Raw genomic sequence first — 203035 nt, forward strand, 5'->3', positions numbered from 1 at the left:
CCTGTCACCACGTGGAAGCGCGGATTGATGGCGGGCACGGTCTTCGCCGTGGCGCAAATCGTGCAGACGATTGGCCTGGAGACGGCAGATGCGTCGGTGTCCGGTTTTATTACGGGCATGTACGTGATCCTGACGCCACTGTTGCTTTTCATCGCGTTCCGGACGCCGATTTCAAAACCCGTCGTGTTTGCGCTGGTCTTGGCGTTTACTGGACTGTCGATTTTGTCTCTGAACGGTTTGAGCGTCGGGCTTGGTGAGGGACTGACCTTCATTTCGGCTGTGTTGTTTGCCGTTCATATTGTGCTTCTTGATCAGTGGGCTGGTCAGGAATCCGGTCTTGATTTGGCAGCCATTCAGCTGATTGCTCTTGGTGTGATCTGTGGTGTTTCAGCCTTGCCAGGTGGAATCGTCCTGCCGTCGGGAATCAACGGCTGGGCGGTCATGATCTACATGGCGGTCATTGCCGGCATCGTAACTGTGGGACTTCAAACATGGGCGCAGTCAAGAATTCCTGCGACTAGTGCCGCGGTCATTATGACGACGGAGCCCGTGTTCGCAGCGATCTTCGCGATCCTCTTTGGTGGTGAGCATTTGACGTGGCGACTGTTCGCAGGTGGTTCGCTGGTGGTGGGCGCGATGCTCTTGGCAGAGCTCGCTCCACGGAAGTCTTCGACCGCAGATGGGGGTCTCGTGTCATAATTATGACAACGGCAGATAGCAACGGTGGATACTGGGTTTCAAGCCCTCTACTAGAGAAATAAAATATAAATTAGTAGGCTTTTTGGAATGAATTATAAAATTAATCTAAAAATGCGAAAGTAAAGTAATAGAAAGTAGAATTTTAGGAGGCAAAATCTTATGAAAAAATCCGGCAAATGCCCAAAGTGTGGAAGTGACAATATTTTATTTATACCAGGTAAAGTTGGAGCTTATGGTGCAGGGAATAATATTCCTATAGGTCTAACTACTCTGTCTTCTATTTTAGTAGAAAGATATGTATGTTGTAAATGTGGATTTTCTGAAGAGTGGGTTGATATCTCTGATATTGAGAAGTTGGAGAAGAAATATGGTAAGTGATCTAAGTCTAAAATTATAGGATTAACAGTCCGGCCGAACGACTATAAAACTTAGCTTTTGTAAAAGTTGATATTGCTATAAGATTTTTCACCCGGGAGTGGTGGTCTCGGAAGATTCGAGTTCCGTGTCCTGATTGTTTCGATCGCGCCCAGTCGCTAGCGCATCGATTCAAAGGTCAAGGTGTAAAAGTTTCGGGAGTGAGCAGATTGCTCACTCCCGAAACTAATGCGATCAGTCGGATCAGCGTTCGTCGTTCACCCAGTGTGCCATTTCGGTCGACAGACCGATGTAGGTTGCGGGTGTGAGAGCACAAAGGCGAGCTTCTTCTTTAGCGGGCAACCCAAGGCCGGCGATAAACTCACGCATTTCGGTGGCCCCGACCTCGTGGCCACGGGTCAGCTCCTTCAGGCGCTCGTACGGGTTCGTCATTCCGGTTGCGCCGGCGATCGACGCGGTGCGCATGACCTGCTGAACCGCTTCGCCGAGAACTTCCCAGTTCGCATCCAGGTCGGCAGCCATACGGTTAACGTCAATGTCGACGCCGTCAAGGCCACGAACCAGGTTGAAGAACGCGAGGATCGAGTGCCCAAGGCCAACACCGATATTGCGCTGGGTCGTCGAGTCGGTCAGGTCACGCTGCATACGCGAGGTGACCAGCGTCGATGCCAAGGAATCGAGCAGTGCGCACGAGACTTCCAGGTTCGCTTCGGCATTCTCGAAGCGAATCGGGTTCACCTTGTGGGGCATAGTCGACGAACCGGTGGAGCCCTGCGCTGCGAGGTTCTGGTGGAAGTAGCCCATCGAAATGTAGGTCCAGCAGTCGGTTGCCAGGTTGTGTGCGATACGTCCGGCGCGCGCAACATCGGAGTAGAGCTCTGCTTGCCAGTCGTGAGATTCGATCTGTGTGGTCAGCGGATTCCAGGTCAGGCCCAAACCTTCGACGAAGTTGCGAGCGAGGACCGGCCAATCAGCGTTCGGGACGGAAACGACGTGCGCTGCCCAAGTTCCCGTGGCGCCGTTGATCTTGCCCAAGTATTCGGTGTTTTCGATGCGTGCCAGCTGACGAGCGAAACGGTGGGCAAACACGGCCATTTCCTTGCCCATGGTGACGGGCGTTGCAGGCTGACCGTGCGTGTGTGCCAGCATCGGAGCGTCTGCGCCGGCTTCAGCGAGGCGCAGCAGTCGAGCCTGCAGTTCGCGGGCGGCGGGCAGCCACACCTGCTCGATGCCAGCCTTGATGGTGAGCGCGTAAGCGAGGTTATTGATGTCTTCCGAGGTGCAGAAAATGTGGACGACCTCGCGCAGGTGCGGAAGCGAGGAATCGGGGCCGAGGACCCCGGTGGCCTTCTCCAGGTGCTCGCGGATCAGATACTCGACGGCCTTCACGTCGTGACGGGTGACGGCCTCGAATTCGCCGAGACGTTTGATGTGGTCGGCGGAAAAATCGCGGGGCAGTGCGCGCAGGTAGTCGCGTTCAGCGTCGGTCAGGGTCGGCGCGCCAGGAAGGACGGTGTTGTCGAGCAGGTGGATCAGCCACTCAATCTCGACGTGTATGCGCGCACGATTCAAGCCGGCTTCGGACAGGTAATTCGCAAGAGGTGCAACGGCTGCGCGGTAGCGGCCGTCAAGCGGAGACAAAGGTTCGCCAGATGCTGCCAGATCGGCGTAACCATGATCGGTAGAGAAAAGGGAAATCCAGTTTGCGCTCATAGTGTCATCTTTTCATGTTGGCGCGTGGTTAAGAAACGGTGTTGCGCAACGAAAGTAATGATGCCGGACATATTCGGGTGCGCGTGAATAGTCAGCGGGACAGTGTATCCGCAGGTCGATAGGGGATGAGGCCACTCAACGTGAGAGGGTCTGACCTTTTGAGGTGCGTCACCCGATGGGGTGTCCCGATGGTGGATACTCTAAAATCTTGGGCGTGACGAACCCCCATACTCCGAGCCCGAGTGCTTTTGAATCCTCCGGTCAATCCGGTGGTGGTTTTCAGTCCGCGCACTCGGACAATGAAGGGGATTCGTCAGTAGGCGCGGCCTCGTCCACCCCATCGGAACCGACGCCAACTCTGACAACTCGACGACGCTTGCAGGGACTCGACGGCATGCGTGGCATCGCAGCGATGTTCGTTCTGGTCTATCACCTGCTCCCGCAGTACGCGAAAGCCGGGTTCGCGGGCGTCGACATTTTCTTCGTCCTATCGGGCTTCCTCATCACCTTGTTGCTGATAGACCGATTGGATTCAACCGGTTCACTTGGGATCGGTCATTTCTGGATTCGACGTTTCAGGCGTCTTGTCCCGGCGGCGGTCACGACGTGTATTGGTGCGGGAATCCTTGCTCTGCTCAGCGGGACGGATGCGCTAGTTGCGCTCCCTCGCCAAGTCGTCGGCGTGCTCACCGGCACGTACAACTGGCTTGAAATCATCTCCGGCGCCTCTTACTTCGAGCAACAGTCGCCACTGCTCCTGACCAACGCATGGTCATTCGCCGTTGAACAGCAGTTCTACGTCATCTGGCCACTGATCCTCCTTCTTCTGGTTCGGCTACCGAAACACCTCAGAATCTGGATCGCTCTTGGAATCGGCGGAGCATCGACCGCATGGCACGCTGTCCTAGTTGGCCAAGACCTTTCGCGCGCATACATGGGAACAGACACTCACCTGTGGGGTCTGATGATCGGCGCGGCCCTCGCATTCGCCGTCCCCAACGCCATGCAAATGGTCGATGAACGCGCCAAACATGCCGGATATATAGGCTTCTTCGGCGTCATCTCATTCTTTGCCACGATGTTCCTGATGACCGTGTTGCCGGAGTCTTTCATGTACCCGTGGGGCATGGTCATCGTGTCTTTGACGACGGCGTTCACTATCCGTGGCTTGCTTCCCGACGTGTCCTACGCCGGGACTGCCCGCCTGCTTCGCAAGGTGCTTGAACTACGTCCCCTGGTGTGGCTGGGAGAACGATCCTACGGAATCTACCTGTGGCATTGGCCGTTGTGGGTGCTCGCTTTCTACGTGGCTCCCCAGATGAGTCTGTCAATGTCGGCAACGCTCGTGTCAGTGGCATCGGTTCTTTTCGCCGCGCTGTCGTACAGGTTTATTGAGACTCCAATTCGTCGCGTCGGCTTCCTTCAGTGGTGCCGTATCGTGTGGTCAGGTTTTCTGACATTCACTGGAAAAGTACGCATCGTCATCGCCGTGATTGTACTGGTGATTGCCTCCCTGTTTGCGGTTGCACTTTGGTTCTCGCCGAATCAGTCGAGCGCTCAAATTGCCATTGAACAGGGAGCAATGTCGGCTCCTGCCAGCGATGCGATGACGTCCGGCTCGCAGTCCGCGGATGCGGCCTCGTCGGGCGACCAGTCGCAGAGCGAGACCCAAAGCGACGCACAGTCTGGCGCACAAAGTGGCGAACCAGAGTTCATCCGCCGCTACGACTACACGCAGCCACAGGTCACTGGCGAAGAAATCACGATTATTGGCGACTCGGTCACCCTGGGTTCTTCGGCTGCGCTCAGCGAAGCATTCCCGGGTGTCTACGTTGATGCCGAGGTCTCGCGTTCTGTTCTTGCTGCTGGTCCCATCATCGATTCTTTGAACGCGCAGGGCTTGCTTCGCGAATACGTCGTCATCTCACTGGCAACGAATAATGTCGTGACAGACGACCAGATTGACGCACTTGTTGCCCAGATCGGGCCAGAGAGAAAGCTCATCCTGGTCACTGCATTCGGTCCTGCTCGCACAACGTGGATCCCACCGTCGAATGACACGATTTGGCGTGCAGCAACGCGCTACCGGAACGTGTTCGCGGCCGATTGGGCGAACCCCATTTCCCGTCACCCCGAGGATCTTGCCGGAGACTCCGTGCACCCGGCAACGGATCAGGGGCACCAGATTTACGTTGAAGCAATCCGGAGTGCTCTGAACGAGGCCCTTCAGATCTCCCTGCGCGACAGTGAAGCGAGTGCCGAAACGGATTCTCAATTCGGAGCACAAGCGGCGTACTGATTCAGCACGTGGCACGTGTTCGACCCGGAGGGGCTCCCACCTGTTGTACTAGCCGTATTTCTTCACTATCTGCATCACATCTGACCGGTAGGACACGCCAAAAAGATAGGCGTGAATGATCAGAATATGAAGACTGTGAAGCCCGATGCGTTCGCGCCAGCCATCCTGAAGAGGTGACGCTTCGGCGTACGCATCGCGGATTGTTTCCAGATGAGGGCAACCAAAAACACCGAGCATCGCCAAGTCTTCTTCGCCGTGACCCCCTTGGGCTGCTGGATCAATAAGGGTTACACCATCGGGTGTCCACATGACGTTTCCGCTCCACAGATCTCCATGAAGTCGAGATACTTCCCCGGAACGGACAAGAGCGGGTTGGTCATGATCAAACACCCCGGATGCGAGTTTTTCAGCGAATTGATGCAGGCGCTCGCGGTCTGTCTGGCTAAAAGCTGGGCAGTCAATATAGGGCTCAACCCGGTATTTGGCGTAGTACTGTCCCCAAGATGCGCTGCCCCCATCGGCTAAGAGAGGCAATGGAGCTTCACCCATCCACCCGTCGGTTGTATGCCCGGACGGTGGAGCGCCTAAATGAGGCGCGCCCGCTGCGTGCGTATACGCCAGGGCTCGTCCAAATTCCTCAGCCATTCGCGGGGTTGCTTCGATGCGAGACAGGACTGGCTCTTCGAGCCAGGTCTTCCCGTAATCGAGCACGGGAACAATCCGCGTTGCCTGATCGCCCGCATCCGCGAGCCATAAGAGCGCTGTCACTTCATAGGAGATCTTCTGAGGCCGATGGTCGGTTTTCCGGAACGTTTCCACGGTGTTACTCCTTAGAGGCTGCAATTGTTACGAGGATATCCACAGGTGCTCGTCCCTGAAATTGGTTATCCACAATTTTGCTTCCCTCGACTTTCCTCGTTGTCACTGTCCTTCTAGCGTGGGGAGTGGAAGGAGGATCCGTGGATGAAGTAGGCAATATGCAGGTCGCTCGCGAATCAATGTGGAGCGTATGCAAAGTGCTTGAAGACATACACGGCGACGTTGCATGTGAGCGCTTCGAAGACTGGCAGGGTGGAGCTGCAGATGCAGCTCGAGATGACCTCTTGGTGCTTTTAGGACAGCTCGGAGTGGTCATGGACTCGGGAGATGATGCGCTTTTAGCGCTCGACACGGCGATTGCTGAGTGTCAGCTAGCCAGCGTTGTTCTGATGCCCGGACAAACAACAAATCCGTTATCGCTGGGCGCATATACGCCTGCCTCTTTTGCTTCACATACGTTCTCTGAGTCATCAGGTGTGTTCTGATATGAACAGAATTGTTGTGACAAGCGGGCCAACGCACGTTGACACGGATGCGTTGATCAGGGCATGTACCCGGCTTCGCAAGAGTGAAGAGTCGCTATCCGCATTGATCGCTTCCACTCGGTCGGCTCAGGATCATGCACGCCTGGGCATCGGGCTCAGCCCCACCGCATACACGGCTGTTAGTGCGATAGAAGAAGTGGCCTCGTTGATCACGTATCTTCGCGCCAAACTGTCCGCATTCGCCGACTCGATCGCCTACTGTGCAGCCATCTATTCGGGCGCAGACTCGCGAGCGGTTGCGCTTTTGTCATCAACCCACAACGACAGTCCCATCTTCAACCTGAATCTTTCGCAGCCGAACCTCACAGAGCCTGCACCGGGCTTTCCGATGATTGCACAGTGGCTAAGGGAAAACACATGGGATGTGCGCTCGCGGAACCTTGATGTCCTATCAGCGATCCTGGCGTTCATGTTCGGGCGCTCAGATGGTTTAACGGCACTTCGTTTTGAACGCGATCTTGACGCGTTCTCCTTCGGCGTTCTGCATCTTTTCGGCGCTCGGCGCGGTGTGCCCGGAAGCTCAACGAAGCAGGTCGCCGGGTACGCCGCATCGTGGTCGTCCGGAATTGGTGCACTGTTCTTCGGAAATGTCACGGGCGTGGAAATTCAGACAGGCTCCTCGTCGGGAGCCGGCAGAGGACATCGGATTATCAAAGCAGTGAAAGAAGGATTCGCTCCCATATTGGCGGCGAGTCCGCATACGCCTTTCGCGCTCTCCGTTCTGTCGATCGTCGGTAGAGTGGGGCAGGGGGTTGGTGCGATCCGTTCGCATCCGACTCAGCGCGTGGTCACCCCTTCTACCCCCGATACTCGACTTGCAATGAGCACCCCTACTCCTATGTCCACGGTTGAAACTCCGCGAAAACCATCACAACTGTTGGAGTCACTTTCAGGACTGAATTCAGGAGGCGAAGAAGGGCAAATCAAGATCATCCGACACAGCACTCCGATTCCCTCCGATGCGTCATCGCCAGGTGGATCACGAACACGTTCGTCCTGGTCAGTCGTCATTCGAGGTACTCAGAAGTGGAGCGTCGGGGGAAGTAACCCGCAGGATATGCTCACCAATTTTGAGGGGGTAGCAGGGCGTGAATCCGACCAATCGCGCGCGGTCCTAGAGGCGATGAAAATGGCTGGAATCAAAGCGGATGAACCCGTCGAATTCGTTGGTCATTCGCAAGGAGGCATTATTGCCGCTCAACTGGCGACCAGTAGCGACGTGAACCAGAACTACCACGTCGTATCAGCCCTGACAGCGGGGTCCCCGATTGGCGGATCGCAGACTCCTTCGCACGTCCACGTCCTCGCATTAGAGAACACCAGAGACCTGGTGCCAGCACTCGACGGGGGAGCGACTTCCCAAGGAGTGACAACCGTTCACTTTGACGGGCAAACGTACATCCCGGCCGAAAAACAGGGACAGAATTTGGTTGCGCACGACATTGGAACCTACCGCAACCTGCTAGGAGATATTGAGAATCGCCAAAATGAGCCGGGGCTTACCGAGGTTAAAGAATGGGAAGAACATCGGATCGAATCGCTCGGTTTGACCGAGCAGACGACCTCTCAAGCGTATGTCTTCGATACTAGGCGCATCCATGACGAGGGCTGAACAATCGGATAAACACCGGTGGACAGATGCAGACGACCGTTCTGAAACCGCGTCCAACCTGCTAACGTGATGGCGTGACACGGGGTGCCACAGGCTGAGAAAAAACCCGTTGAACCTGTCGAGATAATTCTGACGAAGGGAATGTCAATGATGGATCGTGCCATCGTATCTTCGGCTCTTGAAGCTGTCCGAGAAACAAGCCCATTGGTTTCGTGCATTACCAATTCAGTGGTCACAAACTTTACGGCAAACGTCCTTTTGGCCATCGGCGCTGCCCCTGCAATGGTCGACATTGTTGGCGAAGCGGGACCGTTTGCGTCGATCGCGTCCGGTCTGCTGATTAACTTGGGAACGCCGACCCCCGAACAGCGTGAAGCTGCTCGTGAAGCCGCGTCAGCTGCGGTCGCAGCGGACGTTCCGTGGGTATTGGATCCGGTTGCGGTTGGTGCCTTGGTGCATCGCACCGATCTTGCGCGTGAGCTGGTGACAATGGGGCCGACTGTTGTTCGAGGTAACGCCTCGGAAATCATCGCGCTTGCGGGTGAGGGAGCTGGTGGTCGTGGTGTCGATGCCTCCGACGAGGTTGAATCAGCGTTCGAAGCAGCCCAGCTCATTGCGCGCAACTACGGCAGTGTTGTTGCAATCTCCGGCGCAACCGACGCAATCGTCAGCGCAGATCAGATTATTCGTGTTGGTGGTGGCGCAGAAATGCTGACTCGCGTCACCGGTGGTGGTTGTGCGCTGGGTGCGTTCCTCGCTGCTTTCGTCGGTGCGGCGAAGACGCGTGCGGTGACGCCGCTGGAAGCGGTTGCTGCCGGTCACGCCGTCTACTCTGCTGCGGGTGAGATTGCTCAAGAGAAAGCGTCGGGCCCGGGTACGTTCCAGATGCACTTCCTTGATTCGCTCTACTCGGTCTCGACAGACGACCTTGACAGGATTCCGCTGTCATGAGGAATGCTCCTGACCTGCGGGTCTATTTGGTGACGGATGCTGAGCAGTGCGAATCGATGGGGCGGAGTGTTCTTGAAACGGTTGAAGCCGCCGTCGAAGGTGGAGCAACGTGCGTCCAGCTTCGCGCGAAGACTTCCGATGGCGGTCCCTTCCTTGATGAGGTCTGCGAAGTAGCGAATGCGGTCGGCGACCAGGTTCCCGTGATCGTCAATGACCGGGTGGATGTGTTCCTCGCAGCTCGCGCATTGGGTGTCCCAGTTGCGGGTGTGCACGTTGGTCAATCGGATCTTCCCGCGAAGGTTGTGCGTGAAATGATCGGCGAGGTCGCGTTCCTTGGATTGTCTGTTGGGACTGATGAAGAGGCGCGGATTGCGGCAAGCGAAGGGGTTGCAGATCACGTTGGCCTCTCGGTTCTGCGCACCACGGCAACGAAGACGAATACGCCCGATGTCCTTGGCTATGACGGGTGTGAACGGCTTGCGCGCCTTGCCGTTATGCCAAGTGTCGCTATTGGTGGTGTTGGTATCGATGACATGGCACCTTTGAAAGCGCGTGGTGTGAATGGTGGTGCCGTGGTTTCGGCAATCTGTTGCGCAGAGGATCCGAAGCAGGCTGCTCGCGATCTTCTGAATGCGTGGAGCAGCGCTCCCGACGCTGGTCGTCAGGAAGCGACGGGGGTGAGTGATCGATGATTCCTACAGTGACCGCTTTGACGATTGCCGGATCTGATCCCTCGGGTGGAGCAGGTATTCAGGCTGATATGAAAGCGATGAGCGCCAATGGTGCGTACGCGATGAGCGTCATTACCGCTCTGACCGCACAATCAACGAAGGGCGTGGCCGGAGTCCACGCGGTTCCCGTTGATTTCGTCAAACTCCAGTTAGACACGGTTCTTGACGATATTGCTCCCGATGCAACGAAGATCGGGATGCTGGCAACTGCAGACTTGGCACGCCTTGTTGGTGAATACCTTCCGCGGTTGCCTTACACGGTGCTTGATCCGGTGATGGTGGCAACTTCGGGTGATCCGCTATTGGACAACGAGGCTATCGCCACTGTTCGGCAGCTGTGCACTGTCGCAGATTTGATTACACCGAATCTTGCTGAGGCAGCGGTTCTTCTTGAATCCGATTGGGCAACCAACGTCAATGAGATGACGGAGCAAGCGTTCGCTTTGCGCGAGCTAGGCGTGAAGAATGCGCTGGTGAAGGGTGGTCACCTGGATGAGAAAGCGTGCGATGTCTTCCTCGGCGAAGGTGACTCAGAACCGCATATTCTGACCGCTCACCGTATTCACACGAAGAATACGCACGGAACAGGATGCACGCTCTCATCATCGATTGCGGCTCTTCGCCCGCGTTGCGACTCGTGGCTCGAAGCTGTCACGCGCGCGAAGGCGTACTTGACGGGCGCGATCGAACAGGCTGATGAGCTTGGAGTCGGACACGGGCACGGTCCCGTCCACCACTTCTACGCGCTGTGGAATGACGACATGATGAAGGACAATGATGTTCACTGACGAACTGTGGGAAGAGATCGCCCCCATTAAGAAAGCGATTGACCAGGGGCAATTCGTTCGAGGTCTCGGTGACGGGAGCCTCAGCCAAGACAAATTCAACTACTACATGGTCCAAGACGCCCTGTATTTAGCTGCATACGCGAAGGCTCTTGCTGGTCTCGCCACTTTTGCGCACGATCCGGATGACCTGGTGTTCTGGGCCGAAGCATCGGCGAATTCGATCAAGGTTGAGCGAGAGCTCCACGCGTCGCACGTCGACGTGATGGCAGCGGCAACGCCTTCGCCAACGTGTCGTGCCTACTCTGACTTCTTGGCTGCCCAGCTTGCCAGCGGTGAATACGGGATTGCTGTCGCAGCGGTTCTGCCCTGCTTCTGGATCTACCAAGTGGTGGGGACTGAGCTCCTCGACACTGCCGGTGACCTTGAAAAACACCCCTACGGTGACTGGATTGGAATGTACGCAAACCCCGTGTTTGCGGAAGAAACCAAGATCGTCCGCGGGATCGTTGACCGCGTGGCCGAAGGCGTTGTAGAACTCCAGCGCCAGCGCATGAGGGACGCGTTCGTTCAGGCCAGCCGATACGAATGGATGTTCTGGGACGCGGCATGGCGAATGGAGACGTGGCCAATCTGAAAGAGCCTCGGTCACCGCCTGCATCTCCCTGAGGTGCGAAGCGTCGAGCAATACGACGGGGCGGGGGTGTTCTGGATCCAGAACACCCCCGCCCCCTAATCTCAGCGGTTCACATTGTCACCTGCCCGAACGCGGACTACTTGTCCTTCTTTGCGCCAATCAAGCCGGCAACAAGGGACGAGACGATTGCGGTGATGACAGCACCAAAGAAGCTTGCCCAGAAGCCACCCGTTTCAAAGGGAATGCCAACGGATGTTGAAAGTGCGCCGGTCAGCATGAACAGCAGGGCGTCGGTAACGATGGCGAACAAACCGAAGGTCAGGATGTACAGGGGGAAGGTCAAAACCTTCACCAGAGGTTTGATCAGGGAGTTCACCAGAGTGAACACCAATGCGATCACCGCAAGGGCGATCAGAGTGGAGGCTAGTGACGTTCCGTCGGTGAAATTGATCGATGGCACAATCAGAGTCGCGGCCCAGATGCCAGCCATGGTTGCAATGAGTCGAAGTATAAATTCCATACTTCCAGTCTGCCTGCGTTCCAGCTTTTTCGCATCCGCAGGCGGTTTTTCGCGGGCGACATTCCGACTCTCCACGCCTGCCGACCGCTGGCTTGCCACACCTGTTGGATTCGTGGGAGCAGGTCGAAGATCTTGAGGAGCGTTTGAAGCGCGCGGGCGGGATCGTGAATTTCAACGAGGTTCGCTGGGATGTTCGCCCATCGCCGGGCTGTGGAACGATTGAGGTTCGCTCGTTCGATTCGGCGACGAATATGACGGAATTGCGGGCTTTGTCCGCGCTTGTTCACGCTTTGGTTGAGACGGTGTCGCGTGATCTTGATCGTGGGGTCGCGCCTGCGGTGCTGCCTCGCGAATTGCTGGAATTGAATAAGCGGCGTGCTTCCCGATTCGGGCCGACTGATTCGAGGTGTGTGTAAAGTTATGACCGAAAGCCTCTGTCAAACGAGTGGCATACTTGCTAGTCTCGAAGAATGACTGAGGATTTCCTGGCTTTTGCACTCAATGCTGAACGTCGCTCTCACGCCTGCGAAGACGCGGACTACCCCCAATTTCATGTCGCTCCGCCAGTTGGGCGCCTCAATGATCCGAACGGCCTGATCAAAGTTGGCGACACTTACCACGCCTTCTTCCAGTACACCCCGGAGCATCCGAAGAAGCTTGTTTACTGGGGTCATGCGACGTCGAAGAACCTCGTGAACTGGGAATACCTGAAACCTGCGATCCTGCCCGACAGTCACCAGGACGCAAACGGCGCCTACTCCGGTACTGCGATCGCGACCGAAGAGGGCGTGGAACTCTGGTACACGGGCAACTACAAGGATCCTCAGACCGGTGAGCGCGAAGCGACCCAGTGCGTCGTCATCACGTCCGACATGAAATCGTTCACCAAGCTTGTTCCGCCGATTATCGGCCATCAGCCCAACGGCTATACCGCTCACTTCCGCGACCCGCAGGTCTGGGCCGATCCCGAAGTGCCGGGTAGCTACCGCATGCTCCTCGGCGTGCAACGTGAAAACGAAACCGGCGCCGCCCTTCTCTACCGTTCGAGCAACCTGCGTACCTGGGAATGTGAAGGAGAAATGACCTTCCCCGATGCGAACGGCACATTCGACGCCTTCGGCTACATGTGGGAATGCCCGAACCTCGTTCGCCTGAGCGATGAGGTCAGTGGTGAAGTCCGCGACGTCCTCATCTTCTGTCCCCAGGGCATCGCCCCCGACGTCGAAGGCTACGAAAACATCTTCCCCTGCATTTACATCGTCGGAAAACTGGTCGGCACAGAATTTACCGAGTGTGACGGATCATTTACCGAGCTTGACCGCGGTTTCGAGTTCTACGCTCCCCAGGTCTACGCGCGTACTGACACTGCGTGGGGTGCATGGAGTGACGAGAAGCCCGCGCTTCTTGTCGGCTGGGCCGGCAACGCCAGCGAAGATGACCAGCCCTCGATCGAAACCGGAGGGTGGGTGCACTGCTTGACCTCTCCGCGACAGCTGGTGTTGGTTGACGGCGTGCTTGTTCAGCGTCCCTACCTGCCCGGCTTGCCGCTGTCATTCGACTCCGAAGTGGAGACTCTCGCGGGTTCGCGTTCGTGGAGGTTCTCAGCTGACGTCGAGTTCAACGCACCTTCCGCTACTTCATCCGACGAGGCCACCTCCATTACTTTCGTCATCGGCTCAAAGGGGGCGGGAGTGAATGTGACACTGAGTCCGTCATCCCTGACCGTTGATCGCTCCGACTCGCGTTACCCACATGGAGATATACGAACCGTGACCCTCGCGGATGAAGAGTCGGAGCATATTGAGATCATCCACGACCGGTCTCTCACTGAAATCTTCCTCGGAGATGGTCGCAAGGCCTTCACCTTCCGCTCCTTCTTGAACGGTGAAGCAGCTGGGCTCGAAGCGCGATGCGAATCGGGTTCTGTAACTCTGACAAACATATGCAGGGCTCGTCTGGACTGAAAGGTGTCCGCGCCAAGTAAAGGGTGCATGTGAGATGTGTGCGCGGCCTCGCGAATCGACAATCTGGGTGGGCTTCGGCTGGAATGTGTCCGCAGGTCATCACTGCTGAGGTGGTAAGCGCACATTTTTGCGCGTCAGTTCGGCGAAAAGTCCACATAACAATGAGACAAAAGCCCTTGCGCTGAGGCGTATGGCGCACATAGTATGTCAAACGATTGCTATATAGCCCGGTAGTGAACGACGACGTTGTACACGCGCCTGGCCCACCGAGAAAGGAACGTGGATGGCAATGGATTACGCCAAGGTGGCGTCCGAAGTTGTAGAAGCGGTCGGAGGTGCCGATAACATCAGCGCAGCCGCACACTGCGCAACCCGCCTGCGACTCGTTATTGTCGACGAGTCTAAGATTGACCAGGCTGCCCTCGACGCGAACGGAGACCTCAAGGGCACCTTCGCAGCAGGTGGCATGTTCCAGATCATCGTCGGTCCCGGCGATGTCGACAACGTCTACCGCAAGATGGTCGAAAACCACTCCGTCCGCGAGGTCTCCAAGGATGAAGCCAAGGAAGAAGCCGCAAAGTCCGGCAACCTCTTCTCGCGCTTCATCAAGATGATCGCTGACATCTTCGTTCCAGTCCTCCCCGCCCTGATCGCCGGCGGTCTGATGATGGCTATCAACAACGTTCTGACCGCTGAAGGCCTCTTCGGCGAACAGTCCGTCGTTGGAATGTTCCCGGCCATCGCTGACTACGCCTCCCTGATCAACATGATCTCGTCGGCAGCATTCGCTTCGCTGCCTGTCCTGGTTGGCTTCTCCGCTGCAAAGCGCTTCGGTGGCAACGTCTACCTCGGTGCAGCAATCGGCGCGGCAATGATCTCCTCCGACCTGCTCAATGCATGGAATACCGGCGCGGCACTTGCCGGCGACGCAGAGGTTGAATACTGGCACCTCTTCGGCATGGAAGTTGCCAAGATCGGCTACCAGGCACAGGTCATCCCGACCCTCGCCGTCACCTTCGTCATGTGCGTCATCGAAAAGTGGCTGCACAAGCGCCTGTCCGGCACCGTTGACTTCCTCGTCACCCCGCTGGTCACCATGCTTCTCACCGGCTTCCTCGCATTCATCGCAATCGGCCCGATCACCCGCGTTCTCGCAGAAGGTATCACCAACGGCATCAACTGGGGTTACTCCACGCTCGGCCCAATCGGTGGCCTGATCTTCGGCTTCTTCTACTCGCCGATCGTCGTCACCGGCCTGCACCAGTCCTTCCCGGCAGTTGAAATCCCGCTACTCCCCGTTAATGGTGGCATCGGTGACTTCATCTTCCCGATCGCCTCCATGGCAAACATCGCTCAGGGTGCTGCAGCCCTCGCTGTCTTCCTGAAGGCCCGCGATGCCAAGCTGAAGGGCCTCGCCGGCGCCGGCGGCGCGTCCGCAGTCTTCGGTATTACCGAACCCGCAATCTTCGGTGTCAACCTGCGCCTGCGCTGGCCCTTCTACGTCGGCATGGTTGCTGCAGCAATCGGCTCCGCCGGCGTCGCACTCTTCGACGTTCGTGGCCAGGCACTCGGTGCAGCAGGCTTCGTCGGCTTCGTGTCGATCATCCCGAACGACATCCCGATGTACCTGCTCCTTGAAATCCTCGTCTTTGCCCTATCCTTCGGTGCCACCTTCGCCTATGCCTCAACGCGAGGCAAGGTGGACTTGACCGAAGGTGGCGCAGTCGCAGCATCCGCCGATTCTGCCGTCGTAGCTGCACCTGCAGCTACTGGCGTCGCAGAAGCCAAGATCGTTGAATACGCCGAAGGCGCAGACACCGACTACACCATCACCGCACCTCTCGCCGGTGAAATCATCCCGCTCGAGCAAGTCAAGGACGAGTCCTTCGCCAAGGGCATGCTCGGCCCGGGCGCAGCAATCATTCCCGCCGGTGGTGTAGTCGTCGCACCATTTGACGGCAAGGTCACGGTCGCATTCGAGACCGGCCACGCCTACGGCCTGAAGTCCGCATCCGGCATGCAGGTTCTGATCCACATTGGTATGGACACGGTCAAGCTTGAAGGCAAGTACTTCACCCCCCGCGTCGCCAAGGGCGACATGGTCCGTCGTGGCGATGTCCTCGCCGAGGTTGACTGGGACGGTATCCGCGCAGCCGGTTACGATACCATCACCCCGGTTGTCGTCACCAATAAGAAGAAGTTTGACTCCGTCGAGCTTTCCGGCACGGGCACCGTTTCCACGAACGATACCTTCCTTGAGGCACAGCCGAAGGAAGTAACTGCCTAATCGGGTTTTATTCCTGACACGTGACGGGGAGAAGGCTACGGCCTTCTCCCCGTCGTGTGTGTGATCTGAGTGCGAATAATGAAGGGGCACTGACAATCGTCAGTGCCCCTGATTCGATTGAATTGAGATGTGTGCTTACGTGGTCCAGCCTTCAATCAAAGTCACTGGGAACTCGTAGCTTCCGCCAGTCGCTCGGTCGTGAGAATCATCGGATGTGTCGGCAGAGCCGTGGGCCTCGCTGCTAGTTTCACCGTTGATCTGCGCAAGCAGGATCTCGACGGCCTTGCGGGCAATCAGATCGAGGGGCTGGCGTAGCGTGGTCAGTCCGGGAAGAGCGCGGTGAATAGCCTGGGTTCCATCGAAGCCGATGATTCGCAGGTCGCCTGGAACGGTCAGGTTGTGCAGGCGTGCCCATTCGAGGACCTCGGCCGCGGCCAGGTCATCGGTGGCGAAAACGCCATCGATTTCTTCGGCGACAGAGTTGAGGCATTCATTGACGGCCAGTTGGCGGATCGCAGAATCCGTGTGGAAGGGAACTTCCAGAATGACCGGTTCAACGCCGTCTTCGCCAAGGGCTCGACGATATCCGTGCTCGCGCAGGTTCTTCGGGTGCGCGCGCGAGGTCAGCAGGGCCGGTCGGTGGCAGCCTGCGTCCAACAAGCGCCTGGTGGCGTCGTATCCGGCGGTTTCGTTGTTGCAACGAACGTTAGGGATCCGGGGTGAGAGCTCGCGGTCGATGGTGACCAGTGGCATGCGGATCGTTTGGTATTCCTCGAGCGCTTCGTTGTGTGCGCCAGAAATAATACCGTCGACTCGATTTCCAACCAGTAGGTTCAAGTAGTCGCGTTCACGGTCCGCGTGTCCCATCGAGTTGCAGATAAGGATGCGGTAGCCCTGTTCGGCAAGGGCGTTTTCAATCTCGACGGCGAGTTCGCCGAAGAAGGGGAGTGCGACAGTCGGGACGATCAATCCGATGGTGTCGGACTTTTTGCCGTGGAGTGCGCGTGCGAGCTGGTTGGGACGGTATCCGAGTTTCGCGATCGCGTCGCCGACGCGGTCCTTTGTTGTCTGGGACAGGTATCCGCGGTTGTTGAGGACTCGCGACACGGTGGTCAATGAGACGCCGGCTTCTTTGGCTACGTCGGCCAGGGTGGGCTCGGAGTGTGACTTCACGGGTTAGGTCCTTGTTTTGCTGGCGGTCGTTCGGTTCATTTTAGATGTTGATGTGTGCAGACCATATGGACTTCTGTCGAAGTGTGAGCCTATTTACTGACTACTCATCTCGTCGCCTGTTGAACGTGTGCCTGACGCGCAGAATACTTGGTCAAGTCCGTGTTAAGCAGGCAAAAAAGGGGACGAGTCTGGGCGTCTTGGTGCGGTGTGTAGTCGGCCCTCGGCTTGGCTGTGGGTGAGGAAAGTGTGGCCGGCCTCGTGAATGGGGAAGAAGGCGGAAGGCGCTGACGTGACAATGGTCGCGCAATTGCACCATGAAAGTGTGCTGACAGGCACGATAATTCCTTTTACGATTAAAGGCAAGGGTCAATATGTCCAACGATGGACATACCCGGGTTGGAAGGAAAACCTCATGATCTCTCGTTCTGTTGTCATCGCCTCCTCCGTTGGTCTGCACGCGCGCCCCGCTGCCGTCCTTGCCGATGCCGTTGATGAATCCGGTGTCGACATCGTTATCTCGTTCGACGGTGAAGAAGCAGACGCAGCATCGCTCCTCGAAATCATGACCCTCGGTGTCAAGCACGGCGACGAAGTCACCCTGTCCACCGAAGATGACAACGCTGGCGCTGTTCTCGACTCGCTGGCCGAACTGCTTTCGCGCGATCTCGACCAGGAGTGAGCATGAGCACCGGACACTCAGTCCTTCACGGAATCGGCGTCTCAGCCGGAACAGCCGCTGCTCCGGTAGCGATCGTGCGCCCAGCACCCGGCGTTGATACGAACGAACCTGCTTGCACTGATCCCGAGGTGGACGGTGCCCGTGTGCGCGAGGCTCTCGCAACAGTCAGCAACAGCCTCAAAGAACGTATGGAAACGGCTCCCGAAGAGTCGAAGCCGATCCTGAAAGCCACCGCCAAACTCGCGTCAGACCGCGGTCTGGCAAAGGGGATCGACAAGAAGCTGAAGAAGGGCTTCGGTGTGACTGCCGCAGTCGAAGCAGCTGTCGAAGAATACGCCGAAATGCTCCGCGGACTGGGCGGGTACATGGCGGAACGCGCCACCGACCTGTACGACGTGCGCGACCGTGCAATGTGTGAACTGCGCGGACTTCCGGCGCCCGGCGTTCCCTCATTCGATGAGCCTGTCATCCTGGTTGCTCGCGATCTGGCACCCGCTGAAACTGCAACCCTGAACCCTGAGAAGGTCAAGGGCATCATCACCGAAATTGGTGGCCCCACGTCGCACACCGCGATTCTGGCCGCTCAGCTTGGTATTCCGGCAATCGTGAAGGTTACCGGCATCCTCGATATCACCGAAGGGTGCATGCTCGCCCTTGACGGTGGCGTCGGTGAAGTCATCGTTAATCCGACCGACGAAGAAGTTGAGCTTCTTGAGGCGCGCTCGCGTCATCGCGCTACCGCGCTTGCCGGCTCGTCCGGTGAAGGTGCGACCTACGACGGCTACAAGGTCAAGCTTCTCGCCAACATCGGCACGATCGATGACGCTGAACGCGCAGCTAAGTTCGACCTTGAAGGCTCCGGCTTGTTCCGTACCGAATTCCTGTTCCTCGATCGCGCGGATGCGCCTTCGCTAGAAGAACAGACGGAAACCTACACCAAGGTTCTCCAGGCGTTCGGTGACCGTCGTGTTGTCGTGCGCACGCTTGACGCCGGCGCCGACAAGCCACTGTCGTTTGCAGATCTTGGCAAGGAAGAAAACCCGGCGCTTGGCCGTCGCGGTTTGCGCCTCTGCCAGGCTCGCGAGGACCTGATTGATACGCAGCTGACTGCTTTGGCTGCCGCCTACGAGGCCACGAAGGCTGACCTTTGGGTCATGGCACCGATGGTGTCCACACTTGAGGAAGCCCAGTGGTTCGCCGACAAGGCGCGTGGCGTGGGCCTGCCGAAGGTCGGCATCATGATCGAAGTTCCCGCGGCCGCTATCCGAGCAGACCAGATGCTGTCCATCGTTGACTTTGCGTCGATCGGCACGAATGACCTGACGCAGTACACGATGGCCGCTGACCGCATGGACGGCGAGCTTGCTCCGCTGCTCACCGCGTGGCAGCCGGCTGTCCTGCAGATGATCAAGTTCGCCTGTGAAGGTGGTCGTTCGACAGGCAAGTCGATCGGTGTCTGCGGTGAAGCCGGTGGCGACCCGCTGTTAGCGCTGGTTTTGACAGGTTTGGGTGTTGGCTCCCTGTCGATGGCACCGACCAAGGTGAACGCTGTTCGCGCCGCTCTTCGCCTGCACGACCTGGCGACCTGCCAGCAGATGGCTGCGTATGCGCTGGATGCTCCGACGGCTGAAGAGGGACGCAACAATGTCCTGAAGCTTGTCTCGCCGACGATGCTGGCGTTGCTCTGAGCACCCTCTGATTGAAGCACGAAGCCCCGGACCTCTACGAGGTCCGGGGCTCTGCTTTGTTAGTCAGAGACTAGGCAGGCGTCAGGCGACAACCAGGCCGGTGTACTGGGTGCGGGCGCGCTCGAAGCGTGCTGCGACGTCGTCCCAGTTGACGATGTTCCACCATGCCTTGACGTAGTCTGCCTTGACGTTCTGGTAGTCGAGGTAGAAGGCGTGCTCCCACATATCCAGCATGAGTAGCGGGACGGTGGCGACCGGGATGTTACCCTGCTGGTCGGTCAGCTGGAAGGTGACCAGACGGCCAGCGAGTGCATCCCATGCGAGGATGCCCCAGCCGGAGCCCTGCAGGCCGAGAGCCGCTGCTGCGAACTGGCCCTGGAACTTCTCGAAGGAGCCGAAGTATTCGTCGATTGCTGCGGCGAGTTCGCCTTCGGGGCGACCCTGGCCGTCGGGGGTCATGTTCTGCCAGAAGATGGTGTGGTTGGTGTGGCCACCGAGGTTGAACGCAAGGTTCTTCTCGTACAGGTTGATGGCGGCGAAGTCGCCGGATTCGCGTGCTGCTTCGAGCTTCTCAAGGGCGGTGTTTGCGCCACCGACGTAGTTTGCGTGGTGCTTGTCATGGTGCAGTTCCATGATTGTGCCGGAGATGTGCGGCTCGAGTGCTGCGTAGTCGTAGGGGAGCTCGGGGAGCGTGTAGACGGTCATTGCGTCTCCTTCGTTAGGTATTTAATGGCAGTGCCGCGACTGCCGTTCACACTTTCGAGGGTACAGGGCTTTAGTCCCCTTTTGCTACGGGAACGGTGGAACATGGACGTGAGGTTTCAGCCATTGCCGGCTGGGAATAAAACGCGCGTTGGGTGCAACGGGTGTGGTTTCACGAGGCCGCGCCCGCCTGTCGTAGGTCTTGGCGCAATTGGTGCGCGAGCTCGCCTCTGCTGATGGAGGTGTTGCGTTGGGGCCTCGTCGATGCCCTTACTTGGTGTGGCGCACCCGCTTGATGACGCTGGAAAACCCGAGCCAAATGTAGGCCAGGACGATGCCCCAGATCATGCCGAAGATGCCGGATTGGACGGTTTCGGCGGTCCATGCGGCGGTGCCACCGAGGTGTTCGACGTAGGAGACGCCGTGCTCGACGATGTGATGGAGCACGGTGAAGCCGAGGGTATTGAGGGAGGAGATGACGATGTGTCCGCCGACCCAGAGCATAGCGACCGTGCCGACGATTCCTATGACGGTGAAGACCTTCGGCATGATGGAAACGAGGCCTCGTCCAAAGCTGGCAATGCCACCCTTCTTTTCTGCGAGGCGTAGACCAAGGTCATCCATTTTGACCAGGACAGCGACGATTCCGTAGACGAAGAAGGTCATGAAGAAGGCGACGCCGACCATGATGCCAACTTTGATGAGGTTGGAGGTGGTGGTGACGTCGGCCAGCGAAATAAGCATGATTTCCGCGGAAAGAATCAGGTCAGTGCGAGTGGCGGAAGAAACGATGCCCATCTCAATTTCTTCAGGAGTAACGGAGGTCGCTGAGTCCTTGTGGTCAACGTGTTCGGGATAGAGGTGGAGCTTGGCGAGAGCTTTTTCTCCGCCTTCGAAGCAGAGATACGAGCCACCGATAATGAGGATGACAGGCAGAAGCCAGGGGGCCAGCCAGGTGAGGATCAATGCGACCGGCAGGATGATGGCGAGCTTGTTAATAAGGGATGCGCGCGCGATCTTCTTGATGATCGGGATTTCACGACTCGGGTCAAGGCCAGCTACATACTGCGGGGTGATGGCAGTGTCGTCGATGACGACGCCAACGGCTTTCGACGATGCTTTTGCAGCGCCGACAGCAATGTCATCGAGGGATGATGCTGTTGCTTTCGCGAGCGTGGCAATGTCGTCGAGAAGTGCGATGAGTCCGCCGGCCATGTTTGTCCTTGAAGTAGACGGTGTGTACGTCTCATCATGCCAGCGTTGGGGTGCCTGCGTGTAGCGAGGACGGGTGTGGGAGTGAATGCGCAAGGAGTTGGTGCGTGGTTGTGTTGAGTACGATCGCTTTCCGCTGGTTGTTGGTGATTCAGTGACGAGGCCACGCGTGTGGATACAAGTTTGCGTGTTCACAGGGCGCGGTTTGTGCAATTCGATTTGTCCATGGTGGCAACTAGTGTTGGTGTCATGAACGAATCCGAAGTGGCTGTTGCCAATACGCCGATCGTTGATCCGGCACTGATCGCGTGTCTGCGCTCTGACTTTGATGATGCCGGCTGGTACGTCGATGCTCTGAAGCAGGTTGTGTCGCAACGTGCTCTTACGGCCTTGGGGCGTGAACAGCGTGTGCCTGCGTTGGTTGAACTGAGGGCTCAGACCGCTCCGATCTCTGTTTTGACCAGGCTCTTCATGTTGGGCGATACGGTGGCGGGCCAGCAGCTGGATCAGGCACTTCCCACGTGTGGCGTCGCCGGTGCCGTGTCGCTGGGTCTTGCGCAACCCGTGGCCGACTCGAGCTCTCCGTCGCGCTACCGTGCGACGGTTGACCTGCGCCCCTACAGCGCTGTGATTCCCGACGTTATGGTCAGCGGTGGGTCAGATTCCGATTCGACTCGACAGCTGAATTGGTGGATTGCTTCAGATCTAACGTCAATGGTGACAGGCGGAGCTCTTCGCCCTGACCACGTGTTGGGTGTGGGTGGAGCATCCACCAGTCTGCTTGAGATGACGATCCGAAAGCCCTTTACGTCTGCCCTCGATATGGGGTGTGGTTGCGGAATCCAGGCGATGCACTTGGCAACTCATTGTGAACGTGTTGTGGCGACTGACCTGTCAGAGCGCGCGTGCCAGTTCACACGCTTTAATGCGGCGTTGAATGACATGCAGATTGATGTGCGTGCGGGTTCGCTTTTTGACCCCGTTGCTGGACAGACCTTTGATCTGATCGTGACGAACCCTCCCTTTGTTATTACTCCTGATGTTCTGCGCGGAGATGGCGACGATCTGCTCGAATATCGCGATGGCGGGATGAGTCGTGACGAACTAGTTCGCACCGTAATCCAGATGGGCCCAGATTATCTGGTGCCCGGCGGGTATATGCAGATGATTGGGAACTGGGAGATCCCCGCGGATGTGGATCCCGATTCTGGGTGGTCAGATCGTCTGAAGCCGTGGTTCTCCGACCGGCCCGTGGACGCGTGGATTGTCCAGCGCGATGTCTTGGACCCCGCGCAGTACGTGGAAATGTGGCTTCAAGATGCTGATCCCCACGACGCGGATTCTGAAGCGGATGCTGAACTGGACATTGGCGAATCCGGAGCGATGGTCGGTGTCGAGGATCCTTTCGGCCTCGTAGATTCGAAGCGAGAAATCGCATACGCGAAATGGCTCGCCGACTTTGACAGCGCGAACGTCGGCGCAGTCGGCATGGGGTTTGTTGCCATGCGACGACTGGACGCGGACGAAGCGGGTGGCGCTCGCGGAATCCAGCACTTCGATCTTGAACTCACTGGGCGCAGGCCGTTAGGAGCAGATGTCGAGCGCACGTTGGATGCGTTGCGCCTTCCGGACGATCTTGGTGCGCTGACTCTGGTTCGTGCCGATGACGTGACTGAAGAACGCCACTTTGTTCCAGGTACCCCTGATCCGAACGTCATGATCATGCATCAGGGCAGTGGACTTGGACGATCCATCATGGTCGGTACCGCCGTGTCAGCGATTGTTGGGGCGTGCGACGGCGAACTAGAGGTCGGGCAGATCAGTGCGGCCGTGGCGATGCTCACTGACCGTGAAATCTCAGACGTTCGCGCGGAAGTCGACACTCCGCTTCGAGCCCTGATTCGGGCAGGAATGCTTGAAATTGCGACGTGTAGCAAGCAGTCGACCGTCTAGTGGACTTTCGTTGACACCGAGTGGACAGTGCGCGAAATTTGCCGGGTCCGTTGTAAGGTCAGGCAAGCGCGACGATTTTCGTTGAATTCAAATTAGGCACCGAAAGGGTGAGTCATGGGAGCGTCAAAGCTGGTCATCGTGGAGTCTCCCGCGAAGGCTGCGACCATCGAGGGATACCTAGGTCCCGACTACCATGTGACCGCATCAATTGGGCACATTCGTGACTTGCCTCAGCCGAAGGAGCTTCCGACCGACATGAAGAAGGGCCCCTACGGTCGCTTCGCCGTCGATGTCGAGCACGGTTTTACCCCTTACTATGCGGTCAACCCGGACAAGAAGAAAAAGGTCACCGAACTCAGGCGTGCGCTGAAAGAAGCCGACGAACTCTTCCTGGCAACTGATGAGGACCGCGAAGGTGAAGCAATCGCATGGCACCTTCTGCAGGTGTTGAAACCGAAGGTGCCGGTTAAGCGTATGGTCTTCCACGAAATCACAAAGGAAGCGATTACTCGCGCGCTTGAGAACACTCGTGAGCTCGATACGGCGCTCGTCGATGCGCAGGAAACCCGTCGAATCCTTGACCGCCTGTACGGCTACGAGGTCTCGCCTCTGCTCTGGCGCAAGATCCGTCCTTCCCTGTCGGCTGGTCGCGTGCAGTCAGTGGCAACCCGTCTGGTCGTGGATCGTGAACGTGACCGTATTGCCCACATTTCCGCTGAATACTGGTCAATCCAGACCCGCATCGAAGCAGGCGACGCGTTCAACGCGAAGGTAACGCACGTTGATGGTCGATCCGTAGCAACAGGTTCCGACTTCAGCGAGAAGGGTGTTCTGAAGGACAAGTCGGAAAAGGCTGACGTCCTGCACCTGAACGAGGCACTCGCTCGAGATCTCGCCACCGCGTTGGAAGCATCCACGACGTCGGTTATTGATTCGGTCACGCAGAAGCCGTATCGTCGTCGTCCGGCAGCGCCGTTCACGACGTCCACACTGCAGCAGGAAGCCTCGCGAAAGCTGCACTGGAATGCCTCGTCGACAATGCGTACCGCTCAGTCTCTGTACGAGTCCGGTTACATCACCTACATGCGAACTGACTCGACTGCACTGTCCGGCCAAGCCATTGCCGCGGCTCGAGCGCAGGTCGCAGAACTTTACGGTGCCGCCTCTGTCCCCGAGAAGCCTCGCGTGTACGGCAAGGTTGCGAAGGGAGCACAGGAAGCTCACGAAGCTATCCGCCCCGCCGGCGATCACTTCCGTACCCCCGCACAGGTTGCAGGTCAGTTGAGCCGTCAGCAGTTGGCTCTCTATGACTTGATCTGGAAGCGTACGGTTGCCTCGCAGATGACCGACGCTGTCGGTTTTACCGCGACGATTCGTGTTGCTACCGACATTGTCACATCCGATGGTGCGCACTCTGTTGTTTCTTCCGCCTCTGGCACGGTCATCACCGAGCCCGGCTTCCGTCAAGCCTACGAAGAAGGCCGTGACAAAGGTCGTTACGACGCTGAAAAGGACAGTGAAGCAGAAGCAACTCTGCCGAACGTCTCCGAAGGCGATAGTGCAAACGTCGTGGAAGCAATTGCTGAAAGACACGAGACTCAGCCTCCGGGTCGCTACACCGAAGCAACTCTGGTCAAGACTATGGAAGAGCGTGGCATCGGTCGTCCTTCCACGTATGCGGCAACGATCCAGACGATCGGTGACCGCGGATACATCACGCACCGCGGTCAGTACCTTGTGCCGACATGGTTGGCATTCTCGGTCACGCGTCTGCTGGAAGAGAGCCTGCCTGGATTGGTTGACTACGACTTCACCGCGTCTATGGAAACGGATCTTGACCGCATCGCTACCGGTGAAGAAAAGGGTGCTGACTTCCTCACCGGTTTTTACCTGGGTGAAAATGGCAAGGGCGATGAAGACGGCTTGAAGTATCAGGTCGAATCACTCGGCGACGATATCGATGCTCGCGCCGTGAACTCGCAGCCTGTCGGTGATGACGTGGTTGTTCGCGTGGGTCGCTATGGCCCGTACCTTGAAAAGGCTGATGGCACGCGTGCCAACCTGCCCGAAGACGTTGCTCCCGACGAGGTCAACGCCGAAAAGATCTCCGAACTGTTCGCTCTTGCTGCAGATGATGGTCGCGAGCTGGGTGTTGATCCGCAAACCGGTCACACGCTGGTGGCAAAAAACGGCCGTTTCGGCCCTTACATCACCGAGATTCTTCCCGAACCGGAAGAAACAGAAGCCACGACTACGAGGGGACGCAAGAAGGCTGCACCGAAGCCTCGAACCGCATCGCTGTTTAAGAGCATGGACCTGTCGACGGTGACCCTTGAACAGGCTCTCCAACTGCTTTCGCTTCCGCGCGAGGTCGGTGTTGATCCGGAAACGCAGGAAGTGATTACCGCTCAGAACGGTCGCTATGGTCCGTACCTGAAGAAGGGGAGCGACTCGCGCACGCTGGCGTCGGAAGAACAGTTGCTCACGATCACGGTGGACGAGGCTCTTGCGATCTACGCTCAGCCGAAAGTTCGCGGTCGAGGCGCTGCAAAGCCACCGCTTCGCGAGTTCGGTGAAGACCCGGTGTCCGGTAAGAAGGTCACGGTGAAGGACGGTCGTTTCGGTCCGTACGTGACAGACGGAGAAACGAACGTGACGGTGCCTCGTGCAGAAAGCGTCGAAGACCTGACCGAAGAACGTGCCTTCATGCTACTTGCCGATAAGCGTGCAAAGGGGCCGGCTCCGAAGCGAGGTCGTGCGACCGCGAAGAAGTCGAGCACAAAGAAGACCACGACACGTAAGACAACAACAAAGAAAACTGCTGCAAAGAAGACAACGAAGTAGTGGTCGACCGGTGCGCATCGGCAGGAACTGAACACCGGGGCCTGCAGTGACGTGCATGCGACGAACACATGTCTTTGTTCCAAAACAGGGCAGGTCATGCGACGATTGAAAGCATGACGGTAGACGGGAGTATGGGGATGAGCGCTGAGGGTGTGTTTATCACCTTCGAAGGTGGCGACGGAGCTGGAAAATCAACGCAGATCCAGCGCGTTCGTGACTGGTTTATCGAGCGTGGTCGTACAGTCAAGGTCACCCGTGAGCCCGGCGGTACCGAGCTTGGCGTTCAGATCCGTCAGATGGTTCAAAACGGTCCCGAAGACATCGATCCTCAGACCGAAGCCCTACTGTATGCAGCGGATCGCGCCTATCACGTTGCTACCCTGATCCGTCCAGCTCTTGCAGCCGGTGAGGTCGTATTGGCTGATCGCTATATCGATTCGTCACTCGCATACCAAGGGGCCGCTCGATCGCTTGGTGTTGACGAAATTCGTTCCCTGTCCATGTGGGCAACCCAGAGCCTAGATCCGACCCTGACCTTCCTGCTCGACCTGCCTCCAGAGGTGGGAGCCCGTCGTCGCACGGACGCCCCCGACCGCATGGAACGCGAATCCACGGACTTCCATGAGCGTGTCCGCCACGAATACCTGCGTTTGGCCGATGCTGAACCTGAACGCATTATCGTGATCGACGGCGTTGGCACGCCCGACGAAGTCTTTTCCGAAATCCGTGGTGTCCTTGAAGAACGCTTCGGCTCTGGCGTTGTTCAACACGTGGATGATGAAACCGCCGTCGATCAACCTTCTCGACCGGTCGACAAATCTGCCGAACCGTTGACTACGGATAACGCGAAGGTGGCGTCGCACTCGGCGCCGAAAGCCAAGACAAAGTCCGGCGCTCAGTCTTCGAAGTCATCCAAGAAGAAGTCAATGCTTGGAATCCTTGCAGGACAGGTGCCCCTGTGGCCATCCGCAGAAGAAGATAAAGCCTAATGGCGCTCCGTGGAGCACACGTCTGGGATGAACTCGTCGGCCAAGAAGCCGCCGTCGAGATCCTTCGAGGTGCTGCGCTAGGTGCGCGTGGCCTAGTCGATGGGGAACATGCGCACGCGTCTGTTGATCCCTCCCAGGCGGATCGCACTTCAGCCGACCCCTCCGATGACGATATCGATTCGGCCGGCGATGACGCTTCTCGCGCGATGAGCCACGCGTGGCTGATTACCGGACCGCCCGGTTCGGGTCGTTCGGTTGCTGCCAGGGCATTCGCGGCAGCCCTCCAATGCACCGAAGCCGACATGGGTGCAGGACACTGCCCAGGTTGCATAACAACGATGAACGGATCGAATGCTGACGTGCACCTTGTGGCCACAGAAGCCAGCGTCATTTCTGTCGATACCGCGCGTTCTCTGGTTCTCCACGCTCAGTCAGCACCCTCGCAGGGACGTTGGCGCGTCATCATCGTTGAAGATGCGGATCGTCTGACTGAAGCCGGCGCGAACGCGCTACTGAAAGCCATTGAAGAACCGCCCGCTCGCACCGTCTGGCTCCTGTGTTCTCCCAGCCCAGAAGACATGATTACGACGATTCGTTCGCGTTGCCGTCACCTTGGGCTCCGTATTCCATCCGTGGAAGCGGTCGCTGACCTGCTTGTCAGGGAAGGCGTGGCAGACCGGCAGAGCGCGATCAGCGCTGCCCGCACCGCCCAGTCGCATATCGGGTTGGCGAGGGCGCTGGCGAAAGACCCTGAAATGCGTGAGCGCCGTCGTCAGATTATGACCGCACCGGTTCGCGTTCGCTCCGTGGGAGAAGCAGTTTTCGCTGCCGAAGGTCTTTTGAAGACAGCGCAGGCGCAAGCTGATGCGCAGACTCTTGAACGAAACGCGCGAGAGAAAGCAGCTTTGCTTCGCCAGCTCGGCATGGACGAATCCGAGCGACCTGACCGTCAGCAAAGAGTGATGCTCAAACAACTGGAAGACGACCAGAAGCGCCGTTCCAAGCGTGCTCTGACCGATGCGTTAGATCGTGCGCTCGTTGATTTGCTCGCGATCTATCGCGATGTGCTGATGGTGCAGTTGGGGACCGGTCAACAGCTGGTGAATGCTGATCTTGAAGATTTGGTTTACGAACTGGCGTCCGATTCGACGCCTCGTCAGACAATGGGTCGCGTTGCCGCAATTGAAGAAGCCCGCAAGCGCCTTGTGTCGAACGGACAGGCACTTCTTGTGCTCGAAGCGATGGCAGTATCGCTTCGTCCCCAGGCTTAACGTCAGCCCAAGCACTCACTCCGACGAGGACTCCCATATCCTTGTCCTATGATTGTGAAGTCGAAGCGTCGAATAGCGATTGTTGCGATTGTTGGCGTCGTTGTCTTGGCGTTGCCGTTCATCGTGAACGCGGCAATGCTCCTGATTAACAGCTTCCGCTATTCCGAGAGCTCCGTCCGCCCCTCCGAACCGAACGCCGTTTCGGGCACATCGGTCGATGATTTCTATGCTCAGACAATCAACTGGGGCGATTGCTCGACACAACAGATTTCCGACGGTTCGTCGGTGTCTCCTTCCGATCCGCAGAACTATCAGTGCGCAACGCTGTACGCGCCACTGGACTGGGACGAGCCCTCGGGCGAGCAAATTACGCTGTCGATCGCAGTGCATCGCAGTGGGGTCGAGGATGCTCCGGCGCTTTTCTACAATCTTGGTGGTCCGGGTGGCGCTGCCGTGTCGTCACTGGTCGGCCAAGTAAACGATGGTTTGGGCGATGCGGTTGTGAAGACTTATGACATCGTTGCTCTGGATCCTCGTGGCGTTGGCGCCTCGTCCCCCGCGATCTGCATGACGGATGCCCAGCGTGATGCCTACGCGACGGATGGCACGCTGGGCGATGGCGGGACTGCTGGCGAAGGTGTCTCCGGTCGCACTATGGATCCCGCTGAGATCATCGCGCACGCCGAAAAGCTGAGCGCCAGGATCGCCGATGGTTGCCAGCAACTGTCCGGGAACGTCTACAAGCACATCGATACGGTGTCCGTGGCGAAGGATTTCGACATGGCTCGTGCAATTCTTGGTCAAGAGAAGCTGAACTACCTTGGGTATTCCTACGGCACGTTCGTTGGCGCACTCTACGCCGATATGTTCGCTGACAAGGTGGGGCGTTTCGTTCTTGATGGTGCGATTGATCCAGCGATGGATATCAACCAGGTGTCGGATCTTCAGATGGAAGGTTTTGAAGCGTCCGCGCGCCATTGGCTTGAAGAATGTGTTGCGGGGAAGGATTGCCCGTTCAGCGGAAGCGTTAATGACGCGGTCGCTGATCTTGTGGCCTTTCTTGATGCTGTCGCGGATCAGCCACTTGAGACTTCGGATCCTGACCGTCCGTTGACGCGTAATTTGGCGTTGACGGGAATTATTACGGGCTTGTATTCGTCCGATTCGTATTCTGTCCTCACCGAGGCGGTGCGCCAGGCGGTACAGGATAGCGACGGTTCGCAGTTGCTGTATATCGCGGACTTGTCCAGTGAGCGCCAGGATGATGGTACGTTCGCGTCGAATTCGATGGATGCGTTGATCGCGGTGAATAACGCTGATTATGAGCCGGTTGGCACCCCGGAAGAGTGGGCGCAGGCCGCTGAGAAACTGGCTGATACACTCCCGGTCTTCGGCGCGGATTCGGGGTATGCGTCGGCCGGTCTGAGTGCGTGGCCGACTGATCATGCGGCTCGCCAGCCGGTGAGTGCGAAGGGTGCCGCGCCGATTGTCGTGGTGGGGACGACGCATGATCCTGCGACTCCGTATGTGATGGCGCAGAACTTGGCGTCTCAGTTGGAGTCCGGTGTGCTGGTCTCGGTTGAAGGCTGGTCGCACACCGCCTATTCGAAGAAGGCCAGTACGTGCGTGGTGGATGCAGTCGAAGGCTACTTGGTCGACGGGAGAGTTCCGGCCAACGGTTTGAGTTGTTCGTGACCGCCTCCTGATTCACGAGGCCGATCGGCTCCGCCCCCGGGTGGGATGGTCGTCGGATTGCGGGCGGCCTCGCATGTGAGGAATATCCAAACGGTTAATCTGGGTAGTCATTTGCGGCAAACCCGTGGCGCACACTATGGTTATACCGTTGTCCGAACGCCCCTGTGGGGATTGCGGACAGGCCACCTTAGCTCAGTCGGCAGAGCGATTCACTCGTAATGAATAGGTCGTGGGTTCGATTCCCACAGGTGGCTCTGAGTTGACCCCGCGAGAGCGGGGGTTTTCGCATATCCGGGGACGAATGGCGCGGGTATCCAGCTTCCATCTACTCCCCTTGTTGGCATTAGGTCGTTAGGTGTTAGCCCGTAGTTAGTGGCAATCGTAAGTAATTCTTCGGCAGACCACTTTGCGTACCCATGCAGTCTGCGCGAAATATTTTGACCAGTTACGCCCAGAAGTTGCCCCAAGTCACTCCGCGTTTCGCTGTGCAGGAACATGTACTGAGCAACAGTCATGCCAATTGCTCTGTCAAAATCGATTACATCGTCTGCCATGCTTCCAGTGTATCAAGTGAACGAAATATGCACAAGTAAAACATTGACAATCATCTACACGGTTTGTAAGTTGTGCATATGTACGAAAAACGCACATCTGCATTGAAACAGGACGATCTGCTCACCGGCCATGAAGCGGCCGCACTTTTGCCTCACACGAGTTATTCGCGCCTAATGCGCTGGGCGCGCGAACGCAAAGTGCCCTATATAGAAGATCCGGGCGGGCGACGCTTTTTTGAGCGGGCAGACATTGAGAAGCTAATGACGCGCGTTCCCGTCCGCAATGAGGCCGTTCTGTCTGGCGGTGGGTTTGATGATGCCGAATAAACCAAGCCGGGAGTCATACGAGAGCCTTATCGCTTCGTTGCGTGATGCGGTGTGGGAAACCGAGGACGCGGCCAGCGCGATTAGTAGGTTGTATGAACTCGTATGGTTCATCGAAGATGAGCAGACTCAAAATGATATCCAAATGCTGGCCGGGCGTCTGCGCACCGCGGGCTCAATCATCACGGATTATTCAACGCGTATTGATTTTCTGCTAACTCCTATTGAAAGCGATGAGGCGGGTCGCGATGCGGAATAAGCGAGGACGGGAGTCATACGAGAGCCTTATCGCTTCGTTGCGTGATGCGGTGCGGGAAACCGAGGATACGGCCAGCGCGATTAGTAAGTTGTATGACCTCGTATGGGCTATCAAAGACGAGAAAGCCCTCCGCGAGATTCAAGCGCTGACCGGTCGTATGTGCACTGCGGGCGCAAGCATTATGGAGTACTCAACGCGTATTGATTTGGCGATAAGTCTTGACACAGGCGTTATTGCAAGCGGTGAGGCCGTTCTGTCTGGTGGTGGGTCTGGTGAGTGCTGAGGCTGTTCAGTGGGCTTGGCGGGTTGAGTGTCGTCGCTTGAGTGACAAGTTGGTTTTGCTTAGGTTGGCGTGGAAGGCGGATGGCGATGGTGCTGTTCGTGTTGATCCGGCGTTGGTGTCGGGCGTGACGGGGTTGAGCTTGTCTCGTGTGGAAGCGGCTATTTCTTCTTTGGAGCGTTCGGGTCTTATTGAGGCTCGGCGGTGGTCTGATTCGGGCTGCTGGTCAGCCCGCTTGCTGTTAGGAGGCGTGTTGTGAGCTTTGCTGCGCTTGCTTGGGCATTTGATCTTAAGAAGGGCATTACCTCGCAGCAGAAACTGATGCTGTTGGTCTTGAGTCAGTTTGCTGGCGAGGGAGATTTGGTAATGATCCGTTCGACAAAGTGGCTCGCAGAGCACTGTGGGATGGATTCTAAAGTGGCTATGAATACGCTACTTCGTCTTGAGCGTTTAGGGCTTGTCAAGGTTGATAGGTGCGATGTCCGCGATGAGCGCTACCCGATTATTTGCCAGGTGCTTGTGGGGAGTGAGTTGCCATGAGTATTCAGGCTATGACGTGGGTGTGGGGCCTGGAGGGTCTAGACACGTCGCAGACGATGGTGCTTCTAGCTTTGGCGGACGCGGCGAACGATGATGGCTTCGCGTGTTGGCCTTCGCAGGAGACTATTGCTCGTAAGTCCCGCATGTCGGTCCGGTCGGTGAAGCGCCATATCGCGACGTTGCGTGATGCTGGTTTGATCGATGTGGAAATGCAATCGTCCACTCGTGGTCGTATGGCTAATTTGTATCGACTTCATGTAGGAGCAGAGCGGGACTTTTCTGCGCTAAGTCGCCAAAGGGTCAAATTGGCCCCTAGCAATAGCGCTAGTGGCGAAATCGTTGATATTCCGGCAAAGGGCCAAATTGACCCCTTGCGGAATGACGGGTCAAATGAAGCACCCAAGGGGACACCCATGACCCCTACCAAGGGGACACGGGTGTCCCCTTGCAATATAAGAACCGTAATTAAGAACCACCAAACCAAACCTAACCAAACCGAACCTACACACGAGGAAGCGCCTGTGGGGTGCGAGGGTGAGTTTTTTGGCTCGGTTGGGTCTGGTGTGGAAGTCGAGATTGATTCGCCGTTGGGGGTGGCGGATGCGGAGTTGATCGCGGAGTGCCTGCCACCGCCCTTGAGGGTGCTGGATGCTACGGGCGCTGTTGCGGTGGCGCGGGTGTTGCGTGAGTGCGTGGACGCGGGTTGGCAACCGGCCCAGATTCGCCAGGTGATGGATCAGGCTTTGCCGCCCAATGTTGGTCGTTTGCCGGCCTTGGTGTGTTACAGGCTTCGGGCGAATGTGCTCAAGGGCCAGCCCCCAGCCCGTAGCGCGGATGAGGACCCGCGCGCGCGTCAAGAGCGCGAGCGCCAGGCAGAGCGCGCGCGTCAAGAGCGCATTGAGGCTCTTGCGGCTCAGGTTGAGCCTGGGGATGTTGATCCGTTGTGGGATCAGGCGTGGAGCCAGGTTGTGTCTGAGAACCCGGAGGCGTCTCGCGTGGAGCAGTTGCATTTGGCGCAGGAGCGTCACGCTGTCTTGCTGGGTGGCGAGTCGGCGTGAGTGTGTCGTGGCCGGTGTGGGCGCGTGGCGTGAAGGGTTTAACCCCGTCGCAGTCGCTGGTCCTGTTTGAGCTTGCCCGTTTGGCTGATGCTCGGGGCGTGGTGATTTGCGCGGTTGAGCACCTGGTGGAGGCTACGGGCGTGGCGCGCCGTAGCGTGTTTCGCGCGTTAGCTGGGTTGGAGGAGCGCGGCGTGCTTTCTCGAAAGATGCGCTATCGGGGCGGTAAGCAGGCTTCGTCAAGGTTTGTTTTGCATTGGGTGACTACTCGTAGCCAAGCGATTGTCAGTAATGATGTTCGCGAGGCTGGGGTAGTAGTTGAGTCGGGCGCTCAGGCGTGCGAGAGCACTGTGGCTTTGCGTATTTCGGATAATGAGGGTTTGCGCAGGACTCTTGAGCAGGCCGCGTCTGAGGGTTGGCGTGGGGCTGCGGCTCAGTGTTTGGCGGCGACGTTGCACCAGGTGGGTGCGCGCCAGTTTTCTAGCGCGATTTCAAGGGGTATGCAGTTTTCGGGCATGTCGTATTCCGAAGCGGCGTGTGACACGTATGGGATCGCGTGGGAGGTGGCGATAACGTGCACTGAGCAACTTGTTGAGGCTTCTAGCCCGTGGGCGGTGTGGACAACGATTGTGAACCGGCGTTGTTTTGCTCGTGATGATGCTCGTGGCGTGGAGGAGCTGGTGGAGCCAGCGATGATGCCTGAGATGGGTTTGCGTCCTGGTATGGGCCAGGAGGGTGAGGTGTGGGTGTCGGTCGATGATTTTTCCGGCCCGCTTGCTCGACTGGTTGAGGCCTTGATCGATGCGGGTATGAGTGAGACCTTGGCGTGGGCGGGCACGCTTCGCGTGGCTGAACTGGCGGTGAGTGATGCGTCAAGGCGGCACCGGGCAGCTGGTGTTGATCCGCGTTTATCTGATCTTGGTGTGAGCCCGGATGCGGGAAGGGCGTGGATGACGATGTTAGTTGGCTCTCGCCGTGGCGTGAAGGGTAGTATTTTGGATGCTGATGATGAATCATTAGCGTTAGCGGCTCGCGAGGTGGTTGAGGCTCTTACCCCCGCAGCCTAGTTAATGTGACGCACGCCACTATAGGGAGTGTGGGCAGAGTGCCAAATTGGCACTCTGCTTTTTGGTTTTTATAGGGGTTTGAATTCGTCGTTGATTTGTTGGATGACTTCTTCGTAGTTGGTGTCTTGTCCTACTTCGACCGTGTTTGTGGCGACGGTGATGAGGATGCGGTAGAAGATTCTGTTTTCGTTTGGGTCAAAGCCGTATTGGTAGGCCAGTTGTGTTCCCACGGTTTGAGCTGTGGCGTAGTCGTGGGCGATGAAGTATCTACTTCCGGCCTGGTCGGGGGTTGTGCCCTCGAAGGTGACGATGTATTCGTTGTGGTGTTCGAGTTGTTGCATGTGTTGGTTTCTCCGGTTAGTAGATGGTGATGGTGCCCGAGTTTGCTAGGCCGTCGCAGCTGGTGGTCCATGATTGTGTGCCGAGTGGGATGCCACTAACGGTGGCGTATGCGGTTCCGGGGATTGAGGTGCTTGCCGCCCCACCGGTTCCGCCGATGCTGATGCTGCATGTGGCGTAGCCGCTGCCCGAAAGATTGATTGCGAAGTGCGCGGCTCCGCCTCCGCTGGTGTTTACCGAGGTGTTCATTGATGTCACTCCAGCTGGAGCCGGCGTGGGTGCTGGGGCTGGTGCTGGAGCCGGCGTGGGTGCTGGTTCTGGCGTGGGTGCTGGTGTGGGTTCTGGTTCGGGTTCTGGTGCTGGTTCTGGTTCCGGCGTGGGTGCAGGTTCTGGTTGGGGTGCTGATTGCGGTTGGGTCTCAGACTGGGGTGTGGGTTTGTCGGTTTCTTGAGTCGAAACCGGCGCGCTTGGCTGCCCGGTTGGTTCGCTGGGTTTTCCGCCACCTGGTTGTAGCATGCGCACACTGAATATGACCGCTAGCGTCATGAGGATGATGAGTGTGGCCACGATGAGCTTTAACCGTTTGATTCGGGCCGGCTTATCCTTGCTGTCACCTGGGTTGTGCGTTGCAGGTTCTGCTTTTTCCTGAGGCGTTTTTCTGTTAATGCCTTGAGGTGCTGGGGCAATAGTTTCTTCTACTCTTTGTGGCTCTGGTGGCCTTTGGGGTGGAAGGGTGGCTTGTTTGTGCAGGGTTTGGGGCAGGGGCTGAGTGTGGTCTAGTTCGTCGCGGGCAAGGTTGCTGGCAACTCCGGCATTGCTGGCATTGCTGGCGTTGTCGGTGGTGGGGGTTTCCGCGTTGTCGGTGTGGTGGGTGTCTATGTCTCCGTTTGGGTGGATGCTCATGTGGTAGGTGCCGTCTGGGCCGCTGGCGGTCACGGGGAGGGTGCGCCCGTAGTGTTTGGCGATGGAGGCAGCGACGTTCATGGCTTGCCTATGTGCGTCTTGTCCTGGTGGTAGTTGGGCTTGGGTGATGCCGGCGCTGGCGATGGTGATGGTGCCGTCAGTGTTTTGGGTGATGGTGATGGGTGGCCAGGCGGTCATTTCTCGTCCTTGTTTTGGGTGTGTGCGCACGTTCTACGTAGTACGTAGAAGGGAGCGCACATGAGTGAAGCAAATCCGTGGGCTAGCCCGCCTGTCATGCCTGTGCAGTCGCCCGCGCCGGAAAGGCCGGTGCGGGCGCGGGTGTGGAAGCCGGGTGCACAGGTGTCGATGACGGGCGGGTTGCCGATTGTTTCGGCTTCCGGCCAGGAGTGTCCGCTGTGGGTGGTTGCTGCTCATGGTGGGGCTGGGGCCACGTCGTGGGCGAGGCTTCTTGGCGCTGGCGATGCTGGCGTGGGTTGGCCTGATCCGAGTGGGTTTACTCGCGCGGTGGTGGTTGCTCGCAATAGTTTTGTGGGGCTTCGGGCCGCGCAGTCGGCCGCTATCCAGTGGGCTTCTGGCCAGGTAGAGCGCGTGGAGTTGGCGGGCTTGGTGTTGTCTGCGGACGCGCCGGGCAGGCCAGTTAAAGAGCTGGTGGAGCTACGTAAGCGGATAGAGGGGGCGTTTCCGCGCGTGTGGCTGGTGTCGTTCCAGGCCGCGTGGCGCGTCCAACTGGCGTGGGAGGCCCCTGTTTCGCGTGAGGTTCGCAAGGTTTTGAAAGATTTGTCTGTGATTGGAAAGGAAGTCTGATGACGGTTTTTTCTAGGGGTACTGCCCTGATTGGTGCGGGTAAGGCACGCTTGGTAGCTGGCTTGGCTGGTTTGGAGCTCAACCCGGTTCCTGTGGCTCCCCCTGGCGTGGTGGATAAGGTGTCGACGGTGTTGAACTGGCTGATGTGGATTGCCGGGGCAACGGTGATTGTGGGCTTCATTATTGGTGGCATTATGCTCGCGGTTTCTAATGAGCGTGGCATGGGTAATGAGAACGTGCGCCGTATCGGGTTTGTGATTATGGGCGCGGTCGTGATCGCAGCGGCTGCGGCTTTAGCGAAAGCGCTGCTGTGATGGCGGAGGAAGAAAAGGCTGTTAATAGTCTGGTTCGCCCAGGGTTTATTGTTTCTGCCTTGCTGCTTGTCGCTTTGATTGTGGGGTTGGCGTTCTTATTGTTTACCCGCGAGAACGCTCGCGAGGTCGGCGGTGATAAGCCTGTTGAAGTCTCATCTACTAGGCAGGAAAGTGGGGGCCAGGCCCAGTCTGGCCTGGTCGAGGACGCGGGGCTACCTGAGTCTGATTCAGTGTGCGGGCTTGTCGCCCATGACCAGGTGGTTCCATCTCAGGCCTTGCCGTCTGTGCCGATCGATGTTGGTGATCGTATTCAGGTGCCACATGTTGACGGGTATGGGCCGGGCGTGACGGAGGGCGTTTCGCATTGTTTTGCGCACACCCCGTCTGGAGCGATTCTTGCGTCGGCTAACTTCGTCACGTGGTTTTCATCGAAGGAACGCCTCGATGAGGTGGTGCCTACGCTCATGGCTACAGGGCCTAACCGGGATCGGTTGGAGTCTCAGATTAAGAGTCAGTGGCAGGGCGAGACTGGTTCGCCTGTGATGATTCACGGGTTTAAGTATGAAGATCGCGGCCCTGATAACGCGATGGTGGTTCTCGCTGTTTCACCCGTGGCCTCTCCCGACAAGATGATGGGGTTCCCGGTGGTGCTGGTGTGGCAGGACGGGGATTGGAAGGTGGAGGCTCCGTCTACTGATTCGTGGGGTGAGCGGATTATTGATTCGCTGCCTTTAGAGGGGTTCGTGGAGTGGGGCGCGTAAATGTGTCATTTCTGGGAATTGTCGTGCAAAATTAGCGAGGCCGCGACTGAGGCGAGTGAGAACATTATTGCCCAGTGGGCGTTCAACATCATTCAGGACGTGTCGGCCACGTTGCTGAAAGTCGGCACGGTATGGCTAGGCGTTGGCACGCCTAGCCTGACTGGAGCCGATTCTGCGGTTGGTTTCATCCATTCCACCACTCGTCTCCTCGTATTGGCTTTAGCTATCGGCTCGTTTATGGTCGCTGGTATTCACTTGGCCCTTTCTAAGCGCGGTGAGGGTGCGATGAACGTCTTGCACGCCCTGTTAGCTCTCGCTTTGGTTTCCAGTGTTTCTGTTGGCGCAGGCCAGCTACTGGTGGAGGCCTCAGATGAGTTTTCCACGTGGGTTATTGGCTTGGTTATAGATGGTGATGCAGGACAGTTTGGCGTCAAGATTCTCAACGTCACTGGTATTAACGGTGGCCTGGGGCTAACGATTTTGATCGTGGGCGGCTTGGGTGCGCTGGTGGCAAACCTGGTGCAGATTGGTCTGATGTTTATCCGCTCATCGATGCTGATTTTGCTGGTTGGGATCATGCCTGTGGCGGCGGGAGCGTTTTCTACCAAGTGGGGTAGGGCATGGCTGAGCAAGATCATCGCCTGGTTTTTCGCGTTCTTAATGTTCAAACCGGCCGCGTCAATCATTTACGCGGTGGCAATCAAGCTGGTGCAGGGCGAGTCGTGGTCTATTGCTGATGGTGATGAGCTTACTCGTTTCATTACCGGGGTAATCATGATGATTTTGGCGGTATTGTCGTTGCCCGCACTGATTACTTTCATGGTTCCAGCCACTGAAGCGCTCAGTAGTGGCGGTTCTGGCGCTGGTGCTGGTGCGGGCGCGGTTCTAGCTACTGGCGCGATGACGGTCGCCAGGGGCGCGGGTGCGGCCGCTAGTGGTGGCGCTACCGAAGTAGCAGGCGCTGCCCTTGGCGCAGCCCAATCAGCTCACGGGGCAATCAATAGCGTAGCTTCGGGTGGTTCGCCTGGCGGCGGCGAGAATAGTTCGCCTGGTGTTTCTGGTCCGGCGGGAGCTTCTGGGTCTAACGGTCAAGACGGCGCTACAGGACCGTCTGGAGCTAGTGGCCAGACGGGTGCTAGCGGGCAAGATGCGGTGCCTAGCGCGGGCGGGCAGGCCCCATCGGGTGCGAGTGACGCAGCAGATGCTGGTGGCTCTTCTGGCGGGCCTAATGGTGGGCAGGAGGCTCAGTGGTGAGTGATGAGGCGGTAAAGGTTCGCACGTACGGCAACTGGCGGGTTCCACGTCGCGCAGGGCTTGGCAAGCTCGGTTTTGGTGAGTCGTTGATTGTTTTGCTTGGCCTGGCCGTGGTGTCGGTGGTGGCCATGTCCAAAGGCGTGATGGTGGCAGCCCTTGTCGCCGTGGCGTGGGCAGGCGGAGTGTTGCTTGTGATTACGCGCGACGTGCACGGAGTGTCGGTTTTAGAAAGGATGAGGCAAAAGATGCGTTTTCGGCGGGCGGCGCGTAGGAAGTCGAACATTCATGCTTCTGGTGGTCTTGCGGTTGATCCAACGCAGGGTAAGTGTCACCTACCTGGAATGTTGTACGGCTCGCGTCTGAGTGAGCATAAGGACTCTTATGAGCGTCCCTATGGTTTGGTTGAGCATGGGGATGGCACGCTCAGCGTGGTCATGTCTGTCTCACCTGAGGGGGGCGGTTTGACCGATCAGGACACGGTGGATCACCAGGTGGCATTGTGGGGCATGTGGCTTGGTGATTTGGGCGGGCAAATGGGCGTGGCTCAGGCCAGCGTGTGTGTGGAGACGATTCCTGATAGTGGGGATCGGCTTCGCCGCGAGGTGGGTGCTCGCATGAGCGATCAGGCCCCGCTGGTAGCCCGCCAGATTCTGACCCGTGTGGTCGATGATTATGGGCAGGGTGCGGCGAGGGTGCGCGCGTGGATTACGCTCACGTTTGACCCGTCTAAGATGGGCGCTTCGGCTAAGAAACGTCCGCAAGTTGTTTCACGTATTTCTTCGGACTTGCCGGGTCTTACTCAAACGCTGATGGGCACAGGCGCGGGCGGGGTGCATCTTTTGACCGCGCGTGAGGTGTGTCAGCTCACGCGCGTGGCGTTTGATCCGGCGAGTGAAGCCTTGTTTGAGCAGGCAGCTAATGCTGGTGAGGACGTTGCTTTGACGTGGGAGGATGCCGGGCCTATGAGAGCTGTGGCCCAGTGGGATCATTACCGGCACGATTCGGGTCTTTCACGCACGTGGGTGATGTCGAGGCCTGCGCGCGGGTATGTCCAATCTGGCGTGCTACGCAAGATTTTAGAGCCGTCTCGTGACGTGCAGCGCAAGCGCGTCACTATTGTGTACCGGCCTTTGGATGCGGCCAAGGCTCCAGGGGCGGCGGATGCGGATGTGAACCGCGCGGCCGCGCGGGTGGAGAACACGCCTCGGCCTACCGCTACTGCGCGTAGGGAGCTTCGCGCAGCACAGCAGGTGGCTGATGAGGAAGCGTCGGGCGCGGGCTTGTTGGATTTCGCGCTGATTATTAGCGCCACAACGAGCGCCGATGAGCTTGATGATACTTCTAGCGCGGTCCAGGCGTTGGCCGCTTCTTCACGTCTTTTGGTGCGCCCGGCTTATGGCGCGCAGGATAGCGCGTTCGCACTCGGCCTACCTTTAGGGCTTCGCCCGGCTTCGCAGGCATTGTCTGGAGGCTGGTAGGCGTGGCTTTTGTAACTGACCTGGTATCAGCTCTTTTCACCAGCTCTACCACTACTAGCAGTAGGGGCAAGCCTGGTTCTGGCACGGTAGCTAATCAGCCGCTGATCCAGCCGTGGCGCGCCACGTCGAAACAAGTGTGTGGCATGTTCCCTTTCATCGTGGGGTCGAACACGGCTTTAGTGGGAGCGCCCCTTGGCCGGGCCTTGCACGGTGGGGGAGCAGTGTGCGCCGACGAAATCTCATGGTTTGAACGCGGTTTGATTAGTGCCCCTTCGGCAATGGTGCTCGGCTTGAACGGTTTGGGTAAGTCCTCTCTGGTTCGGCGCATGATTACCGCTTCAGCCGGGTTCGGGGTGCACACGATGGTTCTGGGCGATATTAAGCCAGACTATGTGGCGTTGATTGAAGCCCTTGGCGGGCAAGTCATCAGTATTGAGCATGGTGGTGCGGGTATTAACCCACTCGATGCTGGCAACGTGCGTGAGGCCGTGGAGTTGTTGGAAGCGGCAGGCAAGTTTGAGGATCGTGACAAGCTCCTGGCCGCAGCCCATGAGCGTAAGAAAGACATGGTGTGCTCCCTCATCCACATTATTCGTCGCACGCCACCTTCAGATAGGGAGGAGACGATTGTTGACGAGGCTATCCGTATTTTGGAGACCTATGATCGGCCAGTAGTGTTGGCTGACCTTTTGGAGGTTGTGCGCTCCGCTCCAGATGAGCTCCGCGCAGCCGCACTGGATCGCGGCGATATTAACCATTACCGGACGGTCACCGAGAGCTTGGAAGCGTCGCTCATGGCTTTGTTGTCGGGCCGCTTTGGCGGTCTATTCGCGGTGGAGACCACAACGCCGATGATGATGGATCGTTCCGTAGTGTTTGACGTGTCCGCATTTAAGGAAGCCTCAGAGGACCTACAGGCCGCGTTGTTGCTTGCTACGTGGTCGTACGGGTTTGCGACCGTGGAGATAGCGCAGACACTGGCTGATGCGGGTGTTGCTCCGAGGCGGCGTTACAAGATTGTCATGGATGAGCTGTGGCGTATTTTGCGCGCCTCATCGGGCTTGGTTGAGCGTATTGACTCTCTTACTCGTCTGAACCGCACGGTGGGTGTGGGTCAGCTGATGGTCACGCACTCGATGGCAGATTTTAACGCTCTGGCTTCCCCGGCAGACCGGCTTAAAGCCTTGGGGTTTGTTGAGCGGTCGAAAATGCTGTTTTTAGGTGGTCTGCCCGCCCGTGAGATGGAGTTGTTGGAGGGCGTGTTTTCTTTGACTGAGAAGGAAAAGTCGATGCTGACCTCGTGGAATGCTCCGGGCACGTACGACCCCACCACGGGTAGGGACGCCCCGCCTCTTGGCATGGGCAAGTTCATGTTGAAAACCTCGAACGCTCCGGGCACACCGTTCCAGGTGCGTTTCGTAGCGGGGGAGGCTGCCTTGTCGGATACGAACCAACGGTGGAACAAAAGAAGATGAGTGCGCGCGATGATGTATCCACGTGGGAGCCGTCCACTGTTGTAATGGCGGTCTTTATCGCCATTGTGGGCGCAGCTAGCCTACTTATCACTCTTGGCGCACACACTTGGGCGCTCTGGCGCGGGGTAGACGGGGTTTCGTGGAACCCGTTTACTCTCATGATCGAGGTGTTTCAGGGCCGGCTTGACCCGACCGGCGAAGTGTATTGGTGGATTGGCGGGGTAGGCGTTGCCCTCCTCATCCTTGTCCTTACTGGTCTGGTTCTGGCACTTCCACGCCGCTCTAAGCGCTCTAGGCGCGGTGATGAGGCCGCGCAGTGGGCTGGTAGGGGTAAAGATATTGAGCCGATCACGAAGGCGGCTGTGGCCGCTAAAGCGAAGCGTTTAGGCGTGAGTGGTGCCCTCGGATTCCCGGTGGGTCGCACGGTGGCTGGTGGGATACCGGTCATGTCATCGTTTGAGGACGTGTGTATCACGATTGCAGGGCCGCGTACAGGTAAGACCACCTCGTGGGTGGTGCCGCGCATTTTCGCTGCTCCTGGCGCGGTTGTGGCCACGTCGAACAAACGGGACATAGTAGATGAGACCCGCACGCGTCGTGCTCAGGCCACGGGTGAACAAGCGTGGGTGTTTGATCCTCAAGGCCTCGCTGGGGAGGAACAGTCGTGGTGGTGGAACCCGCTGTCGTACGTGACTGATTATGTGCAGGCAGGCGCGTTGGCGGACATGTTTTTATCTGCTGAGGACGTGTCGAATAAGGATGGTAACGACATGTGGGATCAGTGGGCGTGCCAACTGATTGCCCCGATGCTGTTAGCGGCCGCCACGGCAGGCAAGCCCATTACGGCTTTGCACACGTGGTTGGCTGACCAGACTAATGATGAGCCGGTTCTGTTGCTCCGCAGCCTTGCAGGCGAGTGCGCTGAGGATGACGTGCGAGATGATCTGTTGAAAGCTGCTACTAGCCTGGAAGGGTTTATGGGTATGCCCGCTGAAACGCGCGGCAGTGTGTATGGTGGCGCGGTGCGGATCATGCACTTTTTGAATAACACGCGTCTCATGCGTTGGGTCACCCCCGTCAAGGGCGTGCCCGAGTTTCACCCAAGCGAGTTCGTTAAGACCAAGCAAACCTTGTATTGCTTGTCGCAAGAAGGACGCGGCAGTGCAACCCAGATTGTCACCCCGCTTACCGTGGCCGTGGTTGAAGCGGCCACGGCCTACGCCACTAGCCAGGCGGGCGGCAGGTTGGCTACTCCCATGCTGATCGAGTTGGACGAGGCGGCGAATGTGTGTCGGTGGAACGAACTACCCTCGCAGTATTCCCATTTTGGTTCTCGCGGGCTGTGTGTAGACACGGTGTTGCAGTCGTGGAGTCAGGGTGAGCGAGTGTGGGGCGATAAGGGCATGAAGGCCCTTTGGTCGGCCGCGAATGTGAAGGTGTATGGCGGTGGCGTGTCAGAGCCAGACTTTTTGCGCAACCTCTCAGAACTGATTGGTACACATTGGGTGGACTCTACCCAGATTTCAAGTTCTTCTCAGGGCAGGTCGTATTCAACATCTAAGGCATCCCAACAGCGGCCTATTGCCACCGTGTCGGACTTGCAGGCTCTCCCCCAGGGCAGGGCGTGGGTGTTCGCTTCGGGCGCGGTAGCCACTTTGGTGCGACTGATCCCGTTTTGGGACCAGGAAGATTATCAGCCGGGCAAGTAGTTAAGGGAGAATACTATGGCAGATCACGTGTTGAATGAGACCAGCGCGGAAATGGTGCGCGCATGGCGGGTAGCGATGGCGGTGGGCCGTTTCATGGCCATGCGCAGAGAACAAGCCTTACGCAAGGCTGAACAATCCTCAGCCGGCCATGAGAGAGCGTTGCGAAGGGCGATTGAGGATGAGCGCCTGTTAGCGCAAAAGGTTTACTCTCAAGCCCTTGACGATAAGTGGTGGCACACCGCCGTCGAAGATGACGCAGCCTACGTTTACGGGGTGGCACGCCGTTTTAGCGATATTGACCCCCAGGCAGAGTTAGCTGCGCGCAGGTGTGAGAGGGAGGCTAAAGAACGGTGGGGCATTGACGTTCACGGCCCGCTGGCAAGACCAGGTGATATTCCCAGTGTGGACGAGGCACTGAAGGACGCTCCCGTGCTCGATGGTGAGGACGCGGCCGAGTTAAAACCGGCCGTGCAAGAAGTGTTGTACCGGGCCTATCAGGACGGGGACTATCAGATGGTGGGCCAGGATCGGGCCGAGGCGATCTTGGACTACGTGCAAGAGCAGAAGGACACTGCCCCGGATTGGCTCAATAGTCTCTGGCAAAAAGACTTATCCCAGTGGCTAGACGGGGACGCTCATATCGCGCAGCGGGTGCGCGATATTTATCCCGACATTCAAGCAGCTGAGCAGATGTACGCCGAAGCCGTTGGCATGGCCGCTCACGCTCAGCGTCAGGCGGGCGTTGAAGGCCGAGAAGGGCGCGAGGCGAGGCAGGAGCTCAAGGCGGGCGAGTCTAGCGAGGGTGCAGAAGGCGTAGCGGTGAAAGAGATGAGCGAAGCCAAGCATGCCGGGCGCGGCGCTGAGGTGGCGTGGGATACGATGCAGGCCCGACAGGCGCACGCCCAGTCTTTGCTCGATCAGGGAGCAGACCCGCAGGCGGTGCGCGCGGCGATGACTGCCGACACGGGACTACACCAGCCCGCTAGGACGGCCACGCGCAAGAGCGGTAAGACGAACACTACTCCCGCGCGAGTGCCAAGTAAGAAGGCGGTGCGTGTACAGACCCGCCACATGTAGACCGAGTGAGAGGGCGGCCGACACTACATAGTGTCGGCCGCTCGTCATTATTCGCGCGGCTGGATAATGTCAGGAGCGGCTGGCTCACAAGGAAGCTCCCCATCAGGGTGAGGCCGCATGTCGCGATGCCCGCCCTCGACGCTACAGCCTTTGAAGGGGCCGTCATTGTCGAGTAGTACCGCCATGATTGGATCAGCGTAGCTTACCAGCCACTGCGCAGCTGCTAGCGGCCCATCGTGGACGCGCATGTGCTCCCAAGCAAGCCATAAGGCTTGCAAGCGGTAGACCGCTTCATCATGCTTCCACCATTGCGGACACCACGTCATCCGCCCTTTAGGTAAGGCGCGCTCGTAGATGCGCACAAGAAAATCACGAACGAACACGTCCACGGTGGGGTAGTACAGGCCAGGGGTATCTACTTCTTCACTCATACCCGCTACGTGGACTGTGCGCGCACTACCTGGAGCGGGACTGCCCACCACGCTTGGGTGGTAGCCACGTTGGTTTGCTCCGGTGGCGGGTGGGGCCTACCTTCTTAATCTGCGGGATCTCTCCAATACCGGGTAGTGGCGGCTTGGAGCGTTTACCTGCTTCACTAGCGTCTGTCCCGCTCGTGGAGGTTTGTTCTTGTTGCGTGCCCTGGTTCTCGCTTGCTTGGGCTTGGGCCGGGGTTTGGAATAGGGATTGACGTAGTTCGCTCATGTAATCGCGGTGACTATGGTTAGTGCGACTATCACTGTGCTCTGTTGGAGTGGTAAAGCCTTGAGGGGTGGCAAACCAAGGGGTGCGCTGGCCGATACGTTCACTCTCGGCCTCGTTGCTGAGTTCACCTACGCTGGCCCGCGCCACTGCCGGCTCGATGATCTGTTCAGGTGAAAGGGCCGGCTGTTGTGTGGTCGTGGGTGCTGGTAGCGTGTCTTGTTGCAAAGGCACCGGCTCAGCCTGCAACTGCGTAGTGGCTTGCAGATAGGGGGCTTCCATGCGCACGCGCTCGTACACGCCGCGCGTGTCACGCAGCATTGCGGCCGCAGTGTTGGCCTGTTGGGCTTGCCGGTATAGGTCGGCCAATGCTTTTACTAGCTCCATTGTTGCCACTAGGGCAAGCGCGTAGGAGACTTCACTGTTCTTTGGAGTAACAGCGGTGCTGAGCAGTTGGGCTCCAAGGACAACCCATGGGCTTGTCCCACTCTTTTGTGCGGGCCGTTGTTTGAGTTGCCCGCTACGCCCCACTTGGCGCGCGCAGTAGTCCAGCGCGCCTCGCATCTCATCGCTTAAGTCTGGTTGCTGTGCAGCGGCAGCGAGTAGACCAGCCACATCATTAGTGGCGTTAGCAAGAGCCAATCGATCAGTTGGATCAACGTTGCTCAGCTGGTCGCGGTAGATGTCCAGGCCGCGCTTGTGGCCAAGCCATTCCTCCCTCGTGTATGAGCGGCGGCCGCCTGACAGGGGCATGCCCTTCCATGCGTCTTGCCACGCGCCCACCGCGTCAGTGGCGGACTCGATAGTGTCTGGCCAACGATCACGCAGCGCCCGCAGCGTGAGGTCACGCGCGATGGAACCGCCCGCATACCATTGCGTCTTGACGCCCGGCTTAGTGTGTAGCGCAGCCGAGTAGCCCACCACCACATCGGTGCGTCCCTTAGCAAAGCGTGGGCGCAACCTCACGCCCAGGCCACGGGCGCGGGCAATGAAGTCCACCTCGCTAGTCGCAGCCTTAGATGCTGCGCGCAAGCGTGACTCAAGCGCGGCCCGGTCGGTCACCTGCTTGCCCGCGCGCCGTGCAGCGTTGAGTGCTTGAGCGCTGTCACACTTGGAGCTGCGCGCGTGTTCGCGCGACTCAACAATGCGTAGCCCGTACTTGTGCTCAAGCGTGTTGCACGCGCGCTGGCTACGTGGTTGATCGTTCCACGAGTTCCACCTCGTGCCGTCCTCGCGAACAATGTTCGCGGCAATGTGAATGTGGTCCCCACCGTTCTTAGACGTGCCGTGATGGATCGCCACCCACCGGCACTCAGCCTTGCCTGACGCGGCGGTGAACTCCATCTCGTCCATGAAGTCGCGCGCGATTGCCGCCCACTTGTCCTCAGACAATGGACCCTCATCGGGGGACAGGGACAAAGAACAGTGCCACACGTGGTTTGGACCGTAATCAGCGACGCGTGTCTTACCCATTTCAGGATCAAACTTGCGGATAGGTCCGCTAACGAAGCGTTCGGTCTCGTGCATGAATGAGTCGAGATAGTTCGCTATCTCGCTTGCTTGAGCAAGCGACAGTTCTGACCAGTCGCCCCACCTGTTCATGATCGTCCTTGAGCCAGCCACCAAGTGCGGCTCGACATGTTCGTTCGCGCGTCCTGGGCCAACCAGGTAACGCATGAGGCCACCAGTGTCGCCACCATCAACAATGTTGGGCATCATCGGCGCACACTCGCAAGCAAATAGTTGATCTCATCAACGCTACGCTCAACCTGGCCTAGCACATCATCAATATGTTGAGGCAGTTCCTGTTTCGCGTGAGCGTAGCGAGTGAGCTGGTTGAGGTTGTTAGCCAAGCCGGTGAGCTTGCGACGGTAATCGCGCAAGTCGGTAATAACCTCTGCAAGATTGTCGGTATCAATTTCTTGTGCCGAAGCTGGATGCAACGCAGCGTGGACGAGAGTGCGAGAGAGTGACCAGCCTTGATTGTTCGCCTTAGCTTCAAGCAACGCCCGCTCTTTACTTGTGAGGTGAACACGCAACGACGAACGCTGAAGGCCGTTAATCGATCGGGGAGCGCGACGAACATCGCGCGATGCAACGCGCTGCCTATCCGGCTTGTCCGACCCACTCATCAGTCTCAATCTCCTCAGCGTAGCGACCCGAAGGGATCACACTCCTAGTGTGCCCCAGGTAGAACCACGTGTCTACCTGCAAGCCTGATAATGGTACCATTATCATATAGCTTGCTCCCCAGGCGACCGCGCACACTGTTGTGTGCGCTAGGGCGCGCAGTGAACGCACCTTGTGCGTTTGTTTGGCTAGGGGTGCAAGCTACATGGATGTGGCTTGACCGCTGTCCGCGATACGCGCCGGTGCGAGTCGCGGAGCGTGCGACGGGGAGTGGCGGTGAGTGGCGTGGCTACGCCTGTCGTTGCGATGGTGAAGCGCAGTGGCGCACAGCTTCGCTGTGAGACACGATCACTCTTGATAGTCGTCGCCTACGCGCGGGTGACCGCGTTGCGAGTTCGGTTCGGTTTGGTCTGGTGGTTGTGCGCATGTGTGCGCGCACAACCTACGTAACGGGCGAAGCCATTAACCCGTGGCTTTTTGTGAAGTGAAAGGAAAACTTTGAATGTCAAACCCATTCGACCCAGTGACCAAACTGTTAAACCACGATGAGAACCGGGAGGACGCAGTGCGTAACCTCGGCCAGGCGATGATCCAACTTGAAGCAGTCGTATCTTCATACAAGAACGCATACAAGGCGGCAATTGCTACGGGCTGGACCACACGCGACCTCAACGTAGCCGGATTCTTCGACGTAGCAAAACTACCCAAGGTCAAGAAGATCGCCGCGCCCCCATCAAGCGCGCTCTTTAAGGACGAGTAGTAAGAACAGGGGCGTGCTAACCCGTTTTGGTTAGCACGCCCCTGTGTTCTTATGCCACGTGTGACCACGGGTTGCGGCTGCGGCGTTCGATCGCGTATGTCGCCTGTTCTGCTAAATGCTCTCCTGCATCCCAGAGAGCATCGCTCACATCAGCGCCAAGGCAGTCTTGATAGTTGATCGTTCCCCACGAACCGCTAATCGTTGCCACGGCTTGGCAACGATGGTAAGAGATGTAAATGTTCGGCCCACCAAGAGCCACCGCTAAGCTGAACCCATTGAACTCTCCTTGCATGTTGAACGTAACCTCAATGTCCCAACAATCGTCAAGATATTCAGACAACTCCTCCAAGCAATCCGACTGAACCAAACTATCTAGTTTGGTTATGAACTCATCTACGCGCTCCTTTAATAGCGCCAAGTCCCTATCCATGATGACTCCCTCCAGGTGCTGTGTGTCGGTTGTGACTTTGTTTTTGCCGGCTGGCACGGAGTCAACAAGTCGCGGACAAGGTCTGCCCGTCACCATCGGCAAGTGGGCGCGGGTCATGGAATAAAAAACGAAGTGGTTTATGCCGTGAAAGCCCGCACCCACTTGAACGCAAAGCGTTTGACGGACAGACCACGCGACGTAGACTCGAAAGCCAGCAGGAAAAAACCCCGGAGACAAGAAGAGTGCGCGCTCACGCGCTCCACAATTGCCACCACCAGTGGCACAAAAGAAACAAGGCCACGCACCGCGTGGCCAAATCACGTTAAAAACGGCTAGGAAACTTCCTAGCCGTTTTTGCTTAGCGGTATATCTCGCGTCTGTGCCCGATGGAGATAGCCAAGATAGAAAGCTTATCGTCTTTGATTTCGGCAATGAGTCGATAGTCACCGATGCGATAGCGCCATAAGCCAGCGAGATTGCCTGTTAAGGCTTTGCCGTGAATACGCGGGTTGTCGGCTTCCATGAGGTTTTTAGTAATCCAGCCTTTGATGATTCGTTGAGTGTAGTGATCGAGCTTTTTAAATTCTTTATCGAATGCTTTGGATGTTTCTAAACGCCAGTTCACAGCCCGCACTCTTCCCATAATTCTTCAATCGGGCGAGTTTTATATCCATCTCGTGCCCACTCGTTCAGAGCTTCTTGGGCTATCTGTACGTCGTATTCATCCTCGATACGTTCGAACAGTGCTTGCTTGAATGCTTCACCTAAAGAAATCCCGTGCAAGTGCGAATAGCTTGTGGCTAGCTTGCGTTCTTTCTCGCTAAGTCTGATTGAAAAAGCCATGTTTACCGTCTCCCAACGCCTTTTAGTACATTGTACTTCAATCTGTGTTGTTTGTTAATGGTTAGCCGGACAAAGCCAGTCCTGTTTTCTTGAAGTGATGGCGGATAGTGCTGATTTCGTCCGCTTACCTACTCCCCGCGCTAGCGGGCATAAGTTCAGGCATTAGCGAGGGTCTTAACTATTTATGAGGGTTTAAGGCTCTTGAGACGGTGGAGCGGCTAACGCCGAGTACCCTGGCAATTTCAGCGTTATTAGACCCGTTTTCTTGCATGGCTCTAGCGGTCTTTAACCGTTCAGGTGTCATGAGCGCGGGCCGGCCTCCAAGCCGCCCTTGGGAGCGCGCGGCAGCAAGGCCCGCTCGGGTTCGCTCTCTAATAAGGTCACGTTCGAACTGAGCAAAGGCTGCGGCCATGTGGAACACCAAACGTCCACCCGGAGTAGTAGTGTCGATCGACTCAGTAAGAGAGCGAAACTCAACACCGCGCTTATCTAAGTCCGCAATAACCTCAACAAGGTGGGGTAGTGAGCGGCCTAAGCGGTCGAGTTTCCACACCACAAGCGTGTCACCCTCACGCAAATAGTCCATCGCCTTGTCTAACTGGGGGCGCACGGTTTTAGTACCCGAAGCATGGTCAGTGAAGATACGACTACACCCTGCCTGGGTGAGAGCGTCTATCTGTCCGTCCAGATTCTGCTCCAGAGTAGACACCCGCGCATAACCAATAAGACTCATTACATCCCCCGTCCATAACCGTGACTCCTGCCTCTGCTTTGACGCTGTTGAGGCGCGGCGTGCCGAGTTGGGTGATCCAGCTTCTTAATCTGCGGGACCTCTCCAATGCCGGGCAAGGGTGGGCGAACGGTCGCCTTTGGGGTTGATATTTGCTCAAAGACTGGAATGAGTGAGTCGGGCACTACTTCGTAAGAGCCAAGGTCTGGGCCAGATAAGGCGCTCGCTTGGTTCCATTGGCGAGGTGTGACCTGGTCGAACCGTAGCGTGTAGTTAGATAGTTGGGCAACGTGGTGCAGAAAGGCTTTGCCTGCTCGGCCATTACCTTCTCTAAAAGGGTGGGCTTGGTTAAGTAGGGCGTAAACGGTCGCGATCTGGGCGCTAAAGCCTGTTTTATCCAGCGTGTTCCATTCAGTTCTCTCAACAAGATCGTGCGCATCATTCAAGTAGCGGTCAATCATCGTTACATCGGCAAAGGATGAGTAACCCTTGGCTATGCCTACCGTGCGGTATTGCCCCGCCCATTCGTACACGTGTTGGAAAATGTAGCTATGCAATGCCCGTAGGTGAGCGGAGTCAAAAGTGCGCTCTATAGCGACTTGGTTGCTTTCAAGTTCGTACAGCCTAGAAGCCGTTTCGACTTTCTCGAATTGCTTAAGAAGTTCCCTGTCGCGCTCCCCGAATAGGTTTCGTAGAGTTCCTTGTCTCGTGTCGGGGTCGTATGTTTCAGGGTAAAAATACGATTCCCAAGACTCGTAAGATTTGGGCATGTCTTAAGCACTTGTACGGGCAAGTTTCATCTGCGCGCGCACCGTTGCGTGTGCTCTCACCCGGTATTCCTCAGCGTCGATAATGCCCGCAGCGTAGTCGGTAAGGTTTTCGACATCTTCTCTGGTCAGCTCGAATCCCTCATGCCACAATGCGGCAAGTGTATTGAGCACGCCGAGTCGTTGTTGCTCATCAAGATTGTGGAACAATTCGGGCCAGCGTTGCTCGATGTCGAAAGTGTCCATAATGCCTCCCCGTATTGTTTTAATTCTATCGCGTGCGCGTGCGTTACTCAATGGGTGGTGGTTCTGCACGGGTCAGGTTTTGGGCGCTAGTTTTGCACGTTTTGTTTGCTTGGTTTTACGCGGTTTCTTGTTTCGGTAGTCATGGCGTGCGTTATCGGTCGATAATGCACACTCGTCTGGACTCTCAGTCGTAGGGGCTAAATTCGTGCTCGATGTCTGCGTCAGTGATTGTGGCGCTGTTAGCTAGTGTGTAGGGGTTATCCCCGCATTGCGCGGGGTGTGTAGCGAAAACCGTGGGTTTACCTGCTTAGTGGCTATGCGTCTATGAGTGATTTGGTGAGCATGGCGCGCACTAGCTCGCTAGTGGTCATGTTCTCCTTGTCTGCCGTGGCTGTTAGCGCCCGTTTCATAGCGGCAGGAATCTTCACTGAGAGAGTCTCGCTACCCTCGCTGCTTAAGGCGCTGGGCGTGGACCAAACAGCGCTGGATCTGCGTATTGGGCCACCACGACACACATCACTGGTGCCCGACTCATAATGAGAATCTCCAGGCAATACTCTTTCCCCGAAAAACGATCGCCAGAGATTGAATAAGAAGCGGGAACCAGCTAAGATGTTTACACGTAAACACTTGGGAGGAGTTATGGCAACATCAGTCGCAGCACTACGTATTCCGCAAGACCTTGCAGGTCGATATGACCGCCTTGCGTCGATGACAGGCAGAACGAAAACTTACTACCTCACCCAAGCTCTCGCAGAGTCGATTGATCGCCTTGAATACGAGTATGGCCTCATGCAAAAGGTTGAAGATTGGCGTGCTGGCAGACTTGAAACTGTAAGCCTTGATGAGTTGGAGGCTGACCTTGGCGTGGAAGGTTGAGGTCGATAAAGGCGCGCAACGCTTTTTGGCGAAGCTGGATAAGCCAATAGCTCGACGTATCGTCGCTAAACTTCGACAGATTTCAGAGCTTGATGACCCTCGGATGCAGGGGAAGGGTCTGACTGGAAACCTGGCAGGACTGTGGCGTTACCGAGTTGGAGATTATCGGCTCGTGTGCCTCATTGAAGATGATGTAATGGTAGTTCTTGTCGTCGATGTAAATCATCGTTCACAGGTGTACAAGGGGCGTTCATAAACGAACGATTCTGCCCGTGTCAGCACCACCAGTCAGGGCGGGTATCCCCGAAAGACTCATTGAGAATCTTCGCATCAGGGTAGAGCTTGCTCGCAATCCTTGCTGTCGTAGAGTCAATCTCAACACCCACCATGTCAAAGCCTTAAGGCAACACCAAACGCCCACCCTAAAAATGGTGATCAGTTGCTCAGGGCGCGGACGATATTCTCGGCAATGCGGTGAATAACCTCAACGCACACCGAGTTTCCTGCCTGCTTGTACAGACGTGACTCGGCTTGCTTTGCAAGCTTGAAATCAAGTGGGAAACCCTGCGTATTGAAGCACTCGTGAGCAGTCAGCTTACGGATACCGCTTCTCACGCGGACGATGGGAACGTTATGTCCTCCTTCGCCCATGTTTGCGGTCAGAGTCGGGACAACACCAGACATGTTCTTACGTACGTATCGACGACGCCATTGATAGACGGCTGACGGATCGTCCATCGCAGCCTCAAGCTGCTCATACACGTCGCCCTTGAATTTTCCAGCGGTGTAGTAGTAGCGCTCACCCACCTCATGATCGAAATCGATAATGTCTGACAGACTCTTTGTTAGCGGAATCGGATCTGGGAATGAGAATCGCACACAATCTGCTTCATCCCGGAAGCAGGCAATGTAGATACGCTCACGGTTCTGGGGAGTATTCCCATATTCCATCGCATTCAATACTTGGTAGCGGTAGTGGTATCCCTCTTCTTTCAGAGCCTGAAGGATAACTCGAAATGTGTTCCCACGATCATGACTCACTAGGTTTTTCACGTTTTCAAGGAAGATGACGCGAGGCTTCTTCACTGCGATAATCCGCATCAATTCGAAGAAAAGATCGCCTCGACCTTTCTTGTCGGTAAACCCTTGACGGTATCCCGCCACTGAAAAGGCCTGGCAGGGGAAACCGCCGACAAAGATATCGGCATCGGGTACTTCTTCGGGCAGAACCTCGTGAATATCGCGCCCATCTACTGTGAGATCAAAGTTCTGTTCATACGTTTGGGCGGCATATGAATCAAACTCATTGGCGTAAATCGTCTTTACTTTGCCGGTCTCTTCAAACCCGAGGTCGATCCCTCCGATTCCCGCAAAGAATGACGCTAACGTCCACTTCTCAGCCATGAATATGCCCCATTTCCACTTGGTGCCACTGATGGTGTTACCTGCTTGCTGGTTCCTATCTGTGTAGGGATAGGCTCGCGGTTTGGTGTGGTGTGCGCCGGGTGGTGGGGTGCTGGGTTGGGTGATCCAGCTTCTTGAGCTGCGGCACCTCCCCAATACCGGGCAAGGGTGGTTTTGAGCGTGTGGGTGTTGTTTCGTGTGCTTCTTCTACTTGGGATTGTTCTTGTTGTTGTTGCCTGGTTTGGGTGCGTTGCAAAGTGTTTACTGCTTCGTCGCTGGGTGTTTGCGGGTTGAGCTGGTCGATGATCCAGTTCGAGTTTTGGATTACCCGTTCCCCGGTGGCGAGGATGGTTTTTTCGTCTGCGTCTGCCCACCCGGCGATGTATCCGGTGGAGTATTCGGCTGTGTCGAGGCCGAAGTATTTACTGACTAGGTAGGCGCATGATTCGGCTTCTACTTCTTTGATCCCCCTATGCATGGACTCAGTTTGATCTGCTTGGTCCATGTGGAGTCGGGCGTGACTGATCTCGTGAATAAGAGTCTTGAACTGGTGGGCCTCAGGCGCGTCGGTGGCTACCGCGATGGTTTTCTCACCTTGCCCCTCGATCATCGGCCGCATTGTTACCCCGTATGCGCCACCAAGAGCTTTGCGCGTGGTTTCTTCATACTTGTACCCAAGATCAGCCACAATCTGTTTCGCGCGCTGCCATAACTGCTCAGAGCGCTCTCCGGTTACTTGGGGTAGGTCTTTGCCTTTGATCGGTTCACCTTCGGTTTGGTGGTAGCCAAACGTGGGGCGCACGGTAAACCCTGTGACGGCGGGCTTCCAGATAATGTCTTTCTTGTCGTACTTTTCTAGCTCGCTTTTGTCTATTGGCCGGTCCTCATCTTTGAGGAAGGGGAGCTTGTAGGTGACGGGTGCTAGGACGTGGTAGCTTTTTTCTCCTTTTTGGACGTGTCTACCTAGCTTTTTCCACGCTGTGTAGGAAGCAAACGATGATTCCTTGCTTCCGCGCTGGTGGGCTTGGGTGTGGAGCCACACGAGGTTGCGGAAGGAGTACTGGGGCATTTTCGCCATGTAGTCCAGCATGTCTTTCCATGTTTGGGTGTCTTTGAACCGGGCAGCTGCTGCGGCGATTTCTTCGTGAGCTTTGGCGAGTTTGGCTTCGCGTTCTTCTTTGGCTTCTTCTTTGCTGCGGGTGGCCATGATTAGTTGCCTACCTTGCCACTTTGAGCTTCAAGAGCCTGGAGGCGTTGTGAGAGCTGTTCGATCTGGTCTTGCTGGGCTTGGACCTGCTCGATGAGGGTTTCTACGAGTTCTAGCGTGGTGTATTGGTTGTCCATTTGAATCTCCTGGTTAGTTGTTTGTGGAGTCGTTGGTGCTGATGTGTAGTTCTTGGAGGGCAATGTCTGCTCCGATGTGGTCTACCCACACGTCGTGGGCTACGCGCTCTTGCCCGTCTTGACTGGTGTAGGTGCGCGCGCGATAGGTGCCACTAAAGATGATGGCGGCGTTGCCGTTTAACTCTTGGAAGTCTTTGAGTTTCACGGCGGTCTGCCCGTGGACTCGTAGGTAGTAGCCGGTGGTGGCCACGGTTTCCCACTTGCCGGTTTCTGGGTCTTTAGCCCGGTCGTTTACGATCACGGTTACGCGCCCGTGGTGGGTTCCGTCATCGTTGAGGGTGAGTTTGACGGGGCCTGCTAGATTTCCAGCTCGTACTATGTAGCTCACTGTTGGACTCCTCAATGGTTGTTTGGTTGGTTAGATGCGGACGGCTTGCCAGTGCAAGCTGAGCCAGTAGGGGGTGTCGAGGGGTATTTGTTCGACGTGTCCGCCCACGTCGGGGGCGTGGATCATGAGTCGGTTGCCACTGGGGTCTTTGCCTGCGTAGATGCCGATGTGGTGGTAGTGACCACTGCCCGGAGTGGCGAAGCCGATCAGGTCGCCTGGTTGTAGGGCTGATTGGTCTATGGGTGTGCCTGCTCGGGTGATGATGTCGTGGGCGGTTCGCGCGTTGAGGGGTTTGCCGAGGTCGGTGTAGACGCGCACGATGAGGCCCGAACAGTCCAGTCCATCCGCGCTGGTGCCTCCCCACTTGTAGGGGGTGCCAAGATATTTTTGGGCAGTGGCCACTACGGACGAGGCTGAAGCACTTTTTTGAGTGTATTTTTTGGCCAGCTGTTTGATTTTGGTTACGTAGTTTTGGGTTTCAGAGTATGGGGGTATGCCCCGGTATTGTTGGATTGCTCCTGGTCCCGCGTTGTATGCGGCTAGGGCAAGATCAACCACGTTTCCTGTTGCTTGCCCGCTCGCGACGTAGGCTTTCACGGCGTCTACTAGCTTGCACATGAACTGGCCTTGGCTGGCGATAGCGTCGATAGGGTCGAACGGGTCGGCCACCCCGTCCCCGTTTGCGTCTATCCCGTGAGATTTCCATGTGGCGGGCATGAACTGAGCGATACCTTGTGCGCCGGCTGGGCTCACAGCTTTCGCGTCCCACCCGGATTCAGCCTCGATTTGTCCAGCGATGAGGCTGGGCGTGATTTCGGTGCAGATACTGCCCGCTTTCATCACGGCCTGCACATATTCGGGGGGCACTCCCTCTAGGCCCGCTCCTGCTCCTTCGGCTCCGCCTCCAGTCATCATCAGAGGCAAGAGCATGAGCGGGGCTGCGGCGATGAGTGTCGTTTTCACAGCCCGCGCCCTTGCTCGGTGGTTACACCGTGATCGAGGTTCCTAGTGTGGCTGGGGGTGCTGACAGCGCTTGTGTGGCCGGTATTGTTTGCGCGGCCCGCTTGGTCTGGTTTGGTGTAAGGGGTGGCCAGGGCGATGATTTCGCGGATGCGTTCAGGGTTAAACCCAGATGAGCGACCCGTTTGGGTTTCTATGATCGGGGCTGATAGGAGGCCTTCGTTTTTGAACTGTTCTACCAGGTCGGGTCGCTTGCTTAAGTCAATGGCGTTGTAGGTGATTCCTGCCTTGTCCAACTTGCGTTGGGTCAGGGCACACCCTGGACAGTGCGGGGTGGTGTAAATAGTAATGTTTTCGCTCATACCTACTACGTAGGTTGTGCGCGCACAGAGTTAAGGCCCGCACCTTTTGGTGCGGGCCTTAACTATCTCTTGGAGGGGCCTGTGGGGTTAGTTTTTGCGTCGCTTAGCTACGAGGGCGGCTGCGCCACCTGCGGCTAGTAGCGTGGCTACGCCTAGTGGTGCGAGGTTTGCGCCTGTTTGAGCAAGCGGCTGGGGTGTGGGCTCAGGTTCCGGCGTGGGTGCTGGTTCCGGCGAGGGTGTGGGTTCTGGCGAAGGTGCAGGTTCTGGCGAGGGTGTGGGTTCCGGCGAAGGTGCAGGTTCTGGCGAGGGTGCTGGTTCTGGCGTGGGTGCAGGTTCTGGCGAGGGTGTGGGTTCTGGCGTGGGTGCTGGTTCTGGCGTGGGTGCTGGTTCTGGCGTGGGTGCTGGTTCTGGCGTGGGTGCTGGTTCTGGCGAAGGTGCTGGTTCTGGCGAGGGCTCAGGTTCTGGCGAGGGCGATGGTTCTGGCGAGGGCTCAGGTTCTGGTTCGGCAGTGTTGAACTCTATTTCCTGTTTCCGGGTTGCCTCGCTCGTGTTTTTGCCGGGGCCTGTGCGTACCGAGGTCAGTCCTTTCCTATTGAGTTGGATAACGAGAGAGTAATAGCCGGTCATGATTTCAATTTCGGCTTTAACAGTGCCAGCTCCGGTAGATTTCCAGGGTATTTGGAAGCCTTCGCTTGTGCTTTCGCCTTGCCATGTTTTAGTGCCACTGTCTTTGAATACGGCCGGGCCATCTAGCGTGGCCGTGGCTTTAAGTCCTTGGCTGGGTTTGCCTAGGGCGTTGATCCAACGCAGGTTAATAGTTCCCTCGGTCGTGCCATCGCCTTGGACGGTTGGTGAGCCGAACTTTTCGGGTGATGCGTTTACTGCTTGGTTAGCGTATTTTTTCGCTAGTTCCACCACATCGGGATGCTCTTGTTGCATGGCGGCCGTGGCCTTGGCGGCGCGCTCGCGTGCGGGGCGGAGCAGTTCTGAGTTCGGGTCGTGGCTAGGGTCGAGCGCATATGCCGAAGCGTCAAAGTTGAGCCGGTTAAGCAGTGATATGGCGGCGCGAGACTGGGTGGTATTAACAGATTCGTAGGTGGCTAGAATCCACCCCATCTGTGTGCCAGTCACACTGAGTTGGGGGTCTTGGTGGTTATCAACGTTGGTTGTGTTAAGAAAGTAGCCTTGCGGGTCGTAGGGGATTTTATTGGTGAAGATGGTGGACCAGATGAGGGGGTCATGTCCGTCTGGGTTTTTCAATCCTCCAAACCACACAAGGCTGTCATCGATTTGTAGGTGGTAGCCTTGCCCGACTTCTTCTAACGCGCTGTCTTTTGATTCGGGAGGTAGGGCGTTAGCAAGTCCTGCGCTTGTTGCTAGCAGGGCTGTGGCTGTGATGGTCATAGCCGTAGTTTTTATGAGTGTTTTGAGTCTAGACACTGTTTTTCCTGTTCGTCACCGGTGTTTGTTTCAGTCCGCGCTTGGGACTTCACTTACTGCGTAGGGTGTGCGCGCACAGTTAAGGCCCGCACCAAAAGGTGCGGGCCTTAACTATCCCTGGAGGGGATCTTGTGGGTTACTTCTTGCGTCGCTTAGCTACGAGGGCACCTGCACCACCCGTGGCTAGTAGCGTGGCTACGCCTAGCGGTGCGAGGTTTGCGCCGGTCTTGGCCAGAGCAGACCCGCCACCGGAGTTGTCCGAGGCTGCGAGCTTAATGGTCTGATCCGCGTCACCAGCATCCGTGTGGGTGCCCACGAGCTGCCCGTTTGCGTCGTAGACGTATTCAAAGGCAACGAGTTCAGTGTTTGCCATGCCGGTAGTGTCCAGGTTGGCTACTACCTTCCCGCAGTCTTGCGGAGTGTTGGGCGTGAACTTCGCGGTCGCTTCATACTCTGTGCCGTCTACCATGACCATCTTGCCGGTGGTCTTGTTGTGAACCTTGAGCCTCAAGGTGTATTCAGTTCCGGGAACAAGTTTCTCGTTCGCGTCACACACCTTGTCAACCAGCTTCGTGTCCTTGCCAGGCTTCAAGGTTTTTTCACCGTTTTCGCCGGTGAACGTGGTCTTGAGCTTCGGGCCATCAGCTGTGATAGTGAACTGCTCGGTCACATCCTCTACAGAAGTAGCCAATGGGGTTACGCGGTCATCACCAGCAAAAGTAGAGATGAATACGTAGGTGCCGGCTACTAGCTTGCCGTCCGCACCCTTCTTAGCGATCCACGACGTGTCACCAACGCTGGGGTAGACACCGTTCTTAGCGGCAATGGTGACGGTTTGACCAATCTTTTCAGCCTTGTCGCGGTTCGCTTCGGTTACTTTAAGGCCAGCGGGGAAAAACAAGACCTCGTGAGAGATGAGTTTCTCGTCTGCCTTGAACCCGGCTGCGCCTTCAAAGTTGGGGTGATCGGAGGGCATTCCGGTGACGAACACGTCATCTACTAGGTAGGTGCCCGCCTTGGTGTCACGCACACTCAACTTCGAATCAATCTGAGCTGGGTGTCTTACCGACGTGGTTTCGTCTGCCATGCCATAGTCGTCAACAAAGTCGGCCTTAATGTACTTTGACCACTCAGCATCTTGGTCATCGGCTTTTACTTCCCACACCCACGTGTAGAAACCGTCCTTGGGTGCGGCCCCTGCGCTAGCGGTAAGCACCGTTTCAGGCCCGTCTGCTTTGACGATGACGGACTTGATGAGTTCTGCGCCTTCTGGCACGGTCGCGCTCTGGCCTGCTGGAGCGAGGGGGTCGATGTAGTAGAGGCTTGCGCGGTAGTTCACGGGCACATTGGTGCCATCGATGTTGAGCCACTTACCGTCCCCGTAGTTCGGGTCAGCGTTCGGGGTGAACGTGTCAGTCAGCTCAGCGCCACTGTCAATGACCTTAGCGGTATCCACATTTGAGAGGCCTTGGGGGCGGAAATCGAAGATAACATCCCACGTCGGAGACTGAACGGTCTTAGATGTAACTCTCTCAATATCGAAAATCACGTCCTGCCTGCCACCACCAGGCGACGCGTAACCGAGAACAGGGGCAGTAACATTCTTGTATTCCGTCGTAGCAAAGACTTTGCCGTTGGCGGTTGAGTGCCACTTGATGCCCATAATGGGGGTAGATGCAGTGGTGCCAGTGTAAGTATTAGTACCCGTTTCGTCGAACACCGCTGGACCATTTAGCGTAATGGTGTAGGGGTATCCCGCAATAAAACTACCGTTAGCATTCTTTAAGCCCAACTTACCTAGCGTGCCGTACATGTGGTTGGTGGTTTCTGGTTCACCTGCTTGCCATCCGGCGACACCGGCCGCTTTGGCTTCTGCGACCATTTGGCGTGCCCGGTTTTGAATGTTAGCCGGCGTGAGTTGGAGTAGCTCATTGACATTCGCCTGAGCGCGACCCGAGTTCTCAAAGTTCACGTGTGCAAGAAAACCTGTAGCGGCCGCGTCTACGTCAGTATTCGAAAACTCAAGCGAGGTTGGCGTGTACCACTTCATGATGTACGCCATCTGAGCAATATCAACACTCAGATCAGCCGGACGGCTAAGGCCAGGCTGACTCGTCAGCTCTCCGGGGGTGACGGCAACTGCCGCCGAGGGATTGACCGCGTCAGCCTGAATACACAGACCAGGCGTGGGCTGGCCTTGGTAGGGAATCCACGTGCCAAGCCAGCCAACACTTCCTCCAATAGGCACGCCGCGCACCCAAGAGCCCGCCGCGTGAGCCGGCAAGGCACTCAGAGAGCCGACAAAGATAAGCGCAAGCGCTGTTAAAGCGAGAGCTAGCCGGTAAGCCAGCCCACCCTTAGTGGCGCGAGGCGCGTCTTGAGCGTGCGTGGTTATAGGAATACTCATCACTACTCCACTTTCATATAGGTTTGATGATCGATCACGAAACCCATTCAGGGGCTTCACCTATTACGTGGAGTGTGCGCGCACAAAGATGGCCCGCAGACACTAGGTCTACGGGCCATCGGAATACTTAGCGATTAACTCCGGCACATCAATCGCAAGTACCTACACATACTTCTCCTTGAATATCGCCGATAACTGTTCCATTCTCATCTGGCTGCACCTGGTGGTGCCAGCTTCCGTCGTCGGTGGCTTGTATCCATTCGGGGAAGTTTGGGTTATAGCAGTATGGTCCGCCGCCGCACACGTCACCACTACCACCGCTGTAGCCACCGCCTCCATTGCCACCTGCGTTCGAGTTGCTGTAGGTACTGGCGCTGTAGCCACCACCGTTGCTTTCGTTGTATCCGCCCGTGCTTTGAGCCTGTTGGGCTTGTGTGTAGGCTGTGGCCGCGTCGTTTACCGCTGTGGTGGCATCGCTTAGGGTTTTGGCTACTGTGCCTGCTTGGTCGGCGCGGGTAAACACAGCCTCAATATCAGCCACAGCCTCCAGCGTTTCAGGCTTGGCTTGGTCGAGTGCTTGAGCTTCTTTCAGTGCAGCATCAAGCTGGTCGGTTACGCTCGTTTCTACGCCTTCACGATTAGCCGTGCCAGCGGCTTCGATTGCCTCATTCAGGGTTTTTATCCCCTGGTCAAAAGTGGTTGTAGCCGCGGCCGCGACGTGTTCACGCACGCCAGCAAATGAAGCAGTGAGCTTATCAAGCACGCTTTGAGCCTCCCCTTGGGCGTCCTTGACCGCGCGCGTAGCTTCTTTGGCTTGTTCACGTCCTAGCGCGGAAGCATCCTGGGCCTCAACGCTTGAAAGTGCGTCTGCTTCTTCTACCGCCACGGCTAGAGCCGTGGTGTCAGTGTCTAAAGCCCGCTGAGCCACTAGATCAATAAGCGCTTTGGCTTGCGTCTTAGTCTGGTCAAGTTCGGTCAAGGTCTGCTGATAGGTGGCTTGGGTCGCCTGGTATTCCTCGCGCGCGCTCAACGTATCAGTGTGGGTTTTCCATACCACCCCAACCACAACCAGCACGGCGATGAGTGCTACGGCGATGGTGGCAATAATGGGCGGGCGCTTATACCACGGTGGTGTCACCGTAGAGACTGGCTCGCTCATCGCAGTATCAGTTGTTTCTTGTAATGGGGTGTCGGCTTCGTTGGTGCTCATGGTGTTTTCCTTGACCTGTGTTGATGTCGAGTCTAGTTGATGGGGCCGCGCGGTCCGAGGGGTAGGGTGCCGATTTGGCGTGGTGGGACAGGCGCGTGTAGTCGGGCGCGGGCTTGCGTGTTGTAGGCGATGAGGGCTTGTTCTACCCATTTGCTCCACGTAGTCGGCCCATTATTGGCAAGGCTGGCGATGAATAAGCCACGTGCTTCGTCTGCCACTTTTTCATCTACCCGAACAGTGATTTTTTGGATACCACTGGCCTGGGTCTTGGGTGTGGGTGTTTGTGCCCGTGGTTTGGCCTCGGTCTGGGTCTGGGTGATGACGCTGTGGCCTGCTAGGGCGCTACGTCTAGGTTGTGGTTTAGTCATGAGTGTGTCCTTCGTCGAGTTTTCGCATGTGTTTGTCTAGTCGATTGATGGCGTGAGCGGTTTCGGATAGGCGGGTGTGGAGTTGGAGCATTTGCTCAAACTCTTTGGCCTCTAGCACATGTTGGACTTTCTCTGTCCACGTGTAGGGTCCAGGTCCTAGGTGTTCTGGTTTGATCCAGTATTGGAGGTAGTGAGTTGCGTTTACCGTGTCGTTGTACAGCAACTTCAGATAGATGTCTTTTTCTTCACTGCTCGCCTGCCTGTAGGTGGCTAAGAGTTGTTTGTTACTGATTTTGCTCATTGCTCTGTTCTTCCTGGTGGGTTTGGATTGCATGGAGGTATTGGGTGTAGATGTCGGCTAGTTGTGCTGCTTCTTGTGTGGGCCATTGTTCTAGTGGCTGACTGGCTTCCACGCTGTCTGCGATTGCTACCCGTTTAGGGATGGGTGGGTTAAAGATTGTTAGTCCGCGTTGTTCTACTTCATGGGTTAGCTCGCTTATCCAGTGCCCGCCGCTGGTGGTGCGGGCTTCGTGCTGGTTGATGATGATTCCCCCGATTGTGAGTGTGGGGTTGTAGTAGGTGCGGATCTGGTCGATCGAACTGAGTAGTCTCGCTAGCCCGTTAGCGCTCCAGAGTTTGGAGTGTGTGACGATCAGGGTGATGTCGGTGGCGGTCAGGCCGTTGATTGTGAGCTGGTCGAGTGATGGTGGGCAGTCGATAAGACACACGTCATAGTTGCTCGCGATAGGACTTAAGGCGGCGCGTAGCCTGCTTTCGCGTCCAGCTCCTGCTACTACTAGTTCGTCTCTTACTACTGGTAGGGCCTCACCCGTGGTGGGTACGAGGTCTACCCCGTCCCATAGGCCAGGTACGGTGACTTCGCTTATCGGTAGCTTGGTTCGGTTTGAGAGCACGTCAGCCAACCCCGCAGTGTCCTCGTCTACTGGGTGTTTTGCGAGGCTACTGGTGATGTTGCCTTGCGGATCAAGGTCTACGACGATCACGCGCAAGCCCTCAAGAACCGCGGCGCGGGCTAGGTGATAGGTGGTAGTTGATTTACCAACTCCACCTTTTTGATTACACAGTGAAATGGTGAGCATCATTGTCTCCTCATGGGTTACATGTCTACGGTTGCCAGCGTTGCCGTCATTGCCGACGTTGCTGGCAGTGCTGGCGGTTAGAACAGGTAGTTGTTGAACATGGTTGGTAGTAGGTCGAGAGCCTGGCGTTGTAGGCGCACTGAAACGTTCATGTATAGCGCGGTTGTTTGTAGGTTTTCGTGACGCATAAGGGTTTGCACTACCCGCGCGTCTGCTCCTGCTTCAAGTAGGGCTGTGGCGAAATAGTGGCGTAGCTGGTGGGAAGTCATTGTGATACCCGCTCGCGCAAAAGCGTCAGAAATACTTGAGCCAACTGCCCGACGTTCTACATGCGTGTGAGGGCATGTAGAAGAAGGGAACCACCAACCGCGTAGAGGGTAGTGTTCAGCCTCGCGCAAGATGATGGGATGCACTGGCAGAACGGCGGTTTTATTGCCTTTTCCAACTACGGTTATCATTCCCGTTGCGTGATCGATGTCTTGTCCGCGTATTTTCGCTATTTCGTGGACTCGCAGCCCAGCAAAGGCAGCAAGCATGATGCGGGTGCGCGTGGCGGGACGCAGAGGCGAGGTGAGAACGGCTCGTAGCTGTTCATCTGTGATAGGTCGCGGTTGATACTTAGGACGTTTAGGCGCTGCAACGCGGGACATAGGATTGTCCTGACGGTGATCGCTGATAACCAGCCAATGATAGAAGGCTCGCAGATGCACGTAATATGTGTGGCGCGTGATCGCAGACGGTAACGTGGCAAGCCATAAAGTAATGTCCTCGAAATTGGCTACCTGAGCGTTCACCCCCGTTTGCTGAGTGAATTGGTCTACGACACGTAATCGTTCATCAATCGTCCTGACTGACAAAGAGCGTGCGGACATCTCTACAGTCCATAGGCGGGCGAGTTGTTCAAAAGGAATAACAGTTTTGAGCATGACTAAAGTTTCAGCCATTAGCATTGGCAAGCATGCCCAATTGTTGAAAAAAACGGGCATTGCTGGCAGCGCCATCACTGCCATAGTTGCCGTCATTACTGGCATTGCCATAGTTGCTGGCAATACGAGTAAAAAGAAAAACGAAGCACAGAGCCAGCGAAGATACGATGCCGAAAATGAGTGGAACTCTTTACCGGGCTTGTAATGAATAGGTCGTGGGTTCGATTCCCACAGGTGGCTCGACTGAAACGGTCTGGACTTGCGGGTTGAGGCCGTTTTCTTTATATTCGGTGGTTTTGTCTGCTCGACGCTTCTATGATGAACGATTGATATATAACATTTGTCGTTTAAGCTCTTCGTCGCCAAAAAATGAAAAAGCCTCCGACACCTGCAGTGCCGGAGGATCTCACACGAGTCGGGGTGGCGGGATTTGAACCCACGACCTCTTCGTCCCGAACGAAGCGCGCTACCAAACTGCGCCACACCCCGTGCGACTGTTCGAGTATAGCGAGTCAAAGTCCCAGATGACAAAACGGAAAGCCCCTAGAGTCTGCCGAATAAGTCACAGTGCCCGATCCGAGCGCCCAGCCTAAATGCGTGGCAATCATTCGCTGGTAGCGCTATCCAAACGGGCTGCGTGAACGCTATGCGATTGAAAGAAGAGTGGCCTCGGGGCGTGTTGCGATACGAACCTGCGCGTAGCGCGACGTCCCCAGTCCGGCACTGACATTGACGAAGGACTGGTGCGTGCCATATCGCCACGAGTGCAGCCCTTTTGCGTATTTCCGTGGGACGTCGCAGTTCGTCACGATCGCTCCAAAACCGGGAAGTCCAATCTGACCGCCGTGCGTGTGACCGGCGAAGATAAGGTCGGCTCCAGCGTCCGTCATGGCGTTCAAAACGCGCGTATATGGAGCGTGCGTGAGACCGATACGCAGGTTCTGCTGGTTCGCCCACGAATCCAACGGGATGGGAAGTCGATCGCGGTTGAGGTGCGCGTCGTCGGTCCCGATAAAGCTGAGCGTTTGGGACGTGTGCGCGGCCTCGTGAATAGAAGGCGAAGAAGCGCCAGGTGCGATGGTCGACGAAGACGAGACGCGCGCAACCGGTGCTAAGACAACGGGAATCGAAAGCGTATCTGCGCGGTTAGTCAGGTTCGTCCAGCCGGCTTCGTGGAATGCGGAAGTCAGTTCAGTCCACGGCAGGTCCGGCGTTGTGCGCGCCTTTTGAGGGTGTCCGCCGACAAGGTAGCGTGCCCAGCTCTTCGGCATCTGCGAATAGTAGTCATTCGAGCCGAGCACGTAGGCGCCGGGGTAGTCCAGCAGTGGTTTGTAGGCGCGCATCAGGGGGACGAGGCCGTCCACACTGGAGAAGTTATCGCCGGTAGAAACGACGAAATCAATGTGGTTTGTGGCCGTAACTTTCCTGAGGAAATCTTCGATGAAGTCTTGGCCGGGAAACATGTGCAGGTCAGAGACGTGAAGGATTGTCAGTGGCTGGATATTGCGCGATGGATCCAAGGTGACGTGGACGTGTCGCAATGTTGGCCAGCGTCGTTCAAACGAGCCCCAGGCGAGTGCTGACGCCCCTGCCAACCCCATGCCGAGGGTCGTGTAGCCGACGCCTTTAAACGCGCGCCCAGCGATGTTGAGGGCGCTTGTGTGCGCGTCGTACGTCATGGGTCTGCCTTATTCGGAGTCTTCCTCTTCGTACTGCTCGGTTGCCTGAGCTGCGGGCTGCTGAGTACGAGGCTGCGGGGCGGGGGAACCGATGCTGACCATCGGCATGGGCTCGATCGGAGTGTTCGCCATAACGGCTGACATGTAGGGTGCCCAGATGGTGCGACCAACGAAGGTCTCACCGTAAAGCTGGGCGTAGTAGACGCCGTTGATGGTCACGTTTTGAACGGGCTGGGTTGAAGCGTTCGCGTGGCCGACCCATGCCGAGGTGGCCAGAGAGGGGGTGAAACCGCTCATCCACGTGTTCGAGTTGTTATCCGTTGTACCCGACTTACCGGCGAACTGGCGGCCGTCAGCGATTCGTGTGGACGTGTAGTACTGGCTCACGGCCTGTGTCAGCGTCGTTGCCGTCTGCTGGGCGGCGGTTTCGGGGATGATCTGGCTACATTCGGGCGTGTATTCCTTCAGCGTGTTCTCGTCGCGGTCGGTGACCGACAGGATCGCGTTCGGCTTGCAGTAGTTACCGTTGTTCGCGATCGCAGCGAAAGCACCGGCAACTTCAAGCGGGTTTGTTGACGAGGTGCCCAAGACGTTTGCCGGGAAGAGGTCGGCGACCTCGCCGTTCTGGGTTACGCCAAGGTCGTAGGCGGTCTGGAAGATCTGACAGAAGTCAACGCGCGATGCCATGTTCACGAACGCTTGGTTAACCGACAGGCCGGTTGCGCGAATGACGTTCATTGCGCCGTCCTTGCCGGGAAGGTCGACGACGTTGTAGGGGCCGGTGTTGATCGCTTGATCACCACAGTGGAAGGCGTTCGAACCGTAGTAGCGGTTTGCTGAACCAACGGTTTCGTAGGCGCTGTGGCCTTCCTTGAACCATTGCAACAGGGTGAAGACCTTGTAGGTCGAACCGACCTGGAACTGACCATCGGCGGCGTAGTTTGCCATGGTCTGGCCGGCTTCAACACCGTAGTTGGTGTTCTGGCTCATCACTAGGATGTGTCCGGTGCTGGGCTCAACGGACACCAGTGCGGTATCAACGTCGGAGGCGTCGTCGACGGGGATCGCGCTGGTCAGTGAGTTCCAAGCGATCGCTTGCTTCGTCGGATCAAGGGTGGTGCGGATCGTGATGCCCGCGGTCTTCAGCATGTGTTCGCGTTTCGCGGACGTATCGCCGTAGGTGTCATCGGCAAGGAATTGTGACAGGACGTAGTCGCAGAAGTATGCGGAGGAGCCCGATGCGCCGGAGCATCCTTCGGCGGAGACGTTCGGGTTCAACATGTCTTCAATGGTGGTGGCGAGGCCCGCGTCGTATTCCTCTTGCGTGATGACTTTCTGGTCAAGCATCAAGCCAAGAACAAGGTCGCGACGTTCTTTTGCTGCTTCAGGGTATGACAGAGGATTGTATTCAACGGGGGACTGGACCAAGCCTGCGAGCATTGCTGCTTCGAGGTAGTTGATTTCAGAGGCGCTCTTGGAGAAGTAGCGCTGCGATGCGGCTTCGACACCGTAGGTGATGGGGCCGAAGGGCGCGATATTTAGGTAACCGGTGAGAACCTGATCTTTGTCCAGCTTCCGTTCAAGGGCGAGAGCGTATTTGATCTCGCGGAGCTTGCGGGCTGCGGTCTGTTCGGTTGCCGCGTTGACCTGTTCAGCGTCGCCTTCCAAGTAGCCCTTTTCAAGGAGGGCGTTTCGAACGTACTGCTGCGTAATGGTGGATGCGCCCTGGGTGTCGGTTTCGGCCAAGTTGTTGACGAATGCGCGGGCGATGCCGGTTGCGTCAACGCCGTCGTGTTCGTAGAAGCGCTTGTCTTCGACTGTGACGATGGCTTGCTTCATGATGTCGGCGATGTTTGCCGAGGGGACGACGATGCGCTGTTTGTCGTAGAAGCGTGCAATCACTGCGCCTGTTGAATCGAGCATTTGCGATTCTTCTGCGGGCTCGACGACTTCAATTTCGCTGGGGAGGTCGTTGAAAACTTCCGGCATCGACTTGGTGGCGAGCGCGAGAGATCCGGTGAGCGGGACGAACATGCCTGCCCCGAGCACGCCGATGAGTGCTGACGTGGACACGAATGCCACGAGGAGCGCGACGAGCTGTGCGGGCCGGATAAGGCGCGAGTGATTGTGCGACATAGGTTAAGAATACGTGTTGGTGAGCGCTCCGCAGTGAGCAGACGCTTCTTTTTTGTGTGACTCTCTGCCAAGGCGAGACATTGTCGGTTTGTTAATTACTGTGGATGTGTGTATCGTCACAGGTGGAAGCTCATAGGCGAGCGATTTGGAAGTGCATATTCATGACCACCATTGACCAGGATCAGAGTTGGGTAGCAAAGGCGCTGTGTGCAAACTCTGAACCTGATGCTTCATTTGTTCAAGGGGCTGCGCAGCGCCAGGTACGCCTGCGTTGTTTGCAGTGTGAGGTCCGTTTGGAATGTCTTGCTGACGCCCTGCAGTCCGAAGCCAATTTTGGCGTGTGGGGTGGGTTGACAGAGCGTGAGCGACGCGCAATGCTTCGCCACTACACGACCGTTGAAAATTGGCGGGCCTGGCTGGAGTCCTCCCCGGATCCGCTGGCTGCTGAGATTCGTGCGGCGAAGGTTCCGCGGGTGCTTGCGCACGTTCGCGGGTGAACGTCAGTTTCGTTTGATGCCGCTGATTGACGAGGCCGCGACGGCGTGGCCGTCGTGGAACGAGTGGCAGTGAAGAACGTAGGATTGAGCCATGACTAAATGGGAATATGCAACGATTCCGTTGCTTACGCATGCCACGAAAGCAATTCTTGACCAGTGGGGTTCTGACGGGTGGGAGCTCGTTCAGGTGATCCCCGGTCCGACTGGTTCAGAGAATCTGGTTGCCTACTTGAAGCGACCGATCGAAGACTGAGCTGTGATGGCCTGATCGGTTGGCGCTTCGCTGACGGATTAACAGACTGAATACGACTGGGGGGCTCGGAACTAAAAGTTCCGAGCCCCCCAGTTGCGTCTAATGAAGGATAAACCCTGAGGGTTACCTTGTGAGATCAGCGTGCGCGACGTGCCAGGCGGTCAACGTCGAGCAGGGTCACTGCGCGACCTTCCAGGCGGATCCAGCCACGGGAGACGAAGTCGGCGAGCGACTTGTTCACGGTTTCGCGCGAAGCGCCAACCAGCTGAGCAAGCTCTTCCTGGGTCAGGTCGTGAGGAACGTGAACGCCCTTGTCGGATGCAGTGCCGAAGCGATCTGCCAGATCCAGCAGAGCCTTTGCCACGCGACCGGGGACGTCGGAGAAGACGAGGTCGGACAGAGACTCGTTGGTGCGACGCAGACGCTGGGCGAGTGCCTTCAGCATGTGCTTTGCCAGGGTCGGGTTCGTGTCGAGGATTTCCATGAGGTCTTCGTGGTCCAGGTGGAGCAGCGAAACCGGGGAAACGGCAGTTGCGGTGGTGGAACGCGGACCCGGATCGAACAGGGTCAGTTCACCAATGATTTCACCGGGGCCGAGGACTGCAAGCAGGGACTCACGACCATCGTTTGACGTGTGACCGAGCTTCACCTTGCCTTCGGTGATGATGTAGAGGCGATCGCCAAGGTCGCCCTCGTCGAAGAGAGTCTCGCCACGACGCAGGGTCGTGTGGCCCATCTTCTGTTGCAGGGAAATCTGCTGGGAATCATCGAGGCCGCCGAACAGCGGGACTTGGCTGATGAAGTTACCGTCACCAATCATGTGGCGGGGCTCCTTTCTGCTCGTGGCCTCGTGGGTAACGAGGTCGAAACCATTATTGAGCACTCGTGTGCCATAGGACATACGAGACTGATACACCACACAGTATGCCCTGTTGACCGCTACTAGGTGAAGAAACCGTGTGGACACGCCGAAAACGCGCATATAACCGCCGAATCTGCGAGCGTTTGTGCGTTGATCACAACGAGCAGGCGACCTGTTTTATTCCTCTGTCGTCTTTGTTTAATCACTGTTCATCCGCGCTTATTGCGCATGGTCTGGGCATAAAAACGCCGGTGGGTGCAAGCTTTTGCTTGCACCCACCGGGGAGAGCCTGATCAGGATCTTCAGCGCAGGCCAGCGGCCTTTTCTGCCTTGCGACGTGCGCGCGCAGTGTAGTGAGCGCTGGTCGGGTTCACCTTTTCGACCTCGGAACGCAGGACCTCTTCGGCGCGACCGGTGCGACGGACTCGGTGGGACAGGATGCCAATGAAGATCATGGCAATACCCATCAGAAGGAATCGACCGGAATAACCGGCAAGCTGGACGTGGTGCGTGAAGTTCGCGCCCACCGTGTTCCAGTTGTACAGCCATGTCAAAACCGGCTTGGTGTATTCGGCGGTCATGGCCGGAACAACCAGCCATGGCAGACCAATGATCGTGGTGATCACACCGGAGAAGCAGGGGCCAAGTGAGGACTTGCATGCAGCGATCAGCAGAGCAGTGCCGATCACAATTGCAACCAGAAGCTCACCCAGTGCCAGCGTCGACACAAGAGGAGTGTCGGTTATCGGAGCGCCCGTCATCGCATTCGTCATGCGCGAGCCAGCATCCGCGGCCAGATACCAGGCGATCGGTGCCAGGATGAAGAACGAGAGCAGGGAACCCCAGTGGGCTCCGGCGCGCGACGGCATTTCTGCTGTGAGGGTTGCGCCTTCAAAGATCGAATCATCAAGCGAAGTTGGAGTCGTCGCAACGAAAGGCTGCTCCGGTTCGGTCGTTTCAACAGCCTCTTCGCGGGGCTTCCACGTGGTTTCAGTTTCTTCCTCGACCTCTTCAACCGGAGCGGCCGTCATAAAGGAACGACGCTGAACGGTCGATGCTTCAACCGAAGCGGGAGTTGCGGGAGCTTCGTCGGTAGCGGGAGTGTCAACACGATTCGCCATCACGTCACGCGGAGTCGGAGTCGGATCCGAAACCGGGTCGATGACGATCGCAGGAATACCGTCCGTCATCACGGGGATGGTGGTCGTGTGCGGGGTCAGAATCACGGGCTCAATCTGGCCGGTCTGAACAAGAGACGATTCGCCGATAATGTCGTCCGCGCTTGAGATTTCACCTGGAAGGTCAACCTCTTCGCCGGTCAGCGGAAGTGCTGGGCTATCGGCAGCTTCACCTTCGGCCATCATCGGTTCATCGCTGAAGTATTCGGATGTTTCGGGTGCGACGAAGTCATCGTCCTTGGGTGTTGTGAAATCCTGATCAGACATGGTGCTCCTCCTGCTTGTGGGTACACACTATCGAGAAAAATGCCGGACTTTCGGCTTATTTATCCGCTAGGCGCGTTTCGTCACCATTGTTTTGGTCACGCTGTGTATCAAGCTGGGTGGCCTCGTCCCCTACGCTGACCCGCTGTCGTGCCACGTAGATACCCATTGTGGAGGCGCCCAACAGACATCCCAGGGACGCAATGACGGGAGACGCAAGCGCCAACTGAGTCGTCACCGAGGGCCCCGGAGTGACCACGGAACCCGTGATTGATGACCAGAGCGGAACCAGCATGTACGTGGGAATCGCCATGATCAGCCACGCGCCAGCCTGCGGGCCGGTCAAGGAAAAACGTGCGACCAGAGCAGTTAAACCCAAGAGAATCGCGGCGATGATCGTTTCGAGAGCGTGCGTTCCCGCCGCCGGCTCCAGTGCGGACAGTCCGTTCGCGCTCACCGCGCTGGTGTCATTCGGTGCCGCTAAGACAAAGAGTACCGACGCAATCAGCGTTGCGGGAATCGACAACGAGGCCACCCACGTGTGCCGATGCCCTGTAATCGCAGGATAAGGAACCAGAGAATCGATTTTGACTGCCGGGTAGCGCGCATACGTCAGCGCAACCGCGGCACATCCGGTGATCAGAGTGACCGACAGTGGGTAGAGGCTCCACAGGACCGACGAACGCATATCTGGCAGATCCAAAATCATCGACTGCAAGAGTGGAACGCGCAGGTAACCGGCTGCTTGGCTCAGCCCAATCGGAATTGAAAGCGCGGACGTCACGTACATTCCGGCGGGAGACTCCTCGCAGTTCAGTGATACCAATGCCAAGATAATCGTCGCCAACGCGACACCGATCAAACCTTCGACCGAAGCCAGTGGCAGACCAACGGCGGCTTGCGCCTGTAAATCAGCCATCGACGACCCCATGAAGATCAGGGCGACGGGCGCAAAAACAAGGGCGTATACGCCACTGCGCACGTGATCAGAACGGGGGATCGGGCGAAGATTCATGCCTCAAGTATGTCGCACATCCGGCATATGCCCGCCCAGCGGCCACCGGTTAGTAGTCTGAAGAAGTGACTATCGATTCCCTTGTTGACCCCACGCTTGCCATCATCGCCGGTGCGAGTGCCCGCGAAGAAGTACGTTTGGCTTGCGAGGACGCCTTGAAGGCGTTTACCACGTTGCGCTTTCACGAGGGACTGCGTCGCGGTTGGGAAGAAGCTCGCGCCGAGGCGTCAGTCCGCGAGGCAGCAGCGATTGCGATCCTGTGTGGCGCCAGAACACATGTTGACGACATGCGTATCGCCTCAATGAATGACGCGCCTTGGTCTGCTGTCACCGATGAACGCACCGGATCGGGTGCCACCCGCGATCCAGCGATGGACCTGGCACTGGGGATTTGGAGGTCCCAAGCGAACCTCAGGGCAGGTTTTGACCCTTTAAACGCTCGAGTTCCCACCCGAAAAACCCCTCGGCCACTTCCGGCCCTGATCGCGGGACTCCACCGAGATGCCTGTTCCGGCCTCGTCGAATCGGGAAGACTCGATGTTGGACACGTAGCAATTCCGCACGACGGCGGTGCGCTCGCATATGCGATGACGCTGATCAACGGGCAATTACCGGCGCTTGTGAAAGCAGCCTGCCTGGTTGCGCACTTCCGGTTTCGCACCGTCTTTGATCCAGCATCTGGCGCGGTCGGGTATGGGCTTGCGCGATGGCTTCTGGTCACCCAAGGAGTTGAACCCACGGGTGTCGCAGTGATTTCAGCCTTCGATGCTGAGAACCAAGCGGAAGCCTCGCGCGCGCTCGGCGGTTGGGTGGCTGCCAGCGAGGAAAGCGTTGCCAGGTGGCTTGTCCATTCGATACGCGCATTCGAATACGGCGCGAAGATCGGCGCTGACATTGCTTTCCACGTCCAAGCTGGCAGGCTCAGCTAGATCGCAAGGCTCGTCAAGTACAAGCAGGTCCGACAGTAGGCGATTCAAAAGGCGACTTAGCCCAGAAACCCGCAGGTGACACGTTGCCCTAGTAGTTAGGCGCGCTTTGCTGTCACATACCCTACGGCTGCCGCGCCAATCGCCACACCCGCGCCGATCATGGCGAGCGTGCGACGCGACGGCGTGGGAATCGTTCGGTGAACAGCTGCGGTCGAAGTGAAACGCATGATCTCCCACCCGTTCTTCACGGCTGCCTCACGCAAGCCCTTGTCGGGGTTGACGGCGATCGGGTGGCCGACGGCAGACAGCAGAGGAATATCGGAAACAGAATCGGAGTACGCCCAGCATTCATCCATATTCCACCCGCGTTTGGCGGCAAGCTCTTTGCAGGCCGCCGCCTTGTTCGCCGCCTGGTTGTAGTGGAGCACGGTGCCCGTGTACTCACCGTCGTCATTCACTTCAGCGATCGAGCCGAGACAGGCATCAGCACCCAGCATCTTGCCAATCGGGCGAACGATTTCAATGACAGATGCGGACGCAACAACAACGGGTCGCATCTGGTCATGATGGAACTGGATTTCTTCGAGTGCCTGCGTGAAACACACCGGGTCAATCGCGTGGTCGATGGAGGATTCAACGGTCGCTTCAAGGAGGGAAGCATTCATGCCTTTGGCCAGGTCACCGATCGCTTCAGCCATCTTGTCCATCCGCTTTTCATCTGCGCCTTTGAGCAGGTAGGGAAGCTGGACGAGGACGGACATGGCGGCAGCTCGGCGCGACAGGAGGCCGGCGTCAACGAAGGAGCTCTGAAGAGCAATCGAGGACGACGTGGCAAGGATCGTCTTATCAAGATCAAAGAAGGCAGCTGAATTTCGCTGAAGCGGGGGTTGAATCATCACATGCTCCTTGCCATTCGAGGGTCAGCGGGACGGATTAGAGTCGGCACTGACGTATTTGGTGAAATTGTGGGGCTTGTGACCCCACTTATCCACAGGTCGATTGGTATCAGATTAGTCTTCCACAATTTCACTACGCTCACGTGGAATCTGCCTGTTCGCAGTGCAAGAGTGCGTCCAACGAGTCGGGTCTTTTCAGTGGGGCTCGGCGGGTGTGTTGGAGGAAACTCGATGGGTAAACGCAATACTTTCATCCGGGGTGCTCGGCGTGGGCTGGGCAGATTCGGGACGGTGAAGCCAGAGTATGCGCCCTGCACTGCGCGTCTGATTCTCGACGGTCTTACCCGCAACGATGAGCGCTTCGTGCGTCGCATGATTGCGCGCGAGCACGTGGACATCCAGGTGGGTGATGCGCACTCGTGGCTCGAGGACGCAGACGAACGAGGCCGGACACCTTACTCTTCGCCTCTTCTTGTTATTGCCGGACCGTACGCGATTGGCAGACTGGGAAGCACCCGCATCGAAGTAGGAGCTCACGGCCAATTCCGCCTTCCTGAAGACGAGGACCTTCTTCGCGCCATCCTTCGTGAACACGCTGGACAACCGCGCGAAGAAACGGAAGCTACAGCATTGTCTTCAACGCATCCATCCCGCCCATGTATCTGCGTTGCTGGGTGGAACGGAGGAGTCGGGACCAGCTCGATTGCGCACCAACTCGCGCATGAGCGCGGCCTCGTACTCATTGACGCAAGCGGACACGCACCAGCCCCATCGTGCGCAGACCTACCGGAGAGCCGTGGCGTGCGATGGGCGGATCTGGCGTACGGGGAAGTAGCGTATTCACCCGAACTTGCGCGCACCCTGCCCATCGTTCAACGCGTCAGCGTGTTAACGGGGGATGGGCTTGGGGTCGCTACGCCACTGGACTCTCGCTTAGGCGCGGTCATTTCAAGTCTGAACGAAGCCGGACACGGGTGCGTAGTTGACTGTGGACGGTGGGACGAGAGGTCGGCCGCCTGCGTGGGTGCACATGCGAGCGCACTCGTATTGATCGGACGAGCAGACCGCCAGGGCGCCACCCAGTGCGCGTGCTCGTTGACGTTGTGGCCACTTCAGTCTTGCCTGCCCTGCGTATTGCTGACTACGACGGGGAATAGTGGGAATATCCGCGCGCTGACTAACGCCCCGGTCTTGACGCTCAAGCGAGCACTACAGGCGCACTGTCGTCGCCTGTTCTGCGAGCTTGGAATCGGTGAGGGTGCGCTCTGATGTTCTTCACGCCCCACGCACCCAAAAGCATGCCTCGTCAGAAAGCTCAGAATCCGCCCGAAGACGGATGGCGACTGAGCCGTCAAGAAATTGAAGAGCGAACACTGCGGCACCTGGCAACACACGGTGACCTCGAAAAAGCCGTCGCAGAAAGCGCTCGCCCCGGCGCGGGCGTCGACGAAATGCGACACCTTCAAGAAAGAATCCGAACTCTCGCGCAGGGAACCGGGCCGGAAGTCGCCCGCCTACTGGCAATCAACGGAGTCACCGACGTGCTCATTAACTCCACTCACGCGTGGATCGACCGCGGTTTTGGGTTGGAAGAACGCGAGTTTTCACATTCAACGGACGCCCAAACGCGCGCCCTCGCTGTACACATGGCGGCCGCCTGCGGGAAACGCCTTGACGATGCCAGTCCCATCGTTGACGGAACACTCGAAGGAGGAATCCGACTCCACGCTGTCCTTCCCGCCCCCAGCGCATCCGGGACACTCATCTCGCTGAGAACCCCGCGCGCTCGCGGGATGGGACTGAGTGAAATGGAGGAGTGCGGGTCGGTTGCTCCCGTTGTGGCTCAGGTGCTTCGCGCATTGTGTGCTCGTCGTGCCAACGTTCTGATTTCTGGGGCAACCGGCAGCGGAAAAACGACGCTTCTTTCAGCCCTGCTGTCGCTTGTCCCTCACGACGAGCGAATCGTGTGCATCGAAGAAATTCCGGAACTCCACCCGGATCACGCTCACGCTGTATCCCTTGTCGAACGGCACCCGAATGTGCAGGGCAAGGGTGGGATCAGTCTGTCGGAGCTCGTGCGAGCAGCCATGCGAATGAGGCCCGACCGTCTGATTCTTGGTGAATGTCGTGGTCCGGAAGTTCGCGACGTCATGCTCGCGTTCAACACTGGGCACGACGGCGGATGGGCCACCCTGCACGCAAACTCTGCCGAGGATGTTCCCGCCCGATTACATGCGTTGGGAGGCCTTGCGGGACTCAGCGATTCCGCGGTCATTAACCAATCGGTCGCAGCGTTTGATGCGGTTATTCATATGCGTCGCAGTGCCATAAAACCCCAGGTTTCTCAGCCGTCTGACGAAGCAGAGCCGCACACTGATGCGTCTTACGCGGAACAGGCTCAGCTCCCCGGGCGATGGGTTGGGCAAATCGGCATATTGAAACGTCAGGGCGGTGAGCTTGAGTGTGAGCTTGCGCTTGAGGTGAGCCAAGACGGGACAGCCCATTTCGGTAGCGCTTGGACTGACATACAGCGCCTGTGCGGGCTGGACGGCGGTGCGCCATGATCAGCCTTGTTGCCTGCTGCGTCGCAGTCACTACCTGGATTCTTCTTGAGTATGCGCAGGTCAGACATGAAAAGAACCTGGTGAAAGCGTGGGGTAAAACAGTCGGAATCAAGAAGTCATCGCACGATCGCGACAATGCTGGACGCTCCAGCGTCTCTTCTGTGCCGGGTAGTTTGGCTCGACGCCACCGAACCGCTCCGTGGCGTTCGCCGCTCACACAGCTAGATGGCGCGCGCCTTGCCCTTCTTGTCGCGGATGTGGCCGGCAGATTGCGTGGAGGTGCGCCGACCGGTGTTGCTTGGGAGACTTCGTGGAAACGGTTCATTCCCGATGTGGTGTTCGCTGGGATTGACGAAGTAGGAACGCCCCTGGTCTTGACGGACATCATCGGCTTGAAAAGCATTGGGCACCGTATTCCCCGTTCTCTGAAGGAAGCGAGTCTTGGGAGGTGGATACGTTCCGTTCAGGGTAGTGGGGTTATTCATGCCTCAAAGGCGCTGGATTCAGCTTGCCGTTTAAGCGGAGCAACGGGCGCTCCACTGGCACATATCCTCGATGCGGTTGCCGATGGTTTAGAAGATGCAGAGGCCGTGGAAGAAGCTCGCCGGATCGCATCAGAAGGCTCCCGCATGTCAACGCGAATCCTGCTGGCAATGCCACTCATGGGAGTGATAGCAGCGCAAGCGTTGGGCGCTGAGCCCTTGAAACAGTTTGTTTCGGGCGGAATCGGAACTGTTCTGGCAATTGTAGGGCTCACGTGCATGGTCGGCGCCTACTTTCTGAGCCACTACCTGATGGGAAGGGCTCGCGGTAAAGAAGAACCAATTGATCCTGCTCTTGCCTGCGATCTTGCGCGAGCTGTCCTTGAATCAGGTGCAGCAATCCCCAGCGTGATCGAATCGTTAGGTGAGGCGACCCGTGATGATCAGCTTGCCCGAATCGGGCGCGAGCTACGGCTCGGAGTGTCATGGGAACGAGCTTGGGAAGAGAGAGCCGCAGACCAGCTTGCGCTTGCTCTTCACTCGGCGTGGGTCGATGGGATCGCTCCAGACGACTTGCTGTCTCGCACTGCTCGCCAGATACGTGCTCGTCGTCTTGCAGAAGCGAGGACTCGCGCTGAAGCGCTCGGCGTGACGCTTGTTATCCCCCTTGGGTCCCTGCTGTTACCAGCCTTCTTGGCGCTCGGGTTAGGGCCGATCGTTGTTCATCTGATGGGCGACGGGATTATCGGACTTGGGTAAAGAAGCATGTTTTCGCCTCCGTCACCCTGAGTTATTCACAGGCCAATCTCTGGGCCAGAACTTATCCACACAATCGCTTTCGTCCGTTCGCAAAGTTCGAGCAGACATTTGACCATTGAACTCCCGGAGAACACTCGGGGTCATCGGACAAAAGGAGAACATCATGTTAGACACGCTCACGACAAAGACGATCGAGGGGCAACTGGCGGTGCATGACGCCACGTCGGCGCTCGTCACGAAAGTCATGCCGAAGGGTAACCAGGACTTAGAAGAAGGCTCGACGACAGTCGAGTATGCAATCGGTGCGGTTGCCACTGCTGGATTGGCTGGACTCCTGATTGTCGTTTTGAAGTCCGGAGTCGTGAAAGGACTGCTTCAAAACATCATCACTCAGGCGCTGTCATTGTGAGTACTGACGTGGAAGTGGGGAGGGGTATATACCCCTCCCCACGGGGAATCGAAAGGAAACCGCCTTGGCCGGGTCAGCGCCTGTGGAAACGAGGGCTCGAAAAGGTGCGATTCGCCTGGTGTGTGCGTGGAGATGCGCATTTCAGGCACTTCCGTGCTCGTGTAGCCGATGGGGCAAAACAGACGCGGCGGAGTCGCGATGAAACAGGTTCAGTGACGGTCGAATTGGCAATTGGTTGTGTTGCCATCGCATTGATGCTGGCGCTGGTGCTCGGTGTTGCCTCCACAGTGTTGGCGCGTCAGAGCTTGTGCCATTCGGCAAGTGAAGCAGCGCGTGCCGCGATGATGGGAGTAGCGAATCCAACCCAAGTTGGAGCTACAGCGTTGGGCTCTCTTGCCCAAAAAGGGGCAAGTGTTTCAGTTGTCGAAAACGGTGAGTGGGTTGAAGCTCGCGCCACGTATTCAAGGCATGCGATTTCAGGACTGACCATTGGCGACAACACGTGCACGATCAGAGCCAAAAAGGACTCGTTGGTGCCATGAGAGCGTGCACTACACCGCCTAATCGGGAACCTCGTAGACGGGTGGTGGAAAAGGAAGAGGGCTCGGGCACGATCCTCGTTACCGCTATCTGTGCGCTGGCGCTGATCTGCCTGCTGGTCATTGTGTTCGCAGGTGCACTCTATTCGGCGAAAGCTCGTCTGGATGCGATCGCCGACCTTGGAGCGCTCGCGGGCGCGGATGCGTCGGCGACTGCGCAGTGGGAAGACGTGGGGTCCAGACCGTGTGACCTGGCGGGCGACGTGGTGGCTCGTAACGATGCGGATCTCGAGAGTTGCGAAGTGGTCGAGTCGGATACCCGAATTGTTGTCAGACAGTCGGTTGTTGTCATGAATATTCCGGTGATGCTTCGTTCCTGCGCGCGTGCTGGGCCTGTGAACACGTGAGGTGAACGTGAGACCTGATGTGTGAAGGAAGCAAAAACTCTCAGAAAACTTTAAGGAAGACTCAATGGTTTCCCAAGGAGAGCTCGCTACTGTAGTAGACATCAAGAGGAAAGCAGATGCGAAGAAATTGGACGCTTCGTAACTGACGGAAAGGGCGCTATTCGAAGACTTGACTGTGTTGATGGGATACCACGAGGGGCTAGGCCGTAAGGCCTAGCCCCTCGTGGTATCCCAGCTACGTTGTTTATGTGTGGTTGCACCAGTGAGTATCTGGTTGCCGATAGAGGCTGATGGTTTGGGTTATACGACAAAATGTGTGGCATTTTTGGTGACTTTTCGTTGTTTTGGTGCGGGAAAGTCTGTGTTGAAGTTGGTGTGGGGCAACTTGGAGGTTGGACAAAATGTGTGGCATTGAGGCTTGTTTTTCGTTGTTTTGGAGCGGAAAAGTCGGGTTTTAAGTTGATGTGTTTGCTTGGGAGATATGAGAGCTCCCGTTTGCCCTGTGTGCGCCCAGTCAATGAATCGCAATGGAAGAACGTCTGCTGGACGAGTCAGGTGGAGGTGTCGGGGGTGTAATTCCTCGATGGTGCAACGTATCGACTCGGGAGCTAAAGACTTATCAGCGTTCCTTAACTGGCTGTTGTCAGGGACAACCCTCAAAGAGCTTCCCGGTGAGGGCAGATCCTTCCAGAGGCGTTGCCAGGCGTTGTGGAGCTATTGGGCCTTGCCACCCATCATTGACCAGGTCCATGACGTCATCTACGTTGATGGCATCCATCTAGGGCGCAAAGCTGTTGTTCTGATTGCCCGAAGCGATGAGTATGTGTTGGGCTGGTATGCGGCAAGAGCGGAGAAAGCAAGCGCGTGGGAAGCGTTAATGAGCCGTATCGCCCCGCCCTTGTTGGTGGTCACTGATGGGGGAAGCGGGTTTGAGAAGGCGCGCAAGAACATCTGGCCTACTACCGTGGTGCAGCGGTGCACCTTCCACGCTTTTGTCAATATCCGAAGTGCCACCACCACTCGCCCGCGACTACAGGCCAGTCAAGAGCTCTACGCTCTAGGTAAGAGCCTGATTCGGACGAAAACCGCGCCTGAGGCCTCAGAGTGGCTCGCAGCCTACATTGGGTGGGCTCAACGGTGGGAGGACTTCCTTGCCCAACGCACGCTCACTCCAGATGGGGGCTGGGTTCCCACGCATGCTCGGCTGGTAAGCCCGTCGCACTCTTAACCGTCTGATCAGCACGGGCACTTTGTTTGCTTTCCTTGACCCCAGTTGGGATCGGCCCATGCCTGCAATGACCAACCGCATTGAGGGGGCGACAAATGCCCCTCTTCGTCAGATGCTGCCCGATCACCGTGGTCTGAGCCTTACTAGGCGGATCAAAGCAATTTTCTGGTGGTGCTACATGCACACTGAGCACCCACTACCACCAGCTCAAATCCTCAAAACGATGCCAACAGATGCTGACATTGAAGCCGCCTATCAAACTATCCACCCCGCAGAGATCAAAACAACGAGCCTGCCCCAATGGGGAGACGCCATCACCTGGCAAGACCTCCACCACAACACCAGCCCATACACCAACCCCTGGGACTAAACGAACCAGGACCCCAAATGCCACACATTTTGTCGTATAACCCCGGACTTCCCGGTCCCTCCCGCCTCGATCACCGACGTCCTGCTCACCCACGCGCATATGGACCACACCGGCTACCTGCCGCGCCTGGTGAAGAACGGATTCTCGGGGGCGATTTGGGGAACGGACACGACCCTCGCGCTGGCCGAGATCGTCCTGCGCGACTCGGCCCATCTTCAGGAGCGGGATGCGGAGTACACGAACGCGCACGGATTCTCACGTCACGAGAAGGCGCAGCCCCTGTACCGGATCGGCTACGTCAAACGCACCCTGCCGCTGTTCCGCTCGGTCGAGTTCGACCGTCCGCTCGAGCTCGGCGACGGCTTGGAGGCCCGATGGACGAGGGCGGGGCACATCCTCGGATCCGGGTCGATCCGACTCGCCACCCCGGAGGGATCCATCCTCTTCTCCGGCGACCTCGGGCGTTCGACGCACCCCGTGCTGCGCAGCCGTGAGATCCCCGAGGGCGCCGACCTCGTCCTCGTCGAGTCGACCTACGGCGACCGCGAGCACCCCGAGCCCGAGGGCCCTGCGCACGAAGCCTTCGCCGAGGCGATCCGCTCGGCCGTCGATGCGGGAGGATCGGTCCTCGTCCCGGCTTTCGCCGTGGACCGGACCGAAGTCGTCCTCCTGGCGCTCGACGAGATGAGCGCCGAGGGGCGGATCCCGCGGGTGCCCGTTTTCGTCGATTCCCCGATGGCGCTCGCATCACTGGAGATCTATCGGGCCCGTTCGCAGGCGGAGGAGCTGAGCGAGGGCGCACGGGGATTGCGCCTGCCCCACCTCGAGCTTCACGAATTGCGCAGCGTTGACGAATCGAAGAGCCTCAACGCCTTCTCCCGCCCATCGATCATCATTTCGGCCTCGGGGATGGCCACCGGCGGCCGCGTTTCTTCATCATCTGGCCCGGATGCTCCCCGATGAGCGCAACTGCGTCGTCCTCACGGGGTACCAAGCCGTCGGCACTCGTGGCCGTTCCCTGGCCGAGGGAGCCCCCTGCGTGAAGATGCTCGGCACCGAGGTCGCCGTGCACGCCCGGATCGTCAAGGACGAGGAGTTCTCCGTGCATGCGGACGCATCGGAGTTGATCGATTGGGTCGGGGCCCTGCGTCCTCGGCCCCGGAAGGTACTGACGGTCCACGGCGAGAAGGAGTCCGCCGAGGCCCTCGCAGTGCGCTTGGCGCAGGAGCTGACTCTCGAGGCGATGCCCGGGCGCGCGAATCACAGGATCGTTCTCGCGGAGTTCCTCTCCGCTGAATGAGGAGGCCGGGTCTGCGCCTGCTGAGGGTCGGCCTCGGACCCGGATGGGCCGGGGCCGCGGGGTTCAGATCCCTCGGCCCCGGCCTTCTGTCCTTCCGCGCGCATCCGCGCGGGGGCTCGCGATCAGAGGACCCCGAGGATCGCTCCGATGAGGAAGACCATGACGCCTGCGACGAACGAGAGGAGCGTCTCCATGAGCGACCACGTCTTGAGGGTCTCGCCGACCGTCATGCCGAAGTACTCCTTGACGAGCCAGAATCCCGCGTCGTTGACGTGCGAGAGGAACACGGAGCCGGCACCGATGGCGAGGACGAGGAGGCCGGCCTCGACCGGGGGCATGGCGCCTGCGAGGGGGGCCATGATACCTGCAGCCGTAATCGTCGCCACGGTCGCAGACCCAGTTGCCAGGCGAACAGCGACGGCGACGAGCCAGCCGGCGATGAGTGCCGGGACGGAGGCCTGTTCGATCCAGATTGCGATGACGTCGGCGATGCCGGAGTCGACGAGGGTCTGTTTGAAGCCGCCGCCGGCGCCCACGATGAGGAGGATCCCCGCGATCGGGCCGAGCGAGGCGCCGACGATCGTTGAGATCTCGTCGGCCTTACGGCCGGGCGCCACGCCGAAGGCGAGGATCGCGACGATCACGGTGATGAGGAGGGCGACGATCGGCTGGCCGAGGAACTCCGCGCAGGTGTAGAGCAGCGTCTCCTTGGCGGAGCCCATCAGAGTCTCCACGAGGGTGCGGCCGAGCATGAGGAGAACGGGGAGGAGGACGACGAAGATCGAGATGGCGAACGAGGGGCGCTTCTGCGGCTCGGTGATGGTCGATTCGCCGCCGAGAGGGGCCGGGGCCTCGATCGGAACCCACCGGGCCATGACGCAGGCGGCGATGGGCCCTGCGATGATGACGGTCGGGATGGCGACGAGGAGGCCGAGGCCGAGTGTGATGCCGAGGTCGGCACCGAGGGCGTCGATCGCGATGAGCGGGCCGGGGTGAGGCGGTACGAGGCCGTGCAGGGCGGACAGGCCGGCGAGCGCGGGCACGCCCACGAGGATCAGCGGTTGCTCGGCCCTGCGTGCGACGAGCATGACCACCGGGATGAGCAGAACGATGCCGACTTCGAAGAAGAGGGGGATGCCGACGACGAAGGCGATGAGCGCCATCGCCCAGGGAAGTCGGGAGACGGGGGTCTTGTCGAGGATCGTGTCGACGATACGATCGGCGCCGCCGGATTCGATGAGGAGTTTGCCGATGATCGCGCCGAAGGCGATGAGGGTGCCGACGCCTCCGACGGTCGAGCCGAGGCCCGTCGAGAAGGATGTGAAGGTGTCGGTCAAGGGGATGCCTGCGACGAGGGCGAGGACGGCCGAGCCGAGCGTCAGGGCCAGGAAGGGGTGGACCTTCTTCCAGACGATTAGGACGATGATCGTCGTGATGCCTGCGAGGGCTGCGCCGACGAGCTGCAGTTCATTGTCGGAGTGCACGACTGCCTTGGCGGCTGCTCCGAGAAGGGGTGACATCATGAATTCCTCCATTGGAAAGTGATGATCCTGTGCGAATGGTGATCAGCGGGCGATGGCGACGCCCGCGCTCTCAAGTGCGTCGAGTACGGCGGCGAGGGTCTGTTCCGGGGTTTCGCGCGATTCGATGACGATGCCGTCCTCGTCGGGCTTGAGGGGCTCGAGGGTCGCGAACTGGGAGGGGAGGAGCTGCGGGGGCATGAAGTGCCCTTCACGCTGTTCCATGCGTTCGCGCAGGGCCTCCTGTTCTGCAACAAGGTGGACGAAGAGCACGCGACCCTTCGCTTCGGAAAGGAGATCGCGGTAGACGCGTTTGAGGGCCGAGCAGGTGACGATGGAGCAGCTCTGCTTGTCCACTTGCCCGCTCATCCAATCGCGCAGGCTCCTGAGCCAGGGCCAACGGTCTTCGTCGCTGAGGGGGGTGCCCGCAGACATCTTGACGATGTTCGCTTCGGGGTGGAAGTCGTCGGCTTCGGCGAGGGGCCACGATGTCAGAGCGGCCAGTGAAGCTGCGGCGGTCGTCTTTCCGCTGCCGGCAACGCCCATCACGACGAGGTGGGTCAGCGATGATTCGCGAGTGTCGTCCACGACTCCTCCTAAATATGACGTCTTCGTCCATATAGTACGTTTATAGTACCGAATACGTCATACCTTTCAAGAAGGAGGAAAGTCCCATAGATCACAGACCTATAATGATTGGCGCAGAAGCCTCAACAAAAGGAGCTCAACGTGTCCCCCTCGCTCCACAGTGATGTTTTCGAGGCGCTCGGACGCAGGATCGCCGCAGGCGATCTACCGATCGGCGGCACGCTCACACTCGAATGGATCCAGACGGAGTTCGGGGTCTCACGCAGCATCGCCCGCGAGTGCGTGAAGTCGCTCGAATCCATGGGGCTCGTCGAATCCCGCAGACGCGCAGGGATCCTGATCCGCCCCGCGTCCGAGTGGGATGCGCTCTCACCGACCCTGATCCGCTGGCAGCTCGATGCCGATCCACGAGGGCCCAAACTCGGCGCCCTCAACGAGATGCGCGCCGCCATCGAACCGGTCGCAGCGGCTGCGGCCGCGCGCCGGGCCACCGAGGGCGAACGCACCCGGATCCTCGAACTCGCCGCACGATTGCGGGCCGAGGGCGCGAAGGACGACCTCACCGATTTTCTCGCCACCGACATCAAGCTTCATTCGGCAATCCTCGCCGCAAGCCACAACGACACCTTCTACGCGCTGAGGGAGCTCGTCGCCGAGGTCCTGGCCGGGCGCACGCGCCTCGGCCTCTACCCCGCCCACCCCGAGCCGATCGCCCTCGACCTCCACGACGAGGTCGCGCGCGCCATCGCCACCGGTTCCTCCGAAGCAGCCGAAGACGCGATGCGCGCCCTCGTCGCCGAAGTCCGCGAAGCCCTCCTCGAAAAAGGGCTGCGCGGGTTCCTCACCACGGACTGACCCCTCACCCCAGCATCGATGCCCCGGTGAGGAGTCCGCCGCCCGCGCATCGCGGCGGCGGACGGAAAGGCAAGACATGACCACCGCACCAAACCGCCTCCCCCGCGCCGACATCGGCGTTTACGGACTCGGCGTCATGGGGACGAGCCTCGCCCGCAACCTGGCCCATCACGGCCACGAGGTCGCCCTCTTCAACTACACGCCCGATCTCACGGAGCGCTTCGTCAACGACTACTCCCACGAGGGGCTCTTCCGTCCCGCTCGGGACATCGAAGGCTTCACTGCCTCCCTCAAGACCCCGAGGGTCGTTCTCGTGATGGTCCCCGCCGGCGCCGCGACGGAATCCGTCGTCAACCAGCTCAGATCCGTCCTCTCCCCCGGCGACATCATCATTGACGGGGGAAACGCCTTCTATCCCGACACGATCCGCCGCGAGAAAGCTTTACGGACTGAAGGGATCCACTTCGTCGGGATGGGGGTGTCCGGAGGGGAGGAGGGCGCCCTGGAGGGGCCTTCGCTCATGCCCGGAGGAGCCGACGAGTCCTACACGCGGATCGGCCCCCTCCTCGAAGACATCGCCGCCCAAGTCGACGGCCGCCCCTGCTGCGCCCACGTCGGCCCCGACGGAGCCGGGCACTTCGTCAAGATGGTGCACAACGGCATCGAATACGCCGACATGCAGGTGATCGCCGAGGCATACGATCTCCTCCGTCGTATCGGAGGCCTCAGCATCGATGAGATCGCCGAAGTCTTCCGAAGCTGGAGGCGTACCGAACTCGACTCCTACCTCATCGACATCACCGCCGAGGTCTTGGATCAGGTCGATTCGAGGACCGGCCGGCCCCTCATCGACGTCATCGTCGATCAAGCCGGTCAGAAGGGCACCGGCGTCTGGTCCTCGCAAACCGCGCTCGACCACGGCGTCCCGGTGCCAGCGATCGCCGAAGCGACCTTCGCCCGCTCCGCCTCCTCGGCGATCGCCCAGCGCACCGCCCTTCGCAATGCGGACATCACCCCGGGAACCGCCGAACGGACTCCCGCCAGCCGTGCGGCCTTTGTCGAATCCGTGCGCATGGCCCTGTACGGCGCCAAGATCGCCGCCTACGCTCAGGGCTTCCATGAGATCGCAACGGCCTCCGAACTCAACGGCTGGAACATCAACCTCGCACAGATCGCGAGGATCTGGCGGGGAGGCTGCATCATTCGCGCCCACTTCCTCGACGACATCGCCTCCGCATACGAGGACGAACCCGCCTTGCCCTCTCTGCTCACCGCTCCCGCATTCGCCTCGGCGCTTGAGAAGGCACTCCCCGCATGGCGCAGGCTCGCCGCCGACGCGATTCTCGCGGGCGTGCCCGCCCCCGTGTTCGCCTCAGGTCTGGCCTACATCGATTCGTTGAGGTCCGAGCGCCTTCCGGCTGCCCTCATTCAGGGGCAGCGCGATTTCTTCGGCGCGCACGGCTACCGGCGCATCGACGACCCCGGCACGACCCACCACGTCCTGTGGGCTGAAGAAAGGCGCCCCGAAGTCCGTCAAAAGTGACCCCCTCGGCGCCCGGGCGGGGCGCTCCCCTTATTCGAACGGAACGCTCCGCCCTCGCACCACCTGTGCGAGGTGCGCGCAGGGGACATCGACGACCTCCTGCACCGCGTGAAGGAACTCGGCGTGGGCAAGACGCGCCTCGTCCTCGTCCTCAGCGGTGAAGCGCAAGGTGACGCGCGCCTGTCCGGCCTCGATCCCGATGTCGAAGGATTCCAGACGCCGCACCCGCCGCGCCGCGGTCTCGACTTCCTGCGGAGCGCGGCCGGGATGGAGCGTCGAGACCGTGAGGCTCGTCCGGAAAGAGGGCATGGGGGAAGCGGGTTTGAGAAGGCGCGCAAGAACATCTGGCCTACTACCGTGGTGCAGCGGTGCACCTTCCACGCTTTTGTCAATATCCGAAGTGCCACCACCACTCGCCCGCGACTACAGGCCAGTCAAGAGCTCTACGCTCTAGGTAAGAGCCTGATTCGGACGAAAACCGCGCCTGAGGCCTCAGAGTGGCTCGCAGCCTACATTGGGTGGGCTCAACGGTGGGAGGACTTCCTTGCCCAACGCACGCTCACTCCAGATGGGGGCTGGGTTCCCACGCATGCTCGGCTGGTAAGCCCGTCGCACTCTTAACCGTCTGATCAGCACGGGCACTTTGTTTGCTTTCCTTGACCCCAGTTGGGATCGGCCCATGCCTGCAATGACCAACCGCATTGAGGGGGCGACAAATGCCCCTCTTCGTCAGATGCTGCCCGATCACCGTGGTCTGAGCCTTACTAGGCGGATCAAAGCAATTTTCTGGTGGTGCTACATGCACACTGAGCACCCACTACCACCAGCTCAAATCCTCAAAACGATGCCAACAGATGCTGACATTGAAGCCGCCTATCAAACTATCCACCCCGCAGAGATCAAAACAACGAGCCTGCCCCAATGGGGAGACGCCATCACCTGGCAAGACCTCCACCACAACACCAGCCCATACACCAACCCCTGGGACTAAACGAACCAGGACCCCAAATGCCACACATTTTGTCGTATAACCCGATGGTTTTGGTTGCTCCTTCAATTCATAGCCTTCAACCCACAGCATTTTCATAGGGAGATTCGGTGGTCTTCTCAGGTTGGGTGTCTACATTAATAGTCATCACAAAGGAATACGGCGAACGAACCACAAGGGTTCGTCACCGCTGACGGAATTGTTGAGGAGATGCTATCGGGAGACTCTTTTCTGTGTTGATGGGATGCTTCAAAGGGCCAAGCCGCAAGGTTTGGCCCTTTGAAGCATCTACGCCACCATCACGTGGCGTATTGCCAGGATCAGGCCACACTCTCGAAGAGCCCAGTTGCACAAAGAAAAGCTTCAGGCTCCCGGCGCACGCTCGGCAAGGAACCGCGTCAGAACAATGGCGCCAGCCTTCGATAATGGCTCATTCCCATTCCCGCACTTCGGACTTTGAACGCACCTCGGGCACCCGTCCTCGCAGTCGCAGGATTCCAGGGTTGAAAGCACCATCCGCATCCACTCACCTGCGTTCTCAAATCCAGCGGAAGCATACCCAGCTCCACCACGGAACGCATCGTGCACAAACACAGTCGGCAGACCCGTGTCATCATGTTCCGCGGTTGACAGGCCACCCAAATCCCAGCGATCACACGTAGCCAAAAGGGGCAGGAGCCCAATCGACGTATGTTCGGCCGCGTGCAACGTTCCAGACAGATCCTCGTTCCCGATTCCTAATCCGCGCAACTGCACCTGAGCGGCCGGCGACAATTCGTACCAGACCGCCTTCGTTGGCAGAGTATGTGTTGGCAGGTGGAGCTCGATGTTGCGAATGAACTCAAGCCTCGGCAGGCGCAATAGGTCGTAGTCGGTCACGCGCGTCGACACATCCACACTGCCAAACGACCAGGTCACAAGCCCATCGTCGGATGTCCACGTGTCGTCAATCGACGTGATCGACACGGACACACGTTGTTTGGCGCGCGTGCGCAGGGGAGTGCGGACCTCTTCGGCGAGCGCAATCCGTTGCTTCTCCTCAGGGGTCGGTGGCGCGATGTAAGAGATAGGTCGAGGCCGAGCGGACGAGGTGCCGGCGTCGGGTTGGCCCCCAAAAGAATCGCTGGCCGGCTGTGCGAGCGCGCCCGCACTCCGCTCCCGTGGCACGCCCCCGCCACTTCGCGCTTCCTTAGCAGGCGCGGCGCTCATCATCGGCGAATACTCCACGATGTGGTACGTCCGCCCCTGATGCACGTAAATCGCGTCGGCAAAAAGGTGCGCATCCGCGGACCCAGCGTCCATCGTGCCGATCACCGCGCCCGTGCGCGCGTCGACAATTTGCACGTCTCCCGACCCGCCTCGCAGGTCAGTCAGGTCGGCGGCCCTCTCTTGACGGGTTGCGTCCCAGTACCAGCCGGCTGGTCGCTCGCGAAGGTAGCCCTCGTCGGCAAGCTGGCGTGCAAGACGTGGGAACGAGGCCCCAAACAGCGCCAGATCTTCACCATCAGTGCGCTCAAGCGACAGTGGGATTTCCGAGGCCGCCGCACACAAATGAGGCGCCAACACCCACGGGTTGGTGGCATCAATGACGTTTGCTTCTACGGGGGCAAAAATCTGATCCGGGTGGTGAACAAGGTATTCATCCATCGGGTTATCGGACGCAACCAGAACAGAAACGCCCCCTGCCCCTGCGCGTCCGGCGCGACCAATCTGCTGCCAGAGCGACGCGCGAGTCCCCGGCCAGCCTGCAGTCACCGTCGCGTTCAAACCGGAGATATCGAGCCCCAGCTCCAGAGCAGATGTGGTGGCAACCGCACGCAATCGTCCGCTTCGCAACGCTGATTCCAAGGCGCGACGTTCCTCGGGTAAGAAGCCACCGCGGTACGCGGCAACACGCCCGGCCAGAGGCGAACCATGGGATGAGAGTTGATCGCGAACCTGCGCCGCAACCGACTCAGCACCCGCACGTGAACGAACAAATGTCAGAAGATTCGCGCCTTTTTCGATCATTGCGGCAGTCAGGGACGCGGCCTCGGTCTGTGCAGAAACGCGACGCATCGGCGCTTCCACAACGGTCTCTTCCCCTGCGACCGCTTTCAAGAATGCACTAATATCCATTTCGGCCTCATCGGGGACGAGGCGCCCCTGCCAGAGGAACAACTGGTGGTCTGAAGCGGGCGAACCGTCGTTGGTCACGCCGATGCACGGGCGGGAGGTCATAGCCTCGCCGACGGCCTCGGGATCGCGGATTGTCGCGGACAGCATGATCATGATCGGATCAGCACCCAGATGGTGCGCGATGCGCAGCAGACGGCGGATGACCAGCGAAATGTGAGCGCCGACGACGCCACGCCAATGGTGGAGTTCGTCAATGACGATGTACTTCAAGGAAGCCAGGAATCGCGTCCAGCGTTCGTGGCCGGGGAGCATCACGTAGTGCAGATAGTCCGGGTTCGTCGCAATAATGTCGGCGTTGGCTCGCGCCCAATCCTTTGTTTCCCTCGGAGTATCACCGTCTGCGGTCACCGCGTGAACCTGACGCAGAGCAGAACCAGAGGGTGCAACTGACAGTAACGCACACAGGTGTGCCATCTGGTCGGCGGCCAGTGCCTTCGTCGGCGAAATATACAGGCAGGTCGGGCGACGACGAATCTGCGAAATACGCCCGGAGTCTTCGGCGTTCACCAGGTCAGAGAGGATCGGGGTCCATGCTGGCGCAGACTTACCAGACCCCGTGCCCGTCGCGAGGACAACATCATTGCCCGATGCAATGGCATCCAGCGCCTCAACCTGATGAGACCACGGGCGGAGAGCACCTCGTGCTTTCCATGCTTCTACAACGTCGAGTGCAACCCAGGTGGGCCACTCAGCGGTGCGCTCGGCCCGCCCTTCGATGACGTGCATATCGATCAGACGATCATCGCCCGCACCGATATCCATCAGCAGACGCGCAAGATCGCCGGCATTCGGGGACGGAATTGGGGCGAAGGAGGCGTCGGCGCGCGCAGGTGTTTCACCATCGGATTGACCGGCTATACCCGACGCGGGAACCTCGTTCACTTGCGCGGGTCAGTCCAACCGAGAGTCTGCTCGGCTGCCTGCTTCATGTATTCGATCGCCTTCAGACCCGTCGAAATGCCTGCGTCAATGTTTTCGGACAGCTGGTCGTTCGAGATCCCGGCGATCGCATCGATGCTGAAATCAGCGCACACCTGCAGGTTTCCATCTTCGTCCGGCATTGAGTAGACGGTCGGGAAGTACATTTCGCGGTTCCACGAATCTGCGGCGGCAAAAACTTGCTGGGTTGACGACGCAAGCGGAATGTCGGCTGCCCACATTGCGCGGATCGTGATGAAACGGTTCGACGTATCCAGCATGATGAGGAATGGCGTCGTATCGAACATGGCGCCGGCAACACGGCCTTCGCTGACCTGCTCCACCTGGAAGTTCTTATCCGAGAACGCCTTGAGCAGACGGTCGAAAGTAATCGGGTAGGGAGTCTGATCATCGTTCGGGACGGCAAAGGGAGCACTCATCAGTTGTCCTCCTGAATATCAAGCTCGTCAGACCACGTGACGAATTCTGGAAGTGCTGCTTCCAAGTCGGTAATAAACGTCAGGATCATCGACATCGACGACTCCCAGAACGCATCCAGCTGAGCCTTCGTGAACCCCTGCGACGCGACCACATTGCACTCGGCAATCAGGCCGAACTTCCCGGCGTCTTCGAGCGGAGCAAGGTACGCCTTGGGCAGGATGCGCGACGAGTTGCACGCCGAAACCTCGTTGACCAGTGCGGTGAACTGAGCGTCGTCGGTGGCAATTCCTCGCCACTGAGCACGCAACTGTAATACCTGCGGGTTCGACATATTCCAGAAGAAAACGGCGTTGCGCGTCGGGATCGCGAGTTCGGCCTCGCCGTATTCCCCGAACGAAACATCGCGATCGGAAAGCAACTGCCGAATCCGCTCGGTGCTGACGGGCGTCGTCGTGGACATCCAGATTCTCCTGAAGATGAAGGAACGAGGCCGTCCACCACCACGGATCGTGATTCGGCGAACGACGTTCGAAAGAGTTGGTTTACTCTATCGAAGTATGCGTACGCCGGCGCGTTCAAGCGCGCTTGTTCACGCCTGACCCGCTCTGTTCAGCGGATATGGGCGGGTTATCGATAAGGTATGTGCGTACCGTTTACTTGTATAGACCACGAAAATGGTGCAGGCAGTCCCAGAGTCCTGCTTCGACACTTTCACCAGATGAAGCGGACAGTTCAAGGCAACAGGCACGAAGAGGTGACACGCGTATGCAACGCCCAAACGTTCCCCAAGCGCGCCAGCCTCAACCATCGCGCCTCAACCGACCACGAGGCACGCAAGCAGGCGCGGCCTCGTCCCCAACTAGCCAGGCACCTGCCCGCGGGACGTCAACGGGCCACTGGTATGCGCGTCGGCTTCGTCGAAGGATCGTTTCGGCGATCGCATGTGTGATCGGCGCAGTTGTTATCAGCTATGTCGCCGTCACGACGCCCGCTGGGCAGGCTCTGGACACCCTGTTCATGGAAGCCGCGATCCGCTGGAGTGACAGCGCAGGCAACCTGACGCATCTGATCACATCCATTGCATCTGTTCCCGTGATGATCATCGTCGGCGCAATCGTGTTTGTTGTGGCAGTGATCCGTCGTCGCCCAACATTGGCGGGTCGAGCAATGTTTGTCGTGATCGGGGCTAACGCAACAACTCAGATCGCAAAATACCTGCTGGATCGGCCAAACCTCGGCGTGACAACAGACGTTGCAAACTCCCTGCCATCTGGGCATACAACAGTTGCCATGGCGATCGCGCTTGCTCTGGTCATGGTTGCGCCACCGTGGCTTCGCGCACCTTCAGCGTGGGTTGGCTGGGTGTGGACTGCCCTGATGGGGATATCGGTGATGATCTCAGCGTGGCACCGGATCGCGGACGTCGTTGTCGCGTTCCTGATTTGTGGCGCCTGGGCGCTGGCATTGGCGCCGATTGAACACCGCACACGACATATCGGCGGGATGCGCACGTACGTCGCAATGGCCTTGGTGATTGGCTTTATCGTTGCCTCGATCTTGACAGTTGTGGCGCTTGCGGGCGTAGACGTGTCAGCGGTCGCAAACCCCGGACCGTCCGGATACGGCTTCGCCGAGTTCCTTGAAGAATCTCCCAGTCGCGCGCGCATTCTGGCTATCGCGGGCACACTGTGGGTTGTTGTGATTTCCGGCTGGGTCATTGATGAGGTCGATTCACTCAGTGGGAACGAACGCTAATTCTTGTTATCCGGCGCGTGCCTAGAGTCGACACTCGCCCGCCTTCAAAACGACGATCGGGACGTTGGTCCCGTTTTTGCGTTGGTGTGTGTCGTGATCGAAAGATACTAGGGCGTGTTGCGTCAAAGAGACTCGATTTCACTTGAGCAACTACATATAGTGGTGAGCGTTTCGCGCAAGCACTAGATGTAGTGTTTGCGTTCGTGTCTGACCGTTGGGAACGCACCGTTTCCACTGGTCAGAGCTTTTCCTCAACGAAGAATCGCCAAAGGTCAACCAATGAACGCCGCTGAAAAAGCCTCGCCATCCACACTATCCCCGCTCGCGGAAAACACCAGCACCCAATTGCGCTATGACGTTGATGCGCTGGGAACTGTCGACGAATACCTCGACCGTTCTGACTGGCGAGTCAACGCAAACGCGAACCAGGGATACTCGCTCGGTGGCCTGATCCTGAATTCAGCCGGCAAGATCATTGCGAACTACTGGCTCGAACAGGTCTACACCCGTGAAATTGGCGAAGCGCACCGCCGGGGTGACTACCATATCCACGACCTCGACATGTTCGCCGGCTACTGCGCAGGCTGGTCGCTGAAACGCCTGATCCAGGAAGGGTTCAACGGTGTGGGTGGCGCGATTGCTTCCGGACCACCCGCACACTTCTCTTCCGCATGTGGTCAGATTGTGAACTTCCTTGGCACCCTGCAGAATGAATGGGCCGGCGCCCAAGCGTTCTCCTCGTTCGACACCTACATGGCGCCCTTCGTCCGCCTGGACAACATGGAGTACGACGAGATCGTCCAGTGCATGCAAGAACTGATCTACAACCTCAACGTTCCGTCGCGCTGGGGTAGCCAGTGCCCGTTCACGAACCTCACCTTCGACTGGACGTGCCCGGATGACCTGGCAGAGGAATACCCGCTGATCGCCGACGAGGTCTGCGATTTCACCTACGGCGAGCTCCAGCATGAAATGGACCTCATCAACCAGGCCTTCATCGAGGTCATGACCGGTGGTGACGCCGACGGTCGCGTCTTCACCTTCCCGATCCCGACCTACAACATCACCCCGGATTTCGATTGGGATACGCCGAACACGGATCGCCTGTTCGAAATGACGGCGAAGTACGGCCTGCCCTACTTCCAGAACTTCATCAACTCCGACCTTGACCCGCACATGATCCGCTCGATGTGTTGCCGCCTGCAGCTTGACCTGCGCGAACTGCTCAAGCGCGGCAACGGTCTGTTTGGCTCGGCAGAATTGACGGGTTCAATCGGCGTGGTGACGATCAACATGGCGCGTCTCGGTTACCGTTTCGCCGATGATGAAGCAGCCCTCATCGCTGAACTTGATCACCTCATTGACCTTGCCTCACAGTCCCTTGAATTGAAGCGTGAAACGATCCAGTTCCACATGGATCGCGGTCTGTTCCCGTACTCTCGTCGCTACCTGGGAAGCCTGGACAACCACTTCTCAACGGTCGGTGTGAACGGCATGAACGAGATGGTCCGAAACTTCAGTCACGATGATTACGATCTGACCGATGAACGCGGTTTCGACATGTGCGTCCGCATCCTCGACCATATTCGCGATCGCATGGTGGAGCTTCAGGAAGCCACAGGCCACCTCTACAACCTCGAAGCGACGCCGGCTGAAGGTACGACCTACCGTTTCGCGAAGGAAGATGGCAAGCGCTACCCGGGCATCCTGCAGGCGGGAACCGCGACCGAGCCGTACTACACGAACTCGTCCCAGCTTCCCGTTTCCTACACGGACGACCCCTTCCAGGCTTTGGAGGATCAGGAAGTCCTGCAGTCGAAGTACACGGGTGGCACGGTTCTGCACCTGTACATGGGTGAGCGTATTTCGTCCGGCGCAGCGTGCAAGGAATTGGTTCGCCGTTCCCTGACTGCGTTCAAGGTCCCGTACATCACGATCACGCCGACCTTCTCCATTTGCCCTGTTCACGGCTACTTGGCTGGCGAGCATGAGACGTGCGAAAAGTGCGCCGCCGCCCACCCGGATCGCGAGCCCCAGCAGTGCGAGGTCTGGACCCGCGTCATGGGCTACTTCCGCCCAGTCCAGTCCTTCAATATCGGCAAGAAGGGCGAATACGCTGAGCGCACAATGTTCAGCGAGGATGCCGCTTCCCACCACGGCGAATTGGTGTCTGCGTTCCCGCCGGTTGGCGAGCGGTGAACACTGGTCAAATCGGTCTGACGCTCGCTTCCGGGCCTCGTGAATTTACCCCCGACGACCTGCAAATCGCGGGACTTGTCCCCATGTCGACGGTGGACTGGCCGGGAAAGTTCGTCGCGTCCGTCTTCTGCCAGGGGTGCCCGTGGGAGTGCGCGTACTGTCAGAATTGTGCGATCCTCGACCCGAGAATCCCGGGCGTCGTCGCGTGGGATGCTTTGGAACGCCTACTCGCGCGACGGCACGACCTACTTGACGGCGTCGTCTTCTCTGGCGGGGAAGCGACACGTCAGTTGGCGCTCATCCCCGCAATGAGACGTGTTCGAGACCTCGGATTTGCCGTCGGACTGCACACCGCGGGTGCTTATCCCGCGCGCCTTCGCACCCTCCTCGAAGAAGGGCTCGTCGACTGGGTCGGCCTGGACATCAAGGCACTCCCTGAGAACTACCCATCCGTCGTCGCCCGCCCCGGCAGCGGAGAAAAAGCGTGGGAAGCCCTCGACATCCTGCTCGACTACGCCGATGAAGCGCACCGCGGGGCGCACGCCAGCCGAGTCATGGGGGACGAGGCCGGGACCCGCGCGCACATTACGCCTGTCGTTGCCGGAATTGATTACGAGGTCCGACTGACCGTCTACCCCGGAGGGCCGGGGGATGGACTGGATGTCGCTCTCGCGCTCAAAGAGCGTGGGGTAGCCTCGTTCGCGCTCCAGCAGGCTCGCGCCCAAGGAACCCCCGATGCCTTCATCGCCGAACAAGCGGGATGGGATGAGCAAGTACTGGCGCTCGCAGATGCGTGCGAGGCGCTCGGCTTTGAAACCTTCACGCGCCGGCTTGCTTGAATGCCCTAGCTGTCGGTGACGTACCTTCATAGAGCGGGCATGAGGTGAATGCAGATCGTTTCACGCGCGCGAACACCGCGATTTGCCCATGGTGAACGCTAGAGTGAATAGCACAAGCTCAATGGTCGCAAGACAACTCGTGTGCCAAAGATATGAAGGAATGCCATGGCTACGTCTGAAAATGCTCCCGATGCGGTACTCGCTGTCGCGGACCCCAACACCAGTGCAGATGATCTTCGTCTGATTGCTGCGGTGCGTCCAGACTTGCATACGGCAATCGCAGCCCACCCGAATGCCTACGCTGGCCTGCTTGACTGGATGGAGTCACTTGGCAATCCAGAGGTTGTCGCTGCAGTCGCACAGCGTCGTGCATTCGATGCGGGGGCTGTGCCAGCTAGCGCACCTACGGCTCAGTCGGCCGATGCCTCAACCCCAACGTTCGTTGATGCGATTGAACAGCCGGACACTCAGGTACAAGAGCCGGCGCAGGACGTTACCCTTGAGTCTACTCAGGTCGAAGAAGAGCCAGAAACCACGGTTGACCAAGTCACCATGCCCAGCCAGGGGCAGATGCCCGTTGGCTACATGCCCGCAGGTACAATCCCGCAACAGGGATACCAACAGCCCATGAACTACCAGGGACAATACCCCGTTCAGGGCGTGTCGATGCAGCCTGCAAAGAACTCCACGAACAAAACACTGGTGATCATTCTGGCCGTCCTAGCGGTGATCGCGATCGTTCTTGCTATTGGCGCTGTTGGAGCATTCGCCGGTTGGTTTGATTCAGGTTCGTCGAGCGACACGTCCGCTGATTCAATGACGCAGTCGGCTCAGACACATACGCAGGCGCAAACTCCCGCGCAACCGCAGTCGGCGAAGCCAGAGGTAAAAGAAAAGTATCCGGCGCCGTCAAGCGCCATGGTTGCTGATACGTTCTCAGCTCCGTCCGGTAATATCATCTGCACTCTTGGCGGAGACATGGTTTCCTGCCAGATCAATGAAACCCACTGGACTGGCGCGGCCGGGTATGAGGTGTGTGGTGACAACCGAGGCGCACTCTTCACCGTCGACTCCAAGAACACGAATTATTCCTGCGCCAACATTGCCCCGCCGATGAACGGCAAATACATCAGCTCCCTCGCGTACGGCTCGTACGTGAAGAACGGAAATGTCGCCTGCATCTCAACTCAAGACGGTATCTCCTGTTGGAACACGATTTCCGGCAATTCCTTCGCTGTTGCTCGCGAAGGCTGGATGTTCGATACCAAGGGTGAAATCCTGCCGTCCCAGTTCATCTGGAACCAGTGAGCTCCACGTCTGAACGCCACAACTAGGGAACATGCGAGTAAGGGAACATGCGAGCGCCTCATAGGCTCGCGCCCCTGAAACGCACCGGCGCCCCTCACACACTGTCGTGGTGTGAGGGACGCCGGCCTCGTCAATTGGGGAAAACTACGAACTGGACTATCTGCGCCGACTGGGTGATCCCGTAGCCTTCCCGCTTGCGTCGGGGTGAGCCTTACTTTTCGATCGGGCCAAGGACCACGTTCGCCCACGCGCCGTGCAACGATTCTTGATCCGATGGCTGGAAGAGACCAGCGAGAGCATCGCGGTAGAGACGAGACAGCTCGTGACGGTTGTAGTAGGATGAGCCACCGCACGCGCGAATTGCCTGCTCAACTGCACGAAGAGTGGCCTCGGCGGAAGCATTCTTTGCCGCCGACAACTGTGGCATCCAGATCGGACCACGGTCAACACCGGCATCAATGTCGCGAGCAAGCTCGCGGATCTGCGGGCCAACCGCGTTCATTGCCAGCGCGGCCTCGGCGATACGCCAACGAATATCCGGATCGTTCGAGTACACCGTCTGGTTCTTCACCGACTTGCGAGTCTTCACGTGCTCGGCAGCGACCTCAACCGCACGTTCGCCCACGCCCTGGTAGGTGGCGCCCAGCAGAATTTCGAAGTTCGAGAAGATGCCGAAAACAACCGGATCCTTTGAAGGGCCGGGCTCGCAACGAGTCAGAATACGATCGGCGGGCACGTGAGCGCCCTCGAGGATCGTCGTATTCGACTGGGTCGCGCGCATGCCGAGCGTGTCCCAATCATCCTTGATCGTGAAACCGCCATCTTCGCGGTGCATGATGCCGAACACCGAGTGCGGGCCGTCCTCGCCCGAATCATCGCGACCGAAGGTCAGCAGGCGCGTCCACACGGGAGCAAGAGACGTGAAGACCTTCGTGCCCTCGAACGAGTAGCCACCCTCGCCATCCGGCGTCGCCTTCGTGATCGAACCGAAAAGAACCAAGTCGTTGCCCGGCTCGGAAATGCCGAACCCGAAAAGCTCACCGGCAACCGCGTCGCGCAGGATCAGTTCGCCGCGATCGTTTCCGTTGCGCACTAGGTGACGGCCGAGGCCCACGATGATCTGGTGCATATTGATGCCAAGCGCCGTGCCCGGAGCTGCCTTCGCAAGTCGCGTTTGCTCCGCTGCAATTTCAACGAGGCTCAGGCCAGCGCCACCGTATTCCTTCGGAACAAAAGCGGCCAGGTAACCAGCTTCGCGCAGGTCAGCCAGATCGTCTGTCGGGAACGTGTTCTCTTGATCGTGAACGGTAGCGCGCTCGTGAATACGAGCAAGCAGGTCATCAGAGAGGAAACCCATCGTGGTCCTTTCACACAGTTAGCTTTCCCTAACACGCTACTCTTTCTGGGCAAAAATGCACTTCGACTTTCAAAAGCGAACGTACGACAGACCATAGTTGTGTTGCGAACCTGCCGAATCGGCCACTTTTCGAGTAGGTTAAAGACGTGAGTCAACCGCATCCCGCACTTAGCCCTCGTCAGCGCTTCCTTCAAGAACGCCAGCGTCGCCAAAACATGACGTTCGCTGTGACGATCGTCATCATGCTCGTTCTTGCATTGCTCAGTGCGCTGATTCTGACGGGAATTGTTTCAGCTCCCTTTGGCAACTCCTTCTCGAAAGCAGAAAAGTTCGCCACCAGCGGTAAAGTACCGTGCCCACCGGAAAAAGCACTCCCGGTTGACCCCGCATCGGTGAAAGTTCAAGTTCTGAACACCACGTCGCGTCAAGGCATCGCCTCTGACGCAACAGAAATGTTGACCGCAGCAGGCTTCGCCCCCGCTGAACCGGGTAACTACTCCACCGAATACGCTGGAACTGTTGAAATTGATACCGGCATCGCTGGCGTTGTTGACGCATACACGGTCGCGCGATTCTTCCCGAACTCGAAGGTCGTCCTGACCGACGCAACCGACAAATCTGTCACCGTTCTGCTGGGCACGTTCTATGACGGCGCATTGAGCGCTGATGAAATCCAGCAAATCCTCAAGTCCACCGATGCTCTTACAGCTCCTGCCCAGTGCCTGCCCCTGTCTGACGATGACCTTGAGCTGATCGCAAACGGTGGGCAGCTCGGCGCACAGTCGGGTCAGTCCGGGCAATCGGGCGAAACCCCTGAGTCCGGCGCGCCTGAAGAAGCTGCGACGGAAGAATCTGCTTCCTGACTGCTAGGTCGGTTCGACCTGGTATTCCTAGCGCCTAGGCATACCTGTTCTTGCGCTAAAACGCGTGCTATCCACGCATTTATCCGGGTAATATCCAGTTTCCTATCGCGCCCAGAGTAGGTATTCAAGCTGAAGATGTAGGCGCGGCCTCGTATCCCAGCACCCTAGAACACGGAACGGAAATGTTCCCCCAACGCGTCCCCGTCTGAGCCGAACCACACCGGAATCGAACTCGGCACTGTGCGTAACGCATCCGGATACAGGCATTCGAAAGTACCGTGCGACATGAACTGCTCAATCTCCGACAATGAGCGGATCGCAATCCCCGCAACATTCTCAGGGTGCTCACGCGCGAACTCAGCGTAAATCTCCGGATCGCGCTGCCCATCATCGCCAACCAAATACCACTTCATCGACGGGAACATCCGAGCAAGCCTTCGCAACTCGCGACGCTTATGCTCAAAACCCGAGCGGAACCAACCCGTATTCGACGGCCCAAAATCCGTCATCAAGAACCCGCCACGCGGATAATTCAGGCGATCCAGAAAGTCGCGAAGTGCGGGCACAACATTCCACGCACCCGTCGACAGGTAGATAAGAGGAGCGTGCAACGCCTCGTGCTGGGAGTCGACGCAAGTCTGGGGGATTGTCGATTCAGTCGAAATTACGGGAGTGTGCTTGTCCTTGGTTTGGGGGTGGGGGGCTTGCGAGTGAGCCGAAGCTTGCGAGTTAGCCGAAGCTTGGCGGTGCGCCATGTCCGCTAAACACGTCAGGAAGCCCGCCATCCCAGGAACAGCCTCTCGCGACGACACACGGTCAACGAAGGAATGCTTCGCGGCAGTGACCAAACGCGGGAGCATCGTCACCATCACCGTGTCATCAATGTCAGACACGACGCCGTACTTTTCGTTATCACCAGCGATGCGTAGGGAAACGCAAACGGGCTTCCCCGCGCGGATCCTCTGCGACCCGTGTCCCGTCTGCCCCGACAGGCGGAGGGCATCTTGCGTTGTCAGACTCTCGCCCTCGCCGATGCCTAGGGTATGAAGATCCCCCTCGTGTAGAACCTGCATCCACGCGTCATGCCAGCCCGGCGTCAGACCATGCCCCTCGACGGTCAGGTCAATGTAGCCACCGCGATCAGCGAAAGTAATTCGACGTTGGCAACCAACCGTGACCAGAACAGGCTGACGAGGAACCTGGGCATCAAAGAACTGGCGCCACCCGCGTCGCTCGGCCAGCCACGAACGCTGGTCGGCGGTGCGTTCCATGAGCACGCGCCCCAGGATGCGCGCTCTGCGCGTGGAGCCGTGCCCACCGAAGCCGACAATGCCGGGGATGAAGCCCCACTCTTCCAATGCGCGTGCGAGGATACGGGAGCTTGCCTCGCCAACTGACGAGGTCAGTGCGAGCAGAAATGACGGGGTTTCGTCATCGATAAGCGGTTCGGCGAGCATGTATCTCCTGAGGGTCAGCTTCCATTGTGCCCGATTTGTTGCCCGTCCGCGTCCTGCTCCTGCGTTGCATGGCCCGACGCGGAGGGGGTGTTGCTTTCGTCTGGCACGGGTGCCACTTCGGCAGTCGAGGTTGCGCCACTCGTCGCGTTACGCACGATCTTCAGTCCAGCCAGCATGAGCAGCACCATTAGCCAGGCTGCGACCACCATGAACAGATATCCGCCGTACGATCCGCGCGTGTCGATGGCAGGGCCGGCAAGAGCTGACCCGATGGACAAGCCGAGGTTGAGGGAGGTCGACATCCAGGTGAGTCCTTCGGTGAGGGATTCAGAGGGGACGACTCGCGCGACGATCATATTGACGTTCGTCATGGTGGGCGCGCATGCGACGCCTGCGATCAGCATGATGACGGCCATGACGGGGAGTGAGTGTGCCAGAAGGTACATGCTTGACCCGATGGCGAGCGCGAAGACGCCGATCGCGTAGAGCTTCCACATGGGGGCTTGCCAGGTGCGCGAACCGTAGACGAGCGCAGCGAACATTGATCCCAGCGAGAAGAGTGCGAGCAGGACGCCCGACATTGCGGGGTAGCCGAGTGCGTCCGCGAAGTCGACGACGGCAACGTCGTTTGCTCCGAACATCATGCCAGCGCCGACGTAGGTAAGGGCGAGGACAATGACGGCGGGTGTACGGATCACGGATGAACGGCGGTGACCGGTAGGTCGAGGCGAGGGCTCAGGTTCGGTTGCGCGCTGGCTAAAGAATCCGATGCCTCCGATGAGGACAAAGACGACGATCAGGATGATGCCGAGTGCCGGGTGGAAAACGGTGCCCAGGACTGTTGAGAGTACAGGGCCGAGCGTGTAGACGACTTCGTCCATCGCGGATTCGTAGGCGTATGCGGTGGTGAGTTGGCGGGGGCGTTGTACGGTTTTTGCCCAGCGTGAGCGGACGAGCGCGGATGGGGATCCCCAGGTCGCTCCGGCAAGTGCTGCGAAAAGGCAGACGAGGCCGGGATACGCATGAAGCAGTGCGACCGCAAGCATGCCGGACACGCTAGCGACAGAAATGATCAGGGACGGCACCATGATTTTTGTTTGGCCGTATTGGTCGACCAGTCGGGACAGTGTGGGTGCGGCCAGAGCTGTCGCGATGATGTTCACGGCGGATACTAGGCCAGCAAGGCTGTAGTTACCGTAGGTTGCCTTGATCAGTAGGATGATGGATATACCGATCATCGACATGGGCAGTCGCAGGATGAGCCCGGAGATCGAGAATTTCCATGCGCTGTTGAGGCGTAGGACTTCCGCGTATGACTTGAACACCTTTGCATTCTATCGATGTGGCGAACTGGTCTCATGGAGGGGTTGCTCACCCCTATTCGGTGACCTCGAAGGTTTCTTGCTGGCCCTTTTCGGCGTAACTCATGGCGTGGTTGACGAAGTTGTCGTGGCCGCTTCGAGGAACCACACGCGGATGTGCTTGCTGACGTGGACCTGCAGTGGGTGAGCCTTGTATTGGAATGCGGTGCCGTTGAAGGTCATGATGTCGGGAGGGACGGTGGCAAGTTTTGGGTTATAGGACAAATTGTGTTGCTGGGGGGTAGTCCCAGACGTTGTTGTATGGGGTGGAGTGGCGTAGTTCGTTTCATGCGATGGCGTCTGCCCATTGTGGGATAACTCCGTCGGTTTGGTGTTTCAGGCTGGCTTGTTTCCAGGCGTTTTCTATGTAGGTGTCGGTAGGCATGGGTGTAAGGATTTGCGTGGCTGGTAGCGGGGGCGAAGCTGTCCCGGCAAGACCGTTTTTAATGGGGCTACTGAGCTGTGCCTTCTTAGCCCATGTGGTGGTGAGTATCCCTGCAGGGACAGATCGGTTTCGCAACACGGGAGGCCGTCAGGATTCTGGTGAATCCCGACGGCCTCGTCAAACGAATGTCTTGCTACTCAGACTTAGCTAAGGGCATCAGACACAACCTTCTTCGCGGCCTCCTGGACCTGGGCAAGATGCTCGGCCCCCTTGAAGGACTCGGCGTAGATCTTGTAGACGTCCTCGGTGCCGGACGGGCGAGCGGCGAACCATGCGGACTCGGTTGTCACCTTCAGGCCACCGATCGCAGCGTCGTTACCCGGGGCGCGCACCAGCTTCGCGGTGATGGCCTCGCCAGCAAGCTCCGTCGCAGTCACGTCGTCAGATGACAGGGCTGCAAGCTTTGCCTTCTCTTCACGGCTCGCGACCGCATCAATACGGGCGTAGGCCGAAGCGCCGAAGCGAGCAACCTGATCATCGTGCAACTGCGACGGTGTCTTACCGGTGACAGCCGTGATTTCGGAAGCCAGCAGAGCAAGGATGATGCCATCCTTATCCGTCGACCAGACCGTGCCATCCTTGCGCAGGAAGGAAGCTCCGGCAGATTCCTCGCCACCAAAAGCGACCGACGCATCAAGCAGACCGGGGACGAAGTACTTGAAGCCAACCGGAACCTCGATCAGCTTTCGGCCGATGGATTCAGCAACGCGGTCAATCAGCGACGATGAAACAAGCGTCTTGCCGATCGCAGCATCCGTCGGCCAGTTCGGGCGGTGCGTGAACAGGTACTCGATCGCAACTGCCAAGTAGTGGTTCGGGTTCATCAGACCGTCGGGGGTGACGATGCCGTGACGGTCCGAGTCAGCATCGTTACCGGTAGCAATGTCATACGGAGTCTTGTCATTAGCGTCCGGCGTCATTAACTGGCGCAGGGAGGCCATTGCATACGGGGAGGAGCAGTCCATGCGGATCTTGCCATCCCAGTCCAGCGTCATCAACGGCCACGCCGGATCAACGGTCGGGTTCACAACCGTCAGGTCCAGGTCGTAACGCTCAGCAATCGCTGCCCAGTAGTCAACCGATGCGCCACCCAGCGGATCGGCACCGATACGAACATTGGCGCGACGAATCGCGTCAATATCAATGACGGTATCCAGCTGGTCGACGTAGTAGGTCAGGTAGTCGAACTTCTCCAGGTGCTCATCGTTGAACAACGAGGTGCCGATGATGCGCGGAACCTTGCGCCAGCCATCTTCGAGGATCTGGTTTGCGCGGTTCGCGATCCAACCGGTGGCGTCCGTATCAGCCGGACCGCCGTGAGGCGGGTTGTACTTGAAACCACCATCGCGCGGCGGATTGTGTGACGGGGTAACAACAATGCCATCAGCCAAGCCCGGGCCGGATGTGCGCAGAGCCTTGGGCGCGCCATTGGCGCCAAGGATGGCAACAGAAACCGCCGGGGTGGGCGTGTAGGAATTACGAGCATCAATCTTCACGCGCACACCGGCGGCAGCCAGAACTTCAAGAGCGGTGCGCCAGGCGGGCTCGCTTAAAGCGTGGGTATCGCGACCGATAAACAGCGGGCCATCAAAACCCTGGGCTGCACGGTACTCAACGATCGCCGCGGTGGTTGCAACGATGTGTGCTTCATTGAAGGTGCCATTCAGGCTCGATCCGCGGTGACCGGACGTACCGAATGAGACGCGCTGTTCGACCTTGGCCGGATTGGGCTCGATGTCGTAGTAAGCGGAAACGACCTCGTCGACGTTAATGAGGTCTTCTGGAAGGGCGATGGTGCCAGCTCTTTCATGCATGGTCACAGTCTGACACTCGCGCGCCGAAATGGGGAGTCATTTTCGACTGGCGAAACAAAATGGGTAGGTGAATAGGTAAGTGGAGCCGGCCTCGTCGATGAATGAAAAGCGAAAAGTGACAGTATTCGTGAACCGAATTCGCAGACGAGGCACCAATACCGTTAGTATATGTAACGCCGGTCACTCCGGTGCGCGTACGTGACCATGCAACGAAGATGATGCAGGAGGCCCTCGTGGGGTGGTTCGACTCTATTGAGCACAACAGGTGGCTATCAGCCCAAATGCAAGCGTTAATCGCCGAAGCAGAAGGGGCGATTGTGCCCACGGGCTTCGCGCATCTGACCGATCAGGGCGAACCTGACCCTACCCGAAGCATCGACCTTGCCGTCACCGCGCGAATGGCATACGTCTTCTCGCTGGGTGTTCTGATGGGCCTGCCTGGCACACGTCGCTACGCCGACCATGCCATCAAGTGCATGAATCGCTACTTCGTTGACCCTGTCAACGGGGGCATGTGGACCTCCATCAAGTCTGACCCTGACGCCGACGGACACGGCGTCCCGTGGGATGACGGCGTCCGTGACAAGTCGCAGTACCACAACGCGTACGTGATCCTTGGTGTTGCCGCAGCCGCGGTCGCCAACCGCCCGGTTGCCCACGAATTGCTGACCACCCTGCTCCACGACCAAGAACGCCACTGGATCGAACCAAATGGCCTAGTCGTTGATCAATTCGACGAAGCATTCACGCAAGCGTTGCCGGTACGCACTATGGGCACTCTGCTTCACACCGCCGAGGCCTACCTTGCTGCCGCCGAAGCGACCACCGACCCCGTCTGGCTCGAACGCGCCGAAGCGATGGCGGCCTTCGCGTATCGCACCGCGTCCACAAACAACTGGCGCCTGCCCGAGTACTACGACAACTCATGGCGGCCGCTGACCGGAGAACCTCAGGGGCAGACCGACGGGCGTCGCGTCTACCACGGCTACGTCACCGGCCACGCTCTGCAGTGGTCGCGCCTTGCCCTGCAGATTCGTGCCGGCCTACGTTCCATGGATCGCACCGTGCCCGACTATCTGATGGAAATGGGCCTCGAACTATTTGAACGCGCCCGCGTTGATGGTTGGCGTCGTTGCGACGGCGAACCCGGTTTCGCCACCTGCGTTGATGCCATGGGTGAGCCCGTCCCAGGGGAAGATGAGCACCAGCAGTGGGTTGTCTGTGAGGGCATTACCGCGGCGGCGTCCATGCGTCGTGCCTACCTAGATGACGGCGTCACTCCCGGCGAGGTTGAGCACTTCGAACACTGCTACCGTTCCTTCCTTGATTTCGCTAATGACTACCTGATTTCTCAGCCGGGACGCTGGGTTCGTCGCCTCGACGCGCACAACCAGTCCGTTGTTGCGGCGAAGTCGTCGCGCTGGGATGTGTACCACGCTGTTCAGGCGATGCTTGCCGTCCGAGTTCCGCTCTGGCCGCCCTACGCGTCCTCCCTGTCGCGCGGACTGTTGGATCATCCGGAAGAGGCGCCGTCGGATAAGAAGTCGTGGAACCTGTTCCACTTCCGCCACTGAGAATCTCAGTGGGGTGGTGGTTTCGTTACTGATTGACGAGGCCGGCCACGCTTGACTGATCTTCTCGCTTACCGTGGGGCCACGGATTGTGTCATCATGATGCATTCCGCGGCCCCAGGTGTTTGTTCGGTTCTGAGTTTGAATGTTTTTCATGTACTCTGAATCCCACTGGAGGGCTGACCGAGTGGCCGAAGGTGACGGTCTTGAAAACCGTTGTGTCAGCAATGGCACCGGGGGTTCGAATCCCTCGCCCTCCGCTCTGGTATGTGTCGTGACATTGCGTTTGCAATGTCACGACACTTTTTTGTGCACCTCGTTGTCGTTGATGGGGTGGTGCTTAACCCGGCTTTATCGCAATTTTTGGTTCATCTTTTTGACTTCGGCGCGAGCCGCTAGCCAATTGAATAGCCAAATCAGTAGATAGATAAGCACTATTGTGATGATTACGCCGAGCATATCGAAGCTAGAGCTCCACCATTTAAGGTAACTGCCAGCTGCGATGCCACAGATAAGTACGATCCCGAAATGCAGGGCGGTATTGAGGATAAGCGGGCGGGTTTCGTTACGATAAAGCAACCCCGCGAAGCTGCTGATTATGCCGTAGGCTGCGTAAATAAGCCGCTCAATCAATACTGCCACGTTTTCGTTTCCAAAACTGTTTAAGAATTCTGGAGCTCCCGGGTAATAGCTAGAGGAGGAAAGAGAAGAAAAAATAAGTTCGATACTGGTGCCGATAGTGATCCCAATGCAAGCCCCTACCAGGGTGAGACCAATTATGCTTTTAGTTTCCATGGGTTTTATCCTTTGCGTGAGTTAGGGGTTTTCTGCGGGGGTTAGATTCCAAGTTTGGCTTTGAAAGCTGGAAGTTGTCGGCGGGAGACGTAATAGCGCGAGCCATCTTTTAGCTGCACACTAATCGTTCCCGAGAAAGAAAGATCAAGTTTCTTAATCGCGGCAATATTGACAATCTCCGATTGTGAAATACGTACGAAATCGCCTGCAGGTAGAGATTCTTCGAGTTCGTACATTCGGGCTTTGATCCGCCAATCACCCTTACTGGTGTGGGCAAACACCGCTTTCTTTTCAGTAAAGAACGCGAGGATCGCACGCACTTCCAACACCGTGGCGTCATTGCCACTTGTCCCGATGAGGCGGCGAAGCGGGCGCTCGACTGCGGGGGAGGAAGAGCTATCTAGGCTACCGGAAGCAAGCCTTTGAATCGCTTGCACCTCAGCATCGACCTCCCGCGCCGTTACCGTCACGATAGTTTCGGTTACGGCGGGATCAATCGTGAGCGTGAATTTCATTCCGTTCCAATTCCTTTCCTCTCGTATTAACCAGCAATATTGCGTAAAACCAGGATGTTTGTGTATCTGCTACTTACAGTTAAAAGCCTTATTGCCGGCAGTACAAGTAATCTGGACTAAGCGGTATAAAACCCACGCCAAGCGGGAGGGTTTTGAGCCTCCCGCCCGTCCTCAAAGGTAGATTTTCTACCCTGAAAGTATCCCCAGAAAATGTCCGTGGTTACTGCTGCCCTGAGATCTTGTGTGCAGTCGTTGTGGCGAAGACGCTACCGGGTCTATCTGTAATTTCTAAATACTACTTCTGTCATGAAAAGTACGTGGTGCCTCATGTCAATTTGAGCGCGAAATGAAGTGTCTTGGGTTTTGTTCTGCTTCTTAAATTGGGTGCCAGTTGTCTGGCGTGGGTCTGGTTATAAGTTGTGATGATCTTGGTTGGGGTGTGGTGCTCAAGAGCTTTGTGGAGCCTAGTGGTGTTCCATCAGTGGACCCAGTTTATTGTCGCGAATTCGACCTCCGTCACTCCTGCTCAGGTCTGGGAGTAGATCAGCTCGGTTTTGTATAGCCTGTTGATTGTTTCTGCTAGAGCGTTATCGTAAGAGTCTCCAACTGTTCGAGTGGACGAGGCGATACTATGCTCGGCAAGCAAACTTCCATAAGCGCTGGAGACGTACTGAGAGCCATGATCACTGTGGTGGGCCAGTGAGGCGAGATTCCCCTTTGGCCTGGCTAATCGCCTGATCAAGGGCTTCCAATGGCAATGCCTCGGTTCGCATGGTTGATCGGGTGGACCAGCCCACAATCATGCGTGAGAATACATCGGTGACAAACGCTGTGTAAACGAACCCGGCCCGGGTGCGGACATAGGTAATATCAGCAACCCAGAGCTGATGGGGGTGCTTAGCGCGGAAGTTACGCTCCATAAGGTCTGGTCGCCTATCCGGTACGTGTGTGGGCTGAGTAGTGATCGGGGATCTGCCCCGACGCACGCCACTGACACCCTCATGGACAATGCCGGGTCCTGTTTTAACCGCTCCTTGACAAGACACACTGCTCAAGCTTTGAACTCTTGCGAATAATGTTGGGCCATAGCCCTTATCCTCCTCGATAAAACCGAGGAACAAAACCCAGGACCCTTCAAAACCAGCTGAAGAAAACACCTTCCGACAACTTCGCCTCAACCAATGGGTCAAACAAAACGTGCGGTGGATGCCCATGCACGTGTGGAACCAAAACTCTGCCCTTGTTGATCTTTCTGATCTGGAGGGGCGGGTGTGTTACGGCGGGCTGGATCTTGGGGCTAATGAGGGCTAATGCCCGAATCTTAGGGGTGCTGGACGGGCTTTATTTGGGTCAGGGTGCGCGGATAGATGCGTGCCTTCACCTTTGAAATAAGGTGAGCCTAATGTAATGTAGCCATGCCTAAAAAGTCCCAGAAATGAGAGTAGACATGAAAGTTCAACTGCGTGTTGCTGGAGTCGCTACATGTGTGGTTCTTGCTACCAGCATCCTAGTCACCCCGACGGCATGGGCGGCCGGGGCGAACCTGACCGGCGACCGATACAGCCCGGCTTCGAGCATGTTCGGAACCATGCGTGCGCGCTACGCTGACACTCAGCCGGGACCCATAATGGCTCTCGGCGACGCTACCGTCCAGCCACTTGCCGCCAGCCGTTTCGACGTTGAACCGAAAGCAGACGTCAGCGTTGACTACACCGTGTCGATCCCGCTTCAGCAGGTGAAGGAAGAAAAGAAGGCAACATTCGTCGTCGAAAACGAAAAGGGGCGACTCACTAACTACGACGTCGAGTTTCTTATCGACACCAAGGACCGGAAGCATCTGCCTGCAACCTGTACTCCTGCCAGCCAAAAGATGCCCGAAGGATCAACTGTTGAGGTAACGTGCACGCTTCCCGACAACGCCTACTGGCTCAGTGCATACCATAATCCCGCGTCAGAGTGGGGTTATGAAAGGTATGGAGCCTGGCAGATTGCCTCGCAAGCCCAACCGGAGCCGGGCAAACCTGTTTTTCCTGCTGACCCCGTCGTTACGATCGATGGGAAGCGTGCCACTGGCACTATTGAAAACAATGTCTGGACTGCAACGGTGAGCGTCACTCGCACCGCTCCGGCAGATCACGACATGACTGAAACGCACACGCCGGTGGTGAACGTTGACGGTAAGGATCTGGCAAACGTCCCCTCGTTCACGGTCGCAACCAGCGCAAAGGCTCCTGTTGCCCCGACCGTAAACGCGTTGTGCGACATTGATTCGAAGTCCCAGCAATCGGTGACTGTGGAGTCCTCAAAAGCTGAACTGTCGGGCACTGCAACCGTTACTCACCAAACCAAGGATCGTTGGCAGTACAAGGGGATAACGGGGCAAACCCAAAAGAGTGTCACCGAAGGTGAAGAAGCCTCTTTCGAACTTGTCGCCAATGCTGAGCAAGTTGCTAACCCCCAGGCGGATCTTTACGTTACATATCTGACGATTAAGCATGCAGGTATCGAATCAACGAACTGGACTGCTTCGCTTAATAATGATGCGGAGGGAACCTGCTCGCCCGATCCGCTCTACCTTCCGAAGGTGGATGGCAAGGGCGCTCCTGGCGAAGCAAACCTTGCGTGTGTTTCCAAGAAGAAGCCCGACTACGTTCTGCTGGATTCAAAGGATGACCCGCAGATCCAAGCTACCTTAACCCTGGGTGCAGTTGCAGATCAGTCCAAGGTTCAAGCGTGTGCAGTTAAAGCTCCAATGCTTGAAGTTGACGATCAGCCGGTTGCTGGAACGGTTGATGGAGACACGTGGAGTGCGAAGCTACCGACCCAGATCTTGAAGCCTACGGTGAAGGTCCCTGCAACTCAGACGCTTCAGATTCTTTTCGAGCAGTCCATGCAAGAGCCGGTAACTATTCGTGCACTTGCGGTGGCAAAGCCTAGCGGTGGGAAAAACGAAGTGGCTACACCATTGAGTGGGAGGCCGATGAAGAAAGCTGAATCCACGCTTGCACTCACTGGTACATCGATTGTGGGACTTCTCGGAGTGGCAGTGCTTGTTGGTCTAGCGGGTGTTGGTGCACTGATATCTCGTCGTCGCAAGGATGAAGACTCGGTAACGGTTGATCGTTCGTAACAGTTGATCGTTCCTGAGGACGAGAGAACTCGGCTCGACTGAGCCGAGTTCTCTCCATCGGGGAGTGCCATGCTTTCGTCATGTGATTTCGATGCGCCAATTTCCCTCACGGCATCGAAACCCGTTAGGATTAGTGGGTACTTCCGTACTGGAGACGTGGCTGAGTGGCTGAAAGCGCACCCCTGCTAAGGGTGTGTACGTGTTGAAGCGTACCGCGGGTTCGAATCCCGCCGTCTCCGCCCTTGAAGCGCTAACCGCCTAGAATGAAACCAGTCCAATTTTTGGGGCTAGTCCATTTCAACGAATGGCGGGGTTGTGTTGTGGTCGCCGGTTCCTGTGGCGTGATTGGCGTTACGTTATGGGCATAATTCCACCGCGCTTCTATGGGCATAATTCCACCGCGCTTCGCACATGCGGTGAACGTATTCCGCGACAATCGTCCAAATCATAAACTGATGGCATCGGTTAAAAGACGCACTTGGGTCATCAAAGGAGTCCCACACCATGCAGATCGGTATTTTCAAGACGGCTGACGAAGTTGCAGACGTCGCTATCAAGGAATTGATTGATGTCCTGTCAGTCGCCGACGTGAAGACGCTGGGCGTTGCTACGGGTTCTACTCCCTTGGCTCTTTATGCTCGTATTCGCGATGCTCACGCAGCGGGGACGTTCTCTCTAACGGATTTCAAGGCGTTCGCGCTTGACGAGTATGTCGGCATCGCCGAGGACCATCCGGAGGGCTACCGTAAGGTACTGTCCCGCGAGCTCGTCGGTGATGACAAGACCGGCCTGACCGAAGAAAACCTCAATGTTCCCAACGGTTTCGCCGACGATCTTGAGGCTGCAGCGAAAGGCTATGACGAGGCAATCAAGGCTGCTGGTGGCGTGACCCTGCAGATCCTCGGCATCGGTTCAGACGGTCATATCGGCTTCAATGAACCGGGCGGTTCGCTGGTGTCGCGCACGCACGTTGATGCGTTGACCAAGCAGACTCGCGAAGATAACTCTCGGTTCTTCGACGGCGACGTGAGCCAGGTTCCGACCCGTTGCATGACGCAGGGCCTGGGCACGATCATGGATGCGAAGCACCTGCTGATGATCGTCACCGGAGAAGGCAAAGCTGACGCGGTTGCAGCGATGATCGAGGGTGGCGTTTCGGCTCTCTGGCCGGCGTCCATCATCCAGATGCACCCCAGCGTCACGGTTCTGCTCGACGAAGCGGCTGCCTCAAAGCTCGCCCACAAGGAGGTGTACACGAACGCGTGGGAGATCCTGCGATGAGCGCCGCGGGTGCACTCCCAGTCAACGGACTGGTCGACGAGGACTCTGTCGTCACTCTAACCGGGCAGGTACTGGACGCTGACGGTCACACGCGTGGTTCCGGCCTGGTTGTGAAGGATGGTCGCGTTGTCGAGGTTCTGCCGTATGACGAGTCTGTGAAGGGCTGGATTACTCCGGGTTTCATTGACATTCACTGCCACGGTGGTGGGGGATGCTCGTTCCCGGATGAGCCGACGTTTGAAAAGATCATGACGGTGATCAACGCTCACCGTCAGATGGGGACGACGGCAATGCTGGCGTCAACGGTGTCGTTGGTGGACCCATTGCCGGCGATCCGCGAACTCGTCGTAGCCTGCGAGTCCGGTGATCTGATCGGCATCCACATGGAGGGCCCGTACATTTCGCCTCACAAATGTGGTGCGCAGAATCCGGAAGCGGTACGTAACCCCGACCTTGATGAGCTACGCACGTGGCTTGAAGCGGGCAAGGGTTACATTCGCTCGATGACGATCGCTCCCGAAGTGGAAGGTGCTACCGAGGCTGCGAAGCTCCTGTTGGACTACGGCGCAATCCCGTCGTGGGGGCACACGGTGTCGTCGGGGCCTCGTACTCGCGAGGTCATCGCCGAGACGACCGCCTACGCGAAGCAGATCGGATTCAAGACTCTGCCACAGACTGCGACGCACCTGTTCAACGCAATGCCTGGGATCACGCACCGCGCTCCCGGTCCTGTCCGGGAACTGCTCGCTGCTGCTCGTGCGGGTGAGGTCGCCGTTGAACTGGTTGCTGACACGATCCACGTGGACGCTGACTTGGTGTCTGACGTCGTCCGCTTCGTTGAGCCTGAAAACCCACACGGCGTTGTCTTCGTGACCGACGCGATGGCGGGCGCTGGTATGCCTGACGGTAATTACCAGCTAGGTGGCTTGGACGTGGACATCACTGACGGTGTTGCTGTTCTTGCAGGAACGGACACGATTGCCGGTGGCACGGCTCGTATCGCCGAGGAACTGCAACGCTTGGTGCGAGGCGGATTCTTGAGCATTGAACAGGTTGTTCGCGCAGGCGTTGGTGCGCCCGCCGCGGTGCTCGGAATCGAGGGACGCGCTGGCGTGACCCTCACTTTCGAGCCTGGTGTCGTCCTGAATGCCGTTGTCTTTACCAAGGACTTTGAGGTTGCTGAGGTCTACAGGGAAGGCCAGCGTCTGAAGTAGGCCAATCTGGTCGCTGTTTTCACGCATTGAGCGCACGGTGTCCCCTCTGACGAGCAAGTCGGCGGGGACACCGTGGCGTATAGGGCATACGTGTGCTGTGTTGGAATGCCTCCGCGGACTACGGCTCATCTATGAGTCGTGACTTCTACGAGCCCTTCTAAGCCGTAGCTCCCTCAAGATACTCGCGTAGAAGAAGCGCCTAGAAAGACGTGCCCGCTGTCTGGGAAACCAGGTAGCGGGCACGCCCTATCAGGGGTAGTGCTCTGACATTCTCGTCAGATTGTGGGGGCGCAGGCGAGCCCTCACTGTGGCTTTACGGCGCGCGCAGCTGCGCGCGCCGCTACAGGAGCCGCCGCGGCAATTGCTTCAAACTCCCGTTCGCCATGCGAGGCTGACACGAACCACGCTTCGAAGAGCGACGGTGGCAAGGAAACGCCAGCATCAAGGAAAGCGTGGAAGAACGCCGGGTGACGCCACGTGTCCTGCGCCTGCATTTGGGCGTAGTTGATCAGTGGAGCCTGCGCGGCCTCGTCCCCAAATGCGATGGAGAACAGCGAACCGGCGCGCTGAATGCCGAAGGGGACACTCTCGGCGACAAGGGCGGACGACACGATGTCGATGACCGTCTGCGCGGCTGAGTCAACATGGTCGTACACGCCCTGATCGGCAAGCTTCAGGGTGGCAATACCGGCTGCGGTCGCCAGCGGATTGCCGGACAGGGTTCCTGCCTGATAGACGGGACCGAGCGGAGCCAGCAGGTTCATCACATCTGCGCGTCCGCCGACCGCCGCCAGTGGCATACCGCCACCGACAACCTTCCCGAACGCGAAAAGATCGGGTGCCCAACCACCTTCGGATGCTGAACGCAAGCCCCACATTCCGCCGGCGGAAACGCGGAAGCCGGTCAATACCTCGTCCAAGATCATCAGCGCACCGTACTTTTCAGTGACGCGACGAATCGCTAGGTTGAACGATCCGGGATCAACGACGCCCATATTGGCCGGCGCACCTTCGCAGATGACGGCGGCAATTTCTTGACCGCGGGTGGCAAAGCATTCTTCGAGGGCTACCTCATCGTGGTAGGGCAACACGATCGTCTGAGCGCTGACCGCAGTCGGCACGCCCGCGGATCCGGGCAAACCTCCGGTAGCAACACCCGATCCGGCGGCCGCAAGCAAGGCGTCAGAATGCCCGTGGTAGCAGCCGGCAAACTTCACGATCAGGTCGCGACCGGTCGCTCCGCGTGCCAGACGCATGGCGGTCATGGTGGCTTCAGTGCCGGTGGAGACGAAACGGACGCGCTCGGCGGGGCTCACCCTGGAACGGATCAGTTCGGCGAGTTCAACTTCCGCCTCGGTCGGTGCACCAAACGACAAGCCTTTCGCTGCCGCCTTCTGAACGGCTTCGATGACTGCTGGGTGCGAGTGTCCCAGCAGGGCGGGTCCCCACGAACACACCAGGTCCACGTATGTGCGCCCAGTCGCGTCCTTCACATATGCGCCCTTCGCGGATGTGATGAACGGCGGGACGCCACCGACGGATCCGTACGCGCGCACGGGAGAATCAACTCCGCCGGGAATCACGCCTAAAGCACGGGTGAATAGTTCTTCGTTGGTGGTCATCGGGTTCTCCGTATATTCATGAGTCTAACGTCGTATAGAAATTGACGAGGCCGGTCAGTTTCGCGCTGTTTTGCGCAGTTGCCGGGTGTCGCTGGGTGGTGCGCGGGTTTACTTTCGAAAGCGCTTGGCAACTTCAAGCGCCCAATAGGTGAGCACCATGTCAGCGCCTGCGCGCACGATCGCGGTGATGGATTCGTCGATGATGGCATCGCGGTTGATCCACCCGTTTGCGGCGGCTGCTTCGACCATGGCGTATTCGCCGGACACCTGGTAGGCGGCAACTGGGACGCTCGACAGTGAAGCGACTTCAGCCAAAACATCAAGGTAGGCAAGCGCGGGCTTGACCATGACGATGTCAGCCCCTTCCTCGATGTCGAGCAGAACCTCGCGCACGCCTTCGCGCTTGTTCGCGGGATCCTGCTGGTAGGTGCGACGGTCGCCTTTCAGGGTCGAGTCGACGGCGTCGCGGAATGGGCCGTAGAACGCGGACGCGTACTTTGCCGAATAGGCAAGGATGGCAACGTCTGCGTGCCCATTATCGTCAAGCGCTTCGCGGATTGCGCGCACCTGGCCGTCCATCATCCCCGATGGGGACACCATGTGGGCGCCGGCTTCAGCCTGAGACAGAGACATCTTGACGTACAGGTCTAAGGTTGGATCGTTGTCAACGCGGCCCTGTTCGTCGAGGACACCGCAGTGCCCATGGTCAGTGAATTCGTCGAGGCAGGTGTCGGCACAGATGACGAGTGCATCGCCCACTTCTTCGGCAATGGCAGTGATGCCACGGTTCAGAATCCCGTCTTCTGCCCACGCCTGCGAACCGGTCGGATCACGCACCTCGGGCACACCAAACAGGTCAATCCCGCCGATGCCAGCTTCGGCGCACTCGGCTGCGTAGCGACGCAACGAATCAATGTCGAACTGGAACTGGCCCGGCATTGAAGTGATCGGCACGGGAGAGTCGATGCCTTCGCGGACGAACACGGGTGCGATCAGTTGCTGGGCGCTCACTCGAGTTTCGCGGACGAGGCCACGCATCGCAGCAGACTGTCGAACTCGGCGGGGGCGGAAGAATGGAGCGGGAGAAGTCATGGAAAGTCAGATCCCTTTCTGTGGTGAATGACCAGCATGTGTTTCAAGAATGCGCTTGATACAGTCGGCAACCGCGTCAGGAGTGGGATGATCGGCGACAATGACCTGAGCTTCGGGAGCGATCTCTGCCATCGTTGTGGCGCTCGCCTGTCCCAACACAATGACGGGGATATGGGGGAATAAGTAGGGCGCAACGTCTTTCAAAGCTCGCGCTGATGAGGGGGCGGTGATGACCGTTGCGGCCACGTAGGTGGACGAGCACATTCTGGCAAGCTCGAGAGAATACCGTGGAGCGATCGTGACCGTTGTGTAGACCGGGTAATGACGGACAGGATAGCTGGCCTCGCTCAGTATCTGGCGAAGCTGAACCCTGGCGATTGCCGACTGTGGAAGTAGTACTTCACGAGTCTGGACACTGCGCTCGCGATCGAAAGCGACAACAGCGTTCGCCAAGTCCTCCCCGGACCCTTCGGACTGCAGATCAACGTCGATGCCGAGCGCTTTCAATGCTTTTGCTGTGGCGGGGCCAACCACGCCGATGCGCGCGCCTCGTTCGTGCACGCACTTCATATAATCGACAAAATTCTCGATGCGATGTGCGCATACGCGAATTGTGCGCGCTGAAGTAAACAGAATCCATCCGCACGAACCCGTTGCCGCGTACGTCATGAGATCATCTGCGAAACGCTTGCACTCCTCGTCACTCACTGTGGTGCGAGTGAGTTCCAAAGAGTCAGCGTGAACGTGCACGTTCGGAGTCGAGAGGGCTTCGATCGCCTGCCCAAACGGGTCGGGGCGCTCCTTAGAATGTGGGCGCGTGATGAAGACGTGTGCGTCGGTGCTCATTTCGTCTGATTCTTCGTGGCGTGTATGTCAGCAACTTCTTCGGCTCCCGCCCCAAGCAGGGTCTGCGCAAGCGCGCGTCCCAGTAAGATTGCGGCCTCGTGCGTCTTGGTGGAGATCGCGGACGTGGAATCGTGGACCTGGGGAATGGGGCACGAGGCCACACGTTCAAGCACCTGGCTGCCATCGGTCGCGATCACGCGTCCGTGCAGGGTCAATACTCCGTCGTCGATTGTGCCAAGCGCTCCAAGTGGTGCAGCGCATCCGGCACCCAATGCGTTCATGAGCGAACGCTCTGCAGTTACGCCGATGTGTGTTGCCGGGTCATCCAACGACGCAACAAGAGCGATCAACGCGGGATCCCAGTCGGATCGCACTTCAATAGCCAGTGCCCCTTGGGCGGCGGCAGGAAGCATCTGATTGGTCGGAAGGTACTGTGCAATCGCCTCTGACATGCCTAAACGGTTGAGCCCTGCGGTTGCTAATATGACGGCGTCCAGATCTTCGTTGATGCGTGCGAGGCGCGTCGGAACATTGCCACGAATATCGACGATCTGAATGTCGGGGCGGGTAGCCAGAATCTGCGCACTACGCCTGGGAGAACCCGTGCCAACCTTTGCGCCTTCTGGAAGCTCTGCCAACGGCGCGCCACCTCGCGAACAGAGAGCGTCACGAACATCCTCGCGCGGTGGCATCGCGACGAGGGACAAACCGTCAATATCGCCGGTCGGCAGATCCTTACACGAATGCACGGCAATATCGCATTCGCCAGCCAGTAGAGATTCGCGCAGGTGGGCAACGAATACCCCGGCTCCCCCCAGCTTCGACAGAGGAGTTGGGTCAACGTCGCCGTGAGTCGTGATATGAACAAGCTCCACGCGGACGGGGGTGCCCGCATGTGTGCCAGCTTCTTCGATCGCGTCCGCCACTATCTGCGATTGGGTTAGGGCAAGCTTCGAAGCTCGCGTGCCCAGCTTGAGGACGGGGGTATCGGAAGCGGGGATGGGGGAGTTCATGGTCACCATTGCAGATTAGACGAGATGAGGGTAATTCGATAATTGATAGTGACAAAAGTCGGTTCTCTTCACGTAATTCTTCGGATTCAATTATTTTATGACAGAGTGAATTAAAAACTATCTGGAGAGTCGGAATTTATGTGACAGATATTCGGCAATAGGTAATGACGTAATTCGTATTTCAGGATTAAATGAATTCTTTTCACCTGCCGAAAAGGAGTGAGCGCCTCTCACCCCGTACGCGCTGACGTGCATCTGCCACCACGCTGGCGATTCCGGAACCTGATACCCACGCCCCACAAATCAACAAGCCGGGTAATGATTCCGCCTTCTGACGCAGGGCGCTGATTCGACGAGCCAAGTCGGGTGTCGCCTGCGCCAAAGTGCCATTCCAGTGAATCACCCTGTGATTGATCACGTTCTCGGCTCCAAGATCCGTACCGGTCAGCACGCTAGCGTCATGCAGAAGCTCGCCCAGTGATGGCGTTCGATCTTCATCCCCTGGCCGACCGTGAGACAGGCGAAGAAGATGAACGTGCTCCCCGTGAGCCTCTCGCAATTCGTCGGCAATCCATGCCCACTTCACATCCAGCTGAGAAAGTGCTTTCGCGCCTACAGGGCACTCGGCAACGCTAGAAATATCGGGCGAAACCAGCAATCCAGGACCAACCGGAGCGCTATCCAGTGCCTCTGCTCGAACAGCGAGGAAAGACCGCACAATCGGCGCGCCCGGCGCAAACGCGCATTCTTGGGCTTCCGGGAACAAAGGGGTGAGCACACGCAGAGCGGGTGCGTGCGAACACGCCAGAATGACGCGACTGGCTGTGAGCAGACGTCCGACCGACGTTCGACGAGGTTCTGCGGAAGGAGCTCCAGCCGGGGTCGTATCGCGAATATCCACCTGCCATTGGACGGTGCTCGAGTTGCTGGCGCTGAGAGATGCGCGACAGATCGCTTCCGCGCCGCAACGCGTCGCAATCGCGGAACCCTTTGCCAGAATCTCAGCTGTAAGGGCGTCGATCAGAACCTGCATTCCACCCTCGATGCTGACGTCGCCACGTGACCCGCTCGACTTTTCCAGTCGTGCGCCAACAGCCTTCGCAAGGCTCCCGTGATGGAGTAGGTCAGCGCGCATCCCGGGTAGTACGCGGTCGACATCCAGCTTCTCAGGATCCTGCGAGTGAATGCCAGCAACCAGCGGGCGGACCAAGCGATCAAGCACGACTCGCCCCATGCGGGCTTCAATAAACGAGGCCACGTCGGCGCATTCGGCGCCGACGTGGGGAGGTAAAGTCAGGTCTTCGCATGCGCGCATCGCCCCTTGATCCCCAAGAATTGCCCGGACTTCTGCCGATGCTGGGTCAGAAGGGATGCCCATCATCGAGTCCGATGGGAACCGGTGAAGACCCCATGTGGTGTGGAGAGAATGAGGAACGGGCGGCAGGAAATAATGCGAGCGCCCTCCACTGGGTGCTGTGACTTTCAGCCCCAGCTCTTCAGCCATGGAGGTCATCGCGGTGCCTCGTAGAGCAAAACTTTCCGCGCCGATGTCGACGTGGGCACCACCCACCATCATTGACGCGACCTGCCCGCCCACATAGCCTCGCGACTCAACAAGCAGGGTCGTCTGGCCTGCTTTGACGGATTCCCAGGCGGAAACAAGTCCAGCAATTCCGCCACCGATCACGATCGTGTCCCAGTGATTGCGGGACAATTCGTTTGTCGATGAGATCGTGCGATTTCCGGCGTTCATAGCGAATGCACCAACTCGACCAGACGTGTCAGAACGCGTGGATCTGTGTCCTTTGGAACGCCGTGAGCAAGGTTGAAAATATGGGACGGTGCGGCCTTACCCTGACGAATAATCTGACGCACCTTTGCTTCAAGAATGTCGAATGGAACGGTCAGGTAGGCGGGATCCAGATTGCCCTGCAGGGGAACAGTATCGTCAAAAAGCGCGGATGCTGAGTCCAAAGAAATGCGCTGGTCAACGCCGATGATATCGCCACCTGCATCATGCATCGCGGTCAGCAACTGCGGTGTGCCTGTGCCGAAATGGATCATTGGGGCGCGCGTTCCAGTTGTTGAACTCAGGGCGCGACCGGCAACCTCGATCGCACGCGCTGAATAGGGGGACACGTGGCGCCGATAATCGTCTTCGCCCAGCACGCCAACCCACGAATCGAACAGCTGAGTGGCTGATGCGCCAGCCGATACCTGCTCGGCGATAAACGCTCCGGTGACATCTGCGCACCACGTCATCAGCCGATCCCATGACTCCGGATCCGAATACATGAACGCTCGAGCTTCGCAATGGTCGCGAGAAGGTCGGCCGGCAACCAGGTAGCAGGCGAGGGTAAAAGGTGCGCCACCAAAACCGATCAGGGGAGTGGACCCAAGCTGGGCAACTGTCATGTGTACGGCTTGGCGGATCTGCTCAATTCCGGGCGCGATTGAAAGCGACGCTCCGCGCTCTGTCAGACGATTAACGTCATCCGCGCAACGAATCGGAGACGCGATGACAGGGCCAACGCCCCCCACTATCTCCACATCCACCCCCGCAAGTCGCAGGGGAACCATGATGTCCGAATAGAACACCGCTGCGTCAACCCCGTGGCGACGAACCGGCTGTAGTGTCGCCTCACTTGCCAATTCGGGAGTCAGGCACGCGTCCAACATTGATGCCTGCGAGCGTGCGCGCAGCTCGCGGTACTCGGGCAAAGAACGTCCTGCCTGGCGCATAAACCAGACGGGGGTCGTGGCTGGTCGACGGCCTGACACTGCTTGCATGAACGAAGACTCGGCCACGGGTGACGTGGTGGCCTTCGTCGCCAAGGGCGCGTTGTCCGAAAGGGTCACGGTTTTCCTTACATGGTGGGGGCAGATTCAACAATTTGTTTTTATGTCAAAGTGTCATTTATTTTATCTGTCAGATTGTCGTTAAATGAATTTCCAAAATGATTCACATAAATTGTGAATCATAGGTTTAATTATGGTTTGATTGCGACGAAATGGGAATTCATATTTTATCCGTCAGCCATTCCGACCAGGGCCTTGATGCCGTGGCCGAGGCTAGTCGCACCACCCCGTCGATTGTCGATGAATTCCTCAAAGTCGGAGTGATCGACGGTGCGGTCACGATATCGACCTGTAACCGCGTCGATATTGTTGTCGACTCCGCTGAATTCCCGGTGGCGCTGAGTGAACGACTCGATGCGGTGACATCGCGCTCTGGTCGGGACGCTGTCGCCTACCTGTTTCGCGTTGCCTCGGGCTTGGACTCCATGGTTATCGGCGAACGTGAAATTGTCGGTCAAGTCCGTCGCGCAGCTGAAGTGGCCACGCAACGGGGGACGATCACTCCCGCTCTTTCGCGCCTCTTCCAATCCTCGTCCGCGGTGTCACGCAAAGTAGCTGCGAAAACAAGTCTTGCTGGCCATGGACGCTCCATTGTTCACGTCGCCCTTGACCTAGCGAAGGAAATACGAGGCGACCTCGGCGACCAACGCGCCATCCTCTTTGGAACCGGGTCCTACGCGGGTGCAACTGTCAGTGCCCTGCGCGACTATGGCGTCCGCGAGATCGGAGTCCACTCAGCGTCGGGGCGCGCCGAAGCGTTTTGTGAAGGTCACGGTGCCCGTCCAATTGTCCCCGACACCATTGATGACGAGCTTGCCCACGCGGACCTCATTGTTTCGTGCAGAGGCAGTGGTCAGCCGGTCTTGACCGCAGATCAGATCCGCGCGGCCGTATCCACCCGAGGCGCCGACAGCCCACTGATCATTGTGGATCTTGCGTTGGTTCCCGATATTGAAATCGACGATTTCGAAGCAGACCAGGTGGTTCGCATCGGCTTGGACAACGTCTCTGATCGCCTGCCCGCGGTCCAACGTGAAGACATCGACATCGCCGAAGCCATCATCGCCGACGCTGTCACAACCTTCGTCAACGTCGCCCATGGGGCGGATGTTGACCGTGCGATTGTGAACCTCAGAAACGCAGTTGACGCGATCGTCGAAGAAGAATGTGCCACTCTTTCTCACCGTGATGAGGACGAGGCCGCGCGCACTGCTCGAGCCCTCCACCACTTGGCGGCGCGTTTGGTGAACGCGCCCTGCCGTACTGCCAGGGCAGCAGTAGCAGACGGAAATGCGCATGAATACCTCGAAGCGCTTGAACGAGTCCTTGGAATTGGAGCAGAAAATGTCTGATCTGACCGCACCCTACGATGCGCTTCTCGTGGTTTCCTACGGTGGCCCGAATGGCCCCGACGATGTGCTCCCTTTCATGCGTAACGCCACGAAAGGCAAGGGGATTCCGGACGAGCGCCTGCTGGAAGTCTCTGGTCACTACGGACGTTTCGGGGGAGTCAGTCCCATCAACGCCTGCAACGAGGCCTTGCTAGAAGCTCTGCGCGAGGAACTGCACTCACGAGGCGCGGACATCACTATTGGCCTCGGAAACCGAAACTGGCATCCCTTCATGTCGGAAACAATCGCGGAACTTGTCCAGGGTGGTGCCCGCAGAATCCTGATGATGCAGACCTCTGCCTACGCCTCCTACTCCGGATGCCGGCAGTACCGCGAAGATGTCGCGGACGCACTCGCCCTGCTCCCCGATGGTGGCAAGGACGTGATCGTCGATAAGGTTCGCTCGTACCACGATTCCCCCGGCTTTCTTACCGCCCAGATCGATGTTGTCAGCGAATCAGTGAAGACGCTACTCGATCGAGGAACTGTGATTGACGATTTGCACCTCGTCTTCGTCACCCACTCCATCCCCACCCCGATGCAGGGCGGATCCGGTAATTCCGACAAGACCGGCTCAGACTACGCGGGTCAGCATCTCGCGCTCATGGAACTGATCGTCCCCGCAGTCGAAGAAAAGCTTGGACTCAAAGTAGGAACGCTGAAAACCGACTTGGCCTTCTGCTCGCGTTCGGGCAACCCGAACGCATCTTGGCTGGAACCCGACATCAATGATCGGCTCGAAGAACTCAAAGCCGAAGGCGTCAAAGCCGTCTCATGCGCACCCATCGGCTTTATTTCCGACCATATGGAAGTCGTCTTTGACCTCGACACCGAAGCCAAGCAAACCGCTACCGACCTGGAACTCGACTACGACCGCGCGCGCACCGTCGACACGCACCCCGCATTCATCGCATCCCTTGCCGACCTCATCCTTGAACGCGCAGCCCGCGCTCGCGGAGAAAACCCAGAACAACCCTCGACCCTTCCGCTGGGCGCGTGGCCGGACGAATGCGCAAGCCACTGCTGTCGCATGATCGAAGGTCTCGACACGGGAAAGACAGTCGTTGCAGGGCCAACCGCCGCGAAGAACGGCGAACTACCCACGCACACTCACCCACGCGACGCACACCACCCCGGCCGAACCCGCCCAGAAAAGTCACGCGAATAAGAACGATGGGCGGCCTCGTCAATCGGAGAAAACTGCCCGCTGAACATTCGTGCCAACTGAAACAAACAACCAAATAGCTTCACACAAAGCTCACATCAAAGGAGAACCAATGAGCCAGACCGGAAAGACCTACTCGCACAAGGATCCGCGCGACGCCACCGACGTCGATATCGACGCCATCAACAACGGCTTCCACTACGGCCTGACCTCGGTCTTCGCGACCGGTGCACCGCTACCGACTGATGAAGTAGAACGCAAGGTCCTGGTTGAGGAAACCCTGGCAGCCATCACCCCCGAGGGCGTGGAACTGCGTGGCACCTACGACCTTGCTGGTCTGCGCGCCGACGCTGACCTGCTGGTGTGGTGGCTCGCCGACGATCCGCTCGCGTTGCAGAAGGCCTACCGCGGTCTGCTCGCGTCGCCCCTGGGTGCCTACCTGATCCCCGTCTGGTCCGTCATGGGCCAGCACACTCCCGCAGAATTCAACACCCGCCACGTGCCCGCATGCTTCGCAGGCGTCGCACCGCGCGACTGGATCACCGTCTACCCGTTCGTCCGCTCTTACGACTGGTACCTGATGGAGCCCGAAGAGCGTAGCGCCATCATGGCCGAGCACGGCAAGAATGGCTTCAGCCAGTACCCGGATGTCAAGGGTTCGACCCTGTCCGCATTCGGTATGTCCGACTACGAGTGGATTCTCGCATTCGAGGCTGACACGCTCGATCGCCTGGAGGGCGTGCTTCACGCTCAGCGCTACACCCGGGCTCGCCTGCACGTGCGCGAGGATCGTCCGTTCTACACCGGTCACCGCGTCTCGCTTGGCGAATGGGCTGACGTTCAGCCACAGGCGTGATACTCGCGATGGGGTGAAGCCCCTGACTACATAAACTGACTACATAATCTTTCGGGCTCGTGCCACTACCGTGGTGCGAGCCCGATTGTTGTGACACGCGCGGCCAGGATTCGACGAGTTGGCGAGCTAGGGACTGGCGAACACACTCTGAAGGCGTGGAGCAGAGCTGTTTGGCTCGAATCTCGGCAAGCTTCCATAGTGCGTCGGGAACGTGAATCGTCCGAGGGGTCATTGCTTGGGTTGTGTATTCCCATGCCCGTGGAACCCTCGGTTCGAGGGAGCTGTGAGGGAATCCAGAGTCAATTTCGTCTTTCCAGCGTTCGATGTCTCCGTCGTGCGGTTGCGTTTATGGGCTAGTGGCGAGTCGGAAAAGCGAAGGGGGAGCACCGAAATCTGATTATTCTCACGTTCGTTGAATAAACGGGATCTGAACACCGACTTTTCCTTGCTATTGAGGCGATAATGACGGTGAATATGGGGGAGTGGTTCTTCCCATTTTTCTGCCATGCAAACGCATTTCTACATGGGTACACGTAGGGTTGGACTGTGACCACAGCTCTGTATCGTCGTTATCGTCCAGACACATTCGCTTCCGTCATCGGTCAAGACCATGTGACGGGGCCACTTCGTGCTGCTCTGCGTGCAAACAAAGTGACTCACGCATACCTGTTCTCGGGTCCGCGCGGGTGTGGAAAGACCACGTCAGCGCGTATTCTGGCCCGCTGTCTGAACTGCGAGCAAGGACCGACTGATACTCCGTGTGGAACCTGCCCGTCGTGCGTGGAACTGGCCACCGGTGGTTCGGGGTCGCTCGACGTTGTCGAAATCGACGCGGCCAGCCACGGTGGCGTTGATGATGCGCGTGACCTGCGTGAGCGCGCCACCTTCGCGCCCGTGCGTGATCGCTACAAGATCTTCATCATTGACGAAGCCCACATGGTCACAAATCAGGGCTTTAACGCGCTGCTGAAGCTGGTGGAAGAACCCCCAGAGCACGTGAAGTTTGTCTTCGCAACGACAGAACCAGAGCGCGTGATCGGAACGATTCGTTCTCGTACCCATCACTACCCGTTCCGTCTGGTTCCGCCAGATGTGTTGGAACCCTACCTGCAGCAGTTGGCGGACGAAGAACACGTCAACATTGGCTCCGGTGTTCTGCCACTGGTCATGCGCGCCGGTGGCGGTTCAGTGCGTGACACTCTTTCCGTTCTTGATCAGTTGATGGCAGGCTCCATCGACTCGGCTGTCACGTATGAAACCGCTGTTTCGCTGCTGGGATACACGGACTCTGCTCTTCTTGACGAGATCGTTGATGGCCTCGCTGGTGGCGACGGTGCGGCGGCTTACCGCGTTATTGAACGCATGGTGGATTCTGGTCATGATCCGCGTCGCTTCGTTGAAGACTTCCTTCAAACACTGCGTGACCTGCTGATTATCGCGGTCGCAGGTGACGGCGCAGGCGATGTCCTGACATCCATCCCTGCTGAGCGCCTCGATCGTATGCGCCATCAGGCAGTGAATTGGGGTCCGCGTCCGCTGTCTCGCGCAGCTGATCTGACCGATGAGGCACTTCGCTCCATGACCGGTGCAACATCACCGCGCCTCCAGCTTGAGCTTCTTATTGGGCGCATTCTTGTGCCGACACCTTCTGGCCAGGCCGTTGCAGATATGCCACTTCCCGGCACGGTTGGCATGCCCGGTGGGGGTGCTCCAAGGGAACATCACGGTGCTGATTATGCTGGAAATAAGCCGATTGGTGTCGCCCCTTCAGCTTCTGGCCCCCAGGCGGCTCGCGCTGCGTTGGCGCAGACAGCCCAACGCGCTTCGCGCCCTGATTCGAACCAGCAGAACCAGCCGGCGGATCTGACACCACGTGCCCAAGCTCCTTCGTCTCCACATCGTGATGGGGAATCGGTTCCCGATGCTCCTACCCCAATGCCTCAGCAGGGGTCCTCGTGGCCCGATGTGGCTGTGACCCCTTCATCCTCGTGGGATGACTCGTCGGTCGCCCAGTCCCAGAACAGTGCTCCCGCTGTTGAAACTGAAGAGCCCGCGCCTGCGCCAAAGGCGGAGCCCCGTTCGGTGGACGCGGCCTCGTCAACTGAAGCACCAGCTCGCCAGACACCACGTCAGAACGGCGGGAAGCAGGCGGACATCGTTCGAGCTCGATGGAATGAAGTGCTTGACCGTCTGGCCTCGATGAGCCGCGTCGCATGGTCGCTGATCAACACGAACGCGCAGTTGGGTGCGATCGATGGGTCGAACCTTGTGCTGGTGTTCCCCTCCGAAGGAATCATGGCGAACTTTGAACGCGGTGGCAGGCATCAGATCGTCTCCGACGCGATCTACGAGGTCACTGGTCTGCGCTATGAACTCAGCGCACAGGTGGGACAAGCATCGGGAGGGCCGGCAGTAACGGCACCTTCGGCACCTGCATCACACCATGCATATTCCGATCCGGCTCACGCCGATCACTCCTATTCAGGTCAGACACCGAACATCCCACTCAACAACAACGCGAACCGAGATGGACGGCCCGATGCTGGATGGGTTTCGGAGCCGCCCCCTTTTGAGCACCGCGTTGTCCAGGCTCCTGACGTCGGTTCACAGGCCCTGGGTGATCCAGCGCCACGTGTTGCCCCCGATTCAGCCCCACACGTCGGCTCTGATCCGGTAGCGTCGGATGACCCGTGGGGTGAAGTAGTTATTCGCACTCCGCACGAAGACGTTGAAGAGCCAGCCCAAGCGTGTGAACCTGAACCGCAGGACGGTCTGAGCGAATCACAACAGGTGCACAACGGACCGCAACCTCGCCGTGATGACGCTTGGTCAGCTGGGGCTGACTCTGCTTCAACGTGCGTGGATGCGGATCCCGCTTGGCCGCTTGCGGATTCCAGCCCGGGTTTTAAGGTTCACTCGGATTCGTCGGGAGTATCCGATGATCGCCCCTCCGATAGCCACGGCGACGAGCAGGCAGATTCTGAGTCTTTAGCTCAGGCAGAACCGGTGCCTACCGGGGGGCCGGTACGCCGTGCCATGAGCGTCTTCACCTACGACGATTTTGACCCGCAAAATACGAGCGATAATCAGCAGACAACGCCCGGTGGCTGGGCGGATGCTCCCGTTGCTCAGACGAACTCGGTGAGCTTTGAAGACTCAGATGATACGGCTCAATCTGCAGGTGATGCCTGGGCTAACGGTGACAACAGCGCTGGTAGCGATGCCCATAATGATGGGCCTATCGATGACGATCAGGATTCCGCTCCGCTCGACATGGGTGAAGACCTGCCCTCAATGGATGACGAAGATATTGAAACCACAACCATGGTTGGCCTCCCCGTTGTCCTCGACGTCCTCGGTGGCAAGATCATTGAAACAATCCCGAACGGAAGTGAACGTTGACCATGTACGAAGGTGCTCTTCAAGATTTGATTGATGAGTTCGGTCAGCTTCCCGGAATCGGACCGAAGTCTGCACAACGCATGGCCATGCACATATTGGATGCGGAACCAGATGACGTTGCTCGACTCGTCGATGCTATTCAGGCGGTGCGGAAAAAGGTTCACCACTGCTCGGTGTGCGCGAACCTGACAGAAGAAGAAACCTGTTCTATCTGCAGAGACGTCCGGCGTGACCCCACAATGATCTGCGTCGTCGAAGAACCGAAAGACATCCAAGCGATCGAAGCGTCACGGGTATTCCGCGGACGCTACCACGTGCTCGGCGGGGTCATCGACCCGATCCGTGGCATCGGCCCCGAGCAACTCCGCATCCGTCAACTGTTGTCGCGTCTTGAAGACGATCAGATTACCGAGGTCATTATCGCGACCAACCCGAATGTCGAAGGCGACGCAACCGCTGCGTTCATCGTCAGAATGTTGAAGAGCATCGGCGTTTCAACATCGCGTCTTGCCATGGGCTTGCCAATGGGTGGCGACCTTGAATACGCCGACTCGAAGACTCTGGGTCGGGCCCTTGAAGGACGAACCGCCCTGGGTTGACAGTGCCATCCCAGAGCGGTGCGGTGTGTTCGGACTGCAAGTCCGACACAGACGAAGAAACTTAGTCGGTGAGCTCAATGCCGTTGCCGTCGCGGTGCCACTCGCTACCCGGAGCGGACACCAGAATGAGGATGCCTTCAATGAAGCCCCACAGCGAAGCAACACCGAAGGTGAAGATCGTCAGAACCAGCTGAATGACAGCGCGGGTGGTGCGACCAAGGTAAAAGTTGTGGATGCCAAAACCTCCAAGGAAGATGCCCAGGATACCGGCGATAATCTTCGACTTCTGCTGGTAGCCCGCCGGGCCGGAGGGTGCGAATGTAGGCTGGCCGTAAGGCTGTCCCTGCTGGGCGTAAGCTTGCTCTTGGTTGGTGTACTGCGGGTCTGATTGGCCGTTGAACTGCGGAGTCGGCGTTGTCATCGTATGAACTCGTTTCATTGTGAGAACGTTTACGCCACTAAGGTACTGAATACTTACTACGGACACAAGGAAATGTCACGACCTAGACCATGTGTGCAGTGAATGATCACAGGGAACCCACAGCAGGCGAGCGGGACAGATAGTGAGCTAGCGAAACAATCTGGGCATGAGTCCAGCATCTGAATCGTCATGTGTTCGCTCTGATGGCACGCTCGCTCGCATCCTTGGCGTGGATGAAGAGTCTTCGCTTGCCGTCTGCCGTTGTCGCCTAGTGGTTTAACCGTGAAAAGCAGTGTTGGGGGAGTACATCATTGACGTGCTCCCCCAACACTGTTGGTAACGCTTCAGTGCGTCACCGGGTGCTAGGCCAAGAGAGTGCGGTCAGAGAGTCCCTCTCCATCTTTGCCTCGCAGCTTATCGAACTCCGCAAGAAGGGAATCGACAGTTGCATTCTTCTTTTCTTCACCCGCCAACTCGAACATGATGCGACCTTCGTGCATCATGATCAGGCGGTTGCCCATGGAGAGTGCCTGCTCCATGTTGTGCGTGACCATCAGCGTCGTCAGATTCTTCGACGCGACAGCATCTCGGGTCAGCTCGGTAATCAGAGCAGCACGCTTCGGGTCAAGAGCGGCGGTGTGTTCATCAAGAAGCAGGACGCGCGGGTTAGAGAAGGTCGCCATCGTCAGCGACAGAGCCTGACGTTGGCCACCGGACAGCAGACCAACCTTGGCAGTCAGACGATTCTCGAGGCCCTGTTCGAGAGGTGCCAGAATGTCTCGGAATATGGCGCGCTTCTTCGCTGTCAGAGCAGGCCCCAGGGTTCGGCGGTTGCCTCGTGACCATGCGAGCGCAAGATTCTCTTCGATCGAAAGGTGGGGCGCGGTGCCAGCCATCGGATCCTGGAAGACACGCGAAACGTAGCGCGCAACCGCGTAATCCGGAAGCTTCGTGACGTCCGTATCATCGATCGTCACGCGTCCCACGTCAGCCTGGTAACGGCCAGAAATAACATTCAGCAGTGTCGACTTGCCGGCGCCGTTTGAGCCGATGATCGTGACGAAGTCACCCTCGTCAAGGTGGAGTGAAATATCGCGAAGCGCCACGCGCTCGTTGACGGTACCGCGGAAGAATGTCTTAGTGACGGCTTCGATATCAAGCATCAGAGCACCACCTTTTCGTTGTCGCGCTCTTCAGGCGTGTGCGTAATGTCAGGTTCGGGAACCAGTGTGTGGGCGCGACGGCGCTCGCGGATCTTCGAGAAGAAACCGACGCGAGGAATCATCAGGGCGAGGAACACGATGATTGCGCTGATCAGCTTCATGTCATTCGCTTCAAGGAACTCGATGCCGAGGGCAAGCTGGATGATGACACGGTAGACGATCGAGCCGATCACGACGAACAGCGAGGTCATCCACATGCCACGCGACCCGATCAGTGCGGTACCGATAATGACCGATGCCAGGCCGGCAACAATCAAACCGATGCCCATCGAAATGTCGGCGTAGCCCTGGTACTGAGCGACAAGAGCGCCAGAGGCGGCAACGAGGCCATTTGAAAGGGCAAGGCCGATAATCTTCATCGTTCCTGTGGGAACACCCTGGGCGCGAGCCATACCTTCGTTGTCACCGGTTGAGCGCATGCCAAGACCGATCTGGGTGGACAAGAACCAGTTGAAGGCGGTGGTGACGACGCCGATCAAGACGGCGAAGATAACGACGGATGCCCACGAGCCGTTCAGGCCCGCCTCGCGCAGGGGAGTGAGGACAGTTTCTACACCACGAAGAAGCGGAACATTTGCTTTGCCGAGAATACGCAGATTGATCGAGTACAGGCCGATCTGCGTCAAAATTCCGGCAAGCAGGGGGTGGATGCCTGCTTTGACGTGAAGGAAACCGGTAATTGAGCCCGCAATACAACCGGCAAAGAAGCCGGCGATCGAGGCAAGCCACGGGTTCTGGCCGGCGGTGATCATGATTGCTGCAACCGCTGCGCCCGTTGTAAAGGATGAGTCGACGGTGAGGTCAGCGATATCGAGTACTCGGAATGTCAGGTACACGCCGAGTGCCATGAGGCCGTAGATCAGGCCAAGGTCGAGAGCTGTAAGCACTGGTTTTCCTTTTCAGGGTTTGTTTTCACGCGCAGGTGCTCAGGAACATTGGTTGTTCACTGAGCACCTGCGCGTGGGTTGCGCGTCAGCGCGTTGAGTTATTCTCCGACCAGGACGGCGGTGTCCTTGAGAGCATCCGGAAGAGTCAAACCGATTGCTTCAAGTGTCGTCTTATTGACGGTCAGTTTGTATTCGGTCTGGGATTCGACAGGCATGGTGGCAGGCTCGGCGCCTTCGGTGAGGATCTTGATTGCCATCTGGCCGGTCTGGTAGCCGAGTGCGTTGTAGTCGATGCCGTATGTGGCAAGCGCACCCTTAGCAACGGAATCAGCTTCGCCTGCGATCAACGGAATTTTTGCATCTTCAGCTGCCTGGACGACAGAAGCGAATGCAGAGACGACGGTGTTATCGGTCGGGACGTAGATAGCGTCGACCGTGCCTGCCAGATCCTGGGCTGCCTGCTGAACTTCGGCGGAGTTCGTGATGGTCGTTTCCTTCACGGAAAGGCCTTCGGATTCGGCTATCGTCTTGGCAAGCTTCACCTGGACTTCGGAGTTCACTTCACCGGACGAGTAGATGATGCCGATGCTCTTCGCCCCGGGTGTGAACTGCTTGACCAGCTTGATCTGCTCTTCGACCGGGTTCATGTCGGTGGTGCCCGTTAGGTTCGAGCCAGGGGCGTCGAGCGAGTCTACGAGCTGAGCAGAAACCGGGTCGGTGACGGATGTGAACAGGACGGGAGTGTCAACGATGGATTGCGCAATCGCCTGAGCTGAAGGAGTTGCGATAGCCAGGATCAGGTCGTGATCTGCTTCTGCGAACTTCGCTGCGATCGAAGTTGCGGTTGCCTGATCACCCTGGGCGTTCTGTTCGTCGAACTTCACGTTCAAGCCAGCGTCGGTAAACGCCTGCTTAAAGCCTTCACGTGCCGCATCGAGCGAGGTGTGAGTGGTGATCTGGCTGATGCCGATTGAGTATTCCTCAGACGCGCCGGCTGCTCCCGATTCGGATTTGGTCGATGCTGAGCCGGAGCATCCAGCAAGGACAAGGGCGAGCGCTGCGCCAGTGACGGCACTGATCTGCGCGGTGCGTTTCATGGTGAACTCCACGTGTTGACGTTTACGGTTGGAGGGCCAGCCGGGCTGACCTTCTTCCATGACGCTAACGAGTGAAGTGGTTTCAGGGAGTGGGTGTTCAGTGGGTGAACATAGAGCGGTCGAAAATATCTCAGAATATGAAACCGGCTGCTCTGTTTTCAGCATGCTGATTCTTAGTCGAAACAAAAACGGCTAAAAATCAGGCAAAAACGGTGCTCAATGAAAGAACTCACTCAATTCCAAGAGCTTGGCGCGCGCGATAGCGCCCATCGCCACCATCGAAGGCGCCGACAAGCGCATCGGCGGCTGCGCGACACCGCTCAAGAGAAACCTGACCAAGCTGGGCGCCCACACCGGAAATCGCACTTGATGCCATCGACAGCGATGTCACACCCATGCCCACAAGCACGCACGCAAGAAGCGGATCGGCGGCTGCTTCACCACACACGCCAACGGGCTTGCCCAACCGCAGGCCAGCTTTGACGACCTTACGGATCAGCGCAAGCGGTGCGGGCTGCCACGGATCGGAGTACTCCGCCAGGTTTGCTGACAGACGGTCAGCGGCCATCGTGTACTGGGTCAAGTCATTCGTACCGATAGAAACAAAGTCCACGTACTCCATGATCTGGTCGATCAGGATCGCGGTCGCGGGAACCTCGACCATCACGCCAGCCTTCAAAGACACGCCAAAAACGTCGTTGCGTTCATTAATCAACCCGGCAAACCAGCGTGCTTCAGCGGCAGTAGCGATCATCGGTGCCATCACCCACACGTCGGTGTCGGCGGCAGTCATGGCTGCGACGGCAATCGCGTCCAGCTGATTAGCCAGAACATTCGGGTGAATGCCGTTAATCCGGATACCGCGAACACCCAGCGCAGGGTTCGGCTCATCACGTAGCGTCGCGTAGGCAACGGGCTTGTCAGATCCTGCATCCAGAGTGCGAACCACAACCTTCGAGCCGCTCCATGCCAGCAGTGCCTGAGAATAGGAGCGCGCTTGCTCTTCGACGCTGGGCTCAGTCGGGTGGTCAAGGAATGCCAGCTCGGTGCGCATCAAACCGACGCCCTCAGCGAAGCCGGACTCGTGAGCCGAAGTAGCGCTGGGCCCGTCCTGAACGTTCGCCAACAGTTGGACATGCACCCCATCCGAGGTCTGCGCGGGACCCGTCCATGAACGAATCAGTTCCAGTCGCGCTGCATCAGCCCGGACCTTTTCGAGTGCCACGGCCTCGTCGATTCCGGTTGTGATCGCACCCGTCCCACCGTCGACCAAGACGGGCACCTCCGAAGCGATCTGGTCCACCTGGCGTGCTGCCACGATGCACGGAATCGCCAGCTGACGCGAAATGATCGACGTGTGCGAGGTCGGACCACCTAACTGAGTCACGATCGCGACGCACACATTCGTGTCCAAGCTTGCGGTGTCAGCGGGCGACAGATCATCCGCCAACAGGACAAACGGGCAATCGCAGTCCGGAATACCCGGTTCAGGCACGCCCTGAAGGTGCGCGATCACGCGGTCACGAACGTCGCGCAAGTCGGTCGTGCGCTCCGCCATCACACCGCCGGCAGTCTCGAACATGACGACGAACCGCTCGGTCGCCTTCATCACCGCCTGAATCGCGGGGATGCCGTCGCGGATGCGCTTCGACACGTCCTTCGTCCACGCGCGGTCAGTGGCCAGCGACGAGGTCACGATCAGAACGTCAGCCGCTTGTCCGGTGGTTTTCGAAGCACGATTCATGAGCGAGTCAGCCACGGCATTTGCACAATCAAGGAAGCGACTTACTTCGGCTTCGCGGACATCCTCCGGCAAAGCAGGAGCCGACTCAGGCGGAAGTTCAGGCCTGCGCACCCAGAGTGCCGGGGCGTAGGCAACACCTTGAACAACAGGAGTTCCATAGATTGTGATCGGGTCAGCCATGCGAGCCTCCTTGCTCAACGGGTCACGTGCTGTGACCAGCATAAAAGCTGACTTGGACTCAAGCGATTGTCAACCCTGAGCCTGCACAAGTGACCTAGAAGAGCCCTGATTGATGTTTCGTTTGTCCGCCTATTGTGTTTCCTTTGCCCGTATGGCGGTCGCACTCGAGCTAGATAGGGCGCATCTCTAGGATGAAAGGACGCACGAAGGTGCGTAGTAAAAGAAGAAATGGGGAATCGTGGCACTCATCGTGCAGAAGTACGGTGGCTCATCCGTCGCAGATGTTGAAGCGATGAAACGAGTCGCCCGCCGAGTCGTCGAAACTCACCAGGCAGGACACCAAGTCGTTGTCGTCGTATCCGCAATGGGCGACACTACCGACGACCTGCTCGACACGGCCGCGCAAATCACCCAGCACGCTCCCGAACGCGAGATGGACATTCTGCTGTCCGCCGGCGAGCGCATCTCCATGTCCCTGCTGTCCATGGCAGTCAACGAACTCGGCGTTCAAGCCCAGGCGTTCACCGGCGCTCAGGCCGGCATTAAAACGACTTCACACTATGGGCGTGCCCAGATCGTCGGTCTGGTAACCGAACGCATTGCCCGCACCGTCAAAGACGGCCACGTTGCCATCGTCGCAGGGTTCCAAGGAATCTCCGAAGATGACGACGTCACCACGCTGGGCCGTGGCGGATCGGATACGACCGCAGTCGCGCTCGCGGCAGCCCTGCACGCTGATGTCTGCGAAATCTACACCGACGTCGACGGCCTGTTCTCTGCAGATCCTCGTATTGTCCCCAAGGCGCACCGTCTGCGTCGCGTCACCCAGGAAGAAACCCTCGAACTTGCTGCGCACGGAGCAAAGATTCTGCACCTGCGCGCCGTCGAATTCGCGCGCCGCTACAAGGTGCCGCTCCACGTCCGCTCATCGTTCTCAGAAAAGAACGGCACCTGGATCTTCGACGGTCCAGCAAACCCAGAACTTAAGGGACTCGTTCCCTCAGCCGCACTTGTCGATCCGCAGGAGGACCCCATGGAACAGCCAATCATCTCCGGTATCGCCCACGACCGCTCCCAGGACAAGATCACCGTCACCAACCTGCCGAACACCCCCGGTATGGCAGCGCGCGTCTTCTCCATTTGCGCCGAGGTCGGCGCAAACGTCGACATGATCGTTCAGAACGTTCCAGTCTCTGACTCGACCCGCGCGAACGTGACCTTCACGCTTCCCGAAGGCGATGCGCAGCGCACGCTCAACGCTCTTGAAGCTGCGCGCGACGAAATCGGCTTCGACCAGTTGCGTTACAACCCGAACATCGGCAAGCTCTCGCTGGTCGGCGCGGGCATGCGCACCAACCCGGGCGTGTCCGCCAAGCTGTTCGAGGCCCTGTCTGATGCCGGCATCAACATCGAGATGATTTCGACTTCCGAAATTCGTATCTCCGTTGTCACCCGCCTCGACGATCTTGACCGCGCAGTCCAGGCCGTCCACACGGCATTCGGCCTTGACGCTACCGAATCTGAGGCAGTCGTCTACGGCGGCACCGGGCGCTGAAAGGCGCACCGATCGTCGCTTCGCCCCCCTATGGGGAATATGAGAGAAACGCTAGGTGGCCTCGTCAGTTTAAAATCGCAGACTTCCGCGTGAAAACCACGCCGGATCCCTCGGTCGCCCCACCGTATGGGCGCCCACACCAAAGGAGAAAACAATGACCGGACTGAACGTCGCAGTCGTCGGAGCAACCGGACAGGTTGGCCGAGTCATGCGCACTCTGCTCGAAGAGCGCGACTTCCCCGTGAAGTCGATTCGCTTCTTCTCTTCTGCTCGCTCGGCGGGCACGACTCTGACTTTCAAGGGTGAAGAGATTACGGTCGAAGACGTCGCCACCGCGAACTACGACGGTATCGATATTGCTGTTTTCTCTGCGGGTGCCTCGGCCTCGCTTGAGTACGCGCCGAAGTTCGTTGCTGCCGGCGCGGTTGTTGTCGACAACTCTTCCGCATGGCGCAAGGACTCGGACGTGCCACTGGTCGTGTCTGAGGTCAACCCCGAAGACATCGAGAACCGTCCCAAGGGCATCATCGCGAACCCGAACTGCACGACCATGGCAGCTATGCCGGTCCTGCGCCCGTTGGTTGACAAGGCGGGTGGCCTGAAGCGCCTGTTCGTCTCGTCCTACCAGGCAGTCTCCGGTTCCGGCGTGAAGGGCGTCGAAGAACTCGTGCGCCAGAGTGAAGCCGGCGTCACTCAGAATCTTGCCGGTCTTGCACTGGATGGCCACGCGGTCACTCTGCCCGATCCGCAGGTCTACGTCGCCCCGATCGCATTCGACGTTGTGGCTCTGGCCGGTTCGATCGTTGACGATGGATCGGAAGAGACCGATGAAGAGCAGAAACTCCGCAACGAGTCCCGCCGAATCCTACACATCCCGGACCTCAAGGTGTCGGGCACCTGCGTCCGCGTCCCCGTTTTCACCGGCCACACGCTTTCGATCCACGCCGAATTCTCCGGCGCTATCACCCCCGACGAGGCGCGTTCCGTTCTGGCAACCGCTGATGGTGTACGCATCGTCAACGTTCCGACTCCGCTTGAAGCTGCGGGGCGCGACGAGGTTCTGGTCGGTCGTATCCGCCAGGATCAGGCTGTCGATGACAACTGCGGTCTGGTTCTGGTCGTCGCCGGCGACAACCTGCGTAAGGGCGCTGCCCTCAACGCGATCCAGGTCGCCGAACTGGTGGCAGCTGAACTGCTTGCCTGACCAGGTGCATCAAGCCAATCCTAGGGAAGGGGCGCTGGTGGGATGAAACCCCCAGCGCCCCATTTCTTTACGCGACTTCGTTGTCCGCATCTGAGCTTGGAAGCACCCACCCCGACGTCACATCAAACTCAACCAGTGCACCGACTTCAAAGGGAATTGATGTGTCGGGTGTGCGGACAACCAACGTCCCGATCTCGGTTTCTACGTCATAGGACATATGGGATCTGACGAACGAAGCGGAAATGATTTGCCCGTGACGCCCGATCACCGAATACGGGGCACTGGGAGTCAAATGAATATTCTCGGGCGGAATGCTGATCTGAACGTCTCCCGGCTTCGTGTCGTGGGGAGCAGGAATCGAATAGGTCACAGTCCCACACGTCACCGTTGCCAGAAGAAGCGACGAAGCGGGAGCCTCATCAACACTTTCGACCGTGCCCGACACGATGTTGGGGATGCCCATCAGGTGCGCAACTTCGATGGAATTCGGTTGCGCATACAGCATCCGCGCGGTGTCGATCTGCAGGCACCGCCCCGAATCCAACAGCATGATTCGATCGGCGACCAGACACGCTTCGGTCACATCGTGCGTCACGTAGAGAACTGCACTGCCCAAGCGTCGAACCTCGCGAATCAGGGAAGCTCGGATCGTTGACGCAACGGATGCGCCCACGTGCGCGAGGGGCTCATCCAACAGCAGGACGGAGGGTCGTCGCACAAGTGTCCGTGCCAGAGCGACGCGTTGAGCCTGACCGCCCGACAGCTGGTAGGGGTAGCGTGATGCTAGGCCGACGATACCCATGCGAACCATGATCGAATCGATCAAAGACTCGCGTTGAGCAGGGGGAACATTCGTACTATCCAGCGCGAAAGCAATGTTTTCGTGGACGTTCATATGATTGAACAACGAGGGCGTCTGAAAAAGTAGGCCGGTTGGGCGTTTTCCTGCGGGAAGAGTGGTGATGTCCGAGCCGTCAACGACGATGGAACCACTTCTGGCCGCTTCGATGCCCGCAAGGGTATGTAAGAGCGTTGTCTTGCCGCACCCCGATGGTCCAACGACAGCAAGGATCTCGGCCGGGGCAACGTCGAATGAAATGTCGCTCAGGATGCGTGAGCCACGGTGAACGTCCAGACCACAAACATGCAGTCCGGAGTTCATGTGAGTAGAGGTTGTCATAGGCCCTTCCTGACATATCCGGAGTGACGTGTCGTTGAGGTAATGAATGCGATGCCCAAACTAATCATGACGAGGGCAGATGATGCGGCGAGCGTGCCAAGAGCTAACACTGACCAGTGATCGCCGTGGATGCCAAGTGGAAGAAGCGCAACGGCTGGGAACGCGGAACCGACGGGGACAACGAACGCCGAGGGGGCGCTCATGCACATGAGCAACCCGCTGAGTGCTGCAAACACACCGATCAGTCGACCTGCCAAGGCGGGAATCACCACTGTGAGAGTGGTGCGCGTAGTGCTTGCTCCCAGTTCTTCCGCGGTCCTCATCGCTTGGCGAACAGAGAGCAGTGAGAACGACATCAGGAAATATGAGGCCGGCAGGGCAAGAAGAAGATTGGTGAGAACCACCGTCAGCATGCCACCCGCAATCGAGCCGCCACCCAACAAGCGTGGCAGGATCGTGTGGTCGCCGATTGATATCGGGTGTTGGAAAACTAAGTGAATCAGAATTCCGCCGGCAATGGGGGCGGACAACAAGGCAGTCAGGAACAGGGCGTTGATCGCGCGGGGGAATGCCCAGCGGTGCCTGGCAATCAAGAATCCTATTGCTGCGCTCAGCGGGACGATGCCCAGGATCAGCAGTGATTCTCTGACGGTCTGCCCCAAGAGTTCCGCAGATGCGGTGTGGATGAACCAATTGGACGCTCCGACGAGCATCACGATGATGATTCCTGCACTCATAATTACGAATATCAACGCGAAGGGGATGACGCTTGCGGATAGCGTCGGAAGGTATTCCTTCATCGGGGTTGGGTATGTTGTCTGCCGGGCTGTGTAACGAGTCAGCGTCAAGCTACGCAAAACGATGAACGTGGTCGCGGACGCGACTCCAACGTAGATGAGTGCGATGTGAGTGGGGACGGAAGAATCGAGTCCTGAGTTCAACGCATTGAGCGCCAACACCGGTAGGTACGGTTCAGCCGACGCGTTCGTGCTTGTTGCTGACACGTCGGAAGCTGCCATGAATGTGGTCAACGCGAATGCGGGGATCAGGGCTGCGCGGATGCGTGGAGCAAGAAGCTTTTTAAAAATGTTTCGCTCGGGGCTCCCGAAAGTGACTGCTGTTTGGACTTCGCCGTGGTTGAAGGACGACAGGATGAAACTCAGCATGAGGACAGCGAAGGGGCTTGCGTTGATGGCAAGGGCGACGACGATTGTTGCCTGCGAGTAGGGTGGGGCGCCCATCCAGATCAGTGCTTGAGCGATGACTGCCGGTGGGATCAGTGCAGGCAAGAGTGCTGGAAGAATCCAGATGAATGTTCGTCGGGAGCGCAGGTACAGGGGGAGTGCGATTGCGATTCCGAGGATTGTCGCGCCCAGTCCGGCTAACGTGCTGATTTTCAGCGTGCGAATGGCAGTGGGGACGAGGTCACTCCATGACAGTTCATCGGCTAGAGGTAAAGATTCAGTGTCTGACACGTGGTGGTTGGCGCGGGGCGCGCCAATGGGGGCGGGTGCGTCCTGGGTGGACGATGGAAGGTAGACGTCTTTCGTCCATCGCTTAATCAGGGTGGCGCGCTGAAGGGAGGCCGCGCTGGGATCATCGCCGAAGATTGATATTCCGAGTGTTTCAAGACGTCGTGAAATGTGTTCGGGGAGGCGCGTACTGACGGGGGATTGGTCTGCGACCTCGGCACCGAGCGCCTGTCCTTCGTCGCTGACAACCCACTGCAGGAACTTTTGTGCGTCCTCGGATTCGCGAGTGCGTCGGGGAAGAGATGCTGCTCCGATTTCGAAGCCGGTTCCGTCAAGTGGGTAGGTGACCATGACGTCGGCGCCATGGTGTGCTTCAAGGCGACAGTAGTTGTCGAAAGTGATGGATGCGGGTGAGCGTCCGATTGCGACAAGGTGTGCGGGGTCGGTTCCTGAGTTCACGTAGGTCAGGGTGTGAGCGTCGACTTGGCGCAGGAATTGGATTGCTTGCGAGGGACTGCCGAAGCGTTCTTTCTGCACGTTCAAGAATGTTGCTGCTGTTCCCGAGGTCAGGGGAGAAGGGACGATCAGGGGGAGGGAAGTTGATGACAGGTCCTGCCAGCTTCGAAGACCTTCTGGGGAATGTGTGACCGTTCGTGACTGGCAGAAGGACAAGATGCCACCGTAAATCCCGAACCACGATCGAGAGTGGAAAGCATCGGGTAGCCCACTGGTGTCAACGTCCGGGGCAAGGCGAAGTAGTCCGAGGTTTTCGGCTTGGACGTGCGCTTCGGCTGGACCACCAACCCAGACGTCGAATTCTGAGTGGGCACGGGTTGATATCAGACGAGCAAGGGCTTCTGACGTTGGTACTCGTACGACGTCGACGCTTGTTTCTTCGCGTTGCTCGTAGCGCCTAGCTAGAGCTTCGCACACCGTTGACGTGTTGGAGCACAGGATTCTTAGGCCCGGCTTTGAGTCTGCGAAAAGAAGAAAGAGTGGCGAGATGCTGATGATCCCCACGACCGCCACCGCGATCAGTGAACTGAGGCGGCTTTGGCGTAGGGATTTCATAGGAACCAGACTAGTGCGAGGATGCAGTATCGCCGGCGACCAAGATTGGGAAGTCGCCGGCGATACACATCGGGGAAGAAGGTCACTTATTGGCTACGTGACGCTTCATGAGGGCTCGTTCCTCCTTGCCGACGATCATCATCAGGATGACGGCGACGACGGCAACGACAATAAGGAAGCCGTAGGCGATGTTCCAGCCGAAGTTGTGGATCAGCAGACCAACGCCGGACGATGCCAGGGTTGCGCCGAGCAGGTATCCGAAGAGGCCGGTGAAGCCAGCTGCGGTGCCCGCAACATTCGTGGGTGAAAGGTCGATTGCTTGAAGACCGATCAGCATGACCGGGCCGTAGATCAGGCCACCGATGACGGCGATGAGCAGGTAGAAGACCCAGATGGGGGCGCTGTGAGGCATGAGCCAGTAGGCGAGAAGAGAAATGCCAACGCCTGCCAGGAAGAGGATGCCTGCGCCTGAACGCCAGCCCTTGAAGATCTTGTCGGAAACCCAGCCGCAGAGCAGGGTGCCGGCGATGCCGGCGCCTTCGTAGATTGCGAAGCCAAGGATGCCTTCCTTGACGTTGACGCCGTGAACCTGTTCGGTCAGGTAGATCGGGATCCAGTTGAGGACGCCGTAGCGGAGCGTATAGACGAAGACGTTGGTGACAGCCAGGAGGACGACGACGCGGTTGGTCAGGACGTGCTTGAACAGCATTTCCTTCCACGGCATATCCGAGGTTTCCTTCACCTTTGCCGGGTCGTTGCGGTATTCCTCGATCGGCGGCAGGCCGAGGGCTTCGGGGCGGTCGCGGACAAGGATCAGTGCAATGAGGGCGACGATGAGCGCTGCGATTGCCGGTGCCCAGAAGGCGGGACGCCAGTCAGCATCGGAGGTTGCGAAGGTGTCGAGTGCCCAAGCGGAGAGCAGGCCGACGCCCGCGCCACCAACGTTGTGTGCACAGTTCCAGATCGAGGTCATCCAGCCACGTTCGGTGGTGGAGAACCAGTGGACCAGGACGCGACCTGAGGGAGGCCAGCCCATGCCCTGGAACCAGCCGTTGATGAACATCATGATCGCGAAGAGGCCGACTGATGCGGAAAGAACGGGCACGAATGCGATCAGCAGGTTCATGATTGCCGAGAGTGCCAGGCCGATCGGCATGAAGTAGCGTGCGTTTGCGCGGTCGGACAGCATGGCCATAAAGAACTTCGACAGGCCGTATGCGAAGAGCACTGCATTGGCAACGATGCCGATGCCGGCAGCGTTCATGATGTCGTGTTCCTTTAGGATTGCCGACACTAGTGACACATTGTTACGGATCAGGTAGAAGCCGGCGTATCCGAGGAAGATTCCCATGAACACCTTGAAGCGCCATGAGCGGTACATCGAGTCGACGCGTTCGGGGCTGACGGGCGGTGCTGCCGGTGGCGCCGAAAGGAAACCCAAAGAGTTTGACTGGGAAGACAACAGTGTCTCCTTTAGTTGAAGAGTTAAGACTCAACGATTGTGTCTTCTGGTTGGTGACAATTCGGGCGGGTTTTGGTGGCGTTTGGAAACAGTGCTGTTACCAAAGTGGGCGGGCTACGTTCCAGAGTGTGCGGGCTAGGTGCGTGCGCGCAGTCTGGCGGACACAGTGGGGGCACGAGGCCCCTTATCAAGCGCGAGTGCTCAAAGTCAGCGTTATGAGGCCTCGATGACGAAACGGTAACCTCGTCCCCTGACCGACTGGATACACGAAGAGTCGATGCCCGCACGTTCTAGCTGACGGCGAAGGCGATACATCGTTGTTTTGATCATGTCGTGTGCGCCGACTTGGTCGGTTGTGGACCAGCCTTCGCTGAGGAGGTCTCGCCAGGGGATGTCCTGGTTTGGTCGCGAGGCTAGGATTGTCAGGACACGCTGTTCGGTAGGGCTGAGCGGAATGACGACTCCGTCCCAGGTTATGCGTTGCATATCAGCATCGATGGTGATGGGCCCGAGGTGCACGGATTCTTGTTGTCGTACAGGCTGGGTTCGCCTGACGATTGCTTGGGCGCGCAGTGCGAGCTCGCGGGGACTGAAGGGTTTGGTCACGTAGTCGTCGGCGCCTGCCTCGAGGCCAACGATACGGTCTTCTTCATCACCAAGGGCAGTAAGCAAAATGATCGGAACCGCCATGCCGGCGCCACGGATTCTTCGGGTCAGGTCAACGCCTGATCCGGTCGGCGTCATGACGTCAAGGACAACCAGATCAACACTGCGATCTTGAAGGTATTGCCAGGCTTTTGTGGTGTTGGGTTTCGTTTCGCACGTGAAGCCTTGGGTTTCCAGCGCGAAGGCGATGATTGAGAGCATCTGGGGTTCGTCGTCGACGATAAGCGCGTGCTGTCCCATCACTTCCCCTTCGGCAGTACAACGTGGATGACCGTGCCACACTCAGGCAACGAGTCCACCATAATTCTGCCACCGTGCGCCTCGATTATTCGTTGGGAGACCATCAGTCCGATTCCGGATCCCCGGCCATCGGTGGTTTCCGACGTGAAAGCGTCGAACATTTTTTCTTGGGTTTCAGGGGTAATTCCCGGGCCGGAGTCCTCGACGGTGATTTGCGCTCCGCCATCTTCGGTTGAGGCGACGCTGATCGTGATCGGCGAGGTGCCGTCTCCGTGGTGGAGTGAGTTGTTGATCAGGTTCCACATGACTTGCCGGAGCATGGAAGCGTTCGCGTGGATGTTGAGGACTCCCCCGACCGCGTTCACATGGATGGGGATGTCGGTGATGCGTCGCATTTCTCGTGCGGTTGAGGCAACGATGTCTCTCACGTCGACGAGCTCGGTTGACAGTGTTCCGCCACGTGAGAGTTTGAGGTCGGTGATGATTGACTCGGTCAGGTCGATGACCTGCTGAGTGTTCGTTGTCATGGTGCGAACGAAGTGGTGTTGCTGTTCGTTCAGGTCGCCAGCAAGACCTTCTTCGAGCAGTTCGCCGGCTCCGCGGATGAGTGCCAGCGGAGTACGGATTTCGTGGGCGATGATGGCGGGCCGGTATCTCAGCAGATCGTCGCCTGTTTCGTCATCGTGATTCTTCTTTTTCAGCAGGATGGCACCCCGCGTTTTTTCGCCGTTGTGCGCCCGTGAAATGACGTAAATCAGGGTGATTGCGGTTGCAATAAACAAAAGCCACCCGACGATTGTGAAGATCATCGTCGGGTGGCTCATGGTCCAAGTGTGTCGCTAATAGTGCGACTTGCCAAACCTGGAAGGTGGGTTTTCTGCCGGTTCACTTCTGGGATTCGGCAATGGATGCGCGAACCTGATCCATGTCGAGGTCGCGGATCTGCTGGATCAGATCGTCGAGTGCAGCACCCGGAAGGGCGCCGGACTGACGGAAGACGGCGATGCCGTCGCGGAACGCCATGATCGTCGGGATGGACGAGATCTGAGCTGCGCGAGCAAGGTTCTGCTCTGCGTCGGTATCGACCTTGCCGAAGACAATGTCGGTGTGCTTGTTGGAGGCTTCTTCGTAGACCGGACCGAACTGGCGGCACGGGCCGCACCAAGTTGCCCAGAAGTCAACCAAGACGATGGCGTTTTCGGCGACGGTGGTTTCAAAGTTGTCGTTGTGAAGCGTGACGGTGGCCAATGCGGTCTCCTTATGTGCGGGGTTCGAGTGAACCCTAGGTGCGATTGTATGAGCGTGATCTATTGCTGGGAATCGCTTTGATTATTTCGTTGCGGTTTCCCGTTTCGTAGAGTTCAACGGCCTGAGTAGTGAATCTATTCCCTGCGATTGTTTGAGAGGTGTGGTGTGCGTCGCACGTCTGTGACGGTAAGGCTGTTTCAGGGGGCCTCGTATCTGCGCGTCAGTGCGCGACCGGGCACCGCATAAAAGAGGCCTGGGTATTGTGCTCTTCGGCTTCGGCGCACTTTTTCGGCGAGGGGAGTGCGTGGATTTTCTCCGACGAGGCTCCAACTGCGCGCAAGACGAACGCTTCCGATGCTACGCAGAGTGCGCGTCGCTTGTCGGGATCCGAGGGCAGGCGTTGCCCGGACAAGCAGGCGTGGATCAGCGCGACCAGAATGTGCGGGTCCTGCATGGGGATCGCTTCACACTTCATTGCATCGATGAGGATGTTGAGAAGGAGGTTGCCGATCACGCCTGCATGCTCGTGAAGATGTTCGGACTTTTCCGTCGACATCTGATCGCGCAGGTGAACGCGACTTGCTAGGTGGTAGCGACTGGTCATCTCCAAGTGTGCGTGCACGTAGATGCGGAGGCGCTCAATCGGGTCGGGTTCTGTGTCGATTGATTCGTGAAGAAGTGCCGAGAATTCTGCGGTTGCCTCGTTCATGTAGGCAAGGAGCAGAACTTCTTTATCTTCGAAGTGGTTGTACACAGCGGTGCGTCCGACGTTGGCGCGTGACGCGATCTGCGACATGGTGATCGTGTCGAAAGACTGTTCGGCGAGGAGCCCTCCGAGCGCGTCGAAAAGCTTGTGGCGAGTCAGAGCGCGGTGGTTTTCTAGGGAGTCTCCGATGATCTTAGGCATAGGACTATTCTGACAGATGTACCCCATATGTCGCCAAATTATCTAGGTATTTGGTCATATATTCAGGCTCTTAGCGGTCCGCTGGCTCGAAACCGGATGTGCGTGCAACGGCCATCGCAATCTCAAGATCGCAGCCAATCCAGTCAAGCGTGTCGACCTTGTCTAAAGGAGTCCAGCGGAACTCACTATGGGAACCATTCAAAGTGGGGGCGGGCGCGTCCGGCGCTAGTTCAGCTAACCAGACTCCCATCGTGCGCCCCTGCAGGATCGGCCACCACGTGCCCTCTTCTGTCATTACCTGAGCGCCCACGCGGATGGCGGTGTTCATTTCTTCGCGTATTTCGCGGTGAAGTGCCTGAAGCGGGGCCTCGTCGCGATCGATCTTTCCGCCGGGAAGCTCAAATTTTCCTGCCAGCTCGGGCGGGTATGAGCGTGCGGCGCAGAGCAACTGCGTTGGGTTGTCGAGCGAGTCGACGATGGCGGCGGCAACAACTAAGCGGGGCATGACTGCAGTGTAGGCAGTGTGTGGGACGAAGGTAATATAGTGGTCATACGAACTTGAAAAGATCTCCCTTCAACGAGCCGTTGAAACTGCCGATTTTAAGCTTGGCCACACGCGTCCTGATGGATCTCGTTGGTCTGATCTGAATTCCAACGGAGTCGAAACCCACGCGGAGGTACTTGCGTGGGGTGGGCGCACCGTCTCTGCCGCTGTTGATCTGCGTGCGCCAGGCTGATCCTGTCGGCCTAGTCAAGCGTTGATCAAGAGGAGGGGCGCGATTCCTTGTGGGACAGCGTCCCTCCTCTCTTTGTCTGTCGCCTTGGCTGACCAGTATGTTTGACCTCTGGTATGATCAAACCTGTTGCCAATGGCGATGAATTGCGGGCGTAGTTCATCGGTAGAATGGAAGCTTCCCAAGCTTCAGAGGCGGGTTCGATTCCCGTCGCCCGCTCCAATAGAACGTCACTCTGGATACAAAGAGTCCCGGTCCCGCCGGGAAGTGTTCGGAGTGGCGTTTTCGCTGTTCTGGGGCGGTTTTCGGGGCGTTGAGGTCGGGTCGTGGAGCTGTGGAGCAGCTCCCAGTTGGGGCGAATCAGGGCCTCGGAGGGGTACCTCAGGGGCCTGCTCGGTCCGTCGAGGCTGGAAGCGTCAAAAAGTACGGCCCCGCGTCAAAAAGTATGGGGCTTGCGTCAAAAAGTATCGAGCAAGCGTCCAAAGGTTCACCTTCGGCGATTAGTAGTACTCACGGATGTATTCGTGAGCCTTGTCGAAAACGTCGGTGGACTTGATCTTGAACTTGACGACCAATATCAGTCGCAGTTGGCGGCGAACCTCTCGGTCCCCCTCGCTCGTAGACTGCCAACCGTCGAAGCGTACCTGCCTAACGACATTGTCGATCTCCTCGACGACCTTCTCCACGATGATAGGCGTGGACTCGCTTCGCACGGTCTCGAACAGCTCCGTAAGTGCTGCCTTGCCGCGTTCCTCGCGTGGCACCTCGCCGGCTTCTTTCTCGGCCTGCAAGGTGTCGCGGCCTAGTTCGAGGAGTTCGCGCAGGAAGTCCAGGCTGTGCTGCTGCGCGTCGGCATAGCGTTTGCGCAGATCCTGTAGTCGCTTACCCAGGGCAATGAAGAGGGGATCGCCCGCGTGTTTGGCAATGCGCTTGGAGACGATCTTGGCGAGTTCATCTGGGTCCACGGTGCCGCGCCCACCGAGCATCAGGTCCTCGACCAAGTCTGCATCCAGGACGATAGTTTCCAGATCTCGGCGCGGCAGGTCTACCTGTACGTGCTCGTGGATGAGGGCAAGGGTCTTTCCGCCGAGGCGCATGCCAAAGGAGCCTGTTTGAGGTCTCTGCTGGGCGGGTGGACTGGTAGACAGCAGTCAGCCAGGTGTAGTCGCGCTTGTATTCGGCCAGGAATGGTGCAGGGCTTAGTGCCTCCCACAGTTGGTGCACTATCGAGTAGGCCTTAGCGAAAGCATCGCGGCGGTCTTCGCCGAGCATTTCCTGTGCGGCTTGAAGTGCTTCCCATCCGTCTTGCGTGCGGTCCACGCCAGGGAAGAATGCGAGAGCAGCCTGCATTGCCGGCGGGAATTGGTCCACCAGGTCATCGAGATTCTTGATGACGTCTCGAACGGACTGGTCATCGAAGGACAGCGCGTTGGCGAGGTCATCGAACACTCCCAGGTAGTCCACCACCAGCCCGTAGGCCTTGTTTGGCGGGTAGACACGGTTGGTGCGGGTGATGGCTTGCAGCAGTGTGTGGTCGTGCAGGGGCTTGTCGAGGTACTGTGCCTGCAAGATGGGGGCATCGAAGCCGGTCAGCAGTTTGGCGGTGACGATGACGATCTTGAGCGGATCATTCGGGTTGTTGAATCGCTCGAGTAGGCGGTCCATTTGGCTGCGATCTGGTGTCCATTGATGCCACTCGGGCGGGTCGGTTTGTGCCGAGCTCATGACCACGGTGCTGGCCTCAGTGGGAAGGTATTTGTCCAGTTCGTGCTTGTAGGCCACGCACATTTCTTTGTCGTAGACCACCACCTGCGCTTTGAAGCCTTGCGGGGCGACATGCGACTGGAAGTGCTCTGCGATGTCGGCGGCCACCTTGGCCACGCGGTCAGGGGCCTTGATGAGCACCTCAATGCTGGATGCCTGTTTGGAGAGTTTCGTGCGATCCGCTTCGGTGAGCTCGTTTTCCCGTGTCAGCTCCTCAAACGCGATATCGATAGCGTGCTCATCGAGGTGCATTTCAGACAGGCGAGGCTCAAAGTTCAGCGGCAGCGTGGCTCCGTCGCGCTGGGAGTCTTGGAAACTGTATCGGGAGAGGTACCCGGATTCGTCGCTGGGGTCTCCAAACCACTTGAAGGTGTTGTGGTCGCGCTTGTTGATGGGCGTGCCGGTGAGGCCGAAGAGGAACGCGTTCGGCAGTGCGGTGCGCATGGCGCGGCCTAGGTCGCCCTCCTGGGTACGGTGGGCTTCGTCGACCATCACAATGATGTTGTCGCGCTCATCGAGCGCCTCGGTGATGTCACCAAACTTGTGGATCATGGTGATGATGACCTTGCGACTACCAGCATTCAGCAGGTCTTTCAGTTCTGCTTTGCTGCCCACCTGCACCATATTGGCCACGTCAGCGGCCAGGAACGTTGAAGTGATTTGCGCATCCAGGTCGGTGCGGTCGACCACCACCATGACTGTGGGCGACTTCAACTGTGGCTGGGCGCGCAGTTTGCGCGCGGTGAACACCATCAGCAGTGATTTACCAGAGCCTTGGAAATGCCAGATCAGCCCCTGCTTTTTCTTGCCTTCCAGCACACGGGCAACGATTTTGTTGGCGGCTTGGATCTGTTGAAAGCGGGCGATGAGCTTGATGCGCCGATGTTGACGGTCGGTGCCGAAGGTGGAGAAGAACCGCAGGAAGTCCAAAATCACCTCGGGCTGCAGGAGGCCGTCGATGGCATTGCCGACCTTGGTTAGGCCAGGTACTGCGTCGGAGGGTTCGTCTTCATCGCGCCACGGCCCCCATTTTTCTATCGGCATCCCTACTGAGCCGTAGCGGAGCTCTTTTCCGTCTGTGGCTACGCTAAACACATTGGGCACGAAGAACTGGGAGGCTTCCACCTCGTACTCGTCGTGAATCTGTTGGGCACCATCAAGCCAGGTCTTCGACGGCCCCACTGCAGTCTTGGTTTCTACCACCACGAGTGGTAGCCCGTTACACCAGATCACCACGTCAAAGCGATTGGTTTCTTTGCCTTGCCGGAAGGTAACTTCGCGCGAGACCATCCATTGGTTTGAGGAGTCGTCCTCCGGGTGGTCGAAATCAATGAGCCTCACGGGCACGTGCTCGCCACTTTCGCCAAAGGGCATGGATTTATCGCCGGTGAGCCAGGCAGTGAACTGCTCGTTAGCTACCACCGGATGCGGGGTGTGGGTCGCGTCGAGCAGGATGCGCCGCAGGGCGGTGATAACCTCATCAGCGCGTGACTCCTGGGCTGCGATCTCAGGGTTCAAGCGAATCAGCGCCGCACGCAGAGGACCTTCAAGCAGCACCTCGTGTGTGTCACGCGGCAGGTCGTGACCCTCAATACCCTGCACGTCGAGGCTGGCCACCCGGTCAAACACAAAATCTCGCACAGTCGGATTCTCAGCGAACATCAGAGCCTCCAAATATCGAAAATTGAATCTCCATTGCAAAGCTAGCGAGATTCTGAGACTCAAACTCGATAGCAGACTGCGTTGCCTGGATAAAGTTCAAAACTTCTTGAATGTGAAACTGCTCTTCTATCGCCACGAGCGGAACCCGACATTCGGCTAGAGTTTTACCCGACAAAGAAGGCTGTGCAGTTTGTGAAGCATAAGCATTTAGACCTAGTAGCTTCAACAACAGTGCAATGTAGTCCAATGAGACAAAAAGCTCTGGATTTTTTATTTTGACTATCAGCGCATTGTCTGTAATCCAGGCTGGAGCCTCCACCTTATGTACGTTACCGCAGTAAGCGCCAACACGACCAATAATGATGGCATCGGCTTCAGTGTTTGAACTGCCGTGGTAACCAGCAATACCATTTCCGCCATAAACGGGAATCTGACCCTCGATAAAGTTCTTGGCGGGAAGAAAACTACCACTCGACACTTGAAATAACTCGGAAAATTTTGCAGTCTCAGCATTCCGAAATCGCTCAGCTAGCCATTTTCCAAACCCATTCCGAGTGTCCGTGGCTTCAAGAATCAGTGCTTGAGACTTGAGTGTCGCCAGGTGACTCTTAACAGCCCATAGGAGGTCGGCGATGCGGTGTTGTTCTTCGATAGGTGGGAGCAGGAACTCGTAGGCCGCGAGGGCTTTCCAACTGGTGCGAGGAGACATCGAGCCCGCCGAGGTTTGCAGCGCGGTATCGAAGAACTCGTCTGAGCTCACAAGGAAAGGTAGAAAACGCGCATCGAGTCGATCGTCCTTCGGCTCGAAGACCAGGATGTCGCCAGAGCACACTGCATCGAAGGAGGCAACAGCGACCTTACGCAGGTATGCGCGTCGCTTCCCGAACAGCACCTGACCAGGGCGTACCCGTCGGGTGAAGCTCACGCCTTCGTCCAAGGTGCCATAGCCTTGCACCTCAAAGTTTCCTGATTCGATATGTTCCAGCCCGATAGTACGGTCGATTCCAATCGACGCGGGGTCTTTCACGCTTTCGTTGACGTTGCGCACCACATCACCGAGCTTGACTCCGGTCCAGGTGCCTTTATCGATGTGCAGGCTCACTTGTTCACCTCCTCGGTGAGAGAATCGAGTAGTTCGGCGAAGGCGGCATCGGTCTGGGCGGCTGCGCGCCGCCACGCGGTGAGCGCCTCGGCAAAGCCAGGACCTGCATCCCCGTTGCCTGCATCGCTGGCTGCGGCTGGGCTGACGTAGCGTGGGATGGCCAGGGTGTAGTCGAGAGCGGCAATGTCATCCACGGTGGCCACGCGGGTAAACCCCGGCTGATCCTGAAATGCCTGGTAGGCGCGCAGGATCTTTTGCTGGTGCTCGCCGAGCAGGAAACTCTGGGCGCTGATGCGGGCGTATTCATCTACCGCATTGATGAACAGGATCTTGTTCTTGCGTTCGGCGGGTTTGTTAGCGCGCAGAATGATCACCACGGCTTCCATGGGGCTGTTGTAGAACAGCCCCGGCCCCAGGCCGATGACCGCCTCGATCAGGTCAGACTCAACAGCAGCCTGGCGCATCGTGGATTCTTCCTGACGGAAGAGCACCCCGTGGGGGAAGAGGATCGCCGCCCGGCCAGTGCGGGGCTCGAGGGATGCGGCGATGTGTTGGAAGAAGGCGTAGTCGGCGCGCCCTTGCGGTGGGGTGCCCCACATGTTGCGCCCATAAGGGTCGTTGCTGAAGAGATCGCGGTCCCAGTTCTTGATCGAGTACGGTGGGTTTGCCAGCACGATATCGAAGGTTTGCAGGTGGCCGTCAGCATTGGTGAACGCCGGATTTTTCAGCGTGTCCCCGTGGGCGATGTGGGCATCTTCGATGCCATGGAGGAACATATTCATCTTGCCGATAGCGCTGGTCCCGTAGTTGAGCTCCTGCCCGTACAGGCTCAGGTTGCGCCATTCCTTGCCCTGGCGTTTCAGCTCTGCCACGGTGGAAATCAACATGCCAGCCGTGCCGCAGGTGGGGTCGTAGCAGGATTCTCCCGGCTGTGGCGCAAGCATCTGCGCCATGAGGTGTACGAGGGTGCGGTTGGTGTAGAACTCCTGGGCGGTATGCCCCGAATCATCGGCGAACTTCTTAATCAGGAACTCGTAGCCCTGGCCGAGCTCGTCCTCGGGGAGGTTTTCCAGGCTCAGGGTGCGTTTGGAGAAGTGCTCGATGAGGTCCGCCAAGGTGGCATCCGGCAGCAGTTCTTTGTTGGACCAGTCGCCGTCTCCGAACACGCCAGCGAGGGTGGTGGGGTTGGCTGCTTCGATGGCGCGCATGATAGTGCGCGCGGTCTCGCCAATGTTGGTGGTGGTTTCGCGCAAGTTCTGCCAGTGGGCACCCTCGGGGATGGCGAAGCGGTGGTTCTCTGGCAGGTCGGCTAGGTCCTCATCGCCATACAGGGCGAGCGCCTGGGCGCGTTCTTCGTCGTAGACGTCGCTGATGCGCTTCAAAAACACCAACGGGAAGATGTACTGCTTGTAGTCACCGGCATCGATCAGGCCGCGCAGAAGTTCAGCCGCGCCCCACAGGTAGGACTCAAGCTGTTCTTGGGTGATTCGCTTACTCATCTCGCCTCCTCCGCGACCTCATCCACTGCCGCTGCAGCATCAAACACCAGGCCCCACTTCGCGAGTTCTTCCTCAAGGCGTGCACGTGAGGCTTGCACTTGCTGCCACGTTTCCGTCAGCTGTTCGATGGCGTCTTCCAGGCTGGTGCCGGTTTCACTCTGTGGTTTGGCGACGTAGCGGGCGACGGTGAGGTTGTATTCCTGGGCGCGCACCTCGTCCAGGCTGGCCACGTGCGCAAAATGCTCCTGCACGCTGAACTCCTGGTAAGCCTGTACGATGCGGACGGCGTGCTCACGCTCCAAGGTGTTCTGGTTACGCCCCTTAGTGAACAGCTCCGAGCCGTCCACAAAAAGGATCTTGCCTGCTCGCTCAGGCTGTTTGCTGGTACGCAGCACCACAATCGCGGGAGCCAGCCCCGTGCCGTAGAACAGGTTGGGGGCCAGCTCGATCACTGCCGCGATGAGGTCACGCTCGATGAACTCGCGGCGAATCGTTGCCTCGTTATCCCCAGACTTACTATTCACATCACCACGGAACAGTGCGCCCTGTGGCACGACCACGGCTACCTTGCCCGAGCCGGGTTTGGCGGATGCCACCATGTGTTCGATCCATGCCCAGTCCGCATAGCCCGCAGGTGGGGTACCTCCGAGCAGGTTTCGGCCCCACGGGTCCGTCTCCCACGCATCGCGCCCCCAGTTTTTCAGCGAAAACGGTGGATTCGCGATCACGTTGTCGAACTGTTGCAGGCGCTCACCGGCGTGGAAAGCGGGAGCTCGCAGGGTGTCCTCACGCACGATGTTGAATTCCGGAACCCCGTGCAGTAGCAGGTTCATGCGAGCAATCGAAGCCGTCGTGAGTGTCTTTTCCTGCCCATACAGTTTGCCCCAGAGCAGGCGCGGATCATGCCCCTGTTCCTTGGCATGGGCGATGACCTCGATGAGCATGCCAGCCGTGCCGCAGGCAGGATCATAAGTGGTCTGGCCCGGCTGAGGATCCAGGATTTCCACCATCATGCGCACCACTGAGCGCGGGGTGTAATACTCGCCCGCTTTCTTGCGGGAGAGGTCCGCAAACCGCTTGATCAGGTACTCGTAGGCCTGCCCGAACACGTCCGGTGCCACATTCGCATTTGACAGAGTCTTGGTGGAGAAGTGCTCGAGCAGATCCAGCAGGCGCTCATCGGGCAGTTTGGCTTTGTTAGTCCAGGCAGCGCTGCCGAAAATCCCACCGAGTTGGTGAGGATTATTCGCTTCGATCAAGCGGAACGCGGTCACGAGAGCTTGCCCCACGTCCTTCGTTGTCGAGCGAACGTTCTCCCACGAAGCCTGCTCAGGGATGACAAAGGAGTAGTTCTCTGGCAGTGCAGCGAAATCTTCGTCGCCGCCTGACTGCGAGAGCGCCAGTTCGTATTCTTCCTGGTGCACGTCATTGAGACGCTTGAAGAACATCAGCGGAAAGATGTAGGCCTTAAAGTCGGCCTGGTCGATCCCGCCGCGCAGCAAATCGGCAGCAGCAGCGAGGTACTGCTCCAATTCACTGAGGGTTAGTTGCTTGTTGGTCACTAAATGTTCCTTGGATTGTTTCTAAGTTCTATTGGCTAATGTTCTCTTGGCTTGGACGTCGTTCTAAAACAGCCACGTCGCCTAGCCCGCATTCGAGTGCTTCGCATATGCGCACGAGTACTGCGGTTGTGACGTTCTCGTCCCGGCCGAGTTTGGCGATCGTGGATGCCGAGATTTTCGCCTTTTCGCGGAGGTCCTGTTTGCGCATTCCTTTGTCGATCAGTGTTTTCCACAGGGGTTTGTAGCTGATCTTGAGCTTGGTGGATTGGCTACTCATGTGGGTGTTCTCCCGGCTCGTAGACCCCGTTGAGGTAGCCGTAGCGGCCCTGGTACGGGTCTTTGCTGAATCGGATGGCTGTCGTGTTGGGAAGTGCGTCGAGGTCCACCCCGCTGAGGAGATTGAGGTTCTCGCACAGGATGACCTGACGGTTTGTGGTTGTGCAGGCGATGTAGTCCAGTAGTTTCTGTCGCATGGAGTCCGGCGCTGTGAGCTGGCTGTCGTCGAAGTTTTTCAGCGGTGAATCAATGATGAGGAACTGCGGTGCGTGGGGTGAGCGTTGATCGAGGTACTCATGGAAGGCGACCATCACCACGGTGTTGAGCAAGGCGGCGAAGCCTTTACCCTCCTTGGTGTCCTTTCGGTATCCGTCGATCGTCACGTCGAGGGTGGCCTCGTCGAATACCGCCGTGTCAGCAGAGGGAAAGCCGATTTCATGGAGGATCCGACGAATCGTGGTGTTCATTGAGTAGATGAAGTCCGCGTTGAAAAACTCCATAGGCTTGTATGGTTCCCGCTTCTCAGCCGCTTGCGGCCCCAGATCAGTCAGGGCCAGGATTGTTTCCTGGAGCTGCTCGAGACGCGCTTGTATACCCGCTACCTCCTTGAGCGTGCGAACCTCACGCGTCAGCTGTTCTTGGCGCGGCGTGATCGTGTGAGCGATTCTATCTTGAAGTTCGGCATGCTTGAGCACCAGGTCAGCTCGCTGTTGGGTCAGTTCCGACATCATGTAGTCCAGCTCGGCCAGGTTGGACCGTGCACCCGAGAGTTGCTCTTCTAGGCGAGTGCGCTGGACGTCGATTTGTTCCTGACTGGGATGGTTCATGCTCGCGTCTACTGGTTGCTTACAGTAACCGCACATGTTGATGTTCAACGTGTCGGGATCAACGCTTGCCCCGGCGAGGAACTCGAGCCGGTGCAGGTCTGCTTCCAGGTGGCTGATGAGTTCTTGACGCTGGTATTTGTCTACTGCAAACGCAGCGACGTTCTCATCGATCTCTTTGATCTTGGTGGTGATCGTTCGCCCGGTGGCGTTGAGCTCGATCTGGTCTCGACGGAGCTGGTCGAACTCGGCGTTGAGGGTAGCGAGTTCCGCTTCGATATCGCGGCCCCGGTACTGCTCCTCTACTTTCCTGAGCTCCGTCTCCTTCTCTCGAGCTGCCTCAACTTGCCTGGTGATGAACTGCTTGACTGATCGCTGGCGGATACGGCGATCTTTGTCGGATTCTTGAGGCTCAATGTCATCGAAGTTTTCGTCTTGCGCGAGCACAAGCAGAGTCGACAGTTCCGCAGTACGAGTGACGTAATCGTTGGCTCCACCCCTGCGCAAGATTGTTGAGTCGAGCCGATCAATGTAGCTCTCAGGCACGTACAGCAGGTGGTAAAGGCTGCGCCATGTCAGCGCCTGGCTCTCCCAGCTGGAATTCTTGATGACCTTGCGGCTGGGCTTGAAATCGAGTAGCGACACTAGGAACGAGTTCAGATCCGTCTTGGGATCCTTCTCGTCTCGCTTCACGCTGTAGACCTTGCTGTCAGCGCCAGGCTGTGGACTGACAACGTAGTCTCCTCCGATGCTGCGTCGCAGGGTGATGATTTCTCCCTCGGCGGTGACGAGGTCGATTTCTGCGGTGCAGTAGTCCGAGTCATCGGTGAAAGGGACGAGGTCCCCGCCCATGACGAAGTCGATAGTGCGGGCGACGCGGGTTTTCCCAGTGTTCGATGGTCCGGCAATGACGTTCAGGCCCTGTGTGAGCGTGATCGTGGAGGGGGCGCCGTGGTTTGGGTATGCGCGAATCTCGCTAATCCAAAGTCCGCTCATGCTTCCTCCTTCACACCGATCAGGTGCAGCGTGTCGTTGCGTAGGGCCGCCAATGCTGCTGCGACATAGCGTTGGTAGTGCTGGGCGTAGCTAGAAGACACGTGGCTCACCAGGTGGGCACCAGACTCGGATATGGTGAAGCGCGGCACGTCACCAGCATGGTCTGCATAGGCGTAACCGTGTGCCACGAGCAGCTGGATTGCCTCGTGAGCTTTGCTTCGGCGCTGCGTGTAAATCGCATTAACGAAGGCCGTGGACCCGTGCAGGTCGGTTCTGCCGAGACCGAAGTGTCTAGCGTAGGTTGCTGCAAAATCGGCGTCAGCAAGCTCGGTCGCTGTCACCGCGGTTTCAAGCTTGTCTAGGGCGACAAGTAAGCGCATGCAGTTTTCGAACTGGGAGTTGAAGATTGTGCTGCTCATGATGACCACTCGATTCGGTCCTCGTTGACCAGCATGTGCGTCATACCTTGCTTGTGGCTCGCAGCAAACAAGTCAGGGATGCTCGTTAGAACAGACCCCCCTACCTGATAATGGCTAGCCTGCCCAAGCGTCTTCAGCATCCGCTCGTAACCGTCAGGGAAAACATCTGACATCCACGTGGTTTCGAGGAAGTCGTCAAGATCATCCTTGATCCGTTCAAACTGTTCATCCCCATCATCTGGGCGAATCTCCTGCAGGTTACGGTGACGTCCGACAGCGGACCAGTAATGGGTGCGCTGACGGACCAAGAACTTCGCGTACTTACCCGGAAGAGCCTTCAGCTGCTCGAAGGAGACGGGCTCCTTCCCAAGTTTTTCGGCGATCGCGTCAAGCGCGCGTTGCACGTAGACCTCTTCAGGCGCTAACTCCTCAGGGACGGGCGGAGCTGGAGAAATTGCGATGCTCGAGGTCCCGATCTGGAGCGAATTGCCGGAAATACGGCCGGTAGATAACGGGTAGGTCTGTACGCCGGGGATGACGATTTTCTCGTCGCCGCCTTGGTCCCGCAGGAGGTCATTTCCCTCAGCGTTTGATTTGACGACTTCTTTGATGAGCACATACACGGCCTTCGGAACATCAATCGGTTTGTTGATCTGTAGGCCGTCCTTACGAAGCTTGAGTGCAAGATCCCTGATTGCATCGCCGGTAGAGGTATCTCCCCACAGTGCGATGATTCTCTGCTCGCTGATGGCGGGCAAGATGCGTCTTGCGGTGTCCTCTGGTAGAGGCCGTTTTCCATTCCAGATCTTGTTGAGGTCTCGTCGATCGATACCTCTCAGCCATCCAGCAGGGATGGTGTTCTTGCTGCACTCGTTTTCAGGTAGCCGACCTGGGAGGAGCTTTTCGTCGCAAGCCCGGTCAAAGAAGTCAAGAACGAATCCACGGTCGCCTTTGACGTCGAGAGATAAGGACGGCCGGATAGTCCGCAATAGCAGACCTAGAGCAAACTCTGGCTGAGGAAGGCGAGCCATCTTGCCTCCTTTCGCCTTCTTTCGCCTCCTGTCAAAACAGGGGGCTTTCTTAGTGTTGAAAACAAGCCATCCACCGGCGTAGGCGCATCGACCACTGTGGCCCATGTTACCAGCCGGTGTAGGCGGACCGAGAGAAAAACTCGGCAAAAAGGACGAATCAGGCTGATTGGGAGGAGGTGAACCGAGATGACGAGTCAACGTCGAACTAGCAAGGCTGCTGCTTCTGCCGCATCGAAGGTCATGCGTGACCAGCGGTATTCCAAGGCGGCTAAGACCGCCGCAGCTTCTGCTCTGTCCCAACGGGCTCCCAAGTCCAAGGGTGGCAAGAAGTAACCGGTTGGGGGTGTCTGGCCTGGTACCGGCCGGGCACCCTCCCACCTTCACCGAGATCTTTCGATGACACGCGGGACAGCTGCCCGCACCCAACTTATTTCAACAATCCGCGCGGAGATTCGCCCTTCTGGACGTCCAGGGCAGGTCAGTCACTCAGGCACGCATGCCTGGGTGGTTGGCCTGCCCTGTTTTCGTCCCCGTGGTTGATCTTCGCGCACCACCAACGTCCAGGTGGAGTCGGGCCTCCGTCGCAGTAAGCGACAGGAGTCCACCATGGCAGGCAACGCCACCACACCAAAGCCCTACACAATCCGGTTCACAAAGGACTTTCGGGGTAAGGAACACGTCCATTTCCGTATGCCCACGACGCGCGGCGGCGCGTGGGTTGAGCTTTATGATTTGCCGGCTGATGCGCAGTTTCGTCGGATGATCTTCGACGAGGAGTATCTGCCTGAGTGGAAGCTCGAGTACCTAGGTGAACAGTATGCCGTGTTCAGGGAACGGGAGAACGCGCGCAAGCATGCCACTAAGGATGGTGGCCGCGAACATGACTTGGATGACCCGTCGACATTTAGACCAAGTGCACGGCGCAGGCTTGCCCAGCAGCTCGACCCGGCGGACAACGCATCACCCGAGACTCTCCTGATGAGGGGCGAGGAGTTCGACCTGGCACGCGAGCAGGTTGAGATCGTGCTCTCCGTGGTCTCGCCCCGACATCGGGGCTGGGTGCGCCTGAATTTGGGCGAAAACCTGAGCTATGCCGACATTGCGAGGACGGAGCATCCCGATGCGAGTAAGGCGGAGATTGACCGGCACGCCAACACAATCGGCACCGCAGTCAAACGCGCCATCAAGAAGATCCATGACCAATTCCCCGACGGCTGTCCGGTTCAACAGCCACGGGAAGACGTATAGGCGACCAACAACCTCAACTGAAAGGACATGAATCATGAGTGGTCGTCATATTCGAGTCGGTATCGACGAGGCGCCGGACCCGGCCGCCGATGTCAACCTCGCACGAGTGAATATCAGGGAGCGCATCCTGCGCTGGCTGTTTGGCCCGATCAACGAGCTGATGTTGATTGTGCCAGGGCGGTGGGTTCATGACGTGACCCTGACTCGACGTTCAACAAAGCCCGAGGTCGATGAGACAGCTCTCAACGCGTCCATCGAGCGTCACCCGGCAGGCAGCAAGCTCACCTACGACAACGGTGGTGCTGCGGCATGAACCCGCAGCACCGCAATGCCCTGGTCGCGGGCATCAACCACACCATGGAGGGCCTTTCCCAGATTGCGCAGGCGCTCGAAGCTGACGGCTGGGAGCAGATTGAGGACGAGTACGCGCTGGCTGGCCACAGGCCTGTTTCCGCCGCGCGCCTCGAGGAACCCTCCTTCCACGCCGAACTTGAGGAACAGATCGAGACACAGCAGGCTGAGGCGGCTTCGATGCGCGAGTACACGCTTGAAGAGGTGCGCGCTTTCCTGGCGGAGCTGTCCCAGCAGGGCTACACCGCCAAGGTGCGCCAGCTCATCCTGGACGCTGGCGCGAAGGCCCTCTCAGAGGTAGACCCGGCCAAGTTCGGCCAGATCATGGCTGGGGCTAAGGAGATCGCCCATGCCTGAAAGCCACGCACTTTTGAGTGCTTCGAGTGCTCACCGGTGGGTGCATTGCCCGCCCTCCGCACTCGCCACAGATGGCGTGGCTGACGCCCCGTCGGACGCAGCGTTGCAGGGTACGGCCGCGCACGCTCTGGCTGAGTACAAGCTCAAGCGGTTCCTCAAGCGCCGCGCCAAGCGGCCTACCTCAGAGTGGATTGATGAGGAGATGGAGGGCCACACCGACGACTACGTCGCCTTCGTGGCCCAGCACCTCGAGTCTGCTCGGGAGCACTGCCCGGACCCGCAGGTGTATGTCGAGCAGCGCCTGGACTACTCCCACCTCGCCCCGGGCGGCTTCGGGACCGGTGACTGCGTGATCGTTGCCGAGCCCACCTTGCAGGTCATTGACCTGAAGTACGGCATGGGCGTTGAGGTGTCCCCGGTAGAGAACCCACAGCTCATGCTCTACGGGCTCGGAGCCCTGGCCGCGTTCGACGCCCTCTACAACATCGAGGAAGTCGCGCTAAGCATCTTCCAGCCTCGTCGCACCAACGTCGAAACCTGGACGATCAGCACCCAGGACCTAATCACATGGGGCGAGAACACGGTCAAGCCGATCGCTGCCCTGGCTGCCCGCGGCGAAGGCGACTACCAGGCCGGCTCGTGGTGTCAGTTCTGCCGCATCGCGCCGACCTGCCGGGTACGAGCCGAAGCCAACCTGGCGCTCGCCAAGCGGGAGTTCACCCCACCAGCCGAGCTGACGGATGCGGAGATCGCGGATGTCCTTGCGAGGATTCCACAGCTCAAAACGTGGGCTGCGGACGTGGAGGCCTACGCCCTCTCCCTCGCGGTGAACCAGGGCAAGACGTGGGACGGGTTCAAGCTCGTCGCAGGCCGGTCTGTCCGCAAATACACCGACGAAACCGCCGTCTCCGAGGCGGCTGAGGCGGCCGGGTACCACGACATCTACGACAAGCGCCTCATCACGCTCACGGCGATGGAAAAGCTGATGGGCAAGAAGACCTTCAACGAGGTTCTCGGCGGCCTGGTGGTCAAGCCGGTGGGTAAGCCGACGCTCGTACCCGAGAGCGACAAACGACCCGCGCTCGACATTCGCAGCGCTGAATCCGAATTCACGAAAACCAGTAACTAACAGAAAGAAGGACAATCATGTCTACTCAGAATCCGACTCGTATCGTCACCGGTGAAGTCCGGCTCTCCTATGCCCACGTGTTCGAGCCGAACTCGATCCAGGGCGGTAAGCCCAAGTACTCGGTGTCGCTGATCATCCCGAAGACCGACACCGCCACCATCACCGCCATCGAGAAGGCCATCGATGCGGCGATCGATGCCGGTACGGCCAAGTTCGGGGGCAAGCGGCCAAACAAGGCCGCGTTGAAACTGCCGCTGCGTGACGGGGATACCGAGCGCGACGACGAAGCCTACGCCAACGCCTACTTCGTCAACGCGAACTCGCTGACCCCGCCGCAGGTGGTCGACGAGAACGTCGCCCCGATCCTCGACCGCTCCGAAGTCTATTCGGGTTGCTACGCCCGCGTGAGCCTGTCGTTCTATGCGTTCAACACGAACGGGAACCGTGGTATCGCCTGCGGGCTGGGCAACATCCAGAAGCTCCGCGACGGTGAACCCCTCGGCGCAGGGCGCATCTCCGCTGAGTCCGACTTCGGCACCCCCGCCGCCAGCGACGACTTCCTCAACTAAGGAGCTCACCGTGATGAAGGACTGCTTCATGGCGATCACCCTCGCTGTGTGGGTCTATGTCCTGATCCCCGTTGGCGTCACGCTACTGCTGTCGTGGATCTCCGACAAGCGTGAAGAACGACGCTTCGCCAAGCTTCTCGAAGAAGAACGAGCACGCGTGACGGCCAACGATATCGCCCGCACTGAAACTGCACCCGAGTAACACCATCACCTTGTGGAGGGGACTGCCGATCACGGTGGTTCCCTCCACATCTGTCCATGAAAGGACTGATCCATGCGCTCATTGGCCTGTGACCTCGAAACGTACAGCCCCGTCAACCTCACCAAGTCCGGCGTGTACCCGTATGCCACTGATCCTGAGTTCGAGCTGCTTCTGTTCGGCTACAGCATCGACAGCGGCGACGTCCACGTCATCGACCTCGCCAGCGGCCAGCAGCTGCCCGACGAGCTGCTTGCCGCACTCGTCGATCCTGGCGTGGTCAAGTGGGCGCATAACGCCGCCTTCGAGCGGGTCGCATTCTCGGCGTGGCTGCGCCGCCACCACCCAGACCTCCTCGCTGAGGAGTTTCTTGATCCGGCGCAGTGGCGTTGCACGATGGTGTGGGCGGCCTACCTCGGTCTGCCGATGAGCTTGGATGCGGTCGGTACGGCTCTTGATCTCGACGTCAAGAAAGACAGCGCGGGCAAGAAGCTGATCAAGCAGTTCTGCACGCCGGCAACACCGAGCGTGTTGAACGGTGGAGGCACCAGGAACCTACCTGCATCTGACCCAACCGGCTGGGCGCAGTTTGTCGACTATAACCGGCGCGACGTCGAGGTTGAGCTCGCAATCCACGACCGGCTCTCGCCATTTCCGATGCCCGAGGCCGAGTGGGACGCCTATGCCCTGGACCAGACCATCAACGACACCGGAATCCTGCTTGACCGCACCCTTGCAGATGCTGCCGTCGCTCTCGACGGCCAACACAGCACGGCGACATTGGTGAGGGCGCGGGAGTTGACCGGCCTGGAGAACCCGAACTCACCGATCCAGTTGAAGGACTGGCTCACCACCAACGGCTGCAAGATGTCGTCCTTGGCGAAGGCAGAAGTCGCAGCTGCGCTAGAGACTGCCACCGGCGTGGTGCGGGAAGTGTTGGAGCTGCGTGGCGACCTCGCGAAAAGCTCGGTGAAGAAGTACCAGGCGATGCACAACGTGGCAGGCAGCGATGGACGGGCTCGTGGGCTCATCCAGTTCTACGGCGCGGGACGCACCGGCAGGTTCGCCGGACGCCTCGTCCAAGTCCAAAATCTGCCTCGAAACTACCTGCCCGACCTCGATGCTGCCCGCACCCTCACCCGACAAGGCAACCTCGACGCGCTCGAACTGCTCTACGACTCCGTCCCAGACACGCTCTCCCAATTGATCCGGACAGCGTTCATCCCTAGCGAGGGTTGCCGGCTCATCGTCGCCGACTACTCCGCGATCGAAGCCCGCGTGATCGCTTGGCTGGCCCGAGAAACATCCACCCTCCGAGCCTTCCGTGACGGCAAAGACCTCTACTGCGAAACCGCGTCGCGCATGTTCGGCGTGCCCGTCGAGAAACATGGCGTCAACGCCGAGCTTCGCCAGAAGGGGAAGATCGCCACGCTGGCCTGCGGTTACAACGGCTCCGTCGGAGCGCTCAAGGCGATGGGTGCGCTGCGGATGGGATTGGCCGAGCACGAACTCAAACCGACCGTCGACGCCTGGCGGGCAGCCAACCCCAACATCGTGCAACTCTGGGCAGACGTCGAGCAGGCCGCCCTCGACGCGATCACTACCCGCAGTACCCTCCGGCTGCGCAACCTGTGTTTCTCGGTCGAGTCGGGCATCTTGTTCATCACCCTGCCCTCGGGCAGACGGCTGGCGTATGTGCAGCCGAGGCTTGGTGAGAACCGGTGGGGCGGCACCTCCATCACCTACAGCGGCGTCACCACGGGCAGGAAGTGGGGTCGACTGGAAACCTACGGCGGGAAACTCGTGGAGAACATCGTCCAAGCAGTCGCCCGTGACCTCCTCGTCCACGCCATGCAGCTCGTCGCCGAGGCTGGGCACAGGATTGTCATGCACGTCCACGACGAAATCGTCATCGACGAACCCCAAGACTCGGTCTTCACCGTCGCTGACGCCTGTGCTCTCATGGCGACGCTCCCTGCCTGGGCAGACGGGCTACCGCTCAACGCGGATGGCTACGAATGTGACTACTACCAGAAAGACTGACCAGGTTTGGAAGTTATCCACAGGGTTCGTTTCGAGAGCGCACGGAAATCACATCAGTGTAATTAGGCAGGTAAAATCTATCCCATGAACACCGAAGCCCCGAATCTCGGGGTTGCGAGGCGTTCGGGGCTGGTACCTAGTTTGGTCTCTAGGATTCCAACTCTACATGCTCTCGTGCGTAGTGTTCACCATTTGGCGAAAGCCAGAAAGAAGGTGTCTCATGGCACGAACTGTTCACCGAAGTGCGTCTACAGGGCGATTCGTCAAAGCTTCGACGGCTCGCCGAAGCCCACGTACAACGACTGCAGAAACGGTGGGTAACGGCGGAAACCGTCCAGTGCACCGCTCATCCATTACCGGCCGTTTTGTTACGGAAGCCACGGCTAAACGGCATCCAGACACTACTATCCGGCAGGGAGTTTGAGCGTGAAGATCAATTTTGACGAGAAAGCTCTTCAGAAGCTCGTTCAGCCTGCTATGGATGAAATGGCTAAAGGGTACAACCGAGATTTCGAGTCACTGGCTCGTCAGTATCGCGGTAAGCCTGTAGAACAGATCAAGCCCGCGCTGCAACGCATATTCAAGAAACGCGGAGGAAAGATCAGCGATCCCGAACTGAGTGACTACGCTCAGCAAATCAGCGACGGAGTGAAGATTATTTTCCGATCATGACCTCCTGAACCGTCGATGTGAGAGGCGTCCTAACTAGCACAACTAGTTGGGGCGCCTCTTTGCGTGGATTGATGTAGACCGTAATAACTTGCTGGGCGGCCTACTGGTAGTCGAGGACGATTGCCGGGTCAGCGTCGAGAAGCTCATGCAAGTACTGGCGGATCTGCTCATCACTCCGGCTCCGCACCAGTGCTTGGTCGAGGTCACGCAGGTACTCCAAGAGGCAGAACAGGCGCATGTTCTGGAACACCGCCCATACGGTCGCTTTATCCATCTCGCTCATAGCTCTCATGATCACCTGACCCGTAGTGGAAGGTCTACCGGATATACCCGGTATCGACCTGGGGTTGACCCGTCCGGATTCGTCGGTCCTCAGGGGCGTATGGGCGAGAGCCTCAAAGCTCAGTGACCAGAAACTCTGCCGAGGGGGTTAACTCCCTGCTGGTTTCTGGCCTCCTACTGAGAGCCATGTGCGTAACCGCGCCACCTACTTGTCTATCAGGCTCTCAGAAATGGAGCCGACTCATGATATGCCCCAATGATCCACGCGTCGCCACGTTCCTACGCGACCTCGACACTGACCCACTACAGACAGCTATCGCGTTACTGGATGCCCTGCGCGTGGCTCATGCCCGCATCGACAACCTGGAGCAACAGGTCGCCTGCCAGGCGCGAATGATCGACGCCTACCACGCTCTCGCCTTCGGGCAGACGGGAGACCAGTCATGACCGCCGCTGCCCTCGACATCGGTATCCCGAAGAAGAACATCGAAGGATACCCCGACCCCACCTGCTACAAGGCGCTGAAAGAAATCCAGCGCGCCGAGTACGGGTATCGGCCCTTGGTGTACATCTGCTCCCCGTACTCCGGAGACATCGACGCCAACGTGAAACTTGCCCGCCGGTTCTGCGCGTTCGCGGTGTCGGCACGCCGGATCCCACTCGCCCCGCATCTGCACTATCCGCAGTTCATGGACGACACCGACCCGGATGCCCGTGAGCTGGTCATGTTCTTCAACCGCATCCTGCTGTCGAAATGCGAACAGCTATGGGCCTACATCGGACATGTGTCGGCAGGGATGCGCGCCGAAATCGACTGGGCCCACCAGATGAACATCCCCGTCCGCTTCTTCAACGCCGACTTCCAGGAGGTGCACCCCGCATGACCCCGTTTACCTTGTGCGCCGCGACCAACAGCGGCAACCCGCACAACAACCACTATCCGAACCACCACCACGTCACCGACCAGGCTGACCTGCAGCTGGTGGCCAGGTGGGATCACGTCGCCGCCACCTACACTGGCGATCGGCGCTCGTCGGCGAGTTTCGTGTCCTCGGATTGTGTGGTGATGGACATCGACAACGACCACACCGAAGAATCGTCCGACTGGGTCACACCGGAGAAGCTCGCCGAGTTGATGGCTGGAGTCGAGTTCATGACCGCCACTTCCCGGAACCACCAGAAGGCGAAGGGCGTGCTGTCGGCGAGGCCTCGTTTCCACGTCTACTTCCCGATCACCGAAGTCACGGACGCAGATACCTATGCGGGGTTGAAGCGCCGCCTGGCAGCCCGGTTCAGGTTCTTCGACCCGCAGGCGTTGGATGCCGGACGGTTCATCTACGGCACCACCAACCCCGAGGTCACCGTCCACGACGGCACGAAGCTACTGGATGCTTGGCTGGACGAAGCCGATGAGATCGACGTGTTCGCAGCGTTCGATGCCTCGACCCAGGTGATCGGGGAAGGCTCCCGCAACGCCACCCTGTCCCGCTTCGCCGGGCGTGTCCTGATCCGTTACGGGCAGACCGCACAGGCCCGTGACCTGTTCGATCGGAAAGCATTGCTGTGCGAGCCGCCCCTGTCGGATCACGAGTTGGAGTCGATCTGGGGCTCGGCGTGCCGGTTCGCCGCCAAAGTCGCTGCCGATCCGGACTACCTCTCGCCGGAAGTGTACGCGGAGCTGACGAGCCTGCGGCCGGATGATTTCACCGATGTGGGGCAAGCTTCGATGCTCACCGCAGAATACTCGTCACGTCTGGCATTTACGGAAGCCACAGACTGGCTCGTCTACGACGGGGGCGTGTGGTCTGAGTCTGCGCCTGCTGCGCAAGGCATCGCCCAGGAACTGACCGACCGGCAACTAGCCGAGGCCGGCCATCTGTTGGAGAAAGCCCGCGACCAGCTCGCGGTGACGGGCGCGGATGCGGTGCTTGCAGCCGCTTCATCGAAAGCGAAAGCACTCGCCGGTTTCACGTCAGCTCAGCGGGCCGCCTACCGGGCGTTCGAGGATGCGAAGGCCTACGAGGCGTTCGTGTTGAAACGCCGTGAGTCCCGGGCAATCACCTCCTGCCTGCGGGAAGCGCACCCGATGCTGCTCACCACGCCCGATCAACTGGACGCTGACCCGTATCTCCTCAACACGCCGTCTGGGACATGGGATGTGCGTGACGGCACCCGACGTGACCATAACCCGCTGGATCTGATCACGAAACAAACTGCGCTCGACCCCACCGACACGGGCACAGACATCTGGAAACAGGCGCTCGACGTGTTCTTCGAATCCGACCGGAAGCTGATCGGATATGTGCAGCGGATCGTCGGGCTGGCAGCGGTCGGGAAGGTCATGGTCGAAGCGCTTGTAATCGCCTACGGGGACGGCCGCAACGGCAAGTCCACGTTCTGGAACACGATCGCGAGAGTGCTCGGCACGTATGCGGGCAACATGTCCGCCGACGTGCTCACCATTGGCGGGAACCGGAACGTCAAACCTGAACTTGCCGAGGCGAAAGGCAAACGGCTCATCATCGCCGCCGAGTCCGAAGAAGGCGTAAGACTGTCGACCTCGACGGTTAAACAGCTCGCCTCCACCGACCAGATCTACGCGGAGAAGAAGTACAAGGCGCCGTTCGCGTTCACCCCGTCCCACACGCTCATCCTCTACACAAACCACCTACCGAGGGTGGGCGCGATGGATGCGGGCATCTGGCGCAGGCTCATCGTGATCCCGTTCAACGCGGTCATCGAGGGTAGCTCCGATGTGAAGAACTACGCCGACTACCTCTACGAGACCGCCGGCGGAGCGGTACTTGCATGGATCATGGAAGGCGCGCGGCTCATCCACGCCGAGGAGTACCAGCTCACCCCGCCCGCCCAAGTGGTCGCTGCCTCAAGCGCATATCGGGAAGAGAACAACTGGTTCGCCCAATTCCTTGACGCCCGCTGCGAGGTGGACCCGGCCCTATCCGAACGCGCCGGTGACCTGTATCAGGAGTATCGGGCGTGGGCGCAATCCACCAGCGGGTGGGCGCGGCCGATGGTCGACTTCAACGCCACTCTCGAACAATCCGGGTTTGAACGACGCAAGTCCAAGCACGGCATGTACGTCTACGGACTAGCTCTGACCAGCGAATTCAACAGCTAAACCCGATGAGGGTGACGACCGGTGACGACCGGTATTGAACTATTACTAAGGCCATAAAAATATCGCCTTTAGAAAAGTTCAAATCCAACCGTCACCAGTCGTCACCCCGTGGAAAACCACTCAAGGAGTGACCATGAACGAACACCACATCGAAGCCCAGCTCAAAAAGGCCGTTGAAGCCTCCGGGGGCTTGTGCTGGAAGCTTGTCTGCCCTGGAACCAGTGGCGTACCTGACCGGCTATGCCTGATGGGAGGCCAGGTCGTCTTCGTCGAAGTGAAAGCCCCCGGCAAAAAGCCTCGGCCGATCCAACGCCGACGGATGAACCAGCTACGCCAGCAAGGCTTCACCGCGTTGGTTGTTGATTCGATGGACGGCATACAGGAGGTGCTTGATGCACTACACGCCGCATAACTACCAACGTCAAGCGACCGATTTCATCATCGACCATGACGAGGCCGCGATCTTCCTTGGGATGGGTTTGGGCAAATCGGTGATCACGTTGACGGCGATCTGGCAGCTCATGCTCGACTACTTCACCATCCACCGCGTCCTCGTCATCGCACCACTGCGGGTAGCCCGCGATACGTGGCCAACCGAAATAGCGAAGTGGGATCACCTGCGAGGTTTGACCGTATCGGTCGCTGTCGGCACCAAACAAGACCGGCTGAACGCTCTCGCGGCGTCTGCGATGGTGACCGTCATCAACCGGGAGAACATCCCCTGGCTCGTGGGTCAGTACGGCGATGGCTGGCCGTTCGACATGGTCGTCATCGACGAACTGTCCTCCTTCAAAAACCACCGGGCGAAACGATTCACGGCATTGGTGAAGGTTCGTCCGCACGTGAAGCGTTGGGTAGGCCTGACCGGAACACCAGCATCCAACGGGTTGATGGATATCTGGGCACAGTTCCGGCTCCTCGACGGCGGCGAGCGTTTGGGCCGTTTCATTACCCGCTACCGCGAGCGCTGGTTCACCCCCGATAAGCGCAATGGGATGCAGGTGTTCACCTATAAACCCCGCGAGGGGGCGGAGGACGAGATCTACGACGCCATCGCAGACATGACGTTGTCGATGCGCACCACCGACCACCTGCAGCTACCGGAATTGACGGTCACGACGATGCCCGTGAAGTTGGAGCCGAAAGAACGCAAGGTCTACGAGCAACTCAAAGCCGACCTCGTCCTCCAACTTGGTGAGGCGACGATTGATGCTGCGAATGCTGCTGCGTTGTCGGGCAAGCTCCTGCAGTTGGCATCGGGCGCGATCTACACGGGCGATGGCGAATGGACGGCGGTTCATGATCGGAAGCTTGACGCCCTCGAAGACCTCGTCGAGGCAGCCAACGGCAACCCACTGCTCGTGGCCTACTGGTTTACTCACGACCGCGAACGCATCATCGCGCGATTCCCGCAGGCTCGCGAACTGAAAACAAGCGCGGATATCGAGGCATGGAACAAAGGTGCGATCACCCTCGCACTGATCCACCCAGCATCTGCCGGTCACGGATTGAACCTGCAGGCAGGTGGGCATCTGCTGGTGTGGTTTTCGCTTACCTGGTCTTTGGAGCTTTACCAGCAGACGAACGCTCGCTTGTATCGGCAAGGGCAATTAGAGCCGGTCACGATCACGCATCTGGTTGCTGAGGGGACGCTCGATGAAGCCGTCCTTAAAGCCCTTGATGCGAAAGACGCTACGCAGGCTGCGTTGATTGACGCGGTCGCCACCGAACTCACAACCACAAGCAGGAAGGAGTCGTCATGCATGTGATGACGAAGTACCTCGACACAAGGAAAGCTGCGATCGCTGCGTTACAGGATTATGCGGTGATGGAACAGATCATCGAGAGTACCGACGAGCAGATCAAGGCGGCTTATGCGGATGCGGCTAGCCCCGCATCCCCACGTATGGACGGCACCCCGCCATCAGGCGACCTTCACGCTTCGGAGAACAGCATCGTTGCAACGATCGAGCGCATCGACACCTACAAAGCCCGATACGCTGAGGCGCGCCAGTACATGGACTGGTTCCTGCCTGCATGGGAGATCCTCTCCGAGGATGACCGGTTGGTGTTGGAGGCGTTCTTCCTCGGCGAGGGTACCCAGGATGATGCGGTCCAGCAGATCTGCAACCACTTCTATGTTGAGCGCACGACCGCCTACCAGAAGAAGTCGCGCGCGCTGGCTCGTCTTGCGACCGCTCTGTATGGCCGTTTGTGAGGGTTTTGCACCCTTGCGCCAAAAGGTGTCAGGAACGGCGGATGCATTTACCGTTTCCGGCCTGCAATGATGTAGGTGGTTGAAAAGTAGGAAAAGCCCCAAGAACCCACACACGGGAGTCTTGGGGCTTCACCACATCCAGTGGGAAGGAGCAAGCGATGCCGGTCAAACCAGCGTCCCCGTGCTCCCATCCTGGTTGCCCTGAGCTCACCCACGAACGTTTCTGCGAGCAGCACGCGAAGGTGGAAGACGCACACTATCGGAAGTATCAGCGTGATCCGAAGATCAACGCCCGCTACGGCGCGCGCTGGCGTAAAATCCGCGCCGCCTACGTCGCCGCCCACCCGCTCTGCGAAGACTGCCTCGCGGCCAGCCGGTACACGCCCGCACAGGAAGTCCACCACGTTCTCCCGCTTGAGCACGGTGGCTCCCACGACTTTGATAACCTCCGCGCCTTGTGTAAGCCCTGCCACTCGCGCCAGAGTGCGCTCGATGATGATCGCTGGAGGCAAGCATCTAGGGTCTACTCGTATTGACGAGCCCGCTACGTTCGCGCCTGTCGCGTCGATCATTTAGAACTTCAAAGATGCCTACCTCGATGGTGTTCGTTGGATACGGGGCAATGTCGAAAGCCTGGCGAGGGGTAGGGGGGTCTCGATTTCTACAGCTCTTGAGAAGGTCAGCGGGCGGGGCCAACCGCGCGCAAAGTTCCTGAATCAAACAGGGTATTAACACTTCGTTATTTGTCGGCAGTGCCAGTGAGGGGTGAAATCCCGCTGAGTGTTGCTCGGTTTTCTTGCGCTTTGTCCGTCCGGATTTGGGTTTGCCAGGGACGTACAGGTGAGGGCAATAAACTCGGAGCTTCTCATCCGGTGTTCTGGATCCCTCCCTGGCAGGTGTTCGCCTGTCTTGAATTAACAAACTGGTTTCCAAAAAGGAGGAATCATGACAGATCAAATGGTGCTAAAAACACAGCAATGGCTTAATCGCACCTATAGGAGCAAGGCTGGTTTCGGTTCAGTCATAGAGGACGGATATACCGGCTGGGGCACGGTCAACGCTTTGATTCGGGCCCTGCAAATCGAGCTGGGTATTACGACAACGGCGAACAATTTCGGACCGGGAACTATCAGTCGCTTCCAGTCGCGGTGGCCTAACGGCATCCGCCAACAGGATGACGGTGCACAGGAGACTTCTAATGTGTACGGCATTATCCAAGGCGCCTTGTGGTGCAAGGGATATTCTGCCGGTGCCAGCGATATCACGACTCACTTCTATAGCGGAACTGGAAAGGCCATCAAACAGCTTAAGAGCGACATGGGCATTGGTGGAGATTCCACTGTGACGCTCGACGTCATGAAAGCGCTGTTGTCAATGCAGCAATTCGTCCTGCTTCGCTCTTATGGGGGCATTTCAGCGATTCGGCAAGCACAGCAACAAATCAACCAACAGTATCGCGCTTATACCGGAATCATCCCAACCGATGGACTCTACGGTCGGGAAATGAACACTGCTCTGATTCAGGTCTTGCAAGCCATTGAAGGATTTAGCCCTGCGGAAGCCACAGGTAATTTCGGCAATGGCACCAAAGCGCGTCTAACAATAGTTACACCCAGCAATGCGGCAAGTTTACCGAAGTGGGCTTGGCTAGCTCAGGTTGCTCTAGTGTGTAACCGGATTTCTCCCGATATCTATCCTTCTGCACAAACCGCACTGTCAACGTTCGTTCCGCAATTCCAAGCAAAGTATCAGCTCCCACGAAGCGGGGTGGTCGACTCGACTACATGGATGAGCCTGTTGACCTCGAAAGGTGATCCGAATCGCGCCTGCAAAGCATGCGATACACGCTTCGAGATTACGGCTGAGCGACTTAACCTACTTAAGGCGAACGGCTATGAGATCGTAGGACGTTACCTGACTGAGCCGAATCAGGATTCAAAAGATCCGTCTGACTATTTCAAAGCAATTCGCCCCGGAGAACTTGAACGCATCACCAACGGAGGGATGAAGTTCTTCCCGATATTCCAAGAGTATTCCACCGAATTGCGCCACTTCACTCGAGAAAACGGAACTCGCCATGCCACGCTCGCAAGGCAAGCAGCCCAAAGACTTGGCATTCCGGGAACGTATATCTATTTCGCAGTTGATTTCGACGCGACCGACCCTCAGATCACAAGTCATATTCTTCCGTATTTTCAGGGTGTGCGTGGAAGCCTGGGAGGCGGATACAAAGTGGGTATTTACGCATCACGCAATATTTGTAGCCGCATCATTAAAGCCGGCTACGCTGGAAGCGCGTTCGTCTCGGACATGTCTACAGGATTTTCTGGCAACCTCGGCTTCCCTATTCCTGATAGTTGGAACTATGACCAGTTCACTGAAATCAGTGACTACAAGGGTGCTGGTTTTGACCTAGACAGGGTCGCCTATTCAGGACAAGCAGCGGCAGTTGATCATGTTGCTCCTTCGAGTGCCGGTGGCGCTGGGCCCGACACCAGCATTGACTACAACAAGTTGGCTCCGATTGATCTGATCTGGCATTTAGAGAAACGCTTCGAAGAACTTCGTGCCAGTGGCAAGGTTGGAAAAGACTACGTTGCGGGTTCTCATGGTGCGGGAACGCGGATTGCCGTTCCGACTTGGCGTTGCATCCTCAACTATTTAGCAAAAGCCTACCTGCGTGACGGTGGTAGTGGATCTGCGGTGAATTGGTCCGTGTCTGCCGAAAGTTTCAGGAGTGCTGACGCGAGCGTACTCGAGAAGGACGCTGTAGGCAAGAAGATCATCGCTGCCTTGAATCGCTATATTGATAACATGTGGCGGCAATCCATGACCGACAAGACCGGAGAATCGGTTGATCTGGCGCATCTGGCGGCAACAACACTTGGATACACCAACTGGAATGTTATCCCTGATGCGTGGACTGGCTGGGCCGGAGACCTAGCTACTGCCATGGAGAATATTCAGAAAACACTTGAGTGGAATCCCAGTGCGAACCTGGATCAGGTGGCCACAGCTCTAATCGGTCAAGGTAACGATTACCGTCAGCATCCTGGCTTGAAGGGGCTAGTACTTGACAAGAAAAACGACAAGGGAAAATGGGAATCGGTAGGAAACAACTGTAACCGTGACGATCTCTGCTGTGACGGAGATGCCATCGTTATCGCTAACACGCTAGAAAACGGCAACGACTCCAACGCTCATCTTCTGTCAGCAACATTGCGAGAGTACTACAACAATTCCAGCAAACTTGCCAACAGATTCAAGCAGATTGGCTGGAGCTTGGGGGCGAATAATTCCACTGAGGCATATCAGAAAATAAGTGAATATGCCGACTTGGATAGCGCCGTTTTAGGATGGTTCCTGGCTGGATACGTCAAGGAAGAGATTCGTTTGACAGCTTGCCGAAAGCTAGCTGAATTCATCTACCGATAATTGATTTGGTCTTTTCCTTGGTGTGGCGCTTGGGTAAAAACGCTAAACCCAAGCGCTACACCACCAGCAACAAGAGCGCCGATGGCGGGAACGGAAAACTGGCTCAGCAGTTGAGAAAAAGAATCACTATGAACTAACGAGCCGACACCATCGAGTGAAAAGAGAAAAGCTGAGAGTCCGATAAAGGCTCCTGCTGAAAGTTGCAACGCGCGGGCAGATTGAATACCGATGAAATGCTTATTAAAAAGCAGAAGAAGAATCGTGAAACACACATACATGAGTGGCATCAATAAGAAGACCACAAAAAATCTCTGATCCTGATCCTTGCACCGTAGAAAGATGGCGGCGAAAAGCCACGCGCCGACAAAATATGCCAGAGCGGATACAAGAAACACAGATATTTTTTTGATGACCAGTCCCTTCAACTTTTCGCTACACATTTTGATACGGCAACGGCATCAGGAGTTGTATGCCCCAATAAGTTCTCATTCTACAAGAAGGGTTTCCCTGCATTGCTAAGGATAGCGCTGATCGGGCGGATGTTGCGTGAATGCAGGCACGAGGCCTGGTGCGTTGAACCCGACAGTCACGAAAAGGCGCACGGGAGCGCCTATACCAGAGGCTCCCGAGTATCTGTCTGTGGTGTACAGCGTGGTAAGAAGCTACTGGGGGGCGGCTTGGTTATGGGGTTGTTCTGGCGGCTTTCTGGTGAATGCACGGAGCTTTTTGATTGCCCATTCGTAGTGGCTTGATGTGGCTGACACGCAGTAGGAGCCGAGCGAGGTTGTGCCCGTCCACGGGAAATGCGCCTTGGTGAATAACTCCTCGTTGGTGAACTCGCCGATGAGAGCCACTACTGCGGTGTGGCTGTCAGCGAGGTTCTCGCGGATAGCCTCAAGCTCAGTGCCCTGATATTGAGTCCAAATCTCTTGGTTGAGCGTTGGCGTGGTTCGCCACGTGTGAGGAAACGGAAGAAACGGTCGAGGCTGACCCTGGCGGTTGGCGTCGACGAAGCCAAGCAACATGCGCTGCCACTCGTGCAGGTGGGCAAGGACGTCGCGCAGGTTTTTGTCCCGCGCCCAGTGGGCTTCTTTACCGATTTGAGTGATGCTGGGATCAAAATTCGTATGCTGATCGTCGGAACTCATGCCCTCAATGAGGCTGTCCAGTTTCGCATACTGCGCCTCGGCGGCATCCAATAGTTCAGTTTTCGTCTTCGGTCTCGGCACGCCACTAATTGTCTCACAGCAGGAAAGCAGATGAAAACCTATGGCGAAAGACGGAACGAACCGGGGTGGCCGCCGTGTGCGGGCAGGTGCGAAACCCGATCCGCTGAATGCGAAGCTCGCAGCTGGCCGCCCAGCCACGCGGCTTGATGATCCGCTGGGTGAGCCGTTTGACTTTGAAGGCTCAGATATCGGGGATGGTGCGGTGCTTGCTGGTGAGGTGATGCCGGAGCCTGCCGAGTATCTGTCGGAGATTCAGCGTGATGGTAAACCCCTCGGCGCTGACCTCGTCTACCGAGAAACATGGCAATGGCTCGATCAACGTGGCTGTTCCCAGTTCGTCGCACCGCGCTTGATCGAATCCTATGCGCAGGCGTTCGCGCGTTATGTGCAGTGTGAACAGGCGATCTCCAAGTTCGGCTTGCTCGGCAAACACCCAACCACAGGGGCTGCGATCGCATCCCCTTTCGTTGCTATGTCCCAGTCTTTCGGGAAGCAAGCGAACGTGTACTGGTACGAGATTTACGAGATAGTGCGCGCCACCTGCACCAGCGACTACTCAGGTTCGGCGCCGGGTGATGACGTGATGGAGCGCCTGCTGCAAGCCCGCTCCTAACACCCCTTTGATTCTCGTGTGCCTGCCCGAGATGGGTGGGCACTTTTCTATGTCCCGATTCTTTGGAAAGTGAGTGTGTATGTCTGTTACGAAGACTGCTGAGGCCGTGTGTATCGGCCATCCCGATAAGCTCTGTGATTTGATCGCTGACACGATCCTTGACGATATCCTCTACGAGGATCCTGCTGCCCGCGTTGCAGTAGAAGTGATGGCATCTGGCCGCAGGATCATTGTGACTGGCGAGATCACTTCGAAGGTTCGTCCGCGTATTCGTGAGTCGGTGCGTTACGCGCTGGTGAAGGCGGGTTATGTGCCGTGGAAGTTCCTCGTTTTCGTCTGGACACGCCGCCAATCCCCAGACATCAACGCAGGAGTCACCCGATCGCTCGAAGCACGGTTCGGTGACGACACCGAATTCGCCCTCCAAGGAGCAGGTGACCAAGGCACCGTCTTCGGTTACGCCACGGTCGAGACCCCGGAGCGTTTGCCATTGCCGCTTGTGCTCTCACACGAGATTTGCGCCCGCCTCGATAAGGCGCGCAAGGACGGCACGATCACCGGGATCAAGTCCGATGGTAAGGCGCAGGTGACAGTTCGTTACGACGATGTTGGTAGGCCCGTGGCGGTTGAGACGGTGGTGGTGTCGATCCAACACGAGAAGATCAAGGATCTGGATGAGCTTGCAGCTGAGGTCAAAACACTGATCGTCGCACCCGCGTGCAAACCGTACCTGTCGATCAGCGCCGACACCGAGATTCTCGTCAACCCCTCCGGATCTTTTACGGTTGGTGGGCCGAAAGCAGACACGGGTCTGACGGGCCGCAAGCTGATGGTCGACACCTACGGCGGACTCGCGCTCCATGGTGGTGGCGCGTTCTCGGGCAAGGACGCCTCGAAGGTTGACCGTTCGGGTGCCTATATGACGCGCCTGATCGCCCGCACGATCGTCGACGCTCGTCTGGCTCATGAGTGTCAGGTGGCGATCAGTTATGCGATTGGGAAAGCTGATCCGGTCGCCTTCACCATCGACACCCTCGGCACCGGCGAATACTCTGACGAGATCCTCACTGCTGCTGCGCGGGAAGTGTTTCCGCTGCGCCCCGGAGCAATCATCGACGCCTTGAACCTTCGCAAGCCTGGCTTTACACAGTATTCAACCTACGGTCACTTCGGCCATGCCGGTCTGCGCTGGGAGAGCTCGTTCGCTCACGTTAATGCTTTAGGGAAGGCGGTGAAGAAGCATGCTCATGAAAACAATGCCAATAGCTGAGCTGAAGCCCGCTGACTACAACCCTCGTAAAGACCTCCAGCCCGGCGATCCCGAATACGAGAAGCTCAAGCGATCCCTGACCGAGTTTGGCTACGTCGAGCCCGTTATCTGGAACTCCACCACCGGGCATGTCATTGGTGGTCATCAGCGCTTGAAAGTGCTCGAAGACCTCGGCCACACGGACGTGGACGTGATCGTCGTGGAGCTGGATGAGACGCGCGAGAAAGCACTCAACATCGCGCTCAACAAGATCAGCGGCGAATGGGACCAGGACAAACTCTCACTCTTGATTGCCGACCTCGATGCTTCGGATTTCGACGCTGAACTCACCGGTTTCGATGACGCTGAGATCGCGCAGCTTATCGGCTCATTGGATGAGGGTGAGGTGGAGGATGACGAGTTTGACCTCACCGCCGCGTTAGAAGCTGCTACTTTCGTGGAGCGTGGGGATATCTGGACGCTTGGCCGCCACCGACTCGTGTGCGGCGACGCCACCAGCGCCGAGGACGTCGAGTTGTTGATGGATGGTAAGCGTGCGAATCTTGTGTTGACCGATCCGCCATATAACGTCGCCTTCGAATCAGGATCCGGATTGTCCATCAAGAACGACAAGATGGATGGCGATAAGTTCTACGATTTCCTGCTATCAGCGTTTTCGAACATGGTGGGCGTGTGTGAGAAGGGCGCATCCGCGTATGTGTTCCACGCTGACACTGAAGGATTGAACTTCCGTCGCGCTTTTCAAGATGCTGGTTTCTACCTGTCGGGCTGTTGTATTTGGGTTAAAGATTCCCTCGTATTGGGACGTTCCCCGTATCAGTGGCAGCACGAGCCGGTGCTATTCGGGTGGGTGAAGACGGGTAAGCACAAGTGGTACGCCGACCGGAAACAAACCACGATCTGGAACTTCGCCAAGCCCCGCCGCAACGCTAACCACCCCACCTCCAAACCGCTGGATTTGTTGGCGTATCCGATCGGGAACTCCACCCAGGCGAACACGATCGTGCTCGACACCTTCGCAGGCTCAGGCTCCACACTCATGGCAGCTGAGGCAACCGACCGCATCGCCTACTGCATGGAACTCGACGAAAAATACGCCTCCGTGATCCTGCGCCGCTACGCCGACGCCACCGGAGACGCCGCAGGAATCACGTGTCTCCGCGACAGCCAGCAGCTCGCCTACCTGGATGTCGTGAAGGCAGTGGATCGAGGCACCACATGACCGCGTTGACGCTTGGCTCTCTGTTTGACGGGTCGGGCGGCTTCCCACTCGCCGCCCTCAACGTCGGTATCCGCCCCGTCTGGGCGTCCGAGGTGGAGCCGTTTCCGATCCTCGTCACCACCACCCGTCTGCCCGCGGTCACCCACCTCGGCGACGTCAACACTATCGACGGCACCGTGATCGAGCCGGTGGACATCATCTCGTTCGGGTCGCCGTGCCAAGACCTGTCGGTCGCAGGACGGCAGACCGGGCTGGCAGGTTCACGTTCCGGCCTGTTCTTTCAGGCTGTTCGCATCATCAAGGAAATGAGGGAGGCGACTAATGACCAATATCCCCGATTTGCTGTCTGGGAGAACGTGCCGGGAGCCTTCTCCTCCAACCAAGGGGCGGATTTCGCCGCCGTCCTCACGAGCCTCATCCAGGTCGTCGCGCCGTCCGTCCCTGACGTGCCTGTTCCTGACACGCGGTGGGCCGACGCTGGGACCGTCGTGGCAGGCGGATGCTCGGTTGCGTGGCGTGTACTCGATGCGCAACATTTCGGCCTCGCCCAACGACGCCGCCGCATCTACCTTGTCGCAGATTTTGCAGGCCGATCCGCACCCGAGATTCTTTTTGAGCCCGCGAGCCTGCCAAGGAATCCTGAATCGGGCGGCACGCAAGAACAAGACCATGCCCACACCCCTGAAGCAAGCCTTGGAGGCCGTAGCAGCTCGGTGATATTGATGGATCATCATCCGCAGGACTCGAGGTTGACCGTCAACTCCTTGGGGGTGGTGCAGACGCTGACTGCCCGGATGGGCAACTCACCCACCAACGTCCCCATCCTCCTCGACGCCCCAGAGGAACGCAGGGTGTTTGGCCTGAATTCGATCCACCAGTCCCGCAGCGGTGGCGGCCACTACGGCTACGAAGCAGAAGTGTCGAAAACCCTCGACCTGAAAGGCGGAGAGCCGACCTGCAACCAAGGCGGCATGGTCATCTTGGAACCCGTCTATGCCGCATCCAAGGCCGACTATTTCACCCGCACCACCAAGGATCAGGCAGGTGCGCTGCTGGCCACGGATTACACCGACCCGCCCATGGTCGCCAGCTCGTCGCTGCGCCCCAGACGGTTGACGCCGGTCGAGTGCACCCGGTTGCAGGGCTTCCCCGACGACTGGTGCGACCAGCTCGCCATCACCGACCCCACCGATGCCCAGCTCGACTACTGGGTGGACGTGTGGGCCGAATGGAACCGCCTCCGAGGCGTTAGGCCGCGCTCCCGCAAGCAGGTCGCCAGCTGGCTCGCAGACCCGACGTCGGATTCGGCGCAATACAAGTTGTGGGGCAACGGGATCGCTTTGCCCGTGGCTCGCCACGTCCTTGAAAGACTGAAGAATTTTGCTCGCGCAAGGACTGGATAAGCGCTCGCACCTATGGCTGTATGTACATGACCAAACGACCCCCTAACTAGAGGAAAGAGGAGATGGAGGATGGTCATGAGGGTGAGCTTTCTGGCGAAGCGGCTGAAGCCTACGACGTCCTTTACGACGCCATCACCAAGGACAACCAATGAGCATTGAAAACGAGAAAACAGAGCTGACCCAACCCTCCGCTCATGAATCCTCTTCCGGTGATGAGGTTCAGCTTCCGATCGTCCCAGTTGAGTCAGATGCCACGCCCTCACCACCAGCAGAGACCATCGAAGCCCAAGAACTCCCAGCGCCCAAGGCGGCGTCCTTCGACTTGAGCCTGCCAATTCTCGAGGTCCTCACCGACCCGACCATGTAGCCCAGTACTACACCAATTTTTAGATGCCTTCACCCCAGATGGGTGTGGGCAATTTTTTATGCCCACGAAAGGAATCATTCCCATGTCTCTTCACGCCATCTGGCACGCCATCCAAACCGGGATCGCTGGTATTGGTGCCTGGCTCGCCGCTTATCTTGGAGGCCTCGACGGCCTCGTCTATGCGCTGATCGTCTTCGCTATCGCCGACTACATCACCGGGGTGCTGGCCGCCATCAACGAGCGCCGCCTCTCCAGCGCAGTTGGTTTCAGGGGTATCAGCCGAAAGATCCTCATCTTCACCCTCGTCGGCCTCGCCCATTTGATCGACGTCCACATCCTCGGAGCACCCGGAGTCCTACGCGCGGCGGTCATCTTCTTCTACCTATCCAACGAAGGCATCTCCCTCGTAGAGAACGCCACCCGATTGGGTCTGCCTGTCCCGGCGCAGATGCGCGGGGCGCTCGATGCGATCGCCAATCGCGCCGAAACCAGACCCTCACTCACCGAACCACCAACCACTGAAAAGGAGATTCACTGATGAAGAATTGGAACACGCTTGAGGCCGACATCGACCTCATCATGAACACACACTACACACCCGGCCGCAACGGCAGGCGGATCGATAAGGTCATCATCCACCACAACGCCGGAAACCTCACCATCAGGGGCTGCTACGACGTGTGGCAGTCCCGTCCTGCATCCGCCCACTACCAAGTCCAAACCGATGGCACAATCGGCCAGCTCGTATGGGACCGCGACACCGCTTGGCATGCAGGCAACTTTGCCGCCAACACCACCAGTATCGGCATCGAACACGCCGACGTGTCCTCGAACCCGTGGGCGGTATCCGAAGCCTGCCTGGATAACGGTGCACACCTCGTCGCGGCCGTTTGCAAGTTCTACGGCCTTGGCCGCCCGGCGTGGGGCAAGAACGTGTTCGGGCACAAAGACTTCATCCCAACCGCCTGCCCAGCCTCATTGGCTGGCTCCCAGCACACCGCCTACATGGCTCGCGCCCAGTCTTGGTATGACCAAATGACCGGCAACACCCCAGCACCAGCACCAGCACCTGCTCCTGCAACGCCGAACATCGACACCCTCGCCGACGCGGTGATTCGCGGCGAGTACGGGAACGGGGAGGAGCGTAAGCTCCGCCTCGGAGCCAACTACGCGGCTGTCCAACAGCGAGTGAACGAGAAGCTTTCCGGCAACGCATCCGCCCCGAAGCCAGCAGGGCCCAACATCGACGCATTGGCTGATGCAGTGATTCGCGGTGATTACGGCAATGGGGAGGAGCGCAAGCTCCGCCTCGGAGCCAACTACGCCGCCGTGCAAGCTCGCGTAAATGAGAAGCTCGCGGGCCGTGCACCTGCCGCCAAGCCTGCGGGTCCCAACATTGATGCTCTTGCCGACACCGTGATCCGTGGCGAGTACGGCAACGGTGAAGATCGTAAGCGCCGCCTCGGAAATCTCTACAGCGCTGTCCAGGCGCGAGTCAACGCCAAGCTCGGCTACTAACAGCTAGAGGTCAACGAACTTAGCCCCGTCACCACTGTGACTTCCCAGATTCTCGGGGAGCCGGTGGTGGCGGGGCTTTTCATCATTCTTGAGGTTTTCTTACCCGTCCGGATTCGCAGGTGCCCGAGGGCGTATGGGCAGAAGGCCCACACGCGACCTCCGGCGAAGGGTTAACTCGGCACGCATTCGTGGCCTTCTACGGAGAGGAGGCCAGTGATGGCGTTAGATGAGAGAGAAAAACAAGCAGCCAGGCGCATGCGCTTGGGCGGGCTTGGTGGGTATAAGGCGATCGCTGCACGTCTTGCGGTCAGCCGCGATCAGATCCGCGCCTATGTCACCCGCACAGGTATCGAACCAACAGCGAAAGCTGACCCTGATGGGCGGTGGTGCCGCTGGTGCGGAATCAAACTGTCGCAACGCGCGGATGGGAAGAAACCATCATTTTGCTGTAGCGAGCATCGGCGGGCGTTCTGGCATACCCACCCAGAAGCAGGCACCCGCAAAGCCTTCTATGAGTTCACGTGCGCAAACTGTGACATGCCTTTTCAAGCGTATGGGAATGCGGGGCGTAAGTACTGCTGCCATGCCTGCTACATCCGCCACCGGTTCGGCACCAAGGGTGGCAGTCGATGACCAAGGGCGTGTTTGATGCCGAGGTTGATCTAGCCAGGGTTGTGGGGTTCATTGATCGGCTCACTGACACTGGTGCACTGACGGACAGTGAAGCCCGCGTGGTGTTGACTCGTGTGGCGGGGGAGTTTCCTGCTGTTGTTGGTGGGCTGATTTTGCGGGTTCGACTGGATAAAACGCGGGTTTAGAGCGTAGATGGATACAACCAGCTGAACCCCTTATTTATTAGGGGAAACGAGCAGTGTAAGGAGATTGAGATACGTGGGTGAGATGAGGGTGATCCCGGCGAGACCAGCACGGCCGCAGCGGTTGAGGGTAGCGGCCTACGCGCGGGTGTCCACTGAGCACGAACGGCAATTGTCGTCGATCGCCGCCCAGGTATCGTACTACTCCCATCTGATTCAATCCACCCCTGGGTGGGACTATGTCGGGGTATTTATCGACGAAGGTATTACCGGCACCTCCACCAAGCATCGCGATGGATTCAAACACCTCATGGACACCGCTAAGGCAGGCGGCATTGACGTTATTTTGACGAAGTCGATCTCTCGCCTTGCCCGCAACACTGTCGACCTGCTCGCTACGGTCCGTGAGCTCAAAGATCTTGGTGTGGCGGTGCGTTTCGAGCGTGAACAGATCGACACCCTCAGCGCTGACGGGGAACTCCTACTGACCTTGTTGGCGTCGTTTGCTCAAGAAGAATCCCGTTCACTATCCCAGAACGTCAAATGGGCGATCCGCAACCGGTACAAGAATGGTGGCACAAATTCTTTCGTCGTCTACGGCTATAGCTGGGCAAACGGCGAGTTCACCATCATTGACGAAGAAGCCAAGATTGTGCGCTTACTGTTTGCTAATTATCTCGATGGGATCAGCCCGGAGAAAACCGCGACGATGCTCAATGCTGGAGGTAAACGCTCTCGGGGAGGGCGACGGTTCTACGGGTCCGTGTTTCGTCGCATGCTCGAAAATGAGCGGTACAAGGGCTGCCAAATGCTGCAGAAAATGTACCGCCCCACAATCCAAGCACCCACACGTGCCCTCAACGACGGGGAGCTGCCGCGATACTGGGTCGAGCAAGCCCTCCCACCAATCATTGATGAGGCGATGTTTGACGCGGTGCAAGCAGAAATCGCGCACAGGCGTGAGGTGGGCCCGGCGGCGACCCCGTCAAAGAACACGGGCGTATTCACTGGACGAATCTGTTGTGGTGCGTGTGGGAAGAGCTATCAACGCAAAACCCGCACCTACAAGTCTGGAACCTCATACAAGTTCTGGCGCTGCTGGAGTGCCTGCACCGGGAACGGCAACCCCTGCGGCGGACATAATCTACGCGAAAGCCTCCTCGAACACGCCTGCGCATACATGCTCGGCACCCAGGGTTTCGACCCCGTCCAGGTTGGCGAGCAGATCGTGATGATCGAGGCCTTCGAGCATCAGCTCACCTTCCACCTCGCGGATGGAACCATGACACCAGTGGGGTTAACCAGTGAGGGGAGGTTGGCATGAGTCGCACCGTCACAGCGATACCCGCAACAAAGAAATTTGGGAATGTCACAACCCCGTCTGGGGTACCAGCGCGCAGAAGGGTCGCCGCCTACGCTCGCGTCTCTACCGAGATGGAAGAACAAACCTCCTCGTATGAGGCCCAAATCGACTACTACACCACCTACATTCGCTCCCGTAATGATTGGCAGTTCGCGGGCATGTATTCCGATGAGGGCATCTCTGGCACTTCTATGAAACGCCGTGAAGGATTCCAAACCATGATCGATGACGCTCTGGCAGGCAAAATCGACCTGATCCTCACCAAGAGTGTGTCCCGGTTTGCTCGCAACACCGTCGACTCGCTCACTACCGTGCGCAAGCTCAAGGATGCAGGCGTCGAGGTCTATTTTCAGAAGGAAAATATTTACACCTTTGACGCCAAAGGCGAATTACTCATCACGATCATGTCGAGTCTGGCGCAAGAAGAATCCCGCTCAATTTCCGAGAACGTCACCTGGGGCCACCGTAAACGCTTCGCCGACGGGAAAATCATGGTTCCCTACGCTTCACTGTTGGGCTACAAGAAAGGCGAGGAGGGAAACCTCGCCATCGACGAAACCCAAGCCCCGATCGTGCGGCGCATTTACGCCCGCTTCCTAGAAGGCGCAACCCCTCAAACCATCGCCAAAGAACTCACCGCTGATCAGATTCCTACACCGCGTGGCAAACAAATCTGGTCGCCCTCGACTGTGCGATCGATCCTGACCAACGAGAAATACAAAGGCGACGCGCTGCTCCAAAAGAGCTTCACTACCGACTTCCTGACCAAAACCATGAAAGTCAACGAAGGCGAAGTACCCCAGTACTACGTCACCGGCAACCACGAACCCATCATCACCCCAGCCACCTGGGACGTGGTCCAAACAGAACTCGCCCGCCGCGCAGGCAAAGGCACCTCTAATACCCACCCCTTTGCCAACAAGATCACCTGTAGCGAGTGTAGTGGCTCATTCGGGAGGAAAGTGTGGCACTCCACCAGCAAATACCGCCGCTATATCTGGCGCTGCAACAACAAATACAAGAAAATTCATCGTTGCGCGACACCCCACGTCACCGAGGAGCAGATCAAAAACGCCTTCGTCGCCGCCCTGGCTGAGCGCGTCACCAACACTGACGTTCTCGATGACACCATGTGCCTGCTCGACGAAACCGTCTACGACACCCGCGAGTTGGAAACTCAGCAGGCCACGCTAGGGGAGCGGATCGAAGAAACGATCACGCTGATGAACCAACTCATCACCACCGCAGCAGCCACAGCCCACGACCCCGACGACTACGACCGCCGCTACCACCAGCTCGAAACCCGACACCGCCAACTCGAGACCGAGCACCAGCACATCACCGACAAGATCGACGATCTGCGCCACCGCCGAGCACAAGCCATCAAAGTCCACTTCTACCTCGCCACCCTGCCACCACTCGCATACAGCGACCAAGCATGGAACACCCTCGTCGACCACGCCATTATCAACGCTAATGGAGCCATCAGCGTCATCTTCAAAGACGAATAATCGGCCAGCTAACTCGCTCACAGCAATAAAAACCAGCAATTCTACCCCCGTCTTTGGAAAACACCCCCTACCGAATGAATCTGCCCCCAAGCCAGTCTTGTATCAAAATGAACGTCTAAGTCTCTTGTAGCCGGCCACAAGGTTGTTCCCTTGTGGTCGGTTTTAGTGCTAATGCCCGAATTGTGGGGCTATAGGCGCAAACGTGGTGCTTTAGATGGCGTGTCGGTTTTAGTGTCGGGCCGGGAATTGAAATGGGCCCACTGTGCCGCGGTGTGGCACTGGGGATCCCGTCGCCCGCTCAAATATTTAGATCGACTAGACGTAAAAATTTAGCTAATAGGGCATACGGAACATGCTCCTAAAGAATTTTCCATAATGTGACATTTGTCACTCATTTCTTGCGATGATATCAGCATTTTTCCTATTAAAACGCCATTTTTTCTACAGAAACCGCTTAGGATGCAACCATAACAGCGTGCATCTACCAAGAAAGGCGAATGTATAATGTTGCCCACTTTTCGCAAATCATTAATAGTCGCTATATCGACGAGCGCTCTCATACTCACTGGCGGAATAGCAACCGCTCAAGCTTCCGCTGCGGATTCCGCCACTTACCCCGTCAGGATAAGCAAAGTAGCGGAAGATAATACTTCTTCTGAGCTCAAAGATGCACACTTAAGCCTCTCAATTCCGGGAGGCGATCCACAAACCTGGACATCATCAACAAGCCCGCATGAAGTAAAGCTTGCTCCTGGTACATATACGCTTACCGAAACTTCTGCACCGAAGGACTATGATGTAGCAGAGCCGATCAGCTTTACCGTAACAGATAAAGGCACAATCGAAGCCCCGTCAACAGTTTTGAGCTTTTCTCCGGTAGACGCAACTCCAGTAAGAGCCTATAACGATTTCAATGACGAAACTCCTCATTGGGGACAGAATCCTTACGGCAAAAACTACTATGTTGATCGGGATACTAAAAACGAGTCTGCCGCAGGAGACGAGGTCATTTATTGCTTCAATATGGATCTGAACCAACCACCGGACTCTTATAACTATGGTGAAAACATCGACCCAGATGTGACTGGGAAAGAAGTCAATTTCACAGCACGCTATGTTTTCGATGGCTTGGCTCAGTATGCCAATACTCCCAAGGTGCAAGATCCAGCTACTCTTGCTCTTAAAATTCGTAAGGTCATCGAGGCCGGCTATCCAAATAACAAGAAAACTTTTGGCACTGGGCTGACTTCCACCGAGTTCCGCGCAGCTACTCAGCTTGCTGTCTACTACTGGTCAGACTCTTTCACCTTAGAGAAAATCCGCGAAATAGTAGCTAAAGATGGCGTAGATTCCCAGAAAACTCACGGTTTCGGAAGAATTGATACTCCTGAGGGAGCAAAAGTTAAAGCAGCATACGAGAAAATCATTGCCTATGCTGAGGATTCAAATTCAGATAGCGACATTGTTGATAAAAACATCGGCGTTTACATCCCAAACCTTTCGAATTACCAGCGTTTCATTAGCTCCAAGGACACCCCGCAAGAGCGCATTCCAGTTATCGCGATGGTAGATAAAAAGACCGTAGCGCCAGACACCCCGCAGCCAAAGGCGGATGTTAAGGAGTCGCCGGCGAAGAATCCGCAGTCTGATTGCAAGAAGAAGCAGGTCACTGAGACCTTCACTGTGACGACCACGCCATACAAGTGGGATACCGCCAGCAAGACGTGGGTTCTCGATACTGACAAGGCCACCACAGAAGACGTAAATCGTACTCGCGAGATGACCGATGCTGAACTCCAAACCTGTACCCCGCAGCCAAAGGCGGATGTTAAGGAGTCGCCGGCGAAGAATCCGCAGTCTGATTGCAAGAAGAAGCAGGTCACTGAGACCTTCACTGTGACGACCACGCCATACAAGTGGGATACCGCCAGCAAGACGTGGGTTCTCGATACTGACAAGGCCACCACAGAAGACGTAAATCGTACTCGCGAGATGACCGATGCTGAACTCCAAACCTGTACCCCGCAGCCAAAGGCGCAGGCCAAGGAACGTTCGCTTGCGTTAACAGGCCTATCTAGCAGCAATCTTCTCGGGATTGGAGCCGCTATGTTCGCAGTAGGAGTTATTGGACTATCTACTCGAAAGCGCTCAAAGGAGTAACTTCCTAGCTAGTTGAAAAGGAACGGAGCCAAGAATATGACAAAATCTTATTCTTGGCTCCGTTCCTATACTCACCAGCCGATTGTTCCTCCGACCCCTCCGGCTTCACCGAAGACGAAGTTGTCGAAGGCCGGTGCTTCCGGAATCCTGACACTGCTGGCCCTCGGTGGCCTGATGACAGCAGATGGAGCTCTTCTGGTGACACGTCGCAAGAAGAACCTCATGCGACCCATTTGATTACAAGGACCTAGTCCTGATCACACAATGGTGCGCCGTCGAATCTCACCGGTTCGGTGGCGCGTCATTATGTATACCCGCACATGAGCCTCGTCCCCCATGATCAGCACTGTTTACGCCTAGGCTGAAAGACAAAAACACCAACCACACAGCCAAAAGGCGAATACTGAAAAAAGGGGAAGCGCGATACCCAACGTGGAACTCAAACCACCTGAGGTGGATGCATCGCCCCTAGCCCCGCACTGCGTTGACGGAGCGAAGGTAGAGATTCTGACCTTGCGCGCAGTCCCTCTTGGAGGCTTGTGCGCAATGACTGTCGCACGCACGCTACTCCAACGCCGGTCCCTCATTGGCGCGTGGTGCTTTGTTGACCATTACGGTCCCGACAGGGTCTTAGACGTTGGCGGCATGGGCGTTGCTCCGGAGTTCCCGCGCGTCACTATCAAACCGCGCCTCAACGTCGAGCCCGTCGCTCGGTTAGACGTGCGGGCCTGATCAGCGTCTCAAAGCCGAGCCTTCCAAACATTCATCGGGTCGGGCGTTTCGATCTGCAGTCGGGTGGTCAGCCAAGATGTTCCCAATCGTCTGCGTGAACCCAGCCGTTATCTGCGATCCAAGCTCATCACGTTACCGGCTGCACTTAGTGCGACGGTTTTGGGTGTTTGAGCCTGGATGTGTCGCGTGGGGTGTACTTGGTGCGGTCGTGGGGGTGGTTCTAGGTCAGTAAACTTAGAATGATATTGTCTTATTTCTCGGGCATTAGCCCGAATATCGCATTATCGAAAGTGCTTTTACAGCAAGCGCCTAAAACTGAATTTTGCTCTGTTGCCAGAGCGGGTCTAGTGGCATCCGAAGCGCGTCTAAGGCCTTGGAGTACACGCCTCCAAGGCCTTAGAGTCAGCGATTTAAAAGGGAAAAATCCCCACGGATTTAACCGTCAATTTGCGGAGACACGTCAACAAATTCGGTTATAGGCGCCGCCTGCTCACGTACCTTTTGCGCTTCGGCTTCGCTAACTATAGCCTCTGCCTTTTCTTCGGCATCACACCGCGCCTTGTAGTTTTCTATCTCATGCGCCTTGGCCGCCTCGTCCCAGCCAAGAATATCCGCAGCTATTGTCGCAACCTCGTCAATAACAGCCAATCCGCGATCCCGATGCTCGTAAGAGAGTCTGGTGCGGCGCGCCAGTAAGTCTTCCACATGCAAAGCGCCCTCATGCAAAACACCAAACGCTATTTCTGCACGCAGATACTCTTCAGCGCCCTTAAGCTCCTTCCCTAAAGAAGGATCCTTCTCAATCATTTTGAAAATCAGCTTGATATCACTTCCGTACCTGTTTAACAGATCTTCTACGTGATCCACGCTCAAACCGTTTTTCTTTGCCAGCGCCTCACGCTGTTCCCACATAGCTTCATAGTCAACAGCTCCAGAAAGCGGAGTGCTTCTGGTAACGCACGGCATTTGCTTAGCCAGCTCCTTACCCAAGGCAAAATCAACAGCATCTTCAGCCATCTGCCTGTAACTCGTAAGCTTCCCACCTGCTATAACAGTGAGCCCCGGAGCAGCTTCGGTAACTGTGTGCTCCCTGGAAACCTTGGTTGACTTAGCCTTATCTCCGTCCAAAGTTCCTGGCTGCAACAAAGGCCGTAGCCCAGCGAAAGCCCCAATGATGTCATCACGTGTTAGCGGGTTAGCCAGCACCGAGTTCGCATGTTCAAGCAGATAATCAATATCCTCAGAATCAGGTACCGGTTCCAACCTGTTTTCATGGTATTTGGTATCAGTAGTTCCTATAACCCAATAACGCTTCCACGGGATTATAAACAACACAGACTTCTCTGTGCGCAAGAATAAACCAACTTTGGAATCAATCTTTTCCTTCGGCACAACAATATGAATGCCCTTGGAGGCCAAAACTTTCAAGCCACCCGTAGAACCGGAAAGAGACTGTGTTTTCTCAGTCCAAACTCCCGTTGCGTTAATGATGGATTTTGCCTTAACCACATGTTCAGCGCCTGTTTCCATATCACGAAGTTTGGCGCCAACCACCTTGTTTCCATCCTTGAGCATTTCAACAACCTGGGTACGATTCGCAGCCAAAGCGCCAAACTGAGCGGCCGTGCGAACCAGATTCACCACCAGACGGGCGTCATCCACCCTGGCATCGTAGTAAACCAAAGAGCCAATAAGTGCGTCTTTTTTCAACGCGGGCGCAAGCTCCAATGACCCTTTCTTCGAGTAGTGCTTTTGAATGGGCACTGAACCCCTATGTGCAAACTGTGCGATGGCGTCATACATTCCCACCCCAACAGCCGAATAAGCCCGCTCTATTACGCGCATTTTTATGGGCCACAAAAAAGGCTGTGCTTTCACCAAATGTGGAGCCGTGTGGGTAAGTAATAAGCCACGTTCCCTCAAAGACTCAGCAACCAAGGCAAAATTAAGTTGATAAAGGTATCGCAGACCACCGTGCACCAGCTTTGAAGATCGCGACGAAGTGCCGGAGGCCCAGTCTTGCGCCTCGACTATACCGACTCGTAAACCACGGCTTGCAGCATCCAGTGCGATCCCCGCTCCCGTAACACCTCCGCCAATCACTAAAACATCAAGCGGCTTTTCCTCCATGTTGCGTAGCGCCTCTTCGCGCTTGCTTGGCGATAACTGCGTTGTGAACATCGTAGCTCCAGTCGTATTAGTTGATTTAGGGCAACCCAATCAGCCCCTAAGGTTAGACTAACCTAAGTGAGCACTAATGGTCATCACGCTTGAACATTTTTTCACCGGCCTCTCGCCTTAGGGCATAAAATCACGTATTTACCCGTGAAAAATAACCCGGACTTAAAATAAGTAGAAAGAATTGTGTCCTTTGAAAACTCCCCAGGTCCGCTAAAAGCCCTAAAACAGTAAAGGGGCAATCAAAACAGGCCCTAATGCGCGGAAGGAAACATAAAATGGGGGTGGCGGTTATTAATCGAACCCCCGACAAGCTTTCGTTGGCCAATCACAGATGCGGCCAAAAGGAAGTATCAATTCTACTTAAGGGCAATGTAACCTCGCTGTGCGGCCTTTATTAAACGCCGTTCTGCGAGGGTGGACTGTGTGAGAAAACATCTAGCGGCACGGAATCCGGTAGCTACCACAGTCCTGACATCTTCCGAAGCGGGCATCAGTACTTCGTTGACATCCAGTGTTGCCCTGGTGAGTGTGGCTGCTGCCTCGACCTAGAGACCATCGACGTCGAGGGTTAGTCTGCCGGATTTAAATCCTTCAGTTGCCATGATGTTTCCTCTTCGTCCATACGCAATAGGCTGGGCTTAGGCTTCGGTATAGGCTGCGGATTCCTGGGAGAAGCCTGCGTGCTGTGAAGAGCGATAGCTAGTTCATTGGTGGTGACGTATTTGATGTAGTCGTACCAGTTGTTTGGAAAGCTCTGGATGCGGTGGATTTTCTTGTGTTTATTGGAAAATCGCAGGAAATAGAGGGAGAGGCTGAAAGGCTCTGTTCTTAGCTGGATGACTTGCGATTTTGGGAAATATTTTATGCGTATTGATGATTTCTCTTGTTCTCGGGTTCGCTAGGCGTTTTCGCGAGGCAAGATCGCTATCTCTAAACCGGCGAGTACGACTTCTATGATGATTTCAAAGTATTCCTGACTCATGCGGTCTTCGTTTTTCGGGTTGGCTAGCGGAATTAAGTAGCCCTGGATTATGTCGGTCAGCGTTGTGGAGCAGGCAGCTAGGGGCTGAAGTTGGGTAATCATTTGGCCTAGGTCGTGGCGCTGTTCCTGTTTGGTTGGGCTGCGCAAGTTGCGAGCAGTGATGCTCCACAGCGTCGTGTTGATGATAATTGAGTATGTGATGTGAATGTACTTGTTAAAACCAGCGTCCCGTAGTTTTTCGTAAGCCGCCTCCAAGATTGGTATAAACGCGGCGTCCATATGTCCATACATCAGTTTGTCGGTGACTCCGGGGAATTCAAGAAAGACGGGCCTGACATTTTCTGCTAGGGAGATGAACCAATCTTTCCATTCCAGCTGCTCGTCCGGTAGCTCGATGGTGCTAGTGATTTCGCCGATTACAGAAGCGGTAATGGCGTCACGGTTTTGGTAATGGTGGTAGATGACAGAGGGAACTACTCCCAGACGCTGCGCAAGGTCACGAATCGACCATTTTTCTAGACCGCACTCTCGGGTCAGTTCCATTGCGGTGTACGTGATCTTTTCCTGCGTCAGCCAGGCGCGTCTACCCGTGTTTACCCGCTTGTCTTTATTTCCCACGAAAACAGCATACCCTCAACCTCGACAATACTAGAACATTGTTCTAGTATTGTTTCGGCTTGATTGTCTGCTCACTTTGGAAAGGATGTTTTAATGTGCGCCACTAACGAACAAAACGAGAAAGTCGAATCAAAAATAACGGGACTGTTTCCCCTGTTTTTGACGGTGTTACTGGCGTATATGGGGCAGATGATTCTTAATCCAATTCTGGCTCCGCTATCGCGCGAAATCGGGTTGAAGGAATGGCATATTGGCGCCACCATTTCGTTAGCAGCCGTAATGTTTTCTCTTACCTCCACCAGGTGGGGACGGGTCTCATTGCGATGGGGATCTCGGCGTATCTTGCTTATTGGCATGCTTGCCGGAATCCTGGCTCTAGGCGGATTCGCTATGGTGGTGTGGCTAGGATTTAAGGGTCTGCTCACCGGCATAGCGTTGATTATAGGAGTAGTCATAACTAGGGGCGTGCTGTACGGCGGTGCCATCGCATCAGTTTCCCCAGCCGCGCAAACCTACGTTGTGACTCATACCTACAGTGAGACGCAACGGGTAAAAGGTGTGGGAGTCTTGGGCGCTGCGCAAGGATTCTCGTCTATTCTTGGAGCCTTAGTGGGTGGCAGCCTTGCAGCTATAGGAGGCTTCATGATGCCCCTGCTGGTGATGCCTCTGGTCATGCTTTTAGGCGTTGCCGTTTTGCTTCTAACATTCAAACCCACAGGTGGCGAAGAAAAAGTCGCTCAACCGGCAAAAGTTTCCTACTTTGATTCAAGAGTATTCGTGTTCCTGGCTTGCGGTTTCCTCATGTTTACCGCTTTTTCTACCGTGGCTACACTTTTCGGCTTTTTGCTGCAGGATGTTTTGAAGCTAGCGGCCGGCGCCACAGCAGGGTTCACCGCTTTGTGCATGTCAATAATGGGTGTGGTGATGATACTGGCGCAGGCCTTGGTGGCTCCAAGGTTAAACTGGGGTGCTAAAAAACTCTTTAGAAGAGGATTAATAATCGTTCTTCTCGGGTTACTGCTCTTGGTTTATCCACTAAATCTTGGACTGTTCATCGTGGCCAGCATCTTGACAGGCTTTGGTCTAGGTCTGGCGATGCCTGGCTACAACACGGCGCCTACTTTGCAAATGAAGCCCGAAGAGCAAGGTGGGCTGGCCGGGTTGATTAATGCTAACAATGGTGCAGCCTATGTAGTGGCACCGATAGCCTCCACCGCACTTTACGGACTCTCTCCGTGGCTACCAATGACATGTTGCACAGTTCTGATAGCTGCGGCAGTTTTGCTGAGTTTTTATCATCCCGAGTTCCGCGAATAATCTCTTTATGATTAGAAGCAAAAACCATAAAAATCCCTGCTAAAGCGGTGTTGACTTCAGCAGAACTATGATGTCTAGTCGCTGCGAGATTCAAACAAACTCAAACGTCTCAAAAACCCATGTAAACACGGGGGCATTCAGCTCAATCGCTTGTAATGGTGTGTATATTCTTCTTGGTAATGACCCTGAAGCTATTGAGAACACCTGGTGCTATATAGGCAAGACAGAAAACTTTGTTGAGCGCTTACGCGATCGTGACAAAAAGAAGCCGCAGTGGGAAAGAGAGTCGGCGAACGAGTGAACAACGTCGACGAGGAGGGTGCCAAGCTTCCTGTCATAAACGCGCCGATAGCTTGCGCCAGGACGATGCTAAACACGAGTCCGAATGCGATGGCGAGCTTTTTCGCAGATGTGAATCTGTGGCGGCTTCTTGCGCACTCGGCCCGTGATCGTGGTGGTGTTCGTTCACGATGAGTTCCTTGTAGAAACCCGGCTCGTGAATCCCTCGTTCACTCTTGTAGGCACATGTCTGAGCAGGTGTTGATTTGGTCGAGGTGGATAGCGTGGTCGGCGGCTTCGGTGACGAGTTCGGCGTCGTGGGTGATGACGATGACGACGGCACCGGTATCGGCGAGTTTGCGCATCACTTGAGAGATTGCGACGAGGTGCTTGTAGCCAACACCCGAGGTCGGCTCGTCAAAGATGTAGACATTTTTGTTCGCTGCAAGTGCTGTGGCGATGACCAGGCGTTGGCGCTGCCCGCCAGACAGCGCTTGCGGATGATCGGACTTGTGCTCCGCAAGATCGAGTTCTTCAAGGATCGCCTGGGCGTCGATGTGTTGTTTTTCGGCTCTCGTTATCCCGAGCGTGACTTCGTCAATGACGGTGTCTGAGAACAGCTGCCGGGTGGGGTCTTGCATGACAAGGTATGTGTCCCGGCTGGCGAATTTCTGTCCATTGAGTGTGATGGATGCACCTTTGGCCTTTTCAAGTCCGCAGAGGATCCGTGCCAGTGTTGATTTGCCCGACCCGCACGGGCCCAACAGTGCGCTGATTTTCCCTGCCGGAAAGAGCACATGGTCGATGTTGAGAACCGTTTTCCCGTGCCGGTAGGCGAAGGTGAGATTGCTGATCTCCAGCCCATCTCCTGCCGGTTGCGGAAGTTGTGGCATAGACACAGTCACTAGGGATCGCAGTCCAAGCTGTTTGCGCTCCTCATCCGAGGTAGTGTAGAACTCTTCGCCGGTTGCGGTGAGGGCGATGTTACCTTTGTCGAAGCAATAGACGCGGTCGACGATCCCGGAAAGGAAACTTAGCCGGTGTTCAGCAATGATGATGGTGTGTCCATCGGCTTTGAGCCTGGCGATGAGTGTGGCGAGTTGGTCGATAACGTCAGCGGACAAGTTCGCGGTCGGCTCGTCAAAGACGATCAGCGACGTATTGTTGCACATGGCGACGGCGCAGGCCACGCGTTGCATCTGCCCACCCGACAGTTGTGTGACGCGGGATTCCAGCAGGTCGGCGATACCTAACTCGGCTGCAACCTCGTCAATGCGCGCACAAATCTCCTGCGGATCGCGGCCGAGGTTTTCTGGGCCGAAGGCGAGTTCTTGACGCACGTGAGTGGTGTAGAACTGGGTGCGCGGGTTTTGAAACACTGTCGAACAGTGGTGGGCAAGGCGTGGCAGGTCGGCTCGTGCCACGTCAATGTTGTCGACTGTGACGCTTCCGGTAAGGTCGCCGTCGTGGAAGTGCGGGATCAGCCCGTTAAACAGCCGTAGCGCGGTAGTTTTCCCAGACCCTGACGCGCCACACAGCAAGGTGACAGTTCCCGGCGAAATAGTGAGGTTGGCGTCATTGATTGAGGGGTGGTCTGCTCCTCGATAGGTGAAGGTGACGCCGGTGGCTTGGGCTGTTGTCATAGGACGATTCTCCATATCGCGAAGCCGATAACGATGAGCAGAATGCCTGCGTCGATCACACGGAATTTCACGACTGTGACTGAGGTGGGCTTTGCGGTTCCGCCCAGTCCGCGCACGAGGGCAGCAGATGCCAGTTCGTCCCCGCTGCGTACCACGGTCGATAGCAGCGGGATTGTGAAGTACTGGGCCGCGCGCAGGGAAAGCGTGGACATGCCGCGTAGCTTCATCGCATCTGAGATCGCTTTAACCTCGTGGCCGATCACGGGCAGCACACGTAAGGCAACCGAGATTGGGATCGTGAAACAGGTCGGGATCCGTGAGCTGGCGAGCGCTTTTTGCAAGGTTGCGGGTCGGATCACGCCGATCGCGTAGGCTCCCATTCCTGCGCTGACACTGAATCGCCACATCCACTGCAAAAACAGCACGAGGAACGCGCTGACCGTTGACTTCCACACCAGTGGTATCGCGAAGATGAGCCCGCCGGGGACCGCAAACGTGGCCAGGTAGACGGCCACCCAGCTCGGGCGCACGAGCGTGTTGGGGTTGATCGCAGCGCTCGCCAGCATCACGGCGGCGAATCCGCCCAGAGCACACACGAACCACGGCGAGTAGGCACTGTAGATCGTGGTGGAGACGATGACGAGCGCTACGATAATCGTGCGCGGGTCGGGAAGTTTAGACAAGACCGGCCCGTTCAAAGTGTTTGCGCGCGACCCTGGTTCCCAACAGACCAGCAAGCCAGCCAACGATGAGCATCACGACGAAGAAGCCCAGTAGAATCGGAATCGTGACAACCTGCGCCATCTTGGCGGCGTACTCTGCGCCCATTTGTTCGGCGATCTGCGACATATATGCTTTTTGGTTCATAAACAGCGGCATCCACGGGGAAACATAGATCGGCAGAATAAACAGTGCGTATGCCAGCGGGACGCGAACCTTCACGTTCTTCGGCCCCTTGGTGATGACTAGGTCGGCGAGCAGGCCGAACACAGCGGCCACCGCGATTCCTCCCACCCAGTGGCCGGTCACGAAAAAGAGGATTTCGACGAGGATCAGCATGATTGTCAATGCCCCCATCTTTGGGGTGCGTGCTGTGAACAGCGCAAAGATGATGCCGTTAACGAGGATAGAAAGCAAGAAACCGGCATACATGGCGGCGGGGATGAACCCGAGCATTCCGAACGCGAACACGATGACGAACATCAAAGCGGTGAAGACGCCGATGTTAATGAAGTCGCGCGTGTTGAGGCGCGAGGACGTGGGTGTGGACATAGTTATTCCTTTCACGATTGTGAACAGTGCTGTGTTTTAGACGAGTTGCCATCCGGCGGCGTTGATGCGCTCTTGCCAGAAATCGCGGTATTGACCCGGCTGGTTGACCAGCTCGTCGTGGCACCCGCGCTGGGCGATACGCCCACCATGGGAGAGCACAATGATTTGGTCGGCTTGGCGAATGGTTTCAAGTTTGTGGGCGATCACGATCAGTGTGGAGTGCTTGCGTAGCTCGTTCATCGCCGCAACAATGTTGGCTTCGTTTTCTGCATCCAGCGCGCTGGTGGCCTCGTCGAACAGCACAATTGGGGCTTTCTTCACCAAGGCGCGGGCGATAGAGACGCGTTGCCGTTCCCCACCTGACAGTGCGCGCCCGCCAGCCCCAGCCAGTGAATTCCAGCTGTCTGGGAGCCGGTTGACGATTTCGGTCACGCCCGACAGGTCAGCGGCCCACCTGATTTCTTCATCGGTGGCTTCGGGGTTGCCAAGGCGAATGTTAGCCTCGAGCGTGTCATTGAATAGGTAGACGTCTTGGAAGACCAGGGATATCTGGCGCATCAAATCTTCGGTGGTCTGCTCGCGCACGTCCACTCCGCCAACGCGCACGCTGCCGGACTGCACATCCCAGAAACGTGCAACCAACCTCGCGATTGTGGTTTTTCCGCAGCCGGAAGGGCCAACCAGGGCACACATGCCGCCTTGCGGGACATGGAAGGAAATATCGTGCAGCACCGGAGTGTCCGGATCGTAGCCGAAGGTGACGTCCTCGAAACGAACATCGCCAGGAGCGCTCACCGGTGTGGAGACATCGGGTTCGGACAGTTCGGGAGCGTCCATGACCTTGTCGACGTGATTCATCTGCTGGCGGCGTTCTTCCAGCCCGGTCATGCAGCCACCGATGTCTTGGAGCATGGTGGTGAACCGCAGGCACATGCCGATGGTGACCACAGCGTTCAACGCATTCATCTGCCCGCCGAGGGCGAGTTGGGCGGTCAGCCAAATCATTAGCACGACAAGCGCTTGGACGAACATTCCGTTTATCAGGTTCGCTAATGTTTCGATCCACAATGCTTTGCGGCTTTTGCGGTCAGCCTGTTTGAATGCCCGATCAAGGGCCGGGTAGTCGTCGGCGACGTGACAGGAACGCAATGCACCTTGGCAGGTGGCGAATTCGACCATGCGAGCCGCCAACTCTGACTCGGCTGGTTCGGAAACCTGCTTACCTTTATCAAGAAGCACGCGGGAAATATGGAGGAAGGCGAGCATGATCGGGAAGGCGATCGTCAAGGTCAGTCCCAGCCGCCAATCCCAGAACCACGTGCCCACAGTGACTACGAGCACGGCCGAGAGTTTTTGGACGAGGGCGAAAATGAAATGTGCCGCTGATTCGCCCAAGTTCATCATTTCCTGGGTGACCATGCGTGACAGCCGTCCAGAACTACCCGAATCGAACACTCCCAATGGTAGGCGGGCTACCTTGTTGCCGACCGCTTGGTGGACGTCGTGAATGAACCCGAGCGCGCCGATATAGCCGGTGCGCATGCCATAAAACTCCGTGCCCACGCCCAGCACCGCGATTACCACCAAGGCGATGAGCCAGCCCCAAAACGACAGCCCCCACACCGGCATTCCGGTCGCTAGGGCACTTGCTGCGGGAAGCAAAGTCAGCAGGGCAAAGCCGTGACACAGTCCTGAGACCGCACCCCACGCTTGACCGACCGAGAGGTCTCGCCACGAGGCGGGTTCCATCAAACGCTTAAAGCGTGGCAGCAATAGTTGATTCATCGTGTCATCTCCTCGCATGCACCTTGGGCAAGAAGTGCCTGATAGTGCGCATTACCCACCAGGTCGTCGTGCGTACCGACCACAGCAATGCGCCCGCGTTCCATGACGACGATTTGGTCTGCCCCTCTGATCGAGGCCAGTCGGTGGGCGATCACAATCACGGTTCTGCCTTTGGCAAGAGTCGAGAGAGCTTGTTGGATTTTCGATTCCGATTCCGGGTCCGCCATCGCCGTCGCCTCGTCCAGCACCAACACTGGGGCATCAACCATGAGCGCCCGGGCGATCGCGATACGGGCTGCCTGCCCGCCCGAAACGTGGGTGTCCTCCCCCAACACGGTGTCGTAGCCATCTGGCAGGCTCATGATGAACTCATCGATCTGCGCTGCCCGCGCCGCCTGCCGCACCTGATCCAAGGTTGCGTCTGGCGCGCCCAGGGCAATGTTGTTGTGGATGGTGTCGCGAATAAGCTGTGCATCTTGCAGGACAAATGCGACCGTCGAATACAACACATCCTGGGAAATGCTCTTTAGATCAACCCTGCCGATGGTGATCATGCCAGCGTCCGGGTCATCGAAGCGGGCCATCAAACTCGCCAACGTCGACTTCCCCGCACCCGACGGACCAACCAGCGCGGTCACCGTGCCTGCCGGAACGCTCAGGCTCACCTCGTCTAATGCCTGGGTGTCGTCATAGGCATACGACACACCCCGAATCTCAATATCATGACCGTGTGGTGTCTGTGGCGCATCGGGCTGACTCAACGCCGGTAGCTCCATGACGTTCACCAGCCTCACTGCCGCAGACCCTGCGAGCTGGTACGACCAGGCGATCGTTGCCACCGTCATCAACGCTCCCGGCAACACCAAGGCGATCAACGTCGTCGTTATCACCTCGTAGATGCTCACCCAACCGGCGTTCATCATCAACGCGCCACCGCCAAGGTTCACGATCAACAACACCGGGATCGACACCCACGAAAATGAGGCGACCGACATCGACACCAGCGGCATACACCACGCCCGGTAGAACTTAGAAAACTCGTTAGCTGCATCTAAATAGGCTTTATGTGCTTGGCCAACCTTGCCGAACGCTTTCACCACTGAGATACCGGCAACGAACTCGGCCATCGTTGCCGAAACCTGAGCGAGCTTGGTGTCCATTTGGGCGGTCTTCTCATTCATCCCACGCATCGACATGCCATACATGCCCACATAGAGCGGGATCGTCGCAATCGACAGCAACGCGAGTCGCCAATCCACCACAAACGCATATATCAACAAGGCGAGCGGGGATACGATCGCGTTCAGTTTCTCGATCGGCCCGTGCGCGATCACTGTGTGCACCGTGGACGTATCATCCTGAATGGTCTTGCGGATCTTCCCCTCACCCTCGCGGGTAAACCACGACAGCGGAGCAGTCGACATTCGGGCGGCAATTTGCCGACGCATCTGATTACGCAACGACAGGTCAATAAAATGCGTCACGCCCAATGCAACAAAATATAAGGTCAACCGGGTCATGTATGCGCTGACGAGAAGCATGACAATCCAGTTCACCCGCGCCGGGTCCATCTGGTCTTGCATAAGTTCTCTGCCAAGCTCCACCAGAGCCACATACGGGGCAATAGCTAACACACCAGAGAGAAAAGCCAAAACCTGCGCGACGAACAGCTTGCCTTTCACCGGCTGCGATAGCTGACGGATTGCGTTCTGGCCAGCGACAGATTTTTCCTTCGCGGACCCATACTCACCGTCAACAACCTGATCCATTGCACTATCGTCCATGCAAACACCATCCTTCTTAGGCAAGGCTAATCTTATCTAAATTCTGGGAGGTGTACTTAACTGTGCACGTCAACCGCTACAACATCATCCTTGCAGGGCCATGCTCACCTGTTCACCGGTACGGAATACGAACCGGATCCCGTCCTCGTCTACGATGGCGTGGTCGATCAGTGCGCTCCACTGCGCGGGGCGAAAATCGTTCACAGGTTCGCCCGCCAGATCGCCTAGGGCTGTGGTGACGGCGGCATGCTTGGCAGTGTTCGCTGCAATATCTGCCTCTAGGCTCGCTTTGCATGCGAGTGTCTTACGGTAGGCAGTATCGAGCTCTGTGTACTTGTTTTGGTAGGCGTCTTGGTCGAGCGCGCGTTGCTGGTTTTTCGCTATCAGTGCTTCGATCTGCTCAGTGAGTTCCACGATTTTTGTTTGGCAGGCGGCGGCTTGTTCTTCCAAACGGCTCGTATCAAACATGGAGTCAAAGATTTGCAGTAGGTGGCTTTGCCGTGGCTGGCGGGCGATCAGTAGGTTGAGCGCTTGGACGAAAGCGTTCTTGATATCTTCGTCCTTCACAGTCGCGCTGTTGCAAGGGTGTCCGCCTGTGTATTTGTGGTTGCATTGCCAGACTGTGTACTTATATTTCGTGTTCGACGCCCACGTTTTACGCCCATACCACGACCCACACTGCGCACACTTGAGCCTGGTGGAGAACAAGCCGACCTTCGCTGAGGATATGTTGCCGTGTCGGGTGGCGAGTTCGTATTGCACCTGATCTCAGATACGCGGTTCGATGATTGGCTCGTGATTGCCTGTTACGTAGTATTGGGGTACTTCGCCTTCGTTGACCTTCATCTTCTTAGTAAGGAAATCGGTGGTGAACGTCTTTTGAAGCAGGGCATCGCCTTTGTATTTTTCATTCGACAGGATGGAGCGCACCTGAATGTTACTTAACCCGATGGTTACACACACGCATTGGTTATCAAATCCGATGTCTTAATATCTTGTAACCGGCCACAAGGTTGTTCCCTTGTGGTCGGTTTTAGTGTCGGGCCGGGAATCGAAATGGGCCCACTGTGCCACGGTGTGGCACTGGGGATCCCGTCGCCCGCTCCACTTAGACGTCGGATTTGATAAGTACCCTTTTGCGTTAGCGAGTATCGCTTAGGGGGGTGTGAAAAATCGTCTGCGTTAGCGGGTTTGGGTTTTGCGTTACCTAAGCTTCCTCGGCAGGGAGACCCCGGATTCACTAGCCCCATTTGGGAAAATGGTATTGGCGAGGCCGGCAAAGGCGTCCTCCATCCTTCCCTGTGGACTAAGCCTATCCCGGAGCTATCGGCCGGTAAGCAGCGGCGAGCCCAAATTGCGTTAGCGCTGGCCATCTCTCCCGCCTTGCGCATAATTGATGAGCCCATTAACTACCTGGACTTGGAGACGATGCAAGCCCTGGAAGAAGCCTTGCGTGATTGGGAGGGGCGTTAATCGTAGCAAGTCATGACAGGTGGCTGATCAACCATTGGAAAGGTAGAAAAATTTATATTCACTAGCGCTTGCTATAGTTTTCATCTTTCATAGATATCGTGGCGGTGTCCTAAGTCAATCGCTAGGATCAGCATCTGTGAGTCCACGATGTCGCAGATAACCCGGTAGTTTCCCCACGCGATAACGCCAGTAGCCGGTTAGTTCGCCTTTCAGGGCTCTACCTTTTGAGTGGGGGTTATCTAGCTGGCTAAAACAATATGGAGTTCTTTTAGGATTTGGAGTGGCCTAAGAATTAGGTCCACGTGGTTTAAGCGTTGACCGTGTTTTCTTGTCTCCATTGTTCCGCATATTGTCGTGGGCTGAGGTAGCCCAGCGAGGAATGCGGATGGAAGTCTTTGTAACGTCGTGACCGCAGATCTACGAGCGGGCGAGCGTGTTCCAGGTTCTCGATACTGTTGTCCTCTAACAGCTCGTCTCTCATCCGGTTGTGGAACGATTCAACGAACCCGTTATGCCAGGGCTGACCGGGCGTGATTCAGCTGATCCCAACGCAAAAATTTTCGTGAATTCGTGATGACAGGTGATGACAGATATTTATGTGCTGCGTGGAAGAAACGGTAGAGGAGGTGAGGGGTTGCCCTTGTTTATAAACCAGTTAGATCCTTATAGTTCCCATCTGTATTAATATCTAGATCATTCTCGAGAGTAATCTGGTAGATGTCTCTGGTTAGTGCTTGTGAATGTCAGCGGGCAAACTTTCCAGAGGAGTTTTGACGCATGGCTTGCAATGCAAAAGTTCTAGCACCTTGTAATATTTTCGGATATTTTTGGCAGATTCTTTTTAGGTCACCGCTGTTAAACACTACTTGGTCGGCGGACGTTGAGTTGTAGTGTATTTGGTCAACAAAGAACCCTCGACTATAACGCTTCCAAGGTGTCAATAGGGAGAGCAGCCTGCTATGTGGAAAAGTTCCGGTAGTAGTTTTTAGACAGGAAAGTCCCGACTCCTCCCTTCTCGGGAAGAAAAGAAGTTCCAGAGTCCCGGTATTTAGTGTTGCCCGGCGACCTCCTGCAGTACTCGGATAATCTAAAATCGTCCAATACCGTCCTTCAAGCTTGATAGCTTCGGGAACCAGATTTGTTAATGCAAAAACCAAATCAGCGAGAATGAGATCTCGGTATTCATCAGGAACCTGTTTTAGAAACTTCGAAGGTTCATTTCCTAAGGGAGGTAATTTTTCTTTGGTGCCGCACAAATCGTAGGGGCCATCTCCAAGTACCCAAGAATGTTGTTCCTCCACCGTTATCTCTTTATCCAGTTTTGAGGGTTGATTGTGACCTAAGTTCAGAGCGCGATTCCGCAAGGGCTTACCAGATTCCCGAAATCTGCGAATTTCGTTATTTTTTATCTTCGTCAAATTTAAGTTTTCGGGTACGGGCATAAACCATAACCTCTCTATGTCATCCCAAGCTTCATGATGATTGGTGTGACCATGCCGGTGTTGAGCAAAACGCGTCGCTACGTTCTGTGCCTGACCGACATAAAACTCGCCGTTGAAAAACTGGAGGACATAGATACCGCGGCGTAATTCTGGAATTAACGCCGAAATCGACTCCAACTGGGAGACATTAAAACGCAAATACTTAAGGTTCATTTGACCAAGACTTGTCCTATCAGAAGAGGTCATCGTGAGATCCGGTTCGGGTGAGTACCAGAAGCAGCTCGCTTCGCTCTATACGGTAGATCAGTAGCCAACTTTCGTGTTAGATATCCAAATTTTAGTGTTAGCTTGATTTTTTGTGTCTTGTAAATTTGCAGATAAGTCAGGTATAATCGACGGAGATCTGGGTTCTTGTGTGTGTAGAATCCGGATTCAATCCAGAAAGGGGAAAATTGTGATTCTTGATAGACCTCGGCATAGATTGTTTCTTGCCGGCAGCCTAAGTTTATTTTTAGCCTTGAGTGCTACTTTCCCCGCTTCTGCTGCTGAGGGCGCGCAGTCGACCGTAGTTAATACTGTAGAAAGCGGCGAAGATCCGGCAGTTAACAATCTGCACGAAACCAAAAATTATGTTAATTCAGACCTCTCGGTTCTTCCTGATAACGTGAATTGGGATGGTAGCCGTAAAGGAGTACCCGATACTAATACTTTTGATGAGGCTGTTAAACTGCCAAACACTGCTACCCCATACAGTGTTGTAGATATGCAAAAGTTTCCAGGTGTAGATGAGCCTCTTATTTCAAATGCTGAAGAGTTTGGCTGGGATTTAAATATGGGTGCGATCAGTATTTCCAAGGAGGGGAAAGCCTTTACTGAGGGCACCGGTGAATCGGGAATTATTAATCCGGAAAATAAGCAAAATATATTTTGGTTCGGAAAATACCGTGAAACTCCAGAACCAGAAATTAAGAAAGACGAGAAAACAAACTCGATTGCTGAGCGGGCATGGGCTCCCTGGATTGAGGCCAACCCAGGCTATTTTGAAGGAGCTAAGCTATCAATTGCCACCGGTGAGCACTGCAAGGCAATCAAGCAACCATTTGAAACTCAGACGTTTTGGGAAAAATGTGATAGTCCTGAGGCTGATAAGAGCACAAAGCAAGTCTTTGAAGATTACAGCGCAGGGAAAATCGGCATACATACGATGTTGGCTCGTGCAGATTTGAAGAATGGTACGCACCTTATATTTTCTTTTGATCGTATAGTTTATCCTCGGTTTAATTCCGGGGTTAAACAGGCAGTTGATGTCACCCCTGGAAGTGAAATAGTTATTACTCCGTCTTGGGTGTCCAATGGAAAAGAGGGTGGTACTGACCAGCTGCAGTTGCGAATTTATGACGCTACTGGAAAGCAGATGTCTGATTTCCCAGACTGGAACACAGATCGCCCGGTAATGCTTTACGAAGGTGATACCAATAGGCCAGAAGTTGGAACTCAAGGTTTCGTTTGGAAAGTCCCGGAAGGGGTAACCCGAATTTTCACCAGCTTCCGCCAGGCAGATGAAACTAAGGATCATACTGCTCTTGCAGAGAAGAGTGCGGTTGCTCTTACCGGCTTTACTGGTGCAACTGTCACCACCGGATCGCATCTCACTATGTCCAGCGCGGCTAGCAATGATGCCTCGAAGCAGTTTGTAAATAAGCCTTTCGATTTCTCCTTGGAGATTGTAAATAACGGCTTTGCGGCGACTGCAAATGGAGAGTTTTCTGCGACTCTACCTAAAGGCGTTACTGCAAAGGCGGTATCTGTGCTAGCGGGAGATAAAGAAGTACCGGGAACGATTCAAGATGGGAAAATTACTGTTCCCCTAGAACAAATTGAAGTTAGGCAAAAAGTAGTTATTAAACTGCATGGCTTAGTTCTTCCTGATACTAAAAAGTGGAATCTGGAAAATCCGCAACTGGCATACAATACCTTCGCATTAAACGGGGGTTACACCGATGCTGCTGAGTTCCAAGATCGGTTCCATATTGTGCATCCTTATGAGATTTCGTTGATGGCAAACGAGGTGTCTAGTGTAACCTCGTCAACGGATTCCAAGCCCGTCAAGAAGAAAGCCGCGGTTAAGGGAGCCTTAGCGCGAACTGGCGCCATGTCAACAGAAATTATGGCGTTAGCTACGATCTTCAGTCTAGCTGGGATTACGTTACTTTTCGTTCGTCGTGAATACGAAAAATAACGTTTAAGGTAAGGGCTCTGGGTGTTATTCCAGAGCCCTTACCTATGTCCGACAGATGGGCATTAGCCCCAGATTCGCCAACTAGTGAAACTCCCTACAAGCCAAGGACTATCCCGATGTAAAACCATATTTATTCAGGTAGGACTTAAGTCCAAGTCGCTTCAAAAATTTCGGGTATGCTGAACTTAATTTTCGGATACCCGAAATTTTAGGAGAGGTGAATATGGAAAACGTTGCCAAGATCCTCAGCGATGCCGGGCTGGAAAATCCTGCAGTAACTGAGTACGTAGCGTACTGGGCCGGAATTACCGAACCCGATGCCATTGAAGTCATTTCCGCAAAGGATGACGATCGGCTCATCACCGAAGGCCTAGCCACCGGTGAAATCGCACCTGCGGGCGAGGGACTCTACTACTCCCGCTCCTACTACAAGGACACGGCGCGCAGCGAGG

192 protein-coding genes, 5 tRNA genes and 3 pseudogenes (1 of these 200 running past the window's edge) are annotated in these 203035 nt (G+C 57.5%); 109 read left to right on the forward strand and 91 right to left on the reverse strand.

Going from position 1 to position 203035, the window contains the following annotated elements:
* Together QP442_RS02215 and QP442_RS02220 are read left to right on the forward strand one after the other, a co-directional pair.
* Window positions 1-699: the 3' portion of a DMT family transporter gene (locus QP442_RS02215; protein WP_103632917.1), read on the forward strand. Its footprint begins 186 nt before the window's first position; only the last 699 of its 885 coding nucleotides appear in the window; its start codon lies off the left edge, out of view; the stop codon is at window positions 697-699.
* Between the two features lie 159 nt (window positions 700-858).
* The gene (locus QP442_RS02220) at window positions 859-1077 is read left to right on the forward strand and encodes a hypothetical protein (RefSeq protein WP_006680521.1); all 219 of its coding nucleotides are present in this window, start codon (window positions 859-861) and stop codon (window positions 1075-1077) included.
* Between the two features lie 240 nt (window positions 1078-1317).
* Here QP442_RS02220 and purB read toward each other — a convergent pair whose 3' ends face one another.
* A complete protein-coding gene (gene purB, locus QP442_RS02225) occupies window positions 1318-2787 on the reverse strand; it encodes an adenylosuccinate lyase (protein ID WP_103632918.1) in 1470 nt (489 codons plus the stop codon).
* Between the two features lie 214 nt (window positions 2788-3001).
* On the opposite strand from purB, the gene QP442_RS02230 reads away from it, so the two are divergent.
* The gene (locus QP442_RS02230) at window positions 3002-5086 is read left to right on the forward strand and encodes an acyltransferase family protein (protein WP_285067629.1); all 2085 of its coding nucleotides are present in this window, start codon (window positions 3002-3004) and stop codon (window positions 5084-5086) included.
* A 48-nt stretch (window positions 5087-5134) separates the two neighbouring features.
* Here the strand turns inward: QP442_RS02230 and QP442_RS02235 are convergent, their stop codons facing one another.
* Entirely contained in the window at window positions 5135-5905 is a 771-nt protein-coding gene (locus tag QP442_RS02235) for a fructosamine kinase family protein (RefSeq protein ID WP_285069544.1), read from the reverse strand.
* A 140-nt stretch (window positions 5906-6045) separates the two neighbouring features.
* Between QP442_RS02235 and QP442_RS02240 the strand changes: the two genes are divergently transcribed.
* The 6 genes from QP442_RS02240 to QP442_RS02265 all read left to right on the forward strand — a co-directional run bounded on the left by QP442_RS02240 (window position 6046) and on the right by QP442_RS02265 (window position 11166).
* Window positions 6046-6390, forward strand: coding sequence for a hypothetical protein (locus QP442_RS02240; RefSeq protein WP_103632920.1), 345 nt, complete (start codon window positions 6046-6048; stop codon window positions 6388-6390).
* Between the two features lies 1 nt (window position 6391).
* Complete coding sequence (locus QP442_RS02245) at window positions 6392-8062, forward strand: hypothetical protein (protein WP_103632921.1); 1671 nt, start codon at window positions 6392-6394, stop codon at window positions 8060-8062.
* 147 nt (window positions 8063-8209) lie between these two features.
* Window positions 8210-9013 (forward strand): hydroxyethylthiazole kinase, encoded by an 804-nt coding sequence (gene thiM, locus QP442_RS02250; RefSeq protein WP_103632922.1) that lies wholly within the window; start codon window positions 8210-8212, stop codon window positions 9011-9013.
* Entirely contained in the window at window positions 9010-9705 is a 696-nt protein-coding gene (thiE, locus tag QP442_RS02255) for a thiamine phosphate synthase (protein WP_006680514.1), read from the forward strand. Before thiM ends, thiE begins: the two co-directional genes overlap by 4 nt.
* Complete coding sequence (gene thiD / locus QP442_RS02260; RefSeq protein ID WP_103632923.1) at window positions 9702-10532, forward strand: bifunctional hydroxymethylpyrimidine kinase/phosphomethylpyrimidine kinase; 831 nt, start codon at window positions 9702-9704, stop codon at window positions 10530-10532. Before thiE ends, thiD begins: the two co-directional genes overlap by 4 nt.
* On the forward strand, window positions 10519-11166 hold the full coding sequence (locus QP442_RS02265; protein ID WP_257878447.1) for a TenA family protein: 648 nt from the start codon (window positions 10519-10521) through the stop codon (window positions 11164-11166). Before thiD ends, QP442_RS02265 begins: the two co-directional genes overlap by 14 nt.
* Window positions 11167-11302: 136 nt before the next feature.
* Here QP442_RS02265 and QP442_RS02270 read toward each other — a convergent pair whose 3' ends face one another.
* Window positions 11303-11686, reverse strand: a complete 384-nt coding sequence (locus QP442_RS02270) for a phage holin family protein (RefSeq protein WP_006680511.1) — start codon at window positions 11684-11686, stop codon at window positions 11303-11305.
* 77 nt (window positions 11687-11763) lie between these two features.
* Here QP442_RS02270 and QP442_RS02275 point away from each other — a divergent pair, with 77 nt between their 5' ends.
* The 3 genes from QP442_RS02275 to QP442_RS02285 all read left to right on the forward strand — a co-directional run bounded on the left by QP442_RS02275 (window position 11764) and on the right by QP442_RS02285 (window position 15937).
* On the forward strand, window positions 11764-12102 hold the full coding sequence (locus QP442_RS02275) for a glutamate-cysteine ligase family protein (protein WP_336619948.1): 339 nt from the start codon (window positions 11764-11766) through the stop codon (window positions 12100-12102).
* Between the two features lie 54 nt (window positions 12103-12156).
* On the forward strand, window positions 12157-13650 hold the full coding sequence (locus QP442_RS02280) for a glycoside hydrolase family 32 protein (protein ID WP_103632926.1): 1494 nt from the start codon (window positions 12157-12159) through the stop codon (window positions 13648-13650).
* A gap of 283 nt (window positions 13651-13933) precedes the next feature.
* On the forward strand, window positions 13934-15937 hold the full coding sequence (locus tag QP442_RS02285; protein ID WP_285069545.1) for a sucrose-specific PTS transporter subunit IIBC: 2004 nt from the start codon (window positions 13934-13936) through the stop codon (window positions 15935-15937).
* A gap of 135 nt (window positions 15938-16072) precedes the next feature.
* Here the strand turns inward: QP442_RS02285 and QP442_RS02290 are convergent, their stop codons facing one another.
* Entirely contained in the window at window positions 16073-17110 is a 1038-nt protein-coding gene (locus QP442_RS02290) for a LacI family DNA-binding transcriptional regulator (RefSeq protein WP_103632928.1), read from the reverse strand.
* Between the two features lie 412 nt (window positions 17111-17522).
* On the opposite strand from QP442_RS02290, the gene QP442_RS02295 reads away from it, so the two are divergent.
* Both QP442_RS02295 and ptsP (QP442_RS02300) read left to right on the forward strand, forming a co-directional pair.
* The gene (locus QP442_RS02295; RefSeq protein ID WP_103632929.1) at window positions 17523-17789 is read left to right on the forward strand and encodes an HPr family phosphocarrier protein; all 267 of its coding nucleotides are present in this window, start codon (window positions 17523-17525) and stop codon (window positions 17787-17789) included.
* A gap of 2 nt (window positions 17790-17791) precedes the next feature.
* Window positions 17792-19477: a phosphoenolpyruvate--protein phosphotransferase gene (gene ptsP / locus QP442_RS02300; RefSeq protein ID WP_103632930.1), complete on the forward strand. Its 1686-nt coding sequence runs from the start codon at window positions 17792-17794 to the stop codon at window positions 19475-19477.
* 81 nt (window positions 19478-19558) lie between these two features.
* Here ptsP (QP442_RS02300) and QP442_RS02305 read toward each other — a convergent pair whose 3' ends face one another.
* Together QP442_RS02305 and QP442_RS02310 are read right to left on the reverse strand one after the other, a co-directional pair.
* The gene (locus QP442_RS02305; RefSeq protein ID WP_006680505.1) at window positions 19559-20182 is read right to left on the reverse strand and encodes a superoxide dismutase; all 624 of its coding nucleotides are present in this window, start codon (window positions 20180-20182) and stop codon (window positions 19559-19561) included.
* A gap of 267 nt (window positions 20183-20449) precedes the next feature.
* Window positions 20450-21394: a DUF808 domain-containing protein gene (locus QP442_RS02310; RefSeq protein ID WP_103632931.1), complete on the reverse strand. Its 945-nt coding sequence runs from the start codon at window positions 21392-21394 to the stop codon at window positions 20450-20452.
* Between the two features lie 246 nt (window positions 21395-21640).
* Between QP442_RS02310 and QP442_RS02315 the strand changes: the two genes are divergently transcribed.
* From QP442_RS02315 to QP442_RS02375, 14 genes and pseudogenes are all read left to right on the forward strand, one after another.
* Window positions 21641-23344: a DUF7059 domain-containing protein gene (locus QP442_RS02315; protein WP_103633015.1), complete on the forward strand. Its 1704-nt coding sequence runs from the start codon at window positions 21641-21643 to the stop codon at window positions 23342-23344.
* 114 nt (window positions 23345-23458) lie between these two features.
* Window positions 23459-26188 carry a type I DNA topoisomerase gene (gene topA / locus QP442_RS02320; protein ID WP_103632932.1) on the forward strand — a complete coding sequence of 910 codons (2730 nt, stop codon included), beginning with the start codon at window positions 23459-23461 and terminating at the stop codon, window positions 26186-26188.
* 137 nt (window positions 26189-26325) lie between these two features.
* The gene (tmk, locus tag QP442_RS02325; protein WP_006680501.1) at window positions 26326-27177 is read left to right on the forward strand and encodes a dTMP kinase; all 852 of its coding nucleotides are present in this window, start codon (window positions 26326-26328) and stop codon (window positions 27175-27177) included.
* Window positions 27177-28448 carry a DNA polymerase III subunit delta' gene (locus QP442_RS02330; protein WP_103632933.1) on the forward strand — a complete coding sequence of 424 codons (1272 nt, stop codon included), beginning with the start codon at window positions 27177-27179 and terminating at the stop codon, window positions 28446-28448. The genes tmk and QP442_RS02330 overlap by 1 nt, the downstream gene beginning before the upstream one ends.
* Before the next feature lie 48 nt (window positions 28449-28496).
* The gene (locus QP442_RS02335) at window positions 28497-30143 is read left to right on the forward strand and encodes an alpha/beta hydrolase (protein WP_103632934.1); all 1647 of its coding nucleotides are present in this window, start codon (window positions 28497-28499) and stop codon (window positions 30141-30143) included.
* Between the two features lie 181 nt (window positions 30144-30324).
* A tRNA-Thr gene (locus tag QP442_RS02340) sits at window positions 30325-30397 on the forward strand.
* Between the two features lie 378 nt (window positions 30398-30775).
* Window positions 30776-31024, forward strand: coding sequence for a hypothetical protein (locus tag QP442_RS02345; protein ID WP_285069546.1), 249 nt, complete (start codon window positions 30776-30778; stop codon window positions 31022-31024).
* A complete protein-coding gene (locus QP442_RS02350; protein WP_285069547.1) occupies window positions 31014-31280 on the forward strand; it encodes a hypothetical protein in 267 nt (88 codons plus the stop codon). The genes QP442_RS02345 and QP442_RS02350 overlap by 11 nt, the downstream gene beginning before the upstream one ends.
* Window positions 31270-31563, forward strand: a complete 294-nt coding sequence (locus QP442_RS02355) for a hypothetical protein (protein ID WP_285069548.1) — start codon at window positions 31270-31272, stop codon at window positions 31561-31563. Before QP442_RS02350 ends, QP442_RS02355 begins: the two co-directional genes overlap by 11 nt.
* A gap of 37 nt (window positions 31564-31600) precedes the next feature.
* Window positions 31601-31819 carry a hypothetical protein gene (locus QP442_RS02360; protein ID WP_285069549.1) on the forward strand — a complete coding sequence of 73 codons (219 nt, stop codon included), beginning with the start codon at window positions 31601-31603 and terminating at the stop codon, window positions 31817-31819.
* Window positions 31816-32100, forward strand: coding sequence for a helix-turn-helix domain-containing protein (locus tag QP442_RS02365; protein ID WP_285069550.1), 285 nt, complete (start codon window positions 31816-31818; stop codon window positions 32098-32100). Before QP442_RS02360 ends, QP442_RS02365 begins: the two co-directional genes overlap by 4 nt.
* An 11-nt stretch (window positions 32101-32111) precedes the next feature.
* Window positions 32112-32288, forward strand: a pseudogene (locus tag QP442_RS08685) (helix-turn-helix domain-containing protein); the annotation flags it as partial.
* 375 nt (window positions 32289-32663) lie between these two features.
* The gene (locus QP442_RS02370; RefSeq protein WP_285069551.1) at window positions 32664-33158 is read left to right on the forward strand and encodes a hypothetical protein; all 495 of its coding nucleotides are present in this window, start codon (window positions 32664-32666) and stop codon (window positions 33156-33158) included.
* A complete protein-coding gene (locus tag QP442_RS02375; protein WP_285069552.1) occupies window positions 33155-34222 on the forward strand; it encodes a MarR family transcriptional regulator in 1068 nt (355 codons plus the stop codon). The genes QP442_RS02370 and QP442_RS02375 overlap by 4 nt, the downstream gene beginning before the upstream one ends.
* A gap of 68 nt (window positions 34223-34290) precedes the next feature.
* On the opposite strand, the gene QP442_RS02380 is transcribed toward QP442_RS02375, so the two are convergent.
* Entirely contained in the window at window positions 34291-34563 is a 273-nt protein-coding gene (locus QP442_RS02380) for a hypothetical protein (protein WP_285024170.1), read from the reverse strand.
* 16 nt (window positions 34564-34579) lie between these two features.
* Window positions 34580-35662 carry a hypothetical protein gene (locus QP442_RS02385; RefSeq protein ID WP_285069553.1) on the reverse strand — a complete coding sequence of 361 codons (1083 nt, stop codon included), beginning with the start codon at window positions 35660-35662 and terminating at the stop codon, window positions 34580-34582.
* A gap of 60 nt (window positions 35663-35722) precedes the next feature.
* On the opposite strand from QP442_RS02385, the gene QP442_RS02390 reads away from it, so the two are divergent.
* From QP442_RS02390 to QP442_RS02425, 8 genes are all read left to right on the forward strand, one after another.
* Entirely contained in the window at window positions 35723-36289 is a 567-nt protein-coding gene (locus QP442_RS02390; protein ID WP_285069554.1) for a DUF6668 family protein, read from the forward strand.
* On the forward strand, window positions 36289-36603 hold the full coding sequence (locus QP442_RS02395; protein WP_006680489.1) for a hypothetical protein: 315 nt from the start codon (window positions 36289-36291) through the stop codon (window positions 36601-36603). Before QP442_RS02390 ends, QP442_RS02395 begins: the two co-directional genes overlap by 1 nt.
* Complete coding sequence (locus QP442_RS02400; protein WP_285069555.1) at window positions 36603-37364, forward strand: hypothetical protein; 762 nt, start codon at window positions 36603-36605, stop codon at window positions 37362-37364. The genes QP442_RS02395 and QP442_RS02400 overlap by 1 nt, the downstream gene beginning before the upstream one ends.
* The gene (locus QP442_RS02405) at window positions 37365-38618 is read left to right on the forward strand and encodes a collagen-like triple helix repeat-containing protein (RefSeq protein WP_006680487.1); all 1254 of its coding nucleotides are present in this window, start codon (window positions 37365-37367) and stop codon (window positions 38616-38618) included. It abuts the gene before it with no gap.
* Window positions 38615-40096 carry an SCO6880 family protein gene (locus QP442_RS02410; RefSeq protein ID WP_131367596.1) on the forward strand — a complete coding sequence of 494 codons (1482 nt, stop codon included), beginning with the start codon at window positions 38615-38617 and terminating at the stop codon, window positions 40094-40096. Before QP442_RS02405 ends, QP442_RS02410 begins: the two co-directional genes overlap by 4 nt.
* 143 nt (window positions 40097-40239) lie before the next feature.
* Complete coding sequence (locus QP442_RS02415) at window positions 40240-41571, forward strand: ATP/GTP-binding protein (RefSeq protein ID WP_131367595.1); 1332 nt, start codon at window positions 40240-40242, stop codon at window positions 41569-41571.
* Entirely contained in the window at window positions 41553-43280 is a 1728-nt protein-coding gene (locus tag QP442_RS02420; RefSeq protein WP_285067569.1) for a type IV secretory system conjugative DNA transfer family protein, read from the forward strand. Before QP442_RS02415 ends, QP442_RS02420 begins: the two co-directional genes overlap by 19 nt.
* A 15-nt stretch (window positions 43281-43295) precedes the next feature.
* Window positions 43296-44357, forward strand: coding sequence for a hypothetical protein (locus tag QP442_RS02425; RefSeq protein ID WP_285069556.1), 1062 nt, complete (start codon window positions 43296-43298; stop codon window positions 44355-44357).
* A 47-nt stretch (window positions 44358-44404) separates the two neighbouring features.
* Here the strand turns inward: QP442_RS02425 and QP442_RS02430 are convergent, their stop codons facing one another.
* Genes QP442_RS02430 through QP442_RS02440 form a run of 3 tightly spaced genes read right to left on the reverse strand, consistent with a single transcriptional unit; the run spans window position 44405 to window position 47188 of the window.
* Window positions 44405-44788 carry a DUF4913 domain-containing protein gene (locus QP442_RS02430; RefSeq protein WP_285067564.1) on the reverse strand — a complete coding sequence of 128 codons (384 nt, stop codon included), beginning with the start codon at window positions 44786-44788 and terminating at the stop codon, window positions 44405-44407.
* A gap of 25 nt (window positions 44789-44813) precedes the next feature.
* The gene (locus QP442_RS02435) at window positions 44814-46775 is read right to left on the reverse strand and encodes a relaxase/mobilization nuclease domain-containing protein (RefSeq protein WP_285069557.1); all 1962 of its coding nucleotides are present in this window, start codon (window positions 46773-46775) and stop codon (window positions 44814-44816) included.
* Window positions 46772-47188 carry a plasmid mobilization protein gene (locus QP442_RS02440; RefSeq protein WP_285069558.1) on the reverse strand — a complete coding sequence of 139 codons (417 nt, stop codon included), beginning with the start codon at window positions 47186-47188 and terminating at the stop codon, window positions 46772-46774. Before QP442_RS02440 ends, QP442_RS02435 begins: the two co-directional genes overlap by 4 nt.
* Before the next feature lie 500 nt (window positions 47189-47688).
* Here QP442_RS02440 and QP442_RS02445 point away from each other — a divergent pair, with 500 nt between their 5' ends.
* Window positions 47689-47946, forward strand: coding sequence for a hypothetical protein (locus QP442_RS02445; RefSeq protein ID WP_006680479.1), 258 nt, complete (start codon window positions 47689-47691; stop codon window positions 47944-47946).
* Between the two features lie 49 nt (window positions 47947-47995).
* Here QP442_RS02445 and QP442_RS02450 read toward each other — a convergent pair whose 3' ends face one another.
* The 7 genes from QP442_RS02450 to QP442_RS08635 all read right to left on the reverse strand — a co-directional run bounded on the left by QP442_RS02450 (window position 47996) and on the right by QP442_RS08635 (window position 51477).
* A complete protein-coding gene (locus QP442_RS02450; protein WP_285024185.1) occupies window positions 47996-48376 on the reverse strand; it encodes a hypothetical protein in 381 nt (126 codons plus the stop codon).
* A gap of 358 nt (window positions 48377-48734) precedes the next feature.
* Window positions 48735-49001 (reverse strand): type II toxin-antitoxin system RelE family toxin, encoded by a 267-nt coding sequence (locus QP442_RS02455; RefSeq protein WP_006680477.1) that lies wholly within the window; start codon window positions 48999-49001, stop codon window positions 48735-48737.
* On the reverse strand, window positions 48998-49219 hold the full coding sequence (relB, locus tag QP442_RS02460) for a type II toxin-antitoxin system RelB family antitoxin (RefSeq protein ID WP_138346728.1): 222 nt from the start codon (window positions 49217-49219) through the stop codon (window positions 48998-49000). The genes QP442_RS02455 and relB (QP442_RS02460) overlap by 4 nt, the downstream gene beginning before the upstream one ends.
* A gap of 178 nt (window positions 49220-49397) precedes the next feature.
* Window positions 49398-49952 (reverse strand): recombinase family protein, encoded by a 555-nt coding sequence (locus QP442_RS02465; protein ID WP_285069559.1) that lies wholly within the window; start codon window positions 49950-49952, stop codon window positions 49398-49400.
* Window positions 49952-50719: a Fic/DOC family protein gene (locus tag QP442_RS02470; RefSeq protein ID WP_285069560.1), complete on the reverse strand. Its 768-nt coding sequence runs from the start codon at window positions 50717-50719 to the stop codon at window positions 49952-49954. The genes QP442_RS02465 and QP442_RS02470 overlap by 1 nt, the downstream gene beginning before the upstream one ends.
* A 3-nt stretch (window positions 50720-50722) precedes the next feature.
* On the reverse strand, window positions 50723-50962 hold the full coding sequence (locus tag QP442_RS02475; protein WP_285069561.1) for a hypothetical protein: 240 nt from the start codon (window positions 50960-50962) through the stop codon (window positions 50723-50725).
* 314 nt (window positions 50963-51276) lie between these two features.
* Window positions 51277-51477 (reverse strand): ribbon-helix-helix protein, CopG family, encoded by a 201-nt coding sequence (locus tag QP442_RS08635; protein ID WP_083856919.1) that lies wholly within the window; start codon window positions 51475-51477, stop codon window positions 51277-51279.
* 127 nt (window positions 51478-51604) lie between these two features.
* On the opposite strand from QP442_RS08635, the gene relB (QP442_RS02485) reads away from it, so the two are divergent.
* Both relB (QP442_RS02485) and QP442_RS02490 read left to right on the forward strand, forming a co-directional pair.
* Entirely contained in the window at window positions 51605-51841 is a 237-nt protein-coding gene (gene relB / locus QP442_RS02485) for a type II toxin-antitoxin system RelB family antitoxin (protein ID WP_006680471.1), read from the forward strand.
* On the forward strand, window positions 51807-52097 hold the full coding sequence (locus QP442_RS02490) for a type II toxin-antitoxin system RelE family toxin (protein ID WP_207326459.1): 291 nt from the start codon (window positions 51807-51809) through the stop codon (window positions 52095-52097). Before relB (QP442_RS02485) ends, QP442_RS02490 begins: the two co-directional genes overlap by 35 nt.
* Before the next feature lie 179 nt (window positions 52098-52276).
* Here QP442_RS02490 and QP442_RS02495 read toward each other — a convergent pair whose 3' ends face one another.
* Genes QP442_RS02495 through QP442_RS02520 form a run of 6 tightly spaced genes read right to left on the reverse strand, consistent with a single transcriptional unit; the run spans window position 52277 to window position 56299 of the window.
* A complete protein-coding gene (locus QP442_RS02495; RefSeq protein WP_285069562.1) occupies window positions 52277-53245 on the reverse strand; it encodes a DNA cytosine methyltransferase in 969 nt (322 codons plus the stop codon).
* A gap of 55 nt (window positions 53246-53300) precedes the next feature.
* Window positions 53301-54452 carry an ArdC family protein gene (locus QP442_RS02500; RefSeq protein WP_285069563.1) on the reverse strand — a complete coding sequence of 384 codons (1152 nt, stop codon included), beginning with the start codon at window positions 54450-54452 and terminating at the stop codon, window positions 53301-53303.
* Between the two features lie 2 nt (window positions 54453-54454).
* Entirely contained in the window at window positions 54455-54589 is a 135-nt protein-coding gene (locus tag QP442_RS02505) for a hypothetical protein (protein WP_006680467.1), read from the reverse strand.
* A 13-nt stretch (window positions 54590-54602) separates the two neighbouring features.
* Window positions 54603-54977: a single-stranded DNA-binding protein gene (locus QP442_RS02510; RefSeq protein ID WP_006680466.1), complete on the reverse strand. Its 375-nt coding sequence runs from the start codon at window positions 54975-54977 to the stop codon at window positions 54603-54605.
* Between the two features lie 30 nt (window positions 54978-55007).
* Window positions 55008-55940 (reverse strand): C40 family peptidase, encoded by a 933-nt coding sequence (locus tag QP442_RS02515; RefSeq protein ID WP_285069564.1) that lies wholly within the window; start codon window positions 55938-55940, stop codon window positions 55008-55010.
* A complete protein-coding gene (locus tag QP442_RS02520; RefSeq protein WP_285069565.1) occupies window positions 55937-56299 on the reverse strand; it encodes a glutaredoxin family protein in 363 nt (120 codons plus the stop codon). Before QP442_RS02520 ends, QP442_RS02515 begins: the two co-directional genes overlap by 4 nt.
* 158 nt (window positions 56300-56457) lie before the next feature.
* On the opposite strand from QP442_RS02520, the gene QP442_RS02525 reads away from it, so the two are divergent.
* Window positions 56458-56814: a hypothetical protein gene (locus tag QP442_RS02525; RefSeq protein WP_285069566.1), complete on the forward strand. Its 357-nt coding sequence runs from the start codon at window positions 56458-56460 to the stop codon at window positions 56812-56814.
* Window positions 56815-57875: 1061 nt separating this feature from the next.
* On the opposite strand, the gene QP442_RS02530 is transcribed toward QP442_RS02525, so the two are convergent.
* The 4 genes from QP442_RS02530 to QP442_RS02545 form a co-directional block, all read right to left on the reverse strand.
* Window positions 57876-60146, reverse strand: coding sequence for a VaFE repeat-containing surface-anchored protein (locus tag QP442_RS02530; RefSeq protein ID WP_285069567.1), 2271 nt, complete (start codon window positions 60144-60146; stop codon window positions 57876-57878).
* Between the two features lie 148 nt (window positions 60147-60294).
* Window positions 60295-61356 (reverse strand): hypothetical protein, encoded by a 1062-nt coding sequence (locus tag QP442_RS02535; RefSeq protein WP_285069568.1) that lies wholly within the window; start codon window positions 61354-61356, stop codon window positions 60295-60297.
* Window positions 61357-62008: 652 nt separating this feature from the next.
* Window positions 62009-62824, reverse strand: coding sequence for a ParA family protein (locus QP442_RS02540; protein WP_285069569.1), 816 nt, complete (start codon window positions 62822-62824; stop codon window positions 62009-62011).
* A 77-nt stretch (window positions 62825-62901) separates the two neighbouring features.
* Window positions 62902-63750, reverse strand: a complete 849-nt coding sequence (locus QP442_RS02545) for a tyrosine-type recombinase/integrase (RefSeq protein WP_050998759.1) — start codon at window positions 63748-63750, stop codon at window positions 62902-62904.
* On the opposite strand from QP442_RS02545, the gene QP442_RS02550 reads away from it, so the two are divergent.
* Complete coding sequence (locus QP442_RS02550) at window positions 63749-63955, forward strand: hypothetical protein (RefSeq protein WP_040318336.1); 207 nt, start codon at window positions 63749-63751, stop codon at window positions 63953-63955. The genes QP442_RS02545 and QP442_RS02550 overlap by 2 nt on opposite strands.
* Window positions 63956-64165: 210 nt before the next feature.
* Here QP442_RS02550 and QP442_RS02555 read toward each other — a convergent pair.
* The 3 genes from QP442_RS02555 to QP442_RS02565 all read right to left on the reverse strand — a co-directional run bounded on the left by QP442_RS02555 (window position 64166) and on the right by QP442_RS02565 (window position 67565).
* Window positions 64166-64239, reverse strand: a tRNA-Pro gene (locus tag QP442_RS02555).
* A gap of 155 nt (window positions 64240-64394) precedes the next feature.
* Window positions 64395-65429 carry a metallophosphoesterase gene (locus QP442_RS02560; protein WP_103632935.1) on the reverse strand — a complete coding sequence of 345 codons (1035 nt, stop codon included), beginning with the start codon at window positions 65427-65429 and terminating at the stop codon, window positions 64395-64397.
* 9 nt (window positions 65430-65438) lie between these two features.
* On the reverse strand, window positions 65439-67565 hold the full coding sequence (locus QP442_RS02565) for a transglycosylase domain-containing protein (protein WP_103632936.1): 2127 nt from the start codon (window positions 67563-67565) through the stop codon (window positions 65439-65441).
* Between the two features lie 161 nt (window positions 67566-67726).
* On the opposite strand from QP442_RS02565, the gene QP442_RS02570 reads away from it, so the two are divergent.
* Entirely contained in the window at window positions 67727-68062 is a 336-nt protein-coding gene (locus QP442_RS02570) for a WhiB family transcriptional regulator (protein WP_006680452.1), read from the forward strand.
* A gap of 91 nt (window positions 68063-68153) precedes the next feature.
* On the forward strand, window positions 68154-68315 hold the full coding sequence (locus QP442_RS02575) for a DUF4177 domain-containing protein (protein ID WP_006680451.1): 162 nt from the start codon (window positions 68154-68156) through the stop codon (window positions 68313-68315).
* Window positions 68316-68451: 136 nt separating this feature from the next.
* Here the strand turns inward: QP442_RS02575 and QP442_RS02580 are convergent, their stop codons facing one another.
* The 3 genes from QP442_RS02580 to QP442_RS02590 all read right to left on the reverse strand — a co-directional run bounded on the left by QP442_RS02580 (window position 68452) and on the right by QP442_RS02590 (window position 71634).
* Window positions 68452-69135: a Crp/Fnr family transcriptional regulator gene (locus QP442_RS02580; protein WP_040318335.1), complete on the reverse strand. Its 684-nt coding sequence runs from the start codon at window positions 69133-69135 to the stop codon at window positions 68452-68454.
* Window positions 69136-69479: 344 nt separating this feature from the next.
* A complete protein-coding gene (locus QP442_RS02585; protein WP_103632937.1) occupies window positions 69480-70622 on the reverse strand; it encodes a hypothetical protein in 1143 nt (380 codons plus the stop codon).
* A 55-nt stretch (window positions 70623-70677) separates the two neighbouring features.
* Complete coding sequence (locus tag QP442_RS02590; RefSeq protein ID WP_103632938.1) at window positions 70678-71634, reverse strand: hypothetical protein; 957 nt, start codon at window positions 71632-71634, stop codon at window positions 70678-70680.
* Window positions 71635-71699: 65 nt separating this feature from the next.
* Here QP442_RS02590 and QP442_RS02595 point away from each other — a divergent pair, with 65 nt between their 5' ends.
* On the forward strand, window positions 71700-72563 hold the full coding sequence (locus QP442_RS02595; RefSeq protein WP_103632939.1) for a hypothetical protein: 864 nt from the start codon (window positions 71700-71702) through the stop codon (window positions 72561-72563).
* Between the two features lie 95 nt (window positions 72564-72658).
* Here QP442_RS02595 and QP442_RS02600 read toward each other — a convergent pair whose 3' ends face one another.
* Window positions 72659-73459: an HAD family hydrolase gene (locus QP442_RS02600; protein ID WP_103632940.1), complete on the reverse strand. Its 801-nt coding sequence runs from the start codon at window positions 73457-73459 to the stop codon at window positions 72659-72661.
* Between the two features lie 231 nt (window positions 73460-73690).
* Between QP442_RS02600 and QP442_RS02605 the strand changes: the two genes are divergently transcribed.
* The 9 genes and pseudogenes from QP442_RS02605 to QP442_RS02645 all read left to right on the forward strand — a co-directional run bounded on the left by QP442_RS02605 (window position 73691) and on the right by QP442_RS02645 (window position 81517).
* Complete coding sequence (locus tag QP442_RS02605; RefSeq protein ID WP_006680445.1) at window positions 73691-74728, forward strand: hypothetical protein; 1038 nt, start codon at window positions 73691-73693, stop codon at window positions 74726-74728.
* A 29-nt stretch (window positions 74729-74757) separates the two neighbouring features.
* Entirely contained in the window at window positions 74758-76023 is a 1266-nt protein-coding gene (locus QP442_RS02610) for a TadA family conjugal transfer-associated ATPase (RefSeq protein WP_285069570.1), read from the forward strand.
* A complete protein-coding gene (locus tag QP442_RS02615; protein ID WP_103632942.1) occupies window positions 76020-77264 on the forward strand; it encodes a type II secretion system F family protein in 1245 nt (414 codons plus the stop codon). Before QP442_RS02610 ends, QP442_RS02615 begins: the two co-directional genes overlap by 4 nt.
* 163 nt (window positions 77265-77427) lie before the next feature.
* Window positions 77428-77673, forward strand: coding sequence for a DUF4244 domain-containing protein (locus QP442_RS02620; protein WP_103632943.1), 246 nt, complete (start codon window positions 77428-77430; stop codon window positions 77671-77673).
* A 212-nt stretch (window positions 77674-77885) separates the two neighbouring features.
* Complete coding sequence (locus QP442_RS02625) at window positions 77886-78215, forward strand: hypothetical protein (RefSeq protein WP_141089640.1); 330 nt, start codon at window positions 77886-77888, stop codon at window positions 78213-78215.
* 44 nt (window positions 78216-78259) lie between these two features.
* Window positions 78260-78619, forward strand: coding sequence for an Rv3654c family TadE-like protein (locus QP442_RS02630; protein ID WP_103633016.1), 360 nt, complete (start codon window positions 78260-78262; stop codon window positions 78617-78619).
* Between the two features lie 481 nt (window positions 78620-79100).
* Window positions 79101-80217, forward strand: a pseudogene (locus QP442_RS02635) (IS1249 family transposase).
* A 99-nt stretch (window positions 80218-80316) separates the two neighbouring features.
* A complete protein-coding gene (locus tag QP442_RS02640) occupies window positions 80317-81180 on the forward strand; it encodes a hypothetical protein (protein WP_243381329.1) in 864 nt (287 codons plus the stop codon).
* An 82-nt stretch (window positions 81181-81262) separates the two neighbouring features.
* The gene (locus tag QP442_RS02645; protein ID WP_243440763.1) at window positions 81263-81517 is read left to right on the forward strand and encodes an MBL fold metallo-hydrolase RNA specificity domain-containing protein; all 255 of its coding nucleotides are present in this window, start codon (window positions 81263-81265) and stop codon (window positions 81515-81517) included.
* A 122-nt stretch (window positions 81518-81639) separates the two neighbouring features.
* On the opposite strand, the gene QP442_RS02650 is transcribed toward QP442_RS02645, so the two are convergent.
* Both QP442_RS02650 and QP442_RS02655 read right to left on the reverse strand, forming a co-directional pair.
* Window positions 81640-83040, reverse strand: a complete 1401-nt coding sequence (locus QP442_RS02650) for a GntP family permease (protein WP_285069571.1) — start codon at window positions 83038-83040, stop codon at window positions 81640-81642.
* Between the two features lie 42 nt (window positions 83041-83082).
* Window positions 83083-83625, reverse strand: a complete 543-nt coding sequence (locus QP442_RS02655; protein WP_006680433.1) for a gluconokinase — start codon at window positions 83623-83625, stop codon at window positions 83083-83085.
* A gap of 141 nt (window positions 83626-83766) precedes the next feature.
* Here QP442_RS02655 and QP442_RS02660 point away from each other — a divergent pair, with 141 nt between their 5' ends.
* Complete coding sequence (locus QP442_RS02660) at window positions 83767-84480, forward strand: FadR/GntR family transcriptional regulator (protein WP_285069572.1); 714 nt, start codon at window positions 83767-83769, stop codon at window positions 84478-84480.
* Between the two features lie 76 nt (window positions 84481-84556).
* On the forward strand, window positions 84557-86023 hold the full coding sequence (gndA, locus tag QP442_RS02665; RefSeq protein WP_006680431.1) for an NADP-dependent phosphogluconate dehydrogenase: 1467 nt from the start codon (window positions 84557-84559) through the stop codon (window positions 86021-86023).
* 30 nt (window positions 86024-86053) lie between these two features.
* On the opposite strand, the gene QP442_RS02670 is transcribed toward gndA, so the two are convergent.
* Window positions 86054-86332, reverse strand: a complete 279-nt coding sequence (locus QP442_RS02670; protein ID WP_040318417.1) for a hypothetical protein — start codon at window positions 86330-86332, stop codon at window positions 86054-86056.
* A 370-nt stretch (window positions 86333-86702) separates the two neighbouring features.
* Between QP442_RS02670 and QP442_RS02675 the strand changes: the two genes are divergently transcribed.
* A complete protein-coding gene (locus tag QP442_RS02675) occupies window positions 86703-87014 on the forward strand; it encodes a hypothetical protein (protein WP_006680437.1) in 312 nt (103 codons plus the stop codon).
* Window positions 87015-87374: 360 nt separating this feature from the next.
* Here QP442_RS02675 and QP442_RS02680 read toward each other — a convergent pair whose 3' ends face one another.
* Genes QP442_RS02680 through QP442_RS02690 form a run of 3 tightly spaced genes read right to left on the reverse strand, consistent with a single transcriptional unit; the run spans window position 87375 to window position 91008 of the window.
* Window positions 87375-90071, reverse strand: a complete 2697-nt coding sequence (locus tag QP442_RS02680; RefSeq protein ID WP_181002158.1) for a DEAD/DEAH box helicase — start codon at window positions 90069-90071, stop codon at window positions 87375-87377.
* On the reverse strand, window positions 90068-90547 hold the full coding sequence (locus QP442_RS02685) for a YbjN domain-containing protein (protein ID WP_006680427.1): 480 nt from the start codon (window positions 90545-90547) through the stop codon (window positions 90068-90070). Before QP442_RS02685 ends, QP442_RS02680 begins: the two co-directional genes overlap by 4 nt.
* Window positions 90547-91008, reverse strand: coding sequence for a YbjN domain-containing protein (locus tag QP442_RS02690; protein WP_179370019.1), 462 nt, complete (start codon window positions 91006-91008; stop codon window positions 90547-90549). Before QP442_RS02690 ends, QP442_RS02685 begins: the two co-directional genes overlap by 1 nt.
* Window positions 91009-91313: 305 nt before the next feature.
* On the opposite strand from QP442_RS02690, the gene QP442_RS02695 reads away from it, so the two are divergent.
* The 4 genes from QP442_RS02695 (at window position 91314) to QP442_RS02710 (ending at window position 96649) form a co-directional block, all read left to right on the forward strand.
* Window positions 91314-92303, forward strand: a complete 990-nt coding sequence (locus tag QP442_RS02695; protein WP_101628725.1) for a phosphatase PAP2 family protein — start codon at window positions 91314-91316, stop codon at window positions 92301-92303.
* Window positions 92304-92582: 279 nt separating this feature from the next.
* Window positions 92583-94502, forward strand: a complete 1920-nt coding sequence (locus QP442_RS02700; RefSeq protein ID WP_219810991.1) for a ribonucleoside triphosphate reductase — start codon at window positions 92583-92585, stop codon at window positions 94500-94502.
* Window positions 94499-95341, forward strand: a complete 843-nt coding sequence (locus tag QP442_RS02705) for an anaerobic ribonucleoside-triphosphate reductase activating protein (RefSeq protein ID WP_006680423.1) — start codon at window positions 94499-94501, stop codon at window positions 95339-95341. The genes QP442_RS02700 and QP442_RS02705 overlap by 4 nt, the downstream gene beginning before the upstream one ends.
* 165 nt (window positions 95342-95506) lie before the next feature.
* Entirely contained in the window at window positions 95507-96649 is a 1143-nt protein-coding gene (locus tag QP442_RS02710) for a variant leucine-rich repeat-containing protein (protein WP_103632946.1), read from the forward strand.
* Between the two features lie 211 nt (window positions 96650-96860).
* On the opposite strand, the gene QP442_RS02715 is transcribed toward QP442_RS02710, so the two are convergent.
* On the reverse strand, window positions 96861-98006 hold the full coding sequence (locus tag QP442_RS02715; RefSeq protein WP_103632947.1) for an acyl-CoA dehydrogenase family protein: 1146 nt from the start codon (window positions 98004-98006) through the stop codon (window positions 96861-96863).
* 146 nt (window positions 98007-98152) lie between these two features.
* Here QP442_RS02715 and QP442_RS02720 point away from each other — a divergent pair, with 146 nt between their 5' ends.
* A complete protein-coding gene (locus QP442_RS02720) occupies window positions 98153-98869 on the forward strand; it encodes a LytR C-terminal domain-containing protein (RefSeq protein WP_006680420.1) in 717 nt (238 codons plus the stop codon).
* Window positions 98870-99033: 164 nt separating this feature from the next.
* Here the strand turns inward: QP442_RS02720 and QP442_RS02725 are convergent, their stop codons facing one another.
* The 3 genes from QP442_RS02725 to pgm all read right to left on the reverse strand — a co-directional run bounded on the left by QP442_RS02725 (window position 99034) and on the right by pgm (window position 103946).
* On the reverse strand, window positions 99034-100326 hold the full coding sequence (locus QP442_RS02725) for an App1 family protein (RefSeq protein ID WP_103632948.1): 1293 nt from the start codon (window positions 100324-100326) through the stop codon (window positions 99034-99036).
* Window positions 100327-100340: 14 nt separating this feature from the next.
* Window positions 100341-101651, reverse strand: a complete 1311-nt coding sequence (locus QP442_RS02730) for an MFS transporter (RefSeq protein ID WP_006680418.1) — start codon at window positions 101649-101651, stop codon at window positions 100341-100343.
* A 624-nt stretch (window positions 101652-102275) separates the two neighbouring features.
* Complete coding sequence (pgm, locus tag QP442_RS02735; RefSeq protein WP_103632950.1) at window positions 102276-103946, reverse strand: phosphoglucomutase (alpha-D-glucose-1,6-bisphosphate-dependent); 1671 nt, start codon at window positions 103944-103946, stop codon at window positions 102276-102278.
* 233 nt (window positions 103947-104179) lie between these two features.
* On the opposite strand from pgm, the gene QP442_RS02740 reads away from it, so the two are divergent.
* Together QP442_RS02740 and QP442_RS02745 are read left to right on the forward strand one after the other, a co-directional pair.
* Window positions 104180-105520: an AGE family epimerase/isomerase gene (locus tag QP442_RS02740; RefSeq protein WP_285069573.1), complete on the forward strand. Its 1341-nt coding sequence runs from the start codon at window positions 104180-104182 to the stop codon at window positions 105518-105520.
* Window positions 105521-105690: 170 nt separating this feature from the next.
* Window positions 105691-105777: transfer RNA gene (locus QP442_RS02745), tRNA-Ser, on the forward strand.
* Between the two features lie 91 nt (window positions 105778-105868).
* Here QP442_RS02745 and QP442_RS02750 read toward each other — a convergent pair.
* The 3 genes from QP442_RS02750 to QP442_RS08690 form a co-directional block, all read right to left on the reverse strand.
* On the reverse strand, window positions 105869-106312 hold the full coding sequence (locus QP442_RS02750) for a DUF3021 domain-containing protein (protein ID WP_103632951.1): 444 nt from the start codon (window positions 106310-106312) through the stop codon (window positions 105869-105871).
* A gap of 41 nt (window positions 106313-106353) precedes the next feature.
* Window positions 106354-106827, reverse strand: coding sequence for a LytTR family DNA-binding domain-containing protein (locus tag QP442_RS02755; RefSeq protein ID WP_006680414.1), 474 nt, complete (start codon window positions 106825-106827; stop codon window positions 106354-106356).
* A gap of 683 nt (window positions 106828-107510) precedes the next feature.
* Window positions 107511-108041 (reverse strand): DDE-type integrase/transposase/recombinase, encoded by a 531-nt coding sequence (locus QP442_RS08690; protein ID WP_103632953.1) that lies wholly within the window; start codon window positions 108039-108041, stop codon window positions 107511-107513.
* A gap of 233 nt (window positions 108042-108274) precedes the next feature.
* On the opposite strand from QP442_RS08690, the gene QP442_RS02765 reads away from it, so the two are divergent.
* From QP442_RS02765 to QP442_RS02780, 4 genes are all read left to right on the forward strand, one after another.
* Window positions 108275-109957 carry a hypothetical protein gene (locus QP442_RS02765; protein ID WP_103632954.1) on the forward strand — a complete coding sequence of 561 codons (1683 nt, stop codon included), beginning with the start codon at window positions 108275-108277 and terminating at the stop codon, window positions 109955-109957.
* A gap of 150 nt (window positions 109958-110107) precedes the next feature.
* Window positions 110108-110196, forward strand: a tRNA-Ser gene (locus QP442_RS02770).
* Between the two features lie 265 nt (window positions 110197-110461).
* Window positions 110462-111238, forward strand: coding sequence for a glucosamine-6-phosphate deaminase (gene nagB, locus QP442_RS02775; RefSeq protein WP_103632955.1), 777 nt, complete (start codon window positions 110462-110464; stop codon window positions 111236-111238).
* Window positions 111220-112452, forward strand: a complete 1233-nt coding sequence (locus QP442_RS02780) for an N-acetylglucosamine-6-phosphate deacetylase (RefSeq protein WP_285069574.1) — start codon at window positions 111220-111222, stop codon at window positions 112450-112452. The genes nagB and QP442_RS02780 overlap by 19 nt, the downstream gene beginning before the upstream one ends.
* Before the next feature lie 302 nt (window positions 112453-112754).
* Here QP442_RS02780 and hemL read toward each other — a convergent pair whose 3' ends face one another.
* The 6 genes from hemL to hemE all read right to left on the reverse strand — a co-directional run bounded on the left by hemL (window position 112755) and on the right by hemE (window position 119884).
* Window positions 112755-114074 (reverse strand): glutamate-1-semialdehyde 2,1-aminomutase, encoded by a 1320-nt coding sequence (gene hemL / locus QP442_RS02785; protein WP_103632957.1) that lies wholly within the window; start codon window positions 114072-114074, stop codon window positions 112755-112757.
* 108 nt (window positions 114075-114182) lie between these two features.
* Window positions 114183-115166 (reverse strand): porphobilinogen synthase, encoded by a 984-nt coding sequence (gene hemB / locus QP442_RS02790; protein WP_103632958.1) that lies wholly within the window; start codon window positions 115164-115166, stop codon window positions 114183-114185.
* Window positions 115167-115172: 6 nt separating this feature from the next.
* Entirely contained in the window at window positions 115173-116012 is an 840-nt protein-coding gene (locus QP442_RS02795) for a uroporphyrinogen-III synthase (protein ID WP_103632959.1), read from the reverse strand.
* Window positions 116009-117025, reverse strand: a complete 1017-nt coding sequence (gene hemC / locus QP442_RS02800; RefSeq protein WP_103632960.1) for a hydroxymethylbilane synthase — start codon at window positions 117023-117025, stop codon at window positions 116009-116011. Before hemC ends, QP442_RS02795 begins: the two co-directional genes overlap by 4 nt.
* 202 nt (window positions 117026-117227) lie before the next feature.
* Window positions 117228-118778, reverse strand: a complete 1551-nt coding sequence (locus QP442_RS02805; protein ID WP_103632961.1) for a protoporphyrinogen/coproporphyrinogen oxidase — start codon at window positions 118776-118778, stop codon at window positions 117228-117230.
* Window positions 118775-119884, reverse strand: coding sequence for a uroporphyrinogen decarboxylase (gene hemE, locus QP442_RS02810; protein WP_285068146.1), 1110 nt, complete (start codon window positions 119882-119884; stop codon window positions 118775-118777). Before hemE ends, QP442_RS02805 begins: the two co-directional genes overlap by 4 nt.
* Before the next feature lie 152 nt (window positions 119885-120036).
* Here hemE and QP442_RS02815 point away from each other — a divergent pair, with 152 nt between their 5' ends.
* The 5 genes from QP442_RS02815 (at window position 120037) to recR (ending at window position 127297) form a co-directional block, all read left to right on the forward strand.
* Entirely contained in the window at window positions 120037-121236 is a 1200-nt protein-coding gene (locus QP442_RS02815) for a glutamyl-tRNA reductase (RefSeq protein WP_103632963.1), read from the forward strand.
* Entirely contained in the window at window positions 121181-122443 is a 1263-nt protein-coding gene (locus QP442_RS02820; RefSeq protein ID WP_181002160.1) for a ferrochelatase, read from the forward strand. Before QP442_RS02815 ends, QP442_RS02820 begins: the two co-directional genes overlap by 56 nt.
* 109 nt (window positions 122444-122552) lie before the next feature.
* Window positions 122553-123296 carry a hydrogen peroxide-dependent heme synthase gene (hemQ, locus tag QP442_RS02825; protein WP_103632965.1) on the forward strand — a complete coding sequence of 248 codons (744 nt, stop codon included), beginning with the start codon at window positions 122553-122555 and terminating at the stop codon, window positions 123294-123296.
* Window positions 123297-123842: 546 nt separating this feature from the next.
* A complete protein-coding gene (locus QP442_RS02830; protein WP_103632966.1) occupies window positions 123843-126698 on the forward strand; it encodes a DNA polymerase III subunit gamma and tau in 2856 nt (951 codons plus the stop codon).
* Between the two features lie 2 nt (window positions 126699-126700).
* Window positions 126701-127297, forward strand: a complete 597-nt coding sequence (gene recR / locus QP442_RS02835; RefSeq protein ID WP_006680398.1) for a recombination mediator RecR — start codon at window positions 126701-126703, stop codon at window positions 127295-127297.
* 61 nt (window positions 127298-127358) lie between these two features.
* Here the strand turns inward: recR and QP442_RS02840 are convergent, their stop codons facing one another.
* The 5 genes from QP442_RS02840 to ptsP (QP442_RS02860) form a co-directional block, all read right to left on the reverse strand.
* Window positions 127359-127736 carry a TM2 domain-containing protein gene (locus tag QP442_RS02840; protein ID WP_083856915.1) on the reverse strand — a complete coding sequence of 126 codons (378 nt, stop codon included), beginning with the start codon at window positions 127734-127736 and terminating at the stop codon, window positions 127359-127361.
* 344 nt (window positions 127737-128080) lie between these two features.
* Window positions 128081-128881: an ABC transporter ATP-binding protein gene (locus QP442_RS02845; protein WP_103632967.1), complete on the reverse strand. Its 801-nt coding sequence runs from the start codon at window positions 128879-128881 to the stop codon at window positions 128081-128083.
* On the reverse strand, window positions 128881-129828 hold the full coding sequence (locus QP442_RS02850) for an ABC transporter permease (RefSeq protein ID WP_006680395.1): 948 nt from the start codon (window positions 129826-129828) through the stop codon (window positions 128881-128883). Before QP442_RS02850 ends, QP442_RS02845 begins: the two co-directional genes overlap by 1 nt.
* Window positions 129829-129926: 98 nt before the next feature.
* Window positions 129927-130925 (reverse strand): ABC transporter substrate-binding protein, encoded by a 999-nt coding sequence (locus QP442_RS02855; protein ID WP_103633020.1) that lies wholly within the window; start codon window positions 130923-130925, stop codon window positions 129927-129929.
* A gap of 229 nt (window positions 130926-131154) precedes the next feature.
* Window positions 131155-132849, reverse strand: a complete 1695-nt coding sequence (ptsP, locus tag QP442_RS02860; protein ID WP_103632968.1) for a phosphoenolpyruvate--protein phosphotransferase — start codon at window positions 132847-132849, stop codon at window positions 131155-131157.
* A gap of 238 nt (window positions 132850-133087) precedes the next feature.
* Between ptsP (QP442_RS02860) and QP442_RS02865 the strand changes: the two genes are divergently transcribed.
* Together QP442_RS02865 and QP442_RS02870 are read left to right on the forward strand one after the other, a co-directional pair.
* Window positions 133088-134404: an aspartate kinase gene (locus QP442_RS02865; RefSeq protein WP_006680392.1), complete on the forward strand. Its 1317-nt coding sequence runs from the start codon at window positions 133088-133090 to the stop codon at window positions 134402-134404.
* Window positions 134405-134558: 154 nt separating this feature from the next.
* Window positions 134559-135608, forward strand: a complete 1050-nt coding sequence (locus tag QP442_RS02870; RefSeq protein ID WP_103632969.1) for an aspartate-semialdehyde dehydrogenase — start codon at window positions 134559-134561, stop codon at window positions 135606-135608.
* 67 nt (window positions 135609-135675) lie between these two features.
* Here QP442_RS02870 and QP442_RS02875 read toward each other — a convergent pair whose 3' ends face one another.
* The 8 genes from QP442_RS02875 to QP442_RS02910 all read right to left on the reverse strand — a co-directional run bounded on the left by QP442_RS02875 (window position 135676) and on the right by QP442_RS02910 (window position 144359).
* Window positions 135676-136788 (reverse strand): ABC transporter ATP-binding protein, encoded by a 1113-nt coding sequence (locus QP442_RS02875; protein ID WP_103632970.1) that lies wholly within the window; start codon window positions 136786-136788, stop codon window positions 135676-135678.
* Entirely contained in the window at window positions 136785-139280 is a 2496-nt protein-coding gene (locus QP442_RS02880; RefSeq protein WP_285069575.1) for a substrate-binding domain-containing protein, read from the reverse strand. Before QP442_RS02880 ends, QP442_RS02875 begins: the two co-directional genes overlap by 4 nt.
* Window positions 139281-139413: 133 nt before the next feature.
* Window positions 139414-140793 carry an MFS transporter gene (locus tag QP442_RS02885; RefSeq protein ID WP_006680388.1) on the reverse strand — a complete coding sequence of 460 codons (1380 nt, stop codon included), beginning with the start codon at window positions 140791-140793 and terminating at the stop codon, window positions 139414-139416.
* Between the two features lie 213 nt (window positions 140794-141006).
* Window positions 141007-141699, reverse strand: a complete 693-nt coding sequence (locus tag QP442_RS02890; RefSeq protein WP_006680387.1) for a response regulator transcription factor — start codon at window positions 141697-141699, stop codon at window positions 141007-141009.
* Window positions 141699-142523 carry a sensor histidine kinase gene (locus tag QP442_RS02895; RefSeq protein ID WP_219810995.1) on the reverse strand — a complete coding sequence of 275 codons (825 nt, stop codon included), beginning with the start codon at window positions 142521-142523 and terminating at the stop codon, window positions 141699-141701. The genes QP442_RS02890 and QP442_RS02895 overlap by 1 nt, the downstream gene beginning before the upstream one ends.
* Window positions 142524-142584: 61 nt before the next feature.
* A complete protein-coding gene (gene trxA / locus QP442_RS02900) occupies window positions 142585-142947 on the reverse strand; it encodes a thioredoxin (RefSeq protein ID WP_103632972.1) in 363 nt (120 codons plus the stop codon).
* Between the two features lie 220 nt (window positions 142948-143167).
* Complete coding sequence (locus QP442_RS02905) at window positions 143168-143854, reverse strand: TetR/AcrR family transcriptional regulator (protein ID WP_103632973.1); 687 nt, start codon at window positions 143852-143854, stop codon at window positions 143168-143170.
* Window positions 143855-143924: 70 nt separating this feature from the next.
* Window positions 143925-144359 (reverse strand): (deoxy)nucleoside triphosphate pyrophosphohydrolase, encoded by a 435-nt coding sequence (locus QP442_RS02910; protein WP_103632974.1) that lies wholly within the window; start codon window positions 144357-144359, stop codon window positions 143925-143927.
* Window positions 144360-144736: 377 nt separating this feature from the next.
* Between QP442_RS02910 and QP442_RS02915 the strand changes: the two genes are divergently transcribed.
* Window positions 144737-144810: transfer RNA gene (locus QP442_RS02915), tRNA-Gly, on the forward strand.
* A gap of 278 nt (window positions 144811-145088) precedes the next feature.
* Here QP442_RS02915 and QP442_RS02920 read toward each other — a convergent pair.
* From QP442_RS02920 to QP442_RS02960, 9 genes are read right to left on the reverse strand one after another with little or no spacing between them, the layout of a single operon-like run.
* Window positions 145089-145589 carry a hypothetical protein gene (locus tag QP442_RS02920; RefSeq protein ID WP_285069576.1) on the reverse strand — a complete coding sequence of 167 codons (501 nt, stop codon included), beginning with the start codon at window positions 145587-145589 and terminating at the stop codon, window positions 145089-145091.
* On the reverse strand, window positions 145540-148014 hold the full coding sequence (locus QP442_RS02925; protein ID WP_285069577.1) for a type I restriction endonuclease subunit R: 2475 nt from the start codon (window positions 148012-148014) through the stop codon (window positions 145540-145542). The genes QP442_RS02920 and QP442_RS02925 overlap by 50 nt, the downstream gene beginning before the upstream one ends.
* Window positions 148004-149116 (reverse strand): restriction endonuclease subunit S, encoded by a 1113-nt coding sequence (locus tag QP442_RS02930; RefSeq protein WP_006680381.1) that lies wholly within the window; start codon window positions 149114-149116, stop codon window positions 148004-148006. The genes QP442_RS02925 and QP442_RS02930 overlap by 11 nt, the downstream gene beginning before the upstream one ends.
* Window positions 149113-150615: a type I restriction-modification system subunit M gene (locus tag QP442_RS02935; RefSeq protein ID WP_006680380.1), complete on the reverse strand. Its 1503-nt coding sequence runs from the start codon at window positions 150613-150615 to the stop codon at window positions 149113-149115. The genes QP442_RS02930 and QP442_RS02935 overlap by 4 nt, the downstream gene beginning before the upstream one ends.
* On the reverse strand, window positions 150612-152177 hold the full coding sequence (locus QP442_RS02940; RefSeq protein ID WP_006680379.1) for a type I restriction-modification system subunit M: 1566 nt from the start codon (window positions 152175-152177) through the stop codon (window positions 150612-150614). Before QP442_RS02940 ends, QP442_RS02935 begins: the two co-directional genes overlap by 4 nt.
* 28 nt (window positions 152178-152205) lie before the next feature.
* Entirely contained in the window at window positions 152206-152454 is a 249-nt protein-coding gene (locus tag QP442_RS02945) for a helix-turn-helix domain-containing protein (RefSeq protein WP_006680378.1), read from the reverse strand.
* Entirely contained in the window at window positions 152447-154273 is a 1827-nt protein-coding gene (locus QP442_RS02950) for an AAA family ATPase (RefSeq protein WP_006680377.1), read from the reverse strand. Before QP442_RS02950 ends, QP442_RS02945 begins: the two co-directional genes overlap by 8 nt.
* Entirely contained in the window at window positions 154270-154692 is a 423-nt protein-coding gene (locus QP442_RS02955; protein ID WP_131367587.1) for an ABC-three component system middle component 2, read from the reverse strand. The genes QP442_RS02950 and QP442_RS02955 overlap by 4 nt, the downstream gene beginning before the upstream one ends.
* A complete protein-coding gene (locus QP442_RS02960; RefSeq protein WP_285069578.1) occupies window positions 154689-155450 on the reverse strand; it encodes an ABC-three component system protein in 762 nt (253 codons plus the stop codon). Before QP442_RS02960 ends, QP442_RS02955 begins: the two co-directional genes overlap by 4 nt.
* Window positions 155451-155909: 459 nt before the next feature.
* On the opposite strand from QP442_RS02960, the gene QP442_RS02965 reads away from it, so the two are divergent.
* The 9 genes from QP442_RS02965 (at window position 155910) to QP442_RS03005 (ending at window position 162291) form a co-directional block, all read left to right on the forward strand.
* Window positions 155910-156056, forward strand: coding sequence for a hypothetical protein (locus QP442_RS02965; protein ID WP_006680374.1), 147 nt, complete (start codon window positions 155910-155912; stop codon window positions 156054-156056).
* Between the two features lie 273 nt (window positions 156057-156329).
* Entirely contained in the window at window positions 156330-156971 is a 642-nt protein-coding gene (locus QP442_RS02970) for a hypothetical protein (protein WP_006680373.1), read from the forward strand.
* Between the two features lie 34 nt (window positions 156972-157005).
* On the forward strand, window positions 157006-157284 hold the full coding sequence (locus tag QP442_RS02975; protein WP_006680372.1) for a hypothetical protein: 279 nt from the start codon (window positions 157006-157008) through the stop codon (window positions 157282-157284).
* Window positions 157281-157679, forward strand: a complete 399-nt coding sequence (locus QP442_RS02980; RefSeq protein ID WP_006680371.1) for a hypothetical protein — start codon at window positions 157281-157283, stop codon at window positions 157677-157679. Before QP442_RS02975 ends, QP442_RS02980 begins: the two co-directional genes overlap by 4 nt.
* Window positions 157672-158808 (forward strand): DUF2800 domain-containing protein, encoded by a 1137-nt coding sequence (locus QP442_RS02985; protein ID WP_103632976.1) that lies wholly within the window; start codon window positions 157672-157674, stop codon window positions 158806-158808. Before QP442_RS02980 ends, QP442_RS02985 begins: the two co-directional genes overlap by 8 nt.
* 17 nt (window positions 158809-158825) lie before the next feature.
* The gene (locus QP442_RS02990) at window positions 158826-159377 is read left to right on the forward strand and encodes a DUF2815 family protein (protein ID WP_006680369.1); all 552 of its coding nucleotides are present in this window, start codon (window positions 158826-158828) and stop codon (window positions 159375-159377) included.
* A gap of 13 nt (window positions 159378-159390) precedes the next feature.
* Window positions 159391-159579, forward strand: a complete 189-nt coding sequence (locus QP442_RS02995) for a hypothetical protein (protein ID WP_006680368.1) — start codon at window positions 159391-159393, stop codon at window positions 159577-159579.
* 72 nt (window positions 159580-159651) lie between these two features.
* Window positions 159652-161619 (forward strand): DNA polymerase, encoded by a 1968-nt coding sequence (locus tag QP442_RS03000; RefSeq protein ID WP_006680367.1) that lies wholly within the window; start codon window positions 159652-159654, stop codon window positions 161617-161619.
* Window positions 161620-162045: 426 nt separating this feature from the next.
* Window positions 162046-162291, forward strand: coding sequence for a hypothetical protein (locus QP442_RS03005; protein WP_006680366.1), 246 nt, complete (start codon window positions 162046-162048; stop codon window positions 162289-162291).
* A 100-nt stretch (window positions 162292-162391) separates the two neighbouring features.
* Here QP442_RS03005 and QP442_RS03010 read toward each other — a convergent pair whose 3' ends face one another.
* Entirely contained in the window at window positions 162392-162574 is a 183-nt protein-coding gene (locus tag QP442_RS03010; RefSeq protein ID WP_131367586.1) for a hypothetical protein, read from the reverse strand.
* Between the two features lie 242 nt (window positions 162575-162816).
* Here QP442_RS03010 and QP442_RS03015 point away from each other — a divergent pair, with 242 nt between their 5' ends.
* The 8 genes from QP442_RS03015 (at window position 162817) to QP442_RS03050 (ending at window position 171365) form a co-directional block, all read left to right on the forward strand.
* Window positions 162817-163020: a hypothetical protein gene (locus tag QP442_RS03015; RefSeq protein ID WP_006680364.1), complete on the forward strand. Its 204-nt coding sequence runs from the start codon at window positions 162817-162819 to the stop codon at window positions 163018-163020.
* On the forward strand, window positions 163017-163457 hold the full coding sequence (locus tag QP442_RS03020) for a DUF7768 domain-containing protein (protein ID WP_006680363.1): 441 nt from the start codon (window positions 163017-163019) through the stop codon (window positions 163455-163457). The genes QP442_RS03015 and QP442_RS03020 overlap by 4 nt, the downstream gene beginning before the upstream one ends.
* Entirely contained in the window at window positions 163454-165712 is a 2259-nt protein-coding gene (locus tag QP442_RS03025; protein WP_006680362.1) for a phage/plasmid primase, P4 family, read from the forward strand. The genes QP442_RS03020 and QP442_RS03025 overlap by 4 nt, the downstream gene beginning before the upstream one ends.
* A 133-nt stretch (window positions 165713-165845) precedes the next feature.
* Entirely contained in the window at window positions 165846-166124 is a 279-nt protein-coding gene (locus QP442_RS03030; RefSeq protein WP_006680361.1) for a VRR-NUC domain-containing protein, read from the forward strand.
* Window positions 166105-167481 carry a DEAD/DEAH box helicase gene (locus QP442_RS03035; protein ID WP_006680360.1) on the forward strand — a complete coding sequence of 459 codons (1377 nt, stop codon included), beginning with the start codon at window positions 166105-166107 and terminating at the stop codon, window positions 167479-167481. The genes QP442_RS03030 and QP442_RS03035 overlap by 20 nt, the downstream gene beginning before the upstream one ends.
* Window positions 167472-167930, forward strand: a complete 459-nt coding sequence (locus tag QP442_RS03040; protein WP_006680359.1) for a hypothetical protein — start codon at window positions 167472-167474, stop codon at window positions 167928-167930. The genes QP442_RS03035 and QP442_RS03040 overlap by 10 nt, the downstream gene beginning before the upstream one ends.
* 158 nt (window positions 167931-168088) lie before the next feature.
* The gene (locus QP442_RS03045; RefSeq protein WP_006680358.1) at window positions 168089-168466 is read left to right on the forward strand and encodes an HNH endonuclease; all 378 of its coding nucleotides are present in this window, start codon (window positions 168089-168091) and stop codon (window positions 168464-168466) included.
* A 409-nt stretch (window positions 168467-168875) separates the two neighbouring features.
* Window positions 168876-171365 (forward strand): glycoside hydrolase domain-containing protein, encoded by a 2490-nt coding sequence (locus QP442_RS03050; RefSeq protein WP_285069579.1) that lies wholly within the window; start codon window positions 168876-168878, stop codon window positions 171363-171365.
* Here the strand turns inward: QP442_RS03050 and QP442_RS03055 are convergent.
* Together QP442_RS03055 and QP442_RS03060 are read right to left on the reverse strand one after the other, a co-directional pair.
* Complete coding sequence (locus tag QP442_RS03055) at window positions 171356-171760, reverse strand: hypothetical protein (RefSeq protein ID WP_226998112.1); 405 nt, start codon at window positions 171758-171760, stop codon at window positions 171356-171358. The two genes, QP442_RS03050 and QP442_RS03055, sit on opposite strands and share 10 nt — an antisense overlap.
* A gap of 267 nt (window positions 171761-172027) precedes the next feature.
* A complete protein-coding gene (locus QP442_RS03060) occupies window positions 172028-172564 on the reverse strand; it encodes a ClbS/DfsB family four-helix bundle protein (RefSeq protein WP_240923141.1) in 537 nt (178 codons plus the stop codon).
* 70 nt (window positions 172565-172634) lie between these two features.
* Here QP442_RS03060 and QP442_RS03065 point away from each other — a divergent pair, with 70 nt between their 5' ends.
* The 14 genes from QP442_RS03065 (at window position 172635) to QP442_RS03130 (ending at window position 185568) form a co-directional block, all read left to right on the forward strand.
* Window positions 172635-173207, forward strand: a complete 573-nt coding sequence (locus QP442_RS03065) for a P27 family phage terminase small subunit (protein WP_004007621.1) — start codon at window positions 172635-172637, stop codon at window positions 173205-173207.
* A 79-nt stretch (window positions 173208-173286) separates the two neighbouring features.
* Window positions 173287-174477 (forward strand): methionine adenosyltransferase, encoded by a 1191-nt coding sequence (gene metK, locus QP442_RS03070; protein ID WP_103632978.1) that lies wholly within the window; start codon window positions 173287-173289, stop codon window positions 174475-174477.
* Window positions 174449-175699 carry a site-specific DNA-methyltransferase gene (locus tag QP442_RS03075; protein WP_006680352.1) on the forward strand — a complete coding sequence of 417 codons (1251 nt, stop codon included), beginning with the start codon at window positions 174449-174451 and terminating at the stop codon, window positions 175697-175699. Before metK ends, QP442_RS03075 begins: the two co-directional genes overlap by 29 nt.
* Window positions 175696-177102 (forward strand): DNA cytosine methyltransferase, encoded by a 1407-nt coding sequence (locus tag QP442_RS03080; RefSeq protein ID WP_006680351.1) that lies wholly within the window; start codon window positions 175696-175698, stop codon window positions 177100-177102. Before QP442_RS03075 ends, QP442_RS03080 begins: the two co-directional genes overlap by 4 nt.
* 148 nt (window positions 177103-177250) lie before the next feature.
* Complete coding sequence (locus QP442_RS03085) at window positions 177251-177469, forward strand: hypothetical protein (RefSeq protein ID WP_004007216.1); 219 nt, start codon at window positions 177251-177253, stop codon at window positions 177467-177469.
* 82 nt (window positions 177470-177551) lie between these two features.
* Complete coding sequence (locus QP442_RS03090) at window positions 177552-178007, forward strand: phage holin family protein (RefSeq protein ID WP_006680349.1); 456 nt, start codon at window positions 177552-177554, stop codon at window positions 178005-178007.
* Entirely contained in the window at window positions 178007-178987 is a 981-nt protein-coding gene (locus QP442_RS03095; RefSeq protein ID WP_006680348.1) for an N-acetylmuramoyl-L-alanine amidase, read from the forward strand. Before QP442_RS03090 ends, QP442_RS03095 begins: the two co-directional genes overlap by 1 nt.
* A gap of 216 nt (window positions 178988-179203) precedes the next feature.
* Window positions 179204-179620, forward strand: a complete 417-nt coding sequence (locus tag QP442_RS03100) for an RNA polymerase subunit sigma-70 (protein ID WP_103632979.1) — start codon at window positions 179204-179206, stop codon at window positions 179618-179620.
* Entirely contained in the window at window positions 179617-179805 is a 189-nt protein-coding gene (locus QP442_RS03105) for a hypothetical protein (RefSeq protein WP_006680346.1), read from the forward strand. The genes QP442_RS03100 and QP442_RS03105 overlap by 4 nt, the downstream gene beginning before the upstream one ends.
* A gap of 82 nt (window positions 179806-179887) precedes the next feature.
* The gene (locus QP442_RS03110; protein WP_040318399.1) at window positions 179888-181126 is read left to right on the forward strand and encodes a recombinase family protein; all 1239 of its coding nucleotides are present in this window, start codon (window positions 179888-179890) and stop codon (window positions 181124-181126) included.
* Window positions 181123-182676, forward strand: a complete 1554-nt coding sequence (locus QP442_RS03115) for a recombinase family protein (protein ID WP_006680344.1) — start codon at window positions 181123-181125, stop codon at window positions 182674-182676. The genes QP442_RS03110 and QP442_RS03115 overlap by 4 nt, the downstream gene beginning before the upstream one ends.
* Window positions 182677-183180: 504 nt before the next feature.
* Entirely contained in the window at window positions 183181-184836 is a 1656-nt protein-coding gene (locus tag QP442_RS03120; protein WP_285069580.1) for a Cys-Gln thioester bond-forming surface protein, read from the forward strand.
* Between the two features lie 36 nt (window positions 184837-184872).
* The gene (locus tag QP442_RS03125; protein ID WP_006680342.1) at window positions 184873-185073 is read left to right on the forward strand and encodes an LPXTG cell wall anchor domain-containing protein; all 201 of its coding nucleotides are present in this window, start codon (window positions 184873-184875) and stop codon (window positions 185071-185073) included.
* Window positions 185074-185268: 195 nt separating this feature from the next.
* The gene (locus tag QP442_RS03130; RefSeq protein ID WP_040318328.1) at window positions 185269-185568 is read left to right on the forward strand and encodes a hypothetical protein; all 300 of its coding nucleotides are present in this window, start codon (window positions 185269-185271) and stop codon (window positions 185566-185568) included.
* A gap of 435 nt (window positions 185569-186003) precedes the next feature.
* Here QP442_RS03130 and QP442_RS03135 read toward each other — a convergent pair whose 3' ends face one another.
* Together QP442_RS03135 and QP442_RS03145 are read right to left on the reverse strand one after the other, a co-directional pair.
* Window positions 186004-187749 (reverse strand): glycerol-3-phosphate dehydrogenase/oxidase, encoded by a 1746-nt coding sequence (locus QP442_RS03135; RefSeq protein ID WP_103632982.1) that lies wholly within the window; start codon window positions 187747-187749, stop codon window positions 186004-186006.
* 898 nt (window positions 187750-188647) lie between these two features.
* Window positions 188648-189349 (reverse strand): TetR/AcrR family transcriptional regulator, encoded by a 702-nt coding sequence (locus QP442_RS03145; protein WP_006680338.1) that lies wholly within the window; start codon window positions 189347-189349, stop codon window positions 188648-188650.
* A gap of 93 nt (window positions 189350-189442) precedes the next feature.
* Between QP442_RS03145 and QP442_RS03150 the strand changes: the two genes are divergently transcribed.
* Window positions 189443-190666 carry an MFS transporter gene (locus QP442_RS03150; protein WP_006680337.1) on the forward strand — a complete coding sequence of 408 codons (1224 nt, stop codon included), beginning with the start codon at window positions 189443-189445 and terminating at the stop codon, window positions 190664-190666.
* 509 nt (window positions 190667-191175) lie between these two features.
* Here the strand turns inward: QP442_RS03150 and QP442_RS03155 are convergent.
* From QP442_RS03155 to QP442_RS08650, 10 genes are all read right to left on the reverse strand, one after another.
* Window positions 191176-192588 (reverse strand): ABC transporter ATP-binding protein, encoded by a 1413-nt coding sequence (locus QP442_RS03155; protein WP_285069581.1) that lies wholly within the window; start codon window positions 192586-192588, stop codon window positions 191176-191178.
* Window positions 192585-193271: an energy-coupling factor transporter transmembrane component T family protein gene (locus QP442_RS03160; protein ID WP_103632985.1), complete on the reverse strand. Its 687-nt coding sequence runs from the start codon at window positions 193269-193271 to the stop codon at window positions 192585-192587. Before QP442_RS03160 ends, QP442_RS03155 begins: the two co-directional genes overlap by 4 nt.
* On the reverse strand, window positions 193264-193860 hold the full coding sequence (locus tag QP442_RS03165; RefSeq protein WP_103632986.1) for an MptD family putative ECF transporter S component: 597 nt from the start codon (window positions 193858-193860) through the stop codon (window positions 193264-193266). Before QP442_RS03165 ends, QP442_RS03160 begins: the two co-directional genes overlap by 8 nt.
* A 36-nt stretch (window positions 193861-193896) precedes the next feature.
* On the reverse strand, window positions 193897-195645 hold the full coding sequence (locus QP442_RS03170; protein ID WP_285069582.1) for an ABC transporter ATP-binding protein: 1749 nt from the start codon (window positions 195643-195645) through the stop codon (window positions 193897-193899).
* Entirely contained in the window at window positions 195642-197429 is a 1788-nt protein-coding gene (locus QP442_RS03175; RefSeq protein WP_285069583.1) for an ABC transporter ATP-binding protein, read from the reverse strand. The genes QP442_RS03170 and QP442_RS03175 overlap by 4 nt, the downstream gene beginning before the upstream one ends.
* A gap of 84 nt (window positions 197430-197513) precedes the next feature.
* Window positions 197514-198191 carry a zinc ribbon domain-containing protein gene (locus QP442_RS03180; protein ID WP_285069584.1) on the reverse strand — a complete coding sequence of 226 codons (678 nt, stop codon included), beginning with the start codon at window positions 198189-198191 and terminating at the stop codon, window positions 197514-197516.
* 6 nt (window positions 198192-198197) lie between these two features.
* Entirely contained in the window at window positions 198198-198392 is a 195-nt protein-coding gene (locus QP442_RS03185; protein ID WP_141089643.1) for a recombinase family protein, read from the reverse strand.
* An 817-nt stretch (window positions 198393-199209) separates the two neighbouring features.
* Complete coding sequence (locus tag QP442_RS08695) at window positions 199210-199437, reverse strand: integrase core domain-containing protein (protein ID WP_103632990.1); 228 nt, start codon at window positions 199435-199437, stop codon at window positions 199210-199212.
* A 208-nt stretch (window positions 199438-199645) separates the two neighbouring features.
* Window positions 199646-200590: a GIY-YIG nuclease family protein gene (locus QP442_RS03190; RefSeq protein WP_285069585.1), complete on the reverse strand. Its 945-nt coding sequence runs from the start codon at window positions 200588-200590 to the stop codon at window positions 199646-199648.
* Entirely contained in the window at window positions 200577-200651 is a 75-nt protein-coding gene (locus QP442_RS08650) for a hypothetical protein (RefSeq protein WP_336619950.1), read from the reverse strand. The genes QP442_RS03190 and QP442_RS08650 overlap by 14 nt, the downstream gene beginning before the upstream one ends.
* A 147-nt stretch (window positions 200652-200798) precedes the next feature.
* Between QP442_RS08650 and QP442_RS03195 the strand changes: the two genes are divergently transcribed.
* Both QP442_RS03195 and QP442_RS03200 read left to right on the forward strand, forming a co-directional pair.
* Window positions 200799-202583, forward strand: a complete 1785-nt coding sequence (locus QP442_RS03195; RefSeq protein ID WP_285069586.1) for a hypothetical protein — start codon at window positions 200799-200801, stop codon at window positions 202581-202583.
* Window positions 202584-202806: 223 nt separating this feature from the next.
* Window positions 202807-203035: pseudogene (locus QP442_RS03200) on the forward strand (phosphoenolpyruvate carboxykinase (GTP)); the annotation flags it as partial.

This window comes from Pauljensenia sp. UMB1177 (assembly GCF_030217965.1).
Lineage (GTDB): Bacteria > Actinomycetota > Actinomycetes > Actinomycetales > Actinomycetaceae > Pauljensenia > Pauljensenia turicensis_A.

What these genes read in the sequence shown, in the direction of transcription:
- QP442_RS03050 (WP_285069579.1), top strand. Translation starts at nt 168,876, where the DNA reads ATGACAGATCAAATGGTGCTAAAAACACAGCAATGGCTTAATCGCACC.
- QP442_RS02695 (WP_101628725.1), top strand. Translation starts at nt 91,314, where the DNA reads ATGCAACGCCCAAACGTTCCCCAAGCGCGCCAGCCTCAACCATCGCGC.
- QP442_RS03065 (WP_004007621.1), top strand. Translation starts at nt 172,635, where the DNA reads ATGGCGAAAGACGGAACGAACCGGGGTGGCCGCCGTGTGCGGGCAGGT.
- QP442_RS02505 (WP_006680467.1), bottom strand. Translation starts at nt 54,589, where the DNA reads ATGGACAACCAATACACCACGCTAGAACTCGTAGAAACCCTCATCGAG.
- QP442_RS02415 (WP_131367595.1), top strand. Translation starts at nt 40,240, where the DNA reads ATGTTCCCTTTCATCGTGGGGTCGAACACGGCTTTAGTGGGAGCGCCC.
- topA (WP_103632932.1), top strand. Translation starts at nt 23,459, where the DNA reads ATGGGAGCGTCAAAGCTGGTCATCGTGGAGTCTCCCGCGAAGGCTGCG.
- QP442_RS03190 (WP_285069585.1), bottom strand. Translation starts at nt 200,590, where the DNA reads ATGACCTCTTCTGATAGGACAAGTCTTGGTCAAATGAACCTTAAGTAT.
- QP442_RS02560 (WP_103632935.1), bottom strand. Translation starts at nt 65,429, where the DNA reads ATGACGTACGACGCGCACACAAGCGCCCTCAACATCGCTGGGCGCGCG.
- QP442_RS03135 (WP_103632982.1), bottom strand. Translation starts at nt 187,749, where the DNA reads ATGTTCACAACGCAGTTATCGCCAAGCAAGCGCGAAGAGGCGCTACGC.
- QP442_RS02995 (WP_006680368.1), top strand. Translation starts at nt 159,391, where the DNA reads ATGAAGGACTGCTTCATGGCGATCACCCTCGCTGTGTGGGTCTATGTC.
- QP442_RS02245 (WP_103632921.1), top strand. Translation starts at nt 6,392, where the DNA reads ATGAACAGAATTGTTGTGACAAGCGGGCCAACGCACGTTGACACGGAT.
- QP442_RS03150 (WP_006680337.1), top strand. Translation starts at nt 189,443, where the DNA reads ATGTGCGCCACTAACGAACAAAACGAGAAAGTCGAATCAAAAATAACG.
- thiE (WP_006680514.1), top strand. Translation starts at nt 9,010, where the DNA reads ATGAGGAATGCTCCTGACCTGCGGGTCTATTTGGTGACGGATGCTGAG.
- QP442_RS02590 (WP_103632938.1), bottom strand. Translation starts at nt 71,634, where the DNA reads ATGAATCTTCGCCCGATCCCCCGTTCTGATCACGTGCGCAGTGGCGTA.
- thiD (WP_103632923.1), top strand. Translation starts at nt 9,702, where the DNA reads ATGATTCCTACAGTGACCGCTTTGACGATTGCCGGATCTGATCCCTCG.
- QP442_RS03035 (WP_006680360.1), top strand. Translation starts at nt 166,105, where the DNA reads ATGCACTACACGCCGCATAACTACCAACGTCAAGCGACCGATTTCATC.
- QP442_RS03165 (WP_103632986.1), bottom strand. Translation starts at nt 193,860, where the DNA reads ATGTCCACACCCACGTCCTCGCGCCTCAACACGCGCGACTTCATTAAC.
- QP442_RS02690 (WP_179370019.1), bottom strand. Translation starts at nt 91,008, where the DNA reads ATGTCCACGACGACGCCCGTCAGCACCGAGCGGATTCGGCAGTTGCTT.
- QP442_RS02645 (WP_243440763.1), top strand. Translation starts at nt 81,263, where the DNA reads ATGCTCGGCACCGAGGTCGCCGTGCACGCCCGGATCGTCAAGGACGAG.
- QP442_RS02265 (WP_257878447.1), top strand. Translation starts at nt 10,519, where the DNA reads ATGATGTTCACTGACGAACTGTGGGAAGAGATCGCCCCCATTAAGAAA.
- QP442_RS03115 (WP_006680344.1), top strand. Translation starts at nt 181,123, where the DNA reads ATGAGTCGCACCGTCACAGCGATACCCGCAACAAAGAAATTTGGGAAT.
- ptsP (WP_103632968.1), bottom strand. Translation starts at nt 132,849, where the DNA reads ATGGCTGACCCGATCACAATCTATGGAACTCCTGTTGTTCAAGGTGTT.
- QP442_RS02305 (WP_006680505.1), bottom strand. Translation starts at nt 20,182, where the DNA reads ATGACCGTCTACACGCTCCCCGAGCTCCCCTACGACTACGCAGCACTC.
- QP442_RS02310 (WP_103632931.1), bottom strand. Translation starts at nt 21,394, where the DNA reads ATGGCCGGCGGACTCATCGCACTTCTCGACGACATTGCCACGCTCGCG.
- QP442_RS03155 (WP_285069581.1), bottom strand. Translation starts at nt 192,588, where the DNA reads ATGACAACAGCCCAAGCCACCGGCGTCACCTTCACCTATCGAGGAGCA.
- QP442_RS02990 (WP_006680369.1), top strand. Translation starts at nt 158,826, where the DNA reads ATGTCTACTCAGAATCCGACTCGTATCGTCACCGGTGAAGTCCGGCTC.
- QP442_RS02540 (WP_285069569.1), bottom strand. Translation starts at nt 62,824, where the DNA reads ATGCTCACCATTTCACTGTGTAATCAAAAAGGTGGAGTTGGTAAATCA.
- QP442_RS03020 (WP_006680363.1), top strand. Translation starts at nt 163,017, where the DNA reads ATGACCGCCGCTGCCCTCGACATCGGTATCCCGAAGAAGAACATCGAA.
- QP442_RS02840 (WP_083856915.1), bottom strand. Translation starts at nt 127,736, where the DNA reads ATGAAACGAGTTCATACGATGACAACGCCGACTCCGCAGTTCAACGGC.
- QP442_RS02895 (WP_219810995.1), bottom strand. Translation starts at nt 142,523, where the DNA reads ATGAGCCACCCGACGATGATCTTCACAATCGTCGGGTGGCTTTTGTTT.
- QP442_RS02715 (WP_103632947.1), bottom strand. Translation starts at nt 98,006, where the DNA reads ATGGGTTTCCTCTCTGATGACCTGCTTGCTCGTATTCACGAGCGCGCT.
- QP442_RS02580 (WP_040318335.1), bottom strand. Translation starts at nt 69,135, where the DNA reads ATGATTGGTGACGGTAACTTCATCAGCCAAGTCCCGCTGTTCGGCGGC.
- QP442_RS02530 (WP_285069567.1), bottom strand. Translation starts at nt 60,146, where the DNA reads ATGAGTATTCCTATAACCACGCACGCTCAAGACGCGCCTCGCGCCACT.
- QP442_RS02750 (WP_103632951.1), bottom strand. Translation starts at nt 106,312, where the DNA reads ATGGAAACTAAAAGCATAATTGGTCTCACCCTGGTAGGGGCTTGCATT.
- hemC (WP_103632960.1), bottom strand. Translation starts at nt 117,025, where the DNA reads ATGAACTCCCCCATCCCCGCTTCCGATACCCCCGTCCTCAAGCTGGGC.
- QP442_RS02575 (WP_006680451.1), top strand. Translation starts at nt 68,154, where the DNA reads ATGACTAAATGGGAATATGCAACGATTCCGTTGCTTACGCATGCCACG.
- QP442_RS02925 (WP_285069577.1), bottom strand. Translation starts at nt 148,014, where the DNA reads ATGTTCGCTGAGAATCCGACTGTGCGAGATTTTGTGTTTGACCGGGTG.
- QP442_RS02280 (WP_103632926.1), top strand. Translation starts at nt 12,157, where the DNA reads ATGACTGAGGATTTCCTGGCTTTTGCACTCAATGCTGAACGTCGCTCT.
- QP442_RS02545 (WP_050998759.1), bottom strand. Translation starts at nt 63,750, where the DNA reads ATGCTCAAAACTGTTATTCCTTTTGAACAACTCGCCCGCCTATGGACT.
- QP442_RS02430 (WP_285067564.1), bottom strand. Translation starts at nt 44,788, where the DNA reads ATGAGTGAAGAAGTAGATACCCCTGGCCTGTACTACCCCACCGTGGAC.
- QP442_RS03080 (WP_006680351.1), top strand. Translation starts at nt 175,696, where the DNA reads ATGACCGCGTTGACGCTTGGCTCTCTGTTTGACGGGTCGGGCGGCTTC.
- relB (WP_138346728.1), bottom strand. Translation starts at nt 49,219, where the DNA reads ATGGCTTTTTCAATCAGACTTAGCGAGAAAGAACGCAAGCTAGCCACA.
- QP442_RS02535 (WP_285069568.1), bottom strand. Translation starts at nt 61,356, where the DNA reads ATGAGCACCAACGAAGCCGACACCCCATTACAAGAAACAACTGATACT.
- QP442_RS03015 (WP_006680364.1), top strand. Translation starts at nt 162,817, where the DNA reads ATGATATGCCCCAATGATCCACGCGTCGCCACGTTCCTACGCGACCTC.
- QP442_RS02465 (WP_285069559.1), bottom strand. Translation starts at nt 49,952, where the DNA reads ATGAGTCTTATTGGTTATGCGCGGGTGTCTACTCTGGAGCAGAATCTG.
- QP442_RS03075 (WP_006680352.1), top strand. Translation starts at nt 174,449, where the DNA reads ATGCTCATGAAAACAATGCCAATAGCTGAGCTGAAGCCCGCTGACTAC.
- QP442_RS02875 (WP_103632970.1), bottom strand. Translation starts at nt 136,788, where the DNA reads ATGACAACCTCTACTCACATGAACTCCGGACTGCATGTTTGTGGTCTG.
- QP442_RS02670 (WP_040318417.1), bottom strand. Translation starts at nt 86,332, where the DNA reads ATGCCCTCTTTCCGGACGAGCCTCACGGTCTCGACGCTCCATCCCGGC.
- QP442_RS02700 (WP_219810991.1), top strand. Translation starts at nt 92,583, where the DNA reads ATGAACGCCGCTGAAAAAGCCTCGCCATCCACACTATCCCCGCTCGCG.
- QP442_RS02495 (WP_285069562.1), bottom strand. Translation starts at nt 53,245, where the DNA reads ATGGCTGAGAAGTGGACGTTAGCGTCATTCTTTGCGGGAATCGGAGGG.
- QP442_RS02890 (WP_006680387.1), bottom strand. Translation starts at nt 141,699, where the DNA reads ATGGGACAGCACGCGCTTATCGTCGACGACGAACCCCAGATGCTCTCA.
- QP442_RS02855 (WP_103633020.1), bottom strand. Translation starts at nt 130,925, where the DNA reads ATGAAACGCACCGCGCAGATCAGTGCCGTCACTGGCGCAGCGCTCGCC.
- QP442_RS02870 (WP_103632969.1), top strand. Translation starts at nt 134,559, where the DNA reads ATGACCGGACTGAACGTCGCAGTCGTCGGAGCAACCGGACAGGTTGGC.
- QP442_RS02390 (WP_285069554.1), top strand. Translation starts at nt 35,723, where the DNA reads ATGAGTGAAGCAAATCCGTGGGCTAGCCCGCCTGTCATGCCTGTGCAG.
- QP442_RS02945 (WP_006680378.1), bottom strand. Translation starts at nt 152,454, where the DNA reads ATGAGTAGCCAATCCACCAAGCTCAAGATCAGCTACAAACCCCTGTGG.
- QP442_RS03125 (WP_006680342.1), top strand. Translation starts at nt 184,873, where the DNA reads ATGACAAAATCTTATTCTTGGCTCCGTTCCTATACTCACCAGCCGATT.
- QP442_RS02350 (WP_285069547.1), top strand. Translation starts at nt 31,014, where the DNA reads ATGCCGAATAAACCAAGCCGGGAGTCATACGAGAGCCTTATCGCTTCG.
- ptsP (WP_103632930.1), top strand. Translation starts at nt 17,792, where the DNA reads ATGAGCACCGGACACTCAGTCCTTCACGGAATCGGCGTCTCAGCCGGA.
- QP442_RS02395 (WP_006680489.1), top strand. Translation starts at nt 36,289, where the DNA reads ATGACGGTTTTTTCTAGGGGTACTGCCCTGATTGGTGCGGGTAAGGCA.
- QP442_RS02675 (WP_006680437.1), top strand. Translation starts at nt 86,703, where the DNA reads ATGCCTGCAATGACCAACCGCATTGAGGGGGCGACAAATGCCCCTCTT.
- QP442_RS02765 (WP_103632954.1), top strand. Translation starts at nt 108,275, where the DNA reads ATGAAAGTTCAACTGCGTGTTGCTGGAGTCGCTACATGTGTGGTTCTT.
- QP442_RS03110 (WP_040318399.1), top strand. Translation starts at nt 179,888, where the DNA reads ATGAGGGTGATCCCGGCGAGACCAGCACGGCCGCAGCGGTTGAGGGTA.
- QP442_RS02650 (WP_285069571.1), bottom strand. Translation starts at nt 83,040, where the DNA reads ATGATGTCACCCCTTCTCGGAGCAGCCGCCAAGGCAGTCGTGCACTCC.
- purB (WP_103632918.1), bottom strand. Translation starts at nt 2,787, where the DNA reads ATGAGCGCAAACTGGATTTCCCTTTTCTCTACCGATCATGGTTACGCC.
- QP442_RS03010 (WP_131367586.1), bottom strand. Translation starts at nt 162,574, where the DNA reads ATGAGCGAGATGGATAAAGCGACCGTATGGGCGGTGTTCCAGAACATG.
- QP442_RS02520 (WP_285069565.1), bottom strand. Translation starts at nt 56,299, where the DNA reads ATGAGCGAAAACATTACTATTTACACCACCCCGCACTGTCCAGGGTGT.
- QP442_RS02845 (WP_103632967.1), bottom strand. Translation starts at nt 128,881, where the DNA reads ATGCTTGATATCGAAGCCGTCACTAAGACATTCTTCCGCGGTACCGTC.
- hemQ (WP_103632965.1), top strand. Translation starts at nt 122,553, where the DNA reads ATGAGCCAGACCGGAAAGACCTACTCGCACAAGGATCCGCGCGACGCC.
- QP442_RS02345 (WP_285069546.1), top strand. Translation starts at nt 30,776, where the DNA reads ATGTACGAAAAACGCACATCTGCATTGAAACAGGACGATCTGCTCACC.
- QP442_RS02605 (WP_006680445.1), top strand. Translation starts at nt 73,691, where the DNA reads ATGGGTAAACGCAATACTTTCATCCGGGGTGCTCGGCGTGGGCTGGGC.
- metK (WP_103632978.1), top strand. Translation starts at nt 173,287, where the DNA reads ATGTCTGTTACGAAGACTGCTGAGGCCGTGTGTATCGGCCATCCCGAT.
- QP442_RS03120 (WP_285069580.1), top strand. Translation starts at nt 183,181, where the DNA reads ATGTTGCCCACTTTTCGCAAATCATTAATAGTCGCTATATCGACGAGC.
- recR (WP_006680398.1), top strand. Translation starts at nt 126,701, where the DNA reads ATGTACGAAGGTGCTCTTCAAGATTTGATTGATGAGTTCGGTCAGCTT.
- tmk (WP_006680501.1), top strand. Translation starts at nt 26,326, where the DNA reads ATGAGCGCTGAGGGTGTGTTTATCACCTTCGAAGGTGGCGACGGAGCT.
- relB (WP_006680471.1), top strand. Translation starts at nt 51,605, where the DNA reads ATGGCAACATCAGTCGCAGCACTACGTATTCCGCAAGACCTTGCAGGT.
- QP442_RS02815 (WP_103632963.1), top strand. Translation starts at nt 120,037, where the DNA reads ATGGGAATTCATATTTTATCCGTCAGCCATTCCGACCAGGGCCTTGAT.
- QP442_RS02710 (WP_103632946.1), top strand. Translation starts at nt 95,507, where the DNA reads ATGGCTACGTCTGAAAATGCTCCCGATGCGGTACTCGCTGTCGCGGAC.
- thiM (WP_103632922.1), top strand. Translation starts at nt 8,210, where the DNA reads ATGATGGATCGTGCCATCGTATCTTCGGCTCTTGAAGCTGTCCGAGAA.
- QP442_RS02450 (WP_285024185.1), bottom strand. Translation starts at nt 48,376, where the DNA reads ATGGATAGGGACTTGGCGCTATTAAAGGAGCGCGTAGATGAGTTCATA.
- QP442_RS03090 (WP_006680349.1), top strand. Translation starts at nt 177,552, where the DNA reads ATGTCTCTTCACGCCATCTGGCACGCCATCCAAACCGGGATCGCTGGT.
- QP442_RS02270 (WP_006680511.1), bottom strand. Translation starts at nt 11,686, where the DNA reads ATGGAATTTATACTTCGACTCATTGCAACCATGGCTGGCATCTGGGCC.
- QP442_RS02610 (WP_285069570.1), top strand. Translation starts at nt 74,758, where the DNA reads ATGCCTCGTCAGAAAGCTCAGAATCCGCCCGAAGACGGATGGCGACTG.
- QP442_RS03170 (WP_285069582.1), bottom strand. Translation starts at nt 195,645, where the DNA reads ATGAATCAACTATTGCTGCCACGCTTTAAGCGTTTGATGGAACCCGCC.
- QP442_RS03105 (WP_006680346.1), top strand. Translation starts at nt 179,617, where the DNA reads ATGACCAAGGGCGTGTTTGATGCCGAGGTTGATCTAGCCAGGGTTGTG.
- QP442_RS02905 (WP_103632973.1), bottom strand. Translation starts at nt 143,854, where the DNA reads ATGCCTAAGATCATCGGAGACTCCCTAGAAAACCACCGCGCTCTGACT.
- QP442_RS02805 (WP_103632961.1), bottom strand. Translation starts at nt 118,778, where the DNA reads ATGAACGCCGGAAATCGCACGATCTCATCGACAAACGAATTGTCCCGC.
- hemL (WP_103632957.1), bottom strand. Translation starts at nt 114,074, where the DNA reads ATGACCACCAACGAAGAACTATTCACCCGTGCTTTAGGCGTGATTCCC.
- pgm (WP_103632950.1), bottom strand. Translation starts at nt 103,946, where the DNA reads ATGCATGAAAGAGCTGGCACCATCGCCCTTCCAGAAGACCTCATTAAC.
- QP442_RS02685 (WP_006680427.1), bottom strand. Translation starts at nt 90,547, where the DNA reads ATGAGTGCTCCCTTTGCCGTCCCGAACGATGATCAGACTCCCTACCCG.
- QP442_RS02220 (WP_006680521.1), top strand. Translation starts at nt 859, where the DNA reads ATGAAAAAATCCGGCAAATGCCCAAAGTGTGGAAGTGACAATATTTTA.
- QP442_RS02490 (WP_207326459.1), top strand. Translation starts at nt 51,807, where the DNA reads ATGAGTTGGAGGCTGACCTTGGCGTGGAAGGTTGAGGTCGATAAAGGC.
- gndA (WP_006680431.1), top strand. Translation starts at nt 84,557, where the DNA reads ATGACCACCGCACCAAACCGCCTCCCCCGCGCCGACATCGGCGTTTAC.
- QP442_RS03040 (WP_006680359.1), top strand. Translation starts at nt 167,472, where the DNA reads ATGCATGTGATGACGAAGTACCTCGACACAAGGAAAGCTGCGATCGCT.
- QP442_RS02405 (WP_006680487.1), top strand. Translation starts at nt 37,365, where the DNA reads ATGTGTCATTTCTGGGAATTGTCGTGCAAAATTAGCGAGGCCGCGACT.
- QP442_RS02380 (WP_285024170.1), bottom strand. Translation starts at nt 34,563, where the DNA reads ATGCAACAACTCGAACACCACAACGAATACATCGTCACCTTCGAGGGC.
- QP442_RS02795 (WP_103632959.1), bottom strand. Translation starts at nt 116,012, where the DNA reads ATGAGCACCGACGCACACGTCTTCATCACGCGCCCACATTCTAAGGAG.
- QP442_RS02295 (WP_103632929.1), top strand. Translation starts at nt 17,523, where the DNA reads ATGATCTCTCGTTCTGTTGTCATCGCCTCCTCCGTTGGTCTGCACGCG.
- QP442_RS02585 (WP_103632937.1), bottom strand. Translation starts at nt 70,622, where the DNA reads ATGTCTGATCAGGATTTCACAACACCCAAGGACGATGACTTCGTCGCA.
- QP442_RS08690 (WP_103632953.1), bottom strand. Translation starts at nt 108,041, where the DNA reads ATGGGCATCCACCGCACGTTTTGTTTGACCCATTGGTTGAGGCGAAGT.
- QP442_RS02615 (WP_103632942.1), top strand. Translation starts at nt 76,020, where the DNA reads ATGATCAGCCTTGTTGCCTGCTGCGTCGCAGTCACTACCTGGATTCTT.
- QP442_RS02565 (WP_103632936.1), bottom strand. Translation starts at nt 67,565, where the DNA reads ATGTCGCACAATCACTCGCGCCTTATCCGGCCCGCACAGCTCGTCGCG.
- QP442_RS02470 (WP_285069560.1), bottom strand. Translation starts at nt 50,719, where the DNA reads ATGCCCAAATCTTACGAGTCTTGGGAATCGTATTTTTACCCTGAAACA.
- QP442_RS03095 (WP_006680348.1), top strand. Translation starts at nt 178,007, where the DNA reads ATGAAGAATTGGAACACGCTTGAGGCCGACATCGACCTCATCATGAAC.
- QP442_RS02475 (WP_285069561.1), bottom strand. Translation starts at nt 50,962, where the DNA reads ATGGACACTTTCGACATCGAGCAACGCTGGCCCGAATTGTTCCACAAT.
- QP442_RS02980 (WP_006680371.1), top strand. Translation starts at nt 157,281, where the DNA reads ATGAACCCGCAGCACCGCAATGCCCTGGTCGCGGGCATCAACCACACC.
- QP442_RS02400 (WP_285069555.1), top strand. Translation starts at nt 36,603, where the DNA reads ATGGCGGAGGAAGAAAAGGCTGTTAATAGTCTGGTTCGCCCAGGGTTT.
- QP442_RS02970 (WP_006680373.1), top strand. Translation starts at nt 156,330, where the DNA reads ATGGCAGGCAACGCCACCACACCAAAGCCCTACACAATCCGGTTCACA.
- QP442_RS02285 (WP_285069545.1), top strand. Translation starts at nt 13,934, where the DNA reads ATGGCAATGGATTACGCCAAGGTGGCGTCCGAAGTTGTAGAAGCGGTC.
- QP442_RS03025 (WP_006680362.1), top strand. Translation starts at nt 163,454, where the DNA reads ATGACCCCGTTTACCTTGTGCGCCGCGACCAACAGCGGCAACCCGCAC.
- QP442_RS02335 (WP_103632934.1), top strand. Translation starts at nt 28,497, where the DNA reads ATGATTGTGAAGTCGAAGCGTCGAATAGCGATTGTTGCGATTGTTGGC.
- QP442_RS02330 (WP_103632933.1), top strand. Translation starts at nt 27,177, where the DNA reads ATGGCGCTCCGTGGAGCACACGTCTGGGATGAACTCGTCGGCCAAGAA.
- QP442_RS02385 (WP_285069553.1), bottom strand. Translation starts at nt 35,662, where the DNA reads ATGACCGCCTGGCCACCCATCACCATCACCCAAAACACTGACGGCACC.
- QP442_RS03100 (WP_103632979.1), top strand. Translation starts at nt 179,204, where the DNA reads ATGGCGTTAGATGAGAGAGAAAAACAAGCAGCCAGGCGCATGCGCTTG.
- QP442_RS03045 (WP_006680358.1), top strand. Translation starts at nt 168,089, where the DNA reads ATGCCGGTCAAACCAGCGTCCCCGTGCTCCCATCCTGGTTGCCCTGAG.
- QP442_RS03175 (WP_285069583.1), bottom strand. Translation starts at nt 197,429, where the DNA reads ATGGACGATAGTGCAATGGATCAGGTTGTTGACGGTGAGTATGGGTCC.
- QP442_RS02725 (WP_103632948.1), bottom strand. Translation starts at nt 100,326, where the DNA reads ATGCTCGCCGAACCGCTTATCGATGACGAAACCCCGTCATTTCTGCTC.
- QP442_RS02820 (WP_181002160.1), top strand. Translation starts at nt 121,181, where the DNA reads ATGAATACCTCGAAGCGCTTGAACGAGTCCTTGGAATTGGAGCAGAAA.
- QP442_RS02550 (WP_040318336.1), top strand. Translation starts at nt 63,749, where the DNA reads ATGACTAAAGTTTCAGCCATTAGCATTGGCAAGCATGCCCAATTGTTG.
- QP442_RS02950 (WP_006680377.1), bottom strand. Translation starts at nt 154,273, where the DNA reads ATGAGCGGACTTTGGATTAGCGAGATTCGCGCATACCCAAACCACGGC.
- QP442_RS02435 (WP_285069557.1), bottom strand. Translation starts at nt 46,775, where the DNA reads ATGATGCCCAACATTGTTGATGGTGGCGACACTGGTGGCCTCATGCGT.
- QP442_RS02445 (WP_006680479.1), top strand. Translation starts at nt 47,689, where the DNA reads ATGTCAAACCCATTCGACCCAGTGACCAAACTGTTAAACCACGATGAG.
- QP442_RS02440 (WP_285069558.1), bottom strand. Translation starts at nt 47,188, where the DNA reads ATGAGTGGGTCGGACAAGCCGGATAGGCAGCGCGTTGCATCGCGCGAT.
- QP442_RS02500 (WP_285069563.1), bottom strand. Translation starts at nt 54,452, where the DNA reads ATGGCCACCCGCAGCAAAGAAGAAGCCAAAGAAGAACGCGAAGCCAAA.
- QP442_RS02965 (WP_006680374.1), top strand. Translation starts at nt 155,910, where the DNA reads ATGACGAGTCAACGTCGAACTAGCAAGGCTGCTGCTTCTGCCGCATCG.
- QP442_RS02570 (WP_006680452.1), top strand. Translation starts at nt 67,727, where the DNA reads ATGACCACCATTGACCAGGATCAGAGTTGGGTAGCAAAGGCGCTGTGT.
- QP442_RS02620 (WP_103632943.1), top strand. Translation starts at nt 77,428, where the DNA reads ATGTTAGACACGCTCACGACAAAGACGATCGAGGGGCAACTGGCGGTG.
- nagB (WP_103632955.1), top strand. Translation starts at nt 110,462, where the DNA reads ATGCAGATCGGTATTTTCAAGACGGCTGACGAAGTTGCAGACGTCGCT.
- QP442_RS03000 (WP_006680367.1), top strand. Translation starts at nt 159,652, where the DNA reads ATGCGCTCATTGGCCTGTGACCTCGAAACGTACAGCCCCGTCAACCTC.
- QP442_RS02975 (WP_006680372.1), top strand. Translation starts at nt 157,006, where the DNA reads ATGAGTGGTCGTCATATTCGAGTCGGTATCGACGAGGCGCCGGACCCG.
- QP442_RS02425 (WP_285069556.1), top strand. Translation starts at nt 43,296, where the DNA reads ATGGCAGATCACGTGTTGAATGAGACCAGCGCGGAAATGGTGCGCGCA.
- QP442_RS02755 (WP_006680414.1), bottom strand. Translation starts at nt 106,827, where the DNA reads ATGAAATTCACGCTCACGATTGATCCCGCCGTAACCGAAACTATCGTG.
- QP442_RS02355 (WP_285069548.1), top strand. Translation starts at nt 31,270, where the DNA reads ATGCGGAATAAGCGAGGACGGGAGTCATACGAGAGCCTTATCGCTTCG.
- QP442_RS02315 (WP_103633015.1), top strand. Translation starts at nt 21,641, where the DNA reads ATGAACGAATCCGAAGTGGCTGTTGCCAATACGCCGATCGTTGATCCG.
- QP442_RS02935 (WP_006680380.1), bottom strand. Translation starts at nt 150,615, where the DNA reads ATGAGTAAGCGAATCACCCAAGAACAGCTTGAGTCCTACCTGTGGGGC.
- QP442_RS02640 (WP_243381329.1), top strand. Translation starts at nt 80,317, where the DNA reads ATGGACCACACCGGCTACCTGCCGCGCCTGGTGAAGAACGGATTCTCG.
- QP442_RS02955 (WP_131367587.1), bottom strand. Translation starts at nt 154,692, where the DNA reads ATGAGCAGCACAATCTTCAACTCCCAGTTCGAAAACTGCATGCGCTTA.
- QP442_RS02600 (WP_103632940.1), bottom strand. Translation starts at nt 73,459, where the DNA reads ATGATTCAACCCCCGCTTCAGCGAAATTCAGCTGCCTTCTTTGATCTT.
- QP442_RS02910 (WP_103632974.1), bottom strand. Translation starts at nt 144,359, where the DNA reads ATGCCCCGCTTAGTTGTTGCCGCCGCCATCGTCGACTCGCTCGACAAC.
- hemB (WP_103632958.1), bottom strand. Translation starts at nt 115,166, where the DNA reads ATGACTTCTCCCGCTCCATTCTTCCGCCCCCGCCGAGTTCGACAGTCT.
- QP442_RS03085 (WP_004007216.1), top strand. Translation starts at nt 177,251, where the DNA reads ATGAGCATTGAAAACGAGAAAACAGAGCTGACCCAACCCTCCGCTCAT.
- QP442_RS02985 (WP_103632976.1), top strand. Translation starts at nt 157,672, where the DNA reads ATGCCTGAAAGCCACGCACTTTTGAGTGCTTCGAGTGCTCACCGGTGG.
- QP442_RS03030 (WP_006680361.1), top strand. Translation starts at nt 165,846, where the DNA reads ATGAACGAACACCACATCGAAGCCCAGCTCAAAAAGGCCGTTGAAGCC.